Annotated in this window: 189 protein-coding genes (1 of these 189 cut by a window edge); 97 read left to right on the top strand and 92 right to left on the bottom strand. The window is 66.7% G+C overall.

Translation table 11 applies throughout. The features are described 5' to 3' along the window. The 5 genes from KEG57_RS14195 to KEG57_RS14175 all read right to left on the bottom strand — a co-directional run. Positions 1-1,076 carry the 5' portion of a SagB family peptide dehydrogenase gene (locus KEG57_RS14195; protein WP_272458538.1) on the bottom strand. The gene continues 373 nt to the left of window position 1, outside the view, so 1,076 of the gene's 1,449 nt are visible here — the first part of the coding sequence; its start codon is at positions 1,074-1,076; its stop codon lies off the left edge, out of view. Between the two features lie 25 nt (positions 1,077-1,101). Continuing rightward, positions 1,102-3,342 (bottom strand): TOMM precursor leader peptide-binding protein, encoded by a 2,241-nt coding sequence (locus tag KEG57_RS14190; protein WP_272420315.1) that lies wholly within the window; start codon positions 3,340-3,342, stop codon positions 1,102-1,104. Positions 3,343-3,369: 27 nt separating this feature from the next. After that, a complete protein-coding gene (locus KEG57_RS14185; protein WP_272420314.1) occupies positions 3,370-3,690 on the bottom strand; it encodes a hypothetical protein in 321 nt (106 codons plus the stop codon). A gap of 116 nt (positions 3,691-3,806) precedes the next feature. Then, on the bottom strand, positions 3,807-4,697 hold the full coding sequence (locus KEG57_RS14180; RefSeq protein ID WP_272420313.1) for a PAS domain-containing protein: 891 nt from the start codon (positions 4,695-4,697) through the stop codon (positions 3,807-3,809). A gap of 339 nt (positions 4,698-5,036) precedes the next feature. Then, complete coding sequence (locus KEG57_RS14175) at positions 5,037-5,441, bottom strand: hypothetical protein (protein ID WP_272420312.1); 405 nt, start codon at positions 5,439-5,441, stop codon at positions 5,037-5,039. Positions 5,442-5,637: 196 nt separating this feature from the next. Here KEG57_RS14175 and KEG57_RS14170 point away from each other — a divergent pair, with 196 nt between their 5' ends. The 6 genes from KEG57_RS14170 (at position 5,638) to KEG57_RS14145 (ending at position 14,433) form a co-directional block, all read left to right on the top strand. Further along, positions 5,638-6,042 (top strand): CBS domain-containing protein, encoded by a 405-nt coding sequence (locus KEG57_RS14170; RefSeq protein ID WP_272420311.1) that lies wholly within the window; start codon positions 5,638-5,640, stop codon positions 6,040-6,042. A gap of 41 nt (positions 6,043-6,083) precedes the next feature. Then, the gene (locus tag KEG57_RS14165; RefSeq protein WP_272420310.1) at positions 6,084-7,190 is read left to right on the top strand and encodes an aminoglycoside phosphotransferase family protein; all 1,107 of its coding nucleotides are present in this window, start codon (positions 6,084-6,086) and stop codon (positions 7,188-7,190) included. Then, a complete protein-coding gene (locus KEG57_RS14160) occupies positions 7,187-7,687 on the top strand; it encodes an adenylyl-sulfate kinase (RefSeq protein ID WP_272420309.1) in 501 nt (166 codons plus the stop codon). The genes KEG57_RS14165 and KEG57_RS14160 overlap by 4 nt, the downstream gene beginning before the upstream one ends. A gap of 101 nt (positions 7,688-7,788) precedes the next feature. Then, complete coding sequence (locus tag KEG57_RS14155) at positions 7,789-9,228, top strand: glycosyltransferase (protein WP_272420308.1); 1,440 nt, start codon at positions 7,789-7,791, stop codon at positions 9,226-9,228. 176 nt (positions 9,229-9,404) lie between these two features. After that, positions 9,405-10,718, top strand: a complete 1,314-nt coding sequence (locus tag KEG57_RS14150; RefSeq protein WP_272420307.1) for a M23 family metallopeptidase — start codon at positions 9,405-9,407, stop codon at positions 10,716-10,718. 589 nt (positions 10,719-11,307) lie between these two features. Beyond that, positions 11,308-14,433 (top strand): beta-propeller domain-containing protein, encoded by a 3,126-nt coding sequence (locus KEG57_RS14145; RefSeq protein ID WP_272420306.1) that lies wholly within the window; start codon positions 11,308-11,310, stop codon positions 14,431-14,433. A gap of 59 nt (positions 14,434-14,492) precedes the next feature. Here KEG57_RS14145 and KEG57_RS14140 read toward each other — a convergent pair whose 3' ends face one another. Continuing rightward, the gene (locus KEG57_RS14140; RefSeq protein WP_272420305.1) at positions 14,493-15,839 is read right to left on the bottom strand and encodes a sigma 54-interacting transcriptional regulator; all 1,347 of its coding nucleotides are present in this window, start codon (positions 15,837-15,839) and stop codon (positions 14,493-14,495) included. 280 nt (positions 15,840-16,119) lie between these two features. Here KEG57_RS14140 and KEG57_RS14135 point away from each other — a divergent pair, with 280 nt between their 5' ends. After that, entirely contained in the window at positions 16,120-17,070 is a 951-nt protein-coding gene (locus KEG57_RS14135; protein ID WP_272420304.1) for a hypothetical protein, read from the top strand. Between the two features lie 33 nt (positions 17,071-17,103). Here the strand turns inward: KEG57_RS14135 and KEG57_RS14130 are convergent, their stop codons facing one another. The 8 genes from KEG57_RS14130 to KEG57_RS14095 form a co-directional block, all read right to left on the bottom strand. Next, complete coding sequence (locus KEG57_RS14130) at positions 17,104-20,523, bottom strand: serine/threonine-protein kinase (RefSeq protein ID WP_272420303.1); 3,420 nt, start codon at positions 20,521-20,523, stop codon at positions 17,104-17,106. Positions 20,524-20,687: 164 nt separating this feature from the next. Beyond that, a complete protein-coding gene (locus KEG57_RS14125) occupies positions 20,688-21,596 on the bottom strand; it encodes a peptidoglycan DD-metalloendopeptidase family protein (protein WP_272420302.1) in 909 nt (302 codons plus the stop codon). A 188-nt stretch (positions 21,597-21,784) separates the two neighbouring features. Next, on the bottom strand, positions 21,785-22,282 hold the full coding sequence (locus KEG57_RS14120) for a hypothetical protein (RefSeq protein WP_272420301.1): 498 nt from the start codon (positions 22,280-22,282) through the stop codon (positions 21,785-21,787). A gap of 106 nt (positions 22,283-22,388) precedes the next feature. Further along, complete coding sequence (locus KEG57_RS14115) at positions 22,389-24,569, bottom strand: prolyl oligopeptidase family serine peptidase (RefSeq protein WP_272420300.1); 2,181 nt, start codon at positions 24,567-24,569, stop codon at positions 22,389-22,391. 43 nt (positions 24,570-24,612) lie between these two features. Next, complete coding sequence (locus tag KEG57_RS14110) at positions 24,613-25,260, bottom strand: hypothetical protein (protein WP_272420299.1); 648 nt, start codon at positions 25,258-25,260, stop codon at positions 24,613-24,615. Between the two features lie 24 nt (positions 25,261-25,284). After that, positions 25,285-25,737 carry a GNAT family N-acetyltransferase gene (locus tag KEG57_RS14105; RefSeq protein ID WP_272420298.1) on the bottom strand — a complete coding sequence of 151 codons (453 nt, stop codon included), beginning with the start codon at positions 25,735-25,737 and terminating at the stop codon, positions 25,285-25,287. Positions 25,738-25,774: 37 nt separating this feature from the next. Further along, positions 25,775-26,323 carry a hypothetical protein gene (locus tag KEG57_RS14100; RefSeq protein ID WP_272420297.1) on the bottom strand — a complete coding sequence of 183 codons (549 nt, stop codon included), beginning with the start codon at positions 26,321-26,323 and terminating at the stop codon, positions 25,775-25,777. Between the two features lie 52 nt (positions 26,324-26,375). Next, positions 26,376-27,167, bottom strand: a complete 792-nt coding sequence (locus tag KEG57_RS14095; RefSeq protein WP_272420296.1) for a GON domain-containing protein — start codon at positions 27,165-27,167, stop codon at positions 26,376-26,378. Between the two features lie 266 nt (positions 27,168-27,433). Between KEG57_RS14095 and KEG57_RS14090 the strand changes: the two genes are divergently transcribed. The 5 genes from KEG57_RS14090 (at position 27,434) to KEG57_RS14070 (ending at position 34,777) form a co-directional block, all read left to right on the top strand. Beyond that, positions 27,434-28,540, top strand: coding sequence for a hypothetical protein (locus KEG57_RS14090; protein ID WP_272420295.1), 1,107 nt, complete (start codon positions 27,434-27,436; stop codon positions 28,538-28,540). Positions 28,541-28,592: 52 nt separating this feature from the next. Continuing rightward, complete coding sequence (locus KEG57_RS14085; protein ID WP_272420294.1) at positions 28,593-29,363, top strand: SDR family NAD(P)-dependent oxidoreductase; 771 nt, start codon at positions 28,593-28,595, stop codon at positions 29,361-29,363. 17 nt (positions 29,364-29,380) lie between these two features. Then, positions 29,381-29,947 (top strand): hypothetical protein, encoded by a 567-nt coding sequence (locus tag KEG57_RS14080; protein ID WP_272420293.1) that lies wholly within the window; start codon positions 29,381-29,383, stop codon positions 29,945-29,947. 98 nt (positions 29,948-30,045) lie between these two features. Next, positions 30,046-31,470, top strand: coding sequence for a sigma 54-interacting transcriptional regulator (locus tag KEG57_RS14075; RefSeq protein ID WP_272420292.1), 1,425 nt, complete (start codon positions 30,046-30,048; stop codon positions 31,468-31,470). A 7-nt stretch (positions 31,471-31,477) separates the two neighbouring features. After that, positions 31,478-34,777, top strand: a complete 3,300-nt coding sequence (locus tag KEG57_RS14070; protein ID WP_272420291.1) for a serine/threonine-protein kinase — start codon at positions 31,478-31,480, stop codon at positions 34,775-34,777. 31 nt (positions 34,778-34,808) lie between these two features. On the opposite strand, the gene KEG57_RS14065 is transcribed toward KEG57_RS14070, so the two are convergent. Continuing rightward, positions 34,809-35,633, bottom strand: a complete 825-nt coding sequence (locus KEG57_RS14065) for a hypothetical protein (RefSeq protein ID WP_272420290.1) — start codon at positions 35,631-35,633, stop codon at positions 34,809-34,811. Between the two features lie 572 nt (positions 35,634-36,205). Between KEG57_RS14065 and KEG57_RS14060 the strand changes: the two genes are divergently transcribed. After that, the gene (locus KEG57_RS14060) at positions 36,206-36,616 is read left to right on the top strand and encodes a hypothetical protein (protein ID WP_272420289.1); all 411 of its coding nucleotides are present in this window, start codon (positions 36,206-36,208) and stop codon (positions 36,614-36,616) included. Positions 36,617-36,650: 34 nt separating this feature from the next. Here KEG57_RS14060 and KEG57_RS14055 read toward each other — a convergent pair whose 3' ends face one another. Beyond that, positions 36,651-37,064 (bottom strand): DUF3224 domain-containing protein, encoded by a 414-nt coding sequence (locus KEG57_RS14055; protein WP_272420288.1) that lies wholly within the window; start codon positions 37,062-37,064, stop codon positions 36,651-36,653. Positions 37,065-37,165: 101 nt separating this feature from the next. Here KEG57_RS14055 and KEG57_RS14050 point away from each other — a divergent pair, with 101 nt between their 5' ends. From KEG57_RS14050 to KEG57_RS14030, 5 genes are all read left to right on the top strand, one after another. Beyond that, positions 37,166-37,990 (top strand): metallophosphoesterase, encoded by an 825-nt coding sequence (locus tag KEG57_RS14050; RefSeq protein WP_272420287.1) that lies wholly within the window; start codon positions 37,166-37,168, stop codon positions 37,988-37,990. 589 nt (positions 37,991-38,579) lie between these two features. Beyond that, positions 38,580-40,559, top strand: coding sequence for a hypothetical protein (locus KEG57_RS14045; protein WP_272420286.1), 1,980 nt, complete (start codon positions 38,580-38,582; stop codon positions 40,557-40,559). Between the two features lie 76 nt (positions 40,560-40,635). Then, entirely contained in the window at positions 40,636-41,988 is a 1,353-nt protein-coding gene (locus KEG57_RS14040; RefSeq protein ID WP_272420285.1) for a radical SAM protein, read from the top strand. Positions 41,989-42,061: 73 nt separating this feature from the next. Continuing rightward, entirely contained in the window at positions 42,062-42,883 is an 822-nt protein-coding gene (locus tag KEG57_RS14035; RefSeq protein ID WP_272420284.1) for a hypothetical protein, read from the top strand. Positions 42,884-43,031: 148 nt separating this feature from the next. After that, complete coding sequence (locus KEG57_RS14030; protein ID WP_272420283.1) at positions 43,032-45,536, top strand: ATP-binding protein; 2,505 nt, start codon at positions 43,032-43,034, stop codon at positions 45,534-45,536. Here KEG57_RS14030 and lepB read toward each other — a convergent pair. Beyond that, positions 45,533-46,090: a signal peptidase I gene (gene lepB / locus KEG57_RS14025; protein WP_272458537.1), complete on the bottom strand. Its 558-nt coding sequence runs from the start codon at positions 46,088-46,090 to the stop codon at positions 45,533-45,535. The genes KEG57_RS14030 and lepB overlap by 4 nt on opposite strands. A 258-nt stretch (positions 46,091-46,348) precedes the next feature. On the opposite strand from lepB, the gene KEG57_RS14020 reads away from it, so the two are divergent. The 3 genes from KEG57_RS14020 (at position 46,349) to KEG57_RS14010 (ending at position 49,342) form a co-directional block, all read left to right on the top strand. Further along, positions 46,349-47,029 carry a TetR/AcrR family transcriptional regulator gene (locus tag KEG57_RS14020; RefSeq protein ID WP_272420281.1) on the top strand — a complete coding sequence of 227 codons (681 nt, stop codon included), beginning with the start codon at positions 46,349-46,351 and terminating at the stop codon, positions 47,027-47,029. Then, complete coding sequence (locus KEG57_RS14015; protein ID WP_272420280.1) at positions 47,030-47,791, top strand: SDR family NAD(P)-dependent oxidoreductase; 762 nt, start codon at positions 47,030-47,032, stop codon at positions 47,789-47,791. A gap of 105 nt (positions 47,792-47,896) precedes the next feature. Then, positions 47,897-49,342: a hypothetical protein gene (locus KEG57_RS14010; RefSeq protein ID WP_272458536.1), complete on the top strand. Its 1,446-nt coding sequence runs from the start codon at positions 47,897-47,899 to the stop codon at positions 49,340-49,342. 14 nt (positions 49,343-49,356) lie between these two features. Here the strand turns inward: KEG57_RS14010 and KEG57_RS14005 are convergent, their stop codons facing one another. Next, a complete protein-coding gene (locus KEG57_RS14005) occupies positions 49,357-51,369 on the bottom strand; it encodes a Hint domain-containing protein (RefSeq protein ID WP_272458535.1) in 2,013 nt (670 codons plus the stop codon). A 62-nt stretch (positions 51,370-51,431) separates the two neighbouring features. On the opposite strand from KEG57_RS14005, the gene KEG57_RS14000 reads away from it, so the two are divergent. Further along, positions 51,432-53,336: a hypothetical protein gene (locus KEG57_RS14000; protein ID WP_272420277.1), complete on the top strand. Its 1,905-nt coding sequence runs from the start codon at positions 51,432-51,434 to the stop codon at positions 53,334-53,336. On the opposite strand, the gene KEG57_RS13995 is transcribed toward KEG57_RS14000, so the two are convergent. Together KEG57_RS13995 and KEG57_RS13990 are read right to left on the bottom strand one after the other, a co-directional pair. Further along, positions 53,328-54,074 (bottom strand): hypothetical protein, encoded by a 747-nt coding sequence (locus KEG57_RS13995; RefSeq protein ID WP_272420276.1) that lies wholly within the window; start codon positions 54,072-54,074, stop codon positions 53,328-53,330. The genes KEG57_RS14000 and KEG57_RS13995 overlap by 9 nt on opposite strands. Before the next feature lie 6 nt (positions 54,075-54,080). Then, positions 54,081-55,016: a LysR family transcriptional regulator gene (locus tag KEG57_RS13990; protein ID WP_272420275.1), complete on the bottom strand. Its 936-nt coding sequence runs from the start codon at positions 55,014-55,016 to the stop codon at positions 54,081-54,083. Between the two features lie 75 nt (positions 55,017-55,091). On the opposite strand from KEG57_RS13990, the gene KEG57_RS13985 reads away from it, so the two are divergent. Beyond that, positions 55,092-55,925, top strand: a complete 834-nt coding sequence (locus tag KEG57_RS13985) for an SDR family oxidoreductase (protein WP_272420274.1) — start codon at positions 55,092-55,094, stop codon at positions 55,923-55,925. A 3-nt stretch (positions 55,926-55,928) separates the two neighbouring features. Here the strand turns inward: KEG57_RS13985 and KEG57_RS13980 are convergent, their stop codons facing one another. The 3 genes from KEG57_RS13980 to KEG57_RS13970 all read right to left on the bottom strand — a co-directional run bounded on the left by KEG57_RS13980 (position 55,929) and on the right by KEG57_RS13970 (position 59,112). Continuing rightward, on the bottom strand, positions 55,929-56,891 hold the full coding sequence (locus KEG57_RS13980) for a hypothetical protein (RefSeq protein WP_272420273.1): 963 nt from the start codon (positions 56,889-56,891) through the stop codon (positions 55,929-55,931). Between the two features lies 1 nt (position 56,892). Then, complete coding sequence (locus KEG57_RS13975; protein ID WP_272420272.1) at positions 56,893-58,575, bottom strand: MutS-related protein; 1,683 nt, start codon at positions 58,573-58,575, stop codon at positions 56,893-56,895. A 93-nt stretch (positions 58,576-58,668) separates the two neighbouring features. After that, entirely contained in the window at positions 58,669-59,112 is a 444-nt protein-coding gene (locus KEG57_RS13970; RefSeq protein ID WP_272458534.1) for a GFA family protein, read from the bottom strand. Between the two features lie 128 nt (positions 59,113-59,240). Between KEG57_RS13970 and KEG57_RS13965 the strand changes: the two genes are divergently transcribed. The 3 genes from KEG57_RS13965 to KEG57_RS13955 all read left to right on the top strand — a co-directional run bounded on the left by KEG57_RS13965 (position 59,241) and on the right by KEG57_RS13955 (position 62,094). Further along, positions 59,241-59,711 (top strand): zinc metalloprotease, encoded by a 471-nt coding sequence (locus KEG57_RS13965; RefSeq protein ID WP_272420270.1) that lies wholly within the window; start codon positions 59,241-59,243, stop codon positions 59,709-59,711. A gap of 8 nt (positions 59,712-59,719) precedes the next feature. After that, positions 59,720-60,691, top strand: a complete 972-nt coding sequence (locus KEG57_RS13960) for a D-2-hydroxyacid dehydrogenase (protein ID WP_272420269.1) — start codon at positions 59,720-59,722, stop codon at positions 60,689-60,691. Positions 60,692-60,864: 173 nt separating this feature from the next. Next, on the top strand, positions 60,865-62,094 hold the full coding sequence (locus KEG57_RS13955) for a cyclase family protein (RefSeq protein WP_272420268.1): 1,230 nt from the start codon (positions 60,865-60,867) through the stop codon (positions 62,092-62,094). A 3-nt stretch (positions 62,095-62,097) separates the two neighbouring features. Here KEG57_RS13955 and KEG57_RS13950 read toward each other — a convergent pair whose 3' ends face one another. Continuing rightward, positions 62,098-62,952, bottom strand: coding sequence for a PAS domain S-box protein (locus tag KEG57_RS13950; protein ID WP_272458533.1), 855 nt, complete (start codon positions 62,950-62,952; stop codon positions 62,098-62,100). Between the two features lie 222 nt (positions 62,953-63,174). Further along, entirely contained in the window at positions 63,175-64,479 is a 1,305-nt protein-coding gene (locus KEG57_RS13945) for a glycoside hydrolase 5 family protein (protein ID WP_272420266.1), read from the bottom strand. Between the two features lie 220 nt (positions 64,480-64,699). Here KEG57_RS13945 and KEG57_RS13940 point away from each other — a divergent pair, with 220 nt between their 5' ends. From KEG57_RS13940 to KEG57_RS13925, 4 genes are all read left to right on the top strand, one after another. After that, positions 64,700-65,539, top strand: a complete 840-nt coding sequence (locus KEG57_RS13940) for a hypothetical protein (RefSeq protein ID WP_272420265.1) — start codon at positions 64,700-64,702, stop codon at positions 65,537-65,539. 87 nt (positions 65,540-65,626) lie between these two features. Then, on the top strand, positions 65,627-66,544 hold the full coding sequence (locus tag KEG57_RS13935; RefSeq protein ID WP_272420264.1) for a helix-turn-helix domain-containing protein: 918 nt from the start codon (positions 65,627-65,629) through the stop codon (positions 66,542-66,544). 14 nt (positions 66,545-66,558) lie between these two features. Continuing rightward, positions 66,559-67,302, top strand: a complete 744-nt coding sequence (locus tag KEG57_RS13930) for an alpha/beta fold hydrolase (RefSeq protein WP_272458532.1) — start codon at positions 66,559-66,561, stop codon at positions 67,300-67,302. Positions 67,303-67,558: 256 nt separating this feature from the next. Continuing rightward, entirely contained in the window at positions 67,559-68,698 is a 1,140-nt protein-coding gene (locus tag KEG57_RS13925) for a PAS domain-containing protein (RefSeq protein WP_272420262.1), read from the top strand. A gap of 21 nt (positions 68,699-68,719) precedes the next feature. On the opposite strand, the gene KEG57_RS13920 is transcribed toward KEG57_RS13925, so the two are convergent. From KEG57_RS13920 to KEG57_RS13910, 3 genes are read right to left on the bottom strand one after another with little or no spacing between them, the layout of a single operon-like run. Further along, positions 68,720-70,078 (bottom strand): cytochrome P450, encoded by a 1,359-nt coding sequence (locus KEG57_RS13920; RefSeq protein WP_272420261.1) that lies wholly within the window; start codon positions 70,076-70,078, stop codon positions 68,720-68,722. Between the two features lie 17 nt (positions 70,079-70,095). Next, positions 70,096-70,998: a UbiA family prenyltransferase gene (locus KEG57_RS13915; RefSeq protein ID WP_272420260.1), complete on the bottom strand. Its 903-nt coding sequence runs from the start codon at positions 70,996-70,998 to the stop codon at positions 70,096-70,098. 25 nt (positions 70,999-71,023) lie between these two features. Continuing rightward, the gene (locus tag KEG57_RS13910; protein WP_272420259.1) at positions 71,024-71,935 is read right to left on the bottom strand and encodes a polyprenyl synthetase family protein; all 912 of its coding nucleotides are present in this window, start codon (positions 71,933-71,935) and stop codon (positions 71,024-71,026) included. A gap of 305 nt (positions 71,936-72,240) precedes the next feature. Here KEG57_RS13910 and KEG57_RS13905 point away from each other — a divergent pair, with 305 nt between their 5' ends. Then, positions 72,241-72,729: a hypothetical protein gene (locus KEG57_RS13905; RefSeq protein ID WP_272420258.1), complete on the top strand. Its 489-nt coding sequence runs from the start codon at positions 72,241-72,243 to the stop codon at positions 72,727-72,729. A 5-nt stretch (positions 72,730-72,734) separates the two neighbouring features. Here KEG57_RS13905 and KEG57_RS13900 read toward each other — a convergent pair whose 3' ends face one another. Further along, the gene (locus KEG57_RS13900; RefSeq protein ID WP_272420257.1) at positions 72,735-73,736 is read right to left on the bottom strand and encodes an amidohydrolase family protein; all 1,002 of its coding nucleotides are present in this window, start codon (positions 73,734-73,736) and stop codon (positions 72,735-72,737) included. A 180-nt stretch (positions 73,737-73,916) separates the two neighbouring features. On the opposite strand from KEG57_RS13900, the gene KEG57_RS13895 reads away from it, so the two are divergent. Together KEG57_RS13895 and KEG57_RS13890 are read left to right on the top strand one after the other, a co-directional pair. Then, the gene (locus KEG57_RS13895) at positions 73,917-74,597 is read left to right on the top strand and encodes a hypothetical protein (RefSeq protein ID WP_272420256.1); all 681 of its coding nucleotides are present in this window, start codon (positions 73,917-73,919) and stop codon (positions 74,595-74,597) included. Positions 74,598-74,678: 81 nt separating this feature from the next. Next, a complete protein-coding gene (locus KEG57_RS13890) occupies positions 74,679-75,197 on the top strand; it encodes a GNAT family N-acetyltransferase (RefSeq protein ID WP_272420255.1) in 519 nt (172 codons plus the stop codon). Between the two features lie 16 nt (positions 75,198-75,213). Here the strand turns inward: KEG57_RS13890 and KEG57_RS13885 are convergent, their stop codons facing one another. Further along, entirely contained in the window at positions 75,214-76,380 is a 1,167-nt protein-coding gene (locus tag KEG57_RS13885) for a hypothetical protein (protein WP_272420254.1), read from the bottom strand. Positions 76,381-76,734: 354 nt separating this feature from the next. Here KEG57_RS13885 and KEG57_RS13880 point away from each other — a divergent pair, with 354 nt between their 5' ends. The 5 genes from KEG57_RS13880 to KEG57_RS13860 all read left to right on the top strand — a co-directional run bounded on the left by KEG57_RS13880 (position 76,735) and on the right by KEG57_RS13860 (position 80,986). Then, entirely contained in the window at positions 76,735-77,505 is a 771-nt protein-coding gene (locus tag KEG57_RS13880; RefSeq protein ID WP_272420253.1) for a hypothetical protein, read from the top strand. A gap of 30 nt (positions 77,506-77,535) precedes the next feature. Further along, on the top strand, positions 77,536-77,838 hold the full coding sequence (locus KEG57_RS13875) for a S24/S26 family peptidase (RefSeq protein ID WP_272420252.1): 303 nt from the start codon (positions 77,536-77,538) through the stop codon (positions 77,836-77,838). Between the two features lie 115 nt (positions 77,839-77,953). After that, on the top strand, positions 77,954-78,841 hold the full coding sequence (locus KEG57_RS13870; RefSeq protein WP_272420251.1) for a UbiA family prenyltransferase: 888 nt from the start codon (positions 77,954-77,956) through the stop codon (positions 78,839-78,841). 4 nt (positions 78,842-78,845) lie between these two features. Continuing rightward, positions 78,846-79,838: an alpha/beta hydrolase family protein gene (locus KEG57_RS13865; RefSeq protein WP_272420250.1), complete on the top strand. Its 993-nt coding sequence runs from the start codon at positions 78,846-78,848 to the stop codon at positions 79,836-79,838. Positions 79,839-79,846: 8 nt separating this feature from the next. Next, the gene (locus KEG57_RS13860) at positions 79,847-80,986 is read left to right on the top strand and encodes an MGDG synthase family glycosyltransferase (RefSeq protein ID WP_272420249.1); all 1,140 of its coding nucleotides are present in this window, start codon (positions 79,847-79,849) and stop codon (positions 80,984-80,986) included. A gap of 16 nt (positions 80,987-81,002) precedes the next feature. Here the strand turns inward: KEG57_RS13860 and KEG57_RS13855 are convergent, their stop codons facing one another. Then, on the bottom strand, positions 81,003-82,370 hold the full coding sequence (locus KEG57_RS13855; RefSeq protein ID WP_272420248.1) for an alpha/beta fold hydrolase: 1,368 nt from the start codon (positions 82,368-82,370) through the stop codon (positions 81,003-81,005). A gap of 381 nt (positions 82,371-82,751) precedes the next feature. On the opposite strand from KEG57_RS13855, the gene KEG57_RS13850 reads away from it, so the two are divergent. Then, the gene (locus KEG57_RS13850) at positions 82,752-84,206 is read left to right on the top strand and encodes a thrombospondin type 3 repeat-containing protein (RefSeq protein ID WP_272420247.1); all 1,455 of its coding nucleotides are present in this window, start codon (positions 82,752-82,754) and stop codon (positions 84,204-84,206) included. Between the two features lie 37 nt (positions 84,207-84,243). Here the strand turns inward: KEG57_RS13850 and KEG57_RS55570 are convergent, their stop codons facing one another. The 4 genes from KEG57_RS55570 to KEG57_RS13830 all read right to left on the bottom strand — a co-directional run bounded on the left by KEG57_RS55570 (position 84,244) and on the right by KEG57_RS13830 (position 87,791). Further along, positions 84,244-85,068 carry a monooxygenase gene (locus KEG57_RS55570; protein ID WP_272458531.1) on the bottom strand — a complete coding sequence of 275 codons (825 nt, stop codon included), beginning with the start codon at positions 85,066-85,068 and terminating at the stop codon, positions 84,244-84,246. A 165-nt stretch (positions 85,069-85,233) separates the two neighbouring features. After that, complete coding sequence (locus KEG57_RS13840) at positions 85,234-86,238, bottom strand: WD40 repeat domain-containing protein (protein ID WP_272458530.1); 1,005 nt, start codon at positions 86,236-86,238, stop codon at positions 85,234-85,236. An 83-nt stretch (positions 86,239-86,321) separates the two neighbouring features. Then, positions 86,322-86,756 carry a hypothetical protein gene (locus KEG57_RS13835; protein WP_272458529.1) on the bottom strand — a complete coding sequence of 145 codons (435 nt, stop codon included), beginning with the start codon at positions 86,754-86,756 and terminating at the stop codon, positions 86,322-86,324. 90 nt (positions 86,757-86,846) lie between these two features. Beyond that, complete coding sequence (locus KEG57_RS13830; protein WP_272458528.1) at positions 86,847-87,791, bottom strand: LysR family transcriptional regulator; 945 nt, start codon at positions 87,789-87,791, stop codon at positions 86,847-86,849. A 101-nt stretch (positions 87,792-87,892) separates the two neighbouring features. Between KEG57_RS13830 and KEG57_RS13825 the strand changes: the two genes are divergently transcribed. Further along, positions 87,893-88,741: an oxidoreductase gene (locus KEG57_RS13825; RefSeq protein ID WP_272420242.1), complete on the top strand. Its 849-nt coding sequence runs from the start codon at positions 87,893-87,895 to the stop codon at positions 88,739-88,741. A gap of 13 nt (positions 88,742-88,754) precedes the next feature. Here KEG57_RS13825 and KEG57_RS13820 read toward each other — a convergent pair whose 3' ends face one another. From KEG57_RS13820 to KEG57_RS13805, 4 genes are all read right to left on the bottom strand, one after another. Further along, entirely contained in the window at positions 88,755-89,675 is a 921-nt protein-coding gene (locus KEG57_RS13820) for a metallophosphoesterase family protein (protein ID WP_272420241.1), read from the bottom strand. 21 nt (positions 89,676-89,696) lie between these two features. Beyond that, positions 89,697-90,626: an SMI1/KNR4 family protein gene (locus tag KEG57_RS13815; RefSeq protein WP_272458527.1), complete on the bottom strand. Its 930-nt coding sequence runs from the start codon at positions 90,624-90,626 to the stop codon at positions 89,697-89,699. Between the two features lie 207 nt (positions 90,627-90,833). Then, a complete protein-coding gene (locus KEG57_RS13810) occupies positions 90,834-91,718 on the bottom strand; it encodes an oxidoreductase (protein WP_272420239.1) in 885 nt (294 codons plus the stop codon). 468 nt (positions 91,719-92,186) lie between these two features. Then, positions 92,187-92,960 carry a hypothetical protein gene (locus KEG57_RS13805; RefSeq protein ID WP_272458526.1) on the bottom strand — a complete coding sequence of 258 codons (774 nt, stop codon included), beginning with the start codon at positions 92,958-92,960 and terminating at the stop codon, positions 92,187-92,189. Positions 92,961-93,089: 129 nt separating this feature from the next. Here KEG57_RS13805 and KEG57_RS13800 point away from each other — a divergent pair, with 129 nt between their 5' ends. Both KEG57_RS13800 and KEG57_RS13795 read left to right on the top strand, forming a co-directional pair. Next, positions 93,090-95,213: an alkaline phosphatase D family protein gene (locus tag KEG57_RS13800; protein WP_272420237.1), complete on the top strand. Its 2,124-nt coding sequence runs from the start codon at positions 93,090-93,092 to the stop codon at positions 95,211-95,213. Continuing rightward, a complete protein-coding gene (locus KEG57_RS13795; RefSeq protein ID WP_272420236.1) occupies positions 95,213-97,156 on the top strand; it encodes a hypothetical protein in 1,944 nt (647 codons plus the stop codon). Before KEG57_RS13800 ends, KEG57_RS13795 begins: the two co-directional genes overlap by 1 nt. Before the next feature lie 12 nt (positions 97,157-97,168). Here KEG57_RS13795 and KEG57_RS13790 read toward each other — a convergent pair whose 3' ends face one another. Further along, on the bottom strand, positions 97,169-97,537 hold the full coding sequence (locus KEG57_RS13790) for a nuclear transport factor 2 family protein (RefSeq protein ID WP_272420235.1): 369 nt from the start codon (positions 97,535-97,537) through the stop codon (positions 97,169-97,171). An 88-nt stretch (positions 97,538-97,625) separates the two neighbouring features. Between KEG57_RS13790 and KEG57_RS13785 the strand changes: the two genes are divergently transcribed. The 5 genes from KEG57_RS13785 to KEG57_RS13765 are packed head-to-tail and all read left to right on the top strand — an operon-like array spanning position 97,626 to position 101,894. Beyond that, positions 97,626-98,225, top strand: coding sequence for a HutD/Ves family protein (locus KEG57_RS13785; RefSeq protein WP_272420234.1), 600 nt, complete (start codon positions 97,626-97,628; stop codon positions 98,223-98,225). A gap of 40 nt (positions 98,226-98,265) precedes the next feature. Further along, the gene (locus KEG57_RS13780) at positions 98,266-99,234 is read left to right on the top strand and encodes a polysaccharide lyase (protein WP_272420233.1); all 969 of its coding nucleotides are present in this window, start codon (positions 98,266-98,268) and stop codon (positions 99,232-99,234) included. 41 nt (positions 99,235-99,275) lie between these two features. Then, the gene (locus tag KEG57_RS13775) at positions 99,276-99,953 is read left to right on the top strand and encodes a DUF969 domain-containing protein (protein WP_272420232.1); all 678 of its coding nucleotides are present in this window, start codon (positions 99,276-99,278) and stop codon (positions 99,951-99,953) included. Further along, positions 99,950-100,900: a DUF979 domain-containing protein gene (locus KEG57_RS13770; RefSeq protein ID WP_272420231.1), complete on the top strand. Its 951-nt coding sequence runs from the start codon at positions 99,950-99,952 to the stop codon at positions 100,898-100,900. Before KEG57_RS13775 ends, KEG57_RS13770 begins: the two co-directional genes overlap by 4 nt. Beyond that, a complete protein-coding gene (locus KEG57_RS13765) occupies positions 100,878-101,894 on the top strand; it encodes a DUF2891 domain-containing protein (protein WP_272420230.1) in 1,017 nt (338 codons plus the stop codon). The genes KEG57_RS13770 and KEG57_RS13765 overlap by 23 nt, the downstream gene beginning before the upstream one ends. Before the next feature lie 54 nt (positions 101,895-101,948). On the opposite strand, the gene KEG57_RS13760 is transcribed toward KEG57_RS13765, so the two are convergent. Together KEG57_RS13760 and KEG57_RS13755 are read right to left on the bottom strand one after the other, a co-directional pair. After that, entirely contained in the window at positions 101,949-103,595 is a 1,647-nt protein-coding gene (locus KEG57_RS13760; protein ID WP_272420229.1) for a S8 family serine peptidase, read from the bottom strand. A 241-nt stretch (positions 103,596-103,836) separates the two neighbouring features. Continuing rightward, on the bottom strand, positions 103,837-105,423 hold the full coding sequence (locus KEG57_RS13755; RefSeq protein ID WP_272420228.1) for an NHL repeat-containing protein: 1,587 nt from the start codon (positions 105,421-105,423) through the stop codon (positions 103,837-103,839). A 229-nt stretch (positions 105,424-105,652) separates the two neighbouring features. On the opposite strand from KEG57_RS13755, the gene KEG57_RS13750 reads away from it, so the two are divergent. The 9 genes from KEG57_RS13750 (at position 105,653) to KEG57_RS13710 (ending at position 115,947) form a co-directional block, all read left to right on the top strand. Next, complete coding sequence (locus KEG57_RS13750; RefSeq protein WP_272420227.1) at positions 105,653-106,039, top strand: hypothetical protein; 387 nt, start codon at positions 105,653-105,655, stop codon at positions 106,037-106,039. Positions 106,040-106,104: 65 nt separating this feature from the next. After that, a complete protein-coding gene (locus KEG57_RS13745) occupies positions 106,105-107,535 on the top strand; it encodes a lipase family protein (protein WP_272420226.1) in 1,431 nt (476 codons plus the stop codon). A gap of 316 nt (positions 107,536-107,851) precedes the next feature. Beyond that, complete coding sequence (locus KEG57_RS13740; protein ID WP_272420225.1) at positions 107,852-108,745, top strand: response regulator; 894 nt, start codon at positions 107,852-107,854, stop codon at positions 108,743-108,745. Between the two features lie 114 nt (positions 108,746-108,859). After that, a complete protein-coding gene (locus tag KEG57_RS13735) occupies positions 108,860-109,609 on the top strand; it encodes an ATP-binding response regulator (protein ID WP_272420224.1) in 750 nt (249 codons plus the stop codon). Further along, positions 109,606-110,202 (top strand): chemotaxis protein CheW, encoded by a 597-nt coding sequence (locus tag KEG57_RS13730; protein ID WP_272420223.1) that lies wholly within the window; start codon positions 109,606-109,608, stop codon positions 110,200-110,202. Before KEG57_RS13735 ends, KEG57_RS13730 begins: the two co-directional genes overlap by 4 nt. Then, positions 110,199-111,587 carry a CheR family methyltransferase gene (locus KEG57_RS13725; RefSeq protein WP_272420222.1) on the top strand — a complete coding sequence of 463 codons (1,389 nt, stop codon included), beginning with the start codon at positions 110,199-110,201 and terminating at the stop codon, positions 111,585-111,587. The genes KEG57_RS13730 and KEG57_RS13725 overlap by 4 nt, the downstream gene beginning before the upstream one ends. After that, positions 111,584-112,123 (top strand): chemotaxis protein CheW, encoded by a 540-nt coding sequence (locus tag KEG57_RS13720; RefSeq protein WP_272420221.1) that lies wholly within the window; start codon positions 111,584-111,586, stop codon positions 112,121-112,123. The genes KEG57_RS13725 and KEG57_RS13720 overlap by 4 nt, the downstream gene beginning before the upstream one ends. A gap of 8 nt (positions 112,124-112,131) precedes the next feature. Then, positions 112,132-113,775 carry a methyl-accepting chemotaxis protein gene (locus KEG57_RS13715; RefSeq protein WP_272420220.1) on the top strand — a complete coding sequence of 548 codons (1,644 nt, stop codon included), beginning with the start codon at positions 112,132-112,134 and terminating at the stop codon, positions 113,773-113,775. 45 nt (positions 113,776-113,820) lie between these two features. Beyond that, a complete protein-coding gene (locus KEG57_RS13710; protein ID WP_272420219.1) occupies positions 113,821-115,947 on the top strand; it encodes a hybrid sensor histidine kinase/response regulator in 2,127 nt (708 codons plus the stop codon). Positions 115,948-115,963: 16 nt separating this feature from the next. On the opposite strand, the gene KEG57_RS13705 is transcribed toward KEG57_RS13710, so the two are convergent. The 4 genes from KEG57_RS13705 to KEG57_RS13690 form a co-directional block, all read right to left on the bottom strand. Beyond that, positions 115,964-116,185 carry a hypothetical protein gene (locus KEG57_RS13705; RefSeq protein ID WP_272420218.1) on the bottom strand — a complete coding sequence of 74 codons (222 nt, stop codon included), beginning with the start codon at positions 116,183-116,185 and terminating at the stop codon, positions 115,964-115,966. Between the two features lie 7 nt (positions 116,186-116,192). Then, the gene (locus tag KEG57_RS13700) at positions 116,193-116,732 is read right to left on the bottom strand and encodes a hypothetical protein (RefSeq protein WP_272420217.1); all 540 of its coding nucleotides are present in this window, start codon (positions 116,730-116,732) and stop codon (positions 116,193-116,195) included. A 175-nt stretch (positions 116,733-116,907) separates the two neighbouring features. Then, a complete protein-coding gene (locus KEG57_RS13695; protein ID WP_272420216.1) occupies positions 116,908-117,249 on the bottom strand; it encodes a 4Fe-4S binding protein in 342 nt (113 codons plus the stop codon). 67 nt (positions 117,250-117,316) lie between these two features. Further along, a complete protein-coding gene (locus KEG57_RS13690; RefSeq protein WP_272420215.1) occupies positions 117,317-118,267 on the bottom strand; it encodes a LysR family transcriptional regulator in 951 nt (316 codons plus the stop codon). Positions 118,268-118,343: 76 nt separating this feature from the next. Here KEG57_RS13690 and KEG57_RS13685 point away from each other — a divergent pair, with 76 nt between their 5' ends. The 10 genes from KEG57_RS13685 to KEG57_RS13640 all read left to right on the top strand — a co-directional run bounded on the left by KEG57_RS13685 (position 118,344) and on the right by KEG57_RS13640 (position 130,682). Continuing rightward, complete coding sequence (locus KEG57_RS13685) at positions 118,344-118,772, top strand: DoxX family protein (RefSeq protein ID WP_272420214.1); 429 nt, start codon at positions 118,344-118,346, stop codon at positions 118,770-118,772. Positions 118,773-118,810: 38 nt separating this feature from the next. Continuing rightward, positions 118,811-119,395: a malonic semialdehyde reductase gene (locus KEG57_RS13680; RefSeq protein WP_272420213.1), complete on the top strand. Its 585-nt coding sequence runs from the start codon at positions 118,811-118,813 to the stop codon at positions 119,393-119,395. 179 nt (positions 119,396-119,574) lie between these two features. Further along, complete coding sequence (locus tag KEG57_RS13675) at positions 119,575-120,321, top strand: CIA30 family protein (RefSeq protein ID WP_272420212.1); 747 nt, start codon at positions 119,575-119,577, stop codon at positions 120,319-120,321. Positions 120,322-120,324: 3 nt separating this feature from the next. Then, positions 120,325-121,716: a DUF5010 domain-containing protein gene (locus KEG57_RS13670; protein WP_272420211.1), complete on the top strand. Its 1,392-nt coding sequence runs from the start codon at positions 120,325-120,327 to the stop codon at positions 121,714-121,716. A 188-nt stretch (positions 121,717-121,904) separates the two neighbouring features. Beyond that, positions 121,905-122,711, top strand: coding sequence for a hypothetical protein (locus tag KEG57_RS13665; RefSeq protein WP_272458525.1), 807 nt, complete (start codon positions 121,905-121,907; stop codon positions 122,709-122,711). A 179-nt stretch (positions 122,712-122,890) separates the two neighbouring features. Then, positions 122,891-124,201 carry a DUF5010 domain-containing protein gene (locus KEG57_RS13660; protein ID WP_272420209.1) on the top strand — a complete coding sequence of 437 codons (1,311 nt, stop codon included), beginning with the start codon at positions 122,891-122,893 and terminating at the stop codon, positions 124,199-124,201. Continuing rightward, a complete protein-coding gene (locus KEG57_RS13655; protein WP_272420208.1) occupies positions 124,198-125,514 on the top strand; it encodes a CIA30 family protein in 1,317 nt (438 codons plus the stop codon). The genes KEG57_RS13660 and KEG57_RS13655 overlap by 4 nt, the downstream gene beginning before the upstream one ends. An 8-nt stretch (positions 125,515-125,522) precedes the next feature. Next, positions 125,523-127,196 (top strand): hypothetical protein, encoded by a 1,674-nt coding sequence (locus KEG57_RS13650; protein ID WP_272420207.1) that lies wholly within the window; start codon positions 125,523-125,525, stop codon positions 127,194-127,196. A gap of 2 nt (positions 127,197-127,198) precedes the next feature. After that, positions 127,199-128,758 (top strand): hypothetical protein, encoded by a 1,560-nt coding sequence (locus tag KEG57_RS13645; protein WP_272420206.1) that lies wholly within the window; start codon positions 127,199-127,201, stop codon positions 128,756-128,758. Between the two features lie 79 nt (positions 128,759-128,837). Next, a complete protein-coding gene (locus KEG57_RS13640; protein ID WP_272420205.1) occupies positions 128,838-130,682 on the top strand; it encodes a hypothetical protein in 1,845 nt (614 codons plus the stop codon). 10 nt (positions 130,683-130,692) lie between these two features. On the opposite strand, the gene KEG57_RS13635 is transcribed toward KEG57_RS13640, so the two are convergent. The 6 genes from KEG57_RS13635 to KEG57_RS13610 all read right to left on the bottom strand — a co-directional run bounded on the left by KEG57_RS13635 (position 130,693) and on the right by KEG57_RS13610 (position 140,155). Then, positions 130,693-133,245: a glycoside hydrolase family 31 protein gene (locus KEG57_RS13635; RefSeq protein WP_272420204.1), complete on the bottom strand. Its 2,553-nt coding sequence runs from the start codon at positions 133,243-133,245 to the stop codon at positions 130,693-130,695. Positions 133,246-133,440: 195 nt separating this feature from the next. Next, the gene (locus KEG57_RS13630) at positions 133,441-134,562 is read right to left on the bottom strand and encodes an ABC transporter ATP-binding protein (RefSeq protein ID WP_272420203.1); all 1,122 of its coding nucleotides are present in this window, start codon (positions 134,560-134,562) and stop codon (positions 133,441-133,443) included. 106 nt (positions 134,563-134,668) lie between these two features. After that, on the bottom strand, positions 134,669-135,739 hold the full coding sequence (locus KEG57_RS13625; RefSeq protein WP_272420202.1) for a GntR family transcriptional regulator: 1,071 nt from the start codon (positions 135,737-135,739) through the stop codon (positions 134,669-134,671). 70 nt (positions 135,740-135,809) lie between these two features. Further along, a complete protein-coding gene (locus KEG57_RS13620; RefSeq protein ID WP_272420201.1) occupies positions 135,810-136,613 on the bottom strand; it encodes a carbohydrate ABC transporter permease in 804 nt (267 codons plus the stop codon). Between the two features lie 66 nt (positions 136,614-136,679). Then, on the bottom strand, positions 136,680-139,070 hold the full coding sequence (locus KEG57_RS13615; RefSeq protein WP_272420200.1) for an extracellular solute-binding protein: 2,391 nt from the start codon (positions 139,068-139,070) through the stop codon (positions 136,680-136,682). Positions 139,071-139,150: 80 nt separating this feature from the next. Then, on the bottom strand, positions 139,151-140,155 hold the full coding sequence (locus KEG57_RS13610; protein WP_272420199.1) for a fibro-slime domain-containing protein: 1,005 nt from the start codon (positions 140,153-140,155) through the stop codon (positions 139,151-139,153). 245 nt (positions 140,156-140,400) lie between these two features. On the opposite strand from KEG57_RS13610, the gene KEG57_RS13605 reads away from it, so the two are divergent. After that, a complete protein-coding gene (locus tag KEG57_RS13605; protein ID WP_272458524.1) occupies positions 140,401-141,453 on the top strand; it encodes a fibro-slime domain-containing protein in 1,053 nt (350 codons plus the stop codon). Between the two features lie 87 nt (positions 141,454-141,540). On the opposite strand, the gene KEG57_RS13600 is transcribed toward KEG57_RS13605, so the two are convergent. Beyond that, complete coding sequence (locus KEG57_RS13600) at positions 141,541-142,020, bottom strand: cellulose binding domain-containing protein (protein WP_272420197.1); 480 nt, start codon at positions 142,018-142,020, stop codon at positions 141,541-141,543. On the opposite strand from KEG57_RS13600, the gene KEG57_RS13595 reads away from it, so the two are divergent. Further along, entirely contained in the window at positions 142,019-142,276 is a 258-nt protein-coding gene (locus tag KEG57_RS13595; protein WP_272420196.1) for a hypothetical protein, read from the top strand. The genes KEG57_RS13600 and KEG57_RS13595 overlap by 2 nt on opposite strands. Before the next feature lie 288 nt (positions 142,277-142,564). Here KEG57_RS13595 and KEG57_RS13590 read toward each other — a convergent pair whose 3' ends face one another. Next, positions 142,565-143,662, bottom strand: coding sequence for an ATP-binding protein (locus KEG57_RS13590; protein ID WP_272420195.1), 1,098 nt, complete (start codon positions 143,660-143,662; stop codon positions 142,565-142,567). A gap of 172 nt (positions 143,663-143,834) precedes the next feature. Here KEG57_RS13590 and KEG57_RS13585 point away from each other — a divergent pair, with 172 nt between their 5' ends. The 5 genes from KEG57_RS13585 to KEG57_RS13565 all read left to right on the top strand — a co-directional run bounded on the left by KEG57_RS13585 (position 143,835) and on the right by KEG57_RS13565 (position 149,743). Next, on the top strand, positions 143,835-144,995 hold the full coding sequence (locus KEG57_RS13585) for a CapA family protein (protein ID WP_272420194.1): 1,161 nt from the start codon (positions 143,835-143,837) through the stop codon (positions 144,993-144,995). Positions 144,996-145,088: 93 nt separating this feature from the next. Continuing rightward, on the top strand, positions 145,089-146,330 hold the full coding sequence (locus KEG57_RS13580; RefSeq protein ID WP_272458523.1) for a hypothetical protein: 1,242 nt from the start codon (positions 145,089-145,091) through the stop codon (positions 146,328-146,330). Positions 146,331-146,442: 112 nt separating this feature from the next. Further along, positions 146,443-148,173: a hypothetical protein gene (locus KEG57_RS13575; protein WP_272458522.1), complete on the top strand. Its 1,731-nt coding sequence runs from the start codon at positions 146,443-146,445 to the stop codon at positions 148,171-148,173. 57 nt (positions 148,174-148,230) lie between these two features. After that, a complete protein-coding gene (locus KEG57_RS13570; RefSeq protein WP_272420191.1) occupies positions 148,231-148,968 on the top strand; it encodes a hypothetical protein in 738 nt (245 codons plus the stop codon). Between the two features lie 85 nt (positions 148,969-149,053). Next, positions 149,054-149,743 carry a hypothetical protein gene (locus KEG57_RS13565; RefSeq protein ID WP_272420190.1) on the top strand — a complete coding sequence of 230 codons (690 nt, stop codon included), beginning with the start codon at positions 149,054-149,056 and terminating at the stop codon, positions 149,741-149,743. A gap of 35 nt (positions 149,744-149,778) precedes the next feature. Here the strand turns inward: KEG57_RS13565 and KEG57_RS13560 are convergent, their stop codons facing one another. Together KEG57_RS13560 and KEG57_RS13555 are read right to left on the bottom strand one after the other, a co-directional pair. Beyond that, the gene (locus tag KEG57_RS13560) at positions 149,779-150,873 is read right to left on the bottom strand and encodes a radical SAM protein (protein ID WP_272420189.1); all 1,095 of its coding nucleotides are present in this window, start codon (positions 150,871-150,873) and stop codon (positions 149,779-149,781) included. A 217-nt stretch (positions 150,874-151,090) separates the two neighbouring features. Beyond that, positions 151,091-151,342, bottom strand: a complete 252-nt coding sequence (locus KEG57_RS13555) for a hypothetical protein (RefSeq protein ID WP_272420188.1) — start codon at positions 151,340-151,342, stop codon at positions 151,091-151,093. Positions 151,343-151,526: 184 nt separating this feature from the next. Between KEG57_RS13555 and KEG57_RS13550 the strand changes: the two genes are divergently transcribed. After that, positions 151,527-153,449 (top strand): hypothetical protein, encoded by a 1,923-nt coding sequence (locus KEG57_RS13550; RefSeq protein WP_272458521.1) that lies wholly within the window; start codon positions 151,527-151,529, stop codon positions 153,447-153,449. Between the two features lie 57 nt (positions 153,450-153,506). On the opposite strand, the gene KEG57_RS13545 is transcribed toward KEG57_RS13550, so the two are convergent. The 4 genes from KEG57_RS13545 to KEG57_RS13530 form a co-directional block, all read right to left on the bottom strand. Continuing rightward, the gene (locus KEG57_RS13545; RefSeq protein WP_272458520.1) at positions 153,507-154,598 is read right to left on the bottom strand and encodes a hypothetical protein; all 1,092 of its coding nucleotides are present in this window, start codon (positions 154,596-154,598) and stop codon (positions 153,507-153,509) included. Positions 154,599-154,698: 100 nt separating this feature from the next. Continuing rightward, positions 154,699-155,787, bottom strand: coding sequence for a vWA domain-containing protein (locus KEG57_RS13540; RefSeq protein ID WP_272458519.1), 1,089 nt, complete (start codon positions 155,785-155,787; stop codon positions 154,699-154,701). Between the two features lie 46 nt (positions 155,788-155,833). Next, positions 155,834-158,110 (bottom strand): choice-of-anchor J domain-containing protein, encoded by a 2,277-nt coding sequence (locus KEG57_RS13535; protein ID WP_272420184.1) that lies wholly within the window; start codon positions 158,108-158,110, stop codon positions 155,834-155,836. A gap of 405 nt (positions 158,111-158,515) precedes the next feature. Then, complete coding sequence (locus tag KEG57_RS13530; RefSeq protein ID WP_272420183.1) at positions 158,516-158,695, bottom strand: hypothetical protein; 180 nt, start codon at positions 158,693-158,695, stop codon at positions 158,516-158,518. A 46-nt stretch (positions 158,696-158,741) separates the two neighbouring features. Here KEG57_RS13530 and KEG57_RS13525 point away from each other — a divergent pair, with 46 nt between their 5' ends. Together KEG57_RS13525 and KEG57_RS13520 are read left to right on the top strand one after the other, a co-directional pair. Continuing rightward, on the top strand, positions 158,742-159,680 hold the full coding sequence (locus KEG57_RS13525; RefSeq protein ID WP_272420182.1) for an STAS domain-containing protein: 939 nt from the start codon (positions 158,742-158,744) through the stop codon (positions 159,678-159,680). 139 nt (positions 159,681-159,819) lie between these two features. Then, the gene (locus KEG57_RS13520; RefSeq protein ID WP_272420181.1) at positions 159,820-160,293 is read left to right on the top strand and encodes a hypothetical protein; all 474 of its coding nucleotides are present in this window, start codon (positions 159,820-159,822) and stop codon (positions 160,291-160,293) included. 36 nt (positions 160,294-160,329) lie between these two features. Here KEG57_RS13520 and KEG57_RS13515 read toward each other — a convergent pair whose 3' ends face one another. After that, positions 160,330-161,052 carry a hypothetical protein gene (locus tag KEG57_RS13515; protein ID WP_272420180.1) on the bottom strand — a complete coding sequence of 241 codons (723 nt, stop codon included), beginning with the start codon at positions 161,050-161,052 and terminating at the stop codon, positions 160,330-160,332. Positions 161,053-161,316: 264 nt separating this feature from the next. Beyond that, complete coding sequence (locus KEG57_RS13510) at positions 161,317-161,742, bottom strand: MarR family winged helix-turn-helix transcriptional regulator (RefSeq protein WP_272420179.1); 426 nt, start codon at positions 161,740-161,742, stop codon at positions 161,317-161,319. A gap of 111 nt (positions 161,743-161,853) precedes the next feature. Here KEG57_RS13510 and KEG57_RS13505 point away from each other — a divergent pair, with 111 nt between their 5' ends. From KEG57_RS13505 to KEG57_RS13490, 4 genes are all read left to right on the top strand, one after another. Further along, complete coding sequence (locus tag KEG57_RS13505; protein WP_272420178.1) at positions 161,854-162,933, top strand: aldo/keto reductase; 1,080 nt, start codon at positions 161,854-161,856, stop codon at positions 162,931-162,933. A gap of 176 nt (positions 162,934-163,109) precedes the next feature. Then, positions 163,110-163,826: a hypothetical protein gene (locus tag KEG57_RS13500; RefSeq protein WP_272420177.1), complete on the top strand. Its 717-nt coding sequence runs from the start codon at positions 163,110-163,112 to the stop codon at positions 163,824-163,826. Positions 163,827-163,833: 7 nt separating this feature from the next. Continuing rightward, the gene (locus KEG57_RS13495) at positions 163,834-164,586 is read left to right on the top strand and encodes a ferritin-like domain-containing protein (protein WP_272420176.1); all 753 of its coding nucleotides are present in this window, start codon (positions 163,834-163,836) and stop codon (positions 164,584-164,586) included. A gap of 14 nt (positions 164,587-164,600) precedes the next feature. Then, positions 164,601-165,452 (top strand): hypothetical protein, encoded by an 852-nt coding sequence (locus tag KEG57_RS13490; RefSeq protein ID WP_272420175.1) that lies wholly within the window; start codon positions 164,601-164,603, stop codon positions 165,450-165,452. A gap of 33 nt (positions 165,453-165,485) precedes the next feature. Here the strand turns inward: KEG57_RS13490 and KEG57_RS13485 are convergent, their stop codons facing one another. The 10 genes from KEG57_RS13485 to KEG57_RS13440 form a co-directional block, all read right to left on the bottom strand. Further along, on the bottom strand, positions 165,486-166,490 hold the full coding sequence (locus KEG57_RS13485) for an LLM class flavin-dependent oxidoreductase (RefSeq protein ID WP_272458518.1): 1,005 nt from the start codon (positions 166,488-166,490) through the stop codon (positions 165,486-165,488). A gap of 43 nt (positions 166,491-166,533) precedes the next feature. Continuing rightward, positions 166,534-167,529, bottom strand: a complete 996-nt coding sequence (locus KEG57_RS13480) for a glycoside hydrolase family protein (protein ID WP_272420173.1) — start codon at positions 167,527-167,529, stop codon at positions 166,534-166,536. A gap of 29 nt (positions 167,530-167,558) precedes the next feature. Then, positions 167,559-168,842, bottom strand: coding sequence for a DUF2403 domain-containing lipoprotein (locus tag KEG57_RS13475; protein ID WP_272420172.1), 1,284 nt, complete (start codon positions 168,840-168,842; stop codon positions 167,559-167,561). Positions 168,843-168,879: 37 nt separating this feature from the next. Then, the gene (locus tag KEG57_RS13470) at positions 168,880-170,190 is read right to left on the bottom strand and encodes a hypothetical protein (protein WP_272458517.1); all 1,311 of its coding nucleotides are present in this window, start codon (positions 170,188-170,190) and stop codon (positions 168,880-168,882) included. Positions 170,191-170,351: 161 nt separating this feature from the next. After that, positions 170,352-170,804: a riboflavin biosynthesis intermediates N-glycosidase gene (gene ybiA / locus KEG57_RS13465; RefSeq protein WP_272458516.1), complete on the bottom strand. Its 453-nt coding sequence runs from the start codon at positions 170,802-170,804 to the stop codon at positions 170,352-170,354. A gap of 53 nt (positions 170,805-170,857) precedes the next feature. Beyond that, on the bottom strand, positions 170,858-171,562 hold the full coding sequence (locus tag KEG57_RS13460) for a hypothetical protein (protein ID WP_272458515.1): 705 nt from the start codon (positions 171,560-171,562) through the stop codon (positions 170,858-170,860). Positions 171,563-171,677: 115 nt separating this feature from the next. After that, complete coding sequence (locus KEG57_RS13455) at positions 171,678-171,812, bottom strand: hypothetical protein (RefSeq protein ID WP_272420168.1); 135 nt, start codon at positions 171,810-171,812, stop codon at positions 171,678-171,680. Positions 171,813-172,179: 367 nt separating this feature from the next. Then, entirely contained in the window at positions 172,180-172,824 is a 645-nt protein-coding gene (locus tag KEG57_RS13450) for a hypothetical protein (protein WP_272458514.1), read from the bottom strand. A 254-nt stretch (positions 172,825-173,078) separates the two neighbouring features. Beyond that, complete coding sequence (gene traA / locus KEG57_RS13445) at positions 173,079-174,353, bottom strand: outer membrane exchange protein TraA family protein (RefSeq protein WP_272458513.1); 1,275 nt, start codon at positions 174,351-174,353, stop codon at positions 173,079-173,081. A gap of 200 nt (positions 174,354-174,553) precedes the next feature. Beyond that, a complete protein-coding gene (locus KEG57_RS13440; protein WP_272420165.1) occupies positions 174,554-175,474 on the bottom strand; it encodes a LysR family transcriptional regulator in 921 nt (306 codons plus the stop codon). A gap of 95 nt (positions 175,475-175,569) precedes the next feature. On the opposite strand from KEG57_RS13440, the gene KEG57_RS13435 reads away from it, so the two are divergent. Continuing rightward, positions 175,570-176,790 (top strand): MFS transporter, encoded by a 1,221-nt coding sequence (locus KEG57_RS13435; protein WP_272458512.1) that lies wholly within the window; start codon positions 175,570-175,572, stop codon positions 176,788-176,790. A gap of 46 nt (positions 176,791-176,836) precedes the next feature. On the opposite strand, the gene KEG57_RS13430 is transcribed toward KEG57_RS13435, so the two are convergent. After that, a complete protein-coding gene (locus tag KEG57_RS13430; protein WP_272458511.1) occupies positions 176,837-177,211 on the bottom strand; it encodes a hypothetical protein in 375 nt (124 codons plus the stop codon). A gap of 193 nt (positions 177,212-177,404) precedes the next feature. Between KEG57_RS13430 and KEG57_RS13425 the strand changes: the two genes are divergently transcribed. Further along, entirely contained in the window at positions 177,405-178,379 is a 975-nt protein-coding gene (locus tag KEG57_RS13425; protein ID WP_272458510.1) for a TolB-like translocation protein, read from the top strand. An 80-nt stretch (positions 178,380-178,459) separates the two neighbouring features. Further along, complete coding sequence (locus KEG57_RS13420) at positions 178,460-179,590, top strand: ATP-grasp domain-containing protein (protein ID WP_272420161.1); 1,131 nt, start codon at positions 178,460-178,462, stop codon at positions 179,588-179,590. A gap of 3 nt (positions 179,591-179,593) precedes the next feature. Here the strand turns inward: KEG57_RS13420 and KEG57_RS13415 are convergent, their stop codons facing one another. After that, positions 179,594-180,574, bottom strand: a complete 981-nt coding sequence (locus KEG57_RS13415) for a hypothetical protein (protein ID WP_272420160.1) — start codon at positions 180,572-180,574, stop codon at positions 179,594-179,596. Between the two features lie 77 nt (positions 180,575-180,651). Then, positions 180,652-181,746 (bottom strand): isoaspartyl peptidase/L-asparaginase family protein, encoded by a 1,095-nt coding sequence (locus tag KEG57_RS13410; protein WP_272420159.1) that lies wholly within the window; start codon positions 181,744-181,746, stop codon positions 180,652-180,654. 194 nt (positions 181,747-181,940) lie between these two features. On the opposite strand from KEG57_RS13410, the gene KEG57_RS13405 reads away from it, so the two are divergent. From KEG57_RS13405 to KEG57_RS13375, 7 genes are all read left to right on the top strand, one after another. Next, the gene (locus KEG57_RS13405) at positions 181,941-182,828 is read left to right on the top strand and encodes a hypothetical protein (protein ID WP_272420158.1); all 888 of its coding nucleotides are present in this window, start codon (positions 181,941-181,943) and stop codon (positions 182,826-182,828) included. Continuing rightward, a complete protein-coding gene (locus tag KEG57_RS13400) occupies positions 182,825-183,406 on the top strand; it encodes an RNA polymerase sigma factor (protein WP_272420157.1) in 582 nt (193 codons plus the stop codon). The genes KEG57_RS13405 and KEG57_RS13400 overlap by 4 nt, the downstream gene beginning before the upstream one ends. 20 nt (positions 183,407-183,426) lie before the next feature. Continuing rightward, on the top strand, positions 183,427-184,599 hold the full coding sequence (locus KEG57_RS13395) for a FecR domain-containing protein (RefSeq protein WP_272420156.1): 1,173 nt from the start codon (positions 183,427-183,429) through the stop codon (positions 184,597-184,599). A 284-nt stretch (positions 184,600-184,883) separates the two neighbouring features. Continuing rightward, entirely contained in the window at positions 184,884-186,200 is a 1,317-nt protein-coding gene (locus tag KEG57_RS13390; RefSeq protein ID WP_272420155.1) for an inositol-3-phosphate synthase, read from the top strand. Positions 186,201-186,228: 28 nt separating this feature from the next. Beyond that, complete coding sequence (locus KEG57_RS13385) at positions 186,229-187,158, top strand: phosphatase PAP2 family protein (protein WP_272420154.1); 930 nt, start codon at positions 186,229-186,231, stop codon at positions 187,156-187,158. Next, on the top strand, positions 187,155-188,423 hold the full coding sequence (locus KEG57_RS13380) for a GtrA family protein (RefSeq protein ID WP_272420153.1): 1,269 nt from the start codon (positions 187,155-187,157) through the stop codon (positions 188,421-188,423). Before KEG57_RS13385 ends, KEG57_RS13380 begins: the two co-directional genes overlap by 4 nt. Next, on the top strand, positions 188,407-190,914 hold the full coding sequence (locus KEG57_RS13375) for an efflux RND transporter permease subunit (protein WP_272420152.1): 2,508 nt from the start codon (positions 188,407-188,409) through the stop codon (positions 190,912-190,914). The genes KEG57_RS13380 and KEG57_RS13375 overlap by 17 nt, the downstream gene beginning before the upstream one ends. Positions 190,915-191,002: 88 nt before the next feature. Here the strand turns inward: KEG57_RS13375 and KEG57_RS13370 are convergent, their stop codons facing one another. Next, positions 191,003-191,236: a hypothetical protein gene (locus KEG57_RS13370; RefSeq protein WP_272420151.1), complete on the bottom strand. Its 234-nt coding sequence runs from the start codon at positions 191,234-191,236 to the stop codon at positions 191,003-191,005. A gap of 784 nt (positions 191,237-192,020) precedes the next feature. Here KEG57_RS13370 and KEG57_RS13365 point away from each other — a divergent pair. Beyond that, on the top strand, positions 192,021-193,283 hold the full coding sequence (locus KEG57_RS13365; RefSeq protein WP_272420150.1) for a PAS domain-containing protein: 1,263 nt from the start codon (positions 192,021-192,023) through the stop codon (positions 193,281-193,283). Here KEG57_RS13365 and KEG57_RS13360 read toward each other — a convergent pair. Continuing rightward, positions 193,278-196,481, bottom strand: coding sequence for a serine/threonine-protein kinase (locus KEG57_RS13360; protein WP_272420149.1), 3,204 nt, complete (start codon positions 196,479-196,481; stop codon positions 193,278-193,280). The two genes, KEG57_RS13365 and KEG57_RS13360, sit on opposite strands and share 6 nt — an antisense overlap. Before the next feature lie 45 nt (positions 196,482-196,526). Further along, positions 196,527-197,180 (bottom strand): hypothetical protein, encoded by a 654-nt coding sequence (locus tag KEG57_RS13355; protein ID WP_272420148.1) that lies wholly within the window; start codon positions 197,178-197,180, stop codon positions 196,527-196,529. 241 nt (positions 197,181-197,421) lie between these two features. Here KEG57_RS13355 and KEG57_RS13350 point away from each other — a divergent pair, with 241 nt between their 5' ends. Beyond that, positions 197,422-199,437: a caspase family protein gene (locus tag KEG57_RS13350; protein ID WP_272420147.1), complete on the top strand. Its 2,016-nt coding sequence runs from the start codon at positions 197,422-197,424 to the stop codon at positions 199,435-199,437. A 12-nt stretch (positions 199,438-199,449) separates the two neighbouring features. Here KEG57_RS13350 and KEG57_RS13345 read toward each other — a convergent pair whose 3' ends face one another. After that, on the bottom strand, positions 199,450-199,953 hold the full coding sequence (locus tag KEG57_RS13345; protein ID WP_272458509.1) for a hypothetical protein: 504 nt from the start codon (positions 199,951-199,953) through the stop codon (positions 199,450-199,452). A gap of 235 nt (positions 199,954-200,188) precedes the next feature. Between KEG57_RS13345 and KEG57_RS13340 the strand changes: the two genes are divergently transcribed. The 3 genes from KEG57_RS13340 (at position 200,189) to KEG57_RS13330 (ending at position 204,660) form a co-directional block, all read left to right on the top strand. After that, positions 200,189-201,880: a sigma 54-interacting transcriptional regulator gene (locus KEG57_RS13340; protein ID WP_272420145.1), complete on the top strand. Its 1,692-nt coding sequence runs from the start codon at positions 200,189-200,191 to the stop codon at positions 201,878-201,880. A 201-nt stretch (positions 201,881-202,081) separates the two neighbouring features. Continuing rightward, on the top strand, positions 202,082-202,852 hold the full coding sequence (locus KEG57_RS13335; protein ID WP_272420144.1) for a hypothetical protein: 771 nt from the start codon (positions 202,082-202,084) through the stop codon (positions 202,850-202,852). 122 nt (positions 202,853-202,974) lie between these two features. Continuing rightward, positions 202,975-204,660 carry a helix-turn-helix domain-containing protein gene (locus KEG57_RS13330; protein ID WP_272420143.1) on the top strand — a complete coding sequence of 562 codons (1,686 nt, stop codon included), beginning with the start codon at positions 202,975-202,977 and terminating at the stop codon, positions 204,658-204,660. A 16-nt stretch (positions 204,661-204,676) separates the two neighbouring features. On the opposite strand, the gene KEG57_RS13325 is transcribed toward KEG57_RS13330, so the two are convergent. The 11 genes from KEG57_RS13325 to KEG57_RS13275 form a co-directional block, all read right to left on the bottom strand. Next, positions 204,677-209,515, bottom strand: coding sequence for a WD40 domain-containing protein (locus tag KEG57_RS13325; protein WP_272420142.1), 4,839 nt, complete (start codon positions 209,513-209,515; stop codon positions 204,677-204,679). An 11-nt stretch (positions 209,516-209,526) separates the two neighbouring features. Further along, a complete protein-coding gene (locus tag KEG57_RS13320; protein ID WP_272420141.1) occupies positions 209,527-214,302 on the bottom strand; it encodes a WD40 domain-containing protein in 4,776 nt (1,591 codons plus the stop codon). Positions 214,303-214,563: 261 nt separating this feature from the next. Continuing rightward, positions 214,564-216,483, bottom strand: coding sequence for a glycosyl hydrolase family 8 (locus KEG57_RS13315; protein WP_272420140.1), 1,920 nt, complete (start codon positions 216,481-216,483; stop codon positions 214,564-214,566). Between the two features lie 245 nt (positions 216,484-216,728). Further along, complete coding sequence (locus tag KEG57_RS13310; protein ID WP_272420139.1) at positions 216,729-217,442, bottom strand: SDR family NAD(P)-dependent oxidoreductase; 714 nt, start codon at positions 217,440-217,442, stop codon at positions 216,729-216,731. Further along, positions 217,439-218,149 (bottom strand): SDR family NAD(P)-dependent oxidoreductase, encoded by a 711-nt coding sequence (locus KEG57_RS13305; RefSeq protein WP_272420138.1) that lies wholly within the window; start codon positions 218,147-218,149, stop codon positions 217,439-217,441. Before KEG57_RS13305 ends, KEG57_RS13310 begins: the two co-directional genes overlap by 4 nt. A 222-nt stretch (positions 218,150-218,371) precedes the next feature. Then, positions 218,372-219,106: an SDR family oxidoreductase gene (locus tag KEG57_RS13300; RefSeq protein WP_272420137.1), complete on the bottom strand. Its 735-nt coding sequence runs from the start codon at positions 219,104-219,106 to the stop codon at positions 218,372-218,374. Between the two features lie 148 nt (positions 219,107-219,254). Next, on the bottom strand, positions 219,255-220,139 hold the full coding sequence (locus KEG57_RS13295) for an AraC family transcriptional regulator (RefSeq protein WP_272420136.1): 885 nt from the start codon (positions 220,137-220,139) through the stop codon (positions 219,255-219,257). A gap of 92 nt (positions 220,140-220,231) precedes the next feature. Continuing rightward, the gene (locus tag KEG57_RS13290; protein ID WP_272420135.1) at positions 220,232-221,569 is read right to left on the bottom strand and encodes an NHL repeat-containing protein; all 1,338 of its coding nucleotides are present in this window, start codon (positions 221,567-221,569) and stop codon (positions 220,232-220,234) included. 21 nt (positions 221,570-221,590) lie between these two features. Next, positions 221,591-223,936, bottom strand: a complete 2,346-nt coding sequence (locus tag KEG57_RS13285) for a hypothetical protein (protein ID WP_272420134.1) — start codon at positions 223,934-223,936, stop codon at positions 221,591-221,593. Between the two features lie 52 nt (positions 223,937-223,988). Further along, on the bottom strand, positions 223,989-224,819 hold the full coding sequence (locus KEG57_RS13280) for a nucleotidyltransferase domain-containing protein (protein ID WP_272420133.1): 831 nt from the start codon (positions 224,817-224,819) through the stop codon (positions 223,989-223,991). A 243-nt stretch (positions 224,820-225,062) separates the two neighbouring features. Beyond that, on the bottom strand, positions 225,063-225,860 hold the full coding sequence (locus KEG57_RS13275) for a DUF6597 domain-containing transcriptional factor (RefSeq protein ID WP_272420132.1): 798 nt from the start codon (positions 225,858-225,860) through the stop codon (positions 225,063-225,065). On the opposite strand from KEG57_RS13275, the gene KEG57_RS13270 reads away from it, so the two are divergent. Further along, on the top strand, positions 225,844-226,320 hold the full coding sequence (locus KEG57_RS13270; RefSeq protein WP_272420131.1) for a VOC family protein: 477 nt from the start codon (positions 225,844-225,846) through the stop codon (positions 226,318-226,320). The genes KEG57_RS13275 and KEG57_RS13270 overlap by 17 nt on opposite strands. Positions 226,321-226,330: 10 nt before the next feature. Here KEG57_RS13270 and KEG57_RS13265 read toward each other — a convergent pair whose 3' ends face one another. Next, positions 226,331-227,818 carry a nitrilase-related carbon-nitrogen hydrolase gene (locus KEG57_RS13265; RefSeq protein ID WP_272420130.1) on the bottom strand — a complete coding sequence of 496 codons (1,488 nt, stop codon included), beginning with the start codon at positions 227,816-227,818 and terminating at the stop codon, positions 226,331-226,333. A 95-nt stretch (positions 227,819-227,913) separates the two neighbouring features. Between KEG57_RS13265 and KEG57_RS13260 the strand changes: the two genes are divergently transcribed. After that, positions 227,914-228,450, top strand: a complete 537-nt coding sequence (locus tag KEG57_RS13260) for a PadR family transcriptional regulator (protein WP_272420129.1) — start codon at positions 227,914-227,916, stop codon at positions 228,448-228,450. A gap of 35 nt (positions 228,451-228,485) precedes the next feature. Here KEG57_RS13260 and KEG57_RS13255 read toward each other — a convergent pair whose 3' ends face one another. Then, positions 228,486-230,444 (bottom strand): SMI1/KNR4 family protein, encoded by a 1,959-nt coding sequence (locus KEG57_RS13255; RefSeq protein ID WP_272420128.1) that lies wholly within the window; start codon positions 230,442-230,444, stop codon positions 228,486-228,488. Between the last annotated feature and the right edge of the window lie 242 nt (positions 230,445-230,686).

Raw genomic sequence — 230,686 nt, 5'->3', positions numbered from 1 at the left:
AGGCCCGCGGAAAGGCCACGGCAGCGATCGACGGCGAGGTAGATCTCGAGGTCGTGGCAGGCGCCGCCGGAGGGGGAGGGGCGCAAGGTGAAGTCGTAGGCGCATTCGGGCGTCGCGGCGACATGCGCGCAGACCCGCGCCGACCGATAGAGGAGCTCGCCGAGCTGCTCGATCGAAATGGGCTCGCGCCCCTGCGCGTACACGCTGCGCCTGCCCTCGAGCACGGCCGTGAAGGGGCGGTCGCTCGTGCGGAGCGCGTCGAGGTCCGGGCGGTAAAGCGCAATCGGAGGATCGGCGGTGGTGCGAGGCGGCCGCAGGGCGGGCGGCGGCGGGACGCGATCACGAAAGGGATACGTCTTGCCGCAAGGCCCCAAATGGCGGCCGGGGCGGCTGCGCGCGTGGAAAAGTAGGTCGTGGAAGGACCAGCTCGCGAGCTCGAATGCCTGCTCTTCCTCGGTGCCCCCCGCATCCTCGGCCGGGATCACGAATCCGGCTGCGATCAGCAGGCCGACGAGGGTGGTCATGGCCTCGGAACTCGCTCCGGGCACGGCGAGTGCCGCGGGCGCGGTCGGGCGGGCGAGCGCGAAGCAAAGGGCGGCGGTCCGGGCGTCTTCGATGCGCAGGAGCGCATGACAGCGGGGCGATTCCAGCACGAGGCCTTCCCCGACGCGACGCTGATATGCGAAGCGGGAGAGCACGTAACGGCGCTCGGAGGTGATGGCCCCGCTGCCCAGCGAAAACCAGGGCGAGATCGGTTGCAGCACCGCGATCGTGGTATTTCCGTCACGCACGGCATAAGCGAGCAGCGCGAGCTGCTCCAGGCGGCGGAGGTGGTGGAGCAACGTCGCCACCACGAGGGGGCCGTCCTCTGCGGCGATACCTTCGGCCAGCGCCTCGATCGTGGGGTCCTCGGCGCCGAGGCGCTCGAACGCGGCGAGCAATGCCTGCGGCAGCGCCCCGAGCGGGATCGGGGGAAACGAGGGCGAGGTCAACCGAGCGGCGCCGCCCTCGTCTCGGCTCCAGTTGACCCCCTCGCGGAAGCGGAGGCCGAGCCGTCTGCGCCAGGGTTCCATCATGGCAACGTCACCTCCGCGGCACGTACTAGATGAACATCGGGTGGGGATTCATGGATTCCTCGGGCAGAGGCGCTTCGAGCCGGCCCATGGAGACGGGCACGTCGTAAAGTCGGCCCGGGCCGAAGCGGGCCCAGAAATGGCGGAGCCCCGGCACGATCACTTTGACCACCACGAGGCCTGTGTCGGGCCGGGTTTGATCGAGCACCAGGGTTTCGAGCCCGTGGTCGCGGGCGCGTTCCACGCAAAACTCCACGGCCTCCCGGAGGTCCTCGCCGACGGGCAGCGCGAAATCACGCGGTGTGCGAGGAGGAGCGGCGCTCGGTTGCAAATAAGGCTCGGAGTCCAGGGTGGCCTGTCGCAACCAATCGACGATGAGCCCGCCCGGCGAGGGTTTGCCCGCGTCGCCCGTGAAGGCAAACGGAATGAGCTGGTTGTGCTCGGTGACTGCACGGAGCAAGGCCAGCCGCGCGTCGAGGTGCGCGCCGAAGCCAAACATGATGGCTGGAAATGGCCCATCGAGCCGTCGTGAAATCGCCGCGAACGTGGGAATACCGAGGTCACTCGTCAGGTCGAGGGCCCAGAGCTCGCGCCCTCGGGCGCGCCAGTGCAGGGCGGTGTCGAGCAGATAAGGCTCCTCGAAGCTCCCGAGGTCCACCCCCGGCACGCGCAGGCGGTTGTACCACCAGAGCGCGACCGCGTCGCGCTCCACGAGCTCCAAAAACCCCTGCAGTACGGCCTCGGTGCGCGTGTTGCCAGCGGCGCTTCCATTCGAATCCGCCCGCGTGAACAGGCGGCTCTCGCGGAGTGGATAGAAGTAATAACAGTATCCCGTGGGCACGAAGCGCCGCCGCTTCTCAGTCAAGGACCATACCGGGCTCCATTCGATCGCCTGCGCGGGATCGAAAGGCTCGGGGACCCACGTGCACACCTCGCCGTGTCGATTCCACCGCGCGCGCTCGGCATATTGACGCGCGCTGTACCCCATCAAGACGACCGGGTCGATGGCCTCCTCGCCGAGGTCCGCCTTTTCCGCGCGGACGCGCGCCTCGTCGCCTTGGAAGACGCCTGCGTATCGCTCGATCGATTCGCAGATCGCGCCGGTCTTCGCCTGGATGTCTGTCCGGCCTTTGCCCCCGGAATAGCTGCGCAGGCTGCTGCGGAGCGACGAGAGGTCATGTGCCATCTGGGCGAAGTTATGGTCGGTCGAATACGAGAAGACGAGCCGAGGGTCGTCCTCGGGGCGCACGGTGCATTGCAGGCGGCTCACGATGCCCGTCACGGGGCTCAGGTGATGCGCGAGCCGCTCGTAGGTGTCCTCGGGCGTCGCTTGCCGGAATCCGCCGTCGGCCGAGAACGCGCGGGGCGTGGGTTCGAGGACGACAGGGGATGTTTGTCCCAGCGAAACAATTTTACGATCCCCACACGCCGGGCACTGCGGGCGCCGCACGAGGATATGCGTGCGGCTCTCGAATGTGGTCGTGTCGAGCGTGACGACGCGCCCCTCGAGGGCCGGAATCCCGCCCAGAGCGGCCCAGCGCGCGACGGCGGTGGCCATTGTCGAGGCGAAGGCGCGGCGCGTGGAGGGGAGCGCGGCGAGGGCCGGCGGATGAACGGGTTTGGCCGTGCGGCGCTCCAGATATCGCTCGACCCGGCGATGCCCCTCGAGGCGATGCGCGAGGCAGCGCCAGCATCCCGTCTTGCCCGGAATGAAAAGCGGCCCGAGCCATCCATCGCTGCCGGCCGGTCGAGCGAGGAGCCAGGGCGTTCCACGTTCGAGCTGGGCCCGATTCCAGGCGTCGAGCTCGGGGCGCAGGTAATCGTCGACGATGACGATGTGCAGATCCCCGTCGGGGCCCGTTTGCAGGGAGAGCTCGGCGAGGGCCTCGGTGAGCGCGCTCGTATCGACGTCACCCATGGGGACGAGGACGGCGCGTGCCCGGCGCAGGCGCTCCTGGGCCTGCGCGGGCGTGACGCCGAGCGCCTCCCAAAAGGCGGCCTCCGCGCGAGGCATCTCCGCCTCGTCGTTCGTGACGAACCCGCCTTTGCGGAGCATGGTGATGGCATAAAAAACCTCGGCGGGCGAGGCGTGCGGCTCCAGGCGCTCGCAGATCTCCTGTTCGGTGAGCGTCCCGCTCAGGAGAGGAGCCAGCACCTGATAGGTTCGGCCGTGGAGCACGTGGCTGCCGCCCTCCCAGAGGAGGTAGACGCCTTCGCCCTCGAGGATCTCGATGCGATAGGAATGCTTGAAACGTGGGCGCGTGCGCATGTGCGGTCGGTCGGCGGCCGCCTTGGTTCAGTTGCCCTTCACGCTCGTATGCATGTCCCCCGCGGTCGCGGTCCCCGTCCCCGTCGCGCTGCCGGTCGCCGTCCCGGGCGCTGGCCCGGGCCCCATTCCCAGCGTGAGCGCCTCAATGTCGAGATCCGCCGGCGGCAGTGGCAAGTCCATCGGCAGCGCGAGGTCGTGCTCGATCTCCAGGCCAAACTGCTCTTTTGCGAAGAGCTTGATCGCGCCTGCCGGATCCTGCTCGAGCTGTTTGCGGAACGATGCCTCCGTCCAGGCATGCGCCACGAGAAACCCCCACTGCACCTTGTCGAGCGTATGCGGCTTTTCCATGATGCACCTCGAAACACTGTACATCAGCACATATTCGCTTCTCTCGCCAGCGGAGATCGCAACAGGAGCGTTTTCGCGTCGAGGTTCGTCCGAGCTTCCGTAAAGGAACGTTTTGTTCACCGCGTGCGGGCACGACGCATCGCCCGGGCGATGCCCGTTTGCAGGGTGCTGTGCGTCCCGATTCCAGAGAGGTCGATCCCCATCGAGACGAGCGTCTGCGCCACCTCGGGACGGATGCCCGTGAGCATCGGCTCGGCCCCGAGCAGCGCGACCGAACGCGCGGCGCGCACGAGCGCGTCGGCGACCTCGGCGTCGACCTGCGGGACGCCCGTGATATCGAGGATCGCCACGCTCGCCCCGCTCCGCGCCATGCCGTCGAGGAGTACGGTGATCGCCCGCTGCGCGCGCGCCGGATCGATGTCCCCGACGAGCGGCATGACCATCACCGTTTCACTCACGGGGATGAGCGGCGTGGAGAGCTCGAGGAGCGTCGCCTCTTTCGCGCGGAGCGCCTCCTGTTGAAGGAGGGCGTCGGCACGCTCCTGGTCCGCGCGTACGGCGGCCGTGACGTCCAGGATGATCCCGCGCAGCCCCACCATGCGTCCGTCGTCCTCGCGCACGCACACTGTCTGGGCTTCGATCCAGAGGACCCCGCCGTCGCGGCGGACCCAGCGGAATCGAAGGACCGAGCGGCCGTTTTGTTCGAGGATCTGGTTGCCGGCGCGCACGTAGTCCCTGTCCTCCGGGTGCGCGAGGTCGGACCAGAGGTTCGGCTGCGCGAGCCACTCTTCCTGTGTGTAGCCGGTGATGTCGCGGATCTGCCGGCTCACATAACCGACGCGCCCGCGGCTCGGATCCTCGACGAACCAGCTTTCCCAGACCGCCCCGGGCACGCAGTCGATGAGGTCCCGGAGCATGCTGCCGCGCATCTCGGCCTCATGCAGACGCGCCCGCAGCGCCGCCACCTCGGAACGAAGCGCCTCGGCGTTCAGTGCTTGCTCTTCCATGGTATTTCTCCCTCGGCCCGTGCGCCGCAGAAGCGACGCGCTTGCACGAGCCCTCCCCCGGGGCGATGATACCGCCAATCCGGGCGCTGCTTCAATCCTCCGTCAATCGGGGTGCGGAGAGGCCGCTCGTGCTGTACATATGAATGGGGAACGTCGGGTCATGTGCGTGCGCTGAGGGGTCCCGGGCAGCGTTCGCGCCCGATGAACGCCGAGACGATGTACGTGCGCTCACTGCATACGGGTGGTATTGCGTGATACCACACGGGAGCGGTCTGGAGATATCCTCGCCGTCCCGCGGACCCATTGCAACGATCGGGCCGAGGGCTGACGCCGAGCCGATCACCGCGTGGTGCGGCATTGCCTCATCACGCTCGCGCGCATTCGATCCGTCGCCTCCTTGTACGAGAGCAGCTCCTGCACCTCCCGGCTCGCGGGATGGGCGAGCATGTACCCCTCGACCTCCTCGTACGCGAGTAGCTCCCGCGCCACGCTCGCCGCAGAGGACACCGCGCCTTCGTAGGTATCCTGAACCTCTCGATACGCCTCGTCCTCGTCGTACTGGCGTGAATGCCACAGGTTCGCCGTGAGCTGCGCGGCGATGATGACGCGCAGCCCGACATCGGTCGCGGCGACGGCGCGGGCGACGTCGTCCACGCGGTTTTTCCACGGATGCGTGGCGAGCGTCGCGAGCGCGCGCCGGAGCGCGCCGTCCAGGTCCTCCAGTCGATCTTCCGGTGCTTTCATGGGCTCTCGATTGCCATTGTGCCCGGCACGCCCGGGCTCGACAAGCGAGGCGGGAGGTCCGAACCGAGGAGGACCGCGAGGCGCACCGACTGCGCGGCGGCGCATTTTTCGCGCCTGGTCGGCCGCGTCCTTTCGCGAGGAGCCGCGCGAACGCGTCTGGTCACGGTCTTGCTAGCGCTTCGCCGCCGAGGACCCCATGAACACGAAGAACCCCACCGCCTCGGACTACATGACCCGGAGCCCCCACGCGATCGGCTTCGATCAGACGCTCGTGCAGGCGCACAAGCTCATGCGCGAGCATCACATCCGGCACCTGCCCGTCCTCCGGGGCGGGAAGCTCGTCGGAATGCTCTCCGAGCGGGATCTCGCGTTCGTCGAGGCGCTCCGCGACGTGGATCCGCAAAAGCTCCGCGTCGAGGAGGCCATGACGCCGCTGCCGTTCACGGTCGCGCCGGACGCCCCGCTCGCGGGTGTGGCGCGCGAGATGGCAGAGCACCGCTACGGCGCCGCCGTCGTGATGAGGGAGGGACACGTCATGGGTGTCTTCACGACGACCGACGCACTGCGGGCCCTCGCGGACGCGCTCGACGGGAAAGGATGACGGCGTCCGCTGCGCATCCAGCGCATTTCGGAGGTGACGTGATGACGAGAGAAAGGCCGCCCGAGATCGAGGACGAGATCAGCGAGCTCGTCGCCGGTGTGATGCCGGGCGCGGCCGTCTTGCGGGTCTCTCGCCTCGGCCCCGACGAGGACGACGACGGCGGCGCGACGGGCAAGGCCATCGGATATGGCGTGCCCTTGCGAATCCGGGTGCGCCGGCCCGACGGCGCGGAGAGCGACCTCTGCCTGCACACGGCCGGTCCGGACGAATTCGGGCACGACCGGCGCGCGGACCGAGCCGCGAACATGCTGCTCGCCTTCGATACGTTCCCAAAGATCCCGCGACACGTGCGCGCGCTCGACGTCGGCGCGGTCCTCGACGACGGCCGCCTCGCGTCGTTGCGCCGGAGCGGCGAGTTTTACCTCGTCACCGAATACGTCGAGGGCCACGTCTATGCGGATGATCTTCGGCGGATCGCCCGCGAGCGCGTCCTCACGGATCGGGACGTCGCGCGTTGCGAGGCGCTCGCGCGGCTCTGCGCGGAGGTGCACGCGGTTCGTCAGGACGGACCCGCGACGTACCGGCGCGCGATCCGGGACCTCCTCGGGCACGGCGAGGGCATTTTCGGGCTCGTCGACGGCTATCCGGACGGCGTGCCGATGGCGCCGCCCGAGCGGCTCCTCGGGATCGAAACGCGGTGCCTCTCGTGGCGGTGGAAGCTCAAGGGTCGCGGCGAGCGCCTGCGCCGCACGCACGGCGATTTCCACCCGTTCAACGTGATCTTCGACCGCGCGGGCGAACCTCGGCTCCTCGACACGAGCCGGGGCTCGGCCGGCGATCCCGCGGACGACGTCACCTGTTTGTCGATCAATTATCTGTTCTTCGCACTCGAGGCCCCGGGCTCCTGGCATGGCGCGTTCCGGACGCTCTGGCGGACGTTTTTCCGGACCTACCTCGACGTGACGGGGGATCGAGAGCTCTTCTCCGTGGCCGCGCCTTTCCTCGCGTGGCGAGCGCTCGTGCTCTGCAATCCGCGCTGGTATCCGTCGATCCACGCGAGCACGCGGGACGCGCTCCTCGGGTTCGTCGAGCGGGTCCTCGACGCGCCGTGGTTCGATCCCGACGAGGCGGAGGGGCTTTTCTCGTGAGCGGCGCGGTCGTGTGGATCACGGGGCTCCCCTCGGCGGGGAAATCGACGCTGGCGGAACGCGCGTTTCGGCGGTTCGTGGCGGAAAACCGGCCGAGCATTCTGCTCGACGGGGACGCGGTGCGCGCGGCGATACGGCCGCCGCCGGGGTATGGCGAGGAGGCGCGAGCCCATTTCTACGAGACGCTCGGGAACCTGGCGGCGATGCTGGCGCAGCAAGGCCACGTGGTGCTCGTGCCGGCGACGGCGCACCTCCGCGTCTTTCGTGAAAAAGCGCGCGCCGTTGCGCCCCGCTTCTTCGAGGTCTACGTCCGCGCACCGGCCGAGCGCTGCGCGGAGCGTGACGCCAAGGGGCTTTATGCCGCGGCGCGCGAGGGCAAGGTTTCGGGGCTGCCCGGCTTCGATCTCCCGTACGAACCGCCCGAGGCGCCCGACGTGGTCGCGCTCGGGGGGCACGACGAGGAGGCGGTGGAGAAAATCGTTCGCCTGTCCGGCTGAGCCCGTTTTCCCGCGCATCGCTGCGCCTGCTCGGCATTTTCGTCGCATTCGACCTGGCAAGCGATCCCCGCGACGGCCCGTCGGCCTTAGAAGCCCGGCGAATGCGCCTCGTGCAGGAAGTCCACGCGCAGATCCGCTCGCTCGAGCGTTTCGTGCCCCTCTTGGGACAGGCTGCGGTCGACGAGGCGCGAACCCTCGCGCGGGGGCTCTCCGAGCAGCTGGCCGGCGGCGTCATCTGGAATGTCAACTCGACCGCCGTGGGCGGCGGCGTCGCGGAAATGCTGCATTCGCTCCTCGGGTACGCGCGGGGCGCGGGGCTCGACGTGCGCTGGTTGACCATCGGCGGCTCGCCCGATTTTTTTCGAATCACGAAGCGATTGCATCACGCTCTCCATGGAGAGCGCGGCGACGGCTCTCCCCTCGACGAGGCCGCGCACGAGGTGTATGCGTCGAACCTCTGCCGCAATGCGGTCGAGCTCCGCGAGCTCGTCCGCCCCGGCGACGTGGTGCTGCTCCACGATCCCCAACCCGCCGGCCTCGCCCCGACGCTCCTCGCGGCGGGCGCGCGCGTTTTGTGGCGGTGCCACATCGGCGCGGACGAAACGAATGAAGACGTCGAGCGCGGCTGGCACTTCTTGGCGCGTTATCTCGATGGCGTGCGGACCATGATCTTTTCTCGCGAGACGTATGTCCCGGCGCGGTATCGTGATGGACGCGCGTCGATCATCCAGCCGAGCATCGACGCTTTCTCGGCGAAAAACATCGATCTCGACGAGCACACCGTCCGCTCGATCCTGGTCCACGTGGGCATCCTCGAAGGGCCTCCGCCGCCGTCGCCTCGTTATGCCTTCGTGCGCAGCGACGACACGCCCGGGCGCGTGGAGCGCTCGGCCGACATCATTCGGCTCGGGCGCGCGTCTGCCTGGGAGACGCCGCTCGTCGTCCAGGTGTCCCGCTGGGATCCGCTGAAGGACATGATCGGCGTGCTTCGTGGTTTTTCGACGATGGTCCACAACCACGCCGCACCCGAGGTCGACCTCGTGCTCGCGGGCCCGAACGTGCGCGCGGTGGCCGACGATCCGGAGGGCCCCGCGGTTTTCGAGGCGGTTTACCGCGCTTTTCTCGAACAGCCGCCGGCCATCCGCGCGCATGTCCACCTCGCGATGCTGCCCACCGCGGACGTCGAGGAGAATGCGGTGATCGTCAATGCGCTGCAGCGCCATGCGGCGATCGTCGTGCAGAAGAGCCTGCACGAAGGCTTTGGCCTGACGGTGACGGAGGCCATGTGGAAGGCGCGCCCCGTCATCGCCAGCGCGGTCGGCGGCATTCAGGATCAGATCGAAGATGGGGTGAGCGGCGTCCTTTTGCGAGATCCGAACGATCTCGACACGTTCGCGGGCGAACTGCACCGGGTCCTTGTGGATCGCGCATTCGCGGAGCGGATCGGCGCCGCGGCGCGCGAGCGCGTGCGGGAGCGATTTCTCGGGGTCCGGCACCTCATCCAGTATGGCGAGATCTTCGGGCGTCTCATCGCTGCGTGAGGGAGTGAAAGGGCTTCCATCGCCTCCTTTCCTTCGATAGTCTCGTCCTCGTCATGCCCTTCGCGTCACGAACCTTTCGCTCGGGTTTTTTTCTGCTGGCATGGATTCCTCTCGCGTGCTCCTCGCCGGGCTCGTCTTCGCCCTCGGGCAGCGGCGGGGAAGGGGGCAGCGGAGGCGTGACCGGGCCCGGTACGGGCGGCGCGGGGATGGGCGGCAGCGGCGGCATGGGCGGAATGACGCCGTCGACGAGCGTGGGGCCTGGCTCGGGGAGCGGCGGGAGCTTGCCGATGCTGCCGTGTGACCCGGGATTCGCGTTCGACAGCAATCCCATCACCTCGCCGATCCTCACGGTTTCGTACACGAATCAAACTCCCTATGCCTACGTCAACATGAAGGTGACCGGGCCGGGGGCGCCCGCCTCGCAATGGGGCGGCGTGGTGGGCTCCGGGCCGTATACGTGGACGTACACCGTGTACGGGTATGATCCCGGAGTCTTGACGTTCACGTTCGTCGAGGGGGAAAACGATGGCAATCCGGGCAACCCCGTGGCGCAATGCCAGGTCGAGGCGCTCATCGAGGGCAGCTCGAATCCGGGATCGAGCGGCAGCGGCGGCGGGGGGCAAGCGAGCTGCGCCGATCTGGCAGCAGCCCATGGGTGGCCCGGCGGCACGTACACCTGCGACGACGGCACCAAGAACTGGTGCGCGGGCACGGGCACGCCGACGAAGGATTGCGTGCGCTGCTGCAGCCCGTCGTGCGGCGTGCTCGCGGGGCTCTACAATTCGAGCGCGAGTTGCGACGACGGGAACAACGGCGCTTGCAAGGGCTCGGGCGTCATCACGTGGGATTGCAAGGCCGGGTGTTGCGGCCCCGGAATCCCGAACTCGCAGCCGCCGAGCGGCGGAGCCTTCGGATACCCCGTGGGCGACAAGAGCACGAGCCCCGCGGGCGGCGCCGGATGGCAGGTCTGGCAGGTCCTCGGGCATTACTGGGACGTCTACGGCGGCGCGCATCTCGCCGAGGACATCGGCAAGGCCGGCGCCGCGAACGCGCCCGTCTATTCGGTGGCGGACGGGGTCGTGCTGGTCTCCGCGCCGAACGGGAGCTCGTACGTGAACGTGATCCTCGTGCAGCACCCGATGCCGGACGGAACGAGCGTGTGCTCCTTCTATGGGCATCTCGCCACGCGCACGGTATCCCCCGGACAAACCGTCCAGCGTGGGGATCAGATCGGCACCGTCCTCGACCAGGGCTCGAACTCCCACCTGCATTACTTCATCGCGCCGAAGAACCTCTGCGACAAGATCGCGGGCCTGAACGGCGCAGGCGCCTGCGGATACGATGGATCCGGCGGCGTCCCGGGGCTCGGGCACGCCGATCTCGCGAACGCGCCGGAATCGTACACGGCCTCGGGGACGAACAACGGGTGCAGCCTGAACGGCTACCAGATCTTGGCCCCGCACGATTTCATCGACGCCCACCACTTCTGAGATGGTTCGCTCGGGCAAACCGACCGCGGCGCGCTCGGCGTCCGAGAGGCACGGAAGCGCCGCGTCGTCGAAGACCAGGTGATACGAGGCGTCCGACCAGACGAGCTTGATCGGACCCGTCCGCGGGGGACATACGCGTGGAGCCGCGGAGGCTTCCGGCGGCGCCGTCGGGGCGCTCATGGCGCTCGTTGCAGCGGCAGGCGGAGACGGCGCGGACGGAGGTGGCGGGGGTGTGGTTCGGTCACACGCCGCCGCGACCAGGACGACAGCGAGGAGGCATTTCGCGGGATACGAGCTCGCTTCCATGCGTCCACCGCATTTTGCCACGAGCCGCCGCGCGAAGGCACAGGCGTGTCCCGGGCTCAAGAGATTTCGACCGTCCCGCGCCTGGGCCGCGCCGCGTCAGGAAATGCCTCATGGCGATGTTGGTGAGGACACTTCGGCGCGTCGTGAACGGTGAGATGGTCAAGACACCGACGGTGCGGAATTGCCCATTTTTACCTTCTCCGGCGTCGCCGGGAGACTATGATAGGAAATAGTATTCCTTCATTTTATGTGAAGGAAGAAAGAGGGCAATACGATGGCTTTTTTGCGCAGAAGAATTGTGACGAGCACGGCGTGGCTTGGCGCGTTGCTGTTGCTCGTGGGGCCGGGGTGCGCGGGGAGTGGGAGCCCGGGCGAGGAGGAGAAGACCGCCGAGGACGGGGCGCCGATCAAGCAGGCGCCGTCGTTCCTGACGGCGGATGATTTCCCCGAAATTTACTGGGGCGAAGAGGAAGAGGAAGAAGAGGAGGAAGAAGAGGAGGAAGAAGAAGAGGACGATCGCGAGCTCGAAGAGGGCGATATCTACCGCGTGATGGGCGGCGGTCGCCTGCTCAACCTGAACCGCTACCGCGGCCTTCAGGTCGTCGACTACAGCGACATCACGAACCCGCAGATCATCGGCAAGTTGCCCGTCTCCGGCACGCCCGTCGAGATGTACGTCGACGGGAACCGCGCGGTGGTGCTGATGAACGAGTGGTACGGATACAAGGCCGATCCCGGCAAGCTCGCAGCACGCGAGCGCGCGGGCGGGCTCGTGGCCCTCGTCGACATCAGTGATCCCACGGCCCCGACGCTGATCTCCGAGTACAACGTGCCCGGTAGGATCACGACGAGCCGCTACGCGAACGGCTCGTCAAAGGACTCGCTCTACATCGCCGCCGTGAAGAACGGCTGGGTCAACGAGAACGGCTACTGGGAGTACAGAAACGAGAGCGTGGTCAAGAGTTTCGACGTCATGAGTACGAGCATGACGCCGAAGACCGAGCTCCTGCTCGGCGGCGACGTGACCGCGATCCAGGGCGAAGGAAACGTACTCCTCGTGGCGCGTCGCCTCTCGAACTGGCCGCCGACGAGCAATGTCTCGATCGTCGACATCTCGGACATCAACGGCTCGATGGCGCTGCGCGGCACGGTCGCCTCGAGCGGCTACGTCCGCACGCAGTTCCACATGGACTTCCGCAACGACCAGCTCCGGGTCTTCTCGGGTCCGCTGTGGGGCGGTTGGAACGAGCAGAGTTATCTGCAGACATGGAACGCGACGAACAAGGACAACCCCATCCCCGTCGCGAACGAGGCGTTCGGCGTGAACGAGCGGCTCTACGGCGCCGTGTTCATGAACGATAAGGCATTCGCGGTCACGTACCGGCAAACGGATCCGTTCCACAGTTTCTCGATCGATCCGAATGGCAACGTCACCGAGGAGAGCGAGTTCATCGTCTCGGGCTGGAACGATTACCTCCGGCCGCTGGCGGGTGGCACGCGGCTCATCGGCATCGGCGTGAACGATCAGAATGGCCGCAAGATGGCGGCGAGCCTCTACGACATCACGAACCTCCAGAACCCGAACCCGCTGCTCGACCGCGCCGAGACCGACGCGAGCAGCGGCACCTGGAACTACTCCGAGGCCCAGTGGGATCACCGCGCATTCAAGATCCTCGAGAACGCGGTGAACGTGCAGGCGGACACGGGTGAGGTCGAGACGGGCCTCATCATGCTGCCCTTCACGGGCTACAAGTACGAGAACAACACGTACACCTACCGCTCGGCGGTGCAGCTCTTCACGTTCTCGAATACCACGGTCACGCGCCGCGGGACGCTGGATCACGTGGACAGCGTGCGCCGCTCGACCCTCCTGGACGGGACGAACAACAGTGCGGTCATCTCCGAGACGGTGCTCTCGTTCCACGACCAGACGAACGTCGACGACCCCGAGAAGATCTCGCAGATGGACCTCGCGCCCGATTACGCGAAGATCCTCCCGTGGGGGGATTACCGTGTGCGCATCCGGCACCCCGAGGGGTATCACTACTGGTACAACAACACGGCGAACGCGCGGGCGGAGATCATTCCGAACGACGAGCACGCGGACCTCGCCGAGCCGGTCGCGACCTTCGAGCTCCCCCTCTCCACGGGCTATTACAAGGTCGGGAACTACCTGGTCAGCTCGAAGACGCGGTGGCTGTGGCCGAACTACGAGACGACGATCAAGATCTTCGACCTGACCGACCCTGTGCATCCGCAAGAGAAGGGCACGCTCGTCACGAATGAGCTGACGCCGACGAACTACTACAACACCAACCTTCACTTGACCGACAACGCGCTCATCTATCAGCAGAACAACTACGGCTACGAGTACCTCGGCCTCTACCAGGGGCGCAGCGCGTCGCTTCTCGGGGTCAATACGTGGTGCGACAGCACCTCGGATGGCTGCAAGTACATCACGGGTCAGCGCGCCTGCCAGACGCCCGACGGCCAGCAGGAGTACTGCGCCGGTGGGTTCGCCGAATGCACGATTCACGTCGGCGCCGAGACCACCTGCGTGCCCATCCCCTGGAGCACGCTCGAGCCGAATGCATACTGGTACGAGTACGAGGGCGAAGGGTGGCGTTACCCGACGTACGCCTCGTTCAAGATCGTCGATCTGTCGGATCCGACGAATCCGAAGGTCGTCCCGAACCCGATCACGTTCGCGTCGCCGGATCGGTACGCGGACGCACGCACGAATGGCAACGAGCTCCTCGTCACGGTCAAGAACGCCGCGACGGCACCGGGGGACAACCGCCCGTACACGAAGAACTTTCTCAAGCGTTATGACCTGACGAACCCGTCGGCGCCCGTCCTCGTGTCGAGCACCAACATCCCCGGCCAACCCGTCGACGCCTACGACAACCGGCTCTTCATCCGCGATCGCCAATGGGGCGGTAGCTGGCACGAGGAGGGCGTCGGCCGGGTCAAGCTCACGGGCAACGGCGCGAAGCTCGAGAAGTACAGGAAGCTCGAGGGCAGGTACGTCACCATGATGCTGGTCGACAGCCACGAGCAGCCCGTCGTCAGCTCCCGCTCGACCTGGACCTATGGCACGGCCTCCGTCGCGGTCCTGGATCCCCAGAACGGCAACCAGCCCGGGTTCAACCTCCTGGCGAACTTGACGCTCGACAACAGCATGTCGCTCATCGGCGTCGACGAACACCGCTGGTACTTGTACGTCGCCGGCGGCACGCTGGTGGTCGATGCGAACGACCCCACGGCGATCAAGGCGCAGGCGTTCTTCCCGATCTATTACTGGAACAGCCGGCCCGTCGTCCATAACGGCCAGATCCTGGCCGCGGGCGGGCGGTTCGGCATCTACCAGATCGGCGAGGACGAGTCGAACCTGCTCCAGGACGACTGAGGTTCGATTCCCCGCCTTTGATGGAGGCCCGGCGCGTGTCCCGCGCTGGGCCCTCGGCCTCACCCCTCGCCGCTGTCAGCCTCGTCCCCGCTACGAACGTCGTACTTCCGGATGAGCGTCCGCAAATGGCTCCGGTCCATGCGCGCGAGCCGTGACGCCTCCGAGACGTTGCCCTTGGCGCGCGCAACCAATTCGCGCACGTAGCGCTCCTCCCAGCGGTCCGCGGCCCTCTGCTTGGCCATGCGATAAGGCACGCGCAGGTCGAATTCGTCCCCGGTGACGGGGCCCGCGCCGCCCTCGGACGGTCCGCTCCCGAGCGCGAGGAGCGCCGGATCGTCGAGCAGGACCGCGCGCTCGACCGCGGCCCTGAGCTCGCGCACGTTGCCCGGCCACGCCTGCCGGCAGAAGGATTCGAGCAAATCGGCAGGCATGGTCCGCTGCGGCGCGAGCTCGGCATAAAAATGGCGCGCGAGCCGCTCGACGTCGCCCGTGCGCTCGCGCAAGGGCGGGATGTGAATGCGCACGACGTTGAGGCGATAGTAGAGGTCCGCGCGGAACGTGCCGCGGTTGACCTCGGTCCGGAGGTCGCGGTTTGTCGCGGCGATGACACGCGCGTCGAGCCTGATGCGCTGATTGCCGCCCACGCGCTTGACGGTCTTCTCCTCGAGGGCGCGCAGGAGCTTCGGCTGCATGTCGAGCGGCAGCTCGCCGATCTCGTCGATGAAGATGGTGCCGCCCGCGGCCTGCTCGAAGGCGCCGGGGCGATCGGCGCTCGCGCCCGTGAAGGAGCCCTTCACGTGGCCGAAGAGCTCGCTCTCGATGAGCGTCGGCGCGATGGCCGTGCAGTCGAGCACCACGAACGGGGCGCGGGAACGCGCGCTCGCCTCGTGGATCGCCGCGGCGAGCACGCCCTTGCCGGTGCCGGTCTCGCCTTCGAGCAGGACGGTGGTCTCGGACGGGGCGATGCGGGGCAGGGCGGCGAAGATGCGGCGCATGGCGTCGCTCGCGCCGAGGACGGAGCCGAATCGATCCTCGGGGCTCAGGGCCTCGCAGATGTCCTCGTCGAGCAGGTCGACGCGTAACGTCGTGCGCCCGACGCGGACGCGCGCGCCGTCGTCGATATACCCCGTGAGGATGCGGGTGCTGCCGATCCACGTGCCGTTCGAGGAATCGAAATCCCGCAGGAAAAAGCCCTCGGGCGTGGCGGTGATGCTGATATGGTGGCGGGAGACCGTCGGGTCGGAGAGCACGAGGTCATTGCCCTGGGCGGTGCCCACGGAGACCTCGCTCTTCTGGGCGCGCAGGGTGGCCCCCGAGTCCGGGCCCTCGATCACGGTGAGCGAAAAACCTTCGAGCCGCAGCTCTTTCGCGTTGGGGCGGAGGAGCAGGGTGCCATCCGTCGACATGCTGGCACGTTACCACGCGGCGCTCGCTCCGGGGTGGCGGGTCGAGGCATGCGTCCTGGAGGCTCGGGCCTCCAGGGGATGGAGGGTCGGGCCTCCAGGCATGGAGGCTCGTGCCTCCAAGCGATGGCGGTTCGCTCCGCCAAGCCTGGAGGCCAGGCCCTCCAGGGGGCACGCGGCGCGAGGGAAAGTCGCGGTGTCCGCGCTTTTTCCGCGATGTTCCATGTCATGGCACAGAACGTGGATAGTCCAGCTGCCGAGGACTTGGCGGAGGACGATGATCATGACGACGCAGCTCACGCTTCTGGTTTCGCGGTTCGGGTTTGCAGGCGCGCTCCTCGCGTCCGCGCTGGTTCTTCCGGCCTGCGGTGGTGAGCCCGTCGACGTCGAGGATTTCGAGGGGGAGGTGGCAGAGGCCGAGCAGGCGACCGGCCCGACCGGCGGCAACAACCTCCCGCCCTTCGCCATCGACAGTGATCCTCTCAAGCGCAGCGTGACCGACACCTATGGCATCACGTCGACCACGAACCCGGACCCGCTCCCGCTTTGCAAGAATGGCACGGTGACCGCGACGGGCTGTACATTGAAGCCGGAATGGGAGTCGTGGATGGCCGCGGACGGGACGAACCGCGCCCCGATGATGAAGGGAATCGCGAAGTGCTCGGTTTCGACGAGCTTCACGATCACGACGAACGACGGCACGCAGACGTTCCCGGGGCAATGGGACCTCTACCCGAGCTGGAAGACGAATCGGCTGACCGGCGAGGACAAACGCGAGCGCATGAGCTCATGCCTCCTTTCGCTCCTCAATGGGAACAACCAGGAGCTCGCGCTTTGCATCGTCGGCCCGGGCGGTGCGCCCTTCAACACGCCCTGCAGCGATCCGCTTCTCTCGATCCGCGAGGGCGGGTTCTACGGGAACCTGTTCGCCACGAATCCCACCGCGTACGTCGCCGGCCCCGACACCGCGGACCCGGTGGACAGCGGTCGGGCGTGCTTCGCGACGCAGGGCAACTACTGCTGCGCCGAGAATGACACGAACTGCAACCACCGCATCGTGCTGACCGGGGCGATCCTGGGCTCGCCCGATCAGAACTTCGCCAACAAGCGCTGCAATGCGCCGCTCGTGGACGCTGGCGGCGGGCTCTGGTACTGCCCCTCGTTTTTTTCGACCCGCGAGCCGAATCGCAGCTACACGAACGTGTTCACGACGTTCGTCCCGCCGGCCGAGTGAGCCGTCGTCCTGCGGACCTCCTCCCCTCTTCTTCTACCGCCCCTGCACCATTCGATTCACCTTGGCGGCCGCCTTCCCGTAGCGGCCCTCGAGGAGCGGGTTTCCTGCGAATGCCCGCGCGAGGCTCGCTTTCGCGCGCTCGAGCGATGTTTTCGCCTGCGCAGGGGCGACCCGCGCCTTGGCGAGCCCGAGCGCTCCCTCGATCGCGAGTGCTCGCGGCAGGCCTGGAGCGAGCTTCAGTGCCTGCTCGATTCCACGGAGGCCCTCATCCACGACGGGGCCCGGCGGGACCTTTGGCCGCTCGCTCGTGAGCAGCGCCTCGGCCCAGTCGAGGCAGATTTGCCCCAGCAAGAGCCATAGCTCGCTGCGCTCGGGTACCTCCTGGGTCGCCTCGCGCGCGAGGCGCTGGGCTTGCTCGAATGCCGAGAGCGAAAAAGCATCCTCTTGCGGGGCCCACGCTCCCTGCGCTGCCCGCAGCAATGCTTCCACGGCTTTGCAATCGGGGTTTTCGGGTTCGATACGATAACACGGCGTGAGCGTGCCGAGCCCCGCGTCGAGGCTGGGCCGGGGGTCCTGGCCGCGGGTCCGTTCATGGCTGGCCAGCAAGTGGTATGCGCGGCCGAGCTCGTGCTGGACGTACACGAAGTTGGGATCGATGGCGAGCGCAGCTTTGAAGCGATCGATGGCCTTTTGGCCGAGCTCTCGGCCATCTTCTCCCGCGTCGAGCCGGTAGGAAGCGAGGTTCATCGTGGCCAGACCGGCGTTCACGTATGCCAGCGGGTTCTGCTGGTTGATCTGGATCGCGCGTTCCGCCGACTGCACCGCTTCCTGAACGGCCTTTTCCGGGTCCCGTCCGTGGTCGGCCTGCCATTGCGCGAGGTCTGTCAGCCAGACAGCCGTATTGTTGTAACCAATGACGTACCCTTCATCGAGCTGGGTCGCTTTCCTCGTCGTATCAATGGCCCTCTCCAGCAGCTCCTGGCAGTCCTCGTTTCGCCGCTTCTTGCTCGCTGCGGAATAGCCGAGGGCAAGCCCGTAGTCGTTGTAGGCCCACGGGAACTTGGGGTTCAGGCGGATCGCTTCCTGCAAATAGGCATGGGCCTTGTCGAGCAAGGGTTGTACCGGCTGTCCCAGATCGAGCGAGCGTTCTGCCAGCTTCGTGTACGCGAGCCCGGTGATTTCATGGGCATGGGCATCGCCGGGGTGCAACGCGATCGCGTGTTCTCCCGCCGTGATTTGCGCTCGGCGCAGCCGCTCGACGTCCGCCCGAGCGGCGCCATGGCCTTCGCCGTATTGTGCCTGAAAATTGTACGCGAAAGCCTTTTTCGTGTGCCCGTCCGACTCGATCGAAGCCGCGGTCAGCGCCTTGTCCGCCGCGGAGAGGGCCTTGTCGAGCTTCGGCTTCGGATCACGGCCGCTGTAGAGGTCCATCTCCTCCTGCCGGATCCAGGCCTCCGCGAGCGCCTCGTAGAGCTGGTGGTCGCTGCGACCGATGTCCGCGGCCTGCTCGTAATGCGCCACGGCCTCGGTGAAATCACGCTCGGCTGGGGCGTTGTCTCCGCGGTCCTTCGCGTCGAGCGCGCGGGCCATGAACACGTCGCCTTCGAGCTTCTCGGCCTCGTACAGCCACGAAAGTCCGACGCGGGCGCTGCGCGCGCTTTGCAAGGCCTCGTCGTAGCGCCGGTTGTAGAAATGGATCAGGCCTTCGAGGTAACTCGCCGGCACCGTCGGCAGGCCCCGGCAGCGCGTGAGGTGCGTGAGCGCCGGTTCGAGGTACTCCTTGTCGAGCTCCTGCTTGCGCTTCTCGAAATAGCTCTTGTCGCCGCTCCTGCGCGCCTCCTCGATCGCCCGGCTGTAGAGCTCGCCGAGCACCCGCCCGAGCGCGTAATCGAGCTCGGGCTCGCGCACGCCGAGCGACACGGCCTGCGTGAGCTCCGCGTGCGCCCGATCCCACTCCTTCAGCGCGAGGTAGCCGCGGCCGAGCGCATAATGATCGAGCCCCGCCGCGAGGTCGCCGAAGCTCCGCATCTCCGCCTCGATCTCCGCCATGCGGGCGCGCACGACCGCCTTCTCGGGCCCCGTGTCGTGCAGCGGCACGAGGTACGCGCTGCGCACCAGCCATTCGAGGTCCTTCACCGCCTGGCCGAGCTTCTGCCCGAGCTCGGCGCGCTTCTGGGCGATCGCCTCGTTCCGCGCATTGACGATCACCGTGCGGACGCCGTAGCCGGCGAACGCCACGAGGCTCGACACGAGCGCGATCACCGCGAACGCCATCGGCTTGTTGCGCTTGGCCCGCCAGTAGAGGCGCGTCGGCAGGCCGAGGCGGCGCGCGAGCACGCGCTCGCGGTTCAGGAATCGTTCGAGATCGTCGGCGAGCTCGGCCGCGGTCGGATACCGCTGGTGCGGCTCCTTGTTCAGGCACTTGCCGACGATGATGTCGAGCGCGAGTGGGATCGACGGATCCCTCTGCCGCAGCGGGACCGGCTCCTGGATCAGCACCTTGAGCAGGACGTTGACCGCGCTCTCGTCCTCGAACGGCGGCGCGCCGGCGAGGATGTCGTAGAGCGTCGCGCCGAGGCTGTAGACGTCGCTGCGCGGATCGATGCTGCGCACGCTCCCGCGCGCCTGCTCGGGCGGCATGTACCCCGGGGTCCCCATGACCGTGCCCGATTCGGTGAGGCCCTTCGTCTCGCTCGCCTCGCGCGCGAGGCCGAAATCCATGAGCACGGGGCGATACGAGGGATCCGCGTCCCCGTTCTCGCTCTTCTCGACCATGATGTTCGCGGGCTTGATGTCGCGGTGAATGATGCCGATGCGGTGCGCGGCGTGGACGGCCTCGGTGACCGTCTTCATCACGCGAACCCTTTCGTCGAACGTCATCGCCTTCGCCGCGTCGTGCAGCGAGAGCCCCTGGACGAGCTGCATCGCGATGTACGCCTTGTCCTCGACCTCGCCGACCTCGAGGACCTTGCAGACGTTCGGATGATCGATGCGCGCCTGCGCCCGCGCTTCCTGCAGGAAGCGTTTCGTCGTGATGGGATCGGCGCCGTGGATGAACTTGATCGCCACGTGACGCGCGAGCCGCCGGTCGCGCGCCTCGTAGACGGAGCCCATGCCGCCGCGGCCGAGGAATCGTACGATCTCGTAACGATCCCAGCGCTTCGGATCCGCGAGGGGCGAGCGCTCGGAGACGGCGGGCAGATCGGCCGGGATTTCGGCGGGAATCTCGGCCGGGGGCGGCTCGGTGGGAGCTTCTGCGGGGGACGCGCTGGCCGGCGGCGGCGTTTCATCCACGCGCGCCGCGCCACGCCGGCGGCGTCTCTCGCGGGCCAGCTTCACCGTGACCGGGGCCGCTTTTTCCGGGGGAGCGGGCACGATCGTATCGGCGATCGCGAGCGCCTCCGGACCCGAGAGGGTCTTCTGATCGTGGCCTTTTTTGGGGGGCTGGCCCATCACGTCACCTTGGTCTCGGGAGGCCGTCGCTCGTCAAGCGCTACATGCGCAAGGCGGCGCCGGTCGCGTGGCAAACTCCCTTGCAACCGGGAGACCAAGGAACACGCGGAGCGGAGGATGCGGGCGGGAAGCTTTATGTCAGGACGAACGGGGAGAGGGCAGGCTCACTTGCAGGTCGGCGCGACCTGGCCGTCCGAGCCGGTCGAGACATAGGCGTCCGACACATAGCCGTTCCCGATGAAGTCCCAGAGCGTCGAGGTGCCGTAGGTGCCCGTCACCGAGGTCCCCTGCTTCTGGCAGGTGATCGTGACCTTCGCGCCGTCCGCGACCGATCCCACCGCGGCGCTGCTCGTGCTCGCGTCGGCGCGCACCGTGAGGGCGACGCCATTCGTGTTCACGGTGCCGACGACGGACGTCCCGCCGCCGCCGCTGCCGCTGCAGCTATTCTTGCTCGTGTAGTTCTTGGTGCCGTAGAAGTACGCCGTGGCGCCATTGAAGACGGGCCGGATGGCGACGCCATTGCGACGCACCTCGTAATGGAGGTGCGGGCCGGTCGAGCCGCCCGTGTTGCCGACGGTGCCGATCTTCTGGCCCTTGCTCACGCTCTGCCCGACCGAGACGACCTGCGAATTGAGGTGCGCGTAACGGCTGCGATACCCATTGCCGTGGTCGATCTCGATCCAGCGGCCGTAGCTCGTGTTGCCCTCGTTCGCCACGCGGGTGATCTTGCCGCCGGCCGAGGCGACGACCGCGTCGCCGATGTCGTCGTTGCGGTTGAAATCGACCGAGTTCTGGGGGCTGTGGTTCGTCCGGGTTTGTCCGGCCCAGACCTGCCCGCAGGGGAACGGGAGCTGGAAGGCGGGCATGTCGCTCACGCCCTCGCTCGTGCTGCCGACCTCCTCGTCCACGGCTTCCTCACCCGGCGGAGGGCCGTCGTCCAGCCACTCGTCACCGCCGAGCGCCGAGGCCGGATCGAGCTCGTCCGGCGGCTCGCCGCCACAACCGCTCAGCGCGAGGCCAGAGGCAAGGACGAGCACGTTGGAGACAAGGGCCCACTTCGACGTCGTTCGCATGGACCAGCGGTTCAGCAATGCGCGTACCGCCCCGCTATCGTGGAGGCCGGACCACGAAATCGGGCCTCCGCTCCACGGTCGCGGAATTTTTTCGAAGAATGACGGCGTGCTGCATCACGAAATCGGGATCCGGGGTGGGGCACGCGTTCCCCACCCCTTGGGGCAACCGTTCCCCACCCCAGGGGCCTTCACTCATTGCAGACGGCTTCGACCTCGATCGGCGCGGTGATTCCGGTGCCGTCGTTCACGAGCTCGCCGATCGGAAGCCTCGACTCGTTCACGGAGATGGTGGCGCCTGGGTCGATGACCACCCGGCGCGTGGTGCCCTCGATCTTCACCTCGATCTTGCCCTGGGCGGGGATGGGCACCGGCTCCGCGTCGGCAGGCGCGTCCATCCGGACTGTCACCGCAGTTGACGGGTCGATGCGGTACGAACGAATCTGTTTGCCCGGGGTCATGGCACAGGGCGACCACATCATCTCCCCGTGGACGAAGACGAACCCATTCTTTTGCGCGACCTTGTCCGGTACGAACGTGATTCCGCCTTCCCAGACGCACACGGCGTCGCTCCCGTTGTCCACGGGGCACGGCCCGTAGTCGTCGCTCCCGCTGCACCCCATCGCCAAAACCACCGCGCCGAGCGTCGCCACGATGGCATACGTCCCCTTCGTCGCCTTGCCTCGCATGTCATACCTCGCGTTCTCGAAACCTGGGTTTGGGCCCATTTTCGATTCACAAGAGCAACACGCGTGCCGAGGGAGCGCTCTCTCGGGGGATTGCGAGGGGAAGGGGTTACTTCGCCAGCAGACCGAGCTGTTTGCCGAGGAATGTGAACGCGAGCGCGTCCATGTAGGCGCGCTGCTCGTTGTTCGCGGCGCCGCCGTGGCCGCCTTCGGTATTCTCGTAGTAGAGCAGATCCTGCCCAAGCTCGAGCAGCCGCGCGACCATCTTGCGCGCGTGGCCCGGATGCACCCGATCGTCCCGCGTCGACGTGGTGAAGAGCGTGCGCGGGTACCGCGTGCCGCTCTTCAAGTTCTGGTAGGGCGAGAACCTGGCGAGGGCAGCGCGCTCCTCGGGTTTGTCGGGGTCACCATATTCCTCCATCCATGATGCGCCCGCGAGAAGCTTGTGGTAACGCATCATGTCGAGCAGCGGCACCTGGCACACGATGGCGCCGAAGAGATCCGGCCGCTGCGTCATCATGACCCCCATGAGCAGGCCTCCATTGGAGCCGCCGATGATGCCGAGCTTCGCCGCCGTCGTGACCTTGCGCGCGATGAGATCCTCGGCGATGGCGATGAAATCGTCGTACGCGCGCTGCCGATTCTCCTTGAGCGCGGCCTTGTGCCAGGCAGGACCATATTCGCCGCCGCCGCGAATGTTCGCCACGACGTAGACGCCGCCGCGTTCGAGCCACCCGGCACCGGTCGACGCCTGGTAGTACGGCGTCATGGACGCCTCGAACCCGCCATACCCTTCGAGAAGCGTAGGCGCAGTGCCGTCGAGCGGCAGGTTTTTCTTGGCGATCTGGAAATAGGGGACCTTCGTCCCGTCCTTCGAGGTCGCGAACCGCTGGACGACGTCGAGCCCGGCGGCCTCGAAGAAAGCGGGGTTCTTTTTCACGGCCTCGGCGGGGGCTTTTTTGGTCGCGTTCCCGAGGACCAGCGTCGCCGGCGCCGTGAAACTGCTCTCCCAGAGCCAGTAATCGTCGGACGTGTGCTCGTCATAGGCAAAGGCCCAGACCGAGCTCATGGGCGAGGTGTCGAGCTTCGTCCGGACGAACCCATTTTTCGTTCGTGTATGCACGAAGACGGAGCTCTTCACGTCCTCGAGCTCGACCGTCATGAACGCCGTCTTCAAGCCCATGTAGCTCTCGAGCGACGTGTTCGGCTTCGGCTCGAACAGCGCGGTCATTTCGCGTTTTCCAGCGCGGTACTCCGCGAGCGGGGCGATGAGCAGCGAGCCGGCCGGCCAGGTCTTGCCGGCGGCGGTCCACGCGCTGCGCAGACGCAGGAGGAGATGGCTATCCCAGACGCTCGTCTCCGCGTCCTCAGGTTTGTCGATCTTCTCGTATTTGTCTCCGTTCCGGATGTAGAGCTCTTCCGTGAACATCGACGGCCTGCGGGAGATCCAGTCGTACTCCTTGCCGTGGTCGAACTGGCGTTCGCCGCTCACGGACATGTCGGCCTTTTGCCCCTCGAACAGCGTCTTCGCGTCTTCGAGCTTCGTGCCGCGCTTCCACTCCTTCACGATCCGCGGATAACCCGAATCCGTGAGCGAGCCGGGGCCGAAGTCGGTCCCGACGTACACCGTGTCGAGGTCCTTCCAGTAGATGTCGCTTTTCGCCTCCGGCAGCGTGAAGCCGCCTTCGACCATCTGCTTCTTGACCGTATCGAACTCACGGACCACGGACGCGTCCGCGCCGCCGCGGGAGAGGTGCAGGAGGCAACGCTCGTACTTCGGATACAGGCAATCCGCGGCGTGCCAGACCCAGTTCTCGTTCTCGGCCTTGGCGAGGGCGTCGAGGTCGAGGACGAGCTCCCATTCCGGTGCCGGCTTCTTGAACTCGGCGAGCGTGGCGCGGCGGTAGATGCCGCGTGGGTTCTTGTCGTCACGCCAGAAGTTGTAGACGTACTTTCCCCGTACCTGCGGCATGGGGATTTTTTCCTTGGAATCGTAGATGCGGCGCAGCCGATCCCGCAGCGCGCCGAACCCCGGAACGGCTTCGAGCTCCGCCTTCGATTTCGCGTTTCGCTCGGCCACCCACGCGAGCGGCTTGTCCCCGAGGACCTCTTCGAGCCAGAGGTAGGGATCTTCGACCTTGGGCTCGGACTTGCTCATCGGCGGGGCCTCCGTCTTTGCCGGCGTTTCGTTCGCGACCGTCGCCGCGGGCGTCGGTGTGGGGGGTGGCGCGTTTGGCGTGGCACACGCGCCGAGCAGGAGCGCGCCGAGGAAGGGAGCCAGGGTTCGCATGGCGCGCAGTAAAGCGTATTTCTGGGCGCGCCGGAAGGCCACTTCAGGCCTCGTCGTCGCGGTCGTCGCGCGCCGCCCGCTCCTTCGCCTCGCGTGCGGCGCGGACCGTGCGGTCGAGCGGGATCAGGCGATCGATACATCGCGCCGGAACGGATCGGCGAAACACGAGCTCGACGGTCTCGTCGAAGAGGTGAAACGCCGCTCCTCCCGCGCGGACCAGCTGGTTCACGACGAGGCCGACGCCCGCAGGTCCGTGGACCTTCACGGTCAGGTCCGCACCGAATCCCTGGCGTGCGGTGCTGGTCACGAAGGAGCGTACGTCCTCGGTGATCGTGAGCTCCGCTGACAGGGCCGCGTCGAGGCCGCGAAGGACGGGCTCGGCGTTATCCGATTCCAATTCGACATAAAGATCCGCGGGCCAGCAGCCGGGCGGCGGGCGGAACAAGACGGCGATCGGTCTGTCCTTTTTTCTCCGGGTATACCGGAACAGTCCCTTCCACAAAGTCAGCGACGTGGAGGGCGTGCTGAGGAGGAAGTGCTCCTCTTCTTGCTCCGCGCGGAAGGACCAGCGAGGAATGTCGAAGAGCGGGATGCAATAGACGCCGCGCCCACGACGACCGCCGCCCTGGCGCAATCCATTGCGCTTGATCCGGCCGACGGCATTCGACGGTGCGAGGTGCGCGAAGAGCATGAACGTCCCGCCCGAAGGCCGCCGTCAGGTGAGGTCGAGCTTCATGCCCTCGTGGGACGCGGTGAAGCCGAGGCTCTCGTAGAAGCGTTTGGCGTCGGTCCGGGCCTTGTTCGTGGTGAGCTGCACGAGCCGGCAGCCGCGCGCCCGTGCTTCCTCGATGGCCCACGTCAGCATGCGCCGGCCGATGCCCGCGCCGCGATGGCTCTCGGCCACGCGTACGCCCTCGACGATCATTCGCAGGCCGCCCTGATACGTGAGACCCGGGATGTATGTGAGCTGCAAGCAACCAATGACGGCGCCGCCGTCCTCGACCACGACGAGGCGGTTGTTCGGGTCGCGCTCGATCGCCTCGAACGCTTGATAATAGCCGTCGGGCAGCGGGCCCTCGGTGGTCTCGCGGGTCGCGCCGAGCGCGTCGGCGGCGAGGAGATGGACCACGGTCGGGACGTCGTCGCGGCGGGCATCACGGAAAATCATGGGGATTGGCGTAACGTGTCGGGGAAAAGGCCGCGCGTCAAGGTTCGGGGGAGGGCTCTACGGGCGCCTCGTTCGCGGCCATCTGCCGCCGTCGCTTTCGTTCTGCGATGATGTCGCGGAGCCGTCCGACCGCGCCCTGGCAGGCATCGGCGAACACGAGGAGCTGGGTCAGCATGGCGATCCACGGCGCCGCGTAGGGCCGATGGCTCGACGAGCCGAAGCCGCCCGCGAAGATTGCGTTGATGAAGCAAAAAAACGCCCCGAACCCGGCGAACTGCGTCGAGCCGAACTCCATGGCCAAGCGCGCCGCGGCACTACGCGCGCGATGCTGCAAGAAGCCCAGCAAGACCGGTATCAGGACGATGACGGCGATGGCGATGCCGTTGCTCGGTTCCTCGGTCAGGAGCTCGACGCCGGTGAACGTCTTCGGGCCGCCCTGGCACGAGGTGCGCTGGCCCCATTCGAAGGGGAGCGTGAGCGCGAAGAGCGCGAGCAGGACGAGGCGCCGATACGGGCTTCGGCGTGGCTTGTCGCGTGGGATTTCGGGGAGGTCCGGATCCGGGCCGCTCGCTTGTTCGTCCACCATCGAGGGGGATGGTATCGCAAAAACGGTCCGGCCCGGATCGATTTCGTTGGGTTCAGGGGGGCGGCACGAACTCGAGGGCGAGCTGGAAGTCCCCCGCGTCGTTGAAGGGGTTGAAGGTCGCCGGGTTCGAGCAGATCCAGCCGCAGAAGCCGCCGCCGCTCAAGTTCACGACGCGGTTGTCCGAGCTGTAGACCGCCGAGCCCGAGGAGCCTGCACCGCCGACCTGGAACGCGTCCTCCGCCACCGCGAACGGCGTGCCGGTGAGATCGATGTTGCCGATGCCCGAGGGCGACGCGTCGCAGGACATGCCCACGCCGTACGGCATCGACGTGACCGACCCGCCGCCGTGAATGAGTTCCCCGCTCGACGAGGAGAACGTCTGGTCGCCGATATCGACGAGCAGCGTCTCCGGATCGATCCGGATCTTCGTGTAGCTCGTCCGCACGTTCGTGCCCGAGACGGCGCCGCCCGTGGTGTACTGCGAGAAATTCGCCGAAGCGCTCGTGTTCTGCAGCGTGAGGTACTCGGCCGGCGACGACGCCATGTTGTGGCAGTACGCGGTCCAGCCCTTCGCCACGTCGTGGTCGACGTGCAGGAGGTAATGGCCGTCGCCGGCATTGGGCGTCCGGTTCCGGATCTCCTGGCACGTCGCCGGGGGCGGCGGCGGAGGCGGCGGAGGCGGCGGCTGCGGGCCGAGGGCCTGCTCGGTTTCCGCGAGCGAATCCTCCGAAAGGTCCGCGGCGTCGAGATCCGAATCGCTATCGGCGATGCAGCCGGTCATGAACGGGGCGAGGATGGCAAACGAGAGGGCGAAACGCGAGATGAGGTTCTGAGCGAGGTTCATGGTCAGCTCCAGCAGGGCTAAAGTGTTTTTCCTAGGGGGATTCGTCCCCCCGTCGTTCGTGACCATGGCAATTGCACCGGGCGTGCCAGAGGCGCGCGGCCGCGTGTTTTCCGCGATTTTTGCGTGAATCGCCCCCATTTCGTGGCGAGCGCCTTCGAGCCGCACGTCGGTCGTGGCGGCGCGGTTGAGGGTGGCAACCGCCAAGATGGAGGCTCGGACCTCCAACCGAGGCCTTGGCCGTCGTGATGGCGTGGTCGAGCGCCCCCATGGTACCGTCCTCGCTGATGGAAGCCGTGCGCGCCGCTCGTCACGTGGGTCTGCTCCTCGCGTTCCTCGTGACGGGTTGCCAGCGGGGCGGGGGAGAGGCGGATTCGTCGCGCGCTTCGGCCTCTTCGGCCGCGCCGAGCGCCTCGGCCGCGCCCGTGACGGAGGCGCCTTCGCCTCCCGTCGCACCCTCGACCGCGGCGCCGAGCGCGGTGGCTCCGGCGCCCGAGCCGCCATTCGATCCAGAGAGCGTGACGGCCGTCATCGTCTGGCAAAAGGGCGACAAGGCCAAGGGCGGGTTTCGCTCGTCGTGGGTGGAGCGGGTCGCGGACAAACCCGAGGTCAAGGGCGAGCGCCCGGGGATCCTCGTGGTCTCGTCGACCTCGATCTGGTCGCTCGGGACGACGATCGTGAAGGGATGCCCGCAGTATGCCTTCGACGCGGACGGGCAGGTCGTCGTTCGAAACGGGCAGCCGGTCCGGGTGAAGCCGGATCTGAAGATGCCCGAGCTCGTGCGCGCCGAGGACGGCAAGCGCGTGGCGCCCTGGAAAGACGGTCACGGATATCCGACGATGGGCACCCAATGCGAGAGCTCGCTCGAGGAGTACGGCGTCCACGTGCAATTCGAGGGCGGCATGGGGCCGTTTGTCGTGGCCAGCGTCAACACGTATGCCAACCACGGCGGCGCGCATGGAATCCGCGGGCAGAATTTCGTGACGATCGACCTCGACCGAGGAGAGGCCGTGGAGCTCGGCCCTCCCGAGAAGGACAAGGCCGCGCTGGTGAAGGCCGCGGCGGCCGGCTTGAGCGTCGAGCCAAAAGAGGTCCGGCCGGCGGGCGTCGTGCTCATGTATGGGCCGCTCGGCGCGGGCCTCGCGCTCTACCGCTTCTGGGCCTTCGCGCCGTATGTCGGCGGCCTCGGGGGCAACAGCTATAGTAACGATTTCGTGGTCAGCTCGAAGAGCTTACCCGCGGCGCTCGAACGGTACCAGAAGCTCCCTGCCTGGGTCGTGCCGCATCTGAACGGGAAATCGCTCGTCGTCTTCATGGTCCCGCCGGCGCGAAAGGCAGTGCTCCGGCAGCACTTCGACGCGGCCTATTCGAAGTGACGACGGCGACGGCGCTTCCCCTGCGCGCGCTCTTCGTGCGATGCTCGCACGCATGAAGGACAAGATCATCGTCATCACCGGGGCGAGCGCCGGCATCGGTGCCGCGATCGCTCCCAAGGCGGGGGCCGAGGGCGCGCGTGTCGTCCTCGCCGCGCGCCGGCAAAAGGAGCTTTCGGAGGTGGCCGCCGCGTCCGGGCCCGACGCGCTCGCCGTCGTCACGGATGTGACCGTGCGTTCCGACGTGGAATCGCTCGCGCGGCAGGCCCTCGATCGGTTCGGTCGGGTCGACGTGTGGATCAACAACGCGGGCCGCGGCATCACCCGCGCCCCGTCGCAGATCACGGACGACGATCTCGACATGATGATGCGCGACAACGTGAAGAGCGCGCTTTACGGCATGCAGGCCATCTTGCCCCATTTCAAAGAGCGCAACGCGGGGCAGATCATCAACGTCTCCTCGATGCTCGGCCGCATCCCGTTCTTCGCCGCCCGGGCCGCGTATTCGGCCTCCAAGCACGCGCTGAACGCCCTCACCGCCGGTCTGCGCACCGAGCTGCGACATACACATCCTGGCATCGTCGTCACCACGGTCTCGCCCGGGGTCGTCGCGACCGAGTTTGGCCTCAATGCATTGCACGGGGGCGTGGATTCTCGATCGCTCCCGGGGGCGCAGAGCGTCGACGAGGTGGCGGACGTCGTGCTCGACGTGATCCGCAATCCGCGGATCGACGTGTACACGCGCCCCGTCTACGCCGACAACGTCCGCCGGTATTACGAGGACATGGACGCCTTCGAACGGGCCTCGTTCGTCGGGCCGAAGTGATGCACGTAGGGATCACGATGAAGCGCGCCGCAATCGCTGCCTGCCTGATGGCCGTCTCTTGCAAGCCGACCGGCGAAGGCCCTGCGAAGGAGGCTCCGGCCGCCCGTCCGCTCGGCGAGCTCCTCCAGCAGCAGGATCTGAATTACGACGACCTCGGCAAAGACTTTCGGCGGACGCGCGGGCAAGCGTTCTCCAGGGCAGGCGCGCGTGATGCATCCGGGTGGCCTCCGCCCGACGCGACGAAGATCACCGTCCGGTACACGAATCCCGACAGCTGGGGTTCGGATCCCGACGCCCGCACGGGCAAGGGCCGGCGTGATTGCCTCGTCGCCCTATGCCCGACTTCGAAGGAGATCGTCGAATCGGACCTCGAGGTGAATGGCATGCACGCCATCCTGGAGCTGCCCGCGGCGGATTGCCAGATCCGGCTGACGACCCGGGATTTTCACGGCTACCCGGCGGCCCACCTCCACCGTGAGCCGGGTCTCCCCGGCACGCAAGGGTACGACGCGCCGAAGCTGCCCGCGGGGACGTCGGTGGGCGCCGTGATCGATCTGGGAGAAGTGACTCCTCCGCGCGAATGACTGCGGCCACGGCGCGTCGCGTCGACACGTTATCGAGGGCACGGCTCCGACGCCGATTCGACGGTTGAAATTTCGGCGGTGGGGGATAGGATGCCGCCGTGCCTAGCGAACGCGACGCTTCCTTCACCTTGACGAGCCTCGACGAGGGGCGATCCCTGCGGCTCCCGAACCTCCGGGTCACGGTCACGCTTCCGGATCGGCAGAACATCACGGCGCCCCTCGGGCTCGCGCCCCTCTTGCTCGGCAAGAGTCCCGAATGCGATCTCGTCGTCACCGATCCCAAGGTGTCGCGGGTGCATTGCGAGCTCCGTCTCACCGAGCAGGGCGTCCTCTTGAAGGACATCCAGAGCCGAAATGGCACGTTCATTCGTGACGTCCGCGTCGTCGAGGCATTCCTTCCGCCGGGGGTTCCTGCCACGGTGGGCGATTCGACGCTCGTCGTGCAGCCGTCCGGCGGGGCCGCTGTCCTTCCCCTCTCGACGCGCGGCTCGTTCGGCGACGCGGTGGGCGAAGGCCTCGCCATGCGGGCGCTCTTCGCCCGATTGGAGCGGGTGGCGAGGACCGACGAGACCATTCTCTTGCTCGGCGAATCCGGCACCGGCAAGGAAGTGCTCGCCCGCTCGATTCACCAGGAGAGCCGGCGCAGCCAGGGCCCCTACGTGATCGTCGATTGTGGGGCCATTCCGCCCTCCACCATCGAGGCCGAGCTCTTCGGGACCGTCACGGGCGCGGCCACGGGCGCGGTGAACCGCGCTGGCTTCTTCGAGGCCGCGCATCAGGGGACGATCTTCATCGACGAGATCGGTGAGATGCCGCTCGAAGCGCAGCAGAAATTGCTCCGCGTGATCGAGGCGCGGACCGTGCGGAGGCTCGGATCGACGCAGGAGCGGGCGATCGATGTGCGGATCGTCGCGGCCACCCATCGGAACCTGAAGGCCATGGTGGCCGAGGGCAAGTTCCGGCAGGACCTGTATTTCCGCCTCTCGGTGCTCGAGCTTCAGGTGCCGCCCTTGCGTGAGCGACGGGAAGACATTCCGCTGCTCGTCGAGCGTTTCCTTTCGATCCGCAATCCCCCCTTGAACGCCTCGGATTTGCCGCCCGAGACGATTCCGATGTTGATGGGGTACGACTGGCCGGGCAACGTGCGCGAGCTCCGGAACGTGATTGCGCGCCTCGTGGTGTTTCCCGAGCTCTTGCACGAGATTCTGGGCCCTTCAGCGGGGCACGCGCCCGGGGCCAGCACCACGCCGCCGCCGCGCGAAGGCGAGGCGGAGAAGGTGGACCCGGAGGACCTGAAGCTCGGCAAATTGCTCGAGCTCTCGCTCCCCGAGGCGCGCGAGGCCGTGCTGGCGGAGCTCGAACGCAAATACGCCACCGCCAAGCTCCGCAAGTACGACGGCAACATCTCCCGCGCGGCCGAGGCCATGGGCGTCTCGCGGCAGCTCTTGCACCGATTGCTCGACCGGCACGGGATCAAGGCGAAGGAGGGCATCTCCGAGACCCCGGCGTCCCGGCGGACCTGATCACGCAATGAAATACGGACGGCTGCGAAGGAACGAGCCCGGACAAACGCAGGACGCGACAGTCGGGCAGGCGGAGCCGCCGCGCGCCCCGCCCATCGTGGGCGGTGAAGCGACGGCCCCCGCGTCCGCCGTGACCCCGAAGCTCGACGCGCCGCGGACCGAGCCTCTAGAGAACATACCGCCGGACGCGGGAGCCGAGACGTCGGAGATCCCGCCCACGCTTTATTCGCGCTTCGAAGCATTCGAATTCCTCGGGCGCGGCGGAATGGGTGCCGTCTACAAGGCGCGCGATTTTCGCCTCGGCCGCGAGGTCGCCATCAAGCTCCTCTTCGGCGCCGATCCCGAGCTCGGCGGCAGCATGCTCCGTGAGGCTCGCTCGCAGGCGCGCATCACGCACGAGAACGTGTGCGAGGTGTACGAGGCAGGGACGGCCGATCACGTGCGGTTCATCGTCATGCAGCTCCTTCATGGCGAGCCGCTCGACAAGGCCCGTTCGGCAATGACGCTCGAAGAGAAGATACGCGTCGTCCGGCAAGTTGCCTCGGCGCTCCACGAGGCGCACCGGCTCGGGCTCGTGCACCGCGACGTCAAACCCGCGAACATCATGGTGGAGCGCGGCGAGGACGGGGCGTGGAAGCCCTATATCATGGATTTCGGCCTCGCCCGTGAAATGGGAGACACCGGGGCGACGGTGACGGGCGCGCTCATGGGAACGCCCTCGTTCATGGCGCCCGAGCAGGCAGCGGGGAAGGTGCGGTCCCTCGATCGTCGCACCGACGTGTATTGCCTCGGCGCGACGCTTTACGACGTCCTCGCCGGAAGGCCGCCGATCGTCGCGGACAACCTCGCGGCGCTGCTCCAGGGAATCGTCCATGACGAGCCTCCGGCGGTCCGGCAGATCGATCGCGACGTGCCCCAGGACCTCGAGGCGATCGTGATGAAATGCCTCGAAAAGCAGCCTTCGGCGCGGTACGAATCCGCGAAGGCGCTGGGCGACGATCTGCAGCGGTTCCTCGACGGCGATCCGGTGGAGGCGCGCAGGCAATCCCTTGGATACGTCCTGTGGAAGCGGGCGCGGCGGCACAAGGGGAAGGTGGCGCTCGCGAGCGTCGCGCTCGTCGTCGCGGCGGTGCTCGTCGGGGCGTGGATACGCGAGCGGCAAAGGGCCGCCCACCAGGCGACGCTCTCGCGCGAGATCGGCGAGAGCGTGAAGGAGATGGAGTTTTTCTTGCGAAACGCGTACGGCTTGCCGCTCCACGACGTGGATCGCGAGCGGAGGATCGTGCGGGAGCGGCTCCTGACGATCGCCTCGTGGATGGACACCGCGGTGGAGATCAGCGTGGGGCCGGGGCATTATGCGCTCGGGTGTGGGTACCTCGCGCTGCAGGAGCACGCGGAGGCGCTCGCGCACCTGAAGCAGGCGGAGGCCGCGGGATATCGGTATGTGGGGCTCGATTATTCGATGGGGATGGCGCTGAGCGAGATCTACAAGAACGAGCTCGCGGACACGAAGCGGATGGAAGGGGAGCGACAGAAGCAACGCATCGCGGTGATCGAGGCGGAGTACAAGCTGCCAGCACTCGTGCACCTCAAAGCTGCGCTCGGGGGGAAGATCGCGGCGCCGGCGTACGTGGAGGGGCTCATCGCGTATCACGAGGGGCGACACGAGGAGGCGCTCGCGAAGGCGCGGGAGGCGTTCGAGAAGGCGCCTTGGCTCTACGAGGCGCGAAAGCTCGAAGGGGACGTTCTTTTCGCGATGGGAAGGAAATACGGCCACGACGCGGCGTTCGATCACGAAAAGATGTCGCATTGGTTCGGGCAGGCGGGGGAGGCGTATCGCGCCGCCGCCGATATCGGGAGCAGCGATCCGGCCGTGCACGTCGCGATGTGCGAGCTGTTCACGCAGGAGATGAACGGCGCGCGCGCCGCGCAGAAGCCCCTCCGGCCGAGCTTCGCGGCGGCGCAGGAGGCGTGTGGAAGAGCGATCGCCGCGAGCCCTGCGACCGGGCTCGGACACCTGCAATTGGCGCAATTGCATTCGCATTTCGCGTGGCACGTCGCCGTCGGGGACGCGCCCGACGAGCAGCCGGAGGTCGCGATCGCGAAGGCCATCGAGCACGCGGAGGAGGCTGCGCGGAGGAGCGCCGAGGGCGAGCCGATGGCGTGGTACATCGTGGCCGCGGTGTGGCGGACACGGGTCCTTCACGCGAGCGATCGCGGCCTGGATGTCGTGCCCGCGGTCGATCACGCCATATCGGCGTACGACGAGGCGCTGAAGCGGGATCCCGTCTTCGTTTGGGCGCTCAACGAGAGCTGCTCAGCGTATTACTTTCGCGCGCAGCACGAGTTCATGCACGGTATCGATGCGCGGCGCTCCATCGAGGAGGGGCTCCGGCGCTGTGACAAGGCCGTCGAGATCGACCCGAGCTTCTCCTATGCGAAGCTCACGGCGATCGATCATCGATTGCTCCTGGCGGAGCAAATGGTGGCGGCGGGGCAATTCCCCCGGGACGTCGCGCAGGAGGCGGAGACGCTCATCGAGGCGTTCCTGCAGCAATCACCACGCTCGTCCGTGCCGCATCGCTTCCGCGCCACGCTGGCGCTGATCGAAGCGACGCACCTCCTCGAATCCGGCGGCGACCCGACGCCTGCGTTGCTCCGGGCCGACGCTGGCACCGAGGAGCATGCTCGCCTGGCGCCGACGTCCACCCACAACCACAATCTCCGCGGGAGAGCTGCAACGATTCGCGCGCAGCTTCATTTCGAACGCGGAGAGGACCCGTCACCCTGGATCCTCGAAGCGAGGGACGCCTTCGGAAAGGCCATGAAGGCCAGGCCGAATGATCTGAAGTATCGGGTGTGGGGCGCCCTGGTGGAGACGATTGCTCTGCGCTGGGCGGTCCAACGCGACAAGGCCAGCGACGCGGAATTCGACGCCGTGATCGCCTCCGTTTTGCCGCTGCTCGACGTGAAGCGCGCCGAGCCTCGGCTTTACGTCGCGCTTGGCGAAATCCATGAGCTCAGAGGCCGGTTTCGGAGCGGGCGGGACGCCGATGCGGAAACCGAAATCGCGAAGGGGCTCGGATTCCTCACGCAGGCGCTTTCCATGCATCCGCGGATGTCGAGCGCGCTCGCGTGCAAGGGCAGGCTCTTGCTCCTGCGGGCGACCGTGGCGAAGGGGGAGAGCGAGGCACGGGAGGCCGCGAAGATGTCCCTGGAGGCATTCTCGGCGGCCACCCGGGAGAATCCGCTCGTCGAGAGGATGGACCGGCAGGCCATCGAGACCGCGCGGCGCCTTGCGCGGTAGGCACCGGCGCGCGGCCTTTGAGATTGCTTCATCAAGGAACGTCGCCGCACCCGGGGGCCGCGGTGATGGTCCAGCTGCTGAGCCAGGTCTTGATGGCGGGACGGCCGAGGCAGCTCCAGTTTTTCGTGACGGGGTTCTGCGTGCAATCCGTATCCGTGCTCGTTCGCATTTCCACATTGCAGTCGGGGATCGCGTCGCCCGGATTGTCCCCCGATGTGCAAGTCCGCGTCAGCAGCGACATGTACGTGTTTGGGCATGGCAGGACGATCTCGTCCAAGGGCCAGACGAAGTACTCGCGTTCTCCCGTGTCCGACAGGCGAGCCACCCAGAGGGCCTCTTCGATGTTGTACTTGGAGGTCTGCCAAAAACCCGAGATGCCGTTGGAGGTGACGGAGTCCCCCGTGATCCGAATCTGCACCGGCTCCTCCTTGGGGTTGATGTTCACGATCATGCACGTGAAGAGGTCCAGCTTCTCGGAGAGGGTGAGGCCGCGGGTCGTCCATTCCGTCGTGGTCTCCAAGTGGCCCCACCCGACGTGACCGCCCGGTCCGACGGTTCCCTGCGGCAATGCGCAATGGATCGCATACGCGAGCGTGCGGCTACCCGTGTCGGCCAGCAGCGCGGCCAGGGCCGCATTTTCCGGATCGTTGAGGCTGAGGTCCGCCGCGGCCCAGAGCATATCCGCGTGCCCGTGGAAGTCGTCGGTGCCGAGGCTGTTGGTTCCGTGATCGCCGCCCTCGAGCGTCTCGAGCCCGACACCGTCGATGGGGCCGACGCCATCCTCGGCGAGGCACCCCGCGGTGAGGAGACCGAGACCGATCGCAGAAGCGAGGATGAAGAAGCGGTGGGGCGTCATGGCGTTCGCGTCCTTTTTTAAAGCTTTGGCGACGTCTTTGTCCGTCGCGTGGACATGCTCCTACATAACAAGACCCATGCCAGGCCCCAAGAGCGCTCTGGCGCATGAGCCATTGCACGAAACACGCGCCTCGACCCGGCTTCGCGTGACACGGCGCCGCGACACTGTCACGCCGTCGTGACAGCCGGCGTTCCGTCCTCGTGACAGCGTTCCGGGTGGCGATCCTCAGGGCCCGACGACGATGTGCATTGCAGCGCTCGTGCCAGACCGGCCCCCGGGCATCGAGGGGATTGTCAGGTGCGCGTGACAGTCGCGGTCCGGGCGTCGTCACGGCGGCGCGACGGGTGTCATGCCGCCGTGACGGTAGATCGGGAGGGGACAGAGCGAAGGCGACGTAAGCTGCGCCGGAACGCGGCTCAAACGCGAGCTCCACGACGCAGTCCGCGCCTGGCACGCTCTCTGCGAAGCAGTGCCGTGCCTTGGAAAACGCAGCATCAGGAGCACCTACGAAGAGGAACTGCCTCACCTTCGGATTCGGCATTGCTCTCGCGGCGAGCACCGCCCTCGCCCAGGTGACGACGTCTCTCTCCGATCGGCTCGCCGCCGTGGGACGCCATTATGGCGACGCGGTGGGGTACATCCCCATCCACACGAAGAATGACGGCGTCAAGTACGTCGCCACCGCCGACGGCCAGGATCCGTTCGTCGTGTACAACGTGGGCGACAAGGTCGCGAACGACGCCACGCTCGCGGTTTGCGGCATCAACGCGGCCGGGGAGCTCGCCGGATGCGATCCTGCCTATGGCGCGACTGTGCTGTACGCCCTGGAGGACCTGCAGAGCTCGAGGCTCGACCCGAGCGACAGGACGGCGGAGTGCCACGTGCTCTTCGGGACCACCGGGCACTGCAAGATCAGAAGGCTCGACGGGAGCGCGTCGTGCTACGTATGCAGCGGCGGATCCTGCGCCAAGACCCACTGCTGATCACGAACCCGCGTTCAAACGGTTCGTCCGCGCGCTACGAGGCCGCGGGCGCGTCGAGAAATTCATAATCGAACGTGTAGCGATGTTCGCCGCCCACGATGTCGATTTGCATGCGGCCGCGCAGCCCCGTGAGCGCGCCCGTGGCGGTGTCTGGTACGACGGTCAGCGAAAGCGAGGCGGCGCCGCGGTCCATCGTGCCGCTGTGTTGCAGCACGAAGCTCCCGGCGCGCCCGTCGAGCGTCCCTTCCACGCGCTCGATCGCCACGTACCCGGCCGAACCCTTCACGCCGGACACGGCGCTGATCATCTCTACGACGCTCGTGGCGACAAGCCCGCCCTCGAACCGTTTGTCGAAGCGGCTGCGTCCGAGCGTGGCGCCTTCGCGGGTATCGTACGGCGGTTCGGCGGTGCGGGTGATATCGAATCGTCCCTGAGCCTTGTGGTTCATGGCTGCCGAAGGTACCGGGACAGACCCCGATGCGCAAGCACTGTCGACCGTGTGCTCTTCGCGGGACGGGCGCGGGGTCGGCGACGCTGCTAGGGTGTCGGATGCAAAAGCGCCTCAGCCGACGAGACCTCCTGCGTGTCGTGGGGTGTTGTGCGGTCGGGATCGTCGCGCTCGACGCCCTCGTGCTCGAGCCTTCCTGGCTGGAGATCGCCGAGCACGATGTCCCCGTCCCGGGCCTGCCGCGGGGCTTCGAGGGCTTCCGGATCGCCCACCTCTCGGATTTGCATCTGAGCTCGCTCGGGAGCGTCCACGACGCGATTCTGGCCGCCATGAAGTCGTTCCAGCCAAACCTCGTCGTCCTGACTGGCGATTCCGTCGAAGATCCGAACGCGCTTGCGGTGCTCTCGGAGTTTTGCCGCGCCCTCGCCGCGACGGGGCGCGAGGTGGTCGCGACGGTCGGGAACTGGGAGCATTGGGGCGAGGTCCCGATGGACGAGCTGCGCCGGAGCTTCGTGCGTGTCGGCGCGCGGCTCCTCGGAAACGAATCCACGCGGCTCACGAGCGGCATTGCCGTCGTCGCCACGGATGACTTTTGCAGCGGCCACCACGACCTCACCTCCGCCTTGCGCGACGCGCCCGCGGGACCTCTGCGATTGTTCCTCACGCACGCGCCCGGCATCTTCGACGAGTTGCCGAAAAGCGCGCCGCGCTTCGATCTCGGCCTCGCCGGACATACGCATGGCGGGCAGGTGCGGGCCCTCGGTGCGCCGTTATGGGTCCCGCCCGGCTCGGGGCGGTTTCGATCGGGAATGTATACGACGGACAAAGGGCAGATCTACGTAAGTCGTGGGATCGGCACGAGCGTTTTGCCCGTGCGGTTCACGTGCCGACCGGAGTTGCCCGTGTTTCGGCTGGTGGCGGGATGACCTGGGTGAGGTTGATTCCGGACATCGGATGAATGAACCCCCACACGCAGGATACCAAAGGGGGATGAGCAACGACATCCGCTTGGTTCGATCGGTTGGGTGGGCGCTCCTTCCGCCCGCGTTCGTGTTCGGCGCGGCTGCCTGCGGCCCTTCGGTCAGCGGCGGCGGGGGAGGCGCAGGGGGTGTGGATGATCCCGTGGGTTCCGCGACGGTAAGCAGTGGGAGCTCCTCGTCCAGCACCGCGAGCGCATCTTCGTCGAGCGCAGGGGGCAGTGGCGGCGGAGGCGCCGGCGGGATGGGTGGATCCGGAGGGATCGGCGGAATGGGGAGCTCCTCCTCGGGAGTCGGAGGGATCGGCGGAATGGGGAGCTCCTCCTCGGGAGTCGGAGGGATCGGCGGAATGGGGAGCTCCTCCTCGGGAGTCGGAGGGATCGGGGGCATGGGAGGCATGGGGGGCATGGGGGGCATGGGCGGCTCGTCATCATCCTCGTCGGCGTCATCCTCATCGTCGTCATCCTCATCGTCATCTTCGGGGGCGGGTGGTGGTGGTGGCGGCGGTGGCGGATGGACCTGCACGTTGGCCGCGCCCATGAACGCGCTCGAATGTCTGAATGGCAAGAAGGGCATCACGGAGACCGACGTCGATTGTGGAGGGCCGTGTTCCCCGTGTCCCCCTGGGCTCGGCTGCATCCTCGCGAGTGATTGCCGGACGGGGGTTTGCAGCGGCGGCATTTGCCAGCCGGCCACGTGCGCGGACGTGGTCAAGAATGGCATCGAGACCGACGTCGACTGCGGCAGCGAGTGCGCTCCTTGCGCGGCAGGCCAGATTTGCTCGGTCGCGCGTGATTGCCTGACGGGCGTCTGCACCAGGGGGCAATGCCAGCCGTCGACCTGCTCGGACGGCTTGAAAAACGGCGCGGAGACCGCCATCGATTGTGGCGGTCCCACTTGCACCAAGTGCGGCTTCAAAAAGAGCTGCCAGGTCGCGTCCGATTGTCAGAGCGGGATCTGCGCGCAGGGCTTTTGCATCGCGCCGACCTGCCAGAACGGCATCAAGGACGGCAACGAGGTTCAGACGGATTGCGGCAGCACCTCGTGCCTCGGGTGCCCCGCGTTCGCCCCGTGCGGGTTCGGCTACGATTGCCAGAGTAACAGTTGCGTGAACGGGCACTGCTCGTCGCCTCCGTCTCCCCTCACGGTTTCCCTCGCGGGATCGGGAACGGGGAAGGTGACTTCCTCCCTTCCGGGCATCGATTGTGGCACCACGTGCACGGCGACGTTCGTGGGACCGACGCCGACCCTCGAGGCTCGTCCGGCAATCGACTCCGTCTTCGGAGGCTGGTCGAACAGCTGCAAGGGCCTGACCTGCGACATCCAATCGGGGACCGTGACCGCGACGTTCAATGCGCAGCCACGCGCCAAGCTGTCGTGGACGCAGACCTTCCAAGGCGATGCCGTCGAATCGATCGAGGATGTGGCCGCCGACGATTGCGGCAACGTCGTGGCGGTCAGCGGGCAGACGAATCGCGTATGGGCGCTGTCGCCCTCGGGGTCGCTCCTCTGGTCGAAGAACTTCCCCGGCGGGGGCGTCTCGGTTGCGATCGCCCCAGGAAACGGCGTGATCCTGGCGGGGAGAGGCACCACGAACGTCGGCCTGGGTGGCCCCAGCCTCACGTGCAGCGGATCGTTCGTGGGTATGCTGTCTCCCCTGGGCGAGCACGTCTGGTCGAAATGCCTGGGCACGGGAGGCACGGTGAGCGTGTCGCAGATCGCCCTCGATGCGGATGACAACATCGTCCTGACGGGCCTGCTCTCGGGCACGGTCGATTTCGGCGGAGACCCCCTCGTCGCCGGCAGTAGCTCCGACCTCTTCCTGGTGAAGCTCGCCCCCGACGGGAGCCACATCTGGTCGAATCGTTACGGATTCGCGAATTATGTCGAGGGAATCGCGATCCGGGACAACGGTGAAATCGCGGTCGCCGGCACCTTCGTGACCGCGACCAACTTCGGGAGCAATCCCATTACCACCACGATCACGATGCTGCACGATGCGTTCGTCGCCACCTTCTCCGCGACAGGGACGAACACGTGGGCCACGAATTACGGGACCAATTATGTTGATTGGGGCAAGGGCGTAGCCTGGGGCGCAGGCGGGCAAGTGTATGCGGCGGGTGGATGGAGCGATGGTCCGAACGGGAATGGCATGTCCACCCTGCTTGGCGGTTTCGTCGTGCCCATCAAGGGCAAACCGTGGGACTGGCGCTTCAGGAGCGACTCCTACGATCGCGCGAACGACATCATCGCCCTTCCAGACGGAAACTTTGCCATTGCGGGCGCCTTGTCGCAGGGCGGAAATCTCGGCAATGGCATGACACCGTCCGAGGGCGGCGCGATGTCGGACGTGCTGGTCGCGAAGCTCGATTCGCAGGGCCATCTCCTCTGGGCGTCCGCGTTTGGTACGCCGGACGAGGACGACGGCATCGCCGTGGCCGCCGACAAGAGCGGCCACGTCTATGTAGGCGGGCGTTTCGGTACGGCGACCCTCTCGATCTCGCGGTTCTTGCCCTGAAGCCGAGCTCGGCGGATCCCGGTCGCGCTCGGGGGTGAAAGCGAGTAGACTCCGATGCTCCGCGCGGGAGGCGTCGATGCGCTTCATCCTCAGTAACTACGGGCACCGATACCTGCAGCACCTCGTGCGCTCGGGCGCTCTCGAAAAGGCGCTCGAAGCGGACGAGTTGGACCGGCTCCGCCAGGTCTTCGCCCGCGGCGTCCTCGACGAGGACGAGAGCCCCGAGCTCGCTGCGCTCGTGGCGCGCGGGATGATCGAGCCCGCGCCCGAAGGCATGGATCGCGACGCCGCACGCCTGCGCTACGAGCGCAACCCGCTCGAGCACATCCGGCGTGTGGTCTTCGAGTACACGACTGTCTGCAACCTCGATTGCAACCACTGCCGCAATTCGAACCTGGAGGCGCACGCCGAGGCCGATCCGACGCGGCTCCGGCGGGTCGTCGACGCGGTGCTGCCCCTCGGCCTCGGCCGTTTCGACTTCATCGGCGGCGAGGTCACGCTGTATGGCAAGGGCTGGCTCGATCTCGTCGCGTACATCCGCGCGCAGGGCGGCACGCACGCGTCCGTCATCACGAGCGGGTGGTTCTTCGGCGAGACGGATTTTCGCGCCGCCGGAAAACGTTATGCCGACGATCGCGAATACCTCGCCGATCTGCGGGCCCGCGGCCTGACCCACGTCATCGTCAGCCTCGACGGCCCCGCCGCGGCGCACGACGTTTGTCGCGGCGTGCCCGGCCTCTACGATCGCGTGATCGAGGGGCTCGACAAGGTGCGCGACGCCGGCCTCGAGCCGCGCGTATCCCTCGTGGTCGGCATGGGTACCTCCGGCGCGGAGGCGCGGGCGTGGATAGCCGACCTCTCGCGGCGCATCTATGGTCACCAGGCGGGCGACCGCGTGGCCACGCAGCTGCTCGTGCAGGACGACTCCAACTACGTGAGCAATTTCATCGACGTGGGCGGCGGCGTGAAGCTCCGGCGCTCGCGCGGCGACCTCGCGGCGTTCACCGATGAAGAGCTTCGCTGCAAGAACTTCTTCCGCCCCGCCCCCACGCTGCGCATCAAGGCGACGGGCGAAATCGCGCTTTGCCCGCTGATCGAGGGCGGCGACGGGTATGGCAACGTGCACGAACGGGACATCGTCGAGCTGCTCAACCACATGCAGGACGCCTTCGTGTACAAGCTGCACGCCGAGCGGCGCGTCGGCGCGCACCTTCGATTCGTCGAGCCCGAGGTCTTCGGCGGGAGCATCGGTCATGCTTGCAGCGTGCGTGTCGCAATCAACATGATCGCCCGGACCATGCACGAGCGTGGCGTGGCCGAAGACGATCACGCAGCGATTCACGCCATCAATGTCGAGGTCGCCGAGAAGATGGGCATATTGCCGCGGACCGGCATCCACCGCGCCAATGGCCACGTCCGCCCGCGCTGATGGGGCGGGGTTTCGTCGCTGGACGGCGCCTCGTCGCTCATCGTCCGTTTCGCGTGATACCCGAGGCATGACCATGCGCCTCCGCCCGTCGGCCTCGAATGCCGCTGCGAGCTTCGCCCTCTCGTTGTCCGTTCTTGCCGCGTGCGAGGCGCCGCGATCGAGCCCCGTCGATGCGAGCCTGCCGGAGGTCACGATCGAGGACGCGGGCGCAGAAGTCATCGTCGATGCGGCGCCCGACGTCGAGCCCAAGCGCGAAATTGGCCCGTTCGAGATGCCGTTCCTCGGCAAGCGCACGGTCTTCTTCGCGAGGCCGAGCGAGCGTGCAAAGGGGCACCGGCTGATCGCGAACTTGCACGGCGTGTGCAATCCACCCGGGTATGCCTGCGGCTACTGGGTGAATGCGGCTTCGCGTGTCGGCTTCCTCGTTTGCCCGACGGGCGACGCGACGTGCGGCAAGGCCGCGTACGATGCGCCGACGTGGTCGGGGTCGTACGAGAAAATGGGAGACGACCTCGAAAAGGCGATTGCCGTGGTCGATACGGCGCACCCCGGCGAGATCTCCCGCGAAGGCGCCATCTTGACGGGTTTTTCGCGCGGCGCCTATGCGGCGGCCCGGATCGCGCAGGCGCATCCGGGGCGCTTTCCGTATCTCATCCTGAACGAAGCGGACGTGAAGCTCGACGGCTCCGCGCTGCGCAAGGCGGGCGTGCGCGCGGTGGCGATGATTGCGGGCGAACGAAGTGGCCAGGTCGCTGGTGAGCGCGCCACGGTGGCGAAGCTCGTCGCGCAAGGGTATCCGGCGAAGTTGTGGATCATGCCCGGCGCAGGCCATCATTATTCGGAGAACATCGATCAGATCATGGCCGAAGCCATGACGTGGCTCCTCGAACGCTGAGCTCGTTCGTATCGAATACGCTCGGTCCGCGCGCTCGTTCCTCGCTAGGACCGAGCCGAACGGCTCGACCGGTGTTATTTTTCCTTCGTCTCCGCGCGGGGGGCGGCAAATCCAGCCGCCGCGCGCTACGGAAGGGAGGGGGAACGGCATGGCGAGAAGCGGAAAGGCGGCCTGGTCCCGCACCCTCGGTCCTGCCGCCATGTTGTTCACGAGTTACTTCCTCCTCGCGGACTGGGGGCTCCAATGGGCGACGGTCCCCGGCGCGGGGTCCCCGGTGTTCCCCGCTGCGGGAGTCGCCCTCGCCGGTCTTTTGCTCGGCGGCCTGCGGCTGTGGCCGGCCGTGTTCGCCGGCAGAATGGCCGCATTTTTCTTGGACGGACGTTCCTTCCCGATGTGGGCCCAGTGCGCCATTGCGGCGGGAAACACGATTGCAGCCGTGGGCGGCGCCTGGATCCTCACGCGCGTGCATGTCCGGCCCGCCCTGACGCGCCTCCGCGACATGCTGGCTTTGATCGGCGCTTGTGTCGTCAGCTCGGCCGTCGGCGCCACCATCGGGAGTTCCACGCTCGCCAGCGTGATCGCGCATGGATTCGGGCGAGCTCCAGTTTTATGGCTCACCTGGTGGGCGGGCAACGTGATGGGCATGCTCGTCGTCACGCCCCTCGTGCTGAGCTGGATGCCCAGCGAGCCGATCGGTCGGTCGTTTCGGTGGTGGCTCCATCTTGTGCTGAGCACCGTGACGGCCGGGGCCGTCGCATGGTTCATTTTCGGGCCTCATATGCCCCACCTGCCCCTCGCATGGTTGATTTTCCCGGCGCTCATGTGGGCGGCCTTGGCAGGGGGCGTGCGGGGAGCGACGGCGGCCATGCTACCTTCGGCCTCGGCCGCTGTCTGGGGCACGACGGCGGGATATGGGCCGTTTGCCCCCGTCGCGGAGCATTTGCGGCTCGTTCTGCTCCAGCAATTCGTCGCGGTTGCCGCCGCGAGCACGCTGGTTCTGGCCGTCGTCGTGGACGAAAGGCGAAGAAGCGAGCTGCTCCGCGAGAATGAAGAACGATTGCGGCTCGCCAGCCGAGCCGGGCGAACCGGCGTGTGGACCTGGAACCTCACGACGGGGAGGGCGTTCTGGACCCCGGAGGCCTGCGAGCTCTACGGCTACGGAATGGGCTGCACGGTCGATTACGAGCGGTGGATCGAAAGCGTTCATCCGGACGACCGCGAGCAGACTCGACGCAAGGTCCGTGAGGCCGTCGAGCAGGCGCAATCCGGAGGGAGTGGGCCCCATTCCTACAAGGACGAATACCGCGTCACCCACGTCGACGGAACCACCCTGTGGCTGGAGTCGAGCGGCGCCATCGAGCGGAAGGGAGACGAGCTCGTGATGCTCGGCGTCATCCGGGACATCACGGAGCGCAAGCTCGCCGAGGCGGCCCTGCACGAGAGCGAAGCGCACATTCGCCGCGTGCTCGATAACCTCTTCGCGTTCGTCGGCGTGCTCGACCTCGAGGGGACGGTTCTCCAGTGCAACCGGGCTCCGCTCGAAGCGGCGAACATCACCGCCGTCGACGTCCTCGGGAAGAAATTCTGGGATTGCTACTGGTGGAGCGGTTTGCCCGAAGCGCAGGCGCGGATCCGCGATGCCATGGACCGCGCCAAGCGCGGCGAGGTCGTTCGTTTCGACGTGACGGCGCGAATGGCAGGGAATTCCCTCATCTGCGTCGACTTCCAGCTCGCGCCGCTGCGCGACGACGAGGGCCGCGTCACCCACCTTCTTCCCTCCGGGATGGATATCACGGCGCGCAAGCGGGCCGAGAACGAGCGCGAGCGACTGCTGGAGAGCGAGCGAGCCGCCCGCGCGGAGGCCGAGCGCGCGAGCCGCCTCAAAGACGAGTTTCTCTCGACGGTGAGCCACGAGCTCCGGACCCCGCTCACCCTCATCCTAGGCTGGTCGCAGGTCCTACGCCGCCGGGCGAACGGCAAGGATCAGGACCTCCACAAGGGACTCGCGGTCATCGACCGCAATGCCCGCGTCCTTTCGCAGCTCATCGAGGACCTGCTCGACATGGGCCGCTTCAGCACCGGAAAAACGCGTCTCGAGGTGCAATCGGTGGACCTGCACGACGTGGTCGCGCTCGTCCTCTCGTCCGTCGCCCCTTCGGCGGCGGCGAAACACATCGAGCTCGAATCCATTTCGAGGCCCTTTCCGGGCAGGGTGTGCGGTGATCTGAATCGATTGCAACAGGTGATCTGGAACCTCGTGAGCAACGCCGTGAAATTCACCCCGAGCGGCGGGAAGGTCGAGGTCACGCTCGACCGGATCGACGATCTCGTCGAGATCACCGTGTCCGATACGGGGCAAGGCATCAAGCCCGAGTTCCTGCCGCACGTCTTCGAGCGGTTCCGCCAGGCAGACAGCTCGCCGACGCGGGTGCACGGCGGGCTCGGCCTCGGGCTCGCCATCGTGAAGAACCTGGTCGAGCTCCACGGCGGTACCGTGCGCGTGACGAGTGATGGCGAAGGAAAAGGCGCGACGTTCGTCGTGAGGCTCCCGATCGAGGAGGCTCGGGTTTCCGAGGGCGCGGAGGTCGACGACGTCTCGAATCTGGGGATTGCGGTGCGCGCCGTGAACGACTCGACGCGCCGGACGGGCTAGAGGGATTTCCAGGTGAAATCGCCGCTGCGGAGGAAAACACGTACAGCGCGTCCGCGGATGGCGTCGCGCGCCACGAAGCCGAACAGCCGGCCGTCGTGGCTGTTTCCGCGGTTGTCGCCCATCACGAGGTAATGGCCGTCGGGCACACGCGCAGGCCCGAAATCCGGTCCACCGAAGCCGAGGCGGAGCGGGTGGCGTGTATCGCCGAGCTCCTCGTAATCACCGCCGGGCTCGTGCGTGACAGAAGCTTCCTGCCCATTGAGCGTGATGCGGCCGTCCTTCACGGTCACCATGTCCCCGGGGCCGGCGACGACCCGCTTCAAAAGCGTGGAATCGTTTTCGGGCGACGCCAGGACCACCACGTCCCCCGGCTGCGGCTCCGAGGTTGGCAGGACGTACGTATCGACCACGGGCAGCCGCACGCCGAACGCGCGTTTGTCGACGAGGATACGGTCGCCCACGTGGACCGTCGGCTCCATCGAGCCGCTCGGAACGACGTAATGGTCGGCGAGCGAGGTCCGCGCGAGGAGCATGACGGCGGTGACGGTCGCCATCGGCAAGACCTCCTTGAGGACACGACGACGGCGACCGGGGCCCGATCGGGGCGACGGCGAGGACGAGGAGGGAGCGGTGGAAGAGCGAGCAGAAGCAGGGGCGTCCATCGCGCCTGAAACCGACTGCTTCCGCGTCTATTCCCACAGAGTTGCTCCCGTCCGCGCGAGCGCCCCGAACGCGCGCGCCGACGCGGACCGACCGATCGTCCACGGCATCCTTGACAGTACGACCGATCGGTCATATGACTGGGCGGTCGCATGCCGAAGAGCACCTTTTTCCGGCTCCCCGAGGAGCGGCGCGCGCGCCTCGTGCACGAGGCCATCGTCGAGTTCGCCGATCGGACGTACGCCGAGGCGTCGTTGTCCCAGATCGCGCGACGGGCGAACATCCCCAAGGGCAGCGTCTATCAATACTTTGAAGACAAACTCGACCTGTACCGGTGGCTCCTCACCGAGGAGGCGCCGCGCCTGAAGCGCGAGTTCGTGGGGAAACCGAGCCTGGAAGGTGATTTCTGGACGCGCCTCGAGGATTTCATCGAGCGCGGCATGGCGTTTCTCGTCGAGCACCCGCGCCTCGCCCGTCTCTCCGCGGCCGCGGCCGATCCGACGGCGAACCCGGAGGTCCGCGGCCTGCATAAGGCCATTTGCGAGGCAGGCATCCAGGAGCTCCGGGCCGTGCTCGAAGCGGGGGCCGATAGCGGCGCGCTCCATGCGCCCGATCTGGACGTAGCGACACGCTTCGTGGCCACGATCATCGGCCCCGGGTTGACCGACGTGGTGCTCAAGGAGCTCGGCGCCGAGCTCCACGAGGTGCTGGCCTCGGATTCCCTCCGGAAGCGGCTCGGGCCCAAGCGTCGCCGGGCGCTGGCCCAAAAGGCCGTCCACTTCATCCGAAAAGGTTTGGGCTCGGAGAAGCCTCAGCGTGGAAAGGAAGCGTGAATGATCCGATTCGATTTTTCGGGGCGCGTCGCGCTCGTCATCGGCGGCAGCTCCGGCATCGGGCTCGCCTCGGCGCGCGGATTCGCGCGAGCGGGCGCGGGCGTCGTCATCGCGGCCCGCGGGGAGAATGCAGGGCGCGAGGCCTGCGCGGCGCTGCAAGCCGAGGGGGCGCGGGCCCTCTTCGTACCGACCGACGTGCGCGACGAGGCCACCGTGGCGCGCGCCGTGAAAGAAACCGTCGAGCATTTCGGGCGGCTCGATTTCGCGGTGAATTGCGCCGGCGGCGGCGACATGGCCCCGCTCGAGGACACGAAGCAGGACGTGTGGGACGACGTCATGGCCGTCAATGCTCGGGGGGTATGGCTTTCCATGCGGCATGAAATCCCGGCGTTGATCGCGTCGGGAGGCGGCGCCATCGTCAACATCAGCTCGATCTTCGGCATGGCGGGCAGGGCGGCCCAGCATGCGTACGTCGCCTCCAAGCACGCGGTCGTCGGAATGACGCGGTCGGTGGCGCTGGAGTATGCGACGAAGGGAATCCGCGTGAATGCCCTTTGCGCGGGCGTCACCGGGACACCGAGCATGCGCCAGTTCGAGGCCTTCGCCCCCGAGGTCGTCCAGCAGCTCGTCGCGCTGCATCCCATGGGTCGAATGGCCAGCGAGGAGGAGATGGCCGGGGCCGTGCTCTGGTTGTGCTCCGAGAGCGCGGGTTACGTGACCGGCGCGCCCTTGCTCGTCGACGGCGGCTTTCTCGCCGCGTGACGGATGAGCACCGGACGAACCGCATTCACGCGCGCCACGACCACCAGGCTTGCTGCCGGGCCTGACGCGCTGCGCGCCTGGTTTCTGCGATGGTATGCGGCTCCGATGGTCGGACGTGTCTTTGCGGCATTCCCGGAAGCGCGGAGCGTCGTGCTCGCGGTCGCCTCGTTTTCGACGGCGGGCGGGCCTCGGCTCGCCGTGCGGCTCGTGCCGACGGAGCACGAGGACCCGCCCTGGCCTCGGGTCGCATTCGAGCGCTACAATCCCCTCGCGGCGCCTCGGGTCGCGCGCCGGATCGAAGCCATTCACCGCGATCTCCTCCCGGAGTCGGACCCGACCTTTGGCGACGACCCGTCGATGTTCGTGGCCTTCGGCGCGTACAGCAAACAGGATCGACGGCCAAGTGATTCACTGGCGCATGCATTCGTGCCCTACGCGATCTTCCGCCGGTGCATCCCGGGGGAGTGGGACGAATTCGTCGTCGAAGAGGTGGGTCAGCTCTTTCAACCAGACGTCGAGGAGCGGTGGCGGAAGTACAGCGGGCTCGACGACCCGCCCATCGATCGGGCGCGGCCAGCGTCCGTCTTGCCGCACCTCACGCGAGAGACATTGCTGCATGTGGCCCGAGCGCCCCTACGATTGCCGCTGCTTCGCCGAAGGGGGCAGGACCTGCTCGCGGCTCACCGCCTGTGGCAGGAGCAAAGGACCGACGCCGCGCGCTTCGCGTTTCATCGATCGATCGCGGCGTTGCACCGAACGCTCGAAGCCCCGCGCGAGCCCGTCGCGCCTCATGCGCGGGATGCGGGCACGGGCCGTGCGCGATGGAGGGCGTACGCGTCCCCGCTGGACGGGTACTGGCGTCCTTCCTCGAACAGCTCCGTATCCTCGTACGAGCATGAATTGGTGTCCGATCTCGCCGCCTACCTGGCATGGTATGGCATTTCTCTTGCGAACGCCGCGTTCGAGCAGGTCGAAGACGCACAGCGCGTGATTCTCTTCAACTGGGTGGAGGCCGACGGGCAGAACGATTGCGCGTACGTCTCGTGCTGGCTCTCGCGGGAATCCCCCGGACGCGGGCCGCATCTGCCCACGACGACGGAGGGCTGGCTCGCGCTCCCCGACGATGCGCTCGCGGCATTCTTCGGCCACGGTGTGCCTGGCACCGCCTCCATCCGGGAAGCCTTGTGCCGCGCGTTTTTCCTCGACGAGAGCTTTCGCGCGTTGGACGAGAACGATCCTGACTCGCCGCCCTGGGGCGTTCCGGTGGTGGCATTTCGTCGTAATCCTTGCACGCCGACGAGCCGTAACCCGCGGACGTTCGACGTCGCGGTCGAGGTGCTCGTCGAGAGCATCCGGACGGTCGATGACGGGGGCCGGCTGCCCTCCGAGGACGGGCTTTGTGAGGCCCTCGTGGCGCACGTCGAGGAATCGAACCTGCGGGACGCGATGCACGAGCTCCTGATTGCGGCGCAGGGCCTTGTTCAGGGCGTCGAGAGAGGAGAGGAGACCTGGGCGCGCGCCGTGGTCCGCAGCGTCGTTTTTCTTGGATGAGTGCCGGAGGTTGATCAGTAGTTGTGCACCAGGATTCCACCGGCGAAATAGTTGTGCTGGCCATCGACGGAGAGGTCGTAGACCGTCGTCCGATGGTCGAAATCGGTGCGCGCTTCGAGCGTCACCGGCGCGCCGTTCTCGCCGAGCAATACGTCCCCGATTTCGAGCGCGCGTGCATGAACGTATCCGCGACCCACGACGAAGATCGGATGCTCCGCCGTCACGCGTAGCTCCTCCCCGTTCGAGAGCCGGAACGTCGCCACCGGCCGCTCCTCGCGCTCGGCCACGCGGCGGACCTGCCAAACGCGGCGCGCTCCGTGCTCGACATCATACCCGATCACGGCGTCGCCGGGCCGCAGGCGCTCGATGGCCACCTCGCCCCGCGGCGTCGCGACGGGCGTACCTGCGGCAAAACACGACGGTCCGGCGATCCCATAGGCGGCATCGGTCGCCGGACGCATCGCGCCCTTGGCATCACGCAAGCAGGGCACGAGCAGATACCCGCCATCACAATCGATGGGATCCCCGGAGAGCTGCACATCGAGCTCCGCGCCGCCTGGCGTTCGGAGCGCACGCTCGCCGAGGAGCGCGTCGAGCAGCCGCCGATCGAGCGTGCGGACCACGGTGCCCGCGTCGCAGGTGAGCGCGGCGCGCGCGCCCGGGGATTTTTCTTGGGACGCGGCCACGATCGCGACGGCGCGGGTCTCCGGCGGGAGCTCGCGGACGTGGAGCCTCACATCGAGGTAGCAATCGTAGCTGGCGGGCGATGGCACGAGCTCGATGGGGCCGGTCGACGGAATGGATATCTTTTCGGGTTCACCCGCGCGCGCCTGGCTCGGCCGTTCGTCGCGGACGAGCAGGTCGTCGACGAAGTAATCATCTGGCGCGCCGACGTCGAGCAAAGGAGCATCCATCGAATCCGCGTCACTCGGGGCTGCGGCGAGGCGAGGACGGGCCCCGGAGGCGGCGAGGAGCACGTCGCCCTTCTGCAACTTGGAGGCGACTTGGAACGTTCCGACGTCTGGCAGGAAAAACTTGCGCGCCTGGGGAACCTCGATGCGCCGTCCGTCGTCGAGGCGCAACCACACCGAAGGACGGTACTTGCTGCGCACCGCGCGCACGCGCGTCGTGACCCGCTGCTTCTTGGCGACGTCATACGCGAGAATGTGATGCCCCACGACGAGGCGATCGGCCTGAACGCCGCCGGAAGGCGTGGCCACGATATTGCTCTCCTCGGAGCCGTCCAGGAGCGAAACGGACGAACCCAAGGCTTCCTCCGCGGCGTGCAGGCGTCCTTCGCGGTCGCGCACGCAGCCGAGCACCGCATAACGCCGATCCCGGCGGATTTCCGGTGGCGTGAGCCGGAAGGGCAGGGTCAAATCGTCGCCGCTCGCGGCTGCGAACACACCACGCCCGACCTCGCGCACGACCCGTCCGTCGCGGCAATCCATGCGCACGAGCCCGCCGAGGGGCTCCCCTTTTTCGGCGAGCACGAGCGCGAAGGAGACGGCGTCGTCGTCGAGCGGCGTGACCCGTACGCCCACTTCGATCCCCTGGGGCAAGGCGCGTGCGTTGAGCCAAGGCACGTGGCGCTTGCCCGCGAGCGTGCTCGTCGCGACCAGGCGATCTTTTCGGTAAGCGCAAACGCGGTACGAATCGCCCGACGAAAGCGGCTTTTCCGTCGTCGTGGGCAGCGCGAGGCGAGCACCGCGGAGCTTTGCCTTCGGGAGTGTGGCGAAAAGTTCGCCCGTATTGCACGTGCCGGGAACGACGGGGCCGCGGCTCCTGCGCACGGTGAGGCGATCAAAAGGTGTCGACGTCTGGAGCAGGCCGAGGCGCAGCGCCGGCAAACCGCGGTTGTCGGTGAATTCGGTGATCGACGCGACGGCCTGCGCCTGGGGGAGCTTCGGCGCGGCCTCGGCGACGCTGGGACCCATATCCGCAGCGCCGCAACTCGCACGCAAGCCCGCGCCGAGGACGAGGAGCGTGAGCCAGGCGCGTCGACGTCGCGGGTGCAGCGTTTCCATGTGGTGGACTCGACCGGAGCACGGTTTTCCCTCGACGGCCAAGTATTCCGCGACGCGCCAACATGCTACGGTTTCGCGCGGTGCGCCTCTTCTCCTCCCTCCTCGCTGTCCTCGCGACCTGCACGGCGCTGCTCGGGTGCTGTCGCCCGCCCCCTTGCCTCTCGGGCGCCTGTCCCCAGGTCGGTCTCGAAACGCCGGACGAAATGTTTCGCCTCGTTCGTCGGGAGCTCGAACGGTCCGAGGACGCGACGCCGCTCGTCGGTGGGCACATCCTCGAACAGCTCCCCTGGCTTTTTCCCGACGTGAGCCATCTGCCCGACGCGCCGCGATGCCGCTTGGATCTCGTCGACGCGGCGTCGGCAGCCACGTTCGACGAGAAGCCGATCACGTTTTCACGAATGCTGATGGCTCGCATTCGCGCCGTGGGGAACATGTATAGCACGCGGGACGTGTCGGACGCCAAAGCCGTGTATCTGCGGAGGCTCGTCGAGCTTGACGAGTCGCGCCTCACCGATTACCAGTTTTCCCCCGGCGAAACGGGTCCCGCTCCGCCGAAATCGCTCGTGCGTTATGCCGCGCTCTCGGGACTCGAACGGTTCAACATGCCTCTGCACGAGACAGAGGGGCTTTTCCGGCGGCTGCAAACGTCCCCGGACGATCGCGCGGCGTGGATCCTGCACGAGACCGTGCTCAGTTTCCTCGAGTTGGCGCTCCACCGGACCCCGAAGCACAGCACCGATGAGCTGGCCAAGGGCCTGTTTTTCTCCTGGCTGCCCGACATGCAGCGGCGATTGAATGGCCCGTCCGACCCGCTCTCGCTCGAAATCGTGCTCCAGCGCATGCTGCCGCTGGGGGTCTTCAGCACGAAGGTCGGCGTGACGGACGAGGCGCGCAAGCTCCTCGAAAGCATGATCGCGGCGCGCGGGGACTTTCCGCTCACGCGTGGCATTCCCGGCGCCGCGCGTGATCTGACGGCCACTGCTTGGATGGCGCTGTTCGACCTCGACAATCCGCGTTCGAACACCAGCATTCGGACGATCCTCCCTTCGCCCGCGCGCAAGGTCTTCCGACCGGACGAGGTCTGGCAGGCGGATCCTGCGCCGGCCCATCCCGCCGCCGAGGCCGTCGCGGCGCGGATGCGCGACCTCGAAGGCGAGCTTCTGGAGCTGAAATTCGCGTATGGTCGTTGCCACGTACTGCGAGAGCAGGTGTTCTGGGTACCTCCCGGCGATGCGGATCGCCTCTTCGAGAGGATGGTCGCGCCGCTCTCTCTGGGCGGAAAGGTGGCGTTCAGCAGCGAAGCGTTCTGCCGCATGCACGCCGCGACCAGCCTCCGCGCGGCGCCGGACAGCAAGCGCGTGGGCCTCGTGCTCCGGTGGTTACGCGCGGAGCCGGCCGACATCGCGGAATGGGATCCGACCGGCAACAGCACCGACGCCATGGTCGGGCCCGACACCAACAAGAAGCAGATCAAGGAGCGCGCTGCATCGGTGCTCGCCGAAAACCCCCAATGGGTCGAGCGTCACGCCGAGCTACGCGCCTGGGTCGCGGAGCAAGCGCAGAAGCGGAATCCAACCACGGGGCGTGCGGAGCACGGCCCCCTGTGGGAAGAGCTCCATCCAGCCTACGAGCGGCTGCTCGCATTTCACGCATCGGGGCACCCCGAGGCGAGCGTCGAGATCGGCCGAGCCATTCTGCGCGTCTGGATCGAGAGCGCACGCGCTACCCTCGGGGACGAGATCGGCCTGGGCTCCTACGATTCTGCGCTCGCCCTGAAGCTCTTCGCCCTGGGCGATTTCGCCGTGCGTTTCGGCTTGCGCGACGAAGCCCAGGCGCTCTTCGACGACATGGCGAAACGTGTCGTTCCATCCCCGCGCGAGGGCAGCCTGGGTCTCCATTTGTCTCTTGCGCACGATGCGACGGTCGCATCGCTCTTGATGTCGTTCACGGTGGCGCCGTCAAAATGAACCGCCCACCACCGCGCCACCCGCGAGCGGCGCGACAAACCACGAGACGCCCGGCGCAGGACGTCGCGGTTGCCCCACGCTCCCCGTACCGCCTCCGCTTTGGTACTCCTTCCAATCGTCGATCGCCGCCGTCGGCATCGTGAAAATTTGCGCCTCACTGAGCGCAATTCCGATGGTTGCGCTCAGCGCGCCCGTCACCGGCCTGCCATACCCCAGCGCCAGCACGAGGCCGACGCCCGTCGACACCGTGCCGCAGAGCACGTGATTGAACCATTTGCGGCGGAGCACCTCCGATTCCGCGCTCTCGCGAAGCAGCCGCTCGCCACGCGCGAGTTTCTTCCGTCGCTCCTCGGGCGTCGACTCCGGCATGGCGCGCAGATCCGCGGCGGCGTGACGGGCGGGAAATGGTGCGAGGCCCAGCGGAATCAGGCCGAGCGACGACCCGACCGCGCCCACGGCGGCATCGGCACGGAGACCCGGATCGGTGACGGCAACGGCGATGACGCCTTGCCCGACCGTCAGCGCGCTCCACCCCGTGTACCAGCCATACCACCATCGATTCGCCGCGGGGGTACCCCGATCGAGGCGCGTCTGGAGAAAGGCGATGCGCCGCGTGACCTCTTCGTCCGATGGAGGCGCGGCGCGCAGCGGAGGCTCGGCGCGTGCGGAGGATGCGGCGAGCGAAAGGGCAGAGGCGACAAGGAGCGAGAGGTTTGCCCGGACGAGGTTTGTCATCATGATGCACTACGCCTTCTTGGAATTCCCTGCTTTGGAAGGACGCCGCTCACGGGCCGTCGACTCTCGCACGATCGTGATGAACGCGCGCAGCGCCGCGCGCACGAGGCGGTGGCTCGGGTGAAACAGGCAAAGACCGGGGAACGGCGGCGTCCAGTCCGCGAGCACGCGGACGAGGCGCCCCGCCTCGACATCGGCGGCGACCGCGAGATCACTCAGGAACGCGAGGCCCGCGCCGGCGAGGGCTGCCTGCAGAACGAGGTCGTCATTGTCGAGCGTCAGCGCGCCTCGGACGTCGACGGCCACCTCGCGCCCGCGCTTTTCGAGCTCCCAGCGATACACCATGCTGCTGGCCATGCGGCGGCGAATGCACTCGTGGTCGAGCAGATCCTTCGGCTTCGTCGGCTTCGGACGAGATGCGAAATACGACGGCGCGCCGACCACGGCCATGCTGATGTCTGCGCCGCACGGAATCGCGACCATGTCCTGCGGTATGGCCTCCGCGAGCCGCACGCCTGCATCGAAGCCCTCGGCGACGATGTCGACGAAGCGCTCTTCCGTCACGAGCTCGACGCGCACGTCGGGATGGCGCCGTCGCATTTCGAGGATCATGGGAAGCACCGCGACCTGCGCAGCGCCCTTGGACGTGTTGATGCGTAGCGTGCCGCTCGGCGTGTCCCGCAGCTCGTGCATCTCGTCGAGCGTGGAGGAGACCTCCCGGAGCGCCGGCTGAACGCGCCTGACGAAATGCTCGCCGGCCGCCGAGAGCGACACGCTCCGTGTGGTGCGGTGGAACAGCCGGACCCCGAGCCTCTGTTCGAGCGCGGAGATCGCGTGGCTGAGCGCCGAAGGCGACATCTCGAGCTGCCGGGCCGCGGCGCGAAAGCTCTTCAGGCTCGCGATGGCGACCACGGCTTCGAGCTCGATCAAGCTGGCGCGGATCATTGTTCCAAAGTTTGCATCAGAGCATGCCGGATTGCACGGATTGTTTCATCGGCCTTCGCACTTTACATCGAGGGCATGAGCAAAACGGTTCTTGTGACGGGTTGTTCGTCGGGGTTTGGTCGTGACATCGCGAAGGTGTTTGCCGCGGAGGGCTGGAACGTCGCGGCGACGATGCGCACGCCGGAAGCGGAGTCGGAGCTCCGCGCATCGGATCGGATGAGCGTGCTCCGGCTCGACGTGCAGGATCGCGCGAGCATCGACGCCGCCGTGGCCTCGACGCTCGCGCGGTTCGGCTCGATCGACGCCGTCGTCAACAACGCGGGCTTCGGCCTTTTCGGGGTGTTCGAGGAGACCACGCGCGAAAAAATCCTCGAGCAGTTCGAGGTGAATGTGTTCGGGATGATGGACGTGACGCGGGCCGTCCTCCCCACCTTGCGAAAGCAGCGCTCCGGCGTCGTGATCAACGTGAGCTCGGGCGCGGGGGTGTTCACGCTCCCGATGATATCCGCCTATTGCGCGAGCAAGTTCGCGCTGGAAGGGTTTTCCGAGGCGCTCTCGTACGAGCTTCTGCCACTCGGCATCCGCGTGAAGATCGTCGAGCCGGGCGGCGTGACGAGCACGCGCTTCGGCGAGCGTAGCGCCAAGGAGGCGGGCGAGAGGACGCCGATGGCCGATTACGTGCCGTTCGTCGAGGGCGCCGCCCAGGTGTTCGCGGAGCTCAGGCAGGCGCGCGGCCGCGCGACGTCGGAGGAGGTCGCGCGGGTCATTTTCGAGGCCGCGACCGACGGCACCGATCGGCTGCGTTATCTCGCCACGAAGGACATCGCGCCGCTCGTCGAGGCGCGGCGACAAACCTCGGAGGAGGCGTACATCGAGATGATGCGGTCACGATTCGCGCCCAAGCTCTGATTCTCACGGTGTCACGGCGCGGCGCACCGCGACGGCCAGGCTGCACGCTTCGAGCTCGTCGCGGTGGCTCGAGCCGAGCGACGACAAGGTGAGCTCCTCGTGTCGCCGAAGCACCCGCAAGAGCGGCTTCTTCGCGGCAAGATCATACAGCATCACACGCGCCCCGGCTTTCGTATCCGCGACGGCGAGCAAGAGCTCCGCGGCGGCCGCCTTTTTGGCGAGGTCGACCGGCGCTTTTTGAAGGTCTTTCCGCAGCCGCTTCAGCACGTTTCGATCCTGCGCGGTACGCACCGAGCTCTCGAAAGCCGGCGCGAGCACCGCGAGGCCGACCCGCAGCTCCGCGAGCCGCCGGACGTTCGCCGTCTCGTCGTCGACCTTCGCTCCGGCAAAGTACACGCCACGCACCTTCGCGAGCAGATCACGCTCCGATGTGGAAGCCGGCGGATACATCAGGCAAACGAGGAATGCGTCCTTGATCGATCCGCGCGCCGCATCGTCCACGCCCCGCGCATCACGCAGCTCCGCCGCCGGAGCACGAAGATAAAGCGCAGGCCGACGCAACGTCGCGTCGAGCGCGCCCGCCGCGCGCAGCGCCGGGTCGATGATTTCCACCGTCTCCCCGTCCGCCGCCGCCTCCACGAGCAATCGCTCCGTATCGGCGACGAGCCCCTCGTGCCCCGCCGGAAGCCCCGGGCGGAGTGCATCGAGCTCGCCGAGCAGCGCGGTCCGCTCCGCCTCGAGTTCGCGCCGCTCGTGGAACACCATGGCCGCAAAAAGCCCCGCGATGACCACGAGCGCGAGCAGCGGCAAGAGCTTCGCAGGCCGGAATCCCTCGCGGCTCGCGAAGGGCGACGCCATTCCGAGCCCCGCCGCGTGATGCTTCGCGCGTGCTTTGTGGCTGACGGCCCGCTCCACCCGCGCGCGGAGCGCCGGATTCATGCGCGGCGTGACCAGAAATGTCGCCATGTCAGCTCCCCCGCGCCCGCGCGGCCGGCGCGCGCATGTTGCGATCGATGAGCCCCTCGAGCTCGTCGCGGCTCACGCCGAGCCGCGCCGCCGCATGCGAGGCGAGCGACGTCGTGGCCACGCCCTCGACGAACTGGTACGTCGGCCGGTGCGCAGCGTCGAGCCCCACCTGGATGAATCTGAGCCCCGCAATCGAGTTTTCCCGCGCGAGCCGCGCCGCGAACGTCAGGAAATGCGTGGTGATGAACGCCTGCGGACGCAGCTTCGCGAGGAGCGTGATCACGAGTTCGAAGATCTCTTCGCCCTCGGACGGGTTCGTCCCGGAACACAATTCGTCGAGCATGACCATCGCGCCGGGGCCGAGCATCTCGAACAGCGCCCGAATGCGCACGAGCTCCATCCCGAGCCGCCCCTCGCTCTGATCGACCCGCGTCTCCTGGATCAGCGAGACGACGAGCCCCGGGACCCGCACGAGGCTCGCCTCGCGCGCGGGCACGAACATGCCCCCTTGCGCGAGGATCTGCGCCAGCGCCACCGATTGCAAAAGCCGCGTCTTGCCGCCGGAGTTCGGGCCGGTGATGAGGACCGTCGCGCTCGTCCGATTCGTCAGGAGATCACACGGCACCGCGCGCACGCCGCTCGCGACGAGAAGCGGATTGAAGAGCCCGAGCAGCTTGCGTGGCCGGTCGTCCGCGCCCTCCGCGGCCGTGCGTATCTCGGGCAAGCAGACTTCGAGGCCCGCGGCCTCCGCGAGGTCCCGGAAGCCGAGCGCCCCGAGATACACTTCCATCTCGCCGAGGAGCGGAATGAACCGGAGGACGTGCGCTTCGATGCCCTCGAAGACCGCGTCGAGCAGGCGCGCCATGACCTCGCCGTCGCTGAAGCGGTAGCCACGGAAAAACATCTCGATCTTGGCGAGCCATCGTCGCGCCGGCGAAAGGACGAAGGGATTGTCCTGGCGCTCGCGGAGATTTCGAACCTCGAAGCCGCGCACGCGCCCGTCGGCGCCGACGCGAATCGTGACGCCGAGCGTGGCGAGGTGCTCGTCGTAGTTGAGCAGATCGACCATCGATCGATATCCCTCGGTCTCGCGGACCGAGGCGCCGAATGCACGCAGACCCGAGAGGCCAGATTGCGCACCGTCGAAGGATTCGCTCATCCGATCGAACGCCTCCTTGACGAGCACGAGCACGTCGAGCTGCCGTCGCGTCGCGTCGAACTTTTTTCCAGCCGTCGCGCCTTCGAGCGCGGAGCGCAGGCGGCAGGCGATCGTGTAGAGGTCCTCGAACTGGCGGCGATAGACGGTCGAACCGGAGAGCTCGCGCAAGATGTCGCGCCGGTGCTCCGTGACGCGGGGATCCGTGGGCGGATGCGCGAGGACGCGGAAGATGAATGCGCGGTTCACGACCGCGTCGCGCTCGCCCGATCGCACGCGGAAGCCGCGGGCGACGAGCTCTTCGAGGAACAGGTCCGGCGCGAAGCTCTGCGGATCCCATGTGGATGGCGCGAGCGGCGCTCGATCGAGCGCCTGGCTGAAGAGCCCGCCGGAGACCCCGCTCGCGAATGCGAACGAGAGGGCCTGGCGCATCTCTTCGAGGTCGGGCCGGGCGATCGGATCGGGGTGGAGCAGGCTCAGGATTTCATGAGCCGGGGCGGTGTCGGGGGCGGGTGGAGAGGGTTTCATGGGCGGCGCGAGGAGGGGACGTTCCGAGAGGGATGCCGCATGGTCGCCGAAAGTTCCCGCGACGACAAGCCCGCCGCGCGCGGCTCGAACGTATCACCGCGCGTCGCTTGGCGCGGCCTCCTCGGTCGCGACGTCGGCAATCCAGTTCCGCTTGCGCCGCGCGAGCCGGACCTCCTCGGTTTCTCCGTCCAAGGTGGCGGATGCGCGCCGGAGGAGCAAAGGATCGACGCCCTCGAAGGTGTTGACATTGACGACGGCGTAGAGGCGACCCTCGATGCGGCAGGTGACCACCGGCGTGATGCCACACTTCGCGCAAACGTGGAAATCAGCGGTTTTCGTGCCGAATGCATACTTCGACACGAGGGAAGGCTCGCGGACGCGCACGCGGAGCGAGCCGGTCGGGCAGGAGGTCCAGACGCCGCCGTGCTTGGTGCAGAACGAGCACGTGCAGGCGCGCGCCGGGATCTCGGAGGGCTCCGGCGTCCAGTCGAGCGTGAACGAGATGTTCGCACAGTGGCATTGGCCGTGAATCAGCATCGAGGCTCCGTTCGTTGACACGTCGACATTAGCGTGGTTTCGCCGGACGTGCTTCCTGAAATGCGAGCGCGGAGACGAACCCGTTGACGGGCCTCCCCGCCCGGGGGACACTCTTCGTGGAGATGGCAATGCGCGTTCGTGACGGCTACCTTGTGATCGGCCACTTCGGGCGGGCGCCGATTCGTATCCACTGGACCATGCCGCTCGGCGCGTTCGTGCTCTGCGGGTTCATGTTTTCGCTGGGCGCATGGCTCGGATTCTTGATCCTCGTCCTCGTGCACGAGCTCGGCCACGCGCTGCTCGCCCGTACGGTCGGGGGCTACGTCATCTCCGTCGACGTTCATGCGGTCGGCGGGTCTTGCGAATGGGCTGGTGACGTCACCATGAAGCAGCGAGCGATCGTCGCGTGGGGCGGCGTCCTCGCGCAACTGGCCGTGCTGCTCACGGCGCCCCTCTGGTCGAGCGTCCTGCCGTCCGGGGGGTTTTTCGGGGAGATCACGACGGTGCTCACGAAGACGAACCTGATGTTGCTCTTCCTGAACCTGATTCCCTCCCCGCCGTTCGATGGCGCCGAGGCTTGGCGGCTGTTCCGGCGCTAGGCAACAGCATGACGCTGACCATTTTCTGCGATACGACGTTCCCGGAAGAGGCGCTTTGTGTGCTCCGCGAGGGCGTGGCCGGGCATTCTCTGGTGTTCGCCTCCGCGAGGACGTCCTCCAATCTGGCGAGCGGAGCGCCGGACCCCGTGCTGCTCACGGCCGACGTCGCCTTCGGCCAGCCGGCCGTGGACGGGCTGCTCGGTTCGTCCCGCCTTCGCTGGGCCCACCTCACCAGCGCCGGGTATACTCGTTATGACGTCGACACGATTCGCGCGGCGCTCACGTCGAAAGGAATCGCTCTCACGACGAGCTCCACGGTGTATGCCGATCCGTGCGCCGAGCACGTGCTCGCCATGATGTTGTCCATGGCGCGGCAGCTCCCCGCGTCGCTCGACGCGCAACGAACGACGCGCGCCTGGGAGAGCACGCTGCGACGCGAGCGGTCGTTTTTGCTCCGGGGACAAACCGTGCTTTTGCTCGGATACGGGGCCATTGGCCGGCGGATTGCGGAGCTTTGCGCGCCCTTCGAGGTGCGGCTCTTCGCGTTCCGTCGACGCGCGGAGGGGGATCCTCGCGTGACGATCGTGCACGACGGGGACATCGATCGTGCGCTGGGCGAGGCGGATCACGTGGTGAACGTGCTTCCGGAGAACGAGGCGACGCGCGGGTTCCTCGATCGCAGCCGGATCGCGCGGCTGCGCGAGGGGGCATTCGTGTACAACGTGGGGCGAGGAACGACGGTGGATCAAGGGGCATTGCTGGAGGCCCTGCAGAGCGGGCGGCTCGGAGGCGCATATCTCGATGTGACCGAGGTCGAGCCGCTCCCGGCGGATCATCCGCTGTGGTCGGCGCCGAATTGTTTCATCACGCCGCATTCGGCGGGCGGGCGGCGCGGAGAGCACCTCGCGCTCGTGCGCCATTTCGTGGACAACCTGAGGCGCTTCGAGCGGGGAGAGGCGCTCGTCGATCGGGTGCTCTAACGCCGGGTATGCCCGCGTGCTCACGGCGCGCAGACAGTTGTCTTACGAAACCGCTTGCAAATTCCGTTCGGGTCGTGTTTGGTGAAACGTGAACGGTCATTTCCGTTCGATGCGCTGGACTCGATGGTGCAGCCGTGAAATTGCGGCTGCGCTGCACGAAAGGAGAACGCAGCATGCGGTTCTTGAAGCACGTGTTTGCGGCCCAGGGCGACAAGGCGCGGGTGAGCCGTCGTGATTTCCTCGGCGGCGCGGCGGGCGCGGCAGGCGCCTCCGTGCTCGCGCAGATGATTCCGGGGCGGGCGCACGCGAGCCCGCCTTGCCCCCCGCCTCCGAACGTCGGCGGACCCTTCACCGACGATCCCGTCACCCTCGAATGGATCTTCTCGCGATGGGACGATCTCGGCGCCTGGGGTGACACCGTCGGCACGCTGGTGGAGATCAACGAGGCGAAGCGCAAGGACGCACTGAAGCTCGGGCAGCGCGGAGATGCGAAGGTGTATTCGCTGGGCGAGCCCATGCACCCGCAGATGCCGGCGTTTCCCGCCGACCCGCCGCGCCGCGCCGATTACTGGATCGCCGCGTACGGGCCCACCGGCGACAACCAATTCATCTTCCAGGACGATCGGTTCGAGGCTTTCACGTTCCAGATCGCGACGCAGGTCGACGATTTCAACCACCCGAGCTTCGGCGGCTGGTTCTACGGCGGCCACCACTTCGACCAGATCACGCCGCGCCCCGACATCCTCGACCCGCTCGACCGGTGGGACCTCGCCCGCGCCGACTCCGCGGCTCAAAACTACGGGCCGGACAGCATCCTCGGGGGCACGAAATCGCTCGGGCTCCAGAACATCGGGCCGATCATCACGCGGGGTCTGCTCCTCGACGTGCTCGGCTACAAGATCGCGGCGGGGCACACGAGCGCCATCGCGCCCAATGGAAAATCCCTCGCGCCGGGATATCGCATCACCATCGCCGACCTCCAGGCGACGATGGATTGGGAAGGGCTCGATTGCATCCAGCCCGGCGACGTGGTCATCATCCGCACGGGGTGGAGCCATTACTGGGCGGACGAGGCGCTCTGGCCGACGTACATGGGCGCCGCGCCCGGCCCGTGGCTCGCCGAATGCCACTGGCTCGCGCAATTCCGCCCGGCCATCGTCGCCTCGGATACCTATGCGATGGAGTGCTTCCCCGGCCCGCGGCCCACCACGCTCGCCGAGGGGCACCAGGTGCTCATGGTCGCGAACGGCATTCGTATCGGCGAGGGCTTCAATTCCGCGGCGCTCGCCGCCGACCAGGTGTACGAGTTCATGTTCTTCGACACGCCCTACAACCTCCAGGGCGCGACCTGCGCGGGCAACGCCCCCGCCGCGATCGGCGGGCCGCGCAAAAAGAAGAAGTAATCGCTACGAGCGCCGCGAGAACGCCCAGGCGATTCCGCCTTGCAACGTGCCTCGTGTGACGAGCCCCGAGAGGTCCACGTCGAGCTCCACGAGCGTCTGCGCGACGCTCCCGCGAATGCCCGTCAGCACCACCTGAGCGCCGAGGAGCCGCGCCGCCTGCGCGGCGCGGACCAGCGTCGTCGCCACGTGCGCGTCGACCACGCTCACGCCGGTGATATCCAGGATGGCCACGCGCGCGCCTTTCTGCGCGATGCCCGTGAGCAGCGTTTCGAGCACGAGCTCGGCGCGCCGCGCGTCCACGGTGCCGACGAGCGGAATGGCCACGATATCGTCGCCGATCGGCACGAGCGGCGTCGACATTTCCTCGAGCATCCGGGACTGCGACCGCACCAGATCCTCGGCGTCCTTGCGCGCCGTGATGTCCGTGAACGTTGCGATCGCGCCCGTCACCACGCCTTGATCGTCGAGCTGCGGCGCCGCGCTCACCAGGAGCCACACGCGATCTCCGAGCGCGGGTCGGTCGACCCCATGCACGAAATTACGCACGGGTTTCCCTGTCCGCAGCGCGACGGAGATCGGATGGACCTCGCCCGGGCATGGCGACCCATCCTCGTACACCGCGCCCCAGCGTGGATCGAACGAGGTCCGACCCAAAAGCTGATCCTCGGTCACGCCGAGCAACGTGAGGGCATGCGGGTTGAAGAGGATGTTCTTCCCGGTCGGATCCTGCATGACCACGCCCACGTGCAAGCCCTCGAGCAGCGCGCGGAAACGCTCCTCGCACGCGTGGAGCTCTGCCTCGAAGTGCGGAGCCTCCTGGGCCTTTTCGCGCAGGGCTGCGTTTTCGCGCTCCAGCATGTCGATGCGCGCAAGAAGCGTCTGCCGATCCTGATCATCGCGATGGGTCTCTGTGATATGCCCGTCCACGTCCTGCCTCGCTGGATGCCGCATCGCTGCGCGCGGCCACTTCCACGAATGTACGACCTTGGCTGGGTGCGTATCAAGAGGTCACGCGCAAGGGGGCCCACGTTCGTTCGTCAGCAGAACGGGATCACGCGGATGCGTCATGGGATTGACATGTCAGGGCGTTGACCTCGAAGACGCGGCGATTTTCCGCGCATACTCCGCGATCACGCGCAAGGTGGTGTCATCCGTGTCGTAAACGCCGTACCAACCTTGCGCTTCGTGTGGCGGATCGCCGGTGAACGGGTCGTTCTTTTGCCAATGGCCCCCGGGGACGCGTGGACGGCCTTCTCCGGACCAGGCCCAGAAATTCACGCCGCCCACGGGCTCGCCCGTGCGCACGGCATCGAGCACCACGTCGAACACGGCGCGGTAATATCGATCGCGCGCGGTCGTGGTGGCGGCGGGATCATGGCTGCCGGCGTCCCGCGGGAACCCGAATTCCTCGACGACGAGGGGTTTGCCGAGACGTCGCGCTTGCTCGATGTGGCGCCGGAGATAGGACTTCATTTCACGCACGGCGGCCTCGTGGGTCTTGGGCCGCGCAGGGTCGTACCATCCCCAGTTTTGCGCCCACACGTGGGCCGTGACGTAATCGATCGAGGAGAACCGATGGTTCGCGACGACGTCGAGTCCGCTTTCACGTGGCCAGGGTGTCTCGCCCTCGGAACCGGTGGTCACGAGGTGCCGGGAATCGAGGGATTCGAAGAGCTCCGACGTGCGCTCGATCCACGACTGGAAGGCCTTGACGTTCGTCCCGCCGCGCGGCTCGTTCGCGAGCTCCCAGGCCATGATCGTCGGGTCGTCCGCGTACCGCACGCCGGTGTATCGATTCGTTCGCTGGAGCAGCATCCGCACGAAATCGTGGAATGCTTCCACGGCAGCAGGATTCGAGTAAAACGCCGCGGTATACGCCTGATAGGCCGACCAGCTTCCTCCGGGCTCGGGCGGGGGATACGGAATCGGTCCTGCGCCGATCCAGCGCAGGTATTGCGCCATGCCGCCGGACCAGGGCCAGAAATTGTTCAGACAAACCACGGCGACCATGCCGCGCGTCTTCATCTCCTTCAGCAGAAAATCCAGGCCGAGGAGGATCTCCTCGCGGTATTCACGCGGCGAGGGCTGGAGCACGGGAAGGATCCGCCACGGCGCGGACTCCGGCCCTTCGGTCGCCGCGAGGATACGCAGGTTCGTGATGCCGAGGGCCGCGAGACGATCGAGCTCCCGCGCGAGCCTGCCCGGGTTTCCCGAAGGTCCCTCGGCCCCGAGGTTCATGCCATACCAGAAATTCGCGCCGAGGAACGTGTACGGCTTGCCGTCGCGCTGGAAGCGGCCCTCGGCCACGCGCACGAAGCCCGAGGCGGACGTGGTTTCCGCGTGCAGCGTCATGGCGCAAGCGAGCATCGGCCCGAAGTACCTCATGAGTCCGCCCCCTGTTCAAGATGATACGCAAGCGGCCGTCGTCGAGGCGTGCCCGTGTTGGAAGACACGAGCTCGGACGAACGTGTAGAATCGAGCTCCCTTGGACATGCACACACCACGGATCCTGAGTTGCCTCCTTTTCTGCATCGCCGCATGCGCAAGCCCATCCAGGCCGCCCGAGCCCGCCAAGGGCGCGTCGCACGCGCCCACGAGCGCCCCGGTGGTTCCCACGGCCGCGCCGACGAGCGCACCGGCCGCGAAGGTTACGATCGCGCCCGCGGGGCCTCCGTCGGTGGGGCTCGACGATGCGCCGGGGAAACGCGAGCGCGCGCGCAAGGCCGTGATCCTTTTCGGCACGAGCGCCGAGGGCTCCGAAGAGCTTCGTTTCGTGCCCGTCGTGTGCTCCCTCGACGGCAAACTCGAGACCGGAAAGGCGTGTGGCCTCGCCATGCCGGCGACGGCGCGCGTGCGGACGACGCGGACCGATACGAACGCGCCTGCCATCCTCACGGTCACGGGATCCACGCGGGATTTCCACGACGAGGCCGGCGGCCGGGATTACGTCGCCCCGACGGGGCCGGCGTGCTGCATGTACAATACGTGCGTCGAGGAGACGATTCCTTATTTTGCGAAAGGAAAACTCGTCGCGCCGTCGCGGATCCTCGCGGTCTGGCCCGAGACGGCCGACGTCGATTTGAAGCCGCAGCCCGCCGGCGCCGACGGCGTCGAGCTCGCCCTTGACCCCTGGGTCGGCAGAGCCGACGAACGGGGCGTACGGATCGATCAAGCCGTGCGCGCAGGCCATCCGCGCCTCGTCGCGACGCGCGGCCCGTGCGGAAGCTGCGGCGCGCTCTGGGTCGACCGTGGAGGCGGCTTTGGGATCGTCGACCAGGAGAGCAGTGGTGCCGACGGCTTCGATATCCTGGCCACGAGCGACATCGACGGCGACGGACACCCCGAGGCCATCGTGTACGAGATATGGCGCAACGATTACGGCCTCCACGTGCTCGGCAACGACTGGTCGAAGCTCGCCTATCGCTTCAATTGCGGAAACATTTGACGGCCCGTGCGAACCCGCTCACCGCGCGCACCGTGAGCGTCTTTCCTGCTTGACTCTCCAGCAGGGGGAGACCTCAGAGTGGCCGCGATGCCGAAGAGGGAGGCGCTCACCATCGGGGAGCTGTCGCGGCGGACGGGGATCCCCGTCAAGACGCTCCGATTTTACTCGGACGAAGGGCTCTTGCCGCCGGCGGGGCGATCACGCGCCAATTACCGCCTTTACGACGAGGAACAGGTCGTTCGTGTCGAGCTCGTGCGTACGCTCCGGGAAGCGGGGGTCGACCTCGCCACGATCCGCAAGGTGCTCGCGCGAAACCTGTCGCTCGAAGACGCGCTCCGCCTGCGGCTCGCCGCGGTCGAAGCCCATGTGGCCTCACTCTCGCGCATCGCCGCCGCGCTCCGCGCCGCGCTTCGCACAGAGCCCACCGAAAAGGACCTACGGAGGTTGTGGACCGTGACTCGACTCTCGAACGAAGAACGCAAGGCGGTCATCACCCGCTTTTACGATCAGGTTGCCGACGGCGTGCCCGTGGACGGCGAATGGATGCGAGGGATGATCGAGGCGAGCTCTCCAAAACTGCCGGACGATGCCACGCCCGCGCAGCTCGAAGCGTGGATCGAGCTCGCCGAGATCCTCGCCGATCCGACGTTCGTTGCGAACATGCGCGTGATGGCGGCCGTGACGTGGAACGAAGAGATCGACCACGCGGCCCTTCTTCGCGCGCAAAGCGAGGCCGTCGCGGCCGCGCGCGAGGCGCGGGGGCGAGGCGTGGATCCGCATTCCGCCGAGGCGCTCGCGATCGCCGAGCGGTTTGTCTGGGCCGCCGCGTCCGCGAACGGCAGGGAGCTCGACGACGCCTTCGCGGAACAGCTGAGAAAGACGCAGGATCCGCGCGCGCTGCGCTACTGGGAGCTCGTCTCCGCGATGACGGGCGAGCCCCTCTCGCCCGCGTACGAGGACGGGCGCTGGCTCGGGGCCGCGATCGCGAGGTTCCTCGAACGCTGAAGGGAGGAGCGAGCATGTCACGTCGTCTGCCAGCCATTCATTACGAGACGTACGGCCAGGGCATACCATTGCTCCTCGGCTTCCCGATCATGGCGTCCGCCTGGCAAGGGGATCCCGAGCGCGCGATCCTGAAGGGATATCTCGACCGCTTGACCGATCGATATCGGGTCCTGGTCGTGGATTATCCGAGCCTCGGCCCCGATATCGGCAAGAGCGAGCCGATCCCCGCGAAGGAGCTTTCGGCCGAGCGCGTCTGCTCCGATTTGCTTGTGGTCGCGGACGAGGTCGGGTTCGACCGGTTCGTGTTCTGGGGCTACTCGTGGGGCGGGGTCGTCGGGCTGCAGCTCGCGTCGCGGACCGATCGCGTCTCCACGCTGGTTTGCGGTGGCTGGCCTCCGCTCGGCGCCCCTTACGCGGAGATGCTCGCCATCACGCGCATGATGGCGGCTGCCCCCGACGTTCCCGTCCGCGTCGAGCAATTCGTCACGTTTTACGAGAGCATTCAGGGGTGGCCCGAAGCCGAGGCCGTCGCTCGTATCTCGTGCCCGCGGATGGCGTTCGTCGGCGCGGCGGATGAAATGAACTATCCCGGTGGGATTGCGCTGCGGCTCGCGCAGACGGTGAAGGAGCGGCGCCCAGAGCTCGAGCGCCTCGGGTGGCACGTGCTCGAGGTTCCCGGGCGCGATCACGGGCTCTACACGGATCCGGCGACCGTCGTTCCCCTCGTCAGGGAGTTTCTCGATCCCGTGTGCGGATGAGCTCCGCGCGGTGCGCGCGATACACACATGGGCTCGCGGTTCAAGGAAATTCGACCTCCTCGCGTGTCGTGTGCTCCGCGATCTCGGCTTCACACCTGGTCAGTCGGGTCGCCACATTGCATCAAGACTCACACGAGAAGCCTGTCCACAGCTTCCCTCCTCACACGCCGGCGTACAGTCGGGCGCATGCGTTTTCCTTCTGGCGGGCGCTGGCGAGCTGTGATGGGATCTGGTTGTCTGGCTTTCTCGGTGAGGCATGCAAACCATTGACGATCCGGAACGATTGCAGGAGTTCTTCCGTGAGCACCCGGACGCGCTGATCGTCGCGAGCCGAGAAGGGCATTGCCTTCACGTCAACGACGCGGCCACGAGCGCGCTGGGCGGCGACGTCAGACCGGAGACATTGCTTTCCGAGCGCGTGCACCCGGGGGATTACGGGCATTTTCTGTCGGAGTGGGCAGCGCTCCTCGCGAGCGGGACGCCGTCCGCGTTCACGGTGATGTTCGGCCGCAAGGGCGCGAAGGCGCGGGCATTCGTCCTCCACGCGCGCCGTGCGTCCACCGGCGACAGAGTCCACGTGTCGTTGCGGCCCAAGGAGGCGGAGAGTGACGGGGAGCTGTCCTCCGTGCGCCGTCGCGAGCAGGTGCTGCGCGTCGTCCTCGACAATCTCCCCATCCTGGTCTGGGCCACGGATAAAGACGGCACGTGCACCTATGCCGACGGCAAAGGCCTGGAGTTCTCCAGCATCCGGCCCGAGGACCTCATCGGCAGCAACGCCCTCACGCTGTACCCGCCGGAGGCCACAACCGGCTTGAGGATGGCCCTCGAAGGGACAATGACCCGCCACGTCAGCGACGACAATGGCCAGTACTGGGACAACCGAGACATTCCCGTGCAGGACGAGGACGGGAACGTGATTGGGACCGTGGGCATGTCGCTCAACATCACCGAGCTGCAGCAGGCCAAGGCCGAGCTCGAGGCGAAGCTCGCGCTCATCGAGCGGCAGCAAGAGGTGATCCGGAACCTGGAGACCCCTATCATCCAGGTCTGGGATCACGTGCTCACCCTGCCCATGGTGGGCGTCGTCGACAGCCGCCGCGCCTCGCGGGTCATGGATGACGTGCTCGGCGCCGTCAATCGCACGTCCGCGCGGTTCGCCATTCTCGATCTGACGGGCGTGGACGTCATTGATACGGCCACGGCGAGCCACCTCTTCTCCATCATCGGGGCCGTCCGCCTGCTCGGCGCCGAGGGGATCATCTCCGGCATCCGGCCGAACGTCGCGCAGACCATGGTCAGCATGGGCGTCGACCTATCGAGCGTCATCACGCTGTCGAGCCTGCGCGACGCGCTCGCATTGTGCATGCGCCGGATGCGGGAAAACGGGCGGAGGTAGCAGAATCCTGCACCCCGGCGATCAAGCGGCCGCCGCCACGGTTTTCCGCGCGATGACCCTCACCTTTACACCCGGAGGCGGCCGCAGCGCGAGGTTTCCACGTGGCGCGAGCGACTGCCCCGGCAGGAGCGACACCCGATAGCGCTGCGCCACGGTCGCCAGCGTGAGCACCGCCTCCGTCGTGGCAAAAGCGCCGCCGATGCATACTCGTGGTCCGATCCCGAAAGGAATGTAGGTCCCACGGGCGATGTGCTTGTCGGCCCCCGGTCGGAAGCGCTCGGGGCGGAAGCGCTCGGGCTCGGGGAAAAAACGCCCATCCCGGTGCAGCACGTACGGCGAGATGAAGATCATGCTTCCCTTCGGGATCGTGTAGCCTCCGAGGGTGATGTCCTCGTGCGGCTCGCGGGGCGAGAGCAACCACCCTGCCGGATAGAGGCGCAGCGTCTCTTTCACGATCATCGTCGTATAGACGAGCTGGGGGAGGTCCTCGGCCGTTGGCGGGCGACCGCCGAGCACACGATCGAGCTCCGTCCAGAGCTCGGCCTCCACGTCCGGATGTTGCGAAAGCAGGATCCAGGCCCATACCAGCGTGAATGCTGTGGTCTCGTGACCCGCGGAGAACATCGTTATGAGGTGATCACGGAGTTCGTCGTGTGTCACTCCCCCGCGCGCTTCGCCGTGGGCGAGCATCAGCATCGACAGGAGATCCCCCCTGTCCTGCCCGGACCTCCGCCAGTCCGCCACGAACTTCATCACGATGGAATCGAGCTCGCGGATAGCCTCCCGCTTGCGGCGGTTGCGCTGCGTCGGCAGCCACATGGGGATGGGTATCGCCAGGTCGAACTCCGTGCTGAGCAGCTCGATGATGGATGTCATGGCCGCCGCGGCGCGCGCCACGATGTCGGTGGCATCCGCGTTGAACAGCGCCAAGCAGACGTTCTGAATGGTCATCTTCAGCATCTCCGCGTCGATCGCGTACTCGTCGCCCGACCGCCATCCGGCCATCCCTTGGAGCGCCTGCTCGACGAAGATCCGAGCATAGCTGTCGAGGCGCCGCGGGTGGAACGCGGGCTGCGCCATCCGGCGCTGGCGGTGATGCTCCTCCCCGTTGGAGATGAGCATGCCATTGCCGAAAAACGGTGATATGATCTTGTTTTGCAATCGGTCCTTCGGCAGAACGTCCGCGCGCTCGATGAGGACGTCGCGGATGTGATCGGGGTGGTTCAAGAGATACGCGTCGATGGGTCCCAGTCGGAAATGAGCGATGTCGCCATGGGTCCTGGCGGCGTGCAGCATGAAGGCGAGCTTGTTCTTGCGGATTTGAAGGACGTTGCCCAGGAGGGGCATTCCTTTGGGCCCAGGAGGATACGCGGTTTTCATGGTGTACCTCGAAATCTTCAGAGAACGACGACGGCGGTGGTGAGGAGCAGGCAATACCAGCCCGTGAAGAGGAGATAGGTGATGTGATCTTCCCGCGGCGTGCGGCAAAGAACGACGCGGATTGCGATGACGAGCGCCGCGGCCCCGAGGACGGCATCCGAGGCCCAGACAGACCCTCGCGCGCCCGCGGGCTGCATCAGCGTGACATGAACGGCAATCGGCAACAGGCCGAAACACACGGCGAGCAGGATCCGCGTCGCGCGCTCGCCGAAGACGAGCGGGAACGTGCGCCGACCGGAGGCGTGATCCCCGTCCATATCGCGCAGGTCCTGCACGGAGACCAGCGGGAAAATCGCGGCCGCGGGCAAGAGGATCCACCTCCACGCGAGCGGCGAGAGGGGCGTGACCATTTGCCATGCCGCGGCGAGCTGGACGAGGATCCCGAGCGACATGCAAAGGTTTTTGACGACCCAGCTCCGCGCGCCGAGCACGACGTTGTGCACGAGAATGATGAGTTGCCAGCCGAGCGCATACTCGACCACCCCGAGCCACGCACCGGCGAGGGTGAACAACGCCATCACCACGGCCCAGCGTCGCCACGCTCCGCGCACCGACACGAGCCCTCTCACAAGCGGCCGGTGCGGCTTGTTGCGCCGGTCCTCTTCGAGCCCCGTGGCCTGGTTGGCGAGGCAGAAGGCATAGATATAGAGGAAGAAGTAAAGCAGGCTGCGAGCGATCGCACCCGGCAGCCGCGCAGGATCCGCGCCTGTCGTTTTCCACGCCGCCAGCGTGAACAGGAACGCCGGGATCACCGCCGAGGACAGGTCGCCCGCGACGAAGGACCAGAAGAGCGACAGTTCGCGCGCGAAGGGGTTTGGCACGGCGCGCGCGGGCCGCACATCGGAAGGGAGGACGCTCATGGTCGAAGCTCCGCGATTGCCAGACTTATCGGAGGCTTTGGAGAAGCGATTCTGCCAGGGCCACGAGCGGCGTCGCGCGATCGCCGAAGACGGCAAGGTCGCTCCTCGCGTCCGCGATCAAGACCTCCGCGAGGCGGCGGGATTCCCCGAGCCCAAGCACGCGCGGATAGGTCGCCTTGCCGGCGGACGCGTCGTTTCCGACGCACTTGCCGAGCGCCTCGCGGGTCGACGTGACGTCGAGGATATCGTCGACGATCTGGAAGGCGAGCCCGAGCCGCTGCGCATATCGGCGCAGGCGGGCCTTCATGGGTGCGTCCGCGCCGCCGAGGATCGCCCCCGAGAGCACGGAGGCCTCGAGGAGCGCACCCGTCTTGCGGGTATGAATGTCCTGCAGCACCTCCATGCCGACGTCGGATTTGCCTTCGTTCGCGAGGTCCTTCACCTGGCCGCCGGCGAGCCCGCGCGGTCCTGCGGCTCGGCCGAGCTCGGCGACGACCGCGAGCGTCCGTTTAGCTGGGATGGAGGTGGTGTGGCGGGCGATGAGCTCGAACGAATGGGCGAGCAGGCTGTCGCCGGCGAGAATGGCGAGCGCCTCCCCATACATCTTGTGGTTCGTGAGGCGGCCGCGCCTGTAATCCCCGTCGTCCATCGCCGGCAGGTCGTCGTGGATGAGCGACATCGTATGGATCATCTCGATGGCGCACGCCGTGGGCAGGGCGATCTCGGCCCGCGCGCCGGCGAGCTCGCAAGCTGCGAGACAAAGGATGGGGCGCAGCCGTTTGCCGCCGGCGAGCAGGGAATAGCGCATTGCCTCGTAGAGAGCACGAGGCTCTTCGAGGGCCAAAAACTTCTCCAGCGTCGCGTCGATCCTCGCGCGACGGATGCTCAGGTACGTTCCCAGATCGAAAGAACGATCTGGCTCGACATTCATCGTCATTGTGGCCTCCTGAAGACGGAGCGAGCCCCTCCGCGCGTGCCGGAACGCGCGACAATGGCCTCACGCGGGCGCTCCGGCACATGCCCGGAGAGACCGAGTCGCGCGAGACTCCGCCACAGATATGGATGTTGTCCCTGACTCGTCCGCGCACACCGCGCGGACGATCCAAACCTCACGATAGACGAGAACCCCGACGACCCCGCAAGCCCCCCCTACGAGCTTGGTTCGTTCCGGGTTCTTTCCGGCGCTCGCGTGAGCAACTCACGCGAGCGTTACTACGTACCACGGACAGACGGTGTCATGCCATGGACGGTTTCGTCAGAAACTTGCTTCGTCGTCGCCGCAACGGTGACGGTTCCGTTTCGTTGTGTTGGTCCGGCTCATGTGGTGGATTGAGCCGGCGGTTCCCATCCATTTGCAAATTTGTTCTCGAAGCGCATCCGCGTCCTGCCATGAACTACGACGACTTCATTCGAACGCGCCGCTACGTCGAAGACGCGCGAGCTGTGCTCCCCTGGTGGGAGGAATCCTGGGAGCCGTTGCTGCGGCGCGTCTGCGAACGCCGAGCGTGGTCGTATCCGGACGTGATCGGGGCCTATGTCTACGGCCTTCCCGACGAGCCGCTCGTGATCTTCGACGCGAAACATACGGCCGGTCGATGGCTCCTCGATCTGGAGGATTCGGATCTGTTTGGCGACGACCTGGACGCGCTCGAGCGGTCCCTGTTCGAGTGGGCGGGTGAACCTTACGATGAGGAAGAGTGGCAGAGGTTCGTCGCGTCGTGGCGGGGGTGAGGCCGTCACCGCACGCAGCGACCGAGCCACCGCCGCGCGTTCTCGCCGAGGATTTTTTGCAGCAATGCCGCAGGCAGCGCCTGTCCTCGATAAGGTGCCGGTGACAGGCCTCCCAGCGGGTTTTGCCGCCAGAAGGTGAAGCTCTCGTCGCGCAAGAGGCCGAGGTTCGCGCTCACCTGCATGTCCCATTCGTCCTGCCAGGTCGGTCCCGCGCGGACCGTCACGAGGTCGCTGCCGAAAAGAAAGCGCTTCGGTGTCTTTTCGAGGATCTTCCGGAGCCGGTCGTGCTCCTTTTCGAGATAGGTAAAACCCTGCGCGGCGGCGTCGCTGGAGCCGTGGCTCGTGTCGAAGAGCAGCGACGGGAATGCATCGCGGATGGCTTCGAATCGGTCGAGGTCCGTTCGGCTCCCGCATAGGTGCGGGCATACCGCGCGTAACTTCGGGAAGGCGCGCAGGACTCCCTCGAGCTCGCCGCGGAAGCGCACCGTATTGACGTGCACGAGGACGGGGACGCCGCGCTCTTCCATGCGCGCGAAGAGCGGACGGTGCGCGGGATCGTCGAGCGGCCGCTCGTGGAACGCGTGATGCCCGTCGTAAAGCTTGACGCCGCACGCGCCGCGGGCGAGCAGGGCATCGAGGGTTTCGGGCTGGTCGTGGGCGAGATCGAGTGTCACGAATGGGATGAGCCGCGTCGGATGCGCCGCAGCCGCCGCGAGCACCACCTCGTTGCCGCGTTGATATCCGGCGAGCCCCTTGCCGCCGCGCCCGGCCGTCGCATCCGGGGTCGCGAGAACCACGGCGCGTTTGACGCCCTTCCGATCGAGCAGACCGAGAAGCGCGGGGACGGCCTCCATATCGGTCAGGTGGACGTGTGCGTCGAGGATCGTGCCGTCGTCCGGGGCAGGCGTGGTCGAGGCGGCGGGTGGAGGTGGGTTTTCACTGCGGCATGCGGAAAGCGCGGTCACGAGGAGCAGGGCGAGCGCGCAGGGGCCGCGGCGGGCGTGCATGAGATTCGACGGTAGCGGGGTTTTCGACTGGACCACAAGGGGCAAGGCGGGAGCGCCTCGTGAAAAGCGCCACGTCAGATCGGAGCAGGATTTGATCACGTCACGTGTTCTCGTGCAGGGAGGTTTCCGTTACCGTGTTTCCGGGTCCTCCGAGGATGGGGGACCCGAAGGAAGACGAAGATGCAATCGCAAAGAAAATTTACACTGTCGTGCCTGCTCGCCATGGGCGCCGTCGGCGTCGCGGCCTGCTCGGTCGCGCCGGCGCCGGAGCGTATCGAAGACGTGGGGAGCAACGAGCTCGTGGTGGCGGGGCCGGGCGTCGGGGTCTGTAACCAGAGCGATCCCTACGAGAAGAACAACAAGCAGGCGACCGCCACGGGCCTGAATTATAGCTGGATCTATTTCGAGCCGGCGAACCCCGACTACTGGTGGTCCGTGGACACCGGCGGCGCATATACGGGCGCGTCTGCGTCGATCTGCAAGAACGACGAGGACTGGTACTTCGTGTCGACCTCGAATTTGCCCTACGCGCCGGGCTGGCTCTCGATCCGCGCGAAGGCGGCCGGCGCCTCGCATTGCCCGATGCAGGTGTACGAGGAAGACGGCGAGACCTGGACGTCGGGCTACGATCCGCCCGCGGGGCCCGAGAACACGATCCAGATCGACGTCTACAGCGCCGGCACGTTGCAGCTCGTGGCCTCGGCGCAGAGCAACATCGGTCGCATCTTCCTCGACACCTACAACGGGCCGCTGGATCAGGACCTGTACCTGCGCGTTCATGGGCCGAAGGAGGCCCATTACGGCTACGAGCTCTCCGTCGCGGTGCAGACCGACGCGTTCGAGGACGAGTGCGAGTCCTGAGCCACATCGACGTTCGCCACGTCGAACGTCTCCGTGCTTCTCGCTTGCCCTGACTTCGCGAAACGATCATAAAGCGGCATCATGAACGGCGCGCTGGTAACGACCGAACGGCTCACCCTCCGCAAACTGACGCTGGCAGACGCGCCGTTCATCTTCCGCCTGGTCAACGACCCTGACTTCCTCGTGTACATCGGTGATCGGGGCGTGCGGGCGCTCGAGGACGCCGAGGCGTACATCCGCAACGGGCCGATCGGAAGTTACGAACGGCACGGGTACGGCCTCTGGGGCGTCGCCCTGAAGGAAACGGGGGAGCTGATCGGCATGTCGGGGCTCTTGAAGCGCGAGCAGTATGCCGATGTCGATATCGGTTATGCGTTTCTGCCGGAGTTCCGCGGCGGCGGGTATGCCTTCGAATCGGGATCGGCAGTGCTCGGGCTCGCGAGCGAGGTGTTCGCGCTTCGCAGGGTGATCGCGCTCGTCGCGCCGGCGAACGCCGCCTCGATCGGCCTCCTGAAGAAGCTCGGTTTCACCCGTTCGGCAATGCAGGCCGTGGACCCGGACAACACGGTGATCTACGAGCGAAGCCTCGGCGGCGACTGAGGATTCCGGAGTGGCTTCATTCGCCGGTTTGGCGAGTTGCACGCTTTGCTTGCTCGGCCAGCGCTCGTACAGCTTCTCCGGACAGGAGCACGTACACCGGCGTTTTCGGATCCCGGTATACGTTCAACGCAATGGCCGTACCCTGTTTGCCCGCCATGACGATCAGGTCCAGAGGCCGCATCGCAGCGATGCCGAACGACCCCGGTGGCCGTTGAAGGTCGGCGGCCATCCAATGGAGCGAGCGCAGATCGGGAAACGCGGGCAGCGCCGGCCCCACATCGGGAAACGAGCGCAGCTCGAGCGAGCGATTCTTCGGAGCGCCCACGAGGAGCAGAGGGATCGGGCGGACGAGGAGCTCCCGGTAAAGCTTCTGCAGCGCTTCCTCGCTGCCGCGCGCCGCATCGACCTCGAGGAGCAGGCTGGAGAGCCGCGGAGCCCGCACCACCGGCTCGAGGTCGGGGCTCGCGGCGGGCGAGCCGATGCGTTTCGCCAGGTAATCACGCTCCTCCTCTTCCAGACGCTCGATGCGCGGCTTGTCGTTCGCGGCCTCCGCGCGATCTTTCTCCGCGTTCACGGCTCGGATGTACGCGTCCACCGGCCCCTCGACCGTCGCGTACGGCTGTCCTCCGAGCGCCGAGAGGATCATGCCTTCCGGGCGGTGCACCTCTACGACAATGGTGCGCTGCTCGCTTTCGGGGCGCATCACCGGGATGCCGAGGTTCCCGAGGAGCCCGACGAACGCGCGTGCCTGGGGGAAATCGTCGTCGACGACGTACACCCATTGCGGGACCCGCGGCTCCCGCTGTCTGCCAATGCGATAGAAATGCCGGAGCAACACCTGCAAGCGCGCGGGGGCCTCGGTCCACGCCTTCGCGCTGCCCTGATGGAATGTCCACACGACCGGACACTCGGTGGGCGAGACCTGAGGCTCGGCAGGTGCGAAGAGATCCGAGAGCCGAAAAGCCCCGGGGCCGTCGGCCAGGAGAGCCCGGGATGGTTCGTCGCGCAGCGCGTTTTTTACGGCGTGAGAGAGCTCGTCGAGCTCACGGACGGGATCGTCGCTGGCCGTGCCGAGGTTGGCGAGCCAGACTCCTCCGTCGGAGCGAACCAGGCAGGGCTCCGGCGAAGCGCCGAACAGCTTGAGCTGATGCCCCTCGGGCACGACGACCCGTGCTGGTTCCATGGCCGCGGCGCGTGCGTCCCCGGCCGGCTGCGGCGAAGGCCGAGCCGGCTCCTTCTTTCGCCAACGATCGAACCACCCCATCGCTCGATGCTACCATCCTGGGAGATCGCCTGACAATCTCGAACGAGTCCCTCCGGTTGCTCGCACGGCAAAACCTGGATAGGATGCGGGACACGATGTCGAAGGCTCTTCAACGAGGGCGCATCGCATGACCGACGCCAAGATCCAAGAGCGCCTCGTGACGATTCGCGCGAAGCTCGATCGCCTCGACGCCAACCTCGATCCAAAATCGATCGCGCGGCTTTGCGCACCGGCTTAGCGATTGGCGCGCTGGGTAGTGGAATGGGAACGTACGTGGCAGTCCTCCTCGGCGACGAAGCACAGAGGGCCTCCTGGCCAGAGAGCTTCCTCAGCCGGCTGCGCGAATGGGGGATCCGGCTCGTGCCCCTCGCGGAAGGGCGTTTCATGCTCTCCACGTTCAGCAATTCAACCTATGGTGCAGTCGAGTTCCTCGGCCCCGAGGCTGGGGGCGCACGTTTTTCGGGGGAAATTTGGGCGACGATGCCCTCGCCGTGCCCGTTCCTCGACGACCTCGCGATCTTGGGATTCGTCGCGTGGGAGGAGTGGGAATCCGATCCTGCCGCGCGCCAGGAATGGCTCATCCCTCTGGTGAAGGAGGGAAAAGGCTTCATTGCCGAGCCCGGCACCGGCCGATACCGAAGCGCTGTGATCGAGCTTCGCGCCAGCGCCACCGGACTGCTCAGCAAGTACGGCTTCGAAGATGGGGACATCTTTCTCACGCGCGACGAGAACGGGCGGAAGGGCTACCGGGGGGCGCTCTGCCGCGATATGGAGCGGACGCTGGCCGCCCACGGCCTCCATACCTACGTCGGTGGGCCGGAGGTCACTTGCCACAACCTCTGCCGGAGCTATCACGGCTTCTTCCTCGACGCCGCCCGCACGATTCCTCTCGAAGACGAGGACGAGATCTACAGGCGGCTCTCGGACATCACGGTCCAATTTTGGGGCTACGACTTCACCATCGAGGACGATCCCATGTTCAAGGACGATGACGAGGACGAAGAGGCTCGCTCGACGCCGCTGCCCGAAACAGTCGAAGGCTAGGAGCGCCTTCGCGAACCGAGGATACGAGCCATGGGTTGGGCTACTGGATACATCATCAAACTTCGCGCCGGGCAGGTCGTCTCCTTTCGCCCGCGGGGCAACTCCATGTCACCGCGGATCGAGTCCGGCCAGCTCTGCACCGTGGAGCCCGTCGACCCACGCGACATTCGCCCCGGCGACATCGTCCTGTGCAAGGTCCGCGGCACCGAATATCTGCACTTCGTCAAGAGTGTCCAGGATGGGCGTTTCCAGATCGGGAACAACCGCGGGCACATCAATGGGTGGATCGGCCACAATGCCATTTTCGGGCGGCTCGTGAAGGTCGAGCCCTGAGGCGGAGCGGCGGGTGGGTCGTGGAGGGGTGGCTTGCACGGGCCGCCCACGAATGAGCTTGACAAGAGCACGCCCGACCGCTTACTCCCCGCCCCGGCTTCAGGGACGTTCCTTCATGAACCAGTTCGCAACAGGCACCAGGCCATTCCTGGGCACCCTTCGTTTGAGCCGCGTCGAGGAATTTTACGGCAACACCATTGCCCTCGTCGCGCTCGGGACCATCTTCAATCCTCGACTCTCGGCAGGCGACATCGTCCTGCTCTTCACCGGCAATCTTCTGCTCACCATCTTCGCCTTTGCCATCAACGACGTCGAGGACGCCGAGGACGACAGCAAGGATTCGCAGAAGGTCGTTCGCAACCCGATCTGCGCCCATCTGCTCACGCCTGGACAGGCGCTCGCGCTGAGCTGGCTCTCCGCGTTCGCCGGCCTCGCGCTCCTTTGGCCCTTTGGGGCGCGCGTGGTCCTCCTGGGCGCGTTGAACGTGGCTCTCGGATTCCTGTATTCGTACCGGAGAATTCGGCTCAAGGCCGTGCCCTTCGTCGATCTCGTTTCCCACGGCCTCTTTTTGGGTACGCTTCAATTTCTCACCGTCGCGTACGCCCGCGCCCCCGAGCTCCCTCCTTCGGCCGCACTCGGCGCCGTCTTCATCTGCACCATCTCCATGGCGGGCGACCTGTGGAACGAGATCCGCGATTTCGAGGTCGACCGGGAGACGGGCATCCGCAACACCGCCTCGTTGTTCGACGTCCGGCGCATCGAGCCCATTCTGCCTCACCTCTTCGTCTGGCCCTCGATGGGCGTAGCGTCGCTCGTGCTTCTGAGCCTCTCGGGAACACAAAGGCTCATCGTCGGGCTCGCCGTGGCAGTGCTTTGTCTGGTCTTCGTGCTCCTGCCTTCGAGCCTGAAGAAGCGAATGGTGACCGATCAGGCGCAATGGCTCGCAGCGCTCGCGGGCCTCTTGCTCCTCGTGATATGCCGCGTCACCTCCGCGGCGCCGTAGAACCATGCGGATCCATTGGCTGGATGCTCTCTTTGCCCGGGTCGTCTTGTCGCGATCCCCGCGGTATTTTTCCGATGGGTGGGGGCCCCTTTCGGAGCTCGAGGTGCTCCTCGAGCCGCCTCGGACGCCGGCCGACCTCCACGACCTGACGCTCGGGCCCGCGCGTCGCGAGGGACCGCTTTTCGTGCAGGAGGGGCGCTTCGAGAGCCCCGCGGCGAGAGAGTCCATGCCTCCCGCTTGCCATGAGGCGCGCTTTCAGCTCGTGCTGCCCGCCGGCACCGGCGCGCGTCCAGCCGTGTGCCTTTTGCTTTCCGCCTCGGGAGACGAAGGGTTTGGCCAGCGCCGCTCGCTCGCGAAGGATCTCGCGCGGCACGGGATCGGGGCGCTGCTGCTCGAAAACCCTTATTACGGCGCGCGTCGACCGCCGGGGCAACGGGGCGTCGCGGTGCGTACGGTCATCGATTTGTTGCTCATGTTTCGTGCGGCCGCCATCGAGTCACTTGCCCTTCTGCAATGGCTTCGCGCGCGAGGCCACGACCGCCTCGGGATTTCGGGATTCAGCATGGGGGGCAGCCTCGCCGCCTACACCGCTGCACTCTCGAAAGAGCCCCTCGCCGTGATCCCTGTCGCCGCCGCGCATGCCGTGGCTCCCATTTTCGAAGCGGGCGTGCTTTCCGATATGGCCGACTGGAGGGCCCTGGGGTCGAACGTCGGTGCTTCCCCCGCCATTCGCAGGCGTCTCTGTGACGTCCTCGCGCCGGCGTCCATCACCGCGCTGCCTCCGCCCCCCGTCCTCCGCAGCGCCATTCTCCTTGCCGCGCGGGAGGACGGCTTCGTCCCACCGAGCTCCACCGAGCGCCTCGCCGAGCATTGGCGAGGCGCCGAGGTGCGTCACGTACCCGGTGGACATGTCAGCGCCTCGCTCACCCAGCGCAAAGCCATCGTCCGCGCCGTATGGGATGCATTCTCGCGGCTTGCGCCGAGCGCCGTCGCATGACGAGCGCCATGAAAAAGATCCTGCTTCTCCACGCGTCCGCCGGCGCTGGCCATCGAAAGGCCGCCGAGGCCATCGACCGCGGCCTCCGGAAGCGCGGGTTTGCTCCAACGATCGCTGATGCGCTCGCATATACGAACCCGGTTTTCCGACGAGCGTACGTCCGCGGCTACGACCGCATGGTCCGAGAGCACCCGAAGCTCTGGGCCACGTTGTTCGATCTCACCGACACGCCTTCTCTGCGCCCGATGATCCAGGGCGTTCGCCGCCTGGGCCACGCGCTGAGCACCCGACCGCTGGTGAAATGGGTGGAGGAAAACCAGTTCGATACGATCGTCTCCACGCACTTCTTGTCGACCGAGGTCGTGGGGGACCTGCGCCTGCGGGGAGCGATTGGCGCGCGGCTCGTGACGGTCGTGACAGATTACGACGTGCACACGATCTGGCTCTCGAAAGGCGTCGACCTCTATCTCGTCGCATCGGAGTCCACGAGGAGAAAGATGCTCGCGCTCGGCGTCGAACCCGAAAAAGTCGCCGTGACGGGCATCCCTGTCGACGAGACGTTCGTGATTCCGCGCGACCGAGCGAGCACGCGTCGCCGGCTGGGACTCGATGCGGACAGGTTCACCCTCCTCCTGTCGACGAGCTCGTTCGGATTCGAGCCCATCGAGCAGCTCGCCGCGCTTTTGCAGGATTTTCAGATCATCGTCATCTGCGGGCAGAACGAGGCGCTGTACCGCCGCATGTGCGCCAATCGTTGGCCTCTGCACGCGATCCACCGCTTCGTTCACAACATGGATGAAATGGTCGCGGCCTCCGATGTCGTGATCACCAAGCCTGGAGGCCTCACCATTGCCGAGGCGCTGGCGAGTCGGGTTCCGCTGGTCTTCTTCAGCGCGATTCCTGGGCAAGAGGAGCGCAACGTGCGCGTCCTCGGCGAGCATGGAATCGGTTCGTCCCCGGGGAGCCTCCAGGCAATTGCCTCCGAGATCAGGCGCCTTTCATCTTGCCCGGCCGCACTGCGCGAGGCCCGCAGCCGGACGGCGGCGCTCGCTCGCCCCGATTCCGTGGCAGCCATCATCGAGCATCTCGTCGGCACGTCCGGCGGGGCCCTGGCCACGGAAGCGGGCATTCAGGGGTGCACGCTCTGAGCGCAGGGACGCGCTCTCAATGCGCGAGCAGCCACTGCGAGAGCGGCTCCCACGCGAGCGCAGGCGCGTCCTTGGCGTAGAGCAGGTCGCCATGGCCGAAGTCTTCGGGCTCGCTGTCCGCCGGGAGGCGGCGGACGACATGCGTGGTGACGTCGGTGGAGCCGACGACCGTGGTCGTGTAAAGGCCGTGATCACCAAAACCGCCGGCGGCGCCGAGGTAGAAGAGCGGGACCGTGATATCGGCGAGGTGGTCGTCGAGCGGCAGAGGCGCCTCGCCGCACCAAAGCGCATCCCGATCGGCGGCCTCCACGAGCGATTGGTGCGGCGGGGAATGCGCGAGCCAATCGTTGATCAGCGCCTCGGGCGCATAACGAAGCTCGCTCGGCGCGCCGTCCGTGAAGACGCCTGCGATGAGGTGGTATTTCGGCTTGGGCTCGTAGAACAGGTACGTCTGCGTCACGAAGCCGAGAAACACCTCATGGTTCGAATAGCCGTCGTAGAACGGCGACGGGTCCGCGGGGGCGGAGGCAGCGAGCTCGGCGACGGGCTGGAAGAAAGCGCTGTTGTCGCTATCCACCACGCCCTGCGCGACCAGGTCTCGCTCCTCTGCGGCAGCGTCGCAGGCCACTTGCCTGCTGACCTCGTCCTCGGGGGCCACCTTCGCATAGATGTCGATGGGGACGATGCCTTTGATGTGTTGCTGCGCCGGCGGTTTCTGTGTCTCCTCGGCGGCATAGAGATAGGTGATCTGCGCGCCGCTGCTGAATCCGCCCAGGAACAAGGGATCTTGGCCCGCGCCGGTCAGGCCGCGGAGCGAGCGCGCGAAGAGCAGCGCGCGCCCCGTGTCCGAGACCGCTTGCACGACCCCCATCTCGGCGAAGTCGGAGAAATCGGCGCCGTCCTTGGGCGCCGTGGTCCAGCGTCGATCGAGGCCCCATACATCGATCCCGCGTCGGGCCAGATAGACGGCGAGATCCTGGTCGGGCGCTGCGGCGGCGCTCGTCAGCGAGGGCGCGAAATTCGTGTCGAACGTCGCGAAGTCGCCGTGCAGTAGCAGAATCGCGTGGGCCTCGGGGCGCGCTCGCCAGGGGGCGTCCTCGCGCACGATCCGGTGCACGCGGATGCGCGCATTGGGAGTATCCCCTACCTTCACCAGGAAACTGTAATGGTAAACATCCTCGGTGATCGGCTCGCGCTCCAATCCGGTCACCTGCGCCTCGACGGCCGACGCCGACGTCCCCGCGGCGTCTCGCAGCACCTCCTCGTCGTCCTGCACCGGCACCGGCACCGGCACCGTCTCCGTCGTGCATCCACTCGCCGTGACAACCAACCATCCCAGCACGACCGGCATGCGCAGCGCGCCGAGAGCATTCGTTCTTTTCATCTGCGTTCTCCTTGCCCGATGCGCCCAAGCACATTGCATGCCGGAGGCTTTGGAAGGCATGGCCATGTACTTGTTATCGGAAGTACTCGGCAGTTTGCGCAAATTTGCGCGAACTGCGCGTGCTCGATTCGGGCAGCAAAGCCCGCGAGTGTGCTGCAATGCTGGCGATCTTTCGTTGGGGGCGAGATTCGTGCGGTTCGAGACCAAGACGGATCGGGAGTAACTCGAGCCGCGCATCTTGCACGAGGCGGCGCCCGCACCGAGGAAGCTCTGCAACGAGAACGTGTGTCGGCAAGGTGACGCACCGCAGCAGACGGACGGACTGTACAAATTTTTCAAATTTCCAAAGTGCCTGGCGCAGATCGGCGATATGCTGGGGCCATGCGTCCTTGGTATGCGACAGTATTTTTCGCGTTTGCTGCCGTGAGCTGCGGCGGTACCGGCCTCGAAACCCCCGTGCCGCACTTCGACCCTCCCAGCGCCACCACCCTTCCGGCGGTAAACTCGCTCGTCAAGGTGATCAACCTGGACGACGAGCCCGTGATCTGTTTCACCACCGACGGCACTGTGCCAGAGTGGAATGGGGGGAATTGCAAGAACCGGCTCGATACGAGCCGTCAAATTGCAGTGCCCTCGTGCGGATTCAATGTGATCCGTATCGCGTGGTCGAAGGGCACGGACGAGGCCAACTACAAGGTCGAGAGTGAAGAGTGCGACGCGAGCTGCGAGCCGGTGTTGCCGTGGTCGAACGAGGAGCTCGTGCGCGCATTCGCAATCTGGCAAGACGAAACGAAGTGCCTCCTGAACGGTTGCGAGAACCCGTCGGGCACGGGCGACTGGCTCGAGCAGTGCGACTCCGGGAAAGTCGCCTGGGACGTGAGCCTGAGCGGCTTGCGCGCGATCAGCAAGTTTACCTATGACGCCTGCGCTCACGCCGTCACCATCGACGTCGAGGAAGGCGGAATGACCGTCCCGCGGAAGATCAACCTCGTCGTCACGGGCACGCTGATCCAGGACACCGACTTCAGCGGCAATGGCAACGAGGGCGGGACCGTGACGGTGTCAGGCGATTACACGGGCACCGTCACGTCGCGCATCGTGCTCGGCGACAAGAAGCGCAACGGCGGCGCCTTCGACGCCGGATGCACGGCCGATCCGCTGGAGGGGAAGGAATGCGCCCCCGCGGGCGCGAAGATCGCGTACGACTTCCCGAACTGGAGCTGCCATGGCAACATCTGCCCGGTCGCAATCGCGGGCTCCTGCCAGGCGTCCGATTCCGATGGCGACGCCATTCCCGACACCACGGACAATTGTCCCGAGCTGGCGAACACCGATCAGTCCGATGTCGATCACGACGGTGTCGGCGACGTCTGCGACGATCAGTCGAACTTCGTCGTCATTCGATTCAAGGTGGGAGAACGGTGCATGATTCTCGGCGACGGCAAGGTCGAGTCCACGAGCACGTGCGAGCCGACGGATCCCCGGCAGCAATGGGAGATGTTCCCCGACGGCGATGCCTTCGGTTTCCGCAACGTTTCGAATGGGGAGTGCGTGAGCCAGTCCGGCATTCTGGCCGGTCCGTGGACGGTGGTCACCGCCCCGTGCGATGGCACCGACGAGCAGCGGTGGAAGCTCGAGGCCTACGACCAGGGCGGCCTCGATGCGAACTTCCCGATTCGCCTGCACAACGTCGCCGACAACTTCTGCGTGTACACCGATTTGACGGGCGAGGTCTACGGCACGGTAAGCAATTGCGGGCTCGCAGGGACCGAGTCGAACCGGAAGGTCGGGCTGTATTACGGCGGGGCGTTCGACAAGCCTCCGTACCAGCCCTGAAGATCAAGACCTGCGTGCAAGTCGAAATCGCTCGCCCTCAAAATTGGCAGGCGGAGGCGAGCTTCGGGTACCGATAAAGGCCGAGGAAGCACATCTCGTCGTCGGAGCTCGTGCCGAAGCCGAGCGTCTTCGAGGTCGTGTTCATGTACGAGCATTCGTAGTGAATGCGGTCGCCCGCGAGGACCTGAACCGGCGTGATCGGATAGTTCTTTTGCTCGGTGAAGCTGAACGGGGCGTCGTGGAGGGTGACCTCGCCGGCGCCCGTCTGGTGTGTCACCCGCATATGCGTGCCGTATTTGTGCATGTGGGGCCATACACTCATGAGGGTCGCGTCGCCCGGAAAGGTGCAATCGCCTTGCACGGAACCGGGGCTGTTCGGGGGCACGGAGATGCCGGGCGCGCCGGGCATGATCATCTCGGCTTCCTGCTTGACCTCGGAGGGATCGAGGGTCTTGACGAGCGTGCCCGAGATGCCGGGCAGGGGATCCGTGGTTGTATTGAAAAGGTGAAGGTTCAAGAGGAGCTGTGTCCCCGCCGGAATCTTGAGCGCGACCCCTTCGGGGAAAACCAGGTCATCTGTGCCGACGCCCGAGGCGAAAAGCAAGCTCTGGTCGAGCGTCGGTCCGCAGACGCTTTCGCTGTCCGGCGAACTTCCCGAGGCCCACAAGAGCAGCGTGTGATGCGTCCCCGTCGAGCCGAGGGGGCGGAAGGCATTGATGTAGAGATCCTCGTGGAAGGTCTTGGTCGCGCACCAATAATTCTCGATGCCTCCGCCGATCTCCCACTTCGTGTCGATGAGCGTCGTCCACCCATCCGTGCTGGTGCCCGAGGTCGTTGCCGGTGGGTTTTGTTCCTCCACCACGTGCGCACCACAGCCGACGAGGCCCGCGCATGCGAGCACCAGCGAACCTACTGCGAGCTGAACTCCGAGCCGTCGTGTCATCATAACGGCCAGTATACTCCCTCACCGTGGATGCGGCGGGAAGAATGGATGCGGGTGGCGAACGCGCGGCCCTGACTCCGCGCGTCAATCCCCCGTTCCCTCGAGCTGCCAGAGCACGAACGTGTCGCCCACGAGTGCCGCGAGGCGGCTTCCCGTGGTCGAGAGCGCGACGTGATACGGCCTTTCGCTGATCCCTACCGAGCAGAGCTCGCTGCCGGACAGGTTATCGTAGATGCAGATGGCACCTCGCTCGTACCCGACGGCGGAGAGTCGTCCGGTTCCGTCGAATGCGATGCGGTTGCTGGTGTTCTCGTCGAGGGCGAGCACGCGCTCGGCGCGCGTCGAGCTCGTATCGTAAAGCCATATCTCGCCAACGTCGCCGGCCATCACGTAATCGCCGCCGGGCGCCAGCAGGAAAGCCTGCGGGCGAAAGGCGCGCCTCCTCGGGGTGTGCACGCGGCTGCGCGTGGATGCGACGTCCCAGACACGAATGAAGCGCTCGTCGAACGCCGCGACCATCGAGCCGTCGTGGTTCAGCGAGATACCCGAGACGATGTCGCGATGTCCCTCGAGCATCGTCGAGCGGCCCGAGGAAGAATCCCAGAGGCGCACGTGGCCAGGGCCAAACCCGGGATTCGGGCGGACCTCGGGACGATTTTCGCCGTAATCGTAAGGCATTCCGGCGTCGTAGATCCGGAGCTCCTCCTCGTATTGCTTGCGCTCCCACGTCAGTGCGCTGCCGCCCGCGGCGACGATCCGCTCGTCTCCCGAGATCGCGAGGCAATTCAGGTAATACGGCGCCTGCGCGAGCTCGACCGAGGTTGTGCTGTGGGAGGTCGAGGTGAACACGCGGCGCTGGCCGTCGGACCAGGCCACGCGACGGCCGAGGCGAGATACGGTGGGGAGCGAGATGCGGGCGAGATCGGTCTCCAGGAGCGCCGTGGAGCGCTTCGTGGACGCGGAATGCAGGCGCAGCGAGCCGCCCGTCCTCGTCACGACGGCGTCGAAGTCGGGGAGAAGGATCGCATCGTCGTGGGCGTGCGCGGGGAGAGGGATGCGGCAGAGCTCGGTGACCTTCGGGGTGCTCATGTTCCTCACCACTGTCGCCGGGACAACGAGTTTGGGCTAAAACGATTCGTAGGGCGTGGACCGCCGAGCCCCCGCACTGCGCGTCAATCGAAAACAAGCTCCGGGAGCAAGAAGGCGAGCGCCTCGGTCTCGTCGACGAACACGGACGACTTGCCTCTCTCGCGCGTCATGCGCGCGGCCTGGAGCTTGCCCGTGGCACTTGCGACGAGGATCGCCGAGCGTACGAATCCCGAAAGGAGCCGCGCGCCGGCCTCGTTCACGCGCCGCTCCGTCTCGCGATCGGTCGCCATGGGCGCCTCCCGCGAGTCGAGCAGCAGGACGAATTGGGGGCGCATGAGCGGCGGGAAGAACCGGTCGAAAAACGCGAGTAGGTCCGCCGTGGCCTCCTCGTCGAGCGGGATGTCGGTCCGGCGGATTCGCACGAGTTTCCCGCCTGCCTCCCGCAAAACCACGAACTGGCTCGACCGGAAGACCTCGCCTTCCGCGAGCCTTCCCCTGCTGCTGGTGCTGCTCGCCATGACGAACCTTTCCATCGCATACGAAGGCGGGTGTCGGCAAGGGAAGAGCAGCGACGAAACCGGGCTCGATGAAGCGGTGCGTCGGGACGACTACTTCGGCGACGCGTCGTTCGTAACTTTCCCTTTGGGATGCGTGCGAGATTCGTCTCGCATGCTCTTCACGATTTCGACGAGGGCCTTCAGCTTGGGCTGCTCCTGCATGCGCGCGGGAAAGTAGAGGCAGAGCCCCGGGCCGGGGGTCACGAAGGGTTCGAGCACGCGCTCGAGTCGGCCCTCGGCGACGGCGTCGTCGATCGATTCGTCTGGCACGTACGCGAGCCCGGCACCTTCGAGGGCGAGCGCGACCATGAGCCCGATGTCGTTGACGACGACGTTCCCGGGAACGTCGACCGTCATGGGTTTGCCCTGCCGCTCGAATTCCCATCGATAGACGACGCCGGTCGTGATCATGCGCTGGCGGATTCCCTGATGGCGGAGCAGATCCTCGGGTTTGCGTGGCCGTCCCGCACGCGCGATGTAGCTCGGCGCAGCGACGACCGACCACGCGGATTGTTTCGTCATGGGCACGCGCACCATGTCCTTTTCGACGGCGTTCCCGAGCCGAATACCGGCGTCGAAGCCGGCTTCCACGATATCGACGAACGCGTCATCGAGCGATATCTCCAGGGAAAGCTCCGGGTACAGCTCGCCCATGCGCGTGACGAGCGGCGGGAGCACGACGCCTCCGCTCGTGCGCGGCGCGGTGATGCGCAGCCGCCCCGAAGGACGGCCGCGAAAGTCGCCGAGTGCGGCGATGGCGTCCTCGACTTCCGAGATCGCGGGCTTCAAGCGCGCAAAGAGGTTCGCTCCCGCTTCGGTCAGCGCCACACGCCGCGTGGTGCGCTGGAAGAGCACGACGCCGAGGCGCTGCTCGAGCAGCTTGATCTTCTGGCTCATCGCCGTCGGCGACACGCCCATGCCCGCGGCGGCCGCCGTGAAGCTCTTGTGGTTGGCCACGGCGAGGAACGCGGAGAGCCCGTCGAACGTGTCGTCCATGGGAAGATTATAAACCAGAAGTTCATGACCCATCCACCACTGGCCTGATTTTCTTCACGGTCAGATGGGTCTATGTTCAACGTCGTCGAAAGGAGCTCATCATGACCACGAAGGAAACGAAGCGGGTTTGGTTCATCACGGGGGCGTCGCGTGGGCTCGGCGCGGAGATCACGAGCGCGGCGCTGGCAGCGGGCGACTTCGTCGTCGCGACCGCGCGTGATCCGAAGCGCCTTGTCGAGCGATTCGGGGATTCCGACGCCATGTTGCCCGTCGCGCTCGACGTGACGAGCGAGAGCTCGGTCGCGGCCGCGGTCGAGGCGGCGCTCGCGCGTTTCGGCAGGATCGACGTGCTCGTGAACAATGCGGGCTACGGCTTGATCGGCGCGGTCGAGGAAACCTCCGCCGAGGATGTGCGGCGTCTCTACGAGACGAACGTCTTCGGGCTCCTCACGGTCACCCGCGCCGTGCTGCCGGTGCTCAGGAAACAGCGATCGGGGCACATCCTCAATCTGTCCTCGGTCGGCGGTTACCGGTCAGGTCCCGGCTTCGGCGTCTATTGCTCCACCAAGTTCGCCGTGGAAGGGATCTCGGAGGCGCTGCACGCCGAGCTCGCGCCTCTCGGCATCGCCGTCACGATCCTGGAGCCCGGGTACTTTCGAACGGAGTTCCTGGAGGCGAAGTCGGTGGTCGATACGGATGCGACCATTGCCGACTACGCCGAGACGTCGGGCAAGGTTCGCGAACGCGCGAAATCGGTGAGCCTCCAGCAGCCCGGCGATCCGGCGCGTCTCGCGCGGGTCGTGGTCGAGCTCTCCCGCGCGGCAGAGCCCCCGCTACGGCTGCCGCTCGGCAGTGACACCGTGGCGGCCATCGAGGCGAAGAATGCATTCGTGTCGAAGGAGCTCGATGCGTGGCGCGGCGTTGCGATCTCGACCGACTTCCCGCGCTGAGGCGTCTTGGGCATCAGAGGTATCGATAGGTGCTCTTGGTGTACTCCTTGAGCCAGGGTGCGTCCAGGAACGACATGCCGAGCGCGCGGGACCCTTGCCACTGCAGGATGCCGATGCACCCCGGGTTCAATCGGTGCGGGCGCCAGAAGCTCACCGCGTTCATGTGGTAGCTCCTGGTTGCCGTGGAGAAGGAGATCTCCCGTCCCTCTTCGTGGTAGTGCCCGCAGAAGTGATACGCCGGCTGAAAGTTCACAATGAAATCTCGCACCGCAGGGGATCCGGCGCCTGCATACTTGGGGTGTATGCGGGCCGCCGCGTCCAGCGGCGGTTCATGCGACAAGAAGACGTCGAGCCTCTCCGTCAAGGCGAAGAGCCGCTTGATGTCTTGCCTGGTGTAGCACTCACCGCCGTCATTCTTGACCGGGTTGCCGGTCTCGTCCGCGATCCCTCCCAGGCCGGCGATTCGCAACGAATGACCGTCCTTCTCGTACGTGAACGGCACACCGCTCTTGAGGTAATGAATTTTCTCGAAGGCATCGACGGGCACCGGGCCGTGGTCCGTTCCCCCGAGCTCGCAGAGATAGGAAAAATCCTCATGATTGCCGCGGATGAAGATCATGTCCGCGTCGATCTTGCGGTGCTCCGCTGCCCCGGGGCCCAGCATCTCCTCGGCCTCGGGCTCTCCGTGAAAGTATGCGGTGAAGCCGAGCTCGTCCGGATCACTCTCCGCGAAGCGCTTGGTGGCCTTGTCCAATCGATAAGGCGGGGGAAAGGCGCCGAAATCGCCGACCTGCAAGATCAGATCGACCTCTTGCCCTTCCTCCTCTTGCCACCGCTTCAAGACGCGGTACGCCAGCGTGAGGTGACCGTGGGTGTCGCCCAAGATCGCGATGTTGAGGTGCTCCACCTCCATCTTGGTAAGGCAGATGCTCACATCTTGTCAACAAGAGGGAAGTCAGCTCTGTGCGGCGGTCCGGGCGCGCGCAAGGGCAATGTCGCGGATGGCGTTGTTGCCCATGCGAGCGCCGCCTTCCGCGACGATCTGCCACTGCGCAGCGGACAACGTGAGCCGACTCAGCATGGGGCGCAGAGTGCCTGCAATGAAGGCCGGAGACGCGCCCGCGGCGAAAAGCAACGAGACTGCCTCGGCGAACGCGGCCTTCGACTTCTGCTCCGCTCGCTCGAGGACCTCCTGCGCCGCGTCTTCTCTGTTTCGCGCGATGGCCTCGTCGAGGAGCTCTTTCGCGGACATCTTCGCCTTGCGCTTCCGCTCTTCCCGCTCTGCGCGAGCTCGCTCCTCTTCTCTGCGTTCGGCCTCACGGTCGCGAAGCTGAAGATAATAGTCGCCGAATCCTTCCTCCACGCGGTAGTCATCCGCGACGACACGCGACGCGTACTGCGTCGCCCAATCCACGAGCGAAGCCGCGTGCAGATGAAGGGGAGGCGAATCATCGTGGCGAATCTCGAACACGCGCCCGCTCACCGTGTTCACGGCGAGGCCATCGGAGTCGCGGCCGGCGAAGGGAACCCAGGCATCCGAGAGGAGCTCGGCATTCGTGAGCCCCGACTCCGGCACCGCCTGAGGCGTCTCGCGCAGGAACCCGAGCGCGCCCATGACGGAATCGCGTTCGCCGAGCGCTCGTTCGATCGAGTAGAGGTCGAAGGCTTCGACGAACCCGTTCATCTCCTCGTGTTGGCCGTCGTGCAGCGACCACAAGGCGCGAAGTGGAGCCCCCAGCGAAAACCCGAGCTCCGCCTCGGCCTCCGCCAGTTGTTCCGCGCTCGCCCCCGGCGCGAGGTTCTGGGCCAGGAGCTCCGCGTCATGCTTCGCCATCCATGATTTGATCTGCTCGAAAGCCTGGGCCAGCGACTCTTCCGGTTTCATGAGGTCAATGCGTACCAAAACTGCCCGCGCACGCGCAAGCAGATCACGAGAGGCGGCTCAAGGCTGCGGAGCACCGGCGAGCTTGCGGTAACGCGCGGGCGTCATGCCCTCCCACCCCTGGAACGCCCGCGCGAACGTAAAGCGCGACCGAGCGCCGCGAGGCGCTCGATCATCACGCCGGGGATGGGAACGAGCTCCGCCATTGCCTCATCGTCGCATGGCGAGGAGCATTTTGGCCACCTCCGTGTCGGCGAAGTCGCCGAGCCCGTCGGCGTCGGTCGAGGCGCTGAGCGATGCCCACTTCGCGTCCTCGGCCGCCTGCGTGGCGGCCGTGATCTTCGCGAGGAACATCGCGTCGGTCCCGAGCAAAAGGCGCAGCGGCGGCTCCGGCATCCCCGCCACCGTCACGATCGCTTGCGCTCCCTTGGCAGGATCGCCGCGCATGCCGTCTTGGCCCTGACGGAGGCGGCTGCGCACCGCGCCGACGGTCTGTTCGTAGTCGGGGTGGATCGGATCGATGCGCATCGACGAGCCGCCCCAGTCGGTGCGAAACCCCCCGGGCTCCACGATTGTCACGCGAATGCCGAGCGACCGGACCTCGGTATGGAGCACCTCGGAGAAGCCCTCGACGGCCCATTTGGCCGATTGATAGGAGCTGAGGCCGGGGGTGCCTTTGCGACCTCCGATCGACGAGATCTGGATGATGTGGCCGTCGCGTTGCTTTCGCAGGACGGGGAGCGCCGCGCGCGTCACGTTCACGAGGCCGAAAAAGTTGGTCTCGAACTGGGTTCGGAAGTCCTCATCGCTCACGTCCTCGATTGAGCAGACGTTCGCATACCCCGCATTGTTGACGACGACGTCGAGGCGCCCGAACGCGCCCACGGCGGCCTCGACCGCAGCGCGCGCCGCGCCCGGATCGGATACGTCGAGCGCGACCGCGCGTGCGTGCTCGGGATGCGCCTCGACGAGCGCGTGTAGCTGCTCGGGTTTGCGCGCCGTGGCGACGACGCGATGCCCTGCCGCGAGCGCAGCTTTCGTGATCTCCCAGCCGAGTCCACGCGAGCTTCCCGTGATGAGCCAAACCTTGGACATGCAATCGCCCTTTCCGGAGCCGACCTCGCGGCTCACCCGGACAGCATTGGCCCCTCGCGACCGAGGTGCCAATCGGATCGCGCCAAAGCTTCATCCGATCGCGCCAACATCGGCGCACCCGTTCGGGTCATCGGACGCGGCATCCTGCTCGCATTGGTTTGCGGGGGAGTTTTGGAAGTTGATGCGCTGGCCTGGGAAGGCGTCATCCCCCTGATTATGTAACCTGGCAAGCCTAACGGCCTCCCGAACAGGATCACGACCCCTGCCGGAAGACCTCCCGGCCTCTCGATACGCCTCGTCCTACCAAACCGAGAGACCTCTCGGCTTCTCCGAACGACCTTGCGCCTCGATCCCGCAGATCCGGAGGCTTCGGGGCACGCCTCGTTCCCTCGAGCCCCGAGACTTCCCGGCCTCTCCGAGAGGCCCGAAGGCCCGTTCCTCGAGCCCGATCGGCCTCGTCCGACGCCCTCACGCCCCTTCTGGCGAGGCCGGCGGGGCTCCATCGGCGTCGCCGCTGCTGCGCGGCCGCCTCTGCGTGGCCTCCCGGAAGGCATCGAGCGGCCGGAGGGCGGTCCGCGCCGCCGTGATCGTGGCCGGCTTGTCCCGCTCGATTGTAGCGAGCACCTTCGTCGCGTAATCGACGATCTCCTGCCCTATCGCCCGCACGTGCTCGCCGAGGTCCTCGGAAAGCGCCGCCTCGCGCTGCAGCACCCCCGCGACCATCTTCCCATAGGCCACGTGCTGCGTCCGCACGTTCTCGAGGAACTCCTTGCCGGCGATCCGATCGAGATCGACGGCGAACCCCTCCCCGTCGATCCGCCGCAGCACCGAGTCGGCGATGGCATATTGCTCGGGATACGACTCCGTGAGGAACGAGAGCCCCGCCTCGCCGAACAAACTCGCGAGGATCTCCCCCGCGCGTTTCGCGTCCGGATACGTCTCCGCGGGGAGCAACGTATACGCCTGGAGCCTGCCGCGCAGTGCGCCCCATGAATTGTCGCCGGCCCTGTCGACGGGCCGCGAATCCTCCTCGCCCCCCTTCCCGAGCGCCTTTCTGCGCATCGTATAAGCGACCTGCGCCGCCTCCGCGACCTCCGTGAGCCGCTTCTGCGCCTTCTTGACGGACGCCGGCATGCTCTTCGGGCAGCTCTCGGCGAGCACGCGGCAAAGCGTGATGCCCCCTTCGAGGGTCATGACGGGGGCGCGGGTGTACTGAGCGGGATCGGGCGGGGTGGGGGACATGGGCGGGAGCATACCATGCAGGATGATAGAGGGAAAGAGGGAAACGAGTTTACCGGTGTGGGCAAGATTTCTCTTGAAGAACGATACGGGCCTGTGAGACCATGCCGGTTTATCGTAAGGGAGTTTTTTATGGATCCATCGAAACGAGCCCGCGCGTGGGGCAGGCGCTCGGGGATGAAGGCGATGCTCATCGCGGCTGGGCTGGTCAGCGCTTGCGGTGGCAGCCAGCCTTCGACGCCCAAGGACGCCGTTACCCTCGAGGGAATGTACCGACTGCAATGGAACGAGATGCCCAAGCAGGGGGAGGATCTGAATCGGGAGCTCTTCCAGCTCGCGTTCCCGACCCCGACGAGCGTCGCGGCGTGGCACCTTTACCCGAAGGGCGCCGATCCCGCGTGGTTTCAGGACGTGTATACCATCTGGCTGAAGACCAAGACGGGCCCCACGCTCGTGGAAGTCACGCCGTCCCGTACCAAAGGTCCTCACAACACGGAGCGAATCGAGTTTCGAGGTCTGAGGCCCGAGACCGAATACGAGATCCGGAAGAACGGCGTCGTCGTGCTCACGGCAAGGACGAGGCCCGAGGATACCACCGCGACGGAGAAGCTGAGCTTCCTCGCGTTCAGTTGCAACAACCCGTATGCCGTTTCTTTCAAGGGTGCTTCGGCGGTGGGGAGCCCGGAGTGGATGCAGCAGATGCGGATCAAGCAGAACTCCCTCCGGCTGCTGGCAGCCCGCGCCAACGGCCTCCTGCGGATCAAGGGCTTCGAGCGGCCGGACTTCGCGCTGGGCCTCGGAGACCAGATCTACGTGGATGGCGACAACAAAATGGGCGATGCGACGGCGATCTTCCAGGGGGATCGGTCGGTGCCGGCGTTCTCGGCGGCCGAATCGTACGGTGACCTGCTCGACGTGATCTATCGCGCGCACTTCGCCATGACGCCGTTTGACCGGGCGCTCCAGGGGGTGCCGGCGGCGTTGATCTGGGACGATCACGAGCTCCAAGACGGCTGGGGTACGAAGGACAACGAGCTGCCGCCTGGATTCAAGGGTTACTTCGAGAGTGCCCTCGACGCGTTCCGCGGCTTTCAGGATCTGCGCAATCCGTCGCCGCACGGCCCCCATCGACGCGGGGAAGCGACCATGGACGTGGAATTCACGTGGGGGAAGGGCGTCCGCGTCCTGATGCTCGACACGCGCTCGGCTGAGCTGCCCGTCAAATATGGCAAAGACAGGAGCGCGTACGGGTTATGGCAGAAGCAACTCCGCAAGGTGGAGGACTGGCTCCGGAGCGCCTCCGTGGACGCCCCCACGCTCTTCGTCCTCGGTCTCGCCACGCCCCTCACGGTCGCGTCCGGGGTGAGCGCAGATCAGGAGGCCTTCGCGGAAACAGCGGGATGCGGCGACGACCGCGTTCTTTCGAACCCGGAGCAGTGCGACGATCTCCACGATCTGTGGGCGTACAAGAAGGCCGCGCGGAGCGACCTGCTCCAACGGCTCACCCAGCATTTCGTGCCGAACCGGAAGCACCGCCTGCTTATCCTGAGCGGAGACGTGCATTACTCCGCCGTCCATTACCTCTCCACGGGAGAGGAATCATGCTGGCACAAGGGGAAAGGCGCATGCGGACAGGGGCCCCTGCCGGGTGATTTCTCGAGCTGGAAGCAGGAGCAGGCGTGCCGCAACCCCCCGCAAGGCTTCTCCTCCGTCCCCGAGGACGGCAAGGAGGACATCCTCTGGGGCTGGGAGGTGATCTCGTCGGGCCTCACGAACGACGCGCTGACGGTGCATGAGTCTGCAATCAAGAGCCTCGTGAAGCGTGACCTGATCCAGGTAGGCGACCCTCGTGCCGAGAACGGGGACTCGCTCGTGTCGGTGTGGCCGCGCGGCGGGATCTACGGCTCGCCGAGCTTCGCCGAGGTCCAGGTCAACAAGACGGGCGAGATGTTCGATGTCGGCGTCGTGTTTTATCCATCCGCGGACGAGGACCGATTGATCAACGACGCGCTGATGCTCGAGCGCCCGTGCCACGAGTGGGAGACAAGCGACTATAAGTTTTACGAAGGCTCTCAGCGCAAAGGCGAGGTCGCGGACGGGTGTCCCCAAGCAAAGAAGATCACGAGGGTCCCGCTCGATTGGAACTGCATTCCCGACGTAAACGTGAGCTGGACTGGCAGCAGCTACAACTGGGTGAAAGGATGCTCGGACATCCTCGGGCGCAAGCCTCCGAACGACAGCCAAAGGAGTCAATGATGATCTCGACGAGATGGAGCGGCAAACTGGGCTGGGGCCTTTCGGCTGTACTTTCGGCGGCGGCGCTGACGGGGTGCGGTCACACCGCGCTGAAGGTGCCGAGCAGCAGCGGTCTGCCGAAGGACTGCGAGGTCGGCATGCAAATGGTGTATGGCGACAGCCTCGCGGTGAGTGGCGAGCAGATGCCGACGGACGAGAGAGGCGTGCGGCAGAGCCCGCTCGCGAGCTCGAAGACGAAGGGGTCGGTCTACCTCGCGTCCCACCCGGTGTGCATGAAGATGGGCGGGAAGCTGCTCCCCCAGAGCACGATCACGCTCGAAATGGATGACGCGCGGTACGATCATTACCGGCTTTGCGGGGGTAACGTGGAGGAGCCCAAGTGGCCAGGGTCCAAGCTGTCCTGCGCCTGGAACGGTAACTTCCGTGATACACATCCGGCCGACTTCATCCTCTTCGCCGCGGATGGCAAGACCCTCGCCCAGCATCTGCGCGGCGTGCGCGCCTTTCGGAACGGCGAGCTCGCCTTCCGCTGGGTCGGCGGCCCGGACCTCGAGGAGACGACGATCAGCGGAAAGTACGTGCTGGTCGTCCCGGGGAAACAACTCAAGGCGAGCTTCATGCCGCACCTCACCCAGATCGACCTCCGCCTCGTCGGCTTTGGATCCGAGGTCGAGACGTCGTTCCTCACGGAGGAGGTGGCGCGCGTCGATAACAAGATCAAGGATCAGATTGGCCGGGCCTGGCGAGGCGCCATTTCGTCACGTGTCTTCGAGGACGCGAGGATCGCGGAGTATCTCTCCAGCCTGCAGACCCGATCCCAGGCGATCCAGTGCCGAGCGCGCGCCCTCCTGCAGCCCGACAGCACGGACGAGACCTGCCCGGGCACGAAGACCGCCGAGCTCCAGGCACGCGAAGACCTCACCACTTTTTACAAGCAGCTCAAGGAGACAGCGGCGGGGGACATCGAGGACGCCCGGAAGACGGCTGAGAAGAGCGTGCAGCAGCAGCTCGACGCCATCGGGCTCGAAGGCGAGCAGGCGCTCGTCGAGTTTTACGAGACGGTCAAGCTCTACTGGAGTGGCAATGGCGCGGGGCAAGACGGCTGGCTCCGTATCTACAACGAGGCCATCGCCAAGGAGAAGGCCGCCACACTCGCTCGCTCGCCGTCGATGAGTGAGTTCGCGGCCGCCGCCAAGAGCTACGGGATCACGATTCCGGACGAGCTCGAGGATAAACACAAACCCACGGGCGCTGCGTTCCTTGCCTGGTTCAAGCTCCGGCAGAGCGGTGACCAGCTTGGCGACATCCTGAAGCACGGGGATGCCATCATGAGGGAGGCGCTGGCAATGACGCACGAGACCTCGGACCTCATGGCGAAGATCCGCGCGGACGTCCAGAAGGTCGCGAAGGACGACGAGGCGCGGGCGCAGCTCTTCCAGGACGTCTTCGACGCGCTCGATCCCGCGGATCCCTTCGTCCAGTACGAGGACAACCCGCCTCAAGCCAAGGGGGAGAGCATCCTGTCGATGCGCTACAGCGACAAGCAACAGTTCTACGCGCTCGCGCCCTGGTATGCCGTGTCCATGCGCGTCTCGGGGGACGTCAGCGTCCAGTTCAACGAGAGCGTGCTCATTCCGGTCATCGACGTCGTCGGCTCGCGGTGGCAGTTTTCGCGCAGCCGGTTCGGCGATTTCCGTCTCGCCCTAGGCGTTGCCAACCTATTCGAAGACGTGCCCGAGGACGAGCGCAACACCACGGACGACAAGACCCGATACCGCGTCGTCCCGCAGTTGTCGATCAGCGCTGGCACGGTGCGGCTGGGCCTCGGGTATGCATTCGGTCAACAGACCGGGATGGACAAGAACCCGTTCGATCCCTTCCGTGTCTTTCTCGGCGCCGACCTGGTGAAGCTCATCTCCGGTCGAAACGCCGAAGTGTTCTGAGCGCGCCCGTGATCAATCGCGTTCGGTGAGGTGACTGCGGTCGTACGGCGGCTCCCCTGGATCGCCGAACATCTCGGTGGCCTCGACAATCTGGCCATTGCGCACGCGGTAGAAGCCGCTTGCGTAAAACACGTCCTTTCCGAGGACGATGGTCACCCTCGCCGCGGCGCGTTCGCCCTCGGCGAGCACTTCCTCCACGGTGATGTGCCAGTCTCCGGGGTAGGTCCGGTTCACCTCGACGAACGTATCGGCGCCGCGGATCCGCTCTCGCGTCTGCGGCCACGTCACGACCACATCGTCGGCGACGAGGCGCCGCACGGCGCCCCAGTTTCTCGCTTCCATGCCTTCCCAGACCGATCGAACGACGAGCGCTGCGTCCATGGTGCCAGGCTGTTCGCCCAAGTCCGCCGCGTCGTCAAGGGCGTTTCGGACATGGTCGACGGAGCTTCCCTCGTGTATCCTTCGTCTCGTGCAGATTCGCCACCTCCGGCCGTCCGATTACCGCGTCATGCCCTGGAAGAATGGTCTCGGCACCACGACCGAGATTGCCGTCGACCCGCCTGGGGCTGGGCTCGACGATTTCGCCTGGCGATTGAGCATCGCCGATCTCGCGGCCTCGGGGCCGTTCTCCACGTTTCCGGGTATCGAGCGGATCATCCTCCAGACCGAGGGAGAGCCAATGGAGCTCGTGCACGAGGGGCGAGGCGGGCGGCGGCTCGCGCTCCTCTCGCCTTATCGCTTCGATGGCGCGTGGCCCACGCACGGCGAGCTCGGAGGGACGCCCGCGCGCGATTTCAACATCATGGCGCGCCGGTCTCGTTTCCGCCCGAGCGCCGCGGTTCATTCGCTCGCCCGCGGCTCCAGGGTCCGCCTCTGCCTGGCGGCGGAGACGCAGATCGTTCACGCATTCCGCGGGACGGTCGCGATTCGTGTCGACGGGTCCGATACGGCCGCCGATCTCCTCGGGGCGGAGACGTTGATCGTGGAGGGCCAAGTGGAGATCGAGGTCGCCGCGGACGTGGAGGAGGCGGTGGTGTTCGTCGTGGCGCTCGACGGATCCCATCGTTGAAGCGCTTGACAGGCCAACCGTATTTCATTCCCATCCTTCCATGGCACACCGGATCGCGGCCCTCGCTCTCGTTCTCGTCACGGCGTCATTTGTCGCATGCACGGAAAATAGTCCCTCCTCGCCCACGGGCGGTGCTGGAAACGGAGGCGCAGGCGCAGACGGAACCGGAGGCGCGGGCGCGAGCGGAGGCGCAGGCGGTACCGGCGGCACGGGTGGAACCGGGGGCGCCGGTGGAGATGCAGGGGCAGGCGGAGCGAGCCCGGGGAACGAGCTCGTGCATGCAGATTTCCAGCAGCGCGCGCCCGGGGATTACAGCGAGGACATGGTCGCGGGCGATTTCCTCGGGGCGCCGAGCTGGAACAATGGGCTCGACGAGGGGCGCGCAAGCATCGTCGATGAAGCGGGGAATCGATTCCTGCGGGTGACGTACCCGGCGGGCGAGGTTGGCCCGGACAATGGCGGTGTGCAGTTCGAGGTGCCGCTCGGGCAGACGTACCAGGAGCTTTACCTCGCCTATCGCGTGCGGTTCGGCGCTGATTTTGCCTTCGTGAAGGGCGGCAAGCTCCCCGGGCTCGTCGGCGGTTCAGCTCCCACGGGCTGCGTCGAGGACACGACCGGCTTCTCGGCACGGATGATGTGGCGCACCGGGGGCGCGGCGGTCCAGTACATGTATTTCCCCGAGAAGATCAATAGCTGCGGCGACGATTACGATTACATGTCAGGCGGGAGCGCGGTTCATTTCGAGCCGGGGACCTGGCACACGGTCGAGCATCGGCTTTTGATGAACACGCCCGGCGAGCACGATGGCGTCCTCCAGGCCTGGTTCGATGGGCAGTCGGTCCTCGACGAGCAGGCGTTTCTCTTCCGGCTCGCAGACGCGACCTACGGCATCGACACACTGTACTTCTCGACCTTCTTCGGCGGCAGCGACGCGAGCTGGGCGCCGCCCTCCGCGCAAACCGTCGACTACGACGATTTCATCATCTCCACGGGCCCCATCACGCACTGAGCGGCCTCGGTTTTTTTCGACAATACAAAAGGGGAGGGCACGTGCTGTCGCTGATCGGGATCGCCGTGGTGGTCTTGGGCTTCATGGCCCGTCTCAACCCGCTCTTGGTGGTGACGGCGGCGGCCCTTGTGACCGGGCTGGCCGGCGGGATGGGGCCCGTCGAGGTCGTGGCGACCTTTGGCAAGGCCTTTCAAGAGAACCGATACGTGAGCGTGGTCTGGGTCGTGCTGCCCGTGATCGGGCTGCTCGAGCGCGCCGGATTGCAGGAGCGGGCCAAGACCCTGATCGGCGCCATCCGCGCGGCCACCGCCGGCCGGCTGCTGCTGCTTTATTTCGTTTTACGTCAAATCACCGCGGCGCTCGGTCTGACCTCGCTCGGCGGGCACGCCCAGATGGTGCGACCGCTCATCGCCCCCATGGCCGAGGCGGCCGCCGAGACGCACCACGGACCGCTCCCCGAGGCAGCACGCGAGACCGTGCGAGCGCACGCCGCCGCGGCCGATAACATCGCGCTGTTCTTCGGGGAGGACATCTTCATCGCGATCGCCTCGATCCTCCTGATCAAGGGCTTCCTCGCGCAGAACGGGATTCTCGTCGAACCGCTCCAGCTCTCGGTCTGGGCCATTCCCACGGCGATCTGCGCCTTGCTGATCCATGGAGCGCAGATGATGTTGTTCGACCGGCACCTGGCCCGCATGATCGCCGAGGGGCCGCGATGATCGGGCTCGGGGTCCTTTACGCCATCGCGGGCATCTTTTTCGTCGTCATCGCGGTGCTGAGCGCGCGCGACGAAAAGAACCCGAAGCGCTGGAGGAACACCACGTTCTGGGGGCTGTTCGCGGTGAGCTTTCTGTTCGGCTCGTACCTGCCGGACGTGGTCAACGGCCTCGTTGTCCTTGCCATGGTGCTCACGGCGGGCATTGGCGGACTGGGGCGCGGCGCGCCGGCCACGAGCGGCCCCGAGGAGCGACGCGCGAGCGCGGCCCGCCTCGGCAACAAGCTCTTTCTGCCGGCGCTCGCGATTCCCACCACGGCGCTCCTCGGCACGTTCCTGTTCAAGCGGCCCGAGCTCGCGGGGCTCGTCGATCCCAAGCAGGCGACCCTGGTCTCGCTGATCCTGGGCGTGTTCGTCGCGTTGGCCATTGCGATGCCGATGCTCGGGGCGAGGCCGAAGGTCCCGATGCAGGAGGGGCGCCGGCTGCTCGACACGGTCGGCTGGGCCGCCATTCTGCCGCAGATGCTCGCCGCGCTCGGCGCGGTCTTCGCGGCGGCCGGGGTCGGGACCGCCATCGGGAAGATCGCGTCGATGTGGCTGCCTGCCGGGAGCCAGCTCGCCGCGGTGGCGGCTTATACTCTCGGCATGGCCCTCTTCACCATGATCATGGGGAACGCCTTCGCCGCGTTTCCGGTGATGACCGCTGGGGTCGGCTTGCCGCTGATCGTCCAGCATTTCGGCGGAAATCCTGCGATCATGGGCGCCGTGGGCATGTTGTCGGGCTTCTGCGGGACCCTGATGACCCCCATGGCCGCGAATTTCAACATCGTGCCTGCTGCGCTCCTCGAGCTCTCCGACCGAAATGGAGTCATCAAGGCGCAGGTCCCCACGGCCCTCCTTCTCCTCCTCGCCAACACAGTCCTGATGTATGTCCTCGTTTTCCGCTTCTGAGCTCACCCCGGAGCTGGCCACGAAATTCGCGCGGCTCGCGCTGGGCCACGTCACCCGGCCCTACCCGTACAAGCTCGACCACGTGATGGCCGGCGACGAGGATGTCCTGCCGCCGCGGGTCTTGCATCCGATTTTCCACGGCAGCTTCGATTGGCATTCGTGCGTTCACGGCTACTGGCTGCTCGCGCGCCTCATGCGGCGATTCCCGGGAATGGCCCCGGCGGCCGAGATTCGTGTTCTGTTCGAGCGCATGCTGTCTCCGGAGAACGTCGCTGGAGAGCTTGCTTATCTCGCCCGCCCGGAGAGCAAGGGCTTCGAGCGGCCTTATGGCTGGGCGTGGCTGCTCATGCTGGGCGCAGAGCTCGAATGCCACGAAGGGGCCTCTTATCGCGAGGTCCTGCGCCCCCTGGCGCGCGCCTTCGCCCAGCGGTTCAAGGCCTTCCTGCCGAAGGCGACCTATCCGATCCGCACCGGCACGCATTTCAACACGGCATTCGCCCTGGCGCTCGCCTCCGAGTATGCGGAGGCCGTGAACGATCACGAATTGGCCCGACTGATCGAGGCCACTGCCAGGGGATGGTACCTCGCCGACGCAGCCGCCCCGGCCTGGGAGCCCAGCGGCGACGATTTCCTCTCCCCCACGCTGATCGAAGCCGAATGCCTGCGCCGCCTGCTTCCGGCGGCCGAGTTTCGCCCATGGTTCGCGCGTTTCCTGCCGCGAGCGGCCGACCGAATGCCTGAATGCCTCTTCAAGCCGGCCATCGTGAGCGACCGCAGCGATGGCAAAATCGCTCACCTCGACGGGCTCAATCTGAGCCGGGCCTGGTGCTTCCGTTCGATTGCGGGGTCGCTCCCGGCGGACGACCCCGTGCGCTCCGTCGCGCTTTCGGCCGCCGACGAACACCTCGCCGCGGGGCTCGCTCACGTGGCCGGCGATTACATGGGCGAGCACTGGCTGGCAACGTTCGCCCTGCTCGCACTGGAAGCAGGGTAAGTAGAACGTCCCGAGCGCCCTGGATCGTCGGTTCCAGGGCGCTCGCAGCATGGCTCATTTGCAGATCAGCTTGCCATTCTGGCAGGTGCCCGAGCAGCAGTCCGCGTCGGCCGCGCAGCTCTCGCCGGCCGCCTTGCAGACGTCGACGCTGTCGCTGCCGACCGTGCCGCTGATGCCCAGGAGGGCGCTGAGCGCGGCCTTGGCCTGCACGAGGCCATATCCGAACGACGAATCGCGTCCGGCCGCGCCGAGGTCCTGCGCCGAAGCGTTGATCGCATTGCGGATCTCGGCGTTCGTCGCCGTCGGCTTCTGGCTCCAGAGGAGCGCGGCGGCGCCCGAGACGTGCGGCGTCGCCATCGACGTTCCATTCCACCACTCGTAGCCCGTGCCCGGCACGAGCCGGGCCGTGTTCAGCGAGGCGCTCGTGCCGAGGGAATTCGTGACGAGCTTTTGCCCGTCCTCCATTCGCAGCGTGAGGGCCGGGAGCACGCTCGTGACGCCCGTGCCGAGCGAGCCCGAGAAGAAGCCGGAGACGTTGTTGTAGACGACCACGCCGACGCCGCCGCCTTGACGCACGTTGTCGACCTTGGCGGCGAGGTCGTTCCCGCCGCGCTTGCAAAGGACGATCTTGTTTTCCCACGCGCCGATCGTGTCGCACAGGCCGCCGTTCACGAGCACGCCCGAGACGGTCATTTGCGCCGCGCCCCCGACGAGCCCGCCCGATTCGACGTTCGAGCCCGCCGTGACGCTCGGCGTCGCCCAGGGAACGGTCGAGAGCACGCTCACGCCCGGCGCGGCGATCTCGACGTCGGCATTGCGCTGCGAGAAGCTGGCGAGCGCCTTGGTACTGTCCACCGCCGCCACCGACATGACCGAGGCATATCCGGCCGGATAGGACGTCGACGTGTTGCCCCCGTTGCCCGCGGCCGCGATCGGGAGAATGCCCGCGTCATAAGCATTCTGGAAGGCGATGTCCTCGAGGAAGCTCCTCACCGAACCCCCGAGGCTCATGCTGACGACCTTCGCCCCGGCGGCCCTGCACTTGCTGAGCGCGTTGATGAGGGTCGATGCGTATGCCCAGGAGCAGTTGTTCCCGAAGACCCGCACGATATAAAGGGATACGTTGCCCGGGGCGACGCCGACGACGCCCTGCGTGTTGTTCACCGCGGCGATCGTGCCCGCGACGTGCGTGCCGTGGCCACAGCCGTCCATGTTCCACGGCAGGTTGCCATCGTAGCCCGCGACGGGGACACCCTTGAGATCGGCATGCTCGGTGTAGAGGCCCGAATCGATGATGCAGACCTTCGTGTCGCTTCCACTCAGGTTCGCCAGGGCCGGATCCGATGCCTGCACCATCGAGATGCCATAGGGCGGCCATTGCGTGAAGAGCTCGCGCCTGGGGTCGACCTCGACGTACTCGACGTTCGGGTTCTTGGCGAGGGCTTGAACGGCCGCGTCGGGCAGCGTGACGGCGATGGCGCCGTGGTCGGGGAGCTCGAGCTCGAGCTGACCTGCCGTCGCCGCGAGCACCTCGCCTCGCTTCGAATAATCCCTGAGCTTGAGAATGTACCGGCCATCCGGGGAGAGGGCCGCCGGGGCGGTCCCCACGTCTTCCGCGCCCTCGTCCACGCCGGTGGTACACGCCGCCAGACCGAACGAAACGAGCACGAAAACGAATACACGTCCAAGCCTGTTCGTCATACCGGTCCTTTCGGGATGGACGATGCCCGACGTCCTGATCGCTCCACGATCGACGATACGGTCGTCCAGTCGAAGCTGCCCGCGAGGCGCGTGGACTTTGCTCCGCGAATGGGGTCTCGGCAATGGTTCGTCTTCGAGATAGCCCCTCGGGACCCCCATTCAAATGCGGTAAGGGGGCCGAAGGATGGGAATGTGGCGTAGAACGATCGGGGACGGCGGATCTACGGGCTCAGGTGGGCGATCAATGCACGGGACCGCGCGTGACGAGCGCATACTCGTGCTCGCCCCAGATCGTCTTGCCGCCGCCATGCACCTCTTCGCGCACGTCCATGTGTTCCAGGAGCAATCGGAGCGTGCCGCGCGCGTCCACGGACGCGGCCCATACGGTGTCGTCGCCCGCGTGGCCGAAGCGCGTTGCCCAGCGTGGTTCGCCGCCTTCCCCGAAGCTCGCGACGAAACCATCCGGCGGCGGCGTGCGGCCATAAGGCTTCTCCATGACATAAGCCTCGCTCTCGAGCACATGATCGCCGAAGCGCATCGGGCCGGTGAAAGCCCCGGTCGCAATCAGCCGGCCGCGCCCGTCGCTGCCGAGGTGGGTCACGTGATCGCGTCCCGGTCCACCGAAGCGCTGCGCCCAGCGCTCGACGCCGGGCGGGGCGAGCCGCAGCACGATTGCGTCCTCCGAGGATTCCCCGAGCGGCGGCTGATTCTGACCGGCCAAGCGCACCGGTCCTCGGACCCTGCCCCCGACCACGACGTCGCCCCCGGCCAAGGGTGTGATTGCATCGAGATCCATATCGACGGGCTCGCCGTGCCAGCTCCAGCGGTATTCACCCTGCGTCGATAACGCGAGGACGACGGCGCCCACGGGACGCTGTTCCCCCTGGTGCCTGGCGGAAGCGGCGACGACCTCGCCCGTCGCCGTCAGCGCAATGCTGGTCATGCGCGCGCCGGCTCCTCCGCAGGCGCGCACCCACGCGAGCGAGCCGTCCGGTCGAAAGCGTGCAAGGAAGCCGGTGCCCTCGGGCTCGTCGAATGCGCCGTCGCCGGTTGCGATTCGCCCTTGAAAGCCGCCGGCGACGTAGGCATCGCCGGCCGGGTCGACGGCGACCGCGTCGAGCGAGGCGCCGAGTGATGCCGAAACGACACGCGACCAAAGCACGCGCCCATGGCTCGCGATCTTGGCAATGAAGGCGCTCGGCGCGTCGCCCACCGGACCGAGCCAAGCGACCTCCGCGGCATCACCCGCGGGGCGCCGCGCGACCCCCACCGCGATTGCATTGCCTTCCGGATCGAATGCCACGGCGCGGGCAGATGCGCCGCGAGCATAGAGGCGAAAGACGCGGGGGCCGTGGGCATCGAAGCGCGAAAGGAAATCGGCGTCCGAGCCGGCGACGAGCGCGTCGCCTTCGTCCGTGACGGCGAGGCCCCAGGCACCGCTCGGGTTGATTCGCGACGCGACGACGGTCGACCCTATCGACGCGCGGTCGGCAAAACGAGCCGTGGCCGCCATCCAGAACTGGTCCGGCATGAGCTCGCAGGGGCCGGTGCCCGAGCACGCGCCGGCCCAGCCCACGAACGTCGAATGCTCGTCGGGGATGGCCTTCAGCCGAAGCGCGACTCCTTTGCCCCAGTGGTCGAGGCATTCGACCCCGCAGCCTTCCGGCAGCTCTTCGACGACGACACGGCCGCTGCCGAGCCCGGACATTTCGACGCGCGGCTGCCAGACCTGCGGCTCGGGCCCGAACAGGAGCGCGCGCGAAGAGCAACCACCGAGCGCAGTGGCCAGCGCGGCGACGGTCGTGATCGCGCGTATTCGGTTCGTCATGGGAGTCGACCTCGTGGGCCATGTTACCGCGTCGTGGCGTATGGCTCAAGCGACCTTCGCGATCGAGCGGTATCGGGGTGGAGCCGGCTCATCCTTCTGTACACCAAGGATCGGGGCTACGATTGCATCGAGAATACAAAGGTGCCGGAAAGCTCGAATTCGCGGGGTTCGATTCGGAAACGGGGCGGCGTCCTTGACATCGGGAGTCTGTTTGCTAGCCACCATAACCATGCGTCCTACGAACTTCGTCCGGCCGTTGTACCTGCTCGGGATCGTCGCAACCGTGCTGGCGGTCGATGGTCGTGCATTTGCGTGCTCGGGTCCGGGGGCGATGGAAGCGATCCTCCGCGCCGAACGGCTCGGCTGGATCCTGTGGGGCGTGACCTTGCTCGTGGCAGTGGGCTCGACCTTGGTTCCTCGGCTGCGCGCCGCGGGCTTTCGGAAGCAGTGGCCCTTGCTCCTGCTTTTGGTGCTTCATCCGGGCTGGTGGATGAGCGCTCGCTCCGGGGACTGCGGACGAACGCTTTTGGCAGGCTCGGTTCTCGTCGCGGCGCTGACGCCCCTCGTGGCCGGGGTCCTGTTTTGGCGATCGGGACGCGCGGCTCGCGCGGCTTGAGATCGAAAGGTCGCTCGCGCGCTGCCATTGCCGGCCCGCGGCGCAACGCGTAAGGTGCGCGGCCCATGAGGCACCTTTTCGCTCGCCGCGCTCGCGGCATTCTTTTTGGTAGCACCCTCGCCCTCGCCGCGTGCGGCGGTGAGGACACTCCCCCGCCCAGTGTCCCGGGTGCGCCGGAAACCCCGGCCCCCGAGATCGCGGGGACGCCCGAGACCGACGCCCTCGCCGACGCCCCGGCCCGCTGCGGGCAGCCCGATCACGCTTGGAAGAGGGATCTCGCGCTCGGCGAGATCACCACGCACAGGCCGACGGCAACGTACCCCAAGGGCCTGCTCGACGCGCTCGCGGGCGAGGTGCTCGGAGACCTGCCCGTCTCGTTGCAATACGACGTCGTGACCCACGTGTTCACGTACGTGACGCAGGATCGCGGCAAGCCCGTGGAGGCGACGGCGCTCGTCGCGTGGCCGACGACCGTGCCCGAGGGCGCAGAGGCGTTGCCGACGCTCATGGTCCTGCATGGCACCAGCGGTTTCACCGATGGCTGCGGTCCGAGCGCGGAGACGGATACTGCGGCGCTCGCGGCGGCGCTCGCGTCGATCGGCTACATCGTCGTGGCGCCCGATTACATCGGCCTCAAGAACGAGGAGCCGCCCACGGGCTTTTTGCATCCGTACCTGGTCGGTCAGGCGACGGCCATTGCGTCGCTCGACGCGGCCCGCGCGGTCCTGCGCCTGCCCGAGGAGATCCGCGAGGGCGGCGCACGACCCTCGACGCGGCTCGCCGTGGTGGGCGGATCCCAGGGCGGGCACGCGGCGCTCTGGGTGGATCGTCTCGCGCCTTATTATGCGCGCGAGTTCGACGTCGTCGGCATTGCGACCACGGTCCCGCCTGCGGACTTGATCGGCGAGGGCACGCTTGCGCTCACCACGAGGCGCAACTCGACCGACAACATGGTCGCCTTTTATGGCGCGAGCGCGGGCTGGTACGGCGCGGAGGGCAAGCTCGCGGAGGTGCTGCTCCCGCCGCTCGATCAGGACGTCGTGGAGGCCCTGGGCGCGGGGTGCGATCCGGGGGATTTCCTTGCGGGCAAGGAGATGCTTTCGTCGATCTTCCAGCCCGCGGTGCTCGACGCCGCCGCGTCGGGGACGCTGGATGAGCTCGCGCCATGGGGCTGCATGGCCGCCGAGAATGGTTTGACCACGACGAGCGTGTCGCGCATCCAGAAGGACGCGGAGAGTTATGGCATCCTGTTCGTCACGGGCGAGGCGGACACGCTGGTCGATACGCCGACCGAACGCGCCGCGTTCGCGTCGCTGTGCGAGGCGGGGATGCCCATGCGTTACCTCGAGTGCGCCGGCGCCTCGCACACGAAGGCCACGACGTGGGCGTTGCCCGAGATCCTGACCTTCCTCGGGGATCGCGTAGCGGGCAAACCCTTCGAGAAATCCTGTTCCACGAGCGCCCCCGCGACCTGCGCGGGAACCCCGGCACCTTAAATCAAGGATTCCGCGTCCAGGAGGGACGCGGAATTTTTGGACGTAGGGCAGGGGAGGTGCGCCAGCCAGTCGCGCAACGCGGGGTCGGAAGCGGCATGGTCTCGCCGTTGACCACGCGTTGCGCGAAGCGGTGGCAGGATCGTCATCATATTGACGTTACTCGCCGTGCCGAACCATCGGATGGGTCGGGAAGGTTCGTTTTTACGACCAGAAGTGGCGATTACGATTGACGCCGGGTCGTGGATTCTGTTACCCAAAAGATGGGGAGAAACTTTTGAATCATCGTAACACACCCCTTCAAGCTTCTCGGCGGGGGATGCTTCCTTCCGGCAGGAGAAAAGTCCTCATCATCGATGATGACGACGACTTCGGCCGGAACGCGGCATCTGCGCTCGAAGGTGCGGGTTTCATCGCGCGTTTCAACCACGGGCCGCAGGGGAGCTTGCAGGCGATCCGGGAGACGTCTTGCGATGTGGTGTTGCTCGACGTGAATATGCCGCAACTCGACGGCCCACGTCTGGTGCGAATGATCCGGGAGACCTCGAGCGCGCCGCGCGTACGCGTGATCCTGTGCAGCAACATGCACAAGGGTCTCTTGCAGAAGCTCGCGGATCGGCTCGGCGCCGACGGTGCCATCCAGAAGCCCGAGGACACGCAGGAGCTCGCCTCCGCTCTCGAAGCGGCGCTCCTCGCCGAGCCGGCGAGCCGCGTGCGCGTGATCGCGACAGGGCTCCTTTCGGACGCCCTTCGAGAGACGCCCGCACGGTCAAGCGGCGCCGAGGGGCCTCCTTCCACGAGGAGGGGGTCGGACCCGGAGACGGGCAGCCTCGACATCGTCATCGAGTCGCCGGACCTCGTGGTGCTCAAGGCGCGGGGCGCTGTCACGAACGACATTGGCAAGGCCGCGCTCTCGCGGATGGAGGCGTGGGCCCGTCCGCGCCCCTATTACCTCATCCTTTTCGATATGTCCGAGACCGTCGACCTCGACGCGGCGGCGCGGGACCAGATGAGCGCCTGGGCGAGGCGCGTGCCGCCCCACGCGATGGCCGTGTTTGGTGCGGACTTCCATATTCAGGTGGTCCTCGAAATGGTCCAACGTGCGGTGTCGAAGCTCACCGGCAGGCCTTTGCATCGAAATTTCTCGCGGGACGAGGCCGCGGCGAGGGCGTGGCTCGACAAGATGCGGCCGAGTCTCGGCACAGGGAGCTAAAAGCTTCGCGCCGCCGCTCGGCCGCTTCGCCCGGGGCGCGTCCGGCGGCGGGTCGACACGTCACCCGCGTAGAAAGACAGAGCATACGAAATGGCCCCCGAGCAAGAGCTCCTCATGAGCGATTTCCTTGAGGAATCCGAGCTGCTCATCGACTCGATGGTGCAGTCGCGTGATTCCCTGCGGGCCTGCCCCTCAAATCCATCCGCATTGCGTGGGCTCTCCCGCGACGCCCACACGCTGCGGGGCATTCTCTTGATGGTCGATCTGCCGGCGCTCCGGGACCTCGCGTGCCGGCTGGAGGAGGCCGTCGGTACGCTGCGACGGGAGGCGGGCCGAAGCCCCGACGATGCGCTGCGGCTCGTCGACGAGGCGGTGAAGGCGCTCGCGGAGCTCAAGCGGGGCGCCGCAAAGGGAAGAAGCCACGCCCCGGCGCGAGCCGAAATGCGGGGGCACGAAGCCGTCCCCATGGCGCGGTCGCGGACGGTCCTCATCGTGGACGATAGCCGCACGGTGCTGCGCGTCGCGCAGCGCGCGCTCGAGGAAGCGGGTTTCCGCGCGCTCACGGCGAACACGCCGGCGGCCGCCGTCGAGGCGATTTCCAGGGAGCAGCCGGCGTTGATCCTGCTCGACCTGTCCATCGCGGAGCAGGACGCAGGCGTGTTGCTCGGACGGCTCTCCCGGGATGGAGTTTTCCACCGGACGCCTGTCGTTCTTTTTTCCAACCAGCCAGACACCTTGCTCCGCGCGACGGCGAAGCGCCTCGGCGCCGCGGGGCATCTGCGCAAGACGGGCGACGCGCGCGCGATCGTCGCGGCCGTCTCCGCGCAGCTCGAAAGGCCGGCACGGACATCGGGGGGATCGTGAGCACGCGTCACGACATCGGGCGGGAAATCGCCGAGCTCAAGCGACGGCTCTACGAACTCGAGCGCACCACGTCGTCGCACGAAGCCGACGAGCCGCTGCCTCTCGCGGGCGAGATCCAGGCGGTCGTCTGTCGCGTCGAGGAGACGCGGGTCGCATTGCCGCTCGACGTGGTCGAGCGGGCGGTCCCCGCGGCCGCGATGGCGCCCTTGCCCGAAGCGCCTCCGTGGGTGCACGGGCTCTTGAACCTGCGAGGTCGGGCGCTGCCGGTGCTCGACGTGGCGGCCCGGATCGAACGCCGAGCGCGAGCGCTCGACCTCGACGATCACATCGTCATCTGCCGGCACGAAGGGAAGTGGATCGGCCTCGTCGTGCAGGAGGTGCTCGGCGTGCGCACACTCGCGCTGGGAGAGCGGACGAACGGCCCGGGAGGGAGCTTGCCGATCGCGCCCTACGTGCGGGCGACGCTCCGCGATCCGAAGGGGCTCGTGTTGCTCTTCAGCCTGAGCCGCCTGATCGCCACCTCGGACATCCCGCCGCTCGAAGAGCGTGCCGAGGCGGAAAACGCGGGGCACGAGGAGACGCCCGGGCGATGAGCGGCGAGGGGGGGCTCGACGCGCTGCTCGACGCGATCGCACGCGCGAGCGGCCTGTCACCACGCGACGACTGGGCGCAGCAGGCCTCGCGCGGGCTCGAGCACATCGCGGTTCGTCGCGGCACCACGGTCGAGGCGCTCTCGCGGGAGCCTTCGGCGTGGCCCTCGCTCATGCCCGAGCTTCTGGATCACCTCACGGTCCGGGAGACGTTTTTCTTTCGGCACCATGGCCATTTCGAGTTCCTGGTCGACACGCTTCATGCGCGGCTCACCGCCGATCCGCTCGCGAACCCGTGCGTGCTCTCGGCCGGCTGCGCGACCGGCGAGGAGCCGTATTCCATCGCCATCGCCATCCACGCGCGGCTCGGCGTGAACGCGCTCGCGCGGGTCCGCATCTTCGCGGCGGACATCAGCCCCGAGGCGATCCGCAGGGCGCGCGCCGCCGTCTACGGCGCGTGGGCGTTTCGCGAGGCGCCGGCCTGGCTCTCGGTCAGCTACTTCCAGCGCGGAGAGTCCGGCGCGGCGGTGGCGGACCTCGTGCGGCGAGCGGTGACCTTCGACGTGGGACACGTGGTGCACCACGCGGCGGCGTTGCCTGCGGGCTCGGTGGACGCCGTGTTTTTCCGCAACGTCGCCATCTACCTCAGCCCGAGCGTGATCGCCGACGCGTATCGCGAGTTTCACCGCGTGCTCAGGCCCGGAGGCCTGCTCATCGTGGCGCCCGCCGATCCTCGGCCGAACACGGCGTTTTTCGTCGAAGCTGGCCACGAGAGCACGAGCATCTACCGAGCGCGCGCCCCGGGGTTCGATCCCGACGTGCCCGTGCCGTCGAGCCGCCGAGGCCGCGCGCCTCGCTCCTCGCGTACCGCGCACCTCGCTTCGACGGCGCGACCCCCACACGCTGCGGCAGGACGGCCGGCGCGCGCGGTGGTTCGCGCAGCCCCGCCGCCGCGTGTGGCCCCGCCGCCCGCGCCCGCGCCGCCCGCGCCGCCGAATCGTGATGCGGAAGCGGAGGCCTTACGCCTCGCCGATCTGAGCCAGCCCGCCGCCGTGCTCACGGTCGTCAAGGCGCTGCTCGAACAGCCCACGACCGAGCCGATCGGATACATGATCCGGGCACAACTCTCGCTGGAGCGAGGTGAGCCCGAGACCGCCGTGGAGGACCTGCGGCGGACGCTGTTCATGCGGCCCGAGCATCGACTCGCGCGCTACTGGTACGTCATGGCTCTGCAGAGAGCCGGCCAGGTCGAGCAGGCCATCACGCAGGGGCGCGCGCTGGAAGCACTGCTCGCGAAATGCGCGGCCGACGCGCTGCTCGAGGACGGCGAGACCACGGCGGGGCAGCTCCTCGACGCCGTACGGTTCGTCAAGGAAGGGCTCACATGAAACCACGACAAGAAAGCGACGCGTCGCGCGAGGAGATCCTCAAGCGGCGCGCGGAGCGCCTGGCAGCGACGGCGAGCGACGATGGGCCTCGCAGGATCGCCGCCCGGGTCGCGCTCGTCGGCGCGGGCGCGCAGCGCCTCGGGATCCCGGTCGAGGTCTTGCGCGAGATCGTCCCGATGCCCGACATCACCGCGCTGCCAGGCCTTCCGCGCTGGCTGCTCGGGATCACGCACGTGCGCGGCGAGATCGTCGGCGTCGTCGATCTCTCCTCGATCCTCGGCGCGGGTGGAGAGCGCGCGAGCGCCATGGCCGTCGTGGAGGGCGCGGGGGGGCCGCTCGGGCTTTCGGTGGAGTCCGTGCTCGGCTTCCGGGACATCTACGAGGACGAGCTTTCGGCGCAGATGAAGGCCGATTCGCAGCGTCCCATCCAGGCCATGACCAAGGATCTCGTGGCGATCATCGACGTCGCGCGCCTTCCCGTCGCGCATGACGAGGGGGAACGCCCGCGCGCGGGGACGCGGGCGATCACGGATTGAGGAAAGACATGAACTTGACGATACGCGGCAGGATGCTGGCAGGGTTTCTCGCGGTGACCATTCTCTCGGGCGTGCTCGGCATCGTGAGCGTGTACGAGGCGGGCAACCTGCGGAACGTCAGCCGGGATCTCGCGGAGAACACCGTCCCGAGCGTGGATTCGCTCGGCCTCTTGAACGCGAACACCTCGGATCTTCGCCTGCTCTACCTCAGCCACATCGACTCGACCAACGAGGGGGAGATGGGGCGCATCGAGGTCGACGTCCGGGCGATGCAGGACACCATCGACAAGAGGATCCAGGAGTACGGGCGCGACATCACCACCGACGAGGAGCGGAAGCTCCTCGACGCGTTCGTCAATGCGCATCGGGCGCACCTCGCAGAGGCCGCGCGTCTCCTCGCGAAGAGCCGTAAAAACGAGAACGAGGAGGCCCGCAAGGACTTCTTCGCCGCGGCGAAGACGCATTACGATGTCTCGAACGTCGCGCTCGACGGACTCCTCGATTACAACCGGCGCGAGGCGATGTCCGCAGCCGGTTCCGCGCAGGCCACGTACACCGAGGCGCGGAACATGTTGATCCTCGTCATCGGGTTCGTGCTCGCGGTGGCGGTCACGCTCGCCTTCTGGTTGTCGGGGACGATCGCCGCGCCCATTTCACGGCTCGTCGAGGTCTTCCGCAGGATGGCGGGGGGCGACACGGCGGGCGCCGCGGACGAGCTCAAGCTGGTCGACACCGCCACGGGCGGCGCGCAGGCGAACGACGAGGTCGGTACGCTCGTCACGGCCGCGCGCGAGATGACCGAGGGGCTGCGGACCGTGACGAAGAGCTTGCGCGAGGGCGTCGCCCGGCTCTCCTCGAACGCGACGCAGATCAGCGCGACCGCCAAGGAGTACGCCGGGACGGCGTCCGAGCAGGCCTCGGCGGTGACGGAGGTCAGCACGACCGTGGAGGAGATGAAACAGACGAGTGAGGCCGCCGCGGCGAGCGCGCGCGAGGTCGCGCAGATCTCGGACGAGGCCGCGAAGAACGGCCACCTCGGCCGCGACAGACTCTTCGAGGCGATGTCGATGATGCAGACGATCAACGAGCGCGTCGCCGGCATCGCGTCCCAGATCCTCCAGCTCTCCGAGCAGACCTCGCAGATCGCGACGATCGTCGACGCCGTGAGTGATCTGGCCGAGCAGAGCAACCTCCTCGCGGTGAACGCGAGCATCGAGGCCGCGAAGGCCGGCGAGCAGGGCCGCGGCTTCTCCGTGGTCGCATCGGAGGTGCGTAGCCTCGCCGAGCAGAGCAAGCGCGCGACGCAGCAGATCCGGGGGATCCTCGCGCAGATTCAGAAGGCGACGCAGAGCGCGGTGATGGCGACCGAGGAGGGCACGAAGCGTTGCGACGACGGGCGCCGCGCGGTCGAGGCCGTGCGTGACATCGTGGAGAACCTCGCCGTGGTGCTGAGCGACAGCGCCTCACGTGCGCGGCAGATCGCCGGCGCGTCGGCGCAACAGGCGTCCGGCGTCGCGCAGATCGCCTCGGCGCTCGGTGGCATCACGAAGGCCGCGCGGGACAACGCCACCGGCGTCCGGCAGCTCGAGGGCGCGGTCGTCGACATCGAGCGCCTCTCGCTCGACCTCAAAGCGACCAGCGATCGGTTCTAGCCGCATCCGGCGGTTGCGTAGGTCGTAGCGCGGGAGCGAGGCGGGATGAGCCAGAGCGACAACGACGACATTTGGGCGCTGTTCTGCGACGAGGCGACGGAGGCGCTGGAGGATCTCGCGCGGGTCGTCGAGCGCTTCGCGGCGTCGGAGACGCTGGGCGACGCATGGGCGCTCGAACGAGCGCTCCGGATCCTCCACAACATCAAGGGAGCGGCGCGCGTCGCGGGCAGCGAGGGCGTCGAGGTCGTCGCGCACGGCCTCGAAGAGGCGCTCGGCGCTTATCGCCGCGAGGGCGCGCCGATCGCCGACGTGATCATGCGCCTGCGCGACGGGATCGGCCTCATCTCGCGTTTCGTCGGGGGAGATGCGCCCCTCGAGGCCGCGCGTGATTTCGCGGCCTCCCTGGAGCCGGAGACGTCTGCCTCCTCCGAGCGCACGACCTCCGCGAATCCTGCCCCCGCGGGCGACACCCTGCCGGCGGCGAAGCCGGGCGCCCCGTCGAGCGTGGCGAGCGCCACCACGGTGCGCGTCGAAGCGAGTCGCCTCGACGATCTGATGCAATTCGCCGAGGAGTTCTTGGTCGCGCAGGGGCGCAGGCACGTGCGCCACGCCGAGCTCGAGCAATGCCTCCTCGAGCTCTCGCAGATCGAGCGCGCTGCCTCGGGGGAGCTGCGAGCGACCCTCGGCGAGGTCACCCGCAGGCTGGATGCCCTGGTGGAGGCGAACCGGCAGGATGTGCAGCGCTCCGGGCATCTCGTTCGCGACTGGTCGGCCGCCGTCAAGCGCGCTCGCATGCTGCCGCTCGCCGGGGCGGTGCCGCAGTGGAGGCGGACGGTGGCGGAGACCGCGCATGCCCTCGGCCGCGAGGCGCGCCTCGTCGCGGACGTGGGGGACATCGAGGTCGATCGGCAGATCCTCGACGGCCTGCGGGATCCGATGCTGCACCTCCTGCGCAACGCGGTCGATCACGGCATCGAGCCGCCCGAGGTCCGCGAGCGCCAGGGCAGACCTCGCATGGGCACGATCCGCGTGCGCGCCCGCGCGCCCGGGATGATGGTCGAGCTCGAAGTGTCCGACGACGGACGCGGCATGGATGCGACCGAGATCGGCCGCCGCGCCGTCGAACGGGGGATCTTGTCGCCGGAGCGGCTCGCGCGCATGAATGCCGTGGAGACCGCCGAAATCGTCTTTTTTGCGGGTTTTTCCACCGCGGCGTCGGTCAGCCACGTGAGCGGCCGAGGCATGGGCCTCGATATCGTCAAGCAGCGCCTCTCGGAGCTCGGGGGCCACGTCCGGATCGCCGAGCCCACGATGGGCGGGGGCACGTTCCGGATGGAGGTGCCGGCGACGGTGGTGTCGACGAAGGCGCTCCTCGTGCGCACGGCGCGCTCTGCCTACGCGCTGCCGACGGCCTACGTGGCGCGAGCGTTCCGCGTGGCCTCGTCCGAGGTGCAGGTCGTCGACGGCGTCGCGGCGGTGCCGGATGCCGAGGGCGAACCTCTGCGGCTGCGCTGGCTTTCGGCGCTCATGCAGGAGCCGCGACAAACCGATCCGGAGAAGCTCCTCGTCATTGCCCTCTCCGACGGCGCGACCCGTATCGGCGTCGTGGTGGACGAGGTCGTCGGGGAAGTGGAGTCCGTCGCCAAGGGGCTCCCGTGGAACCTCCCGCGTATTCCGGGCATTGCGGGGGCGATGATTCTGGGGAGCGGCGTCCTGGCCGTCGTCCTCGACGTGCCGCGCCTGCTCGACGTCGCGCGCGGTCGACAGGGCGAGCGCACGGAGACCGTCCACGCGGCGGAGGCGATGAAGAAGCGACGCATCCTGGTGGTCGACGATTCGCTCACGAGCCGGACGCTGGAGCGCAACATCCTGGCTGCCGCGGGGTACGACGTGGACACGGCGAACGACGGCGAGGCCGGGTGGCAAGCGCTGCAGGGGGGCACGTATGATCTCGTCGTCTCGGACGTCCAGATGCCGCGGCTCAATGGTGTCGAGCTGACGCAGCGAATTCGCGCGCATCCCAAGTTCAAGAGTTTGCCCGTGATCCTCGTGACCAGCCTGGACAGGCCGACGGACCTGGCGCAGGGGAGCGCCGCGGGGGCCGACGAGTACATCGTCAAGGGCCGCTTCGACCAGCGCAAGCTGCTCGAGGCCGTGGCGCGGCTGATATGAAGCGGCCCGCCCCCGTTCATTTCTCGACCTGACGTTCGAGGTCGTCGAGCTCCTTCTTGTAATTGTCGGTGGTGATCTCGCGGGCCGCTTTGTCCTCGTAATCAGCGGGGACGGCGATGTCTGTGTCCGCGGCGGGGCTCGCCTGGGAGGCCGCGCTCGCGGGCGCGTCGCTCGGGCTTCCCGCGCCGCCTTCGCAGCCGAGGAGGAGGCACATACCCATCCAGAGCAGATGCTTCATGAATCGCCTACTTTCGTGACTGGATGAACTTCGAATAACGCGCGTTTTCCTGTTCCAGGACCTTCTTCGCCCGCTCGGCCGTGGCCGTGTCGCCGGACTGCTCGGCGAGCTTCTGGATCCGCTCGAGCCGCGCGATACGCTCGGCGTGGTGCTTCATCTCCTGCTGGAGCGCTTCATCCATCGGCCGGCGTTTGAGCGACTCCTCCACCGCGGGCCGCTCCTTGTCGACCTGGGCTTTGCGCCGGGCGGCGCGCCCTTGGTCTTCCTCCCGTCGAGGCGCGGGCGGCGCGCCCGCATCCGGCGGCCCAGGGCGGAGCGTATCCCCGGGCTTCGCCGACGGCTCCCCGGGCTTCGTGGGCTCCCCGGGCCTGCGCGCGTTCGGATCATGGCCTTCGCCGGGTTTTCCGGCCCGCCCGCCGTGGGGCGCAGCCTCGATTCCCGGTTTGTGCGGCTGTCCTGCCGCGGGCGGAGCCGATTGCGCAAGAGCAACCCCCGGCACGATGGCCATCAACGTGGTCCACGCAAAGGCACGTCGTTTCTGCCGCATCGCCGACCTCCATCTGCATTCGCTACAATGCCCAGGCCGTGGAGGACTGCTCGAACAGGCTCCCCGACCGACGAACACAAGCATGCGCCCGTGGCATGAGCCGCGCATGAAGGCGGTCTTTGAGATTGTTAACGGGGCGCTCTGGCCCACGTTTGGCGCGAGCGGCTCGCCGGGGCTATTTGCGAACGAGCTCGATGGCCTTCTCGGGGCAGGCGACCACGCACAGCCCGCAGGCTTTGCACTGATCCGCGTTCGGCGTATAGGCGGTTTGCCTGCCGTGCGCGCGGCTCTTCAAACGCGCGAAGAACCCGAGCGCGTTGAAATCCGCATCATCCATGCGCCGCACCTCGAAGACGTCGTACGGGCAAACCTCCACGCAATCGCGTTTGCCCTCGCACCTCGCTCGATTGACGACCGGCGTATAGAGCCCAGGCTCGGCGCGGCACTCCTCGCCGGGACGATCGGGGTGCTTGGCGGCGCGGCGTGCTTTTTCCTTGTCGATGCTCTCGCGGCTCATCGCCCCCGAAGATAGGGTACGGAGGCGAGGCACGGCGTGAAGAAATGTGAAACCGCAAAGCGGCCCGTCACGCGCTTTTCCCGCCCCGCTTCTTCGCCGCCCGCTTCGGCATCGGTGCGTTCGCCCGCGCGATGAGCTCCGGCGCCCACGCCACCAATGCGTCGATGAACGCACGCACCTGCGGCGGCATGAACTCTCGCTCCGGATAAACCACCGCGATGTGCGACTCTCCCTGGAGCGCGTTCGGGAGCACGTGCACGAGAGCGCCGCTCTCGAGGTGCGGGCTCGCCAGGATCAGCGGTAAGAGCGCGATCCCGAGGCCTTCGAGCGCGGCGTCGCAGAGCAGGTAGACGTCGTTCGCGAAGAGCGCGCCCTCGATCTGGAACTTGCCGCCGGCGAACGGCCAGTGCGTCTGCGGCAGCTCCCCTCGGGCAAACCCCATGAGGCAGCGGTGGTGGCGAAGATCGCGGCGACTGCGCGGCGTGCCGTGGGCTTCGAGGTAGGCGGGCGAGGCGACCGCGAGGGTGGGCTCGCGCGCGAGCGTCCGGGCGACGAGGCCGGGTTCGAGCGCGGTGGCGGCGCGCAGCGCGACGTCGTAACCGCCGCGCTGGAGGTCGACGTGCTGGGTCGTGCTGTGGACGTGGAGACGGACCTCGGGGTAGCGCCGCGAGAAGTCACAGATCATCGCGCTGAAGCTCGTGCCGGTCATCGGCGGCACCGAGACGCGTAGCTCGCCGCGGACGGCGTCGTCGGTTTTGCGCACGCTCGCCTCGGCGTGATGGACGGCGTCGAGCACGATGCGGGCGTGTCGGTGGAGCGCCTCGCCCGCGTCGGTGAGGGCGAGGCTGCGCGTGGTGCGGCGGAGCAGGCGCACGCCGAGACGCTCCTCCAGCCGCGCGAGGCGGCGGCTGATGGTGGCGCGGGGGACGCCGAGCTCGGCGGCGGCGCGGGAGAGCGATCGGGCCTCCACGGCCTTCGAGAAGGCGAGGAGCTCGGAGGTCTCGAGGGGGTCGTCCATCTGGATCAAATCCTGTCAGGTGCTTCCAATTGTTGATGCATTGTTACAGGCGCGCGCAGTGACGACAATGCTTTTCATGAACGACAAGGCACGAACGATCGGTTACTGGGCTGCGACGGGTCTGCTTGCTTTCGCGTTCGCCGCGGGCGGCGTCGGCGATCTCTCCGGCGCCCCGCAGGTCCTCGAGGGCATGACGCACCTCGGCTATCCGGCCTACTTCGCCACCATCCTCGGCGTGTGGAAGGTGCTCGGCGCCGTCGCCCTGCTCGCCCCCCGCTTCCCCCGCCTCAAGGAGTGGGCGTACGCCGGCATCTTCTTTGATCTCACCGGCGCCGCCGCCTCCCACGCCGCCAGCGGCGATCCCGCCGGCAAGGTGATCACGCCGCTCGTCCTCGTCGCCATCGCCGCCGCCTCGTGGGCGCTGCGCCCCGAGAGCCGCAAGCTTGCGAGCGAGACGAAGCGCGAGGCCGACGCCCGCATCGGCAAGCCCGCGCTCGCGACCTGAATGGATTGCGTCCCCGAACCCCCACACCTCGAGTCTTTATGAGCGACCAACTCCTCCAGCAGATCTTCCTCGAAGCTCGTACCCACAATGGCTGGCTCGCCGAGCCCGTCGACGATGCGACCCTGCGCCACCTTTATGAGGCCCTGCGCCTCGGGCCGACCGCGGCCAATAGCGTGCCGGCGCGGATCGTCTTCGTGAAGAGCCCCGAGGCGAAGGAGCGCCTGCGCCCCTGCCTCGCCGAGGGGAACGTCGAAAAGACCATGAGCGCGCCGGTCACGGCGATCATCGCCTACGACACGCGCTTTCACGAGAAGATGCCGAAGCTTTTCCCGGCGCGCCCGACGATGGGCGAGGCCCTCGCCGCGATGCCGCCGGAGCAGCGCGACTTCCTGCTATTGCAGAACGCCTCGCTGCAGGCCGGCTATTTGATCCTGGCCGCCCGCGCGCTCGGGCTCGACTGCGGGCCGATGGCCGGCTTCGACCGGGAGAAGGTCGACGCGACGTTTTTCGCCGACCTGCCGTGGAAATCCATTCTCCTCGTCAACCTCGGCCACGGCGATCCGGAGAAGCTCTTCCCGCGCAACCCTCGCCTCGATTTCGAAGAGGCCTGCCGCATCGAGTAACCTGCAATGGTCCCCGCGGACATGGGGGATCCGCGGGGGCTACGCGCCTCGCGTCCACGGCGGCGTCGCGCAGTAAATGACCCAATTTGCCTATTATTTTCCTTGGGGCCGCTCGTGCGCGCGTGGTAGGGAGGGTGGGCGTAGACGCAAACGCCACCCAAAGCGACACGAGTCAGGGTATGAGCTCCATCCGCGCTGGTCTTGCCATTGTGCTCGTCGTGCTGGCCGCCGGCGGCCCGGCCGTCGGCTGTATCGGTCCCCAGGGTGCCGTGCAGCCGTGTCCGCCTTGTCCTTGTGAGAATTCCGCGTCGGGGGCCGGCTCCTCGGACGCGACGCCCGCCGCGGCTCGGGGCGACTTGCCGGTCCCCGATCCGGTCGTGCCCACGGGCCCCATGATCTGGGACGGCGGCGGCATCTCGAACCTGCCCACGATCGAGCCGCCGGGGAGCTGGTTCGTGTACAGCGACAAAACCGGGGGCGTGAAGAAGCCGCCTTCGGTCGAGGAGTTCACGAGCGCGATCGAGAACGGGGCGATCCACACGACGGGGAAGGGGTATACCGAATGGGGCGGCGGGATCGGCACGAACCTGTGCGGCGCGCAGATGCTCACGCCGGTGGACGGCACGAAGTACAAGGGCATCCGTTTCAAAGCGTCCGGCTCCACGCCGATGAAGTTCCTCGTGGCCACGGTGGACACGATGCCGGAGTTTGGCCGTTGCAAGAAATGTTATGACCATTTCACGGTCATCATCACCAATCTCTCGGCGGAGATGAAGACCTACGAGCTCAAGTGGAGCGACCTGAAGCAGCTTGGATGGGGTGACAAGGCCAAGCTGGATACGAAGGCGCTCGTCGGCTTGAACTGGACTTCCAAGGACGCGGTCACGTGGGACTTCACGATCGATGACGTAGCCTTCATCGAGTGAACCATGCGCTTCCGTGCCCTCGTTCGCTCGTTTGCACTCCTAACGCTCCTTTGCGGCTGCGGGCGGGGTTCGTACGATCCCACGGACGACCTCCGCCCGACCCCGCCTCCCACGGCGCTCCCGGAGAATGTCGAATTCGAGCTTCGAGCCGAGTTCGACGGCCCCTGCACGGCGCGAGCGACGATCGACGTGAACCTCGGGAACACGCCCGAAGCGTTCGTCCGGGCGGCGTATTGCCAGATTCGCGGCGCAGAGCCGAGCGCCGAACAGATCGCGACCATCTCCGACGAGCTCCGGACCCGTAACTGGGTTCGGCGGATCGACGTCGTCCGCAGCCTTTGCAACGAGGCGGGCAAGAACTGTCCGTTATCGTACTCCGATCCCTGGAAGCAGCAGGTACTGCTGACGACGCCGTGTGTGCAGAAGACACCGCGCGACGTGGGCGCCGTCTTGATGTTCTTCAGTGAATGTCCCGGCGGCGTCAATTGCGACCTCGATTGGGCCAATACCCATGCGAGCGGGATGGATTCGACCCATCGGCTCTACGCGTTCGGCGCGGCGGCGGAGGGCTACTACCATCCGGACAACGCGGGGTTTTGGAAGCGCGAGCTCTACGATGCGCGCTGGGCGGGGCTCCAGTTCTTGCTCGTGAATACGTACGGTCCGGATATCGGCAGGCTCGGGAGGTTGAGCGAGGCGCTCGCCGACATCGGCGGCATTCAGATTGCGCTCTTCGACGACACCTGGTCCTGGGGGCGGCCGCAGCAGCCGCCGCCGTGGAACGTCGCCCCCAACCTCGCCGACGCCGACGCCGCCGCGCAGGTGATCTATCAGGCGAAGTGGAAGCCGTTCTTCGAGGCGATTGCGCGCGAGCACTGGTACCTCGTCGAGGATCGCCCGTTCATCTATTTCTACAACGCGGGCACCCTGAAGCCCCTGAGCGTCGCGGCGGGCGTGGTGGCTCGGCTCAAGGAGCTCTTTGCCGCGGATTTCGGTATCGAACCGTTCGTCGCCGTGGATCGCGCGTTTTTCCTGGATCCCGGCATGCCGGCCGTCGCGGATTCGCAGTTCATCTGGGACACGTTCGGGGACGAGGACAGCCACTTCGACCTCAAAGGCGTGACGCACGATCACTTCATGGTGAAGTGGGATTCGCTGGGTCGAGATCGCCCGGGCGATCTCGCGACCCAGACCGATCGGCTCGTGAAGGGCCCGGAGCTCCTGAAAGAGGCCCTCGAGAGCTCCGCCGCGTCCGATCTGGCGGTGTTTGCCACGTGGAACGACCTCGGGGAGGGCACCGGCATCCACCGCAACTACGACTACTATCACCAGGGGCAGTGGCTCACGCCGCATGCCTTCATGAGCATTTTGCGCGCCGCGCAATGTGAGCCGTAGAAGTGGCCTAGAGCCACTTCGAGCATGGTTTCAGTTTTACCGCTGGCGCAGCCAAATTGCACCCCGAGTAAATGCTGACATTTGACCATGATTCGCATTGACGGTGCCAGCGGAGTTCGCCCAATGTGTCCACGAGCTGTTCACGACAGCGACGAACTCCCGAAACTTGCAAGGAACGGGGCGAGACCATGAAGCGTATTCCTGCGTTGCACGTGTCCATCTATACGGTCGTTTGCGCCTTGGCGTTTGCGTCGGCGTGCTCCTCGGGCACCGGTGATCCCAACGGGGGCGCCGGCGCCGCGAGCGGCAGCGGAACCGGCGGCGGCAGCAGTTCCTCGAGCAGCGCAGGCGGCAGCGGCGGCGACGGTGGTGCGGGCGGCGGCCCGTCCCCGGACAGCGTATGTTACAACAACGTTCGCGTGCTGACGGTCGACGATGCGTTCGTGGACGACTTCGAGACCGATATGGCTTTCCCCGGTTGGTACTCGTTCGCAGACACGGACGCTGCCAACTTCGACAAGATTGCCCGCGAAGGCGAGGGCGCTGTCGTGACGACCATGGCCGGCCACGTGAGCGCCACCGGCGTCAAGGCGCCGACCGATGGCGGCTTTGGCGCAGGCTTCGGTTTCGGCCTGAAAGACGCAAACGGGGCGTGTGCCGGCGTTTCAGCCTTCGAGGGTATCTCGTTCTGGGCGAAAGGCACCGCCGGCGCCGACAACGCGCTCAGGGTCCAGGCCGTGCACCCGGCGACGCAGGCCAAGGCGGACGGCGGCGATTGCGAGACGAATTGCTACAACCACCCCGGTAAGAACATCACGCTGACATCGGAGTGGAAGCAATATACCGTCAAATGGAGCGAACTCGCGGGATCCGTGCAGGTCAAGGACGTCATCCTCGGCCTGAGCTGGATCACGCCGGGCCCCGATTTCGACATTTGGATCGATGAGGTGACTCTTTTCTCGGGCACGGCGCCGACCGGTCCCATCGGCAAATGAAGCCGCGAAGCGTCGCGACCGGCCTCGGGTGGGCGGCTTTCGTGGGGCCGGTCGCGCTGATGCTCGGCCTCCTTTCGGGCTGTTTCGATCAGACGGTGAGCCACATTGACACTCCGCAGCAAGGCCCGGCGGGAACGGCAGACACGAGGCCGGTGGCCAAAGCGGCGGGAGCGCGAGTCATGGATCATGCCATCGACGAAAAGGACCTTGGACCGTTCAAGCTCAAGCCCGAGTGGAGCGGTCCGTGTCAGCGCGCGGAGGTCGTCGACGTCAATCTCGGCCACGCGCCGGAGACCTTCGTGCGCGCGGCCTATTGCCAGATCACGGGCAAAGAGCCGAGCTCGGAGGTCGTCCGTAGCTGGGCCGAGAAGCTGACGAGCCAAGCGAGGCCCCGTCGTATCGATGTCGTGCGGTCGATTTGCGAGGAGGAAAAGCGAACCTGCCAGCTCGCTTATTCCGACCCTTGGGAGAACCATCCCGAGCTCGTGGGCGCGCCGGTCAAGAAGCTGAAGCGCGACATCGGCGCCGTCTTCATGTACTTCTTCAATTGCCCGAACGAGGTCAATTGCAAGATGGACTGGGCGAACACGCACGCGCCGGGCATGGCCGAGGAGCACCCGCTGCTCGGTTTCGGCGAGAAGAAGGCCGGCTATTACGTGCCGAGCAATCCCGGCTTCTGGCGGCGCGAGCTCGTCGATGCGAAATACGCGGGCCTCGATTTCTTGCTGCTCAACACGTATGGCCCGGACATCGAAGACAAAAAACTCGAGCCGCTCGCGAAGGCCCTCGCGAGCCTCGAGGACCCGGTCAAGATCGCGTTCTTCGACGACACCTGGACCTGGGGCCAGCCCTACTTCTCCGAGGCGTGGAAGCAAAAGCCCGATCTCAACGATACGGAGACGGCGGCGAAGCGAATCTACGAGATGAAGTGGAAGCCCTTCTTCTCGCAGGTGGACAAGCGCCACTGGTATCGCTTCAAGGGCAAACCCTTCGTCTACTTCTACAACGCCGGGACGCTCCTGCCTCGTACCAAATCCGCGGCTCTCATCACGAGGCTCAAGCAGATGTTCGCCGCGGACTTCCAGGAGGAGCCGTTCGTGGACGCGGACTCCGCTTACTTCGAGGACGCGGCCATGGAGCGCGTGGCGGACGCGCGTTATCAATGGTTCACGTTCAATTCCCCGGAGCGCCGCAGCCGTTCGACGCTGAAGGGCCACATCATCGATCACGCGATGGTCAAGTGGGACGCGGTGGGACGCGATCATCCCGGAAAGCTTCCCCGCCAAACCGACCTGATCATCAAGGACGCGGTCGTTCTATCGCGCGTGCTCGAGGAGACGCGCGACTCCGAGTTGCTCGTGATCGCGACCTGGAACGACCTTGGCGAAGGTACCGGCGTCAACCGCAACTACGACTACTACTTTCATGGGCAGTGGCAACGCCCCGACTACTTCATGCAGCTCATACGGAAGTCGCAGAGCGGACGATGAAGGTCGAATACTGGCTGGCAGGAGCTCTCCTCTGCACCCAGGCCGCGTGCTCCAGTGACGGTAACGCTGGTCGCGCGTGGCTCGAAGACGGGCTCGCGGCGGCCGTGCCGTGGGCGAATGGAGCGGTACCGCTGCGAAACACCGATGGATCCCTGGTTTCGCCGTACGAACCCGTGTTTCCGCCGATCGGAGCGGGGACGCCGGATCCCGGCTCGCGCCCGGTCGATTGCAGCGGTTTGTCTGGTATCGAGCTCTCGCCATTCTGGATCGAGACATTCGAGGCCGACCCCAGCCTACCGAACTCCGTGGGTGTCGGGGAGGGGTGGTCCGCTTACGACGACGAGACCTACGGCGCCTTTCGGGTGCCGGGCGACGCGGCATGGTACCCCGGGCTTTTCGGGCGCTACAAGGAAAAATGGGGCCTCGCCGCGGATCGGATCACGAACGGACCGAGCTGTGACGGCCAGCCGAACGGCTGGGCTTTGCACTTCCGCGGCGGGCGCTTCAATTACTTCGGCGCGGGCCTCGAGCACCCGCTCGCCGCGATCGTGGCCTGTCCTTCGGGCTCCGACCTTTGTCCCCAGCCGCCTGACCCGGGCGCGACGCTCGATCCTGTGGGCCTTCCGCTCACGCGGCCCGACGGGCATGATTTCGAGCAACCGGAGCCGCACCGCTACTGGGATCTCAGCCGGTATGACGGCGTCACCTTCTGGGCACGTCGTGGTCCGGACAGCCAGCCCGGTGTCCTCGTCGCGCTTCACGACAAACACACGAGCGACGCGCTCAACCGCGAGCATCAGACATTCTGTCGTCGTATCAAGGCCTGTCGTCCCGCCTGCCAGAACGGATCGCCCTGCACGCCCGAAAACCCCGACGCGCCGGTGCCGACGCACCGCTGCTTCGATCCCGCCGTGGGCATGGCGCCGATCGCCGAGCCGGCGCTGCTCGAAGAGCTTTATCCCGTCTGTGGCCCGAGCGCGTGTCGTTCCCCGGAGTATTACTACGATCGGGACCTCGACGGCACCGAATGCAAGCCCTACGATTTCTCCGGGGCGCAAGCCGGCTATTATTGCTACGGCAGCGTGGCGCCCGCCGCGGAGCAGGAGCGTTGCGGCGACGGCTGGGTCGCGTCCATTCGACTCACCACCGATTGGCAGCTCTTCGTGATTCCTTTCAGCGAATTCCGCCAGGTCGGATTCGCCAAGCACGCGCCATTCCTGGATCTGCGCTCGATCAACATGCTCGCGCTGCAGCTCCCGGTCGGGTTCGCGGACGTGTACATCGACAACGTGACCTTCTATCGCCGCCGGTGAGGGACCCGATGAGAAGGCTTTCCGAGCTTCTGGCGCTCGTGTGGGCTCTGGGTGCCATCGTGACGGAAAGGGCGGCCTTCGCGCAGGCCCCACCGCCGAATGCGCCGCCCGCGGAGTCGCCCGCGAATCCGTCTGCGAAAGAAGAAAAACCTTCGCCGCCGCCCACGCCCCGGGCGCAGATCCCTCCGGCATTGCCGCCCAAGGGCTACATCCCGGGCTCGCGCCGTTCCATTGGGCTCGGGCTCTCCCCGTTCGCGCCGAGCGGACCGACCCTGCCCGGCGGCGCGACGATTCCTTTCAGCGTGCCGGCCGAGGAGAGCAGCGAATTCACGTTCAAGTTCAGTGGCTTCATGAGCGCTGCGCTCCGGCTCTCCATGGACGAGCGCGAACGCGCGACGCCCAGGCAATTCGAGACCACGCTGCTCGCGCCGCCGCAGACGCCCGATCTCTATGGCGCCGTGCGAGGCACGAACGCGCCGCAGGGGAGCTGGGTCGAGCTCCGATTCGATTACGGCAATGCGTACGTCAAGGCGGTGGTCAAGCTCAGCACCTGGAAGCCGTCGGCCGGAGAGACCTGGCGCGAGACCACGAGCCAGAACTTTCTGAACGAGGCCTTTCTCCTGTTCACGGCGCCCGTGACCTCGGACCTGACCCTGAACTGGACGGTGGGCGTATTCCGCAATGCATACGGCTCGCTCGGGCAATACGGGGCAGGCCAATACAACGCCGCGATCGTCGGCTCGCCGTTCGGCGTCGGCGAGACGCTCAGCGCAAAATACAAGCTCTCGAGCTCGCTCTCGCTCATCGCGGAGCACGGGCTGATGGGGCGCTTCGGCAAGGTGCCCCTCGGCGGCGGGCCGAACGTATACGACCACGACGCGAACCCCTCGCGGCCGTCGGCCCTCGTCCACCACGCCCACGTCGGCCTGGGAATCGAGGGCGACGTGCCCTTCGTGCTCGGCCTGCATTACCTCCACAACTTCGCGCAGGACGAGCGCGACCAGATCGACGACCCCAAGACCCCGTTCCTCGACGAGGGCCTGCGGCCCGACCCGAAGATGACCGTGCTCGGCGCCGATGTTCGCATGATCAACAACCACCTCGGCAATTTCGCCGTCGCGGCTTCGTACGCCGACGCGTCGTACGCGCATCTGCTCACCGGCATGAACTATTACGGCGCCGACACCGGCGAGCTCCTCACGAAGCGGCTCCTCGGTCAGCAGGGCGGAGGCACAGGCAAGCTCCTCATCGCGGGATTCGAATACAATTTCAGCTGGGCGAAGTTCCTCTGGCATCCGACGGCCTTCTGGGGAGAAGGTCCCGATCTCATCACGAGCGTGTTCGCGAACGTCGGCACCGTGATCGAGAGCCGCGACCCGAGCTTCGACGGCCGCACGCTGTACAAGCTCGGCGCGGAGGCCACGTATCGCTTTTTCTGGTGGCTCGCGATCTCCGGCCGGTACGATTACGTATCGCCGAACTCCCAGGATCGCGAGGAGAGCTTCCACGTCCTCAGCCCGAAGCTCGTCTTTCGGAGCAACTGGAACAGCCACGAGCACGTCACGCTGAGCTACACGCGCTGGTTTTACGGCGCGCATACCCACGGGGAAGCGCCGAACGATTTTACGCGCGAGGAGCTCGATAACCAGATGCTGGCCCTCACCTTCGGGATGTGGTGGTGATCATGAAGGAGCTCGTTGGTTCATGCGGACGCGGGGCGCGCGCTCTCTTCCTTTCGCTCTGCACCCTGCCTCTCGTCACGAGCGTCGCGTACGCCCAGGAGGAGAAGGAGAAGGAAAGCGTCGCTTCCGCGGACACGGGGCTCGGACTCACGCCCGGGACGCCGGTCGTCGCCACATTGCCCGGAGGAATCGGCCCGTCGTACGGAAAGAAGCCGGCGAGCGAGCAGGATTATAGCTTCGACTTTCATGGCCTCATCACGATGCCGCTGCGGCTCGGGCTGAACCAGCGCGAGGGCTTCGTGACGACCGAGCAAAAGAACCTCGTGCTCCACGCGCCGCCCGTGGTCCCCGATTACCGCGACTCGTTCGCGGGCACGAGCGTCGTGCCGCAGCCCTACGCGCAGCTCGCGTTCTCGTATGGCAATTCGATCGTGACCGGCACGGCCATCATCAAGGCGTGGACGGCCACCACCGCGGCGAGCTTTTTCGACCCCACGCTCCAGGGGGGCATCACCGACGCCTTCATCACGTTCAACCTCCCGAAGCTCGCCAAGAACACGTATCTCGCCATCAACGTAGGCGCGTTCTCGAATCGCTACGGCACGATGGGCGAATACGACGAGGGCCGCTACGGGACGGCCATCATCGGCCGTACGAATGGCGTCGGCGAGAACGTCGTCGCGCGCCTCGCGCTCGGCAACGTGGTGCTGTCCTTCGAACAAGGATTCCAGGCGCAGCTCGACAAGCCGCCGATCGGGCTCACGACGGACGGCTGGAATGGCTTCGCTGATCCGAATACCGGGACAAGCCTCGTCATGCACGAGCACCTCGGGCTCACGTACCGACGCCAGCTCACCTTGGGCCTTCATCACATGCGCGCGTGGAGCCAGGACGATCGCGCCTCGCAGGCGTTCACGCCCGACGGGACCATCACCGTGCTCGGCGCAGACATGCGCTTTTCCGCGAGCCACCTCGGCCACGTCTATGTCGGCGCTTCGTATACGGACGCCACCGACGCGCGTTCGGTCGGCCGGATCCTCTCCGTCATGAACACGCAAGGCGGGCCCGATCTGATGCGCAATTACCTCGGCCCGAACAGCGGCGGAACGGGCAAGCTCATCACGCTCGGGGCCGAGTACAGCGTGAGCCTTGCCCGCCTGCGCCTGCATCCGCGCGATTACGACGGAAAAAGTCGCGACATTATCCTCTCGGCGTTCGGAATCTACTCGCATGTGACGAGCGACGATCCGGCGTACAACGGCGACCACAAGGTCAAATTCGGCGCCGAGGGCACCTATACGCTCGCGTCGTTTTTCGCCGCGTCCCTGCGCCTCGACCATGTGAGGCCGACCAGCAACGTCGACGGGCGCGAGTTCTCGATCATCTCGCCGCGCCTGATCTTCCGGACCGACTGGCAGTCACGCAATCAGGTCGTCCTGCAGTACTCGCGCTTCGTTTACGGCTCGAACCCGCTCGTGCGGAGCGGGTATCCGGCGGTCGATGATCCCATGCTGACGCCCGACGCGGACGTGATCTCGATCTCCGGGAGTATGTGGTGGTAACGAACGCGCGGATCACGAACGCAGAGCTCTCCTCCAGTAAACGCCGAATTCCGTTTTAACTTCAGCAAGGTGGGGTGCCATGAAAACACGTGCGCTTTCGTCGTCGACCTTCGGATTCATCGTGGCGGTGGGCATGGGATTCCTCGCCAACGTCGCTTGCTCGGCCGACCCGGATCCCCCCGCCGGGAATGGCGAGACCACGGGGAGCGGCGGGACCGGCGGCGGCGCCGGCGGGACCGGCGGCGAGGCTGGTTCCGCCGGCGCCGGAGGCCAAAGCGTAGGCTCGGGCGGCGCGGGAGGACAGCCCCCGGGACCGTCGGGCGGCGGCGCGGCGGCGCCGTTCGTCGAATACGAGGCCGAGGTCATGGAGACGAACGGCGTCGTGCTCGAGCCGACCCGCGCTTTCACGCAGGTCGCCTCCGAAGCGTCGGGCAGGCAGGCCGTGCGGCTTTCCAAGGTCGGCGACTACGTGCGCTTCAAGAATCAGAGCGCATCGAATTCGATCGTCGTTCGGTACTCCATTCCGGACGGCGGCAGTGATCTCTGGACGACGCTCAGCGTGTACGTGAACGACGAATTCCGTCACAAGCTGGCCGTGACCTCGCGGTATTCCTGGACGTACGGCGACCACAACCATTTCAACCAGCCCGACCAGAACGACCCGGCCCTCGGCGTGCCGCATCACTTCTTCGACGAGTCGCGCGCGCTCCTCTCCGACATCCCTGCGGGCGCGACCGTCATGCTCCGAAAGGACGCCTCGGACGCGGCCGCCGAGTACGTGATCGATCTGGTCGACATGGAAGCGGTCGCGCCTCCGCTCCCGAAGCCCCAAGGGTTTCTTTCTCTGATCGACGATTGCGGGGCCACGCCGAACGACGGAAGCGACGACTCCGCGGCCCTGCAGCATTGCATCGATCGCGTGCAGGGCGAGGGGCATCCTGGGCTCTACCTGCCACCGGGCGAGTTCAGGAGCCTCAGCAAGCCGCTCAGCCTATCGAACATCACGGTCCGCGGAGCCGGCATGTGGCATACGACCATTTCCGGCTATTTCGCGCGCTTCGACTGCTGGGGCAACAACTGCAAATATCACGACTTCTCTGTGTTTGGCGATACGATCCTGCGCAAGGACGACTCGCCGGAGAATGCGTTCGGCGGCAACGGCAGCTCGGGCGCGTTGCTCGAGAACATCTGGATTGAACACGTCAAGGTCGGTTACTGGACGGGCGCCGACACGAATGGGCTCGTGGTCCGCAATTGCCGCATGCGCAATCTGTTCGCCGACGCGGTGAACTTCTACGGCGGAACGAGCAATTCCGTCGTCGAGTACACGCATGCGCGGAACACGGGCGACGACGCCTTCGCGTCGTGGTCACCCGCCGACAGGGCACTCAACCGCAAGAACGTCTTCCGGAAAAACCTCGTGCAGGTTCCGTGGATGGCGAACTGCTTCGGGATCTACGGAGGGGAGGACATCAGCGTCGAGGACAACGTGTGCGCCGATGTCGTGCAATATCCCGGCATCCTGATCGCGCGGCAGTTCAACTCGCATCCCTTCAGCGGAATGACACGGATCGAGCGCAACTCGCTGATTCGCGCCGGCGGCTCCGCGTACAACGAGGAGCACGGCGCCTTCAAGCTCCACGCCGCCCAGGGGGTGCTCCAGCACGTGACTGTGAACGATCTCGAAATCATTGAGCCGACCCATTCGGGGATCCACGTCGAGGGTCCGGCGGCGATGGACAGCATCTGGTTCAACAAGGTCGACATCAAGAAGCCACGAACCGCCGCGTTCCATCTGAGCCCCGGCTCGAACGGAGCGATGGACGCGGCCTACGTCGTGGCGACCGAAGCCCCGGTCGGCGTCAACGATCAATCGCAGGGCCAGTTCAAGATCCTGCCCGGCGCCGGAAACGCGGGCTGGTAGCGCTGCCGCCTCAGAGCGCCTCGCGCAAAGCCTTCCGCTCTCCGCCTTTCGCCGCGACGCTGCGCGCGTCGTCGAGCGCGAGCTCGAGCGTGAAGTTCTCGGCTCGATTCTCGAATTCCACGATACCGTCCTCGACGCGCAGCGTTCGGCCATCGAGGGTGATCTCCCTGCCGCGGAAGCCGTGGAACACGAGGCGCAGCGCGCGCCGGCGAAACTCGGCAAAGCCGCCTCCCTTCACCACCGCCGAGATCGAGACCGCCGCGCCGCGCCGCGTGAGGCGGAATGCCGTCCGATGGTAGGCGCCGCGTGAGAATGCCAGGGTGAGCCCGTCGTCTTCGTGCAGCTCCGAGGAAAACTCGCCGTCCTCGTCCGGAAGGAAGACGTGAAGCACGAGGAGCTCCGGCGCGTGACCCATCGTCGATTCCGGCGCCGACGCGTAGGTCGGGATGATGTATCCGCCGCGGGCAAACAGCGGAATTCGATCGAGCGGCGCCTTCGCGGTAATGAACCGTCCACCCGTATGACGCTCGCCCGTGTGCCAATCCACCCAGGTCCCCTCGGGGAGATAAACGCTGCGCTCCGTGCGGCCCGGCTCGCAGACGGGGGCGACCAGCAGCGCTTCCCCGAGCAGATACGCGTCCTCCGTCTCGCGTGCACGTCGATCCTGCTGGAAATCGTAGACGAGCGGTCGCGCAATGGGATCGCCCGACTCACTCGCCTGGAAGAAGGCGGTGTAGAGATAGGGAAGCAAGCGGTAACGAAGCTGGATCGCATTGCGGCATATCTCTTCCACCTCGGGACCGAACGACCAGGGATACTGATCGGGCTCGCCCCAGTGGTTGTGATAGCGGCAGAACGGCGTGAGCGCCCCGCACTGGACCCAGCGCGCGGCGAGATCCGGGCTCGGCGTCGAGACGAACCCCGGGATGTCGGCGCCGATGAAGGGTTGTCCGGAGATCCCCATCGCGAGCGCCATCGGGACGCTCATCTGGAGGTGCTCCCAGTTCGAGCAGTTGTCGCCGAGCCACTGCGCTGCATAACGCTGGATGCCTGCAAATCCCGCGCGGCTGAGGACGAACGTGCGGTGGTCGGGCCGCGCCTCGGCGAGGCCCTCGGACGTGGCCTTGGCCATCAGGAGCGCGAACTGGTTGTGATAACGCTCGTGCGGGTGATCCTCCCCGTCGCGATCGAATCGCATCGCGAACGGCTCGATGTCGCCCGTCGCGGGTTCGTTCATGTCGTTCCAGATCCCCGCGACGCCGGAGGCGGCGTGCCGAGCAATGAGCGAGGCCCACCAGGCGCGGGCCTCGGGCTTGACGAAATCCGGAAACGCCGAGCGTCCCGGCCAAACCTTTCCGATGTAAAGGTTCCCGGACTCCGTCTTGCAGAGAAGGTTCCGGGCGCGGCCCTCGTCGAACACCGGGTAGCCCGGCTCGACCTTCACGCCCGGGTCCACGATCGTGACCAGACGGAACCGGCTCTCCGTGAGCGCGTCGATGAAGCGAGGCGCGTCGGGGTATCGGGTTGGATGCCACGTGAACACGCGGTAGCCATCCATGTAGCCGATGTCGAGCCAGAGCACGTCGCACGGGATGCTGCGCTCCCGGTATTGCTTGCCGATGGCGAAGAGCTCCTCGTCGGTATAGTGGTGATAACGGCACTGATGATGGCCGAGCGACCAGAGCGGCGGCGGCGCCATCCGTCCCGTGACGAACGTGTACGCACGAAGCGCCCCGCGCAGATCCGGACCGGCGAACACGTATTCGGTGTACTGACCGCTGGCGAATGCATAACGGTAGCAATTGTCCGCGGAGAACTCGAAATTGCCCTTGTAGCCGTTGTCGATGAAGAATCCCGCGATGGCCGTCGCGCCGTCCGTGGCTCGGCAATGGTAAAAGAGCGGGATCGAGGTGTAGTAGGGATCGAACTCCGTGCTCCGACCCGTGAGCGTGTGGTCGGCCTCGTGCAAGTGGTTCAGGCGAAGCACGTTCGGATGCAGGATGTCCGTGTTCCAGAGCGCGAAGTTTCGGCCGCGTCGATCGAATGCCCCGGTTTTTTCGCCGAGTCCGTACATCGAATCGCCAGGGGCCATGCGCCGCGTCACGACGAACGCATCGTTGAGCTGCAGATACCCGCGTGGGTTGCCCTCCTCGTCGCGGTCATCCTCGAAGATCACCGAGCCGTCCTCGCGATAAGCGTCCATCGCAAAGGGATGCTTCGAGATGCGGAGACGGAGGCGCGCCGTCTCGACGACGACCTCGTCGGGTGTGTCTCGAACCTCGAACGGAGGCGGCGCTGGCATTTCGAAGCACGTCGCGAACGTCGGGCTCTCGTCGAAAGAACCTGCCTGCGAGATTTTCAGGCGCAGCACGTCCGGGAAGAGCACGTCGACCCGCACTTTCTCCTCGCCGACGCCGAGGAGGAGGCCGCGCTCTGTCTGCTCGATCCAGTCGACGTCGCCCAGCGGGGCGTAGTCGGTGCAGTCGATCGTCGTTCGCACCATCGTGCTCCTCTGTTCGCTCGATGGCTTCGAGGCCGCGCCTCGGTCGAGCGAAGTCTTCATGTTTTATTGCTCGACATGAAGCACGTCAAGACTGCTTCATGATTAAACATCATCGTTTACCGAGCGCCCTCGGCCGAGGTCGAGCCCGCGGAGATCGAGCGGTCGAGCCTCGCGTGTAGCCGCGAAATCGCGCAAATGCACGTGAATGCGCGTGTGCGCATCGCGAAATGAGTGCGTCTGTGTTTTTTTTGTTTTCTATCGGCGCTTCGTCGCGATCCGCTCGCCGACAGCGCCGGGTGCAAAGAAATGCACGCGCTCCGTGTCGATGTAGACCGGCAACGTCTCGCCCGCGCGAATGCCTGCGTGCGCGTCGACGTGCGCGACCGTGTGCGGATGCCGTTCCGTCGCGAGGACCACGTCCATCTTGTCCCCCAGCGGCTGAATCAGCGTGACGCGCATCGGAAGCGAATGGTCCGCGGTCGCAAAGCGCGCGCTCGCCTGGTCCGACATCGCCTCGGGCCGCACGCCCATCACGACGACCGACCCCGCGCGCGGCGCGAGCTCGGCGCGCGCCCATTCCGGCACTGGAATCTTCGCCGTCCCCTCGTCGAAGAGCAAGCGGTCACCCTCGCTCGAAAGCCGCCCTTCGAAGAAGTTCATCGGAGGACTACCGAGAAAGCCGGCGACGAAGCGATTTTTCGGGTGATGATAGATCTCGAGCGCGCCGTCGCACTGCTGGATGACCCCGTCCTTCATCACCACCACGCGATCCCCGAGCGTCATCGCTTCTTCCTGATCGTGGGTCACGTAGACGGTGGTCGCGTGGAGGCTCATGTGGAGCTGCTTGATCTCCGCGCGCATCTGCACGCGAAGCTTCGCGTCCAGGTTGGAGAGCGGTTCGTCGAAGAGGAAACACTTCGGCTCGCGCACGATGGCGCGTCCCAGCGCGACCCGCTGCCGCTGCCCGCCGGAGAGTGCCTTGGGCTTGCGATCGAGCAACCCTTCAATGCCGAGGATCCTAGCCGCACGCATGGCCTTCTCGTGGATCACGGTCGCGCCCTGGCCTCGCAGCTTGAGCGCGAAAACCATGTTCTCGTACACCGTCATGTGCGGGTAGAGCGCGTAATTCTGGAACACCATCGCGATGTCGCGATCCTTCGGAGGCACGTCGTTCACGACACGGTCGCCGATCCGGATGGTGCCGGACGTGAGCTCCTCGAGCCCGGCGATCATTCGCAGCGTGGTCGATTTGCCGCAGCCGGAGGGCCCCACCAGCACGACAAACTCGCGATCCGCAATGTCGAGGTTGAAGCCGTCGACGACCTTGACGCCCCCCTCGTACACCTTCACGACGTCCTTCAGAGTCACGCTGGCCATGATCGCTTCGCTCCCACTCCTCGTGGTGTCCCTTGGCGCACGAAAGCGTTGCTCGCGATGCGACGCGAGCGCGCTTCGACATGGAACCGCCTGCAAAAGACGTTTTTCAGGGATGGACGGTTTTCTCTTCCACGGTCGCGTCGGTCGCCGTGGAGAGAGGGCGCGTCAGCTCGCCCAGAAAACGAGCGGGAACGAGGCGCGAGGGACACGGAGCCCCCGCGCGGTGCGCGTCGATGAGATCCTTGCCCGCGCAAAGGACCTCCCGGACGTCGAAGCCAATGTGCTCCACGCCCTCCGCCATGCCGAGCGGCCTCGGCCAGTTGCAATGGGCAAGCACGTAGACATCCTCGCCGGCCTTCACCTTCGCGCGCTCGAGCCCCGCGAGCAGCGGCGGGACCAGGTTGTCGTCCATCACGAAGATCGCGTCCGGGCGGCTGCGGCGGTCGAACATCAGCTCGGTGAGCCGCTCGCATCCAATCGGCGCTGCGTGCACCGTGAACACGCGGTCGGGATGCTGGCCGTACCCCTCGAGGCACTCCTGGGCAGCGGCGAGCTTCGACGCATGAGGTGACATGACCGCGATGCGCCGCCCTTTCTCGAGCAGGCGCGCCGACGCACGGTCGATCAGCCCCGCAAAATCGAGCGCGACCAGGTTCGCGTGAGGCAATGGCGCCCCGATCGCGACGCGCGGCAGCCCGGGCTTCTGCAGCACAGGGAGCAGATAGATCATCGCGGAGTTGACGAGCAAGAGGCCCGCCGCCGATCCGCGCCCCTCGAAGTCGCAGAGCTGCCGGTACTCGGGGTTGTTGGCGCGGCCGTCCACGCCCACGAGCGCGCTCACCTGGCCGGTGATTCCAGTCTCGCCCCGCTCGATGACCTCGTGGGTGATCGCCAGAAAAAGCGACCACTCGTTCGAGCCCGGCTGCTCGCTCGTGACCCAGACGTAGCGATCGTGATGCGGGAATCGCTGCGTCACGAAGACCTTGCGCTGGCCCTTGACCGTGAGGAGACCTTCCTCCCGGAGTGTATCGAGCACACGCACGACGGTCGGACGCGTGACGCCGAACTGCTCCATCAAAGCGTCGTAGGTCGGCAGCCGCGAGCCGGGCGCGTACCGCCCTGCCAGGATCTGCTCTTTGAGCAATCGCGCGATGGCTTCGACTTTTCGCGATGGCATGGTCCGACGCGGAGACTATCACGGCGGATATCCTGCGGGGCAAGGCTCCTGTGACCACGTCGTCGCCCGCTCAACCTTCGAAGTTCTGCGTCGAGCTCATGCCCTGAAAGAGGGCCCGCTGGACGATGAAGAAGAGGACGACGATCGGCAGGGTGGTCATGACCGACGCGGCCATCAAGTAGTGCCACTGGGTGCCGCCTTCCTGGCTCTGGTACGCCTGAAGTCCGAGCGTCAGCGTGAACGTGCTCTGGTCGGTGAGGAACAGGAGGGGGCCGAGGAGGTCGTTCCACGAGTACATGAGCTGAAAAAACGCGACGACCACGAGCGGCGCCTTGGAGAGCGGCAGGTACATCTGCCAGAAGATTCGAAACTCCGAGGCGCCGTCGAGCGTCATGGCCTCCGGCAGGCTCTTCGGAATGCGCATGAAGAACTGCCGCAAGAGAAAGATGCTGAAGGCGCTGCCGAAAAAGGTGGGCACCCAGAGCGGCTTCAGGCTGCCAATCCAGCCGAGCGTCCGGTAGACGCTATAGAGCGGTACCATGACGACCGGGAACGGCACCATCATCGTCGCCAGCGTCAGGCCGAAGAGCAGGTTTCGCCCCGGCCATTCCAATCGCGTGAAACTGAACGCCACGAGCGCGCTCGACAGCGTCGTTCCGATCGTCGCGAGCGCGCAGACGAACACCGTGTTCAGCGCGTAACGGAGGAACGGGATGTACGCGATGGTCGACGCGTAGTTCCCGATCTCGATCGGGCGCGGGAGCCACACGGGCTCGGGCGTCAGCGTTTGCTCGATGGGCTTCAGCGAAGTGGAGAGCATCCACAAGACGGGAAAGACGAACACGAGCGAGCCGACGATGAGGAAGAGATGCACGATGGCTCTCGACCACGGTCTTCGGCGAAACGTGCTGCTGAAGGGGGAGTCTGCGGCGGCCATGAATCACGCCCCTCCGTAGTGGACCCGGGTATGCCCGAGGCGGTGTGCGAGCGCGGTGAGTCCGAGCACGACCAGAAATAGGATCCACGCCATGGCGCAGGCGTACCCCATGCGCAGGAAGTAAAACGCGTTCTCGTGCAGGCGCTGCGTATAAAACAGCGTCGCCCGCGCGGGGCCGCCGGCCGTCATGATGTAGGGCGTCGCGAACACCTGCAGGGCGCCGATGATGCCCATGATCGCGTTGAAGTAGATGACGGGAGAGATCATGGGGATCGTGACGTGGCGGATCTTTTGCCAGAAGCTCGCGCCGTCGATGTCGGCGGCTTCGTAGATCGATCTCGGTACGTCCTGCATCGCGGCGAGCAGCGTCAAGACCGTTTGTCCCACGGTCCACGTGCTCACCAGGATCAGCGATGGCAGCGCGAAACGCCGCTCGGCGAGCCACGATGTCTTCGGGAAGAGCCCGAAGCTTGCCTGGTGCAAGAAATGGTTGATGACGCCATACTCGCCGTTCAGCATCCAGATCCAGATGGTCGCCCCCGCGACGACCGGGACGAGCGTGGGCAAAAAGATGAGCGTGCGGTAGATGCTCGAGCCCCGCAGCTTGGCGTCGAGCAGCAGCGCGAAGAAGAGCGCCACGGTGAGCCCGAGCGGGAGCGCGATCGCCACGTAAATCAGCGTGTTCTGGAGCGCGATCCAGAATACCTCGTCCTGGAAGAGATCGACGAAGTTCTGAAGCCCGATCCACCTCGGCGGCGATAGGACCGAGTAATCGCAGAAGCTATACACGATGGACGACGCCACCGGATAGGCGAGGAACACGAGGAGCCCGATGCCCCAAGGGGAAAAGAACGCGAGCCCCTTGCCGAGCGACGCGTTCGAGCGCACCGGCTTCTCGACGCCGCTCATCTTGGCGAGCCTGTTCCGCTCGCGCCAAGCCGCCCCCACGATTCCCGCCCCAAAGAGCCCGATCAGGAGAAAGGGAAGCACGGAAAGCCATCGCGACGGCGCGGCCTCCTGCCGATGGCGATGGCGGTCCCACGATTTCTGGACGACCTGCTTGACGTCGCCGAGCGCCTGCTCGGCCGTCGCCTCCCCGAGCCAGAGCCGCTGCGAGGCATTCCGAATCTCGAGGGTATACTCGTTCCAGACGCTGATCCGTGGCTGAGGCGTCGCCCCCGGGCTCGCGGCGAGGTCCTGCAGGCTCTTGATGAAGGGGTTTTGGTGCTCGCGGTAAAACGACGGGCTCACGCTGCGGAGCGGCGAGAGCTTCCGCTGTCCCAGGCAAAGCTTTTCCATGGGACCTTGCTGCGTGAGGTATTTGAGGAACGTGAAGGCCTCGTTCGGGTGCTTGGCGCCGCTCGGGATCACCAGCATGTCGGCGTCGGCGATGGCGACGGGCGGGCCGCCCTCTTTTTCGGAGGGGAAAGCCGCGGCGCCCCAGCGCATCCCGGGGCTGAATTTTTGGATGAAGTTTCCCATCCAGATCCCCTGGAGCACCATGCCGAGCTTGCCGCTCAGGAACGGGTTCTGCGCCGAGGCGAAGTTACCGAACGAGCTCGTGAAATTCTGAAGCTGCCCGGGGTCGTGGCGCTTTCCGTAGCTCTGAAACCAGGAGAATGCCCGCACGTTCTCCGGCGAATCAATCGTGATGTTCGCGCCGCCGTCCCAGAGCCGCGCGCCGAACCAGAAGCCCCAGCCATAAGGCCACCAGTTCGTGTCGGTCGGCATGAATCCGAGCTGCTCAATCTTGCCGCCCTTGACGACGGTGAGCTTCTCCGCGAACGCGTCGAGCTCCGCGATGGTGCGCGGCGGGCGATCCGGATCGAGCCCCGCTTTCGCGAAGAGATCCTTGTTCCAGTACAGGCTCACCACGTTTGGCACGGATACGACGGCCCAGACGTGGTCCCGATAGACGCCCATGTCCCAGTACACCGGAAGGAAGCTCTCGCGGCTCATGTGCGTGCCGCGCATGAGCTCGTCGAGCGGGACGAGCGCATTCTTTTCGGCGAAATCGGCGATGTCGGCCGCGAGCAGCCCCGCGATGTCCGGCGGGTCGCCGCCCGCCGTCGCGATCAGCGTCTTGTGCTGGTACTGGGAGACCGATTGATAATCGACCCAGACCCTGGTTTGCGAGCGATGGAAGTCGTCGATGACGGACTCCATCGCTTCTTTCTCCATGCCCGTCCATTTCTCCCAGTAGCTCACCCGCACACGCCCCTCGGGCGACGGCGAAGGCAGCTCCTCTGCGCGTGCGGCAGGAGAGATCAGCACGGAGAGCGCAATGGCGAGGAGGGAGAGGAGGGAGGCAAAGGCTCGCCCGAGCCGAGCGCCGCTCGACCGGGGGGCTCGACCGAAGGGAGCCGCCAGGCGAACCGACCAGGAGCGGCGCATGGCGCGGCACTTTAGCCACGCAGAGGCGGACAAGACAATCGAAAACTGGGTTAAACGAGCGTATTTACCGGCGGACCCGGTCACTTCGGGACGTCGCTCGGCAGGATGCCACACGCCCGGAAATCGAGGCTCGTCTCGATGCGGAAGTTCGAGCCGCCGGGGTTTCTCTCCGCCTGGAAGAGATCGAGCTTGTAGACGTTGCCCACCGTGATCCCGAGCTCGGCCGCGCGCGCGTCGAGGTTCACGTTGCCCTCGAGCGGACCGTGGATGCCTCCGATGTCCACCGCGAGCTTGTCGTTGATGAAGACGAACACGTCGTCGTCGCCGCGGAAATTGAAGATTTCGCCACCTTTGTACTCGAAGGCGGTGTGCAGCTCGATCGTGAACAGGAAGTTGTGGGGGCCGACGTCGTTGCCGCCGATCTGCACGTCGCCCGGCGAGGTGTTCCACTTGTCGAGCGGGAAGAAGCTGTTCGAGTCGAACAGGAAGTACCCCTCCTTGTTCGGATCGGGTTCGAGCCACAGATCGATCACGAAAGGTACGTTCACGCCGTCGATGTTCCTGTACCAATCATCGAAGGCTTCGATCACGTCGAGCGGCGTGCGCGACGGGTTCACGTCCGGCTTGCGGTCGGCGGGGAGGAGCGGGAGGACATGCCCCATGTAGAGGCCGGGCGCGGTCCACGACGCCGGCTTCTCCTGGCCGAAGTCGATGTGCGCCTGCGTGAAGTCGCGCGCGATGGCGCGCAGCACGTTGGCGCAGACGTTGTCGCTCGGCTCGTTGAAATCCTCGAGCAGCCCGAGGATCTTCCATCCGCCGTACGTCGTCTCGGCGGTGAAGCCGGGAGGCAAGGTCTCGTCGATCTTCGGCGGTGGTTTGTCAGGACCGCCGCCGCCGCCGCTCCCTCCGCTGCCGACGAGGATGAGACCACCCTCGCCGCCCGAGCCTCCGCTCGATGCGCCGCTGCTGCCGCTGCCGCTGCCACCGCCTCCACTGCCGCCGGGTCCGGCGGAGGTGGCGCTGCAAGCGATCGAGCCGAAAATCGCAACACCCAAAGAGGCGAAGAGGAGGGGTCGTCGAAGCATGGTTCGAACGATAAAGAAAGCCGGGTGGGAGCACAGTACAGTGTGCATTTTTACCGCTGCATTCGTACGTCGGCGCCGCATTGCGTCATCATTGCGCGAGGGCTCGGCGCGAAAAAAGTCCATATGGGTGGATTCTCGTCGCCACGTCGGTAAAACCGATCCATTGACTACGAATTTGATGGATCGCGGTCGCCATCCTGTGTTGTTAGGCTAGGCGAACAGTCCACTCGATTGGGGGCCATGCCATGGATCGGATGAAGCGTATGCTGCCCGTGCGGATACTCGTCTATGCGTGGCTTTTGTCGTGCGCCGCGTGTAGCGCATCGTCCGGCGGCGGTGGCAGCGGCAACAGCACGGGCGGCGGCGGCAGCGGCAACGGCGGCGCTGGAAGTGGCGGCAGCGGCGGGACTGGAGGCGATATTTCCGTCGGCGTGGGGGGATTCAACATTCCCGATGCCGGAGCGGATGACGCCGGCGGCATCATCGAGACGCTCCCCGCGGGCTTTCTCGCGACGGAGGTGGGGGGCTACAAGCTCGGGGCGCCGACCAGCGAGGGGTCGGGCAACGACGCAGGAGCCCCGGGCGGCAACGAGGAGTGCGGGAATGTCCTGGTGGCCGTCGTTCGTGACTTCAAAGGCAGGAGCGAGGCGGGCGGGCACCCCGATTTCGAGGGCCCTTTGTACGGCAACGACATCACGAAGGGCCTCGTGGAGCCGATCCTCGGCGCCGACGAGAAGCCCGTCTACGCCTCGAAGTGCGAGGAAGGGAACGCAGCCCCGCCGCCGACGTGTCCTTTCGGACCCGAGACGACGACGAAGGCAAACTTCGATCTGTGGTATCGCGACACGACGAACGTGAACAAGCCCTATCTGCTCCAGCTCTGGCTCGCTCCACAGCCGGGAGGGCTCTTCACGTTCCAGAGCTTGTCGTTTTTTCCGCTCGACGAGGCGGGCTGGGGCAACTCGGGCGTCGACAAGGCCGGCGTCATCCGCAACTTCAGCTTCACCACGGAGCTGCACACGCGGTTTCAATACAATGGCGGCGAGACCTTCCTGTTCGAGGGGGACGACGATGTGTGGGTCTTCATCAACGGCCACCTCGCCGTCGATCTGGGCGGGCTTCACCCGAAAGGATCGACCTCGGTCGTCCTCGACGCGTCCGCCGAGCAGCTCGGCATCATGAAAGGCAACGTCTATCCGCTCGACCTGTTTCACGCGGAGCGACACACGCCCGAGTCGACGTTCCGTATCGACACGAACCTCTCGTTCGTGGATTGCGGGCCGGAAGTCCCCAAGTAAACGCCGCGTGGCCCGACCACGGATACCTCTTCTCCGTCGATCGTCCGGAGAAGAGGTATCCGTGGAATGGGGCTTGGAGAGCGTTCGTCAGGGCTCGATGCCCCACACCACCGATTGTCCCTGGTACATCAGAACCACGTTTTTCCACTCCGTCTGCGCCGAGGCCGCGGCGTTGAACGAATAGTCCCCTGGCTGATCGAACGACTGCGACATGAAGTTCTGAACGGTCCAGGAAAACTGCACGCGGTAGCCGGGAGCCAGCATGTTGTTACCGCCGCTGAAGCTGAACTCCACGTAGGTGTCGGCAGACGGCGCGGGCATGGCCATCGGCATCACGTTGACGCCGATGTTTCCTGTGGGGAATCCCGTGCTCGGGCCGGCCACGGCACCGACATTGGCCCAGTTGATGGCCTTGATGAGCGTCGCAGCGACTTCATTGGTCATGTAATAACGAAGCGTCAGATCATCGAGGTTCACCGGGTCGCTGCCGTTGTTGACGATCCAGAACTGGGAACCGATGGCCGAGGTCGCGGTGGCGCTGATCTCCACTTTGTACTGGACCACCATGCCCGTCGGGTCACCGCCAGCACCGCCCGCGCCGCCGCCTCCGCCAGCGCCCCCGCTACCCCCCGTGCCCGACGACGCGGACGAGCTCGATGATGCAGAGGAGCTCGATGATGCAGAGGAGCTCGATGATGCAGAGGAGCTCGATGATGCAGAGGAGCTCGACGACGCGGACGAGCTCGACGAATTCGACGCCCCTCCCGGACCGGCACCTCCCATGCCACCGGAGCCGGTTCCGGCTCCAGCACCGGTGTTCTGATCGGGGTCGCCGGTGAGCCCCTCGGCACAGCTCGCGAGAAGGAGCGCCGACATCAGCAGGAGCGTGACGCATTGCATGCTCGATCTCGTCCGGGAAGAGCAGAGGACGTGAAAGGCACGGCTCGTGCGAGAGTTCATGACACCTCCCTATGGCATAACGAGATCGGCACTATCACGTTGCTCCGACGAAACAAATCGGAAACACGGTTAGAAATGGCCATTTACTGCGCGGCAGCATCGCGCCGGGCCGCGGCGTCCTCGGTGGGGCTACCAGAGCGAGGTGCTTTCCTCAGCGAGCGTGCTCTCCGTCGATCAGGCGAATACAATGTCGACGCAGCTCCACGTTATTCTCGAGTTCGACCACGAAAGCATGGCGCACCACCCCGGAAACGGCCTTCGCGACCGCCGGCGTCATGAGCCTGCTCCTCGTGGGGGCGCCGAAGGTCGGGTCGCGGAGCCGCACACAGACGACGGCATGGAGACCTCGAGAGACGATTCCGCGTAGCTGCTTCAGCGGTCGCTTGTGCACGCGCGACCCCTCGACGTCCCGGAGTCCAAGAGCCAAGCCGGTCATGAGACCTTGCACGTGCGTTCCGCCATCCGTCGTACGTTCAATGTTGGCGTAGCTATCAATGGAAGACGAAGCCCATGGCCCGTCCCGCCAATCCATGGCTGCCTCGACCAAGATCTCACCGACGCGTTCCTCGACGGTCAAGGTGCCGAGGTGCGTGCCCGGACGGCGCGTCCTCTCCAGGAACGCGCGAAGGCCGCGTGGCTCGTGAAACTCATGTTTGCGCCGGTCTGCGAAGGCGAGCCTCAGGGAAGGGACGAAGTATGCGAGCTCTTGCAACCGGGCGGTGATGGTGCCGGCGTTGCACCAGGGCTTCGGGAAAATCGCAGGATCGGGAAGGAAGGTGATCGTCGTCCCGCTTTGATGGGTCGATTCGACAGCTTCGAGGGGGCCACACGGTACGCCACGTTCGTAGCGTTGCCTGTAATGAGTTCCTTCACGAAAAATCTCCAGTTCGAGCCACGAGGACAAGGCGTTGACCGCGATCATCCCGACGCCCCGGAGGCCAACGTGTTCGTGGGGTGCGTGCCCGTCGAACGTCGGCGTTTGATGCCACGAGGTGAGGGCTTTCTGGACGAAGGGAACTCCGTCGAGCTCGTGCGTCGGAATCCCGCGACCGTCGTCCTGGACGGTGACCGAGCCGTCCTCGTTGAGCGAGATCGAGACCGCCCGACAGGTACCGCAGACGTGCTCGTCGAGCGCATTCGCGAGCAACTCCCAGATCATGTGCGTCAAGCCGCTGCCGTCGTAGACATCTCCGATGAACATGCCCGGTCTTTTACGGATCTTGTCGATGTCGATCGTGGGGTGATTCATGGGAAAGGCTCGCTCCGCGCCTCACCAAGCAGAATGGGAGGAAAGCGCTGTCTTCTCGCTCCGCAAGCTTACCGTGGGACGGCCGCCGTGCGCTACTCGAAGCGCCGAGCGTCGGGCGCTCGTGCAGCGGCCCTGTCGTGCGCTGCGGCGCACGCTGGACAGCAGGAGCGGGATGCACCAAGCGGCGCCGTGGATGGATCTGCGCGGGCGAAGCCATTCTCTGCCGGGCGAGCTCCTCACATTGTTCGTGTGTGGAGACGTCATGACCGGGCGAGGGATCGATCAGGTGCTGCCACACCCGAGCGAGCCGACCCTTTACGAGCCGTACGTACGGGATGCCAGGTCCTACATCACGATGGCGGAGGAAACGAACGGCCCGATCCAGCGGCCCGTCGCGTTCTCGTCTATCTGGGGAGACGCCCTCTCCGAGCTCGAGCGGGTGGCCCCCGCGGCGCGGATCATCAATTTGGAGACCAGCGTCACGCGAAGCGACACGTATTGGGAAGGCAAGGGCATCAATTACCGGATGCACCCGGAAAACACCCCTTGCCTCGCCGCTGCCGGGATCGACGTCTGCGTCCTCGCGAACAACCACGTGCTCGACTTCGGTACCGCGGGGCTCCTCGAAACCCTGACGACGCTGGAGCAGGCGGGGCTGAAGATCGCCGGCGCGGGGAAAAACCTGAGCGAGGCGCGCGCGCCCGCGGTCCTCCCGCTCGGCGGAGACAGAAGGCTCCTCGTGCTCGCCTTCGGGACGGAGTCGAGCGGCATTCCCGCGAGCTGGGCCGCGACGGGCGATTCTCCCGGTGTCGATCGGCTCGCCGACCTGTCGAAGGCGACCGCGCTCGAGATCGAGGACCGGGTTCGTCGCGTCAAACGGACAGGGGACGTCGTCGTCGCGTCCATCCATTGGGGGAGCAACTGGGGGTACGACGTTCCGGAGGAGCACGTCCGCTTTGCGCGTGCGCTCATCGAGGGAGGAATCGACCTCGTCCACGGGCACTCGTCGCACCACGTGCGGCCTATCGAGGTCTACAGGAACAAGCTCATCCTTTACGGTTGCGGCGATTTCCTCAACGACTACGAGGGAATCGCGGGCCACGTGTCCTTCCGGGGGGATCTCGCCCTGATGTATTTTCCCGTCGTGAATCCACGGACGGGCGAGCTCGCGAGCCTTCGGATGACGCCGATGCAGATTCGAGGTTTCAGCTTGCATCGCGTCGGCCGGAGCGCGGCGCTGTGGCTGCGGGATACCCTCCATCGGATCAGCCGGGGCTTCGGCGCGCAGGTGGACCTCGACGAGGGCGGAGACCTCGTCCTCCGCTGGAGGTGAGATTTAATCGGCTTTAAGGTGCGTGGCCGACGCCGTGCGGCCACCCTCGTCGTGCCTGCTCGATCGGGGCGGGCGAAACGGAGGAGAGACATCATGTTCGAGATCGTGAGCGCCCGGAGGCGCGCAATCGCGGCAGGCGCGCTCGTGGCCGCGCTCGCGGCGTGCGGGAGCGAGGTCGACATCGAGACGACGGGCGCCGGCGGTGGGAGCAGCGCGTCCAGCGCCTCGAGTGGAGACACGAGCGTGTCGTCGTCCACCGGTGGCAGCGGCGGCGGCGGCGGCAGCGGCGGCCTCCCCGCGCCCACCTGCGCGCAGGGCGAGGCTGCGATTGTCGCGGCCATGGGCTACGCAACCAGCCTGGTCGCCTTCGATCACGAGGGCACGTGGACCAAGAACGCATATGTGATTGGGACCGCGAATGCGCTCACGACGTACGTGGATGTCTATGATCATCTCGGCGTGTTCTGGATCGAGGGGAGCGATGAGACCGCGCAGAGCCGTTTCGCGTCGACCTCCGATGGTAAGAGCTTCGACCTCCACGATGTCCACGGCTGGTTCCCGCAGCCGTGGAACCCGCCCGTCACGGTAGGACGCTCCTTGCTCCTCGGCCGTGGCGTCGGAGGATCGATCCTCGCCTATTTCGATCCGGACGCGTTCGACTGGCATCCCTATCCCGACCCGGCGCCGTTCGATCTGACCGCGGCTGTCATCAGGGAAGGGTCGGGCACCGTTCTCGGTGTCGGTGTGGGCCCCCAGGGCGAGCTCTGCGACACGGAGATCTTCTGGGCGGACGGCGGAAGCTGGACGGATATGCATTGCCGCGACGACATCGAGGTTTTCCAGGCCGAGGTTCCCGTCGCGCCCCCGCGCGCCGTCGCGTTGCCAAACGGTGACGTGGTCGTCGTGTACTACGAGAGCTATGCCAGGATCGCGGCGACGAGGCTCCACGAGGGTGTCTGGTCGGCCCCGGAGAGCATCACCTTGGCGGACCAGAGCCTCGTTCTCGCCCTCACCGCGACCCCCGCGGGCGACGTGATCGTCGGCATGGCCGCGACGACGGGCGTTGTCTACGCGCTGCGCTACGTGCCCGGCGTGGGCTGGGGCGAGCCTCTCCCGATCGACCCGGCAGCCAACCCCCATTCGGCGATCAGCGCGGCTCCAGGCATCTGCGGCGACGACGCGCTGATCGCCTACGGCGCCGGTGGGATCGACGGCGAGATTCGCGTCGCCCGCGTGCGCGGCGGAGCTGCCGAGGTGGCCACGGTCGCGTCTTTCACGGAGGAGATCCCGGGTCAAATCAGCATCACCACGCGGCGGCCGAGTCCATCGCCCTGAATCCTCGAACCGCAAGGTGGTAGGCCGCTCGTTCCCCCATTGACGCCGCCGAGAAGGTCGCGTACGGGCATCCCTCGCCGGCATCGTGGTTTGCCGAGGGAAAATCGCGCCCATGTCTCTTCGAGATCGGTTCTTTTCTCCATCGGATGTCGTGGCGGACCTTCAATGGGTCCGGACGAACCTCCTCGATCCCGCGGCTTCCGAAGACATGCGCTCGCACGGGCGCGTGACCAGCATCGAGCTCATGCGGCGCTGGTCGGGCAGCGGGCGCCGACCAGCCCGCGACGGCATTTTCTGCCAGCGGATCTTCGGGCCCGTGAGCCCGTTCTGCTGCGCGTGTGGTGCGCTGTGCGGGGAGGAGCACGCGGGCGAGTCATGCGAGAAGTGCGGGGTCCTCTGCTCCACACCCGCGCTGCGCGAGCGTCGATACGGCCATGTCCTCGTCGCGGGCGTCGTGCATCCCGCGGTCGTGCCCATCGTGGCCGACGCGCTGGGTTTGTTGGCGGATCAGGTCCGCGCGATCGCGCGCTGCGAAGCATGGTTCGACGGCGACACCGTTCGCCCCGCCGAAGAAATGGACACGCACGAGAACGCCGACGCGACGGGCCCGGCCGCGCTGGAGGCAGCATTGATCCGCAAAGGAGCCGACCCGGCGCTCGTGGCGGTGGCGGTCACGCGCGCCATCCCGCTGCCGCCGCCAGGGATGCGCCCTTTCTTCGGTGATCTCGGTCCGGCCATGGTCGACCCGTGGATAGGCCCGCTCAACGAGGCATGGCGCTCCCTCGTGCTCGCGGCGCAGAGCCAGCTAAAGCTCGTCGAGCTCTCGCCGCCGCCGATTGTCCTGATGAACCAGCAGCACACGGTCCAGGAACTCTTCGAGGTCGTCGTGCAAGCGACCGTTTCGCCACCAGCGGCGACGCGCCCGTGGCCCGAGCCAGAGCCGATTTCGTCGCCCGTGCTTCTCATGGGCGCGCCCAGCCGTTTGCCGGAGGACGTAGGGACCGAGGTCGTGGGCCTCTTCTTCGTCGACGACGAGCGGCTGTTCGTGCAGCGGCCCCACGGATCGTGGCTCGTCACCACCGGCGGCGACGTGCTCGCGCACGTTCCCTCGTGCGGTCGAATCGCCACCAGCATCCACGGCTCGCGCTTGCGCATGGCGGAGTGGATTCGAAACGAGTGGGATTGGTTCGAACAGGACGAGTATTGGGACGCCAAATCGGGCCGCGCGAGCGTGGCCGTGCTCGACCTCGACACGAAAGAATATCTCGATACCTATCCCGCGGACATGCCGCTGCGCTTGCTCGAGCACGCCGAGCCCGAGGACCTCGTGGTCGGTCATGTCGCGGAGGACGTGTCACAGCCCGCACGCCCGCGGCCTGCGCCCCTTCGCTGGGGCTGGGATCGGCCCGCGGTTCTGGCCACCACGCGCGACGGCCGTTACGCCTGGGTCGGCGAGGAGGACGATACGGCCGTCCTGGATCTAGACACGGGAATCCCGCAGCTCGACCCCGTCATGCAGTCCTGGGTCGACGCGGAAGATCCCGTGGTGCGCATGTCCCCCGAGGCTCCCGACGTGCGCGATGGAGGCGATGGCGAAGAGACGGCGACGGCGCTCGGCTCGACCCCGCAGAATCGATTTCGCTTCCTTCATGGCACCGGAGTCGTCAGCGACGGTGAGAAGCTGTGGTTCCGGATCGACACGATGATCCTCGCGGCCGCGTTCAGTCCTGCCGCCGATCGGATCGCCATCGCCACGGACGAGGAGATCGTTATCATCTCCGTGAGCCACGAGCCTGCCATCATCGGCCGATTCGCCGCACCCGACGCGGCGCGCCAAACGTGACGGGCGCCGGGTGAAAGGCGCAGATCTTCCGCGCGCCGCGCGCGTATCATGGAACCGATGCGTCCTGCCCTGCTCCTCCTCGCCCTCGCCCTCGCGCCCGCGTGCACCCGCCCCCTCGACGAGCCCATCACGCCGGTCGACAACGGCAAAGATGCGCGGACGCCGCCGGCTCCGGCGAACGCTTCCGCTGCACCTGCCCCCTCCACTGAGCTCGATCCCCGGTTCGTCCCGGTCATCGCTGCCGCGTATCGCGATTACAAGGCCTGGGGGCGCGTCGACGACGAGCTGCGCTGGGCGCCCTGGCTCTGCCGTATGCCGGAGCCCGGCCGCGCGCGCATGAGTGGCGCGGAGGACGGCGACCACGCGCGCAAGCTCTATTCGGTGTTCGTCAAGGAGCAGAAGACCTATCCGCTCACCCAGGCCGCCGCGCCCGAGCCCCAGCCGGTGGGGCAGATCCTCGTCAAGGAGAGCTATTACCCCGAGCTCGTGGACAAGGCGAATCCCCCGGAAGATCTCGCCCACCTCCAGGAAAAAACCATGAAGGAGGACCATTTCAATCCGTATGCGCGGGTCGGCGATCGGGTTTACCGGGCCTCACGCCTCGCCGGGGCTTATGTCGTGCTCAAGGTCGCGCCCGGAACGCCGGGCACGGATGCGGGGTGGGTTTATGGAACGGTGACGCCCGCGGGAGAGGTGACGTCCGCGGGGCGCGTCGCGTCGTGCATGGGCTGCCATGTGAGCGCTCGATATGAGCGTGTGTTCGGTCTGGATCCCGCGAAAAACGGTAACGATTGAACATTCCATTGGAATCGTCCCGCACGCCCGCAATGCCGATCCTTTCCGCTTGACAGGGGATGGCACCCGGCATAGCCCCTTTCCCATGAAATCTAGGGTGCTCGCGACAATCGCGCTGGTCTTGTTCGGGACCGGCTGCGGGGCGCTTTTGGGGGGCAACGCCCGCTCCCCGGATCCGGACATGGCGAAAGTCATGCTCGCCGAGTTCGAAGCGGCCATGGGCGTCGACGCGCCGGTGGATCTGAAGACCGATGCCGACGTGAAGTCGCGCGTCGAGGCGAGGAAGAAGCTCTGGGCGTGCGGTGGCGACGTCCCTGTGGGTGAGGCGCACGCCTGGAAGACGTTCGCCCGCGATTATCCCGAGGCGAAGCTCACCACCTCGAAGGGCGAGCTTTCGGCCGCCGAGATGCGGGCGCAGTGCGAGACGCGGTTCATCGAATTCGAATTGGCGACCGTCACCGCTTGTGGCGTTCGACAGGTCTCAGTCGAGAGCCGCGCGACGCCGGCAGGCTGGACCGACCCGACGATCTCGTCGCCCAAGCGCGGGTGGTATTTCACGCCGTGCACCGAGGCGCCCGCCGCCAAGGGCCCCAAGGAAGTCGAAGCGATTCGTCCGCAGATTTTGAGCGCCTGCGGCGACGGCACCGGCAGCCTTCTCATGCCCTCGCAGTGGGGCACGTCCTCCGATGCGGACAAACGCGTCGTGATCGTGGAGTGTCGACGCGAGCGTGGTGCATTCAGCGATTGGCTTGGCGGAGACCCGTCGCTGAAGTAGGGCAACAGCTCGGGGCCACCGAAGCGCTTCATGTCTCAAAAAGAAGCGTGAAGGCCATGCGTGCCCAAGCTCTCGGCCACTTCCGCCGTCGTGCTGTGATCGCCGAGCGAGAACTGCGGTGTCGTATCGGCGCCTGAATAACCACCCGGCGCCACGCTCACGCCCGCGCTCATGGTCGTGATGCAAAGCGACGCGAGATGCATGCGCATGGCATGGGGCTCGCGGGTCGACAGGATCAAGCCCGCGCGCGGGAGGAAGAGGCGCGTCGCCAGAAACATCTGTACGTAGACGGGATCGGGCAGGAGGGGAACGTCCTCGAAGCCGGCCGCCGGGCGCAGGCGTGGGAGCGAGATGGAGAGCCTCGCGCCTGGATGTGTTTGCAGCAAGGAATGGGCGTGCATGCCGGCGAAGAATGTATCGGTCCGGGGATCCGAGAGGCCGAGCAGCGCCCCGGTGCTCAGCTCGAGAAGGCCCGCGCGTGCAGCCCGGTCGAGGCAATTGAGCCGATAATCGTACTTGCGTTTCATCCCGCGAAGGTGGACCTCCCGGTAGCGCCGGCGGTCGTACGTCTCCTGATAACAGACGATGCCGGTGGCCCCCGCGGCGCGCAGGCCTTCGTAATCGCTCTCGCTCAGCGGATACACCTCGAGCTTCAGCGAAGGGAACATCCCCGCGAGCGCCCGGCACGCGTCTGCCAGATACGCGACCGGCGTTGCCACGTAATCCTCGCCGGTGAGGAGCAGGAGCCGCCGGAATCCACGCTGATGCAGGATGCGCCCCTCCTCCTCCGCCTCGTCGGTCGTCAACGTCTTCCGCGTGATATCGTTCTTATATGCAAACCCGCAATACGTGCACGTCGTCTTGCAGGTATTCGAGAGGTAGAGGGGCGCGAACATCTCGATGCCGGGGCCAAACACCTCGCGCGTCAGCGTGCGCGCCCGGGTTTCGAGGTCGGGCAAGCGTCGCAGTGCCGGGGCCGAGAGCAGGGCCAGAAAGTCCTCGGGGCCTCGGTCCCCGGGCGCCACGTCGAGCGCGCGTTCCACGTCCGCATCCGTGAAGCCATCCGTGCTCGAAAGGCGGCGCGATACGTCGTCGAAATCGTATCGCTCCAGGGTCGTATGGAAGCTCATTGCCATCCTCCATCGGGAGAAGCCAGCTCGTAAGCGAACCACGTCCAAGTTAGCAGGAGCTCTCGCGGACGGCGCGCAGGCGGCAGCAGCTCGACTTGGGGCCGTCGGAGCGCGGGCTCGTGCGCATCGTCGCCCGGGGGCGGCGGTGTCTTCGGCGCTGGGGAGGTGGCTGGGAGGAGGCGGGTGTGGACGGAGAGGAGGGGGACTACCCGGACCGTCAGGCCTGGGCCGCCTCGACCGCCTCGGCGAGAACGTCCTCGTTGACGACGCTCATCATCTGCCGGGCGATGTCGTTGACCACGCGCTGCACACGTTCAGCGAGCGCCTTTGGCGCCGCTGCGAGGGCCGCGTTCAGCTCGCTGAGGCCCGCGTCGAGCAGGAGCGCGGCTTCCTCTTGCGACGTCGCCTCCTTCAAAAGCTTCGCGGCTTTGCTGGCTCGGGCGAGGTGAAGGGAGGCCTTGGTGCTCATTCAGGCCGTGCAACTTGTGACCGGAACCGGCCGTGTCAAGGCCCGGCCGCTCGTGGGCGGTCCGTGCGCGCGCGGGGGAGGGGAGATCGCAAGGGGCCCCCGGGCGCCGCCATTTCCACGCCTATGTCGGCTCCCAGACACGGCGCTTGGCGCCGCGCGTTCGTTCGTGTAACCCCCTCCTGCCGTGGCCTCGTCGTTGCTCCTCTGCGTGCTCCTCTCGTTTGCCGCGTTCGCGGCGCTCGGCATCGCGCTTCGCGCGGAACCCGAAGGCCGCGCCGAGCTCGGCCTGCTCGCCTCCACGGTGTTTTTCGGATTGATCATCGCCCCCGTCTTCGCGCTCGGGTACACGAACCGATTGACGCCCGGCGCGCTCGCGCTGCTTTCCTTCGTCGTGTCGGGAGCGACCTTCGCGGCCTCTCTTCGCGGTCGCGTGCCGCGCGTTTTCGTGCGTGAAATCGCGCGTGCCGGCAGCTCGCTCGCGCGGCTGCCCTGGGACGCGCTCGTGCTCGCATGGCGCGCGCAAAGCTCCGTGGTCCTGGGCCTGCTCGCCTCCGCATTCGCCATCGTCGGATCCGCGTGGATCACGTACCTCGCACCCTCCGAGTCGTGGGACGGCTTTTTTTATCACGAGCCGATGATCGGGTTTGCCCTCCAGAACCACGGCTTCCAGATGGTCGACCTGCCGCGGACCCTGGTCGTTCAAGCCACGAATGGATACCCCCGCGGCGCCGAGGCGTTCGCGCTTTTCTTCGTTGCTTTTACCGGAAAAACCTTCATCGAGATCGGCAACACCCTGGCAGCGCCAGCCCTCGCCCTGGGCGTCTTCCTGCTCGCGCGCCGATTCGCCCCCGATCCCGTCCCTTGCATGGGCTGGGCCGCGGTCCTTCTGCTGATGCCCGCCACGACGAGCCAGCTCCGGACGTCGATGATCGATGTCGTCGTTGGGGCTTTTTTGCTCGCCGCTCTCCATTTCGCGACCCGGGCGGAGGCGCGCATGCGCGACGCCGTCATCACCGCCGGCTGCCTCGCGCTCGTGTTCGCCTCGAAGAGCGCCTCGCTCTTCTGGGCGCCGCCCATGGCCCTCGTCGCCGGCGTGAATCTCCTGCGCCGCCACGCGAAGGCGCGTCCACGCGCGACGGCGCTCGTCCTCGTTTCGAGCTTGGTCTCGTTCACGGGCATCGCTGCGCTCACGTTCGGCCGTAACTGGCTCGCCTTCGGCAATCCGCTCTGGCCGGTCGATCACGCCATCTCGCGGCTCGGCATTCATTTCCGCGGCGTCGGGACCCTCGCGCAGCTCAGCCCGGAGCCGCCGCTCGCGACGATTGCGCGCATCAAGTATCACCACCCCACGGGCGGCGTCGCGGACATCATCGCGCGTGATTATGGTTATGCCGTCCCCTGGGTCGTCGTCCCGCTCGCCTCGATCGCGGCGCTCGTCGCGGCGTTCACCGCCGTTCGCGGGCGTTTGTCGAAGAAGCCCGACGCCAGCGCCGAGCGCGTGCTCGTCCTCGTGGCCCTCGGCGCCGTTTTCCTCCGTCTCACCCCGAACCTCAACATTGCCCGTTTCAACGTCCACATCGTCGCGCTCGCCGTCGCGTGTATCGTGTGGCTCGCAGCGCGCGCCTCGAAGTCCGCGCGCCTGCACGAAGCCGCTGTCGCCTCGGCGCTCGTCCTCTCGCTCGTCCCGTGGGCCTGGTACGTGTGGTTCTTCGGCCTCGAGCCCATGCCCGGCAAGCTGTCGGCGCTGGTGAGCATGTCGCCTGCCGAGCGCGCGAGCGCATACTCGGGCGGGTACCATCTGCCGCCGGATGTCGCGCAAAAACGCGAGCGCGAGCTCGGTCCGGGCAGCCTCGTCGTGTTCACCGACGACTCCGCTTTTCTCGGCGCGTTATGGAACGACGCGATGTCGAACCACCTGAAATACCTGCGCTGGGAGGGGCGTGATGCTCTCCTGACGCGGCTCGTGGAGCTCCGCCCCACGTGGGTCGTGGTCGGCGCGAAGAGCCAGGCGAGGGCGGCGATCGAATCCCAAAAGGAAGAATGGGAATTCGTCGGAATGGGTGTTCGTCAGGACAATACGGTGGTGTTTCGGCGGCGGGAGAGATGAACGCGGCGGAGGGTCAGGGGCGCGGGGGCGTGTGGCCCTCGGCGCCCCGATTCGCCATCACGGGCAGGCCGACCCAACCTCGTTCGCCGGCCCGACGTCGCCGAGCTGCGCCTCGTACATCTCGAACCCGAGGCCCATGGAAATGCCGTCGCACGTCTTTTCCGGATCCTGCGTGCCGTCGGCCATGATGTCCGACGCCTGGCGGACCTGGGTCACGAGGTTATCGAACAGCGGATTGCCGCACAAGCCGAGCAGGTCGCCGACCTTCTTGATTTCCGCCACGAACTCCTCGGTGTTGAGCACACCGCCGATCATGCCTTCCGTCGCGCTCTTCCGATCGTCGGCGAGCTTCATGGTCATGTGCGCCGAATACAAGGTCAGCTTGATCGACGTGCTCTTGTCCGCCGTGCGCACCGGGACCGAGAGGACGACCGTCACGCCCTTGCCCGAGTCGAACATCGAGCCCGTCACCGAGCTCTTCTCGAAGAGGATCGTCGAGGACAGGGGATCCATGGGATCGCTGAGGAGCCCGGGCTCGACCGGCCACTTGTCCGTCCCGTCGAACTTGGGCGCCCCGCCGAGCGTCGTCCCGCCGAAGAGCTTGCTCAGGAGCACGGGGGCGTCACCCGTCGCAGGCATGCATTCCGACTTCACCAGCGCGGTGAAGTTGCCGTTCTGGATGCCCGTGTTGACGTCATTCACCCAGTTCGGATAGAGGAGGAGGATCGTGGGCAGGAGGTTTTTCCCGAACGAGTTATCGATGCCCTGATCGCCGTCGGGATATGCCGTCTGCGCCGAGCCGCCCGCGTTCGGCTTGCACACGTCGGTCGAATTCCCGGTCGACTCCTTGTCGTCGAGGTTGAATCCGAACGTCTTCCACTCCCCGCTGTTGCCCTCGCCGAAGAAGAGCTCTTTGACGGCGAACACCGGGCCCTCGTGCGTCGGGCAGACCGCCCCTCCGCCGGCGCCGCCGCCGCCGCTGCTCGAGGAGCTCATGGAGGAGGAGCTCCCGCCCATCCCGCCGGTGCCGCCGGAGCCGCCAGTGCCGTCGGGGCGCACGTTATCCCCCTCGCTACCACAACCCACGGCCAGGGTGGCCACGGTGGTCACGAGCGCGAGGGCCAAAGAGACGCGATGATTTCCAAGCATATCGTCCTACACTTCTTGGGTTAAGGTTAAGGCTTACCTCGAGAACGACCGGCGCTGACTTCGCGCCCTCGAACAACGACGCGAGAAGGGCGAGTTTACTTCAATTGAGGATCGAGTTGCAGCCGAAGAGTACGTTGACCTTCGCGCTGCTGTCGGCCTGCACCGTAGTGCAGGACGCAGGGCAGAGGATGATCTTCGTGGGGCCGGCGTTGCTGTCGTAGTACCAGCCGGGCAGGTCTTTGCAGTCGGCGAGATCGTCGGCGCGGGGCAAGAGCTTCGGCATGCCCACGCCTTTCGGCATATAGGTGAAGTTCACCTGGTTCGGTTCGATCTCCATGCCGTTCGGCGCTTCCGGGATCTCGAAATCGCACCCGAGCGCCACCTGGCGAATCTCGGCCATCTTCGCGGCGAACTCGCTGATGTCCTGCGTGATGTCGTAGGCCGCCGTCGTCCCACCCGCCGCCGCGATCTTGTTGAGGGTCGTGAGCTGCGAGCCGGCCACGCCGATGACATACGTGCGAACACCGTTGTAGTCGAGCGCGCTCTCGGCCAGGTCCGCGATGTCGTCGACCGTCTTCGGCTCGCATCCGAGGGGCTCGCCGTCAGTCGCGAGAACGACGACGACCTTGTGCGTCTTGTGCGTGTCCTGGTAGGCGGCCGCCGCCGAGAGCGCCCCCTTGAGCGCGCCGTAGGTGGGGGTACCAATCCCCGTCGCGTCGGCCGGCATCGAGTTCGTCAAGGGAAACGCATTCGTCGGCAGCGCGTCGATGGGCACGTCGAGGAGCGCGTAGTGTGTGGGGTTGCAGTCGTACGGCTCCTGGGTCGGGAAGTAGACCAGGCCGGCGCCGATGCCGAGCGATGCCGGATCGTTGAAGAACGTCGTCAGGGCCGATTTCGTGCCGTTCCACTTCGCGCCCGACATGCTGCCCGATTGGTCGATCAGGAAGATGATGTCGAGCGGGATGCGGCGGGCTTCCGCGCTGGTGGAGACGCAGGCGCCGCCCTGGCCGCCCGCGCCCCCCGCGTCGAAGTCGATTCCTCCGACGCCACCCGTGCCGCCCCCTCCGAGGCCTCCCGCGCCGCCCTCGCCGGAGGACGAGCTCGAGCTGCTCGCCGTGGTGTCTCCGGAGGCATTGCCCGTGGCGCAGCCCCCCCACGCGGCGGCGAGGCTGGCCAGGGTGAGTGACATGATAACAAGCCGATGGGTCCTTGTCGTGCGGCTCATGGGCTGCTCCTCACTCGATGAAGATATCGTCGATGTAAGCGCCGGGGTAATTCCCGGAAGAATCACTCTGGAAACCGAATTGCAAGCGTACGATCTGACCTGCGTAGGCCGAGAGATCGGCTTGCACGAGCTGCCAGCCGAGGCCGGCATGGTGACCACCCCACGCGGGCTGGCCGGCGATGGTCAGCGGGTATGCCGGCAAGACGCTGTTGACGACGGAGTAGCTCATCCCGCCGTCGGTGCTGATCTTCAGGTTGACGCCATCATACTGCGAACCCTCGGTATCGATCCACATGCGGAACGTGAGCTTCGGGCTCGCCACGCCGGTGAGGTCGATGTCGGGGGAGGTGGCGGTCGTCCCCGCCCACGTCTGGGAGGAGCTGTAAGGACCGGCGATTTGCGTGGCGATGCACTGCGTCCCGTCGTAAGCGGCCTCGGGGCCCACGTTCGTGGGGACACCGCACTGCCAATCGCCGGTCAGCGTCCAGCCGTCGGGGCACGTGCCCTCGAAGCTCGTGTAGTACGCGTTTGGCTTGACGGTGAAGATGAACGTCTTTTCCGCGTAATTCGAGGGCAACGATGGCTCCTCGACGTGCACGGTGACTGTCACCGGCCCTGCCTCCGCCGCCGAAGGCGTGCCATAGAGCACGCCCGTCGTCGGATCGATCGTCAGCCAGTCCGCATTCTGACCGCTTCCCTTGAGGGTCCACACCGAGCCGCTCGTGCCGCCGATTTTGGTGATCTGCGTCGAGTAGGACATCCCCGCGTACACGTCCGTGAGCGGGGAGGTCGTGGTGATGTAAAGCGGAATCTGCAGCGGCTCGGCGACGACGACTTCGTCGATGTATACACCCGGGAAAACCGTGGCGGCGTCGCTGCGGAAGGCGAAGCGCAGGATGACCGACTGGCCGGCGTAAGCGGTCAGATCCGCGGAGTAGTTCTGCCAGCCTTTCGCCGAGTGATTCCCGCCCCATGCGGGTTGGCCGACGAGGCTCAGGTTGTAGGCCGGGGTGACCGTCGTGACCTGCGTGAAGCTCTGCCCGCCGTTGGTGCTGATTTTCAGATTCCAACCGTCGAAGGTGCCGCCTTCGGTGTGGTCCCACGCCCAGAAGGACAGCATCGGGGTGGTGGCCCCGGCCAGGTTGATCGGCGGCGAGTCCGCGACCGCGCTGCTGAAGAGCTGGTTCACGTGGTACAGGTCATCGATCTGCGTGCCGATGCAGCTCGTGCCGATGTAGGCCGCAGGCGGACCCACGTTCTCGGGCGTGCCGCATTCCCAATCACCGCCGAAGGTCCAGCCGCTCTGGCAGGATTCGAAGCCGTCGTGGAGGTACGTCGAGCAGCTCGTGACCGGATCGCCGGCCTCGCAACTGCCAGCCATGCATTTGTCCGCGGCGGTGCAGGCGTTGTAGTCGTTGCAGTCGCTGCCATCGGCCGCGAGCGAGGGGAGGCACTCGCCTTTCACGTCGCACGTGCCGACCTGGCACTCGACGATGCCCTCCGTGCAGGCCGTGCCGACCGGCGCGGGCCTCGGGTTGCAGAGGCCGTTCGCGGGGTTGCACTCGCCGCGCTGGCACCCGACGTCGAGCGCGGAGCAATCCATGGGCGCGCCGCCCACGCATTGCCCGGCCGAGCATCGCCTGTTGACGTTGCAAAGGTCGCCCGTGAGCACGCACGGGGTGTTGTCCTTGGCGGAGTCGGGTTTTCCGACGCACTCGCCCGTGGCCGGATCACACGCAACCGTGTTGCACTCGCTCTCCGGGGAGAACGAGCAGTCCCTGGGCTCGCCGATGCACTCCCCGATCTTGCATACGCCTTTCTTTTGGCAGAGGTCCGTCGGTGTGCACGCGGTGCCGTCGTTCACCGGCGTGACATCGCAGGACTTCGCGTCCTCGTAGCAAATGACCGACGAACAGGGAGAAGGCACGATCCCGCAGTGGTTCGTGCTTCCGCCGACGCAGGTGCCCGCGTCGCAGGTGTCGTTCGTGGTGCAGAACTTCCCGTCATCGCAGGCGGTTCCCTTTGGCGCGGGGATCACGATGCAGGTGTTCAGCGGGCCGATCACCTGTCCGGTGTTGCACACCGCGATCGCGCACTGGGGAGTCTCGATCTGCGAGCAGTCGATCCCGCAGGGCCCAGGGTCACTCCCGCCGGTGCCGCTGCTGCTGCTGCTGGTGCCGGCGTCTTCCCCGACGGGGAACTCACCTCCCACTTCGCAGCCCGCTGCGAGCCCCACCACCGAGAGCGAGAGCAAAATCCGAAGTAAGTTACTGATGCGACCGTGCATAACTCGTCATCCATGTACCACACCTTGAAGCCGCGCGGGTACATGGAGCAGCGCCGATTTTTGCTGCGCCCTTGATTTTTTTTGCTCACCTGTGCTGACTCGAGAGTTGCTCCCCGGTACGTCAGGCGCGGCATGGTGTGGGGGAGCCCGCGTTCGCGCGCGTAGCGATCTCCCTCGCGCTCCAGCTCGTCCAGGCCCTGCAAACGCCCTGTTCTGCCCGTGCGCGTGCAGTCCGTGGTGCGCGTTTGTGATGTGCGTCATCGCACATTGGTGGTTCCTCGGGGCAAGGCGCCGCGCCCCCGAGCGGTCCGTTTTTCCGAGGTCAGCGAGGGGGATTTCGAGGGCTCCCGAAATTGGAGCCTCCATTCAGGCTTTCGAGAAAGCAGCAGGTTTGCACCCTGTATTCTACACTTTCACATAACCGAGTATCTTCTCGCACATGAGCTCGGCCAACGCGCCATTTAATGCAGTGGGAATTTTTTCCTGGCGAGCGTCTCCCGTGCGGATCGCCATAAACCTGGCGCAGTTCAGGACGAAATAGGTAGTATGCCGCACGGCCCCGTCGGTCGCGAGCGTTTCAGTCACGACGATGAGGTTGCGCTTGGACGGAATCGTCAGTACTTTTGGGCGTATGTCCTCCCTTGATGGCGCCTCCGACGGATCCCACGCGTCCGGCGGTGACCCGTCGCGACAGCGCATTGCGGAGCTGGAGCGGCAGGTCGCCGAGCAGCAACGGACGATCGACGCATTACGAAAGGCGTGCGTGTGGAATATCGATAGCAGGGACGTGCGGGAATCGCTGTTCCAGCTCATCGACAGCAGCTCCGATTTCATCGGAATCGCCGACATGGAGGGCCATGCCTACTACGTCAACGAGGCCGGCCGGAACATGGTCGGGCTCGGGAGCATCGAAGAGGCGCAGCGCACGCTGGTCTCGAATTATTTCGATCCCGCGGATCTCCCCTACGTCTACGAGACGATCCTGCCCGAAGTGATGCGCAGCGGCCGATGGGAAGGGGAGTTCAGCTTTCGCCACATGATGACGGGCGCGAAGATCCCCGTTCACTATTCGCTCTTTCTCGCCAAGAACGCGAAAGACGAGGCGATCGGGCTGGCCACGATCACGCGTGATCTCCGGTCCATGAAGCGCGTGGAGGAGGAGCGGCAGCGGCTGCAGGAGGAGATCATCCGCATGCAGGCGCTCGCGCTCGCCGAGATGTCGACGCCGCTCATTCCCATCAGCGATCGCGCGGTGGTGATGCCGCTCATCGGCACGGTGGACGAGGCGAGGGCGAAGCAGGTGCTGGAGACGCTGCTGAAAGGCGTCACCGAGCGGAGCGCCGCCATCGCCATTCTCGACGTGACCGGGGTCTCGGTGGCCGATCGTGCGGTGGCCAATGCGCTCGTCGAGGCCGCGCGGGCGGTCAGGCTCCTCGGCGCGCAGGTGGTGCTCACGGGCATCCGGCCGCAGGTGGCGCGGGCTCTCGTCGACCTGGGACTGGGGCTCGAAGGGCTCGTGGTGCGCGGCACACTGCAGAGCGGCATCGCGTTCGCGATGGGGCGCGGCTGACAGGGCACGGGTAGAGCGCAATTATTTCAAGCACTTGGAGAGCCGCAGAAAAAAAGTCGGCCGCCGTGTCGATCTCGCGACCCCTCGTTCGTCGTGAAGGCAGGGTCAGGGCTCCACGCCCGATCGAGGGAGAAGAGACATGAACATGAAGCGCATCTCGATGGCCGTGTGTCTGTTCGTCGCCGCGTGCGGTGGTGAGGACGGAGACTCCGCCGCGCCGCCGATCGCATACGAGGACATGAGCTTCGAGCAGCGCGTGGTCTTCATGAACGACGTCGTCATGCCCGAGATGAAGAAGGTCTTCGTCGCGTTCGACCCCAAGTTCGAGACCATGGACTGCACGACCTGCCACGGCAATGGCGCAATCGATGGCACCTACACGATGCCGAGCCCGCAAATCGAAGCATTGCCCGCCACCGAGGAGGCGTTTCTCGAATACGTCAAGGATCCGGAGAAAGCGCGGTGGAGCCAGTTCATGTTCGACGAGGTCATGACGCGGATGGCCGACCTGCTCGAGGTCGCCAAATTCGACCACGAGACCGCCCCGAACGGGTTCTCGTGCAGCAATTGCCACACGCATACGGTGGAGGAGGGCCCGAGCGAAGCCCCTTGAGGAGACCCCTCCGACCATGGCGCCGGTTCTGGACGCCTACTCTGCGATTTTGACGTACGTGATGCGCGTTCCCTCCACGCTCCAGAGCCCCCGCGTCGTTTTGACGAGGAGGGGCAATCGGTAGAGCAGGCTCACGAAAACATGTGCCTCCGTGGGGGCGGGTGTGGCGAGGTGATTGACGACGATGCCCGCCAAGCGTTTGTCGCCCCCGCCCTCCACCCGCGCGGTCATGCACTCCTGGGAGAGCGCGAAGCTTTCGCGTACCTGGGTTCCATCCTCCGAGACGAGCACGCGATGATGGCCACCAATCACCCGCTCCGCGGGGTCCATCGTCGCGGCCAGGAGGTAGACGAGCCAGCCGGTTTTTCCAAGGAGCTCGCCCGGCAGCACCACCGTATTGTACCGCTTCGAGCATGCACGAAAGGTCGAGCGCGCCGCGGTCCGGCGGGCCTGGAACATGGCCAGGCTCGTCGCATCGGGCGGACGCGGAGGTTCCAGGGACTCGAATCGCGGCTGCTTTCTCACGTCCTTGCCGAGGTTCACCACGTGGAGAACCCGGAGCCCTTCGGGGAGCTCGCCGAGGAATTCTACCCGGAACCCGTCGCCCTCCTGCCGGGTGACCCAACCGCGCACGCGCTCGTCTTTGGGAAGGACGCCCGCCTCGAGGAGCACGTCGGTGCCCACCGCCGAGGCATCGTCCACGGCATGGAGGATTTCACCGAGCTTCTCCGCCTGCTCGACTTCGGCCGCGAACTCCACGGGCTCCTGAGGCGCTGGAGGGGGAGGGGGCGGGGGATGCGCACACCCGAGGACAAACAGGCATGACGCGAGGAAAGACTTGAGGAAACGGGATGACGCGTGCATTGGGGGGCTCGTGCTCGAAGGGGGGGCTGCGCGACGAGGGTGATTAGACACCACTCCTGCGCACATGCAAACTTCGGAAGGGCCTTCTGCGGTCACCGTGAGGCGCTCGTTTTTGGGGCCGCGCGCGTGATGCTGAGATGGCGGTTGTAGGAGCGGTTGTTAGCCCGGTACCCGGGAATCAGAAAGCAGCACGAGGATCCGCGCGAGCTCGGCCCGTTCGTTCGTCGAGAGCCGCGCGAGCCTTCGCCCGAAGGCTTCGTCGAGGATCGTGCGGGCCGCTTCCATCGCCTTGCGCCCCGAGGGGGTGAGCGTCAAGCGAAACCGCCGCAGGTCGCCCGCCTCCGTCTGGCGCTTGACGAAGCCGACCGCCTCCAGCCGCTTCACCATGAAGGTGATCGTCGGCTTGGGCATCATCAGCGCGCGCGCGAGGTCGGCCGGGTAAGGGTGGTCGTCGAGCTTCCCAAGCAGGAAGAGCTCCTTCATCTCGAGCCCTTGCTCGCGCACCTCGGGCTCCACCTCGGCCATGATCCCTATGCTCAGCTCGAAGTTGAGCGTCCAGAGCTCCCAGGGTGAAGGTTTTCCCATGTTCTTCCTGCTTGCGCTTGACAACGGGGCGGGCGGCGTTAGGGTAGTTCAATCTTGAACTGTTCGGAAGTGGAACTGTTCAGACACGGAACTAGTCCGGGAGGAGATGCGATGCCGCTCGATCATTATGTCACGCTGGGTCGCTCCGGTCTGCGGGTGAGCCCTTTTTGCCTCGGCGCCATGACGTTCGGAGAAGACCTCGGCTGGGGGAGCAGTGTCAAGGACTCCGAAGCCATCCTCGACCGCTACATCGAGCTCGGGGGAAACTTCATCGACACGGCGAACCTTTACACGAAGGGGCATTCGGAGAAGATCATCGGTGATCACCTCGGCCACGATCCGCAGAAGCGGGACCGACTGGTGATCGCCACCAAGTTCAGCGGGAATCTGTACGTCGGGGATCCCAACGGCGGCGGATCGAACCGGAAGTCGATCCTCGCCGCCTGCGAGCAGTCGCTCCGCCGGCTGCGCACCGACTACATCGATCTTTATTGGCTGCACAACTGGGACAAGTTCACGCCGATCGAGGAGACCATGGCGGCGCTCCACGATCTCGTCCGGGCGGGGAAGGTCCGCTACATCGGCGTGTCCGACACGCCCGCGTGGAAGGTGGCCCAGGCGCAGCTCATCGCCCATTTCCGCGGATGGGCGCCGTTCATCGGGCTGCAGATCGAATACTCGCTCGTCGAGCGGACGGTCGAAGGGGAGCTCATGCCCATGGCCGAGGAGCTTGGATTGGGGGTGACGCCGTGGTCGCCGTTGAGGAGCGGGGTCCTGAGCGGCAAGTACACGCGGAAAAACGGCCTCAAGCCGGAGGTGCGGCCCTGGGCCGCGAACTACCTGGACGAGCAGAGCTATGTGGTGATCGACGAGCTCGAACGAATCGCCAAGGAGCTCGACACCACCGTCGCGCGCGTCGCCCTCGCCTGGGTGCAGGCGCGCCCGGGGGTGTCGTCCACGATCATCGGGGCGCGCACGCTTTCGCAACTCGACGACAACCTGAAGGCGCTCGACGTGAAGCTCACGCCGGAGCAAACGGCGGCGCTCGATGCGCTCACCAAGCCTAAGCTGAACTTCCCGGCCGATTTCCTCGAGCTGGCGCGGATGATCCAGGCCGGGGGGACGACGATCAATGGTCAACCCTCGCAGCTCATCCCCTTCGGCGTCACGAAGAAGGGCGATCATTACTGACGGAGAAGGTTTCTCGACCCGCTCGCGGGTGACGTCTTCTCGGAGGATCAGGGTTCGTATACGGTGGCGTGATCCCTGGGTGCACGGTTGTTGCATGGCTCGTGCCTTCGAGCCCGCTCGCCGTGCACCATCGCGCCCCGTTGCGCCGTTCTGAGCCATCACCGGAGACGACCACCATGCCTCTTCCCCGAAAGCAGAAGCCTCGACGAAAGCCCTTCGTCGTCACCTTTGCCCAGGCGGCGACCGTCGCGCTCCTGCCTGGGTGTTTCAGCACCGTCACGTCGAACCCGCCCGCCACCGAGGAGCCTTCATGTCCTCCCGAAAAGCCGAACCAGGGAGAGGCTTGCAGTGGTGACCTCACGTGCAACTACGAGTTCGATGTCGGCTGCGGTCCTCAACCCCTAACGGCCACGTGCAAGGATGACGCCTGGGTCGTCGATGCGGGGATTTCATGCAATCCTCCGGTCCCGCAACCGTGCCCTGCTGAAATGCCGACGCAGGGAGAGCCTTGCAGCGACCAGATCACGTGCAACTACGAGTTCGACATCGGCTGCGGTCCTCAACCCGCATTGGCCACGTGTAAGGATGCGGCCTGGGTCATCGATGCGGGGATTTCATGCAATCCCCCGGTCCCGCCCGACAATCCCTCGGACACTTGCCAGGCCCTCGCGACCGAGGCGGAGTGCGACGCGGCAGAGAACTGCCGCTGGCTCGTTCCGGGCTGCGGGATGCCTGCCCTCCCGCAGGCAGGCTGCTTTGCCGAGCTGGACTGCGTCGGCTTCACTTGTGCCGATGGCGGAACTTGCCAGGAGGCAATCATCAATCCCTGCCACAACCAACCTTGCGACGCTTGCGGCATGACCGTCAAGGTATGCCTGCCCGAGGGCCCCTGAACCCGCCATGCCCTCGCCCTCTCCGAAACGCGCTCCTCGCGCCGCCGCGAGCGAAGCGGTCCGCGCCGAATGGCTCCGCCGCGTGCACGCCGAATACCGCTCCGCCGCGATCACCCAGCACCTGACGCTCTGGCTCATCCAGCTCGGCGTCTCGCCCGACCTCATTCACGACGGTCTGCGTATCGTCAAGGACGAGCTGGCCCACGCCCGCATGAGCCACGCGACATACCGAGCGGCCGGCGGAAAGGAGATGCCCATCCTCGCCCAGGAGACGCTCGGGCTGCGTCGCAATCCATCGGAGCCCCTTCACCTGGCCGCGGCGCGCGCGGGGGTCGAGGTGTTTTGCCTGGGCGAAACGGTGGCAGTGCCGCTGTTCAAAGTGCTGCGCGAAGGGTGTACCGTCCCGCAAGCGCGACGCACGCTCGACCGCGTGTTACGTGACGAGGTTCGGCACCGGGATTTCGGCTGGAGCCTGCTCGACCACTTCCTCGAATTGCCGTTTGCCGACGATGTGCGGCGCCTCGTGGATGCCGAGCTCCCGGCGATGTTCGGGCGCCTGAAGCGGAGCTACGCGCCGCCCAGCGCAAGCGGAAGGGATGCGATCGCCGCGGAGGATCGCGCCTGGGGGCTCATGCCGCCGGCTCGGTACGGCCAGATCGTGAAGCGAGCGCTGGAGCGCGATTACGCGCCTCGTTTCGCCGCGCGCGGGTTCGACGCCGTACGTGCTTTCACGAGCGAAGCGCCGGGCGTCATGGCATAGTGGGGCCCGCATCGATGCCCATCCACGTCGTCATCCTCGGAAAACAGATCGGGCCGCAGGAGGTCGAGCTCCTCGGTGCCGGCGTGCCAAGCTACATCGTGCCCGCGACGCGCATCACGGCGGGCGTACGGCGGCTCATCAACGAAGGGCACGGAGGCAAGGTGCTCGCGGACGTGCAGCCCGGCGAGCGAGGCGGCGTTGCCTGCAAGGTGGCCACGCTCGTCCGGGAGATCGAGCCCACGCCGGAGGATGTCGAGCGAGTTCGCGCGGTGCTCGCGAGGTTCCGGCGCGCAGGGGTCGAAGGTTTGCCCGCGGATCCGGAAGCTCACGTGCGCGAGGTGCTCGCGTCCCTCGTCGCCGAGGGCGCGCCGTTCTGGGATCCGCACGAGCACCTCGTCGAGCGATTCTTGCGTGAGCAGGTTTGCTTCCCGGAGATGTGGTGGGACGACGACCCGAAGGTCGGCGTGGACGAGATGGTCGGGCTGCTCGAGGGCGTTGTTCACGTCCGCGGGAAGATCCCGAAGCGGAAGATTGTCGCTGCTGCGAGAAAAGATCTCGACCGCCCCGAGACCGATGAGGCCGAGGCACGCGATCGGCTGTGCGAGATGCTATGCGCAGCGGCCAATGCGCTCCTCGAAAAAGAAGGCCAAGGAGAGCGTTTCTGCGGGCCGTTTCACAGCGGGTGCAATGGCGGCGAGCCGAACTGGATGTTCTGCCGGCCCGAGCGCTTCGAGGCGCTGCTGCGAGAAGGCATCCTGTCACCGTGGACCGGAGAGCGGACGAAGGAGTCGCACGTGTACAAGCGCCCTCCGGATCGAGGAGAGATCGATTTCGATAACTTTCCCTCGGGGGATGATCCCTTCTGAGCGTTCGCCGCGCGCGTTTCGGCGCCGCTCGATTCATACGTTCGCGCGGGCGAGCTCATCCCGCGCGTTTGCCGCAATCTCGAACGAACGCAGCCGCGCCGCGTGATCGTACACGTGCGACGTCACCATGAGCTCGTCCGCCCCGGTCCGGTCCACGAATGCGCGCAGCCCCTCACGAACTGCTTCCGGCGAACCCACGACCGAGCACGACAAGGCCTGATCGAGCATCATGCGCTCCGCAGGGGACAACCGCCGATCGAAATGTTCGATCGGCGGCGGCAGCGGGCCCGGGTTGCCGGTTCGCAACTGGAGGAACGATTGCTGGAGCGAGGTCATCAAGAAGCGCGCCTCCTCGTCGGTGGGGGCGGCGAAGACGTTCAGGCCCAGCATGACGTAAGGCCGGTCGAGCTGCGCCGAGGGCTTGAATCGGCTGCGATACACCTGGATGGCCTGCGTCATGGCGGCCGGCGCGAAATGGGAGGCGAACGCATAGGGCAGGCCGAGCGCGGCCGCGAGCTGCGCGCCGAAGAGGCTCGAACCGAGGATCCAGATCGGCACGTGGAGCCCCATTCCCGGGATGGCTCGCACCCTTTGCCCCGGCTCGGGCTCTCGAAAATAGGCCATCAGCTCCACGACGTCCTGCGGGAAGGCATCGGCGTCGCTTTCGAGGCTGCGCCGGAGCGCGTGCGCGGTAACCTGGTCCGTGCCCGGCGCCCGGCCGAGGCCGAGCTCGATGCGGCCGGGGTAAAGCGCTTCGAGCGTGCCGAACTGCTCGGCGATCACCAGCGGCGCATGGTTCGGCAGCATGATGCCGCCCGCGCCGACCCGGATGGTCGAGGTGCCCGAGGCCACGTGGCCCATCACGACCGCGGTCGCCGCGCTGGCGATGCCCGGCATGTTGTGGTGCTCGGCCAGCCAGAAGCGTCGATACCCCCAGCGCTCCACGTGCCGAGCGAGGTCCAGCGTGTTGTGGAGGGCCTGGGACGCGCTGCCGCCCTGCACGATGGGCGAGAGGTCGAGAACGGAAAGAGGAACCATGCGCGAAGGATAGGAGCCCGATGGCGAAACGCCAGCGGGCCCATCACTCGCAGGGTTTTTGTGGTGCCTCGACGTACGCTTGGCCGAGTTCGGTCAGCACGCCGTCTTCTCCGAGCAGGTTCGCGTTCGCCACGTTGTTTGCGCGACCCGAGAACCACGCGTACCGCGCAATGCGCGGCTCGTTCTCCAGATACTCGAGCGCGTCGATCATGAAGTCTTTTTGCTCGGCGAGCGAGCCTGCATTGTCGCAGGCGAACTCGGTCAGCCAGATCGGCTTGTCGAACCGCGTTTTGTAGGTTTCGATGTGGTTGATGAGCCACCGGGCCTTGTTGGTCCCGTCGCCCTGGCAGGCCGTGTAGATGTGGATGCCGATGTAATCGACGCGGCACCCCTCGCAGGCGGCGAAGAATTCGTCGAGGTACTTGAAGGGATCCGTCTCCTGGCACGCTCCGCCGCAGAAGTTCACGGCGGGCGATACCAGCGCGAGGCCGCGCGCGTCGGCGACCGCCTCCACGTGGGGCCAGAGCGCCGCGGCTTCGGTCGCCGACAGATTGGCCTGCTCGCCGAAATTCGGCTCGTTGAAGCCGAGCAAAAAGCTCGTCTCGTCGGGGATCTCGCTGGCGATCTGCGCGGCGCGCATGCTGTCGAGGCCGCCGCCGCCCCATACCATCGGCACGTACTCGACGCCGAGCGTCTTGTATGCGTCCGGCTTCACGCCCTCGTCCGGCACGTGCGTCCAGTTGTACCACCACGATACCCCCGGCGAGAGCGCCTGCATGTCCGCCTTCGAATGGTAACCATAGGCGACGCCGCGCTTGCAGCCGGTGGAAGGGTTGATCGGCGGCCCGCCGCCGGTCGAGCTGGAGCTCGAGCTTTCGGCCATCGACCCGCCGGCACCGCCGCTGCCCGAGCCCGAGCCCGCGCCCGAGCCCGAGCCCGAGCCCGGGGACGGCTCGCTCGAGCCGCACGAGGCCGCAAAAACGAGCGCCGCCATCGCTGCCGCGCCCGAAAGCCATCGAGTTCTTGCGTCATGAATCATGGACAGGGTCGCCTCCGCGTGGGGTTCGATCACTCGGGCAAACGCATCGAGAGAAGCGCATCGATCGTGTCACGGGACAGGGCGCCGGGAAGCAAGGGGAGCATCCCGGCGGCTTCCGCGGGAATCTTTTCGGGGTGGATGACGGCGACCTGAATCTCCCGCTGCTTTTCGTCGAGCAGGATCATGAAATACCGATCGCCGATGGGACGGCGCCACACGGGGCAGCCGTCCGCGCCGCCGCCGACTTCGATCTCGGGGCCGCTCGTGTAGGCCTTCTTCGCGCAGGCGTCGACGACCTCGACATCGTCGGCGAAGGCGTCGCGGTCGCAGCCCTCCCCGCAGACGTTGCCGCCGACATGACCCGCCTGGTACGAGCGGACGCCGGTGCTCATGAATTCTCGGTTGCTGTATTGATTGTTGTCGAGCACGACTTCGAAGACGTTGATCTCACCGCAGCCGTCGCCGACCGTGCCCGTTTTCGAGTAGCAATTGCAGAGCCCGTTCCACTTGCGGCCGCCGTCGCGAATCAGCTCGGACGCGACGAACGCGACCCACGGGCCCGCGTGGCCTTGCCCGTCGCCGTCGCACTTCGTCACGCCCGCGTCGTCGAACGTCATCGACCCGAGGAAGACGATGAGCTTCGAGCCCGACCAGCCGAGGTGGTTGATGCCCGGGTCGTTCGGGCAGTAATAGTCCTTCCCGTCGCCACACGGGAATTGCGCTTCCTGCATGAAGTAGTTGACGCAATCCTTTTTCGTGAGGTCGCCCGTGAAGTCGGCGGACGTCATCTGCCCTTCGGTGACGACGAGATTCGATCCCTGGCCGCTCTGCGCGTCCCAGGACGAGATCATCGACCAGGAAGACGCGCTTTCGGAAGGCTGGTAGACGGCGAGCTGCTTCAGGCGGATGGCCTTCATGATGAGGGTCATCTCCTCGTCGAAAGGCGCGAGCGTGGTGCTCGTCGTGTGCTGCTCCTTCATGCAGCAATGCCCGCCCCAGGTATCCGTCCCGTCCTTGTAGGTACAGGCCGGATCGCCCGCGTCGCGATCGATGCGGCGCGGCCACCACCCGGGCGCGCCGACATTTTTGAAGGTCATGGTCCCGCCCCGCGTGGGCGTGCTCGGCTCCGTGGGGTGCGTGCCCAGGCCTCCGCCGCCGCCGCCGGGGCCTGCGCTCGTCGTCGACGTCCCGCCGCTCCCGCCGTTCCCGCCGGTGCCCCCTTGGCCACCACCGTCGTCGTCGCGCGCGCTTCCGCAGGCGCAGGCGAGGATCCCGAAAGCAGCGTGCACGAACAGCCGAGAGAGCTTCATCATAGTGGCGTTTCCTTTGGGAGGCGGTCCTCTTCTCGTTTCAGAGATCCTCGATCACGATGAATGCGCGCTGGCCGTCGCCGAGGTGCCCGCTGATCCGGTACGTCGACCGGGCCTCGTCGATCGTGATGAGCTTTTCGCCCGTGGCGCGAGGGAGCCACTCGTCGCCGTCCCATTCGTAGAAGAGCTCGCCCTGGAGCTCGACGGCGCCGTTCGGATCGTCCTTCCGGTAGACCTTGATGCGATAGAGGTTTTCCTTGGGGATCGCGTCAATGTTGCCGGCCAGGTATTCGTCGCGCATCTTCTCGCGGAGCTCCGGCCAGGTGAAGCCCTCGGCATGGCCGGCGTTGTAGCCGTCGGGGCTGCAGCCCGCGGTGAAGGGTTTGTCGAAGTTGCCGGGCAAGGTGCCATCCCACTTGGCGACATCGATCATGGGTTTGCCCTTGTGGCCCCAGTAGAGGTGGCCGGGCGAGCTGATGCTCGCGTATCCCGGCATGAAGGTCTCGGCCATGTAATAGGACTCGTCGCCGGGGAACTGGGTGCGCGTCACCGGCACCGGCTGCTTCGCCTTGTTGATGACGACGCAGCGCAGCTCGTCGTTCCATTCCTGTCGTCCGAGCGGTACGCCCTTCGGGATGTAGACCTTGCCGTCGGTGTCGACGAGAAAACCGAAGCCGATCTCCTGGTTGATCTCCCTCGGATTCCATCCACCGCGGTGACGCGGCCACTCGGTGTCGGGGGGCGCGAAGAAAAGCAGATTCACGTCGCCGCCGTTCTTGATGAACCGCCAGGTGGGCCGGAAAGCGCCGAAGATGTCGCCGAGGCCGTCGTCGTACCTGGTGAAGTAGCCGTATTCGTACCCAGGAATGACATGATAAAGGACGGGAAGCGCGCCGAGCTTCTGCACCTCGGCCTCGACATCCATGCCGTTCGCCCATCCCTTGTTCTTTTCGCCGGGCGTATAGGCGACGTTGTCCATGACGCCAGGGATGTACGGGAGCTCGAAATGGCTGTCGGCCACGTAGTACGTCTCGCGCTCCTCGACGGGAAAGTTCTTCTTTCCCTGGACGTGGGAGAGGACGTATTCACACGGCGTGGCGAGGATGACCTTGTACGTCTCGCCTTCGAGCTCGGTCATCCCGATGGAGCGGACCTCGAACGCGCCGTTATCGCAATTGGCACCCTCGACGACGGGCGGCGGCGGGTCGTTGCCGCCGTTCGACGGAGGCGGGGTCGTCGATCCCGAGGAGGTGCCCGTGTTCTCGCGGCTGGAGCAGCCGGTGAGCACGACGAGGAGCGCGAGCGCTGCGGCACGAGCAGGAGCGAATGGATGGGTCGGTGGTCGCTTCATCCTGTGTTCCTTCTGTGAGGGGTCTTTCCGGACGAGCGTCGCCAAGCGGGCAGGCGTACACGGCTAGTGGGCCCAAACAGATTCGCGAAGTCAAGGGCGATGTCGATCAAAAACCGGAATTTACCACCACAACAAATAACAAAAGTTTTCGGAGCGGCGGCTTACTTCCGCCGTTCTGTCTGCAAAATCGTACGAATGTCCATGAGGATACGCCCAAGCATGTTCCTCCCCGAGCCATCGCCTGCATCTCCCCAGAATGCGTCGGCGTCGGTGTGTTCGACGATGCGAGCGTCGGCGGTGGAGAGGAGAAGCACGGCCAAGTCGTCATGTTGTCGAAACTTCGCTTCCACGGCGCGGCGCATCACGGAAACCTTCACCGATTCCCAATCGGCGCGAAGGCGTTGTTTTCGGTCACGCCCAAGGCGCGCGGCCAGCAGCGGCGTGGATGCGCTGCGAATGCGTTCCTGCACGTTGGCGTCGAGAAACTTCTGGGCCTGAAAATAGTGCTCCGACGTCGGCCAGCGTTTCTTGTCCAGGAGGATGGGGTATGGCGCGAAGTTGGAAAACTCGCCGTAGGCGTCTTGGATGCTGTAAAACCGGATGACGGGCGTCATGCGCTCAGGATGTCGATGAGAGGGACCGGCAGGGTAGCAGACCTGCGGAGCGGTCAAAAGCGTCTGCGGAACCCCAGCTCGAAGGGGATGTAGGCGCGGATGAGGTAGGGTTCGTGCGGAGGCCAGTACCCCTCCGGGACCTCGGGCGCGTTGCCGGTGAAATAGGCCATGCTCAGGCCGCTGCGCAGGAAGAAGTCGGAAGTCTCGGAGACCGGAATGGCGACCGAGAGGAGCAGCTCGCCGGTCCCACCCCAGCCCGGGGAATTGTAGCGCCGTACCCAGGTGTGACCGATTCCGAAGCCGAGCGTCGCGGCGATGTCCACGCCGCTCTTGGTCGTGCCGCCGAGCGAAAAGAGCCCGGTGATCCCGAGCTCGTTTGCGAAGGTATGCCCGTTGTCCTGGGTGTACATGTAGCGCAGTCCGACGCCCGCGCGTACGAGGCCGAAGCTGCGCATGTAATCGACTGAGAGCCCGGCGAGCAGCGGTTTGTAGGCGTAGACCTCGTTCTCGTACTCGGCCCCTCGATCGTCATAACTTATGCCACTACCGAAATAAAGGGGCGTCAGGCCGGCGGTCACCGACAAGGAGTGCTTGCGCGGCTCCGCGTCGCTGGCGGGCGCGGGCGGGTCCGTGGCAGACGCATGGAGAGCCATCGAAGTCACGAGGAGCGCAGAAGCGAGGGACGTCGAGAAGCGAAGCATGATCGTCATGCGGACGGGGAAAGCAATGTCGATGCCACGAGGTTTTTCGCGGCTCACGAGGAAGGCGCGTGGTTTCGGCGCGAGCGCGCCTTTCGGCCGCGCAGGACACGCGGATCAGGGATGTTGCCGGCCCGCTACATGTTGCCCGCCGCCACACGGTCGACGCGCGCGATCAGGGCTCGCCGGTCGCGATGAGCTTGATCGACCAGAGGAAGACGCCGATGATCGGAAGGACCACGCAACCGACGAACAGCCCCCATTTGACCCCGCGACGGGTCTCGGGGGCGGTGTCCGTCCCGAAAAGCAAGTAAAGAACGGCCGCGATGTTGCAGAACCCGGCGAAGAGAAACCCGAGCCAGAAGCTCCCCGGGCGCCACGCCCGGAAAAACTTCCCAGGCGGGACGGGCGAGGGCTTCCTGCTCGGCGCGGGTCGGCGCGGTCCTCGGCATGGTGCCTGCGGCGAGCCAGGCGCGCACCTCGTTTTCCTCGTACGGCCCCTTCTCTTCCCCGCTCTGGATGGTCACGTAATAGCGCATCGTGTCGTCGCGTCGAGCGCAATCGCAAGAAGCTTGCCAGGAAATTCGGCGGGAAAAGCCGCGAAAAGAGCCGCAAGCGTGTTACGAGGCCGCGACAGTGTCACGCGGGCATGACAGCGTGCCGTGACTGCGGAGCGGTCAAAAGCGTCTGCGGAAGCCCAGCTCGAAGGGGAAGTAGGCGCGGCGGAGAACGGCGTCGGGACGAGGATACTCCCCCTCCTGGGTCATGTTGCCGATGTAAAAGGCCACGCTCATGCCGCTGCGCAGGAAGAAGTCGGAGGCCCGGGTGACCGGAATGGCGACCGAGACGAGCAGCTCGCCGGTTCCGCCCCAGCTCGGGGGGTACAAATCGAAGTTTGGTATCCAGGAGTGGCCGATCCCGAGGCCGAGCGTCGCGGCGATGTCCACGCCACTGCGGGTCGTGCCGCCGAGCGAAAGGAGCCCGGAGATTCCGAGCTCGTGTGAGAATGTCTGCCAGTCCCTGTACCAGTGGGTGTTCGTGTCCTGGACGCTTTCGTATCGCAGTCCGACGCCCACGCGAACGAGGCCGTAGCTGCGCATGTAATCGGCCGAGAGCCCGAAGAGCAGAGGCTCGTTGGCGGAGGCGAAGTAATCGCCCCCTCCGTCCGTAAAACCCACCGCCTCGCCGAAGTAAAGGGGCGTGAGGCCGATGGTCGCCGACAACGAGTGCTCACGCGGCTCCGCGGCGGACGCATGGAAAGCCATCGAGGTCACGAGGAGCGCTGAAGCGAGGGACGTCGAGAGGCGAAGCGTGGTCGTCATGCGGACGGGAAAAGCAATGTCGATGCCACGAGGTGTTTTCGTGGCTTGGCGAGGAAGGCGCGAGCCTTCGGCGCGGCGCGCCTCCCGGCGGCAGAGGACACGTGGATCAGGGATGTTGCCGGCCCGCTACATGTTGCCCGCCGCCACACGCCGGGTCCGCTTGAAGCAAGCGAAGAAGAATTATGCCGGGGGAGGGGGCGCCGAGGTCCTGGGAGGTGGCTCGGCGCTACGTGCCTGTGGTGGGACCGTGAACGTCAACGGCGCGAGGATTTGGACACGCGCCGTCGCGACCGGGCATAAGCCATCGCCGCGCTCGCGAGACCCAGAATGCCCGCGGCTCCGGGGTTCGATGAGCTCGATTCGGCCCGACAAGCACAACCGCCTTCGAGGCCGTCGGTGCCGCCGCCGCCGATACCGCCGCCGCCGGTGCCACCGCCACCGATGCCACCGCCGCCGCCACCGCCGCCGCTTCCGCCGGCTCCACCCGAGCCCGCGGGCGAAGACGATTCCTCGCAGGTCTTCGTGCTCGGATCGCAGGTGTCGCCACTCTGGCAATCAGCGTCCGTGCGGCAACCGCCGCACTGGACGGCGCCGTTCAGGTCCACGCAGAATGGGGTTTCGCCGCCGCAAGGCGAGCAGCTCGACCCGCAGGCTTTGTCCGTGTCGCAAGGCGCGCAGAGCGCCGCGTCATTGCAGTACTGCCCGGCGTCGCAGCCGTTGTTGCCGGCCTGGTTGACGAACTGCCGCTCGCATTGCTTGCAGGCGCCGAGATCCGGGTTCGAGGGGTTGCCCTTCAGCGTCTGGAAAAACGAGGTCGCCGGGAAAAGCGTGAATCCCTCGTCGTTGAGCTTGACGACGGGCGGCGCGTTGGCCGCTCGCTCGAAGTCCTCGAAGTCCCCTACGAAATACGAGATCTCGAGCGCGGCGTGCTCCTTGAGCTGGGTGTAGAGAATCTCGATCGGGTAGAGCCCCGGGGTCGAGAAGTTGACCTCGTTCGTCACGCGCCATGTCGCCGCGCCGAACTCGGGGGGGCGGACGACGACGGGATATGCATTGAGTGCCTTGTCGTACACCGTGAGACTGACGGCGTCGTCCGTGTACACCCCGAAGTGGATGGGCTTGTTCACGAGGTCGGCCGTGACGTTGAAGTAGCCGCGCATGCGCGAGGCGAAGGACGTCGTCGCGTCGTTGACGAAGAAATCGCACCCACCTGTCTTGCAATCCGGCAGCGCGGCGTCGATGAAATCGCCGTAGCTCACCTGGAGCCCGGACGCGTTGTTGTTGGACAGATCGAAGAGCGATCGGATCACGTACTCGACGCGATCGGCCGCGTGCGCGTCGATGAACGTGTCGACCGCCCCCGTGAAGTTCTCGGGGCTCAGGAGGCCGAAGTCCACTGTGGGGTTCGTCGCTATCGCCGACGCGGCGCACAGGCCCGTACCTTCGCCGACGATGGCGTCCGCGACGCCCTCCGGCACGGTGACGGGCTCCGCGTGAGCCGCAGCCGGAGCGAGAGCGAGGCAGACCAAGGAACCCCCAAGTAACCGTTTTACCTGCATGATATCACCATTAAGGATGTGCCGCACTGTGCGTGCACAGTCGGGACCCTAACACAGGTGGAGCAAGCGGGACAAGAAGCGAATCGCCGGGGCGCGCGGCAGCACGATTCTCGCGCGCAGGGCAATGGGAGGAGCGGAGAGGCTGCGAGATTCGCTTCCCTGTTCTCGAGCTACCCGGCGATGGTCGGCACCGCTTCGCGCATGGCCTCCAGGAACACGCGCAGCCGGGCCGGGTAGAAGCGCGCATAGGGATAGACCAGGTGGACGGGCAGCCGCGGCGCTTCCCACGCGGGTGCCAGGTGCAAAAGTCGCCCCTGCTCCAGATCGTCGGTCACCATCCACGCAGAGACGATGCCTGCCCCGAGCCCCGAGAGCATCGCGTTGCGTAGCGCATACAGGCTATCGGTGCTCAGGCGGGGCCGGATCACAAAGCGGCGCGTGACGCCATCGGCCTTTCGCACCAGCGCCACTTCGTTGCGATAATAGGTCTGCAGCGCAAGCCATGGCAGCGCCGCGAGATCGTCCGGCTGCCGCGGAAGCGGCCGCTCGCGGAACAAGTCCGGGGCGGCCACGACGATGCGCGGCACCTCGGCCAAGCGAACGGCCACCACGGAAGGATCGTCCACCGCGCCGACCTGCACGGCGCAATCGATGCCCTCGGCAATGAAATCGGGACGCCGATCGTGGAGCAGCCATTCGACCGTGACAAGCGGATGACGCTTCAGGTACGCCGTCAACGGCGCGATGAGCTGCTGCTGCCCGAATGCGTGCGGAACCAGGACCCGTAAATGGCCTTCCGGCGCGTCCTTGGCCCCGCGCAGGTCGGCGGTCATCGCCTCCCAGCGATCCAGGAGCGTCTTGGCATGCGCGAAGCAGCGCGCGCCATCGTCGGTGAGTTTCATGACGTGGGTCGAGCGCTGCAGCAGCTTGAGGCCCAGGGAGCGCTCGAGCGCCTGCAGGCGCCGGCTCACGGTGGGCTGGCTGGTCCCCAGTTGCGCGGCCGCGGCCGAGAGGCTGCCGGCCTCGACGATGCGCACGAAGGTCTGCATCAGGCCGATCCGGTCCATGCCGGTCATGTCTGGGTTGGTCATACGCGCAGCGTATATCAAGTCTGCGCCCGAGGCAGCTACCACGTCTTCGGAGCGGCTTGTACGATGGCCTCAGGTCAACCGAAGAGGCGTCCACCATGGCATCCATTCAGGTCACGCATGTCACCGTCACCGCCCCTGCCCAGGGCGGGCTCTCCCGCTCGCTCGTGCTTCTGCTGGCCACCGGCGCCGGACTGAGCGTTGCGTCGCTCTATTACAGCCAGCCGATGCTGGGGGTGCTCGGCCCGGACCTCCAAGCTGGCGACTGGCTTCTGGGCCTGGTGCCCACGTCGACGCAACTGGGGTATGCCCTGGGGATTCTGCTGCTCGCCCCGCTCGGGGATAGATACGATCGGCGCAGCATCATTCTGGTCAAGGCAGCGCTGCTTTCGCTTTCACTGCTGCTCTGCGGCTTCGCCCCGGGGATTGGCTGGCTGCTCGGGGCCAGCTTGGCCGTCGGGCTGACGGCGACGCTGGCGCAGGACATCGTGCCGGCTGCCGCGACGCTGGCGCCGGAATCGCAGCGCGGCAAGGTGGTGGGTACGGTGATGACCGGCCTGCTTTTGGGCATCCTGCTGTCGCGCGTGGTCAGCGGCTTCGTGGCCGAGCATTTTGGCTGGCGCGCCGTGTATACGGCGGCCGCGGGCGCCATGGCGTTGATCGGCGTGGTCGCCTGGCAGGGATTGCCGCGCTTTGAGCCCACGACCCAGCTAGGCTACCGCGCCTTGATGGGTTCGCTGGTTGCGTTATGGCGCCGTTATCCGGCGTTGCGGCAGGCGACGCTCGCGCAGGGATTGCTGGCGCTCGGTTTTGGTGGCTTCTGGTCGACGCTGGCGGTCATGCTACACGGCAGCTTCCACCTGGGCAGTGCCGCCGCCGGCGCTTTTGGGCTGGCCGGCGCGGCCGGCGCGCTGGCCGCACCGCTGGCCGGGCGTTTGGCCGACCGACGCGGACCGGAGCTCGTCACGCGTCTTGGCGCAGGGCTGACCGCGGTTTCGTTCGCGACCATGGTGCTTTCACCGCTGCTGCCGGCCTCGGCGCAACTGGGCCTGATCGTCGTCGCCGCGATCGGCTTCGATTTCGGTGTTCAGGCGACGCTGGTCGCGCACCAAACCCTGGTGTATGGCATCGAACCCGGCGCGCGCAGCCGTCTGAATGCGCTGCTGTTCACCGGTATGTTCATCGGCATGGCTGGGGGCGCCGCGCTCGCCAGCTTGGCACTGGCGCAATGGGGCTGGATGGGCGTCGTCGCGCTGGCGACGGCGACTTCGACCGCCGCGCTGGTCGTGCGGATGGTACGTCGAGCGGCGACGGCGTGAACCGGCTCAATCGCTGTTGGGCCACGTTGCTCACGCGGCGATGCGCTCAAAGGTACGCGTTGGGAGAATCGAAATGCAACCCCGACATGAACGCGTCCACGAGCCCCCAGCCCTCGAGGTAGCCGTCGTACGCCTCCGTCTCGACCCACTGCCCCTCACGCCATTCGAACTTGGATTCCCAGTCGCGCCCGAGCCACCGGTATCCGATGTACAGCGCGCCGCGCTCCGCGAAGACGGTCGTGCCGCCGTCGCCGCCCATGATGCTGGTCACCCAGTCCCTTGACCATACACGCCACACGTCGTGCAGCGCGGCTTTCATGGCCTCGGCGTCGCCGGGGTGCTCCGCGCTGGTCTTGCGCACGGCCTCCTCGACGAGGCGCCTGGTGTCTTCTTCCGATATCAGGGGTCTCGTGCGGTTCATGTTGTCCCTCCCGACCACGGAAGTACATTTCTCATACACCATCCAGGTCTACAACACAAACCTGGAACGAGAATGACCCTTTCGCCCGGGTGGCTGTGAACCTCTATTCATAGTTGGAGAGCATTCTCCGCGGAATGAATTGCTGGCACGTTGTGTGCATGGCGCGGGCCCGCTTCCTTCCAGGAGGATAAACGTGCGTGCAATTTCTTCGGTATTGGTGACCCTGCTCCTCGTCGGGTGCAGCGATCAGGCAACGAACGATCCACCGAATACGAGCTACGGCCCTGGTGGATGCCCTCTGGTCACGTTCAACGAGGGCGTGGACGAGAGCGCGGTGAACGGTATCGTCGCGGATGAGAGCGGCGTCTACTGGACCCGCGATGACTCGGTATGGCGAGCGGATCCGGGCGGCACGTCGCCGAAGCGCCTCGCGCAGGGATTCAATCTGGCGTACACGCTGGCCATGGATGACGAGGCGCTGTACGTCGTGGATTACGCCGAGAAGCTCGTGCGGATGAACAAGGACGGCAGCGGGGCGGTGGTCCTCGCACAGGATTCGATCAGCGTGGTCGCGGTGGATGAGAGCAGCGTCTATTTCACGTCGACGGCAGGCCTCTTCCGGACGCCCAAGGACATGTCCAAGGTCGAATCCCTCGCGTCGATTTCGGGCGCGGGCTCCATCGCGGTCGACGACGCGTTCGTCTACGTGCGCACCATCGGCAACGCGGACGACCTCTCGGGCCGCACCGTGCGCGTGCCCAAGGCAGGCGGCGAGATCGAGGAGATCGCGCCTCCCACCACCGTCACATACCATATTTTTTTCCACGAGCTCGAGGTGGACGGGACGAACGTCTACTGGGTCGAGCCCTCGGCCGGCACGCTGATGAAGGCCCCCAAGGCCGGTGGCACGCCGGTCGTGCTGGCCAAGGACCTTGCCGATCCCGTGAGCCTCACGCTGGACGGCGATGACGTCTACGTCACGCTGCGCAGCAAGGATGGCGGCTCGCTCGACGAGCGCGGCGTCATTCGTGTACCCAAGGAGGGCGGCGACGTGGCCAATGTGGCGCGCGGCCCGCAGATAAGCGCGTTCGACGTGGCGGTCGATGCCACGCACGTGTATTGGACCGCCCGGGTGGCGGGCGCAGGCGTCACCATGAGCTGCAAATGATGCAAGACGAACGCTGAGGTGTACCACGTCTGGGCGATCCCGGAAGGGCCCGGCTACTCGAAATGTGCGAAGCTTGAGCCGTGCCCCGCATCGCGCTGATCTCCGACCTCGACCGCGCCTTCGATCCCCACGCCGACCCTCGGAACGTGGCCATGATCAAGCGCCGCCACGCCTTCTGGACCGAGCTCGCACGCCTGCAAGGCTGGGACATCGCCATCCGTCACGCGAACGCGCTGGACGCGGGCGACGTGCGCGGCAGCGTGTGCTGGATCGATCTGCCCATGCTGCCGCGAGAGAGGTATCGGACCGTCTTCGATCGCGCCTTCGCCCTTCTGCCCGCGTGTGTCCTCGACCCTCCCGACGACGTGGAGCGGGTCCTCGGGCTCGATCGTTCGTACCCGGTCCTCGTGCGCGCCGGCATTCCCACGCCGCGGACGGCCTTTTTGCCGGTGGACGACGCATGCGCCGCGGCCATCGATTCACCAGCGGCCGTGCGTAACCTGTTGACCGAGACGATCTACAATGCCCTCTTCGATGCGGAGATCGAGCCGCATGAAGGCATCTTCATTCGTGGCTTCTACACGTCGACCAAGTCGACCAACCCGGAGCATTACTTCGGCAGCAACCAGGCGGACATCGAGGCGACCGTCTTCGAAGTGATCCGCCGCCTGCGCGTATCTCTCGACGTCGGCGGCCTCGCATTGCGCGAGCATCTCGAGCTCGAGCGGATCGAGCTGCCGGCGCTCCCGGGCGCGCGTGATGCCGTTCGTGTACCCTTCGAGGTGCGGCTCACGGTGCTGTGCGGTCGCGTCCTGATGGCCAGTTATCATGGCCCGTTCGAGGTTCTCGCCGACGAACCGCGGCGCGCCCTCGAAAGCGCGCTTGCCGATCGCCGTGAAATCGTTGTCGACGCCGTGCGCTCGCTCGCGCCGGCCCTGCTCGGGGCGGATTTTCCGCCAAGTTACGTGGCGGATCTCGCCTTCGTTCGTGGTGGGGGGCCGGTGGTGCTCGAGCTCAACCCGCTTTATGCGGCGGGCTACAATGTGCCCGCCGCGCACGCTTTGATCGTCGCGGCGCGGGGCGCCGATCTGGCGCGTCGTGCTGGGTATGCCGCGTCGACGTGGCCCGAGATCCTCGATTCTGCAGCGGAGCTCGTCGGCGAGCCTGTCGAGCAGAGCTCGGCGGTTTGGCTACTCGATGATGACCCGTGAGAATCAGTCGAACCCGCCGAAATCCCCGCCGAAGTCGTCGCCCCCGAAGTCGCCGCCCCCGAAATCGTCGCCTCCGCCGTCCTCGTGGCCGACGTCCCCGCCGTCCCCCGTATCTGTGGAATCGGCCTCCGCGAGCCCAGGGTTTTGCGAGACGTCCGCGGCCGATCCGACATGCGCTCCGGACGGGTTCACCACGTGGATCATCGGTGCATGCATCATGTGCATGAACGACGAGATCAGCATGACGTCGAGCATCATCCCCATCGGGCTCGGGTAATACCGCGCGTAAGGGTCGTAGGCCGGGTTCGAAGGTTCGAGCCTCGTCTCCTGCTCCGGCTCGCGCGACGGCCGCACGACGAGCGCCTCGGCGCGCTTTTGCGAGATGATCGCCTCGGGCATCGTGGCCCGCAAGGCGTCCTCGAGGCGCGTGACGAACGATTCGAACTGCAGCCGCGCGCCCTCGAGGCGCGTCGTGTCCGTGACGAGCGGCGCGACACGATTTCGGTATTCCTCCGCGGACTCGCCGCGCCTGGGTTCGAGATCCTGGAGGCGGCCGCCGATCGAGACATACGCCGAGGGCTCTCCCGCGTGGTGCTCGGTGAACGCGCGCGTCTCGACGAGCAGGTGCAAGCCGGCCTCCTCATGCTCGAGCGCCAGCCTTAGCTCGCGGAATCCACTGCCGAAGAGCGATGTGTGGTCCGACATCGCGATCATGAGATCCGGCAGATCCCCCGCCTTGCCGTCCGTGTCCTGAAAAACGACGGTATCGTCGACCACGAGCGACACGGCGTTGTCGAACCCCAGGCTCACGAGCGCGCGCTTGATCGCGTCGACGAGCGAGCTCGCCTCGAACGCCACGCGCACGCGGTCCGTGGCGAGGCCCGGCGAGCCGCCGAGCCGTTGCTTGATTTTCTCCCAGACGCTCGGCTCCCGATGGATGACCTCGCCCCGGAGCGTCACGTGGATCTGTCCGACGAGCCTCATGAAGGGAAGTCTAGACACGAATCACGAGCCGTCACGCCGCTCCTGCACGGTTGTCTCGGCTCGCTTGCTCATGGGGCTCACGGATCCCGGAAAATCGCCACCGATGCGATCCCGTCCGCTCCCATGGTTCCGCGGTACATCCCCTTCGAATTGAACGGCATGGCCACGTTTCCCTGTGCGTCCATGGCGATGATGCCTCCCTCGCCCCCGGCCTTCACCAGGATGTCCATGACCACCCGATCCGCCGCCGCCCCGAGCCCCATTCCCGAATACTCGACCCGGGCGCACACGTCGCGAGCCACCGTGTACCGGATGAAATATTCCCCGTGCCCCGTCGCGGACACCGCGCAGCCCTCGTCCGCGTACGTCCCCGCGCCGATGATCGGCGAATCCCCGACGCGCCCGAACCGCTTGTTCGTCATCCCGCCCGTCGACGTCCCCGCCGCGAGGTGGCCCGCCTGGTCGAGCGCCACCGCGCCGACCGTGCCGAATTTGGAATCACGCCCCGCGGGGCTCTCCCAGAAGCTCTGTGGTTTGCCCTGCTGCGGCGGCGGAGGCGCCTTTTTCTCCGCCGCGAGGGCGCGCTGGAGCGCCTGCCAGCGCTCCTCCGTGTAGAAATAACTCTCGGGCACGAGCGCGAGCCCCTCTTGCTCGGCGAAGCGCTCGGCGCCCTCGCCAATCATCATCACGTGTGGTGATTTCTCCATCACGGCGCGCGCGAGCGCGATGGGGTTTCGCACGTGGCGTAGCCCCGCCACCGCGCCCGCCTCGCGCGTGTGGCCGTTCATGAGGGCCGCGTCGAGCTCGTTCGTGCCGTCGTGCGTGAAGACCGCGCCCTTGCCGGCATTGAAGAGGGGCGAATCCTCGAGGATACGAATGGCCGCCGTGACGGCGTCCAGGCTGCTGCCGCCCTTCGCGAGGATCCCGTGCCCTGCCTCGAGCGACGCCGTGAGAACCGCGCGTGTCTCGGCCTCGCGTTCGGGGGAGAGCGAGGCGCGATCCAGGACGCCCGCGCCTCCGTGAATGACGATTCCCCAGCGAGGCGCGGGGCGGGGGACGTCGGTTTTTTCGACGTCCGAGCGAGGGGTCGGCAAAACCGGCGAGCAGCCGAGCGACGTGAACAGGGCGCACATGGCAATGGCCGCGAGGGCGCGGCGGCAAACAGCAGGCATGCGTGGGTCTACACCATTCCCTACATATATGCAGCCACGGATCGGCCGGCGCCTGCGAGAGGGCCAGGACACGAATACCGCGGTTTTTCCAATGTATGGAAGGGGACCCCGCTTGACCCGGCTCCCACGCCCGTGCGATTTTTCTCCGAAGGGTCCGCCGACGAGCGGGCAAGGAGGGGTGGAGTCCTCGCCTCTTGACGCTGCGCACGACGTTCCTCGGCCTGACCCTCTCGGCGATGCTCCCCACTGCGGCGAGCGCGGCGCCCCCGCAGCCATGTACGCCGGCGCGCCTCGGGGCAAACGTCTCCGCCCAGCCTGAGGCATGGCGACGCGCCGTCGAGGACCTGGTCGCGGCGACCGGCACAGCGGGGCAGCCCTGGAGCTGTGTGGGCGGCGAGGTCGATCTGGTCGTCAGCACGGACGTGGCTCAGGTGACCGTCGTCGACGCGGACGGGCATACCGTCACGCGCGAGGTCGAGTCGCCGGACGAAGTCGGGCCGCTCGGCGAGGCGCTCCTCGCCAAGCCGCTGCCTCCGAGCCCCGAGACGCCTTCCACGCCGCAGAAGGATCCGCAGCCACGCGAACCGCGTGTGCTCTTGGGCATTGCCGTCGGGCCCCGGTACGCGGGGCCGGCGCATCGGATCTGGGGTGGGGTGACCCTCTCGGCAGCGGTGCCCTTCCGATCGTGGGGGGGTGGGGTTTGGATCCGTCAAGATGGTTTTTCAATGTCGTTTGTCGAGGGGCTGCCGCAGACGGCGGAGCTATGCATTGGCGCCTCGGCATTTCGCTCTTTTACCGTGGGATCCATCGAGCTCAGGCCCGCGCTTCGGCCTTCCCTCGCAGTGGTGTCGAGCGTGGTGCCGGAGGAGGAGCTCGAAGGCGACAAGAAGTTCGACCAGGATACGCGGCTTTATTTCCGGCTCGGCCTGGAGACGCAGGTCGTCGTCCCGATCTCCGGCGCGTTCCGTGCCGTGATCGCCGTCGACGGCGAAGTCGCGCCGAGCGGGCGCGCGTGGGCGTCGGTGCCTTTCCCGGGCTACACGCTCGGCCTCGGGGTCGGGCTCGAGGTGGCGATTCCATGACGACGCTCGCCCCCAAGCGTCTCTCGAATGCCCCCGCTCTCAGCGACGCGGAGCTGCTCGTTGCAATCGCCCAAGGCGAGCTCGGGCCGCTGGGCATTCTCTTCGATCGTTACCACGAACCCGTTCGCCAGTTCCTCCTGCGCGCCGCGCCCAATGCCTCGGACGTCGACGATCTCGTGCAGGAGACGTTTCTCACGGCGACCCGCGCGGCCGCCTCGTTCGACGGGCGTGCCTCGGCATTGCCTTTTTTGATGGGCATCGCCGTGCAGCTCCTCCGGCGGCGCAAGCGCACGTTCGCGCGGCTGCGCGCGCTCTACGATGCCTTTTGCGCGGCCCCCACGGCGTCTCGGCCGAGCCCGGAGGAGCACGTGAACCAGGCCGAGGAGGAGGCGCTCCTGCAGGCGGCCATCGCGCGCCTCTCCGACGAGAAGCGGATCGTGCTGGTGATGGTCGAATACAATGGCATGTCCGGTCCCGAGGTCGCGCAGATCCTCGGCACGCCGGTCGGCACGGTCTGGCGGCGCCTGCACGAGGCGCGGGCCGAGCTTCGGCGAACGCTGGAAAGGGGGATGCGATGACGTCTACGGGCTGCCCGTGGATGAATCTCGTAGAGGCCCTGCGTGACGGGCGGCTCGGCCCGCAGGAGGCGGCGTCGATGGAGCGCCATCTCAAAGGCTGCGCCGTGTGCACGGGCCTCGCGCGCGACCTCCATCGAATCGGAGATGCCGTACGCGCGCCACGCGATCGGGTGACGCCGCTTTCGCACCAGCGCGCGCGTGTGGGCATTCTGGAGCGCGCGACGGCGCTCCCGACCCCAGGTGCCTCGTTCGAAAAGACGCGGCTTCTGCTCGCGGCGGCGACGCTGACCATGGCGGTGGCGCTCGGATTTTTCGGCGGGAAGTGGAGCGCCGCGACAAACCGGATCGAAGCCGCGCAGCACATGACCGCGCCGCCGCGCCTGCAAGGGGCGTCCGAGCCGCAGTTGCGCCCGTCGGACGATGCCCGCTTCACGCGCAATCGAAGCGCGGGGCTCGACGAGGTGATCCTCGAGGACGGCGCCCTCGATGTGGCGCAAAATCAGCTCGGCGCGGGGGAGCGGTTCGTCGTGCGCACGAAAGACGCGCAAATCGAGGTCCGCGCGACCACGTTTCGGGTCGAGGCAAAGGAGGGCCGGATCCTCCGCGTGGCCGTGGAGCAAGGCACGGCCGAGGTCCAGTATGCGGGATTCACGGCGGTGATTCCGGCAGGTGGATCCTGGCGGGCGACGGACGAGGCGTTCGAAAAGGAAAAACCCGTCGAGAAGGCCGCGCCGGACACCACGTCGTCCGCGGTCGTCCCGAGCGCGCCTGCCAAAGAGAAAACGTCGTCGCGCGCCGCGGTCGTGCGCGGAAACGGACGACCGCCCGAGCGCTTCCCGGAAGCCCCGAGCGAATCTGCCTCGGAAGAGAGCCCCGAGGCAGCGACGCCGCCTTCCGCGCCTACGTTCGTGCCTCCGCCGCCGGCGCGCGTCCCTTCGGCCGCGTCGCGCGCGTTTGCCGACGCGATGGATTCACTCCGTCGGGGCGATTACGCCGCCGGCGCCGACAAGTTCGAGTGGTTCGTCTCGACGTACCCGGCGGATGCGCGGGCGGACGAGGCGGATTATCTGCGAGCCGTCGCACTCCAGCGCGCGGGCCGTACCGCAGAGGCCGTTGCCGCTGCCAAGCGATACCTCGCCACGCGGCCGAAGGGGGCGCATCGCGCCGATGCGCAACGCATGGCAGGAAACTGACGCGGCTTTTTGGCGAAGGGTTCGGCGCGGAGCGGGCAAGGAGGTGGGCGGGGGGAGACGGACGAGGCGACCCACATGTCGAGCAAGCGCCCTGAAGGTCATCCACTCTGCCTGCTGGTTCGTGGTCCAAATGCATGGCCTCGTCGGAGGGATCGAACGGCTCGTCGGATCGAAGTCCCCGGGCCCCGGCCGCGCGTGCATCTTGCGCACCGAGAACTTCGGCAAACCACCCGCCTGAAATCGAACGTGCCTGGCTGCGCCGCTGCCAAGGATCGAGGAGAGCCGTGAGAGAACGCCCGCAGACGATTCGCCCCGCCACCGGCAAGCTCGCCGTATTGCTTCCCGGCCTCGGCGCCGTGGCCACCACCTTCATCGCCGGCGTGCTCCTCGCCCGCAAGGGGCTCGAAAAGCCGATCGGCTCGCTCACGCAAATGGGCACCATTCGCCTCGGCAAACGCACCGAGGACCGCTCCCCGCTCGTCCGCGAGGCCTTCCCCTTGGCATCGCTCGACGACCTCGTGTTCGGCGCCTGGGACATTTTTCCCGATAACGCGCTCGAGGTCGCGCGGCACGCGGAGGTGCTCGAAGCGCGGCACATCGACGCGGTCGCCGCGGAGCTTGCGCAGATCGAGCCCATGCGCGGCGCCTTTTACCCGGAATACGTGCGCCGCCTCCACGGCACGCACGTCAAGGCGGCCCGGTCCAAGGCGGAGATGGTCGAGCAGGTCCGTGAAGACATCCGGCAGTTTGTCCGCCGCCATGGGGCCGAGCGCGCCGTGGCGATCTGGTGCGGCAGCACCGAGGTCTTCATCGCCCCCGGCGCGGTGCACCAGAGCATTGCGGCGTTCGAGGCGGGCCTCGCCGCGGACGATCCGAGCATTTCGAGCTCCCAGATCTATGCCTGGGCCTGCCTCAAGGAGCGGGTCCCCTTCGCGAACGGGGCGCCCAATCTCTGCGTCGATTTCCCCGCCGCTTGGCAGCTCGCGCGGGAGATGGGCGTGCCCATCGCGGGCAAGGACTTCAAGACGGGACAAACGCTCATGAAGACCATCCTCGCCCCGGGGCTCAAGGCCCGCAGCTTGGGATTGCAGGGGTGGTTCTCCACCAACATCCTCGGCAATCGTGACGGCGAGGTGCTCGACGACCCGAACAGCTTCAAGACGAAGGAGGTCTCCAAGCTCGGCGTGCTCGAGCAGATCCTCCAGCCCCAGCGGTATCCGGACCTTTATGGCGAGATCTACCACAAGGTCCGTATCGAGTATTACCCGCCGCGCGGCGATGCCAAGGAGGGCTGGGACAACCTCGATATCTTCGGGTGGCTCGGTTACCCGATGCAGATAAAGGTCAACTTCCTCTGCCGGGACTCGATCCTCGCGGCGCCCATCGTGCTCGATCTGGCGCTTTTGCTCGACCTCGCGGCGCGCGCGTCGATGCGCGGGACGCAGGAGTGGCTGAGCTTCTATTTCAAGAGCCCGATGACGGCGCCGGAGCTCTACCCGGAGCACGACCTCTTCATCCAATCGATGAAGCTCAAGAACACGCTGCGGTGGATGATCGGCGAGGAGCTCATCACCCACCTCGGCAACGAGTACTACGACTGATCCCGTCGGTGACGTGGCGAGGCGAGCGATGAAGCTGCGGCCGAGGGGCGACGGGAGCACGTGGGCGTGGGCGTCCCTCGGGGGCGCCCCGCTCCTGCTCCTGCTGATCCATACGACGCTGGGGCTCCGGCCCGAGCATTTCGTCTTCGTGGGCATGTTCGTGGCCCTCGTCTGGACCGGGCCGCGCGCGCGGCGCTTCGCGGCGATCGCCGCGCCCTTCGTGTTCACCGGGCTCGCCTACGATTTCCTGCGCCTGTTCATCCACCTGCGCGGGGAGATCCACGTGGCCGATCTTTTCGAGGCCGAGCGCGCGCTCTTCGGCGTGAGCACGAGCGCGGGGAAGGTGCCGATTTCGGAGCTCGTCGCGCATGCGACGCACCCGGCGCTCGATGCGCTCACCGGCGTCGTGTACCTCCTCTATCTGATCCAGGTCTTCGCGGTCGGGGCGTACCTGTATTTTCGTGATCAGGAGCGCATGCAGCGGCTTTCGTGGGGGTTCGCGGCCGCGAGCCTGCTCGGCTGGATCATCTGGATCGCCTGGCCCGCGGCGCCGCCTTGGTACGTCGACCTTTACGGCGCAGGTCCCGCCGTGCTCGACGCGCCCTCGAATCCGGCGGGGGGGGCGCGCTTCGACGCCCTGTTCGGCGTCCACATCTTCCACGCGTTTTATGCCCGCAGCTCCAACGTGTTCGGGGCCATGCCCTCGCTGCACGTAGGGTATGCCGTGCTGCCTGCGCTCGCCTCGTGGTCGCTGGGCGGCCGGCTGCGCGTGTTCACCATTGCTTGGGCCGCGCTCATGGCGTTCTCCGCCATGTACCTCCGGCACCATTACATCCTCGACATCCTTGCCGGCGCCGCGGTGGCCCTCGCCGCCGATCGCGCGGTCCTCTTCGCGCAACGCGCATTGCTCGATCCGGCGCCACGCAAGGGCGGCGCCGCCCCGGAGGTCTCGGTATGAACCCGCTCTCCGACTTGCTTACCGGCAGCCTCTCGGCCGCCCAGCGCATCTGGACCGCGGCCGCGCCTGCGCTGCTGCTCATCGCGTACGCGCTGATCGGCCTCGCCGCCTATGCGGTGCGCACCCTGGCCTTTGGCCGCTTCCACGACGAGGAGGCCGACGGCCGCGGGCTCGGCGGGCTCACCACCGCGCGTGCGCGCCACTTCTTCGCCTGGCTGATGCGCCCGTTCTGGCAGGGGCTCGCCGCCGCCGGGGTGCCTGCCAACGCCATCACCACACTGGCGGTGGGCCTCGCGGCGGGCGGGGGCGTCGCCATCGCGGCGGGCCGCTTCGCGCTGGGCGGATGGCTCTACGTCAGCGCGGGCGCGCTCGATTACCTGGACGGGCGGGTCGCGCGCGCCACCGGGCAGGCCTCGCCAAGCGGCGCCGCGCTCGACTCGGTCCTCGATCGCTACTGCGAGTCGGCCGTGCTCGTGGGCCTCGCCTGGTACTACCGCGAGAGCTGGGTGCTCTTGCCCTGCTTGTTCGCGCTCACCGGCTCGCTCTTCGTCCCGTACGTGCGCGCCCGCGGCGAGGCGCTCGGCGCCACCATGAAGGACGTGGGCTTCATGCAGCGCGCCGAGCGCATCCTCGTGCTCGGCCTCTCGGTCGCGCTGAGCCCCATCCTGGAGGCCATCGTCTCGCCGGAGGACCCGCGCCCGCCGCACTGGATCGCGGCCGCCGGCGTCACCCTCATCGCGCTCACCTCGCACGCGACCGCGTTCCAGCGGCTCGCCTTCCTGGTCCGCGCGCTCGGCGGCAAGTTGCCACGCGACGACCGCCGGGCGCTGCCGCGCGCCATCGCCGTGAGCGCGCTCGCCACGGCGCTCGACTTCGTGGTGGTGCAGGTGCTCGTAATCGGGACCGGCGCGCCGCCGCCGCTCGCCACGGGCGCGGGTTGCGTCGCGGGTGGGGTCGTGGCCTTCACCCTCTCGCGCGCGTGGGCCTTCGAGGCCGACGCCGGCCCGCGAGCCAGCCAGGCCGCGCGTTTCGTGTTCGTCTCCGGTTCGAGCGCTGCCCTCAACGCCGGCGGCGTCGCCGTGCTCCTCCTCTTGCCCTCCATGGACGACCGCATCGCGTGGGCTCTCACGCGCCTCGTCGTCTTCGCGACCTGGAACTACCCGCTGCTGCGCAACCACGTGTTCCCGGTCGCGCCCGCCGCGAACGAAACGAACGACGCGGTTCCCCTGAGTGGCCCGAGGGAGCGTGATGTCAGCCGCGCCTGATCACGACGGAGACGCGCGCCTCGGCTCCGTGCCCGCCGCCATCCGCGCCGTCCTCGCGCGCGTGGCGGTGGCCGCCTTTCGACACGCCGCCCTCGCCATCGTGCTGGTCGCCCTCGCCGCCGCGCTCGGCACCTGGTCCGCCGGCCGGCTCAAGCTCGACCCCGACATCACCCAGCTCCTGCCGCCGAGCTACCCGAGCGTACAAGGCATCGAGGCGCTGCGGGCGCGCTTCGGCGGGGTGGGGTACGTGGTGCTCCTCGTCGAGGGCGGGGATCAGGCCGCGCGGCGGCGCTTCGCGGACGAGATCGCGCCCCGCCTCGAAAAGCTCGAGACGGTGCAGTACGTCGATCACCGCTTCCCGGCGGAGTTTTTCGAAGATCGTGGCCTCTACTTCGCGGACCCGGCCGACCTCACGGCGCTCCGGGATCGCCTCGCGGCGCGCCAGCGCTGGGAGATCGAGCGCTCCTACATCGACCTCGACGACGAGCCGCCTCCGGTCGAGGTCGCGGACCTCGAAGCCAAGTACCGCAAGCGCCTCGAAGACAACGGCGGCGCGCGGCGCGGGCCGTACCACGAGGACGAGACCGGCAGCACCCTGGCCATCCTCGTCCGCCCGACCCGACTGGCCTCCGACCTCACCTTCGCGAAGCAGGTCGTCGCCGACGTCGAGCGCGTGCTCCGCGAGGCCGAGCCCACGGCCTACGCGCCGGACCTCCGCGTCGAGCTCACTGGCCGGTACCCGAAGCGTGTCGACCTCCAGGCGGTGCTCGGGAGCGACCTCGCGCTGACCTCCGCGCTCGCGCTCGGCCTGGTCGTCGCCTACCTGGCCTTCCATTTTCGACGCCTGCTCGCCATCGGCCTGGTGCTCGCGCCGCTCTACGCGGGCCTCGCGCTGGCGTACGGCGCCGCGGGCGCGCTCTTCGGAACGCTCAACATCCTCACCGCCTTCATCGGCGCCATCCTGGTCGGCATCGGCATGGACCACGGCGTCCACCTCCTCGGCCGCTACGAGGAGGAGCGTCGCGCCGGCGTGGCCGAGGAGGAGGCGATCCGTCGCGCCTTCGGCGAGGCCGGTCGCGTCTCGCTCGCCGCCGCGCTGACCACCGCCGCGGCGTTCTGCTGCCTCACCTGGACCGACTTCCGCGCCTTCCGCGAGTTCGGCCTACTCGCCGCGCTGGGCACGCTCCTCGTCCTGCTCGCCTACCTGACGTTGCTTCCCGCGCTGCTCGGCGTGCTCGCGCGCCACGCTCCACGCCTCTCGCCCGTGCGCGCCGGCGTGGCGCTCCCCGGCGTGCGCTTCATGCACCGCGCGGCCCCGGCGCTCTTCGGCGGCCTCCTCGTCGCGTGCGCCCTCGCGCTCACCCAGCTCCCCCACGCCCGCTTCGACGCCGACTTCTCCCACCTCGACGACGCCGACCTGCCGAGCTTCCGCCGCGACCGCGAGGTGAACGCGTTGCTCGGCCGCTCGCAGACTCCACTCGTGGTGCTCGCCCGCAGCGAGGTCGAGGCGCGTGACGTCTCCGCCGCCGTGCGCGCGCGCATGACTGCGCTTGGCCCCGACGCCACCATCGGCCTGACCGCCACGCGCGCCGACTTGCTCCCGGCGGGCCAGGAGGCGAAGCGCCCGCTTCTGCGCGAGATCGCCAAGATCACCTCCCGGATCCGCCCCGAGAGCCTCGACGAGGAAACGCGCGGCCGACTCGAGCGCCTCCGGCGCATGGCCGCGGCCGAGCCCTTCGGCCCTGCCGACCTACCGCCCGCGCTGCGCCATACCTTCGAGCCCAAGCCCGGCGCCGACCCCGTGCACTTCGTGCTGCTCTACCCCACGGTGAGCATGGCCGACGCCGCCGCGATCAAGCGGCTCGCGGCGCAGCTCCGCCGCATCGATCTGCCTGGCGGCGAGGTGCGCGCGGCCGCCGGCGAGCCGATGGTGCTCGCCGACATGCTCGAGACGATCGAGCGCGACGCCCCGCGTATCCTCGTGACCACCGGCGTGCTCGTCTTCCTTGTACTGTACTTTACTCTCGGCCGTCTCCGGCTCGCGCTGCTCGCGCTCGGGCCGGCTCTGCTCTGCCTTGTGGTGACGATCGCGCTGCTCCCCGTCTTCGGCGCCGAGCTGAATTACTTGAACATGATCGTGCTGCCGATCCTTCTCGGGATCGGCGTGGACGACGGCGCGCACCTGCTCGCGCGCGTGGACGCGGGCGAGTCGCTCGAAAAAGTGTGGCAACACACTGGTTGGGACGTCGCCGGCGCCATTCTCACCGACGGCTTTGGCTTTGGCGTGCTCGCGCTGGCGACGCACCCGGGCCTTGCCAGCGTTGGCAAGCTGTCGCTGCTTGGCCTCGGCGTGAACCTCGTCGCCTGTGTGGTGCTGCTCCCGGCCTTGCTCGCGCTGCTCCCCTCCTGGAAGGCGCTGCCCCGCGTCGCCGACGCCGCCGAACGCCCTTCCGAGCCCTCGGCGGCGCCGCCTCGGCAAGCCGGGTCCTGACCCTCACGAAAGCGTTCCAAAGCGTCGAGCCCGCCACCGGCGGGGACCGGTGCGGGCTTCGACGTCGCGGCTATGCTTGCAAGGTCGCTCAGACGAGCATCAGCTCGCGCTCGGACCCATCCTCGTATCGAACCAGGAGCTTGCCCTTGTCTTCGCGCGCCGTGGTGAGCAGCGCGTCATACAGGGTCAGCGCCCGCCGAATCACCTCGGTGAGGCTGTCCGCCTCGCTCATTTCCTGCACGCGCTCGAGCCGCTCTCGCACGCGCTTGGGAACTTCCAGGTTGAGCCGAACTTTTTCGTCTTTGCTGGCCATTCTCGCCATGTCTTTTCCCTCGTGCAATGGCCTCGACGAACACGAAGGACACTGCCATTGCTAGAATGCCGCCATAGGGCAACAAGCAGGTCGTCCTCGAGACCCCCAGGATGACGTAGGCGATGACGGAAATCACGATCACCAAGCAGGCCGGCCCGAACCGCGCCGCCATCCGCAAGGCAATCGAGATCGTTCCCTGACGGGTCGTCGGCATTCCTACGAGCTCGTCGTAAAAGCCTTTCGCCTCCTGCAACCTCCGCTCTATGTCGCGGCTCTCGCCCATGACTGACCTCTGCCCGGACGACGAGGTCAGCCTCTCTTGGCTTCACCCGTAGTCCGTGTCCCCGCGTTTCAATTTCTTGCGCCCCGTACTCTCCCTCCCGTCGATCCCGAGCGAGAATACTCCCCCCGTCATGCTTTGCTTCATGGTCCATTCCTCGTGCTCGGATACATCCTCGATCTCGCAGCGAGATCCGTCCGCGTGTATTTCCAGCTCCCGTGACGACCGATGACATGATCACACCCTGCCGGCAGAGAGCGCGTGGCTCTCGCGACGATGACGTATCGATGACGGGTAAATACGTAGGCCATGCGTACCGTCAAGCGCCGATGGGTCACGAAGAAATTCTGCACGCAGAAATGAGGTGGCGGCCGCGCAAACACACCCGCGAGGGTTGGCTGTGCGGGCCCTTCCAATGACGGATGCCTCGCCAGCACAAGGGCAACGCACTCGCGATCTACGCTCTGTCGCGTCGGGAAAGGGCCTGGTAAAGTCATCATCTCGGGAGATGTGATGACGAAAGAGACGGAAACCGTCGAGAGGTTGACGGTCGAGAATGATGCGCTGCGCAAGCGCGTGGCCGAGCTCGAGGAGACCGTCCGGCAACGAGATCGGGTCATGCAGACGGTCATCGACCACATCCCGGCGCTCATCTTCGTGATGGATCTCGAGGACACGTACAGTCACACCAACCAATCCTGCGCGATTTTCATGGGCCGGAAGGAGGTCTCCGAGATCGTCGGGCACAACGCCAGGGAGTTCTTTCCTCCCGAGGTATTCGATTCCTGGCGGGAGAACAATCGCCTCGTCGCCGCGAAGGGCGAAGCCATCGTGGCAGAGGAATCTGGCCCGAGGGAAGACGGCATTCACTTCTACCAATCCATCAAGTTCCCCGTACGCGACAGCGAGGGGACCATTCGCTGGATCGGCGGCATCGCCACGAACGTGACGGCCGAGCGCCGGGCCGACGCGCGGCTGCGCGAGAGCCAGGCGCACGCACAGGCCATGCTCGACGCGTCGACGGACCTGCTCCTGCTCGTGGACCTCGAGGGCGTGGTCGTCGTGGCCAATCAGGCGGCCGCGGGGCGGCTTGGATGCACCCCGGCGGAGGTGGCCGGGATGCGCGACGTGTTCCCGCTCGACGAGCCAGCCCGTCGGGCCTCTTTGGTGGAGGAGATACGGCGCACGGGCACGCCTGCGCACTTCGACGCCGCGCGTGACGACCGCTGGTTCGAGGTGACCGCGTATCCGGTGCAGAGCGGTGACGGACCACTCGCGCGCCTCGCGATTTATGGGCGCGACGTGACCGAACAGAGGCGCGCCGCGCAGGAGCAGCGGCGGCTCCAGGAGCAGGTCATCGAGGCGCAGCGCCTGGCCATCCAGGAGATCGGGACGCCGCTCGTCCCGCTCACGAACGCGGCGGTGGCCATTCCGCTGATCGGGGCCATCGACGAGGTGCGCGCCGCGCATTTCGTGGAGACGATGCTGCGCGGGGTGGAGGAGCGCGGGGCGCATATCGTCGTCGTCGACGTGACCGGCGTGAATACGGTCGACACGCACGTGGCCGAGGTGCTCGTGCGCGCCGCGCGGGCGGCGAAGCTGCTCGGCGCGGAGGTGATCATGACGGGAATCCGGCCTGCCGTAGCCCAGGCGCTGGTCGAGCTCGGCGCCGATCTCGGCGGCGTGGTGACGCTCGCGTCGCTGCAGGACGGCATTGCCTACGCGGTGCGAGGAAAAGGACGGGCGTCCTCGCCTCGGCGCGGCGTCAGCTCATAACGACTCGCCCGGCCTCTCGACCGCTCCCTCCAGCGACTCGTTCACGGAAAGCACATCCATCCACCGATCCCAATTCGCCCTCGGGATGTCGCGCACGAGCCCCGCGACGGCATCCTGCCATCGACCTCTCATGGCAGGAAACACGCGACCGAGCAGGCCGAGCGCCTGGATTCCGAGGCCAGGGCCTTTGCATGCCACCGCCCGCTCCGCGAGCATCTCCACCTCTCCCACGTCCGCGGTCTCGCCGCATGCGATGGCGAGCGCGCGGGCCAGCATCGTCGCGAAGGGCCGTCCCATCCCGTGCCATACCGAAGCCGCCCGCTTCGCGAGCGCCGCGCCCTCGCCCTGCATTCCCGCGCGCATGGCCGCTGCGGCCTCGTTCAGACAAACCAGCGCTTCCAGGTCCAGCGCTCCTACACGGGCAATGGCGTCCACGAACTCGAGATCGGGACCCGGAAGCGTCCCCATTCGATATCGAGCCGCGCGAATCAACCATTCGGCGCGCCCTTCCCAGTAGGGGTCTCGGCATTGCGCTGCGAGCTCCCGCGCCTCCGTGGCGCGCTCGGCTGCCTCGGCGTGGCGAAATGCTTCCAGCAATGCGGAAGCGCTGTTGAGCATCAACGAAATGCGCCCCGTCTTCCACGGCTCGAGCGTCGCGGCCTGGGCATGGAGTGCCGCTGCTTCCTGAAAACGACCCTCGTGGTATCGCTGGAGCGCGCGCCCCTCGGCGAGGCTGAGCCGAGCGAGCGGATGAGCGCTCTCCTCCGCCCATGTCTCCACCTCCTCGAGCACCTCTGCGAGGAGCGAAGCCGACGCGCGTGCCGCCACCGCCGTGATGCGTATTCGATGCCGTCGCCGCTCGAGCTCCGGATCCTGGAACGGTTCGATGTCGTCCGCCATTTCGAGGGCATTGAGCCCGGCTGCGCACGGTGCAGCGAGCGCCGCGCGGAGCAAAGATTCGAGCCGCTCGAGCCCCGCACCGCGTGCATGTGCGCGCGTGAGCTCGTAGAGCACACGATCGAGCGCGCGCGGTGTGTACTGCGCGAAGGCGATCTTCGCCCATGTCGACAGGATTTCCACTTCTTCTTGTGCGGCGCCCTGTTCACGCGCTGCGCGGAGACCTTCGGCGAGCGCCGCCGCCGCGGCGCCCAGATCTCCTTCGACCGCGTATCGCCACGCGGCGACGGCTGCGTCTCGCGCGGCGTCTCGGGCGAGCCCCGCGGAGAGCAGGTGATGGAGCCGTCCCTCGTCGCCGGGCTCGAGGACGGCGGCGATGGCTCGATGCGCCTCTGCGCGTTGCTGCTCGTTCCAGGGCAAATCCACGCGCCCGCGCCCCTCGAAGCATTCGTGCCCGCGGCGCTTGGCTGCCCCGAGCGTCACGAGCGAATCACAAGCTGCCTCGATGCGCCAGGGCGCATATTGCATGACATGCGCGAGCTGCAAAATGGTCATGGGGCGACCGGCGAGCGAGAGCCAGCGCAGCGCCTCCTCGGCGTGCAACGTCTCGTCGAGGCCTTGCGCCGTCGTGGTCGCGCTCGGAATCACCACGAGCCCCGCGTCGAGCCGGCTCAGGGCGTCACGATCGACCGCGAAAAGCGGGCCCTCGCGGCGAGCGAGGCCGAGCCGCGTCCACGTGAGGAGCTCCGCCTCGATGCGCGCGGGAAGCCCGTCGGTCCGCGCCCACAACGCCCGCGCTGCGTCCTTCCGCAGATGAAATAGTTTGTCGGGGCCAGCGAAAAGCGGCGCGAGCGCGGCTTCATCGAGCGGCGGCACCTCCACGATCTCGCCTTCCGATATTCCGGAAGGCCGCGACGCGAAGGCGCGGACGATCACGCCCGGGCCCTTTCGATGCCGCGCAAGGATCGTTGCGGACCAGGGGTCGAGTTGCTCTGCGTCGTCGGCGAAGAGGACGGTTCGTTCGCCGAGTGCCCTCGACAGCGCGTCGTTTGCCCACGCGAGCACGCCTTCGAGCCGCAGCTCGGCTTCCCCGGGGGGTTCCCCCAGGAAGGGGAGGACACTTCCGAGCGGCGCCCGGGAAGGACGCGTCCACAGCACGGACCGACCTCCGGCCGCGAGCGCATCGGCCGCCTCGTGCATGCAACGCGATCGTCCCGAGCCGCGCGGGCCGATGATATCGACGGAGCGCCCTGCCTGCACGGCACCGACGACCTCGTGCACGGTACTTCGGCTCCCGAGCCACGGGAGCGTTGCGGAAGCGTTCATCGATTCGCCTCGAAGCGCTGCCAGCACCTCCGCAGCAGAGCCGAATCGATCCTCGATTCGTGTGGCGAGCAATCGATCGATGACCCGAGCCACGACGGCAGGCAGATCCGGAGCGAGCTCTTGCACGTGCAGTGCCGGCTTCATGAGGCGGGCACGCAGCATCGAAGGGACGTCCGGCGCTTCGTGGGGCACGCGGCCCGTGAGCGATTCGTAGAGCATCACGCCGATGGCGTACAGGTCCGTCCGCGCATCCACGGTACGACCGAGGATCTGCTCGGGCGCGACATAAAGCGGCGTGCCGACGAGCTGCCCGGCGCCCGTCAGGCGTTCGGAGCCCGTCGCCTGAAGCTGGGAAATGCCGAAGTCGAGCACGACGGGGCGCCCGTCGGGACGCACGAGGACATTTTCGGGCTTGAGGTCCCTGTGCACGACGCCGGCGGCGTGGACGTGCGAGAGGGCCGCAAGGAGCGCGAGCGTCGGACCCGCGAGGGTTTGCCATGCCATGCGGCGAGGCGTACCGGGGGGCTTCTCCGTGCCCGGGAACGGCCGGCCTTCGACGAGCTCCATCGCGAGGAAAGGCCTCCCGTCCGCGACGCCATCGTCGATGAGCCGCACGACGCCGGGAAAACGCAGCATGCGCAGCGTCGTGATCTCGCGCCGGATCCGGGCCAGCATGGATCCGTGGGCCACGCGCATCCACTTGAGTGCGACGCGCTCGCCGAGGATGCGATCGTCGGCGGCCCAGACGTCGCCGTGTGCGCCGCCGCCGATGCGTCGGACGAGCGTATAACGACCCTCGAGGATGCGTCCCGGTTCGTCGACGTTCGAGGCGTCGTCTTCGGAATGCTCTGGCGGATCGGCGGGGCAGGTGGACTCTATCAGCGCCGATTCTTCGGCCCGAGCCGCGACAAACGAGGCCTCCTCGAGAGGCTCGTTCTCCGTGTGCGTCGCGGCTGCATCGACCCCCGCCGGCATGCCCCGAGGGTACTTGCCTCGGGCGGTCGATGCAACGGGGGCCTGTCAGGGCGCGAAGGGCGTCGCGGAGCCGTGGTAGTTGGCGCAGCCGGTGATGACGAACGTGCTACCGGTGCTCCACGTCCTGTTGCTGTGCTCGACGAACGCATCGAGCGAGGAAGCTTCCTCCGTGCCGACGGTGACGGTGGTGGTACCCCTGCTGCCTGCCGGCTGATAACGCGCCGGCAGCGACCAGTACTCGATGCTCGATGCTTGCGTCAACCCGCGGACGACGAACGCACGGCCGCGCCAATTTTCCTGAAGCACGTCGGCGACCTTGCCCGTGTAATCGAGCTGATAGTTGCTCCCGGGGAGTTCGGGGAACGTGGGTTTGGGAAGCTGCGAGACGGACGGGATCTGCGCCCAGGTCACGCCGTCGTACGTTTCGCCGTGCCGATACACGTCGGCCTGCGCCCAAACGTAAAATCCGTTGGGCCTCCAAAGGCTGGGCACGTTCGCCTGCCAGTCCGCGAGGGACCAGGTTGCCATGGCGGGGGCGGGCGGCCGGATCTCGAGCTCGTTCTGCGGGTGCCGGAACAAAAGCCAGCGCTGGAGCTGTCCCTTGCCGCTTTCCACGGTGAATGCGTACCCGAGGAGCTCCCCCGTATTTCGATCGACGATCTCGGAAGCGCCGAGATCGAGCAGGCCCGTCGTCGTCATGTCCATCTCCTGTTCGGCACGTGGTCGCGTCTGCATCCCGCGGCGTGTCTGAATGGCCCATCATGCAGCGTTCGTGCCTGGATTGTCACCCAGGAACGCGGTCTGCGCGGCCCCGGCTGACGCGTCAGAGGTTGACGTTTGACGTGTCAGCGATGTCAATGTGTGTCAACGCACTGCGGATTGACGCAGCCTCCTCCTTTACGAGAGGCTCGTCCTTTGCTTCCATCGAACACAAATGACCGTGTTCGACCGAACGCGAGCGGGTGACGCCAGCGAGGCATCCCCCCGCTTCCACGTCCTGCTCGTCGGCATCGATGCCTATCCACGCGTCGATCCGCTCTACGGCTGCGTCAACGATGTCGACGCCTTGGAGGCGCTCCTCCTCGACCGACTCTCGGTCCCGGCCGATTCGATCACGAAGCTCGTCGCGCCTCATCCAGGGTCGTCGAGGCGACCGCGCCTTCCGGAAGGCGAACCGACGTCGGAGAACCTTCGCGCCGCGCTCGAAGCGCTCGCAGGGGAGGGGGTTCGTCCGGGCGATCGTGTCTTCATCCATTATTCGGGCCACGGCACGCAGGTGCTCCCGCGGGGCACGCGGACCGCGCGCGAGGCGCTCGTCCCGGTCGACGCGCTCGCGGGCGGGGAGCTCTTGTTCGACCACTGGATCAATGACGTCTTGCGCCGCATCGCCGCGCGGACGGACGATCTCACCGTCGTCCTCGATTGCTGCTGTTCTGCGGGCGCGACGCGCAGCGCGTGGCGCCCACGGGAGAGCGCGGTTCGGTTTTGCTCGATCGAAGAGCTGCAGATGCTCCCCTCGGTCTCCTCGCGGAGTGGCGGCGAGGCCCGCGCGGGGCTCTTCGCATCCTTCGATCCTTCGGATCCAGGCTTCTTGGTCGTCGCATCCGCACAATCGGGTGAAGCCGCCAGCGAGGGGAAAACCGCGGGCGGGGTTCGTCACGGCGCATTCACCGCGGGGCTGCTCGACCTGCTCGCCGCGGAGTCCGACGAGAGGCTCCGCGTCCTGCGATGGGCAGATCTCTGGCAGAACCTCCGCGCGCGGGTCACGTCTGCATTTCCGGGCCAGCATCCGTGTCTCCTCGGTCGGTCCGAGCGGCGCCTGTTCGGGGGGCCATTTCGGAGGCAGGATCCCGGGTATGCGATCACCCGGGAAGGCGAGCGTTATCGTATCCACGCGGGCACGATGGTAGGGCTCACAGCGGGGGCCAAGGTCGCCGTGTACGGGCCGAGCCCGGAGTTTTTCCCGCCGCTCCATTCCCCGGAGGATCGCGCCGCTCGGCGCGGGCTCCTGCAGGTCGAGAGCGCGACCGCGTCATCGGCGCTGGCCTCGTCCGTGGGAGCCGCATTCGTCCTTGACGAGGCGGCGCGGGGACGCCTCGTGGCACCCGGGAAAGGCGACGCCTTGGTCGTGGGGCTCGACCCGTTCGACGCCGATCTTTCGCGATGGCTTTCGGCGGAGGCGTCGCTCTTTTCGGTCGCGGCCGTCTCTGCACATGGCGAGCGCGAGGTGGAGGCGGTCGTGGGGCGCGCGCCGGATGGGCGTTTCTGGATCGGAGACGACGTGCACGGGTTCGGGGCAGGTGCATCCGGGGACCAGGCGCCGCTCGCCTGGGTGCCGGCAGGGGATCGCGCGGCGCTCGTCCAAGGGCTTTTGCATCATGCACGATACAAGTTGCCGCTGCGCCTCGTGCGCCGATGTCGTGATTGGCCGGGCGTGCTGCGCGTGCGGGTGCTCGACGCGCGGGACGTGGGGAGGCTCGATCTGGAAGAGCTCGCGGACCCGCCGCTCCCCGAGGCGGAGCCGGACCCGGACGGGCGGTATCGTTATCGATTGCTCGACGGGCAGCCGGTGTGTTTTTCCGTGGAGAATCGTTCGAGCGAGCCGATGTATGCGCAGGTGCTCAATTGCGCGTCGAGCGGGAGGGTGGAGATCCTCGGGACGACGCAGCTCGAGATTGCGCCGTGGCGGCGGCAGACGTTCTGGATGAGCGGGCACCTCGGGCGAGCGTTTCCGTGCAGGGTATCGGCCGGGCGGGAATCCAATGTGGACCGGCTGGTCGTCGTGGGGACGGCGTCGCCGGAGGTGGATCTGCGCTTCTTGCGGGTCAAAGAATCGTTCGCGGAGGCGATCGGCAGGTCGACGAGGGAAATGATGCCGGACGAGGAAGCGCCGGCGGAGCGATGGACGGCGACGCTCGTGACGGTGGAGATCGTGCGGGGCATTGGAGGGCCGTAGGCCGAGAGCGGCTCAGTACGTGACCGTCGCGTTCACACCCAAAAACTTGTCATTCTTCTGAATCGCCGCCGTCGGCAGCACGGTAAAGCTCACCTCATTGCTCTTCGACCTTGGGCTCGCGGCGTAGACCGACCTGCCCCATGTCGCGAAGCCCCACGCCATCAGCGGAACTCCGATCGCCGCCGGCAGGAAGACGCCCAGGCAGTATGCGGCCCCGCCCCTTTCGCAATCCTCTGCGCCGATGGCGATGTTCGCGATGCCGTAGCCGGTGAGCACGGTGCCGATCGTGCCGGCGACGTTTCCAGGATGATCGATGTCCGTGACGCTCTGGAGCGCAATCGAATCATTTCCCGCCCGGGTCTCGACCATGAGGATGCCGTCGTCGGCGGCGACGATCTTCCCCTCGATCTCGGGCTCGTTGAACCGCGAAATGGTGGCGGTCGTACCGCAGCCCGTCGCCAGCGCGGCGAAGGAGGCACAGAGGAGCATCATCGGGTTGCGAATGTCGTGGAGCATAAAACCTCTCGAAGAACGGGGCTGTCGTTGCGACCATCCCCCTGAGCAGCTTCCGTGCCTGGCAGGTCGCGATGGTTTTTCGGGCCCGAGCACCACGAGGAGGCGCGTCCAGTGATTGCTGACGCGTTCGTGGACGGACCTGACAGCGGAGGGGCGGGCTGACGCGTCAGAGATGGCGTGAGGGCTCCTCTTCCCCTTGCCCCCGCCGCACGCCCCGTCTTACCATCGGCGGTGCATGCCTCCTGGCAGGAATACCGGATTCAACCGCACCACCCTCGTGGGCCGTGGCACCGCCACCGCATCCGGCGACGACGCTCCCGCCCTTGCGTTGACCATCCTCTACCACCCCGTCCTCGAGCGCGTCGGTGATCGCGTCCTCATCGACGACTCTCCCGGTCGGCCCTTCGCCCTCTCCCGCGCCGAGCCTGTGTTCGCGCCTCCTTCCACCCCCGGTGAAGGCGAGCCCCTCGGCGACGAGCATCTCAGCCGCAAACCCATCCACTTCACGGCCGCCCCCGACGGCGGCCTGCGCATCGATGTCGGCGACAGCAGCACCGCGTTGAATCTACGTGGCCAGCGGCTCCTCGGCAGCGCCATGCTCTCGGCCAAGGAGCTCGCCCGCGGGGTCGTGCTCGAACTCGGCCATCGGATTGTCCTTCTCGCACATCACGCGGGCACATCCGAGTACGTCCTCGACGGCGGCGCGGACGACGATGCTCGCGAGCTCGCCGGCGCGAGCGACGGCCTCCGCCGTGTGCTCTGGGACATCCGCAGCATTGCCGACCTCGATCTGCCGGTCCTGCTTCGTGGGGAGACCGGCAGCGGCAAGGAGCTCGTCGCCCGCGCGATTCACCGGGCGAGCCTGCGGCGTGACAAGCCGTTCGTCCCGGTCAACCTGGGCGCCATTCCGCCATCGCTCGCCGTCGCTGAGCTTTTTGGCGCGGAGAAGGGCGCGTACACCGGAGCGGAGAAGCGTCGGGTTGGGTATTTCGAGCAGGCGCACGGCGGCACGCTCTTCCTCGACGAGATTGGCGAGGCTCCGGTCGAGCTCCAGGTCGCGCTCTTGCGCACGCTGGAGACGGGGGAGATCCAGACCGTGGGCTCCACGCAGCTCCGGAAAACCGACGTGCGTGTCGTCGCCGCGACGGACGCCGATCTCGAAGGAAAGGTCGCGACGGGTTCGTTTCGCGCGCCGCTGCTCAACCGACTCGCGGCGTACGAGATATGGATCCCGCCGCTGCGCGACCGTCGGGACGACATCGGGCGCCTCCTCGTGCGGTTTTTGCGCGAGGAGCTCACGGAGATCGGGGAATCGCACCGCCTCGCGCTTCCGGCCGGCGACGCGAAGCCGTGGCTCCCCGCGTCTCTCGTCGCGCGCCTCGCCGAGTACGACTGGCCGGGCAACGTGCGGCAGCTCCGGAACGTCGTTCGGCAGCTCGTCATCGGCAATCGTGGACGCAATCGCGCAGAGATGACGCCTGCCGTCGAGCGGCTTCTCGTGAGACAACCTCCGCGCGAGGCGGAAAACCCGCGGCCCATCGAGCCGGCGCTGCCGGATCCTCCACAAGTCCACGTCCCCGATCCGCCGCCGGCCGCCGCCAAGGCCCCGAACGACGATTCCTCGTCTGCTTCACGACTTCCCGCTCGGCGAAGGCCCGCCGACGTCACCGAGGCCGAGCTCCGCGAGACCTTGCGCATGTGTCGCTGGGATCTCGCCGCCACCGCGGAGAAACTCGGCATTTCGCGGGCATCTCTGTACCTGCTCATCGAGCGATTCCCCGGGTTTCGCACCGCGGGTGACCTCACGGAGCAGGAGATCGCCCAATGCCACCGTGAGCTCGGCGGTGATCTCCCGCGGATGGCGGAGCGGCTCGAGGTCTCCGAGCGGGCGCTCTTGCGCCGCGTGCGCGAGCTCGGCCTCACCTGACTCCACGCGTCCGCGCGCGCTGACGCGACAATCTTCCCCGACAGACGTCCATTTCGGCTCCTGACGCGTCAGCGCCAGGCGTCAGGGCTGTCGCGCGCACGAAAAGGGACGGCGGCGTGCCCGGCAGGGCTGGCACGGTCGCTGCACATAGGAGGGATACGCGGTCGCAACCACGGCCGAGCCAAAAATAGGAGTCCAGCCATGAACAATGCACATTCGATCTTCGCCGTCCGTTTCTTCTCCGTGGCCCTCGTCGCCGGCAGCTTCGTGATGGCCGGGTGTGTGGCCTCCTCGGAGTCCGAGGAAGCTGCCGAAAGCGTCGAGCAGGCGCTCATCGACGAGAGCGGGGCGCTGTCCATCCCCGGGCAGAACGAAATGCAACTGGAGCGGGCGGGTGATTCCCTCGCGCTCGTGCCCAATGCGGCGTGGAAGGAGCTCGCTCCGGGCGTCTGGGAGAACGGGGAGCAGGAAGGCGCAGGCCGCATCATCGCCGGCGCCGAGGGGCACAAATGGGCGATCGAGCAAGCCGAAAAGGAGCTCTCGGAGCTCCAGGCGCGGAGCGCCTCGCAGGCGGACGAGGATCCCGCGGTGAACGACGAGATCGAGCGTCTCCAGGCGCAGCTTGCGAACCTCCAGGAGACCGCGAAGAACATCGCGGCCGCCCCTGCGTCGCTGACGGTCTCGTGCAACATCGGGTTTTATACCGGCCCGAGCTCGCCCGTCTCGGGTTCTTACGGCGCGGCGGCGCTCGCGCAGGTCTCGTGCACCGGCGGCTGTGAGATGTTCACGATTTCGGCGCAAGCCTGCACGAACTTCGGCTGCTCGCCGGTCTATTCCTCGTCGCGCTTCGTCTGCTCGACCCCGTGGACCTATGGCGTGACGCAGAGCGGCACCTACGGCGCGAGCTGCTCGTCCGCGGCGTCCGTCTCGCCTCCGGGCATCATGTCATCCTGGAGCGGTTTTTGCGGCTGATGCACGGCCTCCGTGCAATGGGGGACCGCGGGCGCCCGAGGTTCGGGCTTCCGCGGTCCCCCACGAAGCGGTTGCGCGCGCCGCCCGTCTCGACGACGATGTGCCTTCCATTCGAGGGCCCCTTGAACGAACTCCAGCTCTTCCTCGCCCACGCCGACGATCAACGCCCCGTCCTCGACGGCGGCCTCCCGCTCGCCGCGACCCTCGACGCGCCCGGGCTCGACGCGCCGCCCGAGGTTCTGCGGCGCGTGGCCAACGTCCACGCGCCGTCGGACGCGCTTCCGGAGCAGCGCTGGGCCCTTGTCGCCCCCAAAGGCCCGGCGGGCGATCGCCTGCTCTCGCTCCTCGCGCCGCTCCGAAAAAAGCGTGAGGAAGAACAGGGGGAAGAGGCGCTCGTGTACCGCGTCGAACCCGGAATGGATCCCGTCGCGGCCGGGGCCTGGATTCAAAAAGAATATCGCGACGCCGTTCGTCGGCGCGAGGTAGAGCGGCCTCGATATCTCCTCCTGCTTGGAGGCCCCGAGCTCATCTCGTGGGACCTCCAACGGATGCTCTGCGGCGAGGCGTTCGTCGGTCGACTCGCATTCAGGGACGACCTTGGATACGAGGCCTACGTCGACAAGGCGCTCCGCTGGGCGGATGTGATGGAGGCCCCGCGCGCGCGGGCCCTTTATCATGCGGTGCTGGACGGCACGCGGGCGATGCAGGAGGGAGATCGTCACCTCGTGCAGCCGAGCCTCGCGATCGCGCGGCAGGGCCAGGCCGCGGGCACGTTCGACGCCGATGAAATCGTCGAGATCCCGACGGATCCCGCGGGCACCACGCTCGACCTGTCGAGCGCCGCCGGCGTCTTGCTCCGCGAGGCGGCACGCACGCGCGGCGGGATGCTCTTCACCATGAGCCACGGCGCGGGGATCCCGAAGGCGGGATGGCGATCCCTCGAGGAGCAATACGCCCACCAAGGCGCGATGGTCCTCGGCCGCGAGGGGGACCTCCTCACGGCAAACGACATTCGTCGCGGCCCGTTTTTGCCCGGCGGCGTCTGGTTCATGTTCGCTTGTTATGGTGCCGGTACCCCTTCGCGCAGCGCGTATTTCCCTTGGCTGAGCAGGCTCCACGAGCTCGGCGTCATCGGGAGCGCCGCGGACGAGGTGCTTGCCGCATTGCCCCGAGGCGGCGATTCGCCCTTCGTCGCGGCCCTGCCGCAGGCCGCGCTCGCGAATCCCGACGGTCCACTCGGCGTGGTGGGGCACGTGGATCTCGCATGGACCTGGAGCTTTCTCGACTACGACATCGAGGGCGGAGCCTTCGTCCCGAAGAGCCGCGCCGAGCGCTTCCAGGGGATCCTGCAGGCCTTCGTGAACGGGCATCGGTTCGGCGTCGCGCACCACGAGCTCGCGCGGTTCTTTCGTTCGGTGAGCACGGAGGTCACGATTTTCGATGAGGAGCACGCTCATCGGGCGAGCCTTTCCTCCGATTTCGTGGAGGACCAGGCGAGCCGGGTACGTCGTGCCAACCTCTGGATGCAACGACAGGATCTTTCGGCGTACGTGCTCCTCGGCGACCCGGCCGCGCGGCTTCCCATTGCGCGATGCCCCGCGGGCATTCGACATGCGGCGCCAGGAGGAGCGGCATCGAGGAGCACGGAGGAGAGCGTTCGCAGGGAAGACGCTGTGCTCGCGGTGCTGCGGGGCATGGCGACCGCGGCGACGGTGGCCTCACGGATGGGCGTGTCGCGCGACGAGGTCGAGCGCTGGGTAGCGACCTTCGTGGACGCGGGCCGCGCGGCGCTCGCCCGAATGCGGTGATGGTGGGGTCAGTCTTTCAAACCTTGGCAGGGAGAAAGGGCGCGTCGTCGGGGAGGCGGAGATCGAGGTATTCGTCGAGCTCGCCGGGCTCGAATCGGCAGAGGCCGGCGACGTGCCAGAAGGAGCTGGCGATGTCGCCGCCAAGCTTGTAGCGGCCGTCGGGGGTGAAGGCGACCCAGCCTTCACGGGTAGCGAGGAGAATGGCAAGGCATTGGCCCGTCTCGACGTCCCAGAGCCGGACCCTATTGTCATAGGAGCCGGAGGCGAGCGTCTTGCCATCAGGCGCGAAGCCCACGCTCAACACCGCCGATACGTGCCCCTCGAAGACCCGCAGGGGGCGGAACGTGGCGACGTCCCAGAGTCGAATGGTATTGTCATCCGAACCGGAGGCGAGGAGCTTGCCATCGGGGGCGAATGCGACGCTATTCACCGCCGCGCCCCGGGCGAATGCGCGCAAGGCGCGTCCCGTGGCGACCTCCCAGAGCCGAACGGTATGGTCGTACGAACCGGACGCGAGCGTCCTGCCATCGGGGGAAAACGCGACGCCGAGCACCGCGGATGTATGCCCCTCGAAGACGTGCAGGACGCGGCCCGCCACGACGTCCCAAAGCCGGACCGTATTGTCGGACGAACCAGAGGCGAGCGTCCTGCCATCGGGGGAAAACGCGATGCTGTAGGCCGCCAGCGCATGCCCCTCGAAGACCCGCAGGGCGCGACTCACGACGTCCCAGAGCCGGACGGTCCTGTCATACGAGGCCGAGGCGAGCGTCCTGCCATCGGGGGAAAACGCGACGCTGTATACCGCATCCGTGTGCCCCTCGAACGTACGCAAGGTGCGGCCCGTCGCGACATCCCGGAGCCGAACCGTCCTGTCGGAGGAAGCGGAGGCGAGGGTCTTGCCATCCGGGGAAAACGCGAGACACTTCACCGCAGACGCATGCTCCTCGAAGGGGGGCCGGGAGCGACCCGTGGCGATGTCCCATAGCCGAACGGTTTTATCGTTCGAACCGGAGGCGAGCGTCTTGCCGTCGGGGGAAAACGCGACGCTCAGCACGAAAGGCGCATACCCCTCGAAGGTGCGCAGGGCGCGGCCCGTGGCGACATCCCAGAGCCGAGCCGTGTTGTCGTCCGAACCGGAGGCGAGGGTCTTGCCATCCGGGGAAAAGGCGACGCTTCTCACCGCATGCGTATGTCCCTCGAAGGTCCGCAGGGTGCGGCCCGTCGTGACGTCCCAGAGCCGAATGGTCATGTCATGCGAGCCGGAGGCGAGCGTCTTTCCATCGGGGGAAAACGCCGCCGCGTACACCGCGTCCGCATGCCCTTCGAACGCGGAGCTGTACAGCGCGTTCGTCTGGCCCTCGAATGCGTGCAGGGCACGGCCGGCCGCGATGTCCCAGAGCTGAACGGTGCTGTCGTCCGAGCTGGAGGCGAGCGTCTTGCCGTCGGGGGAAAACGTCACGCTCAAGACGGCATGCGTATGCTCCCTGAAGACCTGCAGGGCGCGGCCCGTGGCGACATCCCAGATTCGGACGGTCCTGTCGTTAGAAGCGGAGGCGAGCGTCTTGCCATCGGGGGAAAACGCGACGCTCCTCACGGCAGCCGTATGCCCTTCGAATCCCACGAAGGTGCGTGAAGCACGAACGGTCGCGACGTTCCAGAGCTTGATGGTCGTGTCGTCCGAACCGGAGACGAGCGTCTCTCCGTCGGGGGAAAACCGGACGCTTCGCACAGCCGACGTATGCCCCTCGAGGACGCGCAGGACGCGGCCGGTCACGACGTCCCAGAGCCGAACGGTCTTGTCCTCCGAGCAGGAGGCGAGCATCTTGCCATCGGGAGAGAATGAGACGCTGCGGACTCTACCGGCGTGTCCCGACAGGATACGCAGGACCTTGCCCGCGACCGTGTCCACGAGCCAAATTGCGCCATCCCCATGCGCCGTCGCGAGTATCGAGCCGGACGGGTCCCAGGCGACGCTCTTGCATGGAGATGCGGCTGCATACATCGGCTCGACATGACGCAGAACGGGCGGGACCGCGCCCACCCGGAGCAAAGCGTCGTGCCGTTCGTCCGGGATACCCTTTGCCTGGAGCAGGTTCGCGCCGCGGAATCGAGCCGGGTCGAGGGGCCCTGCCATCGACAGATCGACGCCTTCCGCCCGGACGAACGAGAGATCGGCCTCCGTCAGGTCCACCCGCGAGAGGCTCGCGCCTCGCAGGTCCGCGTGCGACAGGGCCGCCCCGACGAGCGACGCCCCCTGCAAGTCAGCTCCCTTCAGCATCGCCCCGCGCAGGTCCGTCCCACGAAGGTTCGCGCCGCGCCAATCCACCCCGGAGAAGTCTCGCCCGCGGAGATCTTGCCCCTCGAAATTCACCCGCTCGAACCGCTCCTTCATTCGCGTGAGCAAGAGCGCTGCATTTTTTCGACTGATGCCCTCGTCGGCACCCGCCATCTTCTCCTGCGCCCACGTTACAGCGTGCTCGCGTCCTGCCATCGCCGCGAAGAAATCCGCCATCAGCGCGCTCATCTCGTCCACCACGAGCGCCGGCGGATCCTGACCACGAACGAGCTCGTCGGCCGCTTGTTTCGCGACGAGCCACTCCATCACCGACCGATGCACGAACGAGAACCGACCCTCCCCGTCCCGCACGAGCAGCGATCCCGACCCGAACACGTGCGTGAGCACCGCCGGATCGAAGGCCGGCTCCCCGAGCGCTGCGAGTGCCTGCCCGAGCCCTTCGTGAATCTCGTCCACCGAAACCGTCTTCACCCGCGCATGCCACATGGATAGAGCGAGCGAAGCCACGCCCCGCGAGAGCGCCTCCCGCGAAATGCCCTTCGACCAGCCTTGCCGCCGCGAGCGCTCGTGCTCGAAGTCGAGCCATTGCTTCACGAGCAGCTCGTAGAGCTTCGCCGAGGTGATCTCGCCCCATTCTTTCTTCGCCTCCCGCAGCGACTCCTCCGGAATCTCTGCGATGAACGAGAGCATGCGCGGATTGTGCGAGAGCCCGAGCAGATCCTTCACCTCGTCGATCAACCGATACCGGGCGTCCGCCGCCTCCGCCGACGCGAGCACGTTGCGCAGATACCTTCGGATCTGCGGCTCGCCGAACGGCTCCAGCATGACGAGCCGATATCCGCCTTGCACCGCGCTCTCGGCCTTCCGCGCGAACTCACGCTCCACAGCCTTGTGAATCTCGCCCTCCGTCAAGAAATGCTGGCGCCGGCTGGAGAGCACCACCTTCGCCTGCCCTCGGGCGGCCGAGAGCACCGTTTCGAGGTGCCCGGTCGCGCTGTCGTACGTGACCTTGTCCGCAAGCTCGTCGAACCCGTCGAAGAACAGCGCAACGCGCCCCTCTTCGAGCATGTATTCGAAAGCCTTGTAGTTGTACCCGGATACGTCCGCGCGCGAGAAATGCGCGCCGATGAGCTCCGCGAGGCTGTGCTGTTTTTCGAGCTTGCTCATTTCGAGCAGCACGGGCAAAACGGGGTGCTTGTCCTTCACCATCTGCCGGCAGAGTTCGCGGAGCAAAAACGTCTTGCCCGCCCCGAACTCCCCGAGCACGAGCAAAAAGCGCCGCTGCGCCGGCGTCGCGAGCAGATCCCACATCGACTGCAGCGCGTTCTCGGTGTGCTGGAGCTCGCGATTGCCCGCGACCTTGATCCACGCTGGCGGATCGACGTAAGCGGTCGGGATGTACGCCGGGCTTTTCTCGAGCTCGCGCGTTTGCCAGGCGAGATAAGGTTCGAGGTCGAAGAGACCCTGGTACCCGTCGAACGTCTTGAGCTCGATCCCCCGGCGATCGAGCTCTGCGCGCAGGGCGACGGGCGCGGCCTGGCCCCGATGCACCAGCGTCGAGCGGAGCAGCGGATGGTCCCGGCGGAAGGGCCCGTCAATCTCCGCGGAAAAACGCGCCGCGAGCTCCTCCGTGATCTCGTGGTCCAGCGCGGCGACGAGGCTCACCCGGAAAAAACCGCCAGCATCGACCTCGACTTCGAGCACGCCCGCGAACGGCGGAGGCGTATCTCCGCGCGTGATCCGCGCGCCCGGGTGGCGCAGCTTCGCAATGCGCTCGACACGCGCGAGGAAAGGATCGACGATATCCTCCTCGCGACCCATGGCACGCCTCGAAACCGGCCCGTCATACGAATGTGGAGCTGGTACGGAGTCGGCGGCGCCGGAATTGCTGGGCATACTCGGGGCCTTGCGGGTCAGGAACCTTGGGACCTCCCCATCCCCGAATCCGGAGAGCTCGATCTGGTTCTTGCCCAGTTCGAACGCATTGCTCAGCGTCTCCCCGAACCCGAGCCCCTGATAAAACGCCCACGCGAAGTTGATGGCCGCCGCATCCTCGATCGTGCGGCTCATGCCGACCACGGCATCCACGTGTTGCCGGATCGCCTCCGCCTGCGCGGCAGAATGGCAGGCGTTCAGCACGACGCAACGGACACCGCCCACGATCCGGAACAGGTTTGCCAATGCAGACGCCGGGATCGGTTTGGCTCTGCCCGCATCGTCCTCGACCAGGATTTCGCCATCGAGATCCTCCGCGCGCGGCTCGTCGGCGGGCAACATCTCCCGGCGGACGTCGACCGAATCGAGGGAGCGACTGCTCCGGTCGCCTCGACCGTGCCCGGAGAAATGGACGATCTGCGGCCTGTGCCGAAGCAGCTCCGCTTGAAGATCGCTGACACGAACGGCCCACGCCTGCATGATCTCGAAACGCTCGCCCTTGGGTGTTCCGTGAAGGCGCTGCGTGATCTCGCGGACCTCCCGCTCCAGCGCCAAGCGTGTGGTATCGGAAGGGTTCGCTCCGAGGAAGAGGATCCGAATCTTGGAGGGCATCGCGATGGTCATGATGGGACCCGTCAGGGTTTGGCGGGGAGGATACTCGTGCGGTCTCGGAGGCGGAGATCGAGGTATGGGTCGATCTCGCCGGGTTCGAATCGGCACAGGCCCGCGACGTGCCAGAAGGAGCCGCCGATGTCGCCGCCGAGCTTGTAGCGGCCATCGGGGGTGAAGGCGACCCAGCCTTCAGGGGTGGTGAGGAGAATGGCGATGCAGCGGGCCGTGGACGGGTCCCAGAGGTGAATGGTGCCGTCTGCGGAGGCAGAGGCGAGGGTTCGGCCGTCAGGGGAGAACGCGACGCTCGTCACCGGAGACGCGTGCCGCTTCAAAATACCTATGGCTCGACCGGTCCCGACATCCCAGAGCCTGAGCGTATTGTCTGCCGAACCGGAGGCGATCGTCTGGCCGTCGGGCGTGAATGCGACGCTCGTCACGAAATCCGTGTGCCCCTCCAAGATCCGGGCTTCGAGTCCTGCCGAGACGTCCCACAACCGCACCGTCTTGTCCTGGGAAGCGGAGACGAGCGCCTTGCCATCCGGAGCAAAGGCGACGCTCGTCACGACATCCTTATGCCCCGCGAAGATGCGTATCGTCTGTCTCCTCAAGAGATCCCAAAGAAGAATGGTCAAGTCACTCGAGCTCGAGGCCAGCGTCCTGCCATCCGGCGCAAAGGCGACGCTCGTCACCGGCCCTTCATGACTCTGGAACGTGCGGATTTCACGACCCGTGGCGACGTCCCAGAGCCGCACGGAGTCGTCATGGGAGCCCGTGGCGAGCGTCATTCCATCCGGGGAAAACGCGACGCTCGTCACGACGTTGCCGTGTCCCACGAGGGCGCGGAAGACCCCTTCCGTTTTGACGTCCCACAGTCGAATGAGGTTGTCGCCCGAGACCGACGCCAGGGTCCTGCCATCGGGCGCGAACGCGACGCTCGTCACCGATAAAAGGTGCCCTTCGAGGGTACGAAGACGGCGCCCCGTCTCCAGATCCCAGAGCCGAACCGTCCGGTCGTCCGAACCGGATGCGAGGGTCTTGCCGTCGGGCGCGAACGCGACGCTCGTCACCGAATGCGGACGCCGCTCGAAGACGTGTATCGGGCGCCCCGTCCGAACGTCCCACAGCCGGAGGGTCGTATCCCACGAGCCGACGGCGAACCTCGTGCCATCGGGCGCAAAAGCGACGCTCATGACCGAATTTTCATGATCCACGATGCGACCCGTCTCGCGTCCGGTATGACTGTTCCAAAGCCGAGCGGTATGGTCGGACGAACCCGACGCGAGATTCTTGCCATCAGGGGCAAATGCGACGCTCGTGACCGCTTTTGCATGCCCGTGGAGAATGGATACGGTGCGCCTCGTCTCGACGTCCCAGAGTCGAATGGTCTTGTCAGCCGAACCCGAGGCGAGCGTCTTGCCATCGGGCGCGAACGCGACGCTCCGGACGACATCCGTGTGCCCCCGGAGAGCGGCGATCATGGTGCTCGACCCGATCGTCACGAAATCCCACAACCCGATGAGTTTGTCGGACGAACCGGAGGCGAGGGTTTTCCCATCCGGCGAGAGAGCCAAGCTCGTGACCGCCCCTCGAAGCCATTGAAAGACGCCCATCTGGCGCCCCGCGTCGACATCCCAGAGACGAATGCTCTTGTCCTCGGAGCCGGAGACGAGCACCTCGTCGTCAGCGGCGAAGACGACGCTGTTCACCGCACCCACGTGCCCTTCGAGGATACTCGAAATGCGGCCGGTCGCGACGTCCCAGACCCGAATGGTCGTGTCGGACGAGCCTGACGCGATCCTCTTGCAATCCGCGGAGAACGCCACGGATCGCGCCTCTCCGGTGTGGCCGAGCAAGACCCGCAGCACCTTTCCTCTCCTCGCATCCACGAGCCATACCGTCCCATCGACGTGCCCCGCGGCAAGCATATTGCCATCCGCACAGAACGCGACGCTCGAGCACCGGGAAGCGGAGAGCCACATGGGCTCGACCTGCCGCAAAGATGGCGGAACGGCGCCTTCCGCGATCAGCGGTTCCAGCCATTCGTTCTGGATTCCCTTTGCCCGGAGCAGATTGGCCCCCCGCCACCGCGCCGGTTCGATGGGCCCCGCCATCGTCAAATCCGCGCCCACCGCTCGGACGAACGATAGATCCGCCGCCGTGAGGTCCACCCTCGAAAGATCTGCGCCCCGCAGATCCGCTCGAGACAGGTCGGCGTAGGCCAGCGACGCCCCCCACAACTTCGCCCCAACGAGCGTCGCGCCCTGCAGATCCGCCCCCGCCAGGTTCGCCTCGCTCCAATCGACCCCCGAATAGTCCCCGCCCCGCAAATCCTGGCCTACGAGGTCCAGCGTCACCGGGACATCCACCTCCGGCAGCGGCCCCCAGGTCTTCTCGATTCGCTTCAGCAAGAGCGCCGCGTTTTTCTTGGCATGCCCCTCGGCCGCGCCCGACAGCTTGCCCGACGCCCAATCCAGCGCGGCGTCTTTCCCCACCATCGAGGCGAAGAAATCCGCCATGAGCTCGCTCATCTCGTCCAGCGCGAGCGCGCTCGAATCCCCTTTCCTCACGACGTCCCGCGCCGCCACCTCCGCGACGAGCCACTCCAGCACGGAGCGGTGGACGAATTGAAAAACACCGTCCCGATCCCGCACGAAGAGCGACCCCGACCCGAAGAGATGCTCCAGAATGCCCGCATCGAGCACCGGCTCGCCGAGCGCCCGCATCCTGGACACCACGCACTCGCGAATCTCTTGAATCTCGACCGTCTTGACGGGCCGATCCCACAAGAGCAGCGCGAGATCGGACATCACGGTTCGCAGCGCCTTGCGCGACACGCCCCGCGGCGCGCCTGGCGGGTTTGCCCGCTCGTACTCGAAATCGAGCCATTGATCGACGAGCCACTCGTAGAGCTTCGCCGCCGTGACCTCCTCGTCGTTCTCCTCCGCCCGCCGGAGCTTCTGCTTGTCGATCTTCGCGATGAACCCAAGCATGCGCGGGTTGTGCGAGAGCCCGAGCAGGTCCTTCACGTTGTCGAGCTGCCGGTAACGCGCGTCGGCCTCCACCGGATCTCGCAGCGTGTTCTGCAAGAATCGGCGGATCTGCGGCTCCTCGAATCGATCGAGAAGGAAAAACCGATACCCCTGCGTCCGCTCCGCCTGCTCCGCCAGGGCGCGTTTGACGTCGTGATCCGTCAGAAAATGCTGCCGCCGGCTCGTCACGACCACCTTCGCGAGCCCGTGCGCCGCCTGCAAGACCGTCTCGAAATGCTGCACCGCTCGGTCGTAGGGCAGCCGCAACGCGAGCTCGTCGAAGCCGTCGAACAGGAGCGCGATCCGCCCCTCGGCGAGCATGTACTGGAACGCATCGAAATCGAAGCCGGCCATGTCCGCCGCCGCGAAATGCTGCGCGAGCAAGGTCTTCAGCGTCTGCGCCTTCTCGAGCTTGCTCATCTCGACGAGCACCGGGACGAGCGGATGCTTCTCCGTCGCCATGCGGCGCGCGAGCTCGTGGAGAAGGAACGTCTTGCCGGCCCCGAAATCGCCCAGCACGAGGGCAAACCGCGGATGGAGGGGCGTGTCGAGCTCCTGCCACAAAGTCGCGAGCGCGCTCTCGACCCGCCTCTCCTCGCGAGCCCCCGCGAGGCTCACGCGCGCGGGCTGATCGACGTAAAGCCACGGGGGATAAATGCCGTCGCTCTCCAGGCGCTCCGTTTGTCGTTCGAGGTAACGTGTGAAATCGAGAAGACCCTGGTACTCGGAGAAGCTCTTGAGGAGCACACCTCGGCGAGCTGCCTCCATCTGAAAGGCATAAGCGGCGGACGCACCCGCGTGAACCAGCGTGGGTTTTCCCCCGTAGGGATCGCGCTGCCGGAGCGGCTGCACCACCTCTTTGATATATTGCGTCAAAAGCTCTTCCGTGATCGGCCTGTCGACGGCGCCGACGACACGAAGCTCGAAGATCGCTCCTTCCTGCACTTCGATGTCGAGCGTGCCCGCCCATGGCGCGGGCCCCTCGTGCCGCGTGATGCGCGCCCCCGCGTGACGCAAGCGTGCCACGCGCTCGACACTCGCGAGGAACGGATCGACGCGCTCCTCCTCCACGTCGCGGCTCGCCCTGGGACGCGCGTCGGCCACGACAACGCCTGCACGGCTCGGGACCTCTCGTGTCAGGAGCCTCGGGACCTCACCATCCCCGAATCCGGCGAGCTCGATCTGGTTCTTGCCCAGCTCGAATGCATTGCTCAGCGACTCCCCGAACCCGAGCCCCTGATAAAACGCCCACGCGAAGTTGATGGCCGCTGCATCCTCGATCTTGCGGCTCATGCCGATCACGGCATCCACGTGCTGCTGGATCGCCTCCGCCTGCGCGGCAGAATGGCAGGCGTTCAGCACGACACAACGAACACCGCCCATGATCCCGAACAGGTTTGCCAATGCAGACGCAGGGATCGGCTTGGCTCTGCCCGCATCGTCCTCGACCAGGATCTCGCCATCGAGATCCTCCGCGCGCGGCTCGTCGGCGGGCAACATCTCCCGGCCGACGCGGACCGAATCGGGGGATCGATCGCCAAGGGCGCCTCGACCATGCCCGGAGAAGTGGACGATCTGCGGCCTGTGCCGAAGCAGCGCCGCTTGAAGATCGCTGACGCGAACGGCCCACTCCTGCACGATCTCGAAGCGCTCGCCCTCGTGCGTTGCGCGAAGGCGCTGCGTGATCTCGCGGACCTCGCGCCCCAGCGCCAAGCGTGTGGTATCGGAAGGGTTCGCTCCGAGGAAGAGGATGCGAATCTTGGAGGGCATGGCGATGGGCATGATGGAGAAGCCTCGCTCGGCTCGCGACGAACCTCGGGCGACTCCCCGCGCGCCATCGCGGAAGCGTACTAAGCCTGTGCGAGCGAGGGAAGCGCAATCAACGCCCGAGGGGCGTTCAGCTTGGCGGGGATGGGACGTTCTGCGTGCTCGAGGGCATCGACGAGCAGGGGGCCGTAGGTACGTACCCTGCTCGTCGCCGAGCGGTCGCGTGGCAGCATTCGCTGCTGACAGGAGCGGGAACGCGCGTGATTACGGCTCCGTCCCCCACACGAGCGCGCCGTTCCTGTAGAGCGTCACCTTCGTGTGATTTGCGAAGCTCGTCTTCGCCGGATCGCACGAGTAATCATTCGCCTCGTTGTAATTGGACCAGTTGTCCTTGTTGAACCGAAGCTGAATCTCACCGCTCTGCCCGCCTGCCGGGACGCTCCCCGCCGCCGCCGTGAAGCCCACCTCGGCGTACGTGTCGGCCCCGGTCCGCGCGGGGCTCACCGCCGAGAATTGCCGCGTCACGTTCGAGCTTCCTACCACCGCGTAATCACATGCCGACTGCTGCCCGTTCGCGCCGTCGCTCGTGTACCAGTACCGGATCTTGAGCTCGCTCAGCGGCACGCTGCTCGCCCCGGTATTCACGATATTGAGATGAGGCCTGATCTGGTTATCGCTCGCGTTCGTGTCCCCCGCCCTGTACTGCACCGACAGCGAACCGCCCCCGACCGGCGGCTGGCCAGGGTCATTCACCGTCACGGCCACCACGCTCGACGTCGTCGTCGCGCCCGCATTGTCGGTCGCCTTTGCCGTGATCGCGTACGAGCCTGCCGCGACGTTGCTCCACGTATACGCGTACGGGGCCGTCGTGTCCTCCCCGAGTTTCACCGCGCCCGCGAAGAACTCCACCTTGCTCACCGTCCCGTCGCTGTCGCTCGCCGTCGCCTGGATCGAAATGCTCGCGGGTGTCGTGAACGAGCCGCCGTTCGAGGGGGCCGTGACGCTCACCGAGGGCGCCGCGTTCTGCGAAGGCGGCGGCGTGCTCCCGCCGACCGGGTTCGGCATTCGGTCGCCCATGAAAAGAAGCGCGAGCACGCGGAGCGAGTCGTTATAATAATTCTCGCTCTGGAAATTCTTCGTCTCGTTCCACATCGCCGCCTTGAAGGCCGCGTCGGGCGACACGGCCGCCCCGGCCGCCGCCATTCCGACGAACGTCGCGTTGTGCCATTGCCCGATGAGGTTCCCGGACACGGTATACCCGTCTTTGATGTTCCCGACGCCCACGCCCTTCCAGAACGTGTTCAGCTTGTCGAGCTGCGCGATCGCCTGCGGCGTCCCGTACCAGACCGCGTCGACCGCGAGGCGCCACGGTACGCGCGCCGCGTCGTATCTGTAATCGAAGCCCATCCCCGAGGCCTGACCGCCCGCCGCGGTCGTCCAGTCGGGCAAGAGGCCCGTGTTGCCCGCGCCCGTGCTCGCATTCAGGTTCGCGATGATCTGATAACACGACGCCGCCACGCTCTCCCACCGCGCATCGCCCGTGTAGGCCTTGAATGCCCTGTAATAGCCGGGCGCGAAATAACTCGGGTTCGTCACGGAGGAGCCGCCCCACGCGTCGCCGGGCTTGAGCACGTTCGTCCCGCTCTCCACCTCGTGCTGCAGAATGCGCCCGAGCAGCGTCTTCGCCTCGACCCCGTACGCCGCGCCCCAGGCCTTTTCCGCCACGATGAGCGCGAGCGCCATGTCCTCGTCCGAGTCGGTGGCCGCGTTCCAGCCGATGACCGAGTTGCTCGCGTTGATCTGCCAGTGCATGAGCCCATTGCCGTCGAGATGACTCTTCGCATAACTCCACAGGCCGTCGAACGTGGGTTTGTCGCCCAGGTATGCTGCGAGGATCATGCCGTACGCGATGCCCTCCGAGACGGTATCGTTCGCGTTCTCGGGCCGCTGCACGCGCAGGAAGCCGCCCGCTCCCGAGGACGTGACGTATTTGGTCTTCCACGCGCTGTAAGCGCTGTTGATTGCGCTGTCGGCGTCGGCCTGGCTCGGCGCCATGAGCAGGCTCTCGGCCTCCCACACGTCCTCGTCGAGCTCGGTCGCATCCATATCGCCGCAGCCGATCGCCGTGGTCGCCGCGAGGAGGCTGCACGTCACGAGGTGGAAGAGGGCACGATTCGTCTTCATGGGAGGCTCCTTGGGCTCGGGCGGCCCGCTCCGGGCCGGCGTCGTGCCGCGGAGCCTGAGCAGCTCTCGTGCCATGCCCAAAGCCCTCAAGAGCACCGGGGATTCGAGGGGATCGTCAGCGGCCCCGCGAGAGGCCTGCGATCCGCTCGATCGCAGGGTGATCGGATCGATCACCCCTGCGACGTGCGAGAGCGCTCTTCCCGTAGACTTCGAACCGGATTCGTCGACGGAGTTCGTCCCAGGGCCTAAACGAGGGCCCCTCCATCAATCACGATGGCCTGCCCCGTGATACCGGCGGAATCTTCCGACGCCAGATGGAACGCCAGGTTCGCCACCTCGCGTGGCTCGATCATGCGGCCGAGGGGCACGCTTTTCCCCAGCGCCGCCTCGTCCAGGCCGAGCTCGCGCATGCGGCCTTCGGCCATTGCCGTGCGTGTCCAGCCGGGGCAAATCGCATTGACGGTGATGCGGCGCGGAGCGGCGTGCAGCGCGAGGGCCCGCGTGAAGCCAATCACGCCGTGTTTGGCCGCGGTGTACGCCGTTTGATCCGGCGCGCCCTTGAGCCCCAGCACCGACGAGATATTGATGATCCGCCCAGCCCCATCGGGCAGGTGAGGAAGCACCTGCTTGCACAGGTAATAGGTGCCATTCAGGTTGACCGCGAGGACCTGGTGCCAGAACGCGTCGTCGCCCTCGGGATCGAGGGAGTTTGCCCCGGCGAGCCCCGCGTTGTTCACAAGCACGTCGATACGACCGAAGCGCGCGAGGACGGCGCGTACGGTCGCCGCGACCGCGCCCGCGTCGCTGACGTCGCAAACGTAGCTCTCCGCCGCGTGAGGTGAATCCACGCGGGATCGCGCGAGGGCCGCGACGGAAAACCCTCCTTCGTGAAATCGCTCGACGAGGGCCGCGCCGATTCCCCTCGACGCGCCCGTGACGAGGGCGACACGCGCGCTCATTGCGCCACCCCGCCGCCGTCGACGGGCATGACGACGCCCGTCATGAAAGACGCCGCGTCCGAGGCGAGGAACGTGATGGCCCAGGCGATCTCGCTCGGATCCGCGAAACGGCCGAGCGGGACGGCGGCCTTGTAGACGTCGTCGCTCGTCACCTTCATTCGTTCGGAGAGCACGGAGAGCACCTGGCGCAGCATCGGGGTATCGGTGCTGCCCGGCGCGACGCAGTTGACGCGAATGCCGCGGGGGCCCCAGTCGAGGGCAGCGCTCTTCGTGAGCTGCGCGATGGCCGCCTTCGACGCGCCGTAAATCGCGCTGTCGCGCTTGCCGATGAAGGCCTGATCACTCGCGTTGTTGACGATCGCGCCGCCGCCATTCTGCAACATGATGGGAATCACGGATTGCATGAGCAGGAAGGGCGCCTTGAGGTTCACGGTGAGCACGTCGTCGATCGCCTCGAGCGACGTGTCCACGAGGTTGCCGAGGTGCGTGACGCCGGCATTGTTGACGAGAATGTCGATCCGCCCCTCGAGCGTGGCGACGCGCGTCACGTGGGCGTCGATGGCCTTGAGATCACGCAGGTCGACGTCGGGGAGGTCGAAGCCGTGAACACGCGCGCCGTGCTCCTTGAGCAACGACGCCACCGCTTTGCCGATACCACTGCGATGTCCAGTGACGATGGCGACTTTGTCTCGAATTCCGGGTAACATGAAGGGAAGACGCGTTACCACGCGTGGGCGTCCACGTCAATCGAGTTCCGGTGGCGTCAGCTTCACGCTTCGATGAAGCGTTGGGCGGATTCCTCGGCGCGCCTTTTTCCCAAACGAGCGTCGCACGATCCGTAGCTGCTTGGGGGCCATGAGCAACACCGGTTCGCCGTGGCCTTCCATGGTCTCGCACGTGCTGGAGAGCGGGCAATCGGTTGTCCTCCTTCAGATGATCCCGCCATTGGCGCGCAGCGTTTGCCCGTTGATCCACGCCCCATCCGGCCCCGCGAGGAACGAGACCGCCGCCGCGATGTCCTCCGGCTGCCCGAGCCGCTCCAGCGGCGCGAGCTTCGCGAGCCGATCGATCGCCTCCTGCGACTTGCCGTCGAGGAACAGTCGCGTCGCGGTCGGGCCCGGTGCAATCGCGTTGACGCAGATGTTGCGGCCGCGCAGCTCCTTGGCCAGGATGCTGGTCAGCGCCTCCACGCCCGCCTTGGTCGCCGCGTACACGCCGTAGGTCGGCTGGAGCAGGCCGACCACGCTCGAGGAGAAGTTGATGATGCGGCCGCCACTTCGCAGACGCCGCGCAGCTTCGCGCAGCGTGTTGAACGTGCCCTGGAGATTGATGGCCACCTGCCGCGCGAACGTCGCATCATCGACGTCGGCGATCGCGCCGAGCACCATGATGCCGGCGTTGTTCACCAGCACGTCGACGCCGCCGAACGCCGCCTCCGTCGCGTCGAACAGCGCGCGCACCGCGGCCGGATCGCTCACGTCCGCCTGGATGGCCCGCGCGCGGCCGCCCGCCGCTTCGATGGACTGCGCAAGCGCCTCGGCGGCCGCCGCCTCGCCGGCGTAGTTGATGGTGACGCTGAAGCCGTCCCGCGCCAGACGCTTCGCGACCGCCTCGCCAATGCCGCGAGACGCACCCGTCACGATCGCCACTCTCTCGGTTGCCATGTCGTCCTTCTCCTGATCGAGCGCTTGTCACGTCTCGACGAGAGGATTCTACGTCCGCACGCGCACGGGGGCATTCGCAGGATTGCCGTGGAGCACCGCGTGATTGCCATGCGTGAGCCCGCCGGCACGACGCGCGCGAGAGGACCGGCTAGCGGGCGCTGCGCCGATAGTCTGTGGGGGACACGCCGACCAGCCGGCGGAATGCGGAGGCGAAGTGCGCCGGATTCTGATAGCCGCAGGCGAGCGCGATCTCCGTCACCGACTGGCGGCCGCGCGCGAGGAGGGACTGCGCCTCCTCGATGCGCAGCCGCGTCAGGCGGGCGAACGGCGTCTCCCCGTTCGCGCGTTTGAACAGCCGCAGCAAATGGAAGCGGCTCACGCCCGCTTGCTCCGCGAGCGTCTCCAGGGAGAGCGGTTCGCCGAGGTGCTCGCGCATGAACGCTTCGACCCGACGCAGCCGCAGCGTATCGCGCGCGGTCACCGGTCGCGGCGCCGGCCGACGTGCGTGGTGGACCAAAAGGTGCGCGGCCAAAAGCTCGCCGGCCGATTCCGCATAAAGATCGGGCACGCCGGCCGAAAGGGCGCGCGCGAGGCCGAGCATGATCTGCTCCACGAGCGGATCGACGCTCCCCAGCATACTCGGCATCTCGAGTCGTTCGGGATCACCGGCGGAGAGATCGCTGAATACGCGCTGGAGCGTCGGCGTGGGCAGGTGCAGTTGCAGCGTGCTGTGCGTGGTCTGGCCGTGCCAGCGGAGCGTCGCCTCCTGGCCGGGGGCGGTCATGCCGATGTGACCCGGCTCGTAATGCATCGACTGCCAGTGTCCGCCATAACGCACCTCGATGTCGCAGGCGCCGCCCGTGACGAGCACGATGAGATGATCGGCCGTGGCCGGCGTTTTGAACTCCTCGACCTCGGGCGGATCGACGTACCCGCGCAGCAGGAGCGAGCGCCAGCCCGCCTCCCAGCTCGACAGGGTCATCGCGGCGCGCAGGTGACGGTGGGCGTGCAGGCTGGGGCTGAGGTTCGTCATGAATCGGGCTCCGCGCTGCGTGACCGGGATGGACGTTTAAGCCTCCGATTGTACTGCAGCCCGTGATGCCGTAAAGAGAAGGCGCGACTCCGTCAGAGGCCGCTGGCGATCAGCACGACGAAATCCTCGGGGCAGCCGATGGCGAGCTTGCCGTCGCCGAGCCACGTCACCCATTGCGGGTGGTGCAAACGCGCTGTTTTCAGGTCGCCGGTCACGATGGTTCCGACGGGCGAGAGCTCGCCGATGACGGTGGTGATCGCTCCAGTCGCCAGATCCACCTTGCGTACGGCGTTCGCGTTGGTGTCAGCGACGTAGAGGTGCCCATTGCCGTCATAGGTCGCGCCGCCAGCACGATTGGAGAATCGCGCCGTTTCCTTGGGGCCGTCGGCGGCCGGCTCGGCCTGGTTCATGTCGGTGCCGGCGACGAGCTTCCAGGTCTTGGCGGCGAGATCGCTCTCGAGCACGAACGATGGCAATCGATGCACCGTGTACGTCGTGCCATTCGCCGGCACCCACGCGGTCAGCGTCGCGCTCGTGCCCCAGACCTCCCGGATCCCGATATCCGAGACCATGAGCGTCGAAGGCGAGACGCGCGCCTTCTCCCCGACGAGGACATTCCCGGACGGCTCGACCGCGAAGGGCACCGGGTTGATCAGCTCATAAGGGAGATCCTGGTAAGAATCGGGCGTGATCTCAGACTCGATGACGCCGCTCCCCACGTTGTACCGAGAGACCTGCCCCACGACGCCATTCATGGTCTTGAGCCCCTGGAGCACGTAGAGCGAGTTCCCGCCGCCGGTCGCCAGCGCGATCGGCTGAAAGAACTCGGCGTCTATGCCGTCGTCGTTGGGGGCGGTGGTCATGACGCCGGTGTTCACATCGATTTTGTGGATGGCATCACGGCGGTCGGCGACATAAAGCGTCGGCGCGATATAGACCATCCCTCCGACATCGCGGAGCCGGGAGGTGCCCTTGGGGCCATTGACGTTTCCCGCCTCGCCCACCGCGCCCGCGAGCACTTCGACGGTGCCGCCGGGCGTGCCTCCACCCGTCGATGCATCGGGCCCCGCGTCGGGCATGTCGCCCCCACCGCCGCCCATGCCGGCGCTGCCCCCGGCACCCATTCCGCCAGCGCCGCCGGTGCCGCCGGTGCCGCCCGAGCCACCGGCGCCGGGGTCGCTGCTGCCGCCGCCGCACGCCATGAGCGTCGCCAGCGCGGCGATGAGGATCCCGCCGGACGTTCCTCGATGAACGATGTTCATAAAAAGGACCTCTGTTTCGTGGTGAAAGAACGAGACGTTTTCCCGAGCCGCAGGGACAATGCTGCTCCGGGGACCTCTAAACACGCACCTTGCCGGAGAACGGTCCGCGGTGCTCGCGTTTTTTCGCGGGTCCCATGAAGACAAGGGACGCACGTCCTCCTCCATCACGGGAAAAATCGACTGTCCCTGCTACCGGCGTCTCTTCGCCAGCGCCGCGCCGAGCTTGGCGAGCTTCTTCTCGTTGGCAAACCAGGTGAGGCATTCGTGGCGCGTCTTGCGTTGCGTCGCGGAGAGGCTCTTTCCATGGTCGAGTTTCCCCGCGAGCGCCTCGAGCAGGAATGCCTCGGTCGAGGGGTGCCATGCGTAGAAGAGCGGCCAGAGGGACTTCGCCGGCAGGCGCGTCAGGCCGTAATGACCAGGCACGGATTGTTCGCGGCGGATGAATTCGATCAGCGCCGGGGCGAGCTTCGCGCCGTCCGCCCGCTCGAGCGGCTTGGCGAGCTTCTCCCAGGCCGGCCGCGGCGTGGCGAAGGATCCCCAATCGTTCCGGAAGAGCTCTTGGTAGGCGGCAAGCGCCGCGACGACCGCATCCATGGGCGCGCCGGTGCGCACGGTCGCATCGAAGACGTCACGCAGCGGGTCGAGCTCGTCGAGCTTGGCCTCGAGATGCCGCCGCAAGCGGCTCCACGCGTCGTCGTCGAGCGCGGAGAGGACACGCGCCTCGTCGATCGTCTCGGCGTCGCCGATGGCGCGCAGGAAAACGAAGAAAGGCGCACGCTCGGCCTTTTCATGGCGGGGAAAGACATCGAACGCGATCTCGTGCGCGTCGTCGAGGACGCTTTCCAGACGGTCGGCGTCGCGCCGGTCGGCATAACGATCGAGGAGCGGCCGGGCCCGCTGCACGAATTCGAGCCGATCAGGCAGTTTCACGCCGTCCGCCTCGCCGAGCTTCCACAGGGCCGCCGAGTGATCGACGATGGCCTTGACCAAAGCGAAGGCGATCGGAATCGACGTGCCGCGCTGGCGAGCGTCGGGGACCACCCGCCAGGGCTCTGCGCACCAGACGGCGGCCGCTCGGCTGCGTTCGTCGTCGCCGCGCTCGCTCGCGAGGAACCATTTGGGGTCGAAGCTCTCCGGGATCGCGCCTCCATTCTCCTTGCCCTTGCCCGCACCCTCGAGGCGCCGGATGTCGTCTCCATGGAGGTCGCCTTGCCAGGAAAGCCCGGCGGCGGTGGCGAGCGTCCGCGCCCGGCGATAATCGTCGAGCGCGCCGGCGGTGTCTCCCAATCCTTCGCGGACCAAGGCCCGCGCGGCGAAGATGCGCGTCTCGAAGCCGCGATCCGTGACTCCCTGGCCGGCGCGGGCGCGCGCCTCGTCGCCTCGAGCGCGCTCGTCGACGAGGGCAACCGCGTCGTCGGCGAACACGCGCGCCCTCGCGAGGTGCGACGAACGCTCTGTCTCGGAGATGGCCTTGGCTTTTTTGGTTTTCGGCCGGTCGCGGCACGGGTCTTCCCCGCTCGCGAGCTTCCCGAGGGATCGCGCCACCCGCCCGAGCCCTATCGCCTTTCGATCCTGCCGGTCGCCCCGATAAAAGAAGCCGAGCGAGAGCCCTTGCGCCGGGTCGTCGATCGGCTCGGCCGCGCGCCAATCCTCCGCGGCGGCGCGCTCATCGCCGCGGTAGAGCCGGCATTCCCAGCGAGCGCGCAAGAGCTCCGCGCCGGCAATCCCCGCGTCGAGCGCCGCCGACAGCAAGGGCTCGGCCTCGGCGTAGGCGCCGCGCTCGAACAGCTTGTACCCGAGCATCTCGGCGATCCCGACCGCCGTTTCGAAGATGGCGCCGTCCTCTTCTTTCAGCCACGCCTCGAGCGCAGGCTGGATGTTTTTGAGGAACGTGAGGTGATTGTCGCTCGAGAGGTGTTTCGTGGTGTATCGATAATGCTTGGCCACGAAGAGGCGCTCGCGCGGATCGCTGCTCCCGGTATGAGACGCAAGCACTTTCAGGTGGCCGCCGAGCGAGGAGGTCGAATGGGTCCGCTCCTTGAGTTCGGACAGCTTCGCGAGCACCTCCTTCCGAAGCTCGTTTGGCACGGCGCGCTCGAGCTCGAGCCAATAGCCGGCGTCGACGTCGAGGATGTGCCGGACGAGGAGGACCGCCTCTTCGTGCGCATCGTTATCAAGCGCCAACGCGATTCGGCCCACCGCGGGCAGCGCCGCCTGTTGGAGGTCCTGCCAGTTCTTCCATTGCGTCGAGAAGCTGAGGGGATAGGGGGTGAGCGTCGGCAGCAGGCAACGCTGGCCGTGCCCCTCGCTCGCGCGGGCCGCGGCCCAGAACCGTCCGGCGAGGAGGTAGAGGGCGGAGCCCCGCTGGCGGAGGACGATCGGCTCGCCTTCGCCGACCTTGAGGGGCACTTCGATCGACGCCCCCACGAGCCTCGCAGTGAACGGGGGGACGTCTCGCTGTCCTTGGAGAAAATTCGATGAAAAGACCCCGAAAAACTCGGCAAGGGCGTCGTGCAACGCGGCATGGGTATCCATGGGGGGCGGACCCTAGCACGTCCTCGGGCGGGGGCGGGGGGCACCCCTTCATTCACGCTCGCTGAAGGATGGCGCGCAGGCTTGCGGACATGGCGCGCAAGCGGTCCAGCGCGCGCTCGTGATCCCCGCCGCCGATGTCCCTCCAGATCGCGGCCTCCGTCTCGGCCAAGCCCTCGATCGTGATCGGGTAGGTCGCGGCTTCGGCGACGGCGCCCTTTTCGTTGATCAGGTAGCGGCCGTTCAGGGCAAACAGCACCTGGGCCGCGCAGCACAGCGCCCGGTAGGCGCAGCCCGCGATGTGCGTGCGCTCGGCGCGCCTGGCCGCTATCTCGGCATTTTCGATGGCGAAGCCCACCTCCCAGCCGAAGCGGGTGATCAGCGCGTCCTTCAGCGCCTCCGGATACGGCCACGTTTGGCTCTTCAGCTCGGCGATGAGGCCGAATGGATCGAGGAGCGGCCGGCAAATTGCGACTTCGCCCATCCAGATGGTCGAGCAGAACCCGTGGGGGTGCCCCGTTTGGTAGTTCATCGAGAAGCGGCCCTGCCGCGCGTCGGCGATGGCGGCGCGCACGCCGCCGAGGTCGCGGTAGAGGAGATCGACCTCGACGCCGCCGATGCTGAGCCAGCCGCCTCCGTTGATCCAAGGGCCCCATTCGCCGATCTGGGTCACCGTCGAGGAAGGGTCGTCCACCAGCGGTGCGACGGCCGAGCGCAGGGCCTCTACTTGCAATGGCGCATTCGGCTCGTAGTAGAGGCCGATGTCGTAGTCGGACTTGGGCCCGGCCGTTCCCCGCGCGCGTGAGCCGCCGAGTACGAGCGCGGACAGGTTTTCGACGGCCCGGAGCGCTTCGACCACACGGACAAGAACCGGATCGTCCATCATTTGTGGATGATGATGGCACCAAGCGGGTCCCGTCGCAACGTTTGCCATGCGGCCCGGCTCAACGCCCCGGAGCCGTCTTGGGACGGCTCTCAAACCAGAACAAAGTGATAATGCATCGATGACACGCCAGTGAAGCGCTCATGAGGTAGGGGCATACCGAATGCGGTATAAGATGATCTCATGGGAGTCCGGCGCGCAGATGCGGGGAGGGGAGGGGTCTCTCGGCTTCATCCACAGGGGGTGTCATCGTCGAGCTGCTCGGCCATCACCGAGCATCGCCGCCAGCACGTCGCCCGGCGTGCGGCGGGCAAGGCGTCGGCTTTCGCGCACCAGGTGAGGCTGGTCGGCATAACCGGCCTCGGCGGCCCACGCGGCCATCGATGCGGGTGGTTTCCTACGTACGAGCCGCAGAAAGCGCTGATATCGTAGAATCCTGTCCAGCGTCTTGGGCCCATAACCGAAGTGATCGTCGAAGCGCCGGCGCAAGGTGCGTTCGCAAAGCGAGAGCCGATCGCAAAGCCAGCGAACCAGCGGCTCGCCCGGCGGCGCGTCTGCTCCGCGGAGCAGGCGAAAAGCTTCGTCCATCGACGCGTCGATCCGAAAGGTGTGCGGCCGATGGGCTGCGAGCCGCTGCTCCAGGGCAGCGAGGTCGTCCACCGCCCATCGAGCCGCCTTGGCGTTGCCCCATAGATCGTTCAGCGCGACGCGCTGGTTCAGCAGCACATGCGCCGGCACGCCAAGCCACGCCGCCGCCGCGCCCGGGCGAAAACGGTAGCCTACCACCACCGCACCGGCCGGCAGGACCTCGGTCTGCGGCTCGCGGTCGGGCCCGGCCACGCGCAGTCGCCCGTCATGCATGAATTGCAGATCCATGCAGCCATCGGGCACCACCAGCACCGGCGCCGCGTCATGCGCCGGCATGCGGTGGATCCACCGGCAGGCGAACACCTCGCGCAGCGCCGGCGGCACCGGCGCCTCGGCATAGTGGCCAGTGGCCTGGGCCAGATCCACCGAGTCCGCGCGCGTGTCCGTTTTGTTCAAGACGGGGCTCGTCATCGGAGGAAAGATGGGCGGCATGAAGCCCAGAATTTCGGTCCTCACCGTGTGCGTGGATGACCTGGAGAAGTCCCTCGCCTTTTACCGTGACGGCCTCGGCCTGCCCACGCAAGGCATCATGGGCCGCGAGTTCGAGCACGGCGCCGTCGCCTTCTTCGACCTGCAGTCAGGCCTGAGGCTCGCGCTCTGGTCGCGCGAGGACATGGCCCACGACACCGGCATGGCCCGACCCCAAGCCCGGCCCGCCGCCGACTTCACGATCGGCCACAACGTGCGCAGCGAGCAGGAGGTGGACGACGTGATGGCCCAGGCGGCCCGAGCCGGCGCCCGCATCGTGAAGCCGGCGCAAAAGACGTTCTGGGGCGGCTATGCCGGCTACTTCGAAGACCCGGACGGGCACTTGTGGGAGGTGGTCTACAATGCGGAGTTTTTGCCGGTGGACTGAAGCGGGTACATCACCGAGCTTGTGACACGCGCCGCCGCGCCGACCAGATCGCGCCGGCCATGAGGGCTGCGAGAGAAAGCGCGCAGAGGTAAGCGAAGAAGTCGCCGTATTTGGCGTGCACGGTCACGTGGCCCGCGATCGGCATGTCGGCGTACAGGACGGTGCCCGGCGACGCGAAAGAATCGTTCGACCCGAGGCGCACGCCGCGCGCGTCGGTTGCGACCGACAAACCGTTGCTCGCCGCCCGCATGAGACTGAAGCCACCCTCGATCGCGCGGAACACCGTCATCTCTCCGTGCAGCGGCGTGATCGCGCGCCAATCGTTGGCTGGCACGAGCAGCAGATCGACGCCCCGCAGCGCAGCCTGGCGACCGAGCGCGGGGAAATCGGCGTCGAAGCAGATGATCACGCCGATGCGTCCGTACGGCGTGTCGAGCGTTTGCACCTGGCCATTGCCCGCGACGATGGGCTCGCCAGGCACGGGAATCGACTTCACATATTCGAACGCGAGGCGGCCCTCGGGCGTGAAGACCATTGCCTTGTTGGTCATCAGCGCGCCGGGATCCCGGGGGACCTGGAGGGCGCCGGCGACGAGGTAGACGTCGTGCTGGCGGGTGAAGTCCTGTGCGCGCGTGACGAACTCGGGCTCGAATCCTTCGTCGTATTGCGCCGCGCCCTCGTACCAGACGATCACCCGCGCGCCGTTCTGGGCTGCGGTTTTGGACGTCGCGAACAGGGCGTCGAGACGTGCGCGGCTGTTTTCGGTGCGGCAGGTGATGTCCTCGCGCCCGGGGCAGCCTTCGAAGAAGAGATGGCTCAGGGAAGCAGGATTGTTGAGCGCCGCGACGCGCACGGTTTGACGCGCGGGCGAAGGCGCGTAGCGGGCCCAGGCGCCGTAGCCGAGCGCGAGGGTCAAGCATACGCCGAACGCCACGAGCGCTGGATTGGCGCGAGGCGCGCGCGATTCGAAAAGCCCCTGCACCGCGCTGGCGAACCACGGGACGAAGAACGCGACGCCCCACAGCCCCGTCACCGAGGCGAGCTCCGGTAGCAGCGGGAAATCGAGCTCGACGTACGCGTCGTTCCCCCACGTGCCGAACGGGCTGCCGAGAGAGGTCACATAGAGAAGCGTGACGCTCGCTGTAGGGAACACGAGCGAGCCCGGCACGCCTCCGAGCCGCGGGGCCGCGAGACGGTGCAACAAGCAAGGAATCGCGCCGAGGATGCCGGAGATCGCGCTCGTGACGGCGTACTCCGCGTCCGGCATGGGAATGGCGCCTCGAAACGTGACGAAGGAGGCGACGCCACACGCGGCCGCCGTCGCGGCGAAACCGGAGAGCGGCGGCGACATCATCACGAAGCGCAACAGGAAGGCCGGCGCGACCCAAGCGGCGAAGACGTTGGCGTGAACGCCGTTCGAGAAGCAGAGCGCCACCGCGCCGAGGGCGAGGATCGCCCAGCGCATGCGCTCGGAGGACAGCATCTTCAGCGAAGGCATCGTGACCACCTATGCACCGTGTTGCATAGGTCCTAGCATCCAGCGTTGGGATATGCAACCATGTGCATAGGTAGGTCGATCGGAGGAGTCTCGCCGTGTCCCTGAAGCACTTGATCCTGGCCATCGTCGGCACGCACCCGGCCACGGGCTACGAGATCACCAAGGAGTTCGACGAGGTCGCCGGCTTCTACTGGCGCGCGACGCACCAGCAGGTGTACCGCGAGCTCGCGACGCTCGCCGAGGCGGGGCTCGTGCGGTTCAAGGAAGTCGAGCAGCAGGGCAAGCCGGACAAGAAGGTGTACACGATCACGGCGAAAGGCCGGCGTGCCTTCGCCGACTGGTTCCGCGAGCCGCCCGAGGCGCCCCGTCACGCCGACCCGCTGATGATCAAGTTTTTCGCGGCCGAACTCGTCGGCATCGAGGATCTGCGCGCCCAGCTTGCGCTCGCGCGCGAACGCCATGCGGCGCTGCTCGCCACGTTCGAGGCGATCGAGGCGAAGTATTATGCGGAGCCGATCGATGAGATGCCGCGGTGGAAGAAGTTGATCTATCTGACGCTGCGCCTCGGCATCACGCGCGAGCGCGCGTGGCTAACCTGGGCGGAAGAGAGTGAGCGGGCGCTGCGGGCGTGAAGGAGCGAGGAGCGTCTCGTGGCTCGGCTCGTGGTTCACTCCCAGTCGCCGCGCTCGACGAAGCTCGCAAAGCTCTTCGCGAGCCTGCGACCCGGGCCGGTCTCGTGGTCGAAGTCGAACACTTCGCCCACGTTTTTCCCGCGCATGACGACGCATGCATGATTGCCGGCGCCGTCGTCGGTGACCGGGAGCCACTCGGCCGGAAACGATGTCACGTCCGCGAGCGAGCGCAGCATGGCGCGCTCCTCGAGCGCCTCGGCCATGGAGTAGAGGCGGCAGCTACGGAAGCACTCGTCTTCGCCCGCGCCGTCGTGCAGGACGTAGAACGAGCGCACATCCTCGGGCAGAGGCGCCTCGAACGCCTTTTCGGCGGCGGCGAGAATCTTCGCCGATGCGCCGGCCGGGAGACGGACCCCGACTTTCCAGCTCTTCTCGCGCGCCGACTTCCACGCTTTGGCGAGCGCCGACGGAAGGCCGGCGAGATCGGCAGGATCGTACGGTGGCGGCGCGGGCTTCTCCGCGTCGCCGACCTTCTTCGCGAACGTCGCCGTGTACGCTCCGAGGCCATTCGGGTGCGCCTCGCACCACGCGACGAGCTTCGATTTGGCGGCGCCCTTCGGCTTCGCGAGCTGTCGCACGATGAGATACAGCGCGAAGGGCGGTGCGTCGCCGATCCCGAGCGGATCGTGCGGCGCATCCTGGAAGCCGCGCGTGAGCGCCTCCCAGACCACCTGGCTGTCGATCACGCCCTTGTCGAGGCGTCCGAGCGCATCGCTGACGCCCTGCGCGAACGCACCGGTCGTGACCGTCTTCCCCCATGCTTCGAGCACAAACGATTTCGCGGAGCGCTCTTTGGCCGTGGTGCCGCGTAGCTCATCGACTTTGCTCGCGAGGTTGAGGAGATCGACGAGCTTCGCGCCGTTCGCGGCCGTCGCCAGGTGCGCGTCGTCGAGACGCTTCGCATAATGGCCGTCGTCGTAGTCGAGGAGCCGCTTCAACGCCTCCAGCCCGAAGGCCGGGTGGTGCTCGGCGAGGAGCGGCTCGACGCGCGCGCGAACGGACGGCGCCGCGCGCAGCAGGGTGCCTACCGCCGCCGCGAGTGCGGCCTGCGCAAGCGGGAGTCCGAGCGCGTCGACGGAGAAGGATGCCGGGTTCGCGAGCCATCGAGCACAGAGCAAGTCCGCCGACGGCCCGAGCATCGCCCGCGCTGCGGTGAGGCCCGAAAGGACGGGCGAGAGCCCACGCGCCGCGAGCATGTCGGCGAGAGCTTGCGTCCTGTCGAACCCGAGCTCGGGCGCTTTCGCGTCCTCCTCCAGCGGGAGATACCCCGCGGTGCCGAGCACGTCTTCGCCGCGCGTGGCGAGCCAGAGATCGAGAATTCGACCGGAAATCTCGGGATTCCATCGCTCGACCGCCTTCGTGAGATACGCGTGCCAGGGCATCTTCGACGCGTCTCGGAGCTCTTCGGAGATGGGACCCCCGGTCGCGAGATATTCGCGCATCGGCGCCTCGAACGTCTTTCCCACGGAGGCCACGGCAGCCTCGTTGCTCTCCGGCTCCCGCGGCAGGGTCGCGAGCACCTCGGCGAGGGATGCGATGCGAAGCCCCGCGGCGGCGAGGCGCTTCCGAACTTCGGCGTGCGACGTCGCGACGAGCGAACCGGTGATGTACGCGTACGTGTGTTTCGTTCGATAAATCCCCGACGCCAGCTCGGCGGAGAGCAGACGGATGACGGTGGAGGCCATCTCCCGAAGGTCCGCGGACTCGGCGTCCGAGAGTCCCTCGATGGTTTTTCCCTCGTAGAGCGGAACGACGGTCAGTCCCGCGACGGCCTGTTCCACCGCGCTTTGCACGTCTTCGGCCGACACGACGATGGGCCACGCGCGCGTGTGCGCGGGCAGGCGCATGAGAGCGTCCGCTGTGACGCGTGCAACCGGCACGTCGTCAATGCTCGTCACGATGGCGTCGTAGGGTTCTCGCGGGCTCTCAGCCATGGTGGTCCTCCGGTATGTCTTCTGGAACTGCCGGCATCTACCTCCTCGTGGTGTCCTTTGCAAAGGAATTCGACTCTGACAAACCCCGGTAGGCTCGCATCCATCCTGCGCGAATCGTGCTAGATGGGATGAGGCAGCTCCGAGTGCACCTGGCACCGGAATGGCCAGTACGACGAAGGAGAAGAGCAAAGCGAAGGGCACGCGAAAGGTCGGCCCATCGCGACCCGAGCGTGCTGGAGTGC

It is taken from the genome of Polyangium jinanense (genome assembly GCF_028435365.1).
The sequence above is the reverse complement of the archived record's forward strand: the minus strand, read 5'-3'. Positions and strand labels throughout refer to the sequence as shown.

What these genes read in the sequence shown, in the direction of transcription:
- KEG57_RS14190 (WP_272420315.1), bottom strand. Translation starts at nt 3,342, where the DNA reads ATGCGCACGCGCCCACGTTTCAAGCATTCCTATCGCATCGAGATCCTC.
- KEG57_RS14185 (WP_272420314.1), bottom strand. Translation starts at nt 3,690, where the DNA reads ATGGAAAAGCCGCATACGCTCGACAAGGTGCAGTGGGGGTTTCTCGTG.
- KEG57_RS14180 (WP_272420313.1), bottom strand. Translation starts at nt 4,697, where the DNA reads ATGGAAGAGCAAGCACTGAACGCCGAGGCGCTTCGTTCCGAGGTGGCG.
- KEG57_RS14175 (WP_272420312.1), bottom strand. Translation starts at nt 5,441, where the DNA reads ATGAAAGCACCGGAAGATCGACTGGAGGACCTGGACGGCGCGCTCCGG.
- KEG57_RS14170 (WP_272420311.1), top strand. Translation starts at nt 5,638, where the DNA reads ATGAACACGAAGAACCCCACCGCCTCGGACTACATGACCCGGAGCCCC.
- KEG57_RS14165 (WP_272420310.1), top strand. Translation starts at nt 6,084, where the DNA reads ATGACGAGAGAAAGGCCGCCCGAGATCGAGGACGAGATCAGCGAGCTC.
- KEG57_RS14155 (WP_272420308.1), top strand. Translation starts at nt 7,789, where the DNA reads ATGCGCCTCGTGCAGGAAGTCCACGCGCAGATCCGCTCGCTCGAGCGT.
- KEG57_RS14140 (WP_272420305.1), bottom strand. Translation starts at nt 15,839, where the DNA reads ATGTCGACGGATGGCACCCTGCTCCTCCGCCCCAACGCGAAAGAGCTG.
- KEG57_RS14135 (WP_272420304.1), top strand. Translation starts at nt 16,120, where the DNA reads ATGACGACGCAGCTCACGCTTCTGGTTTCGCGGTTCGGGTTTGCAGGC.
- KEG57_RS14130 (WP_272420303.1), bottom strand. Translation starts at nt 20,523, where the DNA reads ATGGGCCAGCCCCCCAAAAAAGGCCACGATCAGAAGACCCTCTCGGGT.
- KEG57_RS14125 (WP_272420302.1), bottom strand. Translation starts at nt 21,596, where the DNA reads ATGCGAACGACGTCGAAGTGGGCCCTTGTCTCCAACGTGCTCGTCCTT.
- KEG57_RS14120 (WP_272420301.1), bottom strand. Translation starts at nt 22,282, where the DNA reads ATGCGAGGCAAGGCGACGAAGGGGACGTATGCCATCGTGGCGACGCTC.
- KEG57_RS14115 (WP_272420300.1), bottom strand. Translation starts at nt 24,569, where the DNA reads ATGCGAACCCTGGCTCCCTTCCTCGGCGCGCTCCTGCTCGGCGCGTGT.
- KEG57_RS14110 (WP_272420299.1), bottom strand. Translation starts at nt 25,260, where the DNA reads ATGCTCTTCGCGCACCTCGCACCGTCGAATGCCGTCGGCCGGATCAAG.
- KEG57_RS14105 (WP_272420298.1), bottom strand. Translation starts at nt 25,737, where the DNA reads ATGATTTTCCGTGATGCCCGCCGCGACGACGTCCCGACCGTGGTCCAT.
- KEG57_RS14100 (WP_272420297.1), bottom strand. Translation starts at nt 26,323, where the DNA reads ATGGTGGACGAACAAGCGAGCGGCCCGGATCCGGACCTCCCCGAAATC.
- KEG57_RS14095 (WP_272420296.1), bottom strand. Translation starts at nt 27,167, where the DNA reads ATGAACCTCGCTCAGAACCTCATCTCGCGTTTCGCCCTCTCGTTTGCC.
- KEG57_RS14090 (WP_272420295.1), top strand. Translation starts at nt 27,434, where the DNA reads ATGGTACCGTCCTCGCTGATGGAAGCCGTGCGCGCCGCTCGTCACGTG.
- KEG57_RS14085 (WP_272420294.1), top strand. Translation starts at nt 28,593, where the DNA reads ATGAAGGACAAGATCATCGTCATCACCGGGGCGAGCGCCGGCATCGGT.
- KEG57_RS14080 (WP_272420293.1), top strand. Translation starts at nt 29,381, where the DNA reads ATGAAGCGCGCCGCAATCGCTGCCTGCCTGATGGCCGTCTCTTGCAAG.
- KEG57_RS14070 (WP_272420291.1), top strand. Translation starts at nt 31,478, where the DNA reads ATGAAATACGGACGGCTGCGAAGGAACGAGCCCGGACAAACGCAGGAC.
- KEG57_RS14065 (WP_272420290.1), bottom strand. Translation starts at nt 35,633, where the DNA reads ATGACGCCCCACCGCTTCTTCATCCTCGCTTCTGCGATCGGTCTCGGT.
- KEG57_RS14055 (WP_272420288.1), bottom strand. Translation starts at nt 37,064, where the DNA reads ATGAACCACAAGGCTCAGGGACGATTCGATATCACCCGCACCGCCGAA.
- KEG57_RS14050 (WP_272420287.1), top strand. Translation starts at nt 37,166, where the DNA reads ATGCAAAAGCGCCTCAGCCGACGAGACCTCCTGCGTGTCGTGGGGTGT.
- KEG57_RS14045 (WP_272420286.1), top strand. Translation starts at nt 38,580, where the DNA reads ATGAACGCGCTCGAATGTCTGAATGGCAAGAAGGGCATCACGGAGACC.
- KEG57_RS14040 (WP_272420285.1), top strand. Translation starts at nt 40,636, where the DNA reads ATGCGCTTCATCCTCAGTAACTACGGGCACCGATACCTGCAGCACCTC.
- KEG57_RS14035 (WP_272420284.1), top strand. Translation starts at nt 42,062, where the DNA reads ATGCGCCTCCGCCCGTCGGCCTCGAATGCCGCTGCGAGCTTCGCCCTC.
- KEG57_RS14030 (WP_272420283.1), top strand. Translation starts at nt 43,032, where the DNA reads ATGGCGAGAAGCGGAAAGGCGGCCTGGTCCCGCACCCTCGGTCCTGCC.
- lepB (WP_272458537.1), bottom strand. Translation starts at nt 46,090, where the DNA reads ATGGCGACCGTCACCGCCGTCATGCTCCTCGCGCGGACCTCGCTCGCC.
- KEG57_RS14020 (WP_272420281.1), top strand. Translation starts at nt 46,349, where the DNA reads ATGCCGAAGAGCACCTTTTTCCGGCTCCCCGAGGAGCGGCGCGCGCGC.
- KEG57_RS14015 (WP_272420280.1), top strand. Translation starts at nt 47,030, where the DNA reads ATGATCCGATTCGATTTTTCGGGGCGCGTCGCGCTCGTCATCGGCGGC.
- KEG57_RS14010 (WP_272458536.1), top strand. Translation starts at nt 47,897, where the DNA reads ATGGTCGGACGTGTCTTTGCGGCATTCCCGGAAGCGCGGAGCGTCGTG.
- KEG57_RS14005 (WP_272458535.1), bottom strand. Translation starts at nt 51,369, where the DNA reads ATGGAAACGCTGCACCCGCGACGTCGACGCGCCTGGCTCACGCTCCTC.
- KEG57_RS14000 (WP_272420277.1), top strand. Translation starts at nt 51,432, where the DNA reads ATGCTACGGTTTCGCGCGGTGCGCCTCTTCTCCTCCCTCCTCGCTGTC.
- KEG57_RS13995 (WP_272420276.1), bottom strand. Translation starts at nt 54,074, where the DNA reads ATGATGACAAACCTCGTCCGGGCAAACCTCTCGCTCCTTGTCGCCTCT.
- KEG57_RS13990 (WP_272420275.1), bottom strand. Translation starts at nt 55,016, where the DNA reads ATGATCCGCGCCAGCTTGATCGAGCTCGAAGCCGTGGTCGCCATCGCG.
- KEG57_RS13985 (WP_272420274.1), top strand. Translation starts at nt 55,092, where the DNA reads ATGAGCAAAACGGTTCTTGTGACGGGTTGTTCGTCGGGGTTTGGTCGT.
- KEG57_RS13980 (WP_272420273.1), bottom strand. Translation starts at nt 56,891, where the DNA reads ATGGCGACATTTCTGGTCACGCCGCGCATGAATCCGGCGCTCCGCGCG.
- KEG57_RS13975 (WP_272420272.1), bottom strand. Translation starts at nt 58,575, where the DNA reads ATGAAACCCTCTCCACCCGCCCCCGACACCGCCCCGGCTCATGAAATC.
- KEG57_RS13970 (WP_272458534.1), bottom strand. Translation starts at nt 59,112, where the DNA reads ATGCTGATTCACGGCCAATGCCACTGTGCGAACATCTCGTTCACGCTC.
- KEG57_RS13965 (WP_272420270.1), top strand. Translation starts at nt 59,241, where the DNA reads ATGCGCGTTCGTGACGGCTACCTTGTGATCGGCCACTTCGGGCGGGCG.
- KEG57_RS13960 (WP_272420269.1), top strand. Translation starts at nt 59,720, where the DNA reads ATGACGCTGACCATTTTCTGCGATACGACGTTCCCGGAAGAGGCGCTT.
- KEG57_RS13955 (WP_272420268.1), top strand. Translation starts at nt 60,865, where the DNA reads ATGCGGTTCTTGAAGCACGTGTTTGCGGCCCAGGGCGACAAGGCGCGG.
- KEG57_RS13950 (WP_272458533.1), bottom strand. Translation starts at nt 62,952, where the DNA reads ATGCTGGAGCGCGAAAACGCAGCCCTGCGCGAAAAGGCCCAGGAGGCT.
- KEG57_RS13945 (WP_272420266.1), bottom strand. Translation starts at nt 64,479, where the DNA reads ATGAGGTACTTCGGGCCGATGCTCGCTTGCGCCATGACGCTGCACGCG.
- KEG57_RS13935 (WP_272420264.1), top strand. Translation starts at nt 65,627, where the DNA reads ATGCCGAAGAGGGAGGCGCTCACCATCGGGGAGCTGTCGCGGCGGACG.
- KEG57_RS13930 (WP_272458532.1), top strand. Translation starts at nt 66,559, where the DNA reads ATGTCACGTCGTCTGCCAGCCATTCATTACGAGACGTACGGCCAGGGC.
- KEG57_RS13925 (WP_272420262.1), top strand. Translation starts at nt 67,559, where the DNA reads ATGCAAACCATTGACGATCCGGAACGATTGCAGGAGTTCTTCCGTGAG.
- KEG57_RS13920 (WP_272420261.1), bottom strand. Translation starts at nt 70,078, where the DNA reads ATGAAAACCGCGTATCCTCCTGGGCCCAAAGGAATGCCCCTCCTGGGC.
- KEG57_RS13915 (WP_272420260.1), bottom strand. Translation starts at nt 70,998, where the DNA reads ATGAGCGTCCTCCCTTCCGATGTGCGGCCCGCGCGCGCCGTGCCAAAC.
- KEG57_RS13910 (WP_272420259.1), bottom strand. Translation starts at nt 71,935, where the DNA reads ATGACGATGAATGTCGAGCCAGATCGTTCTTTCGATCTGGGAACGTAC.
- KEG57_RS13905 (WP_272420258.1), top strand. Translation starts at nt 72,241, where the DNA reads ATGGACGGTTTCGTCAGAAACTTGCTTCGTCGTCGCCGCAACGGTGAC.
- KEG57_RS13900 (WP_272420257.1), bottom strand. Translation starts at nt 73,736, where the DNA reads ATGCACGCCCGCCGCGGCCCCTGCGCGCTCGCCCTGCTCCTCGTGACC.
- KEG57_RS13895 (WP_272420256.1), top strand. Translation starts at nt 73,917, where the DNA reads ATGCAATCGCAAAGAAAATTTACACTGTCGTGCCTGCTCGCCATGGGC.
- KEG57_RS13890 (WP_272420255.1), top strand. Translation starts at nt 74,679, where the DNA reads ATGAACGGCGCGCTGGTAACGACCGAACGGCTCACCCTCCGCAAACTG.
- KEG57_RS13885 (WP_272420254.1), bottom strand. Translation starts at nt 76,380, where the DNA reads ATGGAACCAGCACGGGTCGTCGTGCCCGAGGGGCATCAGCTCAAGCTG.
- KEG57_RS13875 (WP_272420252.1), top strand. Translation starts at nt 77,536, where the DNA reads ATGGGTTGGGCTACTGGATACATCATCAAACTTCGCGCCGGGCAGGTC.
- KEG57_RS13870 (WP_272420251.1), top strand. Translation starts at nt 77,954, where the DNA reads ATGAACCAGTTCGCAACAGGCACCAGGCCATTCCTGGGCACCCTTCGT.
- KEG57_RS13865 (WP_272420250.1), top strand. Translation starts at nt 78,846, where the DNA reads ATGCGGATCCATTGGCTGGATGCTCTCTTTGCCCGGGTCGTCTTGTCG.
- KEG57_RS13860 (WP_272420249.1), top strand. Translation starts at nt 79,847, where the DNA reads ATGAAAAAGATCCTGCTTCTCCACGCGTCCGCCGGCGCTGGCCATCGA.
- KEG57_RS13855 (WP_272420248.1), bottom strand. Translation starts at nt 82,370, where the DNA reads ATGAAAAGAACGAATGCTCTCGGCGCGCTGCGCATGCCGGTCGTGCTG.
- KEG57_RS13850 (WP_272420247.1), top strand. Translation starts at nt 82,752, where the DNA reads ATGCGTCCTTGGTATGCGACAGTATTTTTCGCGTTTGCTGCCGTGAGC.
- KEG57_RS13840 (WP_272458530.1), bottom strand. Translation starts at nt 86,238, where the DNA reads ATGAGCACCCCGAAGGTCACCGAGCTCTGCCGCATCCCTCTCCCCGCG.
- KEG57_RS13835 (WP_272458529.1), bottom strand. Translation starts at nt 86,756, where the DNA reads ATGGCGAGCAGCACCAGCAGCAGGGGAAGGCTCGCGGAAGGCGAGGTC.
- KEG57_RS13830 (WP_272458528.1), bottom strand. Translation starts at nt 87,791, where the DNA reads ATGGACGACACGTTCGACGGGCTCTCCGCGTTCCTCGCCGTGGCCAAC.
- KEG57_RS13825 (WP_272420242.1), top strand. Translation starts at nt 87,893, where the DNA reads ATGACCACGAAGGAAACGAAGCGGGTTTGGTTCATCACGGGGGCGTCG.
- KEG57_RS13815 (WP_272458527.1), bottom strand. Translation starts at nt 90,626, where the DNA reads ATGAAACCGGAAGAGTCGCTGGCCCAGGCTTTCGAGCAGATCAAATCA.
- KEG57_RS13810 (WP_272420239.1), bottom strand. Translation starts at nt 91,718, where the DNA reads ATGTCCAAGGTTTGGCTCATCACGGGAAGCTCGCGTGGACTCGGCTGG.
- KEG57_RS13805 (WP_272458526.1), bottom strand. Translation starts at nt 92,960, where the DNA reads ATGTCCCCCACCCCGCCCGATCCCGCTCAGTACACCCGCGCCCCCGTC.
- KEG57_RS13800 (WP_272420237.1), top strand. Translation starts at nt 93,090, where the DNA reads ATGGATCCATCGAAACGAGCCCGCGCGTGGGGCAGGCGCTCGGGGATG.
- KEG57_RS13795 (WP_272420236.1), top strand. Translation starts at nt 95,213, where the DNA reads ATGATCTCGACGAGATGGAGCGGCAAACTGGGCTGGGGCCTTTCGGCT.
- KEG57_RS13790 (WP_272420235.1), bottom strand. Translation starts at nt 97,537, where the DNA reads ATGGACGCAGCGCTCGTCGTTCGATCGGTCTGGGAAGGCATGGAAGCG.
- KEG57_RS13780 (WP_272420233.1), top strand. Translation starts at nt 98,266, where the DNA reads ATGGCACACCGGATCGCGGCCCTCGCTCTCGTTCTCGTCACGGCGTCA.
- KEG57_RS13770 (WP_272420231.1), top strand. Translation starts at nt 99,950, where the DNA reads ATGATCGGGCTCGGGGTCCTTTACGCCATCGCGGGCATCTTTTTCGTC.
- KEG57_RS13765 (WP_272420230.1), top strand. Translation starts at nt 100,878, where the DNA reads ATGTCCTCGTTTTCCGCTTCTGAGCTCACCCCGGAGCTGGCCACGAAA.
- KEG57_RS13760 (WP_272420229.1), bottom strand. Translation starts at nt 103,595, where the DNA reads ATGACGAACAGGCTTGGACGTGTATTCGTTTTCGTGCTCGTTTCGTTC.
- KEG57_RS13755 (WP_272420228.1), bottom strand. Translation starts at nt 105,423, where the DNA reads ATGACGAACCGAATACGCGCGATCACGACCGTCGCCGCGCTGGCCACT.
- KEG57_RS13750 (WP_272420227.1), top strand. Translation starts at nt 105,653, where the DNA reads ATGCGTCCTACGAACTTCGTCCGGCCGTTGTACCTGCTCGGGATCGTC.
- KEG57_RS13745 (WP_272420226.1), top strand. Translation starts at nt 106,105, where the DNA reads ATGAGGCACCTTTTCGCTCGCCGCGCTCGCGGCATTCTTTTTGGTAGC.
- KEG57_RS13740 (WP_272420225.1), top strand. Translation starts at nt 107,852, where the DNA reads ATGCTTCCTTCCGGCAGGAGAAAAGTCCTCATCATCGATGATGACGAC.
- KEG57_RS13735 (WP_272420224.1), top strand. Translation starts at nt 108,860, where the DNA reads ATGAGCGATTTCCTTGAGGAATCCGAGCTGCTCATCGACTCGATGGTG.
- KEG57_RS13725 (WP_272420222.1), top strand. Translation starts at nt 110,199, where the DNA reads ATGAGCGGCGAGGGGGGGCTCGACGCGCTGCTCGACGCGATCGCACGC.
- KEG57_RS13720 (WP_272420221.1), top strand. Translation starts at nt 111,584, where the DNA reads ATGAAACCACGACAAGAAAGCGACGCGTCGCGCGAGGAGATCCTCAAG.
- KEG57_RS13715 (WP_272420220.1), top strand. Translation starts at nt 112,132, where the DNA reads ATGAACTTGACGATACGCGGCAGGATGCTGGCAGGGTTTCTCGCGGTG.
- KEG57_RS13710 (WP_272420219.1), top strand. Translation starts at nt 113,821, where the DNA reads ATGAGCCAGAGCGACAACGACGACATTTGGGCGCTGTTCTGCGACGAG.
- KEG57_RS13705 (WP_272420218.1), bottom strand. Translation starts at nt 116,185, where the DNA reads ATGAAGCATCTGCTCTGGATGGGTATGTGCCTCCTCCTCGGCTGCGAA.
- KEG57_RS13700 (WP_272420217.1), bottom strand. Translation starts at nt 116,732, where the DNA reads ATGCGGCAGAAACGACGTGCCTTTGCGTGGACCACGTTGATGGCCATC.
- KEG57_RS13695 (WP_272420216.1), bottom strand. Translation starts at nt 117,249, where the DNA reads ATGAGCCGCGAGAGCATCGACAAGGAAAAAGCACGCCGCGCCGCCAAG.
- KEG57_RS13690 (WP_272420215.1), bottom strand. Translation starts at nt 118,267, where the DNA reads ATGGACGACCCCCTCGAGACCTCCGAGCTCCTCGCCTTCTCGAAGGCC.
- KEG57_RS13685 (WP_272420214.1), top strand. Translation starts at nt 118,344, where the DNA reads ATGAACGACAAGGCACGAACGATCGGTTACTGGGCTGCGACGGGTCTG.
- KEG57_RS13680 (WP_272420213.1), top strand. Translation starts at nt 118,811, where the DNA reads ATGAGCGACCAACTCCTCCAGCAGATCTTCCTCGAAGCTCGTACCCAC.
- KEG57_RS13675 (WP_272420212.1), top strand. Translation starts at nt 119,575, where the DNA reads ATGAGCTCCATCCGCGCTGGTCTTGCCATTGTGCTCGTCGTGCTGGCC.
- KEG57_RS13670 (WP_272420211.1), top strand. Translation starts at nt 120,325, where the DNA reads ATGCGCTTCCGTGCCCTCGTTCGCTCGTTTGCACTCCTAACGCTCCTT.
- KEG57_RS13665 (WP_272458525.1), top strand. Translation starts at nt 121,905, where the DNA reads ATGAAGCGTATTCCTGCGTTGCACGTGTCCATCTATACGGTCGTTTGC.
- KEG57_RS13660 (WP_272420209.1), top strand. Translation starts at nt 122,891, where the DNA reads ATGGATCATGCCATCGACGAAAAGGACCTTGGACCGTTCAAGCTCAAG.
- KEG57_RS13655 (WP_272420208.1), top strand. Translation starts at nt 124,198, where the DNA reads ATGAAGGTCGAATACTGGCTGGCAGGAGCTCTCCTCTGCACCCAGGCC.
- KEG57_RS13650 (WP_272420207.1), top strand. Translation starts at nt 125,523, where the DNA reads ATGAGAAGGCTTTCCGAGCTTCTGGCGCTCGTGTGGGCTCTGGGTGCC.
- KEG57_RS13645 (WP_272420206.1), top strand. Translation starts at nt 127,199, where the DNA reads ATGAAGGAGCTCGTTGGTTCATGCGGACGCGGGGCGCGCGCTCTCTTC.
- KEG57_RS13640 (WP_272420205.1), top strand. Translation starts at nt 128,838, where the DNA reads ATGAAAACACGTGCGCTTTCGTCGTCGACCTTCGGATTCATCGTGGCG.
- KEG57_RS13635 (WP_272420204.1), bottom strand. Translation starts at nt 133,245, where the DNA reads ATGAAGACTTCGCTCGACCGAGGCGCGGCCTCGAAGCCATCGAGCGAA.
- KEG57_RS13630 (WP_272420203.1), bottom strand. Translation starts at nt 134,562, where the DNA reads ATGGCCAGCGTGACTCTGAAGGACGTCGTGAAGGTGTACGAGGGGGGC.
- KEG57_RS13625 (WP_272420202.1), bottom strand. Translation starts at nt 135,739, where the DNA reads ATGCCATCGCGAAAAGTCGAAGCCATCGCGCGATTGCTCAAAGAGCAG.
- KEG57_RS13615 (WP_272420200.1), bottom strand. Translation starts at nt 139,070, where the DNA reads ATGCGCCGCTCCTGGTCGGTTCGCCTGGCGGCTCCCTTCGGTCGAGCC.
- KEG57_RS13610 (WP_272420199.1), bottom strand. Translation starts at nt 140,155, where the DNA reads ATGCTTCGACGACCCCTCCTCTTCGCCTCTTTGGGTGTTGCGATTTTC.
- KEG57_RS13605 (WP_272458524.1), top strand. Translation starts at nt 140,401, where the DNA reads ATGGATCGGATGAAGCGTATGCTGCCCGTGCGGATACTCGTCTATGCG.
- KEG57_RS13595 (WP_272420196.1), top strand. Translation starts at nt 142,019, where the DNA reads ATGCCCGTCGGGTCACCGCCAGCACCGCCCGCGCCGCCGCCTCCGCCA.
- KEG57_RS13600 (WP_272420197.1), bottom strand. Translation starts at nt 142,020, where the DNA reads ATGGTGGTCCAGTACAAAGTGGAGATCAGCGCCACCGCGACCTCGGCC.
- KEG57_RS13590 (WP_272420195.1), bottom strand. Translation starts at nt 143,662, where the DNA reads ATGAATCACCCCACGATCGACATCGACAAGATCCGTAAAAGACCGGGC.
- KEG57_RS13585 (WP_272420194.1), top strand. Translation starts at nt 143,835, where the DNA reads ATGCACCAAGCGGCGCCGTGGATGGATCTGCGCGGGCGAAGCCATTCT.
- KEG57_RS13580 (WP_272458523.1), top strand. Translation starts at nt 145,089, where the DNA reads ATGTTCGAGATCGTGAGCGCCCGGAGGCGCGCAATCGCGGCAGGCGCG.
- KEG57_RS13575 (WP_272458522.1), top strand. Translation starts at nt 146,443, where the DNA reads ATGTCTCTTCGAGATCGGTTCTTTTCTCCATCGGATGTCGTGGCGGAC.
- KEG57_RS13570 (WP_272420191.1), top strand. Translation starts at nt 148,231, where the DNA reads ATGCGTCCTGCCCTGCTCCTCCTCGCCCTCGCCCTCGCGCCCGCGTGC.
- KEG57_RS13565 (WP_272420190.1), top strand. Translation starts at nt 149,054, where the DNA reads ATGAAATCTAGGGTGCTCGCGACAATCGCGCTGGTCTTGTTCGGGACC.
- KEG57_RS13560 (WP_272420189.1), bottom strand. Translation starts at nt 150,873, where the DNA reads ATGAGCTTCCATACGACCCTGGAGCGATACGATTTCGACGACGTATCG.
- KEG57_RS13555 (WP_272420188.1), bottom strand. Translation starts at nt 151,342, where the DNA reads ATGAGCACCAAGGCCTCCCTTCACCTCGCCCGAGCCAGCAAAGCCGCG.
- KEG57_RS13545 (WP_272458520.1), bottom strand. Translation starts at nt 154,598, where the DNA reads ATGCTTGGAAATCATCGCGTCTCTTTGGCCCTCGCGCTCGTGACCACC.
- KEG57_RS13540 (WP_272458519.1), bottom strand. Translation starts at nt 155,787, where the DNA reads ATGTCACTCACCCTGGCCAGCCTCGCCGCCGCGTGGGGGGGCTGCGCC.
- KEG57_RS13535 (WP_272420184.1), bottom strand. Translation starts at nt 158,110, where the DNA reads ATGCACGGTCGCATCAGTAACTTACTTCGGATTTTGCTCTCGCTCTCG.
- KEG57_RS13525 (WP_272420182.1), top strand. Translation starts at nt 158,742, where the DNA reads ATGTCCTCCCTTGATGGCGCCTCCGACGGATCCCACGCGTCCGGCGGT.
- KEG57_RS13520 (WP_272420181.1), top strand. Translation starts at nt 159,820, where the DNA reads ATGAACATGAAGCGCATCTCGATGGCCGTGTGTCTGTTCGTCGCCGCG.
- KEG57_RS13510 (WP_272420179.1), bottom strand. Translation starts at nt 161,742, where the DNA reads ATGGGAAAACCTTCACCCTGGGAGCTCTGGACGCTCAACTTCGAGCTG.
- KEG57_RS13505 (WP_272420178.1), top strand. Translation starts at nt 161,854, where the DNA reads ATGCCGCTCGATCATTATGTCACGCTGGGTCGCTCCGGTCTGCGGGTG.
- KEG57_RS13500 (WP_272420177.1), top strand. Translation starts at nt 163,110, where the DNA reads ATGCCTCTTCCCCGAAAGCAGAAGCCTCGACGAAAGCCCTTCGTCGTC.
- KEG57_RS13495 (WP_272420176.1), top strand. Translation starts at nt 163,834, where the DNA reads ATGCCCTCGCCCTCTCCGAAACGCGCTCCTCGCGCCGCCGCGAGCGAA.
- KEG57_RS13490 (WP_272420175.1), top strand. Translation starts at nt 164,601, where the DNA reads ATGCCCATCCACGTCGTCATCCTCGGAAAACAGATCGGGCCGCAGGAG.
- KEG57_RS13485 (WP_272458518.1), bottom strand. Translation starts at nt 166,490, where the DNA reads ATGGTTCCTCTTTCCGTTCTCGACCTCTCGCCCATCGTGCAGGGCGGC.
- KEG57_RS13480 (WP_272420173.1), bottom strand. Translation starts at nt 167,529, where the DNA reads ATGATTCATGACGCAAGAACTCGATGGCTTTCGGGCGCGGCAGCGATG.
- KEG57_RS13475 (WP_272420172.1), bottom strand. Translation starts at nt 168,842, where the DNA reads ATGATGAAGCTCTCTCGGCTGTTCGTGCACGCTGCTTTCGGGATCCTC.
- KEG57_RS13470 (WP_272458517.1), bottom strand. Translation starts at nt 170,190, where the DNA reads ATGAAGCGACCACCGACCCATCCATTCGCTCCTGCTCGTGCCGCAGCG.
- ybiA (WP_272458516.1), bottom strand. Translation starts at nt 170,804, where the DNA reads ATGACGCCCGTCATCCGGTTTTACAGCATCCAAGACGCCTACGGCGAG.
- KEG57_RS13450 (WP_272458514.1), bottom strand. Translation starts at nt 172,824, where the DNA reads ATGACGACCACGCTTCGCCTCTCGACGTCCCTCGCTTCAGCGCTCCTC.
- KEG57_RS13440 (WP_272420165.1), bottom strand. Translation starts at nt 175,474, where the DNA reads ATGACCAACCCAGACATGACCGGCATGGACCGGATCGGCCTGATGCAG.
- KEG57_RS13435 (WP_272458512.1), top strand. Translation starts at nt 175,570, where the DNA reads ATGGCATCCATTCAGGTCACGCATGTCACCGTCACCGCCCCTGCCCAG.
- KEG57_RS13430 (WP_272458511.1), bottom strand. Translation starts at nt 177,211, where the DNA reads ATGAACCGCACGAGACCCCTGATATCGGAAGAAGACACCAGGCGCCTC.
- KEG57_RS13415 (WP_272420160.1), bottom strand. Translation starts at nt 180,574, where the DNA reads ATGAGGCTCGTCGGACAGATCCACGTGACGCTCCGGGGCGAGGTCATC.
- KEG57_RS13410 (WP_272420159.1), bottom strand. Translation starts at nt 181,746, where the DNA reads ATGCCTGCTGTTTGCCGCCGCGCCCTCGCGGCCATTGCCATGTGCGCC.
- KEG57_RS13400 (WP_272420157.1), top strand. Translation starts at nt 182,825, where the DNA reads ATGACGACGCTCGCCCCCAAGCGTCTCTCGAATGCCCCCGCTCTCAGC.
- KEG57_RS13395 (WP_272420156.1), top strand. Translation starts at nt 183,427, where the DNA reads ATGAATCTCGTAGAGGCCCTGCGTGACGGGCGGCTCGGCCCGCAGGAG.
- KEG57_RS13385 (WP_272420154.1), top strand. Translation starts at nt 186,229, where the DNA reads ATGAAGCTGCGGCCGAGGGGCGACGGGAGCACGTGGGCGTGGGCGTCC.
- KEG57_RS13380 (WP_272420153.1), top strand. Translation starts at nt 187,155, where the DNA reads ATGAACCCGCTCTCCGACTTGCTTACCGGCAGCCTCTCGGCCGCCCAG.
- KEG57_RS13375 (WP_272420152.1), top strand. Translation starts at nt 188,407, where the DNA reads ATGTCAGCCGCGCCTGATCACGACGGAGACGCGCGCCTCGGCTCCGTG.
- KEG57_RS13370 (WP_272420151.1), bottom strand. Translation starts at nt 191,236, where the DNA reads ATGGCGAGAATGGCCAGCAAAGACGAAAAAGTTCGGCTCAACCTGGAA.
- KEG57_RS13365 (WP_272420150.1), top strand. Translation starts at nt 192,021, where the DNA reads ATGACGAAAGAGACGGAAACCGTCGAGAGGTTGACGGTCGAGAATGAT.
- KEG57_RS13360 (WP_272420149.1), bottom strand. Translation starts at nt 196,481, where the DNA reads ATGCCGGCGGGGGTCGATGCAGCCGCGACGCACACGGAGAACGAGCCT.
- KEG57_RS13355 (WP_272420148.1), bottom strand. Translation starts at nt 197,180, where the DNA reads ATGACGACGACGGGCCTGCTCGATCTCGGCGCTTCCGAGATCGTCGAT.
- KEG57_RS13345 (WP_272458509.1), bottom strand. Translation starts at nt 199,953, where the DNA reads ATGCTCCACGACATTCGCAACCCGATGATGCTCCTCTGTGCCTCCTTC.
- KEG57_RS13340 (WP_272420145.1), top strand. Translation starts at nt 200,189, where the DNA reads ATGCCTCCTGGCAGGAATACCGGATTCAACCGCACCACCCTCGTGGGC.
- KEG57_RS13335 (WP_272420144.1), top strand. Translation starts at nt 202,082, where the DNA reads ATGAACAATGCACATTCGATCTTCGCCGTCCGTTTCTTCTCCGTGGCC.
- KEG57_RS13325 (WP_272420142.1), bottom strand. Translation starts at nt 209,515, where the DNA reads ATGACCATCGCGATGCCCTCCAAGATTCGGATCCTCTTCCTCGGAGCG.
- KEG57_RS13320 (WP_272420141.1), bottom strand. Translation starts at nt 214,302, where the DNA reads ATGCCCTCCAAGATTCGCATCCTCTTCCTCGGAGCGAACCCTTCCGAT.
- KEG57_RS13315 (WP_272420140.1), bottom strand. Translation starts at nt 216,483, where the DNA reads ATGAAGACGAATCGTGCCCTCTTCCACCTCGTGACGTGCAGCCTCCTC.
- KEG57_RS13310 (WP_272420139.1), bottom strand. Translation starts at nt 217,442, where the DNA reads ATGAGCGCGCGTGTCGCCCTCGTCACGGGCGCGTCGAGGGGAATCGGC.
- KEG57_RS13305 (WP_272420138.1), bottom strand. Translation starts at nt 218,149, where the DNA reads ATGTTACCCGGAATTCGAGACAAAGTCGCCATCGTCACTGGACATCGC.
- KEG57_RS13300 (WP_272420137.1), bottom strand. Translation starts at nt 219,106, where the DNA reads ATGGCAACCGAGAGAGTGGCGATCGTGACGGGTGCGTCTCGCGGCATT.
- KEG57_RS13295 (WP_272420136.1), bottom strand. Translation starts at nt 220,139, where the DNA reads ATGACGAACCTCAGCCCCAGCCTGCACGCCCACCGTCACCTGCGCGCC.
- KEG57_RS13285 (WP_272420134.1), bottom strand. Translation starts at nt 223,936, where the DNA reads ATGGATACCCATGCCGCGTTGCACGACGCCCTTGCCGAGTTTTTCGGG.
- KEG57_RS13280 (WP_272420133.1), bottom strand. Translation starts at nt 224,819, where the DNA reads ATGATGGACGATCCGGTTCTTGTCCGTGTGGTCGAAGCGCTCCGGGCC.
- KEG57_RS13265 (WP_272420130.1), bottom strand. Translation starts at nt 227,818, where the DNA reads ATGCCTTCGCTGAAGATGCTGTCCTCCGAGCGCATGCGCTGGGCGATC.
- KEG57_RS13255 (WP_272420128.1), bottom strand. Translation starts at nt 230,444, where the DNA reads ATGGCTGAGAGCCCGCGAGAACCCTACGACGCCATCGTGACGAGCATT.